Consider the following 190,049-nt stretch of genomic DNA (forward strand, 5'->3'; position numbering starts at 1 on the left):
ATCTCGCCGTTATGCTCGTTGTTTGGATCATTAACAACGCCACCTTTAACGTCAGTTACCAGCATATTCATCAGTGATTCACTGCTGGTCTGATTACCGTCATACAAGGTCACATCTGTTAGCTCGAGACCAAACTTGTCTTGTGCTAAAGCTCCAAGTTCTTGCATGGCAGCAGCGTACTCATCACCGTCACCACTCTTTAACCCTTCAAGAATATAGGCATTTTCAGGATTTCTAAGTAGGTCATTCTTAAGATCTGTTGCTTGTGCGTTATTGTGTAATGCGCTCCAGAAATCCAATAATCCTAGCGCATCACTCTCATTGAGTGAGCCTGCAGCCGCAACGATATCTTCACCAAACTCATGAGTGTCAACAAAGTCATTTTTGATTTGCGCCCTACCGTCCTCACTCAACAATCGATGATCCACTGTTAGATCAACATTGCCCTGCTGCCTGTCAACACTGTAAAACTCTTTGTCGATATTGTCAGTATCACGATTAAGCCCAGCAAGCAGTTCATCATTAGCTGAATCATTGCCCGCACTATCATTAGCCGCAGTGCCAACTTCAACGCCACCAATCGTCACCGCGCCATTACCCAGTGTGGCTAAGGTCTTGCTCTTGTCATAGCTAGACTCATTGCTATAACTAAGGGTACTGGTGTTAAGGGTCATATCTGTGTTGCTTTGGTTTGGATCGTTTACATTAGCCTTGTCACTAATACCGACACTGGTACTGAGCCCTAAACTCTGCTGATTACTAAAGCTGGTGTTATTAAGATCGGTGAAGCTGATTGTGTCTGTGCTAAATGTTAGCTGGCCATTATCAGCTCCATCAGCATCAACTGCGGCAATCAATGCCCCATTGATGGCTGTATTACCTGCGACATCGATATTAACTTCGCTACCCGTAATACTGCTGAGTACTGTTTCTTTGCTTTGGTAACGCCCATTGCTGGCATTAAGGCCCCCATTAACGCTGCTAACGCCTTGGCTTGTGTCACCAACACTGTTAAAGCTGGTCGACGCTGATTTTCCAGTATTCTTGCTGGTGTCACCACCGAAGCTAAAGCCACCGCTAACTCCAAAGCCCTTATTACTACCACTGGCTCTGTTCTGCTTAGACTCAAGCAAGAGGTCGCCACCTATATCTAAGTTGAGACTATTATCTGCCGTGAGATTCCCGCCCTCAATACGAGTGTCTCCCGAGGTAGTAATATTGATATCCGTGCCAGTTAGCGTCGAATTGTTATACGTAGTGGTCTTATCTTTGCTTTGATTACGGTCATAACTGGCACTGACTGTTGGCCCACCTGCCGCGCCCCACACAGTTTGCGCTATGGTGATATTGCCATTTTGGGTCTCACTACTGCTGGCACTGGTATCACGGGAAGCGGTGATGTTAAGTTCGTCAGTGACGATATTAATACCGTTATTAGCCCCTAAATGACTGCCCTGAATATTGACCGAACTAATGGCGTTATTAACTGAAGCATCGCTATTAAGCCCAGTGGCTATATTGATATTGTTGCCGCTGAGGTTGGATGCTAATGAGGTGGTCTGCTCGAAGTTGCTCTCAGTTTGACTGGCTTCAATGTCCAGCTGCACACCTGCGTTGAACCCATAGGTTCCTGTACTCGCTGCCGCTGCTGCTGTCTGTTGAACAAGGCCTGTGGTTTTTGACACCGCATTGGCCGCCGCTAAAGCAACCCCTGCGACATACCACTCTTCATCGCTTTTCACATCTTCAAGCAACTCGCGCATCTCGATGACATCGGCATAGTTAACACCTGGTACACCATTGTTATAATCTGCTTCCAACTGAGTCAGGCTGTTTTCTAGGTTGTCACGCTCCTTTTTATAGGTGCGGTAATCCTTTTCGGCTTGCTTGACCTGATCGTGCGCTTCTTTAACTGCAATAGCGGCTTTGGCGACTTCGACAGCCTGATGCTGCACTACCACACTCATCTCAGCTGAGCCATGAACCTCCTCTAGGCTCTCTTCATAGCTGTTTTCAGCCTCCTTGATAGTGACATTTCCGCCAGCAAGTAAGTTGATGTCACCTGGCGTGGCATCGTTAGCCGCCGTTGTAGCATCGGCGTTGGCAATAAGATCTGAGCCCTCTACCAATATATCGGCCACCGAATCTAATGTGACGTTGCCATTGGCCGTCAAACTTGAACCTTTATGGCTGGTCTCACTGCTACTAAAGTCAACCTTGTCATAGTTAGCATTGGCAATAGAGAGCTTAAGCTGACCATCTTCAACTTTAATGGCATCAGTGGGATTGGTGAGCCCTTTGAGCAAGTCACCAAAACCGACTTCAAGCTGACGCTCACTTGAATAGGTTTCAGTGGTTTCTTTAGCCGCTAACACCTGAATATCACCGATATCGGTGCTCACACCTAGGCTACCTGTCGCAAAGATGTCTGAGCCCACAACAGTGGCACTGCCAGCATCGATATTGATATCGGAGCCCGCATTGAGCAAGCTGCCATAAGCGGTTGTAGACTTTTGCCCCTGCATGCTTTCACTGGAGGAGAAGAAGTTGCCACCTGAAAATAGGCCGCCACTCTCACTTTTTGACTCCACTTGAGATGACTCTTCGGCTGAGGTGATCAAGAGTTCATCAAATGCACTGATATTGATATTGCCGTTGGCAAGCATGTCGCTGCCAGCAATGGTGATGTCATCTGCCGAGATAAGGGTCAAATCACCATTAGCGGCCAGTTGACTGCTGCTCAGTTTTTGCGTTTTCTCGGCATCAAGGTCAGCGCTGGTCGATAGTCCCCAGAAAGCCGATTTAGATTTAGATGCCATCTCATAGTCGGTATAACTTTGGGCTAATACATTAATGTTATCGCCTGCGATGATAGTGTCACTACCAGCGGTGAGCATAGAACCGATAATGTTCACATCGCCGCTTTGCTGCACTGCTATCTGGCCAGAGGCATTCGCTATTGCGTTAAGCAAAATGTTCCCACCAGCCTGCACTACGCTGCCTTGAACAATATCGTGCTGACTCGAGCTAGTCGTCACCTTAGTAGAGAAAAAGCCTTTATCTGTCTCCATGCTGCTGGCAATATGCGACTCAGTCACAGCGTTCAGGTTTAGCTCATTAGCAGCTGCTAAGGTGATATCACCAGCGGCAATAAACTGCGCCCCCTCTGATTGAAGGTTGTTACCGGCAATCACAGATAAGTTACCGCCAGAGCGTAGATCAACCACATCGTAGCTGGTGTCATGTTTTATCTCATAACCGCCTTTAAAGTAACGCTCGCTACCCTGTTTATTTTCGACCGCGCCAAGCAAAATATCATTCGCCGCAGTTAAGCTAATATCGCCATTGGCCGCTAGACTACTGCCCTGCAGGTCTATGTTATTACCCGCGTTCATGCTTAAACTGTTGGTCGAGATTATCTGCGACTCTTCACCAATAAAGGTGTAGGTATTACTGTTTTTGCCTCGCTGATGAGTGCTTTGGCTAAACTCAGTGCGATTGATAATATCGCCACCTGCGTTGAGCATTACGTCACTGCCGGCGATGAGTCCTTGTTGATTGAGAATGTCACCACTTGCATTGATGCTCAGCGCTCCATCAGAGAGCAGGTTAGCGTTATTGGTAAAATCGCCGCCGCTGCTGAGCCACAATTGACTGTCGCCATTAAGCGTCGCGTCATTGGTAAAGTCGCCACCGACATCTAACCATAAGGTGTCGCTGCTTAGGTTAGCGCTATTAGTAAAGTCGCCGCCCATCTGTAAACCCAGTAGCTGTTCGCTATCAAAGTAGGTGGTATCTTGGGTGAGCAAGTCACCTTGGGTTCGTAGAATTAATCCATCGTTCGCGGCAATTCCAGCATCAATCTTAATGCTTTCATCAGCAGTAATATCCATGTATGTGCCAGCACTGATGGTCACTCCATCTTGTAAAAGATCATTTTGACTGACCGCGGCATAGAGGAGTTGCTGTCCATCATCGATAATATCTTTATCGAAACCTAAGCCTTCGGTTAATACCTTAACTTGGTCGTCGGTCATAAACACATTGGCGGAAACCGATACCGCCTCTGTGGCGTCGTTGACCTGCTCGTCCCTGACCTTGCCCTCATGCTCCATTAGCACCTTACTCTCAAGTTGAGTTAAGGTCTCTGCTGCGGCGGTGATCTCCTGTTCGCTAGTTAAACTGCCAGCTTGTGCTATCTGGTAATTATGTTCTGGTGACTGCGCCTCAACACCAAAGCCTCCTGGACCACTGCTTTGATCTTCATGACGCGCTATGGCTATCTCGCCTGTTCTACCAGCCAACTGCTCTTCAGGGGCTAAGCCAATACTATCTATGGGTGTTAAACCTAAATCCTGATCGCCAGCAGCAACCAGATCAGGGTTGACAGCTATCGGTCCATCCTGCATGTGGTAACCACCGGACTCTACTGACGTCGTGATTTGAGGGCGCCACTGTTTCTGATATTGGTTCACCTCGTAGTCATTTTCTAGCAAAGCTGGCTGACCAGTTTCCACGACACTGGCAAATACTAGCTCTGAGTCGTTTTCCTCACTAGTAAGCTTGAGCTCATTGGTTGTAGCATTATCGACATCAAGTCTTCTATCTTGTGCCCAATTGCCTTTATCTGTGGGGTATTGTTTTTTTCCACGCAAAGATGAAGACACATCTTGATTGCTAACGATCTCTTGGCTAACAACCTCAACGCTGTCACTCTCTCTTAGTCTGTGATCAGCATTGCCCGCAATATTCAGCTCATTAGCACCATTAAATGACTGATCTTGCCCTACTAGATCTACATCTGTTGTTATATGAGTGCCTACGCCCTCGGCATTAATATCTTGCCCAGATGTACTTAAATGACTGCCATTGTTATCGACACTTTCCTGTGCGATAAGCCCTATGTCATCACCGCCATTAATGGCCACCTCATTGGCTCCATTAGCGGCTTGATTTTCTCCTGCGACACTCACATTCGTGCCTATATTCGCACTTTGGCCTGTGGCATTACGCCCTTGCCCAGATGTGTTCAAGCTACTGCCGTTGACGCTGTCAACTGAAGCACTCTGCTGACCATTGCTATCGGCGCTATTTCCCCTTGAAGCCGCTCCACGAGAGCCACTGGCACGGGTATCGGCGCTATACTTGTTTCCAGTCTCTGGTGAGGCATCATTGGCTTCTAGCTGACCTGACAGGTTACCAGTGATTGAACCTCCAGCAACTATGGTGCCGTACGCCCCGCCGACATAAGTGGTTTCTGTGTATCTGTCGGTTTCCTCTTCGCTACTCTTGACCAGCATGCCGGGTTCATAACAGGTATAGCGATTATTCTTAGAATTACCCTGCAAACAAGTTTCAACCCAGGTTTCCTTAATCACCCTAACATCTGATATCTCTTTGTTTTGAGCCGTGTTATTCGTTAAGTTGCTACCAGATAAGCTGATATTTCGCCCAGCCGAAATAGTACTGTAATTATTGGTTATATTACCGCTTAAGCTTAAATCGCCTCCTGCGGCAATGATGCCTGTGCTGCCAGTGGCGGTTGCGTTATAAACTGTTGTTGTTTTGGTGGTTTTATCTAGATAAGCATACCTTTTACCTGAAGAGTTATAACTGCCGCCAGTGCTCGGATAGCCTCCCCCAGAGGTGCTTGACGTCGTCTCTCCCTCAACAAAAGTGGTAGAGCCACTACGGTTATTGGTAATGGTTCCAGTAAGACTTAGATTGTTCACCGCCGCTATCGAACCTGCATTATTGGTGATAGTGCCGGTCAATGAAGCATTGCCCGCTGAATAGATACTGCTGCTATTTGTAACATTGCCATCTATGGTGAGATTATTGCCAGCAAACAGTAAGTTGGTGTTGGTTACATGACCATTGATGTCTAATGTATTAGCTGCGGCAATTGTGCCGCTATTGCTGGAGATATTACTATTAACCGTTAACGTACTATTACTGCTTAACGTGCCACTATTGGCGATATTGTTAAAGTTAAGCGAGCCGTTCCCCCCAGCGCTGATGCTGCCAGTATTGGTTAGGTTCTGGCCAGATATGTCCACTAGCCCCGTCGCGGTGATCCTGCCTTGGTTGTTGATGTTATTACCGCCGGTATTCACCGTGATATTTCTGCTGGCGCTCAATGTATCTGAGCTGGCAATGGTTAATCCACCGCGCAATACAATATCCAGATCTTGGCCATTGATAAGGCCGATATTCAACGATTGACTGTCTAGCTTCACTAAACCGTCAGATTGCAATGTACCGCCACTGTTGTTTATTGCAGTAGCACTAATATCCAGCCCTGTTTGGCCAGTGATCATGCCAGTATTAGTCAGCGGTCCAGTCAAATCCAAAGTGACAGTACCGTTGCGGCTGCCCAAGGTTCCACTATTTACGATACTGCCGACATTAGCGCTTAATCCCGTTAGCGACGATATGATACCGCTGTTGGATAGACTCGCGGCTCCATCAATGTTAATTGCACCATTAGATAGGATATAACTCGAGCTGTTGTTATTCTTTATGCTACTTGCAGTGATATTTAGGCTGCCATTTGCCGACGAGGAGATATTACCACCTGTGTTATCAAGCAAGCCCTGAGTAGTAATAGATAAGCGATTGCCATCACTTGAAATCATCCCCTGACGATTATCAATTGACGATGCACTCAGCCTTGAATCTCCGCTGTTAAAGCCGATCAGTTGGCCGCTGGCATTATTAAAAGCACCAGAGGATGCAATATCAAACATACTGGCAATAATGACACCATTGTTATTATTGATATTCCCACCAGCTGTGATATTAAGTTCACCAGAGGTTTGTATTAGTCCTGATTGCTGCTCAATATTGCGCTGACTGTCCAAACTAAGTACACCACTGCCGTTATGAGCGATGATGCCATCAGTATTCGTCAGATTGCCGCCGGTTGTGCTTAAGGAGAAGTGAGTGTTACTCGACTGAATTTTACCATCAGTGTTATCTAATGTTGTGGCAGTGATCTGTCCGCTACCACCACCTAACGAAGTCATTGTGCCTTGGTTGTTATTCAACGACCCGGCTGTAATATCTAGGTTATTGCCTTGAATCACCCCTTTGCTGTTATTCACCGCGCCAGATGTGTTGATTGCCAGCGTACCGTCGGCAACTAAAGAGCCTCCCTGATTATCAACTGCGCTATTGATCTGCAAGTTGCCTTGGGTATAGAGGCTACTATCTGTGTTGGTAAAGGTACTGCCAGTATCAATATTGATACCTTTAACGGCATAGAGACTTCCCGCGCCACTGATATTACCTTTCAAGCTGGCTGTACCGGCTGTTGAAACAACACCACCACTGAGGTTAGTGCTACCCTTATCACCTATGACTAAAGTGCCAGTTCCTGCATGGATCAACTGCCCACTGTTAGTCACAGAGCCTGCAAAGCTCATATTAGCGCCGCTGTTATATAGTGTTCCTTGATTAACCAGTTCACTCACGCCTAAGACTAAAGCACTTGCTGTGCTGCCACTGGCTACTAATACTCCAGTTGCTGCATTGGTGAGCCTTGTTCCACTAAAGCTGGCATTACTGGCTTCTACACGGCCGCTATTTTCAAAGCCTGCAAACCCATTAGCAGACAAGTTGCTCGCAGACATTGTGCCTGAGTTAGCAATATTCCCCGCAGATAAATTGAGATCTTGCTGACTATAAAGCAGCGCACCGTTATCAATAGCGGCCGCGCTAAGACTGAGTCCATTGATGGCTGAAATACTGCCCAGGTTATCTATCTGCTTATTACCTGCATCGACACTGATATTTTTACCGACGATCACGCCACTTGCGTTATTGTCTAATCCACCGTTTATTGTGAGGCTGTTGGCCGCTTGGATCTGACCTTGATTGCTTAACGTATTTGCCGAAAGCGCTAAGTTACCCTTTGATACTATGTCCCCCGAATTGTGTAAGCTACCAGAGTTAGCGATAGAGAAAGTGCCGCTGCCCTGATGGATAAGGGCCCCACCAGCATTATTAAATCCACTTAACACCATGTCCCAGTTCTGGGCGTAGCTGGCTAATGTCCCTTGGGTATTGTTGAGCGAATTAACGGCCGACATATTCAGTGAGTTATTGGCGCTACTAGTGGCTAATATGGTGCCGCTGCTATTATCCAGCGCTGTTGCAGCTAACACCACTTGGTTGGCAGAGATTGCCCCTGCCTTGTTGCTAATGCTGCCTGCACTGTCTAAATTGACCGTTTGTGCCTGCACCGTACCGCTATTATTGATAATAGCCCCGGCATTGATAGCCAGATTGCCATCGGCCAACAGTACACCGCTGGTATTATTGACCTCACCACCAGCCCTTAAGTCTAAGGAGTTAGCTGCGAAGATTATTCCCCCTTGGTTGTTGGCATTGCCTGACAGCGCCATGGTTAAATCTGCTGCCGATTCGATACGTCCAGCGCCATTGCTTAAACTAGCCAAAGTCAGTCTTTGACTGCCTTGTGAACTGAGCATTCCGTTATCATTAACCAATGAATTCGCCGTTAAGGCTAGCTGCCCTTGGGTGACTAAGCTGCCAGCGCTGTTATTTATATTGCCGCCATCAAGCGTTAACGTGCCACTGCCTTGATGCAGCACAGCGCCGCCTTGGTTACTCAAGCTGTTAGCAGTAATCAACATCGAATTGGCATCAGTTGCAAGTAAACCACCTCTGTTATCAAGGGATTGACTATCGATGCGATATACTGTGCCCGCACCTGTGATACGGCCACTTCGGTTATTGAGGCTGTCACTGACGAGGGTTAATTGGTTATTGGCATGAATACTGCCACTAAGGTTATTGATATCACCACCATTAATGCTGACATCACCTATGGCTTCAACAGTTCCTGACTGGTTACTTAAGTCGCCAGATAGAGCAATATTTCCAGAACTCAGCAACTGGCCATTATCATTAACAAGATTCGTCGCCGATAGCAGGCCATCACCTAATAACAAAATGGCGCCCTGGTCATTATTAACCGAGCGAACGCCACTTAAATCCAAATAGGCATTAGCACCATCACTTGCAAGCACAGTGCCTTGGCTGTTATTCAATGATTCGCCACTCAGTGCGACTTGAATACCTGAGAGCACTCCACCAATGTTACTTAAATAACTGGTACTACTAAGAGTGACATTTTGAGCTTGTACTGTGCCGGCATCATTTGAGAAACTGCCGGCTTCGATATCAATGCCACCATTTGCAAGTATGACTCCGGCATTATTATTGAACCCGTCAGCGGCCTTTATCTGTAATCCGCTCGCGCCATAAATAACCCCAGCCTGATTGTTCGCGCTACCTTGTAACTCGATACTCAAGTTACCCGCCGATTCGATATGACCATTGACTGAGCTTAAACGATTTAAATTCATCGTCTGATCTGTCAATGATGAGATAAAGCCAGCATCGTTATTCAGCTCATCACCAGTAAAGTGCGCAATGCCGCTCTCAATACGGCCACTATTGCTCAGCTGTTCAAACCCCTCTACCGTCACACGATTTGCCGAAACAGTCCCTAAATTCGCCACAGTGTTAGCACTAAGTAGTAAGTCCTGCTGACTGTATAGCAAACCACTATTGTCAACGACTGAGCCGCTCATCTCGAGTCTGGTATTCGCCGAAATATAGCCTTGGTTATCAATTGATTCTGCACCAGCATTGACACCTACCTGGTTGGCGGCCAGCACGCCCGTACTGCTATTATTTAGCCCACCATTCACTGTTAGCTCATTAGCTGCCTGAATTTGCCCTTGGTTATGGGTGTCTTGCGCCGATAACACTAAGTTACCGTTTGACAGCAGATCCCCTGAGTTTTGCAATGTTCCACTATGGCTCAAGGTCAGTGTTCCCTGTCCTTGATGAATAATGCTACCGTCGGTATTATCAAAACCCGTTAACACCATGTCCCAGTTTTGGGCATAGCTGGCTAATATCCCTTGGGTATTATTGAGGGAGTTAACGGCTAACAAATTCAATGCATTATTCATGCTGCCTGTAGCCAATATGGTGCCACCAGTATTGTCCAGCGCTGTTGCAGCTAATGTCACTTGGTTGGCTGAAATTGCCCCCGCCTTGTTGCTTATGCTGCTCACACTGTCTAAATTGACTTCTTGTGCCTGCACCGTACCGCCATCATTGATGATAGATCCGGCATTGATAGCCAAATTCCCATCAGTCAACAGTACACCGCTGGTATTATCAAGCTCACCATCGGCCTTTAAATCCATGGAGTGAGCCGCGAAGATTATTCCCCCTTGGTTACTGGCATTGCCTGACAGCGCCAGGGTTAAATCAGCTGCCGATTCGATACGTCCAGCGTCATTGCTTAAGCTACCTAATGTCAGGCTTTGACTGCCTTGTGAGCTGAGCATTCCATTGTCATTAACCAGTGAGTTAGCCGTTAGGGCTAGCAGCCCTTGTGTGACTAAGCTGCCGGCGCTGTTATTTATAGTGCCGCCATCAAGCGTTAACGCGCCACCGCCTTGATGCAGCACTGAGCCGCCTTGGTTATTCAAGCTATTAGCAGTAATCAACATAGAATTGGCATCGGTTGCGAGTAAACCGCTACCACTGTTATCTAGGATTTGACTATCGATGCGATATACTGTCCCCGCACCTGTTATGCGCCCACCTTGGTTATTCAGGCTGTCGCTGACGAGGGTTAACTGATTAGTGGCATGAATACTACCGCCAAGGTTATTGATATCACCACCATTGATGTTGACATCACCGATAGCTTCAACCACTCCCGACTGGTTACTCAAGTCGCCAGATAGGGCTATATTGCCTAAGCTCAACAACTGACCATTATCATTGATAAGATGAGTCGCAGATAACAATCCATTACCTAGCATTAAAATCTCACCTTGAGTGTTGTCAATGCCAGAAGCGAGCTTTAACTCTTGTCCCATCGACTGGATCAGGCCTGATTGATTGTTTACTTGGTTAACTGAATTGATAATTAATGACTCACCAAACTCGCCACTGGCATAGATGGTGCCATTTTGGTTGTCCAAATCGATAGTATTGATTTGCAAAAGTTCGGCAACGAGTGTGCCTGTATTTTTTATCTCTTGTGTATCTAGGTTTAACGATGAGCTACCTATGACCCCTGTGTTAGTGAGATCGGTGACCGCTAGATTGAGTTGATTATTTGCGCTGATCTCGCCATCGTTTGATAGCGAGTTCGCAGTAATAGAAAGACTTTCAGCACCTTGATGAAGCAATACCCCATTGCTATTATTCAAGCTTGCTAGGTTTATTTTGCCCTGACCCGACTGGTTATAGATCAGTCCATCTTGGTTATTAAGATCTGCGACGAGAGTCAGATTAACGCCCTGTGCGGATAAAACCTGTCCTTTTTGGTTATCGAGTGAGCTAGCATTTAAATGCAACTTGCCTTCGGCAACCAGCAAGCCTTCGCGATTATCTATCTTGCTCTGTGCATCTAAGCTAATATCTGATGATGCCTGAACTATGCCTTGATGATTATTTAAGCCCCCAATCAAGGATAAATGAATATCACCTAAACTGGTGATAGTACCTTGTTGATTATTAAGCTGATCATTTTGGGCTAAGTCTAGTACGCCACTACCTGTATGGCGTATGACACCCAGTTGATTATTGATGGTTTGTCCAGTCGTACTCCAATCAGTACTATTAACCTCTAATAATCCTCCTTGGCTATTATCAAGTAGGCCTGAAAAACTAAAACTATCCCCTTTCGATAATACGATGCCTGACTGGTTATTTATCTCTGCAAAGCTAAGCGCCATACTCGCAGACGACTCTATGATCCCATTTTGGTTATCAAGCCTATTACCCAATAACGCCACATTTTGGGCACTGACAACACCCGCACTATTATTCAGCTGCAGGCTATCAATCGTTAAGTCATTCTCGGCGCGGATCAGCCCCGCTATATTAACAAGCGTTTCACCTTTCAAACTCAAATCACTTGCTGATGCAATAACACCATTATGGTTAACAATATCGCCAGCTTGAAGCGCCAATTTAGCGCCTTCAGTGATTATGACGCCATCTTGATTAGATAAACTATCACGAACTGCAAAATCAAGGTTCTCCCCTTGGGCGCTGATCTCGCCATTATGGTTACTCAGTGAGTTGACAGTAAAACTTGCGCTCCCTTGTGTCTGAACCACGCCATTATCGTTGTTTAAACTTTCACCAGACAAAACTAAATCAGCTAACGCGTACACCTGGCCACGATTATTTACCAAACTAGTTAGCGCTAATGCGCCACTGCCTGTATGCACCAGCATGCCATTGGTATTATCTATTGCTTGAGTCAATGTGAGAGTGTCACCGCTACTCTGGATCAAACCAGTGTTAATGATGCCATTAGTCACATCCAATACCAGTGATTCAGGGCTGGTACTGCTTGATAGTAAAACACCGGCGTTAAGTAAGTCCTCGGACTCAATAACAACTCGGTTAGCTTGAATATTTGCTTGGTTATCTATATTGGTTGCACTCAGAGATAACAGATCTGCGTTAATCATGCCCTGGTTATCAATACTTTTAGCTGTAAGCTGTAAACCTTGGCTTGATGAAATAACACCTGCGGTATTTTGCACACTATCTGATATCAATAGGCTGAGATTATCACCGCCTTGCTGCAGGATTAACCCTGAGTGGTTTTGCAATTGCCCAGCATTGATGGTGGCACTATCAGCCGTTGTGACCAACTCACCAGTGGTATTGTCGAATAATTGGCTAACCGCTAAATCTAACCCCAGTTTTGCCTCGATTCGCCCCTGCTGATTGATAAGGTTATTACTGACAAATGCAACCCGATCGCCCAATATTTGGCTACCCGTGTTATCGATAATTCCTGAGTTAATTGCTATATCATTGGCTAATATCTGCCCAGATACTTGGTTCAAGCTGGAGTTGTCGAGGCTTGAAGCAGTAATATCAAGCCGCTGCGCAGCTATCGTGCCAGCTTGGTTATTAAGATGTTGAGTGGCATTAATGACTAATGCCTGTTCACCAGAGGCAAGCAGCTTTCCATGAGTGTTGTTCACTTCTACCGCATTTATTACAAGCCCAGCATCAGACTGAATTAACCCATCAAGGTTAATCAATGAGTCTGTGTTTACAGCGAGCAGACCTTGGCTAAATATTTGGCCATCTTGATTGTCCAAAGCAGAGCCGACATCCATTGTGAGCTCGCCTGCACCAACTAACGCGATACTGCCTCGGTTAACCAGCGTATCACTGGTTAACGCCCCACCAGCGGCAACAATATCGGCGTTATTGGTTAACGAGTCAGTCTCAATGTTGAGGTTTGACGCCCCTAAATATCCTTGGTTAGCGATTGAGTCACTTTGAATAGAGAGGTTATCAGCACTCATCACTCCCGTTGAGGTTAAGTTTGTTGCGATGATATTTAAACTAGGCGTTTGCTCAGCACTTATGTTCGCCAGTGCCTGTTCACTCGCTATCAGATATCCATCGTTGATTAAGTTGCTGACATTAACATGCCCTTTCCCCACTTCGATAACACCGGTATGTTTGAGCTCGCTAGCCGTTACATCCAACTCTCCAGCTAAAATACTCCCTGAGTTGTCGACATTAGTGGCTATCACGTCTAGCAAGCCAGCCTCTACAACACCTTTATTCTCCAATACGTCAGTGTTAATGATCAGCCCAGATGCTGAACTTAGAATTGCAGAGTCAAGATTTGAAATCATCGATGAAACTAGACTTAACTCTCCTTGACCTGCAAATGTGATCGCACCTGAGTTGAGTAGTGAGTCAGCTTGAATTATCGCTTCGCCACCGCCAGCATAAATCACTCCACCTAGGTTATTCAGTGTTTGTGTAACGCTAAGAGCTAAAGACTTCCCTTCAGAATCAAACCCGACAATTTCACCAGCTTCATTAAGTAAGCTATTGGCCGTAATGCTTACCTGTCCACCATGAATATTGCCTTCAATGTTGTTAAGTGCGGTGGTGTGAATAATCAATTCACCTTGGCTGTTGATGGTTCCGTTCAGGTTCTCCAACTGGCTGGCAGAAAGCTGTAAAGCCGTGTTGCCAGCTAACAGCCCAAGATTGGTGACTTGGGTAGCGTCGATCACTAAGTGATTGGCGACAATAGCGCCTTCGTTAGTTAAAGTATGAGTATTGATGTCGGCATTATCGGCAAGGATTTCACCGTTTTGTCCTTGACGTAAACTATCAGTAGTGAGGCTCAGTTCAGCGGCTGAAATGGTGCCATCAGAGTCTATGCTCTGACTGTTAATCACTAAACTATCCGTTGAAGTTATCTGCCCGCTTAACGTGTTATCTATTTCATCAACATCAAAAATACTGTTATTTGCCGCCACCAATCCATGATGATTAATCAACTGTTGGCTCTCGAGCTCGAGGTTTTGATAAAATTCAAGACGCCCTTGGTTATTATTGACCTGTATCGCTTGCACACTGTTATTGGTTGCGTTACTGCCGATAATCCCTTGCCTGTTATCTAATAGTGCTTCAACATTTATACTTACCTGATCGCCACCGGTTACGAGTAATACACCATTTTGATTGTTGAAATTGACTGTATTTAGCACAGTATTTTGGCCCGTTTGTATCAGACCATCAGTGTTATCAAGTAAGTCGGTATCTAACGCTAGCGTCCCATCGACTAAAATCATGCCTTGGTTGCGAATATCAGCACTGCTAAATTGTGCATCCCCAGCTTCTATGACACCTAAGTTAATAATATTATCAACAGACATGACTAACTGGCTGGCGCTAATCCCTGCAGTAGCAGTATTGAGCAATCCTGACATATTTAATGTCATAAGCCCTTTGCTGGCTAACGTGCCTGTATTTGTAAGCTCTTCTGCATCTATCTCCATATTCCCCATTGATGCAATGACTCCGGCCTCATTGCGCAATGTATCGAAATTGAGATTGAGTGCCTGATCCGACTGATTAAAAGCCTCAATTACGCCATTTTTATTAATTAACTCTGAGCCAGATAAACCGATCGTCCCCGCAGATAACCTTCCGCCTTGGTTGTTGATAGTTTGGCTTACACTTATTTCCATAGCGCCCTGATCTAGCACCATGATATTGCCACTATCATTATTTATCTTGTCCGCAATCAATCTAGCTTGCTGACTCGATTGGATTAAACCTGACTCATTGCTCACATTAGCGGCTTCGAGTTCTAAAGCTCCAGCAGTAAAGATAGCCCCTGATTGGTTTAATAAATCTGCAAGAGGCGCTATCGTCATTTTGCCTTGTCCGCTATGAACTAAGGTGCCATATTGGTTATCTAGGTGTAGATTGCTTAACGTAAAATCATCACTATCGGTGACTATGCTGCCTCGGTTAACGAGGTTGTCAGCATCAATGGTTAACTCTCCCGTTTCACTGCTTTCAGCTTGATGGTCATTCACAGCCCTAATTAATCCACTATTATTTAGTTGCGATACCGACAAATTGGCATACTGACTAATAATGCTGCCTTGATTCTCTAGTCCTAATGCATTTAATTGAATAATCTCGCTGATGAAACTGCCTGTATTAGTCATATCCAAGGCATTAAGCTCAAGGCTTTGGGCACTTAACACACCGACAATGTTATGCAGCTCTGTTGTTTCTACTAATAGCTGTTGTTCGGCCTCTATATAGCCTTGATCATTTGTCAGTTTATCGGTGTCAATGAAGACACTCTGTCCAAGTAAAGAGCCCTGTCGGTTAACCACCTCATCAGCTGTAACATTAAGCCTATGACCCGCAGAAACCTGCCCTTGCTGATTAGTAAACACAGGTACGCTAAGTGACAGGTCGGTATTAGCCCACAATAAACCTTCATCATTGTTGAAGTGCTTAGTATCAATCGCTAGCAGCTCTGACCCAATATGAACAATCTGACCTTTTTGGTTATCTATCTCTTCTGCCGATAAACTAAATGCCTGACCTGATGACTGTATAACCCCTTCTACATTACTTAAACTACGGGTTACATTGAGTACCAAGCTGTTGTCTTGCGTCCCAGAAGCTAATGTCAGCCCCTGATCATTTACAAAATCTTGAGCATGTACGCCAACGATATCTCCCTGAACTATACCTTGTTGGTTATTAACTTCTGGCGCGGTAAGATTGATTTGATTTCCTAAGATGATGCCTTGGCTGTTATCTAACCGCTCAGTAAGCTCAAGCTTCATTTCACCTGAGCCTAGGTGGGTTATACTCCCGGATTTATTGCTCAAAGAGTCTGTACTTAGCTCAACATTTTCACTGCTAAACTGCAGCAGTCCATTATCGTTATTCAGTGTGTTGATAACTTGAATGTCAGGTGAGGCTTCAGCGGCAAATAGCAGGTTACCGCTGTTCATAATGTCATTCACGTAGAGACTAGTTTGCTCTTTTGCCTCGAAAGTCCCGCTGTTAGTAAATTGACTTGTCTCAGCGCTCAACTGGCCCAAAGAGAGCCAATCACTGTGATTAACAATACTATCAGCCGCATGAATATTACTGTCACCTTCAGTGACTAGCATGCCACTATTGAGTGTTAACGATTGACCTTCAAAACTAAATATTCCCGACTCGCCAAACTGATAAATACTTCCTTGTTCGAGCTCAAGAGCATCGATATTAAACTCGATATTTACAGCCTGAACATCACCTGAGTTGACGAAAGCTTGAGCATTAATAGTCAAATCACTCGCACTTAGACTTCCTTGATTATCCAATATGTCAGAGTCTATATTTAACCGGTCAGCTTGCAGCGTTCCTTCAGCTAGATTCGACAAACTTGAAGCAGCTAATGAGATATCAGAGGCATTAACGATACTGCCTTGGTTAACCAACTCCCCTTGGCTATCAATATTCAAACTCGCGCCAGTCGTTAACTGTCCTTGCAAGTTTAAGCCTGAATAAACAGCACCATTTTGATATATGTTATTGGCAACAATATTGAGTTCATCGCCAGCAGCCAGTGTTCCCTCGTTAATTAAATCTTTCTCAGTGTTAACCTCTAAATTTGTAGAATAAGTGCTTCCTAAGGTCACAATATCGCCGAGGCTAGAAGATAAGGTTAACGAGTCATTTGCCATGGTATCTTTAAGTCTCAGCTCACCAGTAGCGGTTAACTCCATCTCATTGACAGCATTAAAAACACCATCACTTCGAACCCCAACCCCCGCTTCTGTTGCTATTAAGGTGATATTGTTTGCGTACATACCTCCAAGACTTGAAGCGTCGAGAGCAAAATCAACATTTGCTCCCCCTTGACTGACAATTGGCGTGATCTCACCGGTTGTGTAATCGTAGTAATTAACTCCGGTCACTAAATTGAGGTTGTCACCATAAAGAGCAGCATTGAGGATTATAGCTCGGCTCAAAATATCAAACTGACTGATATTACTGGCATTCATTCCAGTACCATCAAATACCACACTGCCTTTTGATACATCAAAACCAAGTAGCTGGCCATCGAGAAAGTCTGGTACTCCTGTCGTGAAGGTGACTTTTGGCGTGTTAATAAATCCACAACCGTTACATGTAATTCCATTCTGGTTTGCCAATACAAACTCTGCCGCACTACCTAGCACTTCGCTATAACCTAAAAGGCTTGAGCTTGAGCTGCCGGTAACTTCTGCAAGAATGATTTTCGCACTGCCACCGCTTAACCTGCGGTTACCATCAGTCCATCCCCCTAAAGCTGATATCAAGGGGTTACTGCTGTTATTGAGAATTAGTCCATTGGCAGATACATTGTATTTATTGAATTTGTTGTGGGAAACACCAGCTTTACTGGCCTCTGCAATGTCTATGACCAAGGTGCCATTAGCTGAATACTTAAGGCCTGCTTGATTATTACCACTTGCATTAGTGTCGACCTCAACACCTGCGCTCTTAATCATCTGTAGCGCTACTTCATTCCTCTCATTCGCTTGAACAGCAAGCAGGAGTGGATTAAAAGTCATCACAAAAATTAATGAGTAGCTTGTTATTTTACGCAGTTTGTAATTCATCAGCTTTCCTTGCTAAAAATTGATGCCGACAGTGATATCGAACACATAATCCTCTGCATTCAAAATATCTGGCATTCTTAACGCTCTTGCATATGAAGCACTTAAATTTATATTTCTGTATGAGCCTCTAAACCCTGCTATCGCCCCAGCCATCCACTCTGATTCTAAATCCGGATACTCAGGTAGATTAGATATCCCTACATCTACACCGGCAAATAAACTCAGATTTACGGGGTTGAGCCAACTCACATTTATTGGCGTGTTAAAATCATTTCTTAGATAGCCGCCGTGATAGCCGAATAAACTGTCGTTTGCGATACCGCGAACTGAGTAGCGCCCACCAACAGACAAGCCCTCAGAGGTCAAAATCTCTGCGGGAGAGCTCAGCAAATGGATTGAAGAGAGGTATTGAATATATTGTGCCCCCAACTCAAAAGAGGTAGAGAAAGAGAGGTCTAATTGATATTTGGTAAACTGATAATCCAACTCTGCTTCAACTAAGTTTGTTGATGCGTCAAACCAAGGAACACTATGATCTATTTGGGCTCGGCCATTAAATGAACCAAAATTAAAGTAACGCGTATAGTCAGCTGATACTTGCCATATATAGAGCGTTCTTGAAGAGGTCTCTAGATATACATCTTCGATATAATTTTTGTTCTCTTTACGCACAAAAGAAGCTGCAACATTAATTTTGTCTCTTTCACCGCGATAAAGCATATGTTCAACTTTGGCACTCGTATTTAATGATGAACCATGTGTAAAAAAGTTAACAACATTCCCTAATACAGTTTGCCCATACTCAAAATAAGTTCCATTGACAGAAAAAAACCAATAACCATATGGAATGTTACCGATAAGCGAATAACTACGAGACTTGGACTCTGGTAAGTCGTGCTCACCTATATTGGATGAAAAAGAAGTAATCAAGCTATCATTAAGACCGAATAAATTATCGTATATCAGGTATCCATCGAGTTGATATAATCCCGTCTCTTCAATTCCAGTATTACTAACACTTAACGAACCACGCCATGAAGGCGATATATGATTATTAACAACAACAACTGAGCTGCCTTGAGAGTCGCCAGGAGATAAAGCTGTGGTCGCTTGGTTTTGACCAAGCCTGTTTAAGTTTTCTAGCCCTTGCTCAATATCTCTTAGGTTCAACACATTGCCATTTTCGATAGGAAATGACATTGCTAACTGCCTGTCCGTCAACGTTTGTTCAGAAGCAAGAATAGACTGTAAGTATCCCTCTACAACGACAATGACTAACTGCCCACTAGATAGATCTTGAGGCTTAATATAAGCACGGCTGGTAATGTAACCGTTCGCAATATAATGATCTGATATTTCGGTAACTAACTGGTTTATAATGGTAAGGCTTAAGCATCTATGATTATACTTTTGAGCAACACCCTCAATTGCCAACTCACCGAACACGGTAACACCTTCGATAGTTATATCGCTTATATCGAAGCAAGGCCCATCACTTTCAACGGTTTGTTTTAGTTCTTGTTCAGCCTCTGTGACATCGATAAATATATCTTGCTTATTGATGAGTGGAGTAATTTTATTTTCAACTCTGGTCATCCCTTGTTTTATCAATTTTTCATGATGGTCATTTGTAGTTTTGGCAAAGACATATCCCGATGATATCGAGAATAAAGTCGATAAAACAAATACAAAAATAACTAACGAGCGCCAACTTTTCGACATGACTAAAAATCCGTTTTATAACACTCAATATAAATGAATGTTCAAGCCAAAACTAAATAGTATTGATAATCAAATAGAGGAAGGGCAAGAAACGAGGGCTACTCAATAAGCCTGTTTGACAAGCTAAAGGAATTGATTAGGTAGTCCCACCATCTGAAAATATTACTCAGACTGGTAACTTTGCGTATAAGCCTCGCGACTTACTTGCCTTTATCTATTTACAAATATTATACACAAACAAAACATTAACGCCAACATATTGACGCAAATTAAAAACGAGTTGTAAACGTATATCTATTAAAGGAATTTAATATCGTGCAAAAGGCATAAAATAGATAAATACACTAGGTTAAACGAGAATCTAATAGTTCCAGACACACTTTAAATCTATAAGTAATTAAAACAAATAAACTATTAACATTGAATCTCATGAATAATCTTCCAGTTTACCTTCCTACCTCCACTTTCATCTTATAGATCCGTAAAAACATAAAACAAACAACTACCAACACAAGAGTTAACAGTTAGCTTACACAAAAGTACATGATGCAATCTGCTCTCGTTCAGTTACAATATAAATACTCAAAAAGTTGTAATAACTATTCTGTTTGAGTGATTAATTTCATCAAGCAATAGAATCGTTTTACATACTAGATTTAAGGGGGTAACCTTGCCCTCCTTAAACTGAATGGATATTCATGCTTAATTTCAATTCGGACGAAATGTTAACTTATTGCTATTGGGCAACGAACAGTAATTTAGGTACAAAAAGTGGCTGAAAAACAAACTCATAACATAAAAACGATACTGACGTTTATCATACCGTCTTTAATAGGCTTGCTCCTGTTTATGACACCGATTAGCTACCAAGATGCTATCACTATCCCGATTGCTATTGTCTCTAAAGGCTTGCAAAGCCTACTTGGTGATACGATAACGGCTATCGTCACTGCAATCATTGTGATAACGACAACGGCAAGTGTATTAACTAAGCTCTTTAAACCAGCAGTCATCATCAATCATGCATTCTTTAATGCTCTATTGAATGTCACGCCTGCTTGGTTGGTCGTGCGTTTGCTTGGTGCAATATTTGTTGTAATGACCTTCTTCGGTGTTGGACCGGAGGCAATTACATCTGGTGATACTGGCGCGCTGATCTTAAATGATCTGCTACCTTCTTTGTTTAGCGTATTCATTTTTGCGGGTATGTTGTTGCCACTATTGATGAACTTTGGCTTGCTGGAATTTATCGGCACGCTACTAACTAAAATAATGCGTCCCGTTTTTAACTTACCAGGCAGAAGTGCAGTAGATTGTATGGCTTCTTGGTTAGGTGACGGCAGCGTCGCTATCTTAATGACAAGTAAGCAATATGAGAAGCGTCTCTATACTCAAAGGGAAGCTGCGGTTATCGGTACAACCTTTTCTGCAGTCTCTATCACCTTCTCATTAGTTGTGATCACTCAGGTTAAACTTGAGCACATGTTTGTGCCTTTTTACCTAACTGTGTGTTTAGCAGGTATTCTGGCCGCAATCATAGTACCTAAACTACCACCACTGCGCTGGAAGAAAGATCACTACATAGATAACACACCAAGACACCCAGATGATGAGATGATCCCACAGGGTCATGGCATCTTCTCTTGGGGCATGCATCAAGCACTGGCCAAAGCAGGCCAGGCAAACGGTATCAAGCAAACATTTAAAGATGGCATCAAGAATGTCATCGATATGGTCTTTGGTGTTATCCCAGTGGTTATGGGTATCGGTACTATTGCCCTTGTGATAGCTGAATATACGCCGTTTTTTGAATATTTAGGTATGCCGTTTATTCCACTGCTTGAGCTGCTACAAGTACCTGAAGCTGCTGCAGCCTCTCAAACGATTGTGGTTGGTTTTGCTGATATGTTCCTACCGTCGATTCTAGCGAGCTCGATAGAGTCAGATATGACCCGCTTTATCATTGCCGCGCTATCTGTCACTCAGCTTATCTATATGAGCGAAGTCGGTGCACTACTGATGGGAAGTAAGATCCCAGTAAATATCTTCGAGCTTTTTGTGGTATTTATCTTAAGAACATTAGTCACTCTGCCTATTATTGCAGGTGCAGCTCACCTTATCTTTTAAGAGATAACGAAACAAAAAAAGAGTGGCTTTGCCACTCTTTTTTTTGTGCTAAACCCAGACAAACATAGCGCTTTGCGCGTTAGCCTCTAAACTTAAAGCCTTAATCTAATAAACAAACATAACTTAGCCCAATGCGAAGCCTAGTTTTATTATTGATTTGGTTCATCGTTTTCCCAGCCTCTGTGATGGCAAACCAACCTAGGTTTGATCTCTTTACTGCTGAGCAGGGTTTATCGATGAATACTGTCACTGACATAGCAACCGATCACCAAGGTTACCTATGGGTTTCTACTCAGACAGGCCTTAATCGCTTCGATGGTAAGGAGTTTAAGCAATACCTATACACTGGCAATAATAAAGGCCCGTCTGAAAGCTACATCAATAAGCTGTTTTACGGCAGAAGCAATCAACTGTGGCTATTAACAAGAAGTGAAGGTATCAATCTTTACGACCCGCTCAGTGATTCATTTCAATATTACAACCATACCAATAGCCCCTTACCAGACACTGTATTTACCGATATCAGCCAAGATAAACAGGGCAATTTATGGCTAGCGACTGAAAATGAAGGGCTCATTCACTTCTCCCCTTCAGAGAACAAGATACTTCAACATTACCGTCAAGACTCAGGCACTAACCATCTAGACAATGAGCAGATTTCACAGCTTTTCGTCGATAGGTTCGACAGGCTTTGGTTTATATCTCAAGCGGGCCTATCCTTAATCACCGCGAAACAAGAACTCAAACACTTTACTCAGCTTAACCTGCAGATCAGTGACCCTATTACTAGCCTTGAGATAGGACAAAGCAATACCCTTTGGATTGGTACTAAGAGCAAGGGATTGTTTTTATTTGATATCTATACTGGTTCTTTAAAGCCAATTTCGACCTTGTCATCACTCAAAGAAAGAAAGATCACTAATTTACAAAAAGATAGGTTTGGCAAGTTATGGATTGGTATCGAGGGCGTTGGATTAGCTAAATACTCTCCCCAACACAATGACATCACCTTTTACCCTGGCAGCTCTGAAAATCATTACGGGTTAAAAAGCCCTATGGTTACTGCAATCGATCTTGATGATGAACACCAACTTTGGGTCGGCACACAAGGGGGAGGCTTAAGCCGAATTTACTTAGACGCAGAGGGCTTTGGTCATATTCACCCATTTAGTTTTAGCAAAAATAACCTTAATAATGCCAATGTTCGTACCATCTTTATCGATCGCTATCGGCAGTTGTGGATAGGAACCTCTTTAGGCCTATATCTAGCAGAAATGGATGAACATAAGCAGATCACAGGGTTTAGCTTATTCGAAGTAAAAGGTTCAAAACTTAACCAAAGTTTTATCACATTTATTAATGAAGACAGAGAAGGTAAATTCTGGATTGGCACCCGAAATGAAGGCTTATTTATCTTCTCAGCGGATAAGCAAAGTTATATCAACTACAAACACAATGCAGAAGATAAAAATGGACTCCCTAGCGACCAGCTAATCAGTATCTATTTTGACGCTGATGATAATGCTTGGATCACAACAAAAAATGCGGGTGTCACTCGCTATATCTCTGAGCAAAAAGGCTTTACGCATTATCAGCATGACAAAAATAACCCCAATACAATATCGAGTAATAATATACGTAATATCATCCAAGACAGAGAGGGAAATTTTTGGCTTGCTTCCTATAATGGCGGCCTTAATCGATTATCGCCAGATGGGACTTTCACTCACTTTAGTACTGATACTAAGCATAAACTCCCAAGTAAGCACTTGCTTGCTCTATTTGAAGGTGAAAACGATACGCTTTGGATAGGCAGTACTGATGGCGTATTTTCATTTAACACTAAGACTTTTGAAAGCCAGAATTTTAATACAAATAACGGCCTCATCGGTAATGCGGTTTACCTCAGCATTATGGATAATAAGCAAAACCTGTGGATAGGAACAGCAACAGGATTAAGTGTACTCAATACCCAAAACCTTAATATTAAAAACTATACCTATATTGATGGACTTCAGGATAATGAGTTTAATTTTGGCGCTGGATTTGTCGATAAAGATAACCGTATATTTCTTGGTGGGGTCAACGGCTTTAACTACTTCTACTCCTCTCAACTGCCAAAACAGTCTCCCCCAAGAAAGCCTGTGATCAGCCATATAGAAGTGCTTAATTCAGATAAAAGCTCAAGTGCTAAACAGCTACAAACAAGTATCTCCCAAGCCAAACACATTACATTAAGCCATAGAGATAATATTTTCACACTCTCATTTCATAGCCCTGAACTCCATAAAGCATCTCGACTAGTTTATGAATATAAAGTCGTAGGTTTAAATGATAACTGGATAACAGCCAGCGCTAATCAAAAAGCAAATTTCACAGGACTGCCTTCTGGTGCATACATCTTCATGCTTAGAGCAAGAGGTATTTCAGGCCAATATAGTGCTATTAAGCAGTTAGCGATAAAGCTTCTCCCTGCACCTTGGTTATCTTGGTGGGCATATAGTATCTACACCTTAACGGTGCTCCTGTTACTGCTCCTCTTTTTCTACACTCGATGGAAAAAGTTTAACCAACTAGCTCTATTACTGGGTGAAAAACAAGCCAGTGAAGAACGTCTGCAGTTATCCCTATGGGGAAGTGGTGATGAGTTTTGGGACTGGGATGTCAAAGCTAAAAGCGTCATTCGCACCAATACATTCCTCTGTTATCCAGAGGGGGAAACCGATCTTAACAAGGTTATGCAGCTAAATATTCACCCCGATGACCTGCCAAATATAAAGCCAAAAATCAAATCCTGCATAGACAATAATGATGATAAATTCGAGATAGTGTATCGAGGCAAACAACTCGACGGAAACTGGCTATGGGTGATAAACCGGGGGCAAGTTATCAACCGAGATGAGCAAGGAAATGCAACGCGAATAGCCGGTACAATTAAAAACATTCAATCTTTAAAAGAAGCTGAGACCGCACTAATCACCCTTAATCAGGAGCTTGAACAGCGAGTGCTGGACAGAACGGAGCAATATAAACAGAGTAATGATGAGCTTAAAGTTGCACTAGAGCAGCTTGAATTTACTCAAGGAGAGCTGGTCAATAAAGAGAAGATGGCCACCTTAGGTGGATTGGTTGCGAGTATAACCCATGAAATCAATACCCCCATAGGCATCAGCGTCACCGCGGCCTCTCACCTACAGGAGAGCGTAAAGGTCTTTAATAGCAAATATTCTGAAGGTGAGGTTTCCCACGAAGACTTTGAGCAGTATCAAAATGAGGTCTTTGAATGCGCTTCGTTAGTGCAAACGAACCTAAATAGAGCGTCGAAACTTATTAAGAGTTTCAAGCAGGTTTCAGTGGATCAATCCCATGAGGATATTCATCAATTTAACTTAAAACAGTATATTGATGAAATCTTTCTGTCACTCAACCCCTTACTCTCAAGAACTCCCCATGAGTATAGTTATAGCTGCCCAGACGACCTAGTAATAAACAGCACCCCAGGTATCTTTTATCAGATCATCAGCAACCTGTTTAACAACTCAGTGATCCATGCCTTTCCAGATGGCAGCAGCGGTAAGTTAACCCTCAATATCATCAAGGTTAAATCAGGTTTAGAGATTGTCTACCAAGATAATGGCTGCGGTATGGATGACTCTGTACAAGAGCAAGTATTTGCGCCTTTCTTTACGACTAAGCGCGGAAAAGGAGGCAGTGGTCTTGGGATGAATATCGTTTTTAACTTAGTCACTCAGGAGTTACAAGGCGAGGTTCGCCTTCACTCTGAAATCGGCAGAGGAACGACATTCAACATCTCTCTGCCTTCATCCCTGCTCGTAGAAAACAGCACAAGCTAATCCCCATTATTTGTAGAAAAAGTCTGCTACATCATTCACTTCTCATCTGTGCTAGGTTATTGTTATAGGTGTGTAAACGGATAATGATCTAGGAGGCATGATGAATAACCAAGCATCTGACATCAAAGTATCAGAGATAATGACCACCCGCGTCGTCACTATTGAAATGGATGACAGGCTTACTGTGGCTAAAGAGATATTTGACCATGCCCCATTTCACCATCTCCTTGTCATTGAGCACAATGAGCTGCAGGGGGTCTTATCTGAGCGCGATTATTTACGTGCCCTAAGTCCTAACATCGGCAATATCAACGAAACAGAACGCGATAGTGAAACACTGCATAAAAGAGCCCATCAGGTGATGAGCCGTAACCCAATCACCATTGCGCCACAGCACTCAATAAAGTTTGCCAGTCAACGTATGCTTGAGCATGACATAGGCTCTTTACCTGTGATTGAGCAAGGAAAAATAGTCGGTGTGATCACCTGGAAAGATCTCCTTAGAGCCTTTTCAAGCAAGTAATTATCAGGCTTCAGGCCCCATCTCCCTACGGATAGATGGGGCTTGAATGACTTACAGTTAGATAGCCCAGCCGCCCATGTAGAAGACCACTAAGCCTAAGGTAATTGCTATCACCCCAGGCTTTAAGGCGCGCCACTCTCCACTACATACTCGACCAACCACTAAAGTGACAAATCCAAGCATAATTCCAGTCACGATATTTGAGCTTAAGATAATAAATATCGCACATGTCAGACCCGCCATCGCATCGACTTTGTCATTGAAATCAAGCTTAGTCACGTTGCTTAGCATTAATAAGCCAACATACATCAGCGCTGGAGCAGTTGCATAGGCAGGGACTAAGTAACTTAATGGGGCAAGAAACATCATCAATATGAAAAGTAAGCCAACGATTGTTGCTGTCAGGCCTGTTTTCCCACCAGCAGCAGTACCTGCAGCAGACTCAATATATACAGCTGCAGGTGCGCCGCCGACAGCGCCTGCAAATATACTACTAACAGAATCTGAGGTTAACGCCTTACCGCCGCCAACTATATTGTCATTCTTATCGAGTAGATCGGCTTGACCGGCAACGGCTCTGATTGTCCCGGTTGCATCGAAAATTGCCGTCATAACCAAGGCTAATACAATAGGCAGTACAACAGGGTTTAGCGCCCCCATGATATCCATCTTACCGATAAGTGATTGCTCAGACATTAGGTCTGGCCAAGCAAAAAGGCCTTGGTACTTCACGTTCGGATCAAAAATCAAACCAAATACCGACAAGGCAATAATCACAATCAAGATCCCACCGGGTACACCGCGGCGTTCAAGACCGATGGTCGCTGCTAGCCCAAGTATTGCAGCAATCACTGGCAAACTGTGTATATCGCCAAGCTTTACTGGCAAACCAGTATCGCTGCCAACAATAAGCTGTACGCTATTGGTTGCAATCAAAAGAAGAAACAGACCGATACCGATACCAGTGCCATGAGCTATCCCTTTTGGCAGGTTAGTCAGTATCCACTGACGAAGTCCTGTGACGCTCACAAAGGTAAATACCACCCCCATTAAAAAGATGGCACCTAAGGTGACGGGAATTGAGATCCCCTGCCCTAACACCATACTAAAAGCGGTAAAGGCCGTTAACGATATTGCGCAACCTATCGCCATAGGTAGATTAGCCCAAAGCCCCATAATCAGTGAGCCGAAAGCTGCAATCATACAAGTGGCAATAAATACCGCGCCAGAATCAAATCCTGCCGCCCCCAGCATATTGGGTACGACAATAACGGAGTAAACCATCGCAAGAAATGTGGTAAAGCCTGCAATGACCTCTTGTTTTACTGTGCTGCCACGTAGTGAAATATTAAAATAGCGGTCGAGCATTGAGCCCGATTGCAATGAAGATGTTTGAGCTGATGTACAATGAACTTGTGTAGAGTTAGCCTGTTCTGACGGCATAATTATTGACCCTTTTGATCTCTTAAGTTTATAAGGCTATGGCAGGTGAGAGCCCCGTTTAGTCAACGGGTGAGAGATCCACTAATACTTACTGTATTTTATAGTGACCTGCGAATAAGAAATTCTATGTTTCAAAACCATTAGTGCATAAACACTAAAACACAGCCTTTGCTGGCGGCGGAGTTTACCCCATAGCGTACTTTTGACCTAGTGCTTAGGTAGCAAATTCGTAATTGTTCTAAAAAACGAACATGTACAAGGTTTCTGTTATGTTATTTAGACTGAAATCAGTCTCTGAACCTAAGCTGACAACTGATTATTCAAAGCTCCCTTCATTGAACTTCCAGATTCAAACCCTCTCAAACACTCTTCCAACGCAGCTAAAGATACTTATATGACTAGATGCACCTGCACTGTTAATATATTGTTTGCTTCAGTTTGTTATACCCAAAGGTCGCTAAAGGATGAGTCAATGCTACTGCCGATACCTGCATTTAACGTCAATTTGTCAGATTTGGCTTCTAGACATGTTTTCAAAATAAGTAAGCTCGCTTTATTGCTAACGGCTCTCCCCATTGTTTCAACAAGCGTACAAGCTGACATGTTTGATGAGTTAATTGACCCTAAAGATGGTCAACTTGATGCGAGCAGTTATATTCTCAACAATGCCCATGGCTTTATGCCAGTCCCCTTTTTAATTACCGAGCCTGCTGTAGGTACTGGGGGCGGCGTAGCCTTACTTTTCTTCCATGAAACCGACGAGCAAAAAGCAATAAGACTCGATAATCCGGATAAAGTATCGAAAATCCCGCCCAGTGTGACTGGCGTTGTCGGTGGGGCGACCAGTAACGGCAGTAAATTGGCTGGTGTGTTTCATTCTGGCAACTGGAAAAATGACAATATTCGTTATATCGGTGGCTTATTTGGTGGCTCATTTAATTTAAAGTACTACTCAGACGCGAGTAATATCGCCAACGACTTCAATATCGAAGGCCTCTATTTCCTACAAGATATCGATTTTCGCTTGGGAGAGAGTAACTTTTTCTTAGGCGGTAGTTACGTCAATATGGGCTCAAACTCCACCTTTGACTTTTCAGGCACCATTCCCGGCATAGACCCGATAGAGTTAGACAGTAAAGATGCCTCAGTCGCAGTTAAATTGACCTATGACAGCCGTGATAACCAGTTCTCACCCCGTGATGGATTAAAAGCAGGGATAAAAGCCAGCTTCCATCATGAAAATCTCGGCGGGGATTTTGATTACCATGAATATAACGGTTTTGTACAAAGCTACTACCGTATAGCGCCCAAATGGGGACTTGGCATCAGAGGTGATATCAAGTCAGTGTCAGAAGGCGTGCCATTTTATGCTAAACCTTTTCTCGACATGCGTGGTATTCCCGCCATGCGCTACCAAGGAGAGAGCACTGCCTTAGCCGAGGTAGAGCTTAGCTATGATATCGATGAACGCTGGACGGTACTCGGTTTTGCAGGAACGGGGAAAGCCATCGAAGATGACGGTAAGTTTGAAGATGCTGATTGGCAAACGTCAAAAGGCGCAGGCTTTAGATACCTTATCGCTAGGCAGCTTGGCCTGCGCACAGGTATTGATATCGCCAAAGGCCCAGAGGAGTGGACCATGTACATCCAATTTGGTGGTGCTTGGCATTAATCCACTTATTGGCTAAAAGTGGACCAACTCATATTACAATCCCAATTTGGTGGTGCTTGGTATTAATAGCTCTAGGTTTTAGGTTTTAGGTTTTAGGTTTTAGGTTTTAGGTTTTAGGTTTTAGGTTTTAGGTTCTAAGTTTTAGGTTTTAGATTCTAAGTTCTAAGTTCTAAGTTCTAAGTTCTAAGTTCTAAGTTCTAAGTTCTAAGTTTTAAGCTTCTAGAGGCGAACATTAAAATCTAATCTCTTTCTCTCGACAGCATGTAGTTTATTTGCTCCTCACTTAAGCCTGTGACCACCATTTTAGCGCCTAATGCCATCTGCACGGTTGCGATATTCACCACCTCATTATTAATCAATATTGCCATCTGCTTACCAATGTTTTCTGCTGTGGCAGTTGTGAGTTTATGCCCACCTTGTGGAGTTAGCTCTATGCTAAGAGATGAGGCCGAGTGAGCTTCTGCTGTTAAAACATCTTGATAATCTATTATCTCACTGCCGATAAAACGATAGTCATCGCCTCTGAACTCGAAGAGCTTCCCAAGCTCGTCTGCATTCACCTCAGCTCTATGGTTCTGACTCTGGCTAGAGCTAGGGCTAAGATCAGTAACATGGTTAACCCAGATATAGCTAAATTGAATCGCGTGCTGCTGGGTCGCTTTTTTCTGAGTCGGTTTATCACCTAAGTGAGGGCTTACACTCTTACTCACATCATGGCTCAACGCATCGAGGGAGATCAGCGCTGACAGCAGCGCAATCATAAAAATGCAAACAGGTTTCATCATTAAAACACCTTCACTAAAGCAATACATATTGCGTGAAATATTATATCAATCAGCCTTCAAATCTATAGCTATTTGAGCCTAAAAATAGACGATATTCCAAATGAGTTAAGACGCTCATTATTTCTGTTCATATTTTTTCATATTCTGTCAAAACTCATTCATTCCTTGTATGACGCCTGTTCACATCCATGCTCTATAGTTATTGCATCAAAGATAAGATCACTTAAGAGAGCCAGCTATGACTCAGCAAGCTTCATCCCAAACAGCTAAGCAAGTTAAAACAAAAGAGCTTAAAGCCCTAGGTTTTATCATCTTTTTGTTATTCCCCATCATCACCATTACAGGCATCAGTGCCTACGGATTCATCTTATGGATGTATCAGGCATTTGGCGGTGTTGTCGGTCATTAATTTTGACCATGACAAATCAATCTACATTTAACGAATTTTAAGATTTAAAGGATGCTGTTATGAAGTGGTTAATCAATATCTGGCGCACACTGACCAAGCCTGCCAAATACCTTACCTTAGGCACAGTGAGCCTATCCGCCTTTTTAATGGGTGTTATCTTCTGGGGTGGGTTTAACACGGCACTTGAGATGACCAATACCGAGGAGTTCTGCATAAGCTGCCACAGTATGGAGAGCATGCCTTATCAAGAGCTTCAAGAAACCGTTCACTGGTCAAATCACTCTGGTGTACGAGCGACTTGCCCTGATTGTCATGTCCCTCATGACTGGAGCCGTAAAATTGCCCGTAAGATTGAAGCTTCTCATGATATGTGGGGCTGGATGCTACAAACGGTTAATACCCCAGAAAAGTTTGAAGATAAACGACTTGAAATGGCTAGCCGTGAGTGGAAACGTTTCGATCGCGATAACTCGTTAGCCTGCAAAAACTGTCACAACTATGACTCAATGAAGTGGGACAGTATGAGTAAGCTGGCACAAAAGCAGATGAAGCGTGCTGCAGAGCTTGATCAAAGCTGTATCGATTGCCACAAAGGAATCGCGCATAAGCTGCCAGATATGGGCACCTCTCGTGCACCTGAGTTAATTGCACAGGTCGGTTCTGGCGAAAGCGCGCCACAAACTGAGCAAACTTACTTCACCGCACTAACTAAGCCACTTTTCTACAACGAAAAGACCGATGTTGAAGCCGGTACCTTAAATATCGCCACTAAGGTAAAGGTACTTGAGACTAAAGGTAACCGTGTAAAGATTGGCATCGATGGATGGCGTAAAAAGATAGGCGCTGGCCGTGTTATCTACTTTGATTTCGGACTTAACATTCTTTCAGCTCAACTGACCAAAGACGCAGCCCTTGAAGAGGGTGTGATGGAAGTGTTCGAAGAGAAAGAAGACCCTATGACAGGTCTAGCCTGGCAACGTGTTGAAGCTAAAATCTGGACTGAGAAAGATTACCTAGTTACTGATCTGCAGCCACTTTGGGACTACGCTCGTGAAACTTACACCACCAGCTGTAGTGTATGTCATACCCAACCTGATGAAGCACATTTTGACGCCAACTCTTGGCCTGGCATGTTCCAAGGCATGATAGCGTTCGTCAACATGGACCAAGATACTCAAGCACTTGTACAGAAGTACCTGCAAGAGCACTCTTCAACTTTCGATAAGTCAGCACACTAGCACTGGTAAAGAAACAGAATTAGGATTAAAACAATGAACAGAAGAGACTTTTTAAAAGGTTTAGTTTCAACATCTTATGTTGTCCTAAGCGGTGCCTCTGTACTGGCCCCACTAAACGCATTAGCCGCTGCTGGCGCAAAAGAGAAAGATGGCTGGCTTACTACAGGTACTCACTTCGGTGCCTTTAAAATTAAGCGTAAAAACGGCGTTATCGATCAGGTTAAGCCTTTTGATTTAGATAAGTATCCAACGGATATGATCAATGGTGTTAAGGGGCTGGTCTATAACCCATCACGTGTTCGCTACCCTATGGTACGCCTAGATTTTCTACTCAATGGCCATAAGAGTGATACCACGCAGCGTGGTGATTTCCGCTTCGTACGTGTCACTTGGGACAAGGCGCTGCACTTACTTAAAGACTCGCTCGATGAAGTGCAGACTAAGTATGGGCCATCAGGGCTTCACGCTGGTCAAACCGGCTGGCGCGCAACGGGTCAACTGCACTCAAGCACAAGCCATATGCAACGTGCTATTGGTATGCACGGCAACTTTGTCAAGAAAATTGGCGACTACTCGACGGGTGCAGGCCAAACTATTTTGCCTTATATCTTGGGCTCAACTGAAGTATACGCTCAAGGCACCTCTTGGCCGCTCATTCTTGAAGAATCAAAGACCATCATTTTATGGTCGAACGATCCTTACAAGAATCTACAAGTGGGCTGGAATGCGGAGACCCATGAGTCATTTGGCTACTTAGCTAAGCTAAAAGAGAAGGTTAAACAGGGCAAAATCCGTGTGATCAGTATTGATCCTGTTGTGACCAAGACTCAAAAATACTTAGGCTGCGAGCAGCTCTACGTCAACCCACAAACAGATGTGGCACTTATGCTTGGTATCGCGCATGAGATGGTGACTAAAGGCTTACATGACAAGAAGTTTATCGGTGGTTACAGCTTAGGATTTGATAGGTTCCTACCTTACCTAATGGGTGAGAGTGATGGCATAGTTAAAACCCCTGAGTGGGCCAGTAAAATCACTGGTGTTAGCCCTGAAATTATTCGCGACCTTGCGAAGGTGATGACCAGAGATCGTACTCAGCTAATGATGGGCTGGTGTATTCAACGTCAGCAACATGGTGAGCAACCTTACTGGATGGCAGCAGTACTAGCGACCATGATAGGCCAGATTGGTCTACCTGGCGGCGGGATCAGTTACGGTCACCACTACTCAAGTATTGGTGTGCCATCATCAGGTGCAGCAGCACCAGGCGCGTTCCCTCGCAACTTAGATGAAGATCAAAAGCCACTGTTTGATAGCAATGACTTTAAAGGCGCGAGTAGCACCATTCCGGTAGCCCGCTGGATTGATGCCATCATGGAGCCGGGTAAGACCATTGATGCTAACGGCTCAAAAGTGACTTTCCCAGATATTAAGATGATGGTGTTTTCGGGTAATAACCCATGGAATCATCATCAAGATAGAAACCGCATGAAGCAAGCGTTCCACAAGCTTGAGTGTGTGGTCACTATCGATATGAACTGGACGGCGACCTGTCGCTTCTCTGATATCGTATTGCCTGCTTGTACTACCTTTGAGCGCAACGATATCGATGTATACGGCAGTTATGCCAATCGCGGCATCTTGGCGATGCAGAAGATGGTAGAGCCTCTATTTGAGAGCCTATCTGACTTTGAGATCTTCACCCGCTTTGCCGCTGTAATGGGCAAAGAGAAGGAATATACCCGTGATATGAGCGAGCTAGAGTGGCTCAACAAGCTCTACACTGAGTGTAAGCAAGCCAATGCGGGTAAGTTTGATATGCCTGATTTTGAGGATTTCTGGAAAGAGGGTTATGTTCACTTCGGTGAAGGTAAGCCTTGGACACGCCACGCTGACTTTAGGGAAGATCCTGAAATTAACCCATTGGGCACGCCATCTGGTTTGATTGAAATCTTCAGTCGTAAGATTGCGCAATTTGGATACGATGATTGCCCTGGCCACCCAACTTGGATGGAAAAAACTGAACGTAGCCACGGTGGACCTGGTTCAAACAAGTTCCCAGTTTGGATGCAGTCTTGCCACCCAGACAAGCGCCTTCACTCGCAGATGTGTGAGTCGAAAGAGTACCGTGAAACCTATACAGTTCAAGGTCGTGAGCCAGTATACTTAAGCCCAGAAGATGCCAAAGCACGTGGCATTAAAGATAGCGATATCGTTCGAGTATTTAACGAGCGTGGTCAACTACTTGCTGGTGCTGTGGTATCTGATAGCTTCCCGAAAGGGATCATTCGAATCCATGAAGGTGCTTGGTATGGCCCTGTTGGCGAAGATGGTAGCAAAGAGGGTGGCGCTGAAGTCGGTGCACTTTGTAGCTATGGCGATCCAAATACACTGACACAAGATATTGGCACCTCGAAACTTGCTCAGGCATGTGCAGCTTATACCTGCTTAGTTGAATTTGAGAAATATCGCGGTAAAGTACCTGAAGTCAGCTCGTTTAATGGCCCCGTTGAGACACTTATCTAGCTAGCTAAGAGAGGTATGCCACGCTGACATACCTCGCATAAACTCGTTTATAGCTCAAAGATAAATAGCCTGAATAAATAAGATAGGATGAGAGAGGAATAGATGAATCAAGATGCAATCAACCAAGCAAGAGGCATGGTCTATCGCCTGCTCTCATCACTGTTTGCTAAAGAGATCGATCATCAACTACTGCACGAGCTTACCAGTGAGCAGGCCAAAGCATTTTGGGCACAACTTGCCAGTGAGCCGGCGTTTAAGCAAGATGTCGATGCCTTGACTCACGTACTGGAAAACCTTAAATCAGATAGAGCGCTCATGGAGCTTGCCGCTGATTACTGCGGTCTGTTTTTAGTGGGTACTAAACACAGCGCATCACCTTACGCCAGTCTCTACCTTAATGCTGAAGATAGCAGTGGCAAAAGCAGCAAAGATGATGAGCCCACCCTATTTGGTGAACAACATCAGCAGATGGTTCATTTTTTAAAGCAAAGCCAACTGCAGGTTCAGAGCAGCTTTCCTGAGCCTGCCGACCATATTGCAGTGATCTTGGCCTATGTTGAACACTTATGTAAAACAGCTAAGGATACAGAGCAGGTTGAATTTATTGAAAGCTATCTAGTTACTTGGCTTGGAAACTTTGCAGCGAAAGTCACCCAATGTGATAGCGGTGAGTTTTACTGCGCTCTGGCCCGTTTAACCCAAAGCTGGGTTGAAGCGGACCTTAAAGGTTTAAAAGAGGAAGCTTAAGTCTAGTTTCCAATGGCTAGGGCTATTTGTGCACTTAGCCCTATATCAATACTTAGCGCTACATCAATAGTTGCCGCTACAGTAGCTTCAATTTCCCCTTAGCAGCGGCAATATTTGGATATTGCTTCGCTGCTAATATCTCAATCAACTCAGCCGTTATCCGCTCAAAACACTGGGTGCCCTCATTCTCATAGCAAGTTGCAATCTGCACTGCGCTTGCCCCAGCAAGCAGATACTCAAACGCATCACTGCCAGACTTTATTCCGCCCACACCGATCACATCAATTGAGTCTGGAAGTAACTCTCTAAATGCTCTGACATTTGCCAAGCCTATCGGCTTAATATAATCACCACATAAACCGCCAAAACCTCCTTTGGGTTTAATGATTGCACTCTCAGTGTCAGGATCTATCACTAAGGTATTGCCCACTGAGTTGATGCAGGTAATAAACTTAACCGGAAATTTTTTAATCACATTCGCCATCGATGAAAAATGAGAAAAATCAAAATAGGGCGGTAATTTAAGGCCTATCGGCTTATCCCCTAACCCACATATGGCTTCGAGTGCCTGCTCGGTTTGCTCAAAGTCATACCCTAATTGAGGCTTACCTTCGATATTAGGACAAGAGAAATTCACCTCAATCAGATCGGCACTGCTTTGTTGAAACGCCTTAACCATAGTGACATTGTCACTAACACAGAAGCCAGACACACTGACGACAATAGGTTTTGAAGGGATAGGTTTTGAAGGAATAGGCTCTGAAGAAAGAGCCTTTGAAGAATCAGCCTGCTTCAATCTAGGCAACATCTCTAGGTAGGCCTCATAACCTAAATTCGGTAATCCCATAGACTGAATAGCGCCCAGTGGCAGCGCTTTATATCTAGGCTCAGCATTACCCTCTCTAGGCTGGATAGTACAAGATTTTGTCATCACAGCGGCAGCGTGAGAATTCATAAGGCTAAGGAGCTCAGCCTCTGTAGTACAGCGAGGGCCTGAAGCATTGAAGATATAGTTATCGAGGCAAAGGTTAGCAATTGAGGTTTTTAAACAGGGCTGAAACTGGCTAGACATAAAGTGGGCTCCGTGTGCGGCGCAATGCATTGCGCGAAGAAAGTGGTCACAAACGGGACAACAGATTAGCAGCTATTTATCAGTAAAAACTTGATCTTCGATCGACTTTAAACAGGGAGATGAGATACCAGTTTTGCAACCTGCTGTTCCACTTTCCGCTGTTAATCTTAAAAGCCATTGTACCTATCATAACGGTTAACAAATCGAGGTAATTATGAAAACGCTCTCCCATACAGCGGCAATACAAAAGCGAATACAAAAACAAATACAGCAACTCTTACTATTACCCATACTGATATCCTCGCCCCTCTTTGCAGCAGAAAACACCTATGGAGGCGTTCAAGAATCGATACCGAGTCAACAGCCAGAGCAAGCACTTCTCTCAGCTAATGAAGCTGTAAATGACAATGACTATGACAAAGACACAGACACAGACAAAGACAAAGACAAAACAGTTGATATGAGCGACCCAACGGCTGTGTATTCCTCTATCGGTGTAAAGGCTGACACCTCAGGAAAGCTCGATGCCAGTGCAGGATTTGCTTGGGGGAATAACCAGCTATTGATTGAAAGCAAAGGTGGAGGTGATTCATTAAGTATGACCTATGCCAACATGAACAAGGGCGCAGGCTTTTATGCCGAAGCCAGCGGTAATGCCGAGCGACGTTCAACCTCTATCGGTTATGTCACCACGCTACCACTTGCCGAAAACCTTAAAATCTATCCAGTGATTATGGCGGGTTACATCAACGATGAGTTAATGGATGAAGTCACAGGTATCGTCACTGCAGGCTTTTACACGCGATATAACCTAGGCTCCGGCTTTCACCTCGGGCTAGACCCGTTTTTCACCTATGGCCAAAATGGTTATCAAGCCAACACATTCGATGCATTTATTGGCTTTCAACATAAGACCCATAGGATCAGATTAGGTGTCAATGAAGAGAAAGAACTCACCCTACAATACAATATCGCCTTTATGTAGGCAGAGTTCACTAGACTGACTTTGTACTTGGTTATTTTCAGGTGAACACAACTTCATTGTTATCTATTGCCTGCAGCTGGTGCTGTATAGGATATACGAATGTCGTTAAGGCATGGATGCCTATAAACGACCTTAAGTGAAAACACTTCAGTGACTTGCCCCGGCTTTTGATTTCATGAAAAGTGACCCTATAGCCTTGGCGATAACATCTAATCTACACGAACGTAGAGAATGCCAAAAAATGTATGGAACATTTTGGCCTTGATGTCGAAGGTCACTGCCGCGTTTGCACCTGCTATGATTTCAAGAAAGTAGCTTCTTCGAGTTGGATTTTATTGGTTGGTAAATTGTTTCTGGACAGAAATGATTTAGAGCAGCATCTACCAATATTGAAATTGCAGATCACCTGCCCAGTGCCTTTGCAAGACGCTGCAAGTCCGTCCATGGAAGCTCTACTAAATCATCCATGATTTAGAAGCTTGCACGTCCCTTACAGATGCTCTGCTATCAAGCTCAATGTAGGCTCTAGCTTGGTTGTGGATATGAATTAGACACCTTATTCAAATTGAAGGCACAAGCTACTACAAGTCCCCGTTGGAAGTTGCCGTAGGGCATTGGAATAAATAGCGTGAGCCAGACATGGATGTCAGGCTAACTTTCGGGGGACAGGATGTTCCACCGAAAGTGTTAGCTATTTATCCATAAGCGCAAGGATCACAACTTCAATGGGGCGGCACGGGGATTCGGTAAAGGGGGGTTGCTGTTGACCTCCCTTTGCCTCGGGTGTGGGTGGAAAACCAGCGACTTTCTTCGGTCGCCAGACCGATATCCCCTGGGAATAGAATTCCGCGACTTTAGTTATTAGACGAAGTCTAAACACCTTATATAAACGCAGTTTGGCCACAACTCACAATGGGGCATAAGTGAGCGATGAACTCAGCCTAGAGTTACTCACAAAACCTCAATCGAAGAGAGAATCAACCAAGTGTAGGTGCGGCTGCGGACTTCGATGACATGGATGTCATCGCAGAGCCCACAAGGAGGTGCTTGCGGCGTTTCGCAGAAGTACCTGCATAAGAGCCCGCTGCAAGCGATAGATAATAATGAAGGTAAAGGCTATAAACAAACTACCCAATATCAAAATCGCCCAATGAACCCAGTAGAAAATGTAATCAGCCTTCACTCGAAGGCTAGCTACTTCCTTGAGCTGCGCAAAGCACGCTTCTTGGCTCGCTGTTTATGGGCATTTCGACCGCCTTTACGTGGCGTTTCGACAGGTTTGCTAAAGTCAGGTTCGAAACCTTCAAGCCATTGTTGTGGTAGCCGTTTATCGAGAATAACTTCTACCTCTTCCAGCAAATGCTCATCTTCGCGGCTTAGCAAGGTGATTGCCACTCCCTTATTACCCGCCCTCCCCGTCCGGCCAATGCGATGCACGTAATCTTCAGCTTTATAGGGCAACTCATAGTTCACTACATATTTAAGCTCAACAATATCAATACCACGCGCGGCAACATCGGTGGCCACCAGCACTCTGAGCTCGCCAAGCTTAAATTGCTGCAGAACCTTTTCACGCGCCCCTTGAGAAAGATCGCCATGAAAAGCTTGTGAGGTTATCCCCGCTTTCGTTAAGTTAGCAGCCAGTTTATCTGCAGCCACTTTTTTACGACTAAATATCAATACCTGCTCGAGCTTGCCTGCAGAGATAAGCTGAGTGATAAGCTCAAGCTTTCTATCGCTATCAACGGCATAAACTCTCTGCTCAATCTCAACCGCTGCCGCATTACGCTCCCCGACCTCAATCATCACAGGCTTACGTAGCAATGTTTTACTTAACTCATAGATAGACTCATCAAAGGTGGCTGAGAAAAGTAGAGTTTGACGAGATTGAGGAAGTTGTTTAACGAGCGCATCTATCTCATCTTTAAAGCCCATATCCAACATACGATCAGCTTCATCGAACACTAATAGCTCAAGCTCATCTAAAGTAAGACTTCCTCGCCTTAGATGATCCAGTAAACGTCCAGGCGTTGCGATTAAGATATCAACACCTTCAGATAAGGTCTTAGCTTGTGCTTCTATGCTCACACCGCCGTATACAAGTGCATTTGTCACTTGTGTTAGCCTTGCATACTGATTAAAGCTCCCATGCACCTGCAGAGCCAGCTCTCGAGTGGGGGTTAATACTAGGGCACGAATAGGTTTCCTTGCTGCGCTTTTTCCCTCAGTAGCTTGTTTACTCTCTAATTTATCGGTTAGCGACGCGGCGAGCTTTTGTATAATTGGTAGCGCAAAAGCGGCGGTCTTCCCTGAGCCTGTTTGCGCGCCAGCCATGATATCTTTCCCCTCCAATACAGCAGGGATCCCCTGTTGCTGAATAGGGGTTGGCTGTTGATAACCAAGTTCTGTAAGTGTCTGTAGCAGCTCAGGAATAAGCGAAAGAGAATCAAAGCCTTGCAAGGCTTGCTCTTGAGAGACTGAACGGGAAGAAGATAGCGCTTTATCAGAAGCAGACATGGAGCTGTGACACCTTAAATAGAACACAAAGAAACGATGGCGAATTTTATCACTCTTCTGCAGTCTTGGCAGAAACAATTTTAGTGAGCCCCTTTGTGTCTCGCTCACTAAAAGTTGGTCTAGCTATATCAATCGGTAAAAGCCGTTAATAGCTACTCATCCTCAACCCTAGCTAAAAAATCCTGCAGTGCAGCGACAGAGTCGGCGAGCAGTTCAACAAGCTGCAGATGCTGACTATCTTGGTAATCAGACTTCTCCAAGCCCTTACACAGGGCTGATAATGCTGTTAATCCCATGCTGGCACTACTGCCTTTAAGTGCATGCAGCAACTTATCAGTATCGGATCCAAAGAGTCCCAGCTTTTCAAGCTGAACCTGGCTTGTCTGTTTAAATAAATCAAGCATATCGAGCACAGCTTCCTTGCCAAGATATTCAAGATCTTGCCGTATTTGAGTCAGTTCGAGAAGCGATGGTGTATCCTCAATTACCGCCTCTTTTATCCTTGCAGGCTCCTTTCCCCTTGCAGCTTTAGCCTCAATTGAAACGGATGAATCTGTATTTGGTTTGCAGGCAACGCCAACCCAAGCTGCAAGAGACTGCATATTCAGCGGTTTACCTAACACAATATCAAAACCAACTTGCTGGTAATGGTAGAGATCATCTGACTGTATCTGGGCAGTAAAAGCGGCAATCGGTAACTGATGACTCGCTCGCTGATTAACAGCTCTCAGCTCGTTGAGTAGCTCAAAGCCTGAACCATCACCTAGCTGAATATCGAGCATTATGGCATCAAACTGTTCAGCGCTTTCGCTATTGTAGAGCACCCTTGCCTCTTCACAACTTCCAGCAAGCTCTGAGTCATGACCTAAATGCGCCAAAAAGCCCTGTGCAACCATGGCATTAACTTTATTATCCTCAATCACCAAAACTCGCTTTTTAACCACTTGCTGTAGTTGCTGAGCTTGTTCATCAAGAGCCTGTTGGCACTCAATTAATGGCACACTAAAGCCAAAGCAGCTGCCTTTGTCTACCTCACTGTTAACCCAAAGCGCAGCAGTCTTGTCACTCATATCTAATGTGTCATCATAGGGGTTACCGCTTAAGTTCATCAACTCCACCAGCTCTTTACTGATAGCAAGCCCTAGGCCAGTACCACGAGAGCGCCCTTGGTTTGGTTGAGCACTATAAGCCTTAAAGAGTTGCTGTTTAGCGTCATTACTGATCCCAACCCCAGTATCACTGACCTCAAAATAGAGCTTGTACTGATCAAATGACACCTTAAGCTTTACCTGGCCCTGAGGGGTAAACTTAATGGCATTACCAATAAGGTTAAATAGAACCTGACGCAACTTAGGGCCATCTAAACTCACCCAATCTGGAAGCTTAGGACTGTCGAGCACTAAACGTAAACCAGCAAGGCCTGCACCGGCCAACATGATAGCGACCACTTCATCGAGAAGATCATTAATAGCAACGGGGCGCGCTTCATTTGTCAGCTTGCCTTGCTCAAGTCGTGAAAAATCGAGAATATCGTTAAGTACAGTTTGCAGTAGAGTGCCACTATATTGTGACAGGGCTAGCATCTGTTTTTGCGCTACGGGCAGATCTGAATGCCCCAACAAAGTTAATGTGCCAAGTAGCCCATTGAGTGGCGTACGGATCTCATGACTCATGGTGGCCAAAAACAAAGATTTAGCCTGACTTGCCTCCTCGGCCATGGTTCTTGCTTGTGCATGTCCCTTCGCCTCTGCATCAAGTCGTTTATTCGCGACAGCAAGCTCCTGCGTTCGAGCCTCAACAGTGATCTCCAGTGCCGCTTTATGCTCAGTAAGTTCTGAAGCACTGCTTCTAAGCTCTGCTTGAAGCTTTTGATTATGAGCGGTTTTCTGTTTAAAGGCCTTTATTGCATTTGCCATAGCAGTGAGTTCATCATCACCATGAGAATTAATCGTCACATTGGTATCACCAAGGCTTAAGCGAGATAGGGCTTCAGATGCCTCATTAAGCCTTAGTGCAATGCCTTTATAGATCACTAGGTACATCACAGAGATAATGACTAAGAACATCAAAACCCCCGTACTCCACAGCCCCGTTTTAGCCCAGAAAAGCTGCTGCAGATAATCGCCTCTTGCCAGCTCTACCTGTTGCTGCTGGGTTGCCATCGCACTATCTAATGTTTGGTTTAGTCCAGCTAATTTATTAGACAGGGTATTGAGCTGCCTCTCCTGCTTGTTAAGTAGATGAATATAACCTTGTTGCAACGCTAAGCCATGAGACACCTTTCGTAGTACTGAAAACTCCTTAGAGACCTCCTCTGAACGAGCAGGATCCCTAATAAGCCCCTTAAGGAGTTCAAGTGCCATTAAGTCTATCTGAGGCCTCGCATTATTAAAGCTAGGGGCGTTCGGCGTTGAAGGAAGCTGATAGGTCGCAGGTAAACTTATCGTTGGCAACTGAGACATAGCACTGAGCAATGTAAGCAGCGCCCCCTCCTGTTCGGGTGACTGTAAAAGCTGGCCGATTAACGCGATGTTATGGATAAGCGTTAACGCTCGGTTTAGGCGCTCTTGTATATCTAAATCTTGCTCAATAACGGTATCGAGTAGATGGGCACTCTCAAGTTCACCAGCAACTTCTGGGTAAGCGAGACTCAACTTAGATAAAATAGCTGAATCGACAACGGCTAGCTCAGCTTCAAGCAGCTCAGTACTATAACTTGCCGATTCGACAAGATCTTTACCCAGCTGGGTGAGTTCACTGGCAACTTCTAAACGTTTACCCACCTGAACGCCAAGTGATGACAGCTCATGGATAATCTCACCAGCTGACAGCTCTAACTGATGGTCACTACGCACCTCTAAACGCTTCAATAAGCCAATGGCACTTAACAAGTTGGTGCTGTTTATCGACAGTGTTCTACCAATAAACTGACGCTGTGCCTCCTCTTCAACATTACCGAGAGCTTTGGCACTTTCAGCAAGCGCATTTGACGATTGCACCAACTCGCGAGCAGCTTGGGATGCCGGAAGCGCTTTATTATAAAGAAACTGATCCGCTTGCTTCACCCAGTAAAGACTCAAGCTACCTAGTGATACTAACAACAATAGTAGGAAGCCTAATAAGCAAAAAGAGAGCATTAGGCGTCCAACTAGGCTCTTTCCTGATAGTGTGAAGGGCATCTTTTTCCTTAAACTGATACTATTAGTCTTAATCAAAGACTCTTATGTCACTTTAAACTTCAGGCGACAATAATTTCTATGGCGCTCAAGCAACGTAATTTACGCTCAACTCCCTTGCTTATGAGGTATTTAACCATATTGTTCGTCACACTGCCTGTCCTTTTAGGCGGTGGTCTTGTCAACGCACAAAGCTGGCAAATAGAGCAGCGAACACCTTTCAATGTGAAGCTCCAACAAACAAAAACTGACAATTACCAACCATTGCAACATAGCCAGAAAAACTGGAAAGTGTGCGCACTTGTCCCACATCTTAAAGATGCTTACTGGATAGGCATAGATTATGGGTTAGTCGAACATGCCAAGACACTTAATATTACATTAGAGCTGTTTGAAGCTGGTAGCTATTACGGAAAAAAGAAGCAGCTAAAGCAGCTTTCTTACTGCATGCAGCAAGACTATGACGCCATTTTACTTGGCAGTGTTGCACCTAACCTACTATCAAAGTTTCAAGAGCCGATAACCAAACCCATTATAGCCTTGGTCAACAGAATCGATAGCCACAAAGTATCGAGCCGCGTTGGTGTGAACTGGTATCAAATGGGCTGGAATGCCGGTGACTATATCAGACGAGATGTAGAAGCAAGCCGTCAAAGCCAAGCCAATGTTGCCCTATTAACCGGGCCAGAAAAGCAGGGAGGCAGTGACTGGGTTGAGCTAGGAATAACGACAGCATTGCAGCAAAACCCCAAAATTAAAATATCTTCAATTCGCCATGCCGATAATAATCGCAACCTCTATCGCGACCAGCTTCACCACCTCCTCAACGATCAAACGCCCGATTATATTTTAGGTAGCGCAGTGGCAATTGAAGCCGCCATTGGAGAGCTGACTCATCGGCAAGCGCACGGTTCATTTGCCCCTCAATCGCTACAGGCTAAGCAAGTAGATAAATCGCGTTCACGCCCTGAAGTAAAACTTGTCAGCAGTTATCTCTCTCCTGCCGTTTTACGGGGTCTGTTCAGAAACAAAGTGGCTTATAGCTGTGATGATCTTGTCGTACTACAAGGCAAGCTTGCTATCGATGTCGTCGTAAGAGAGTTAGAAGGCGCTAAGGCTTTTGGCGACATTGGCCCAGCGATTCAAGGATTGGAGGGCGATGTATTGAAAAACTATCAACTCAGTGACAGTCTTGCGCCCGCCGATTTTTACCCTATATACCGAGTAGTGGGCGAAAAGAGATGATATACCTAGTCTTCAACTTTCGCTGAAAATAGATAGCCTTCACCATGAATTGTGGCAAACAGTTCTGGTGTAAGCTTGTTTCTTAGACGCCTAATAATCACATCGATAGTACGGTCGTTAACATCTTGGTTTCTATGGCTGGTTTGCTGCATTAAGCGCTCACGAGTAAGCACCTGCTGTGGGTGCAATGCAAACGCTGCGAGAAGCTCAAACTCCGCTTTAGTCAGCTTGATATGCTCATCATTATGGATAAGCTTACGGCTATTAAGCTCGAGGATGTAGCCCTCAAACTTAATGACGTCATCTTTCTCATCCATCTGCTCAACAATCGCCTTTTCAGCCTTCTTAACTAACGAGATCCGCCACAGTAAGTTTTTCACTCTGACCAATAACTCTCTAAGCTCAAAAGGCTTAGTGACATAATCATCGGCGCCCATCTCTAAGCCAATAATCTTATCTATTGCTTCATCACGGCCCGTCACTAATATGATACCGACATCGGAGCGACTACGTAGCTCTCTTGCTAAACTGAGCCCATCGACACCAGGTAGGTTAATATCTAACATCACCAGATCGATATGTTGCTTATCGAACTGATGCCACATCTGCTCACCATCTTCAGCTTCTATGACTCGGTAGCCCTCTTTCTCAAAGTAGCCTTTCAGTCTTGCCCTGATAACCGCTTCGTCATCAACAACCAGTACAGTACTTGTCAAAGAGTGTGTCATTGAATGTGCCATAGTGTCATGAGCTAATGCCCACTCCTAATGCTAAAGTCGATACATGTAATCGATGATAATAGGGATAGTGAATTGATGATAAAACTATCAACACCTGTATTATTCACATATTTACATATTTGCATATAAGCAAGTGTGAAAATATGAGAACTTGTCGGTATTTTCTGCATTAAACTCAATAAAAGCGTGCAGAATTTTTACACGCATTATAAGTTGGCATATGCTTATACCTATAAGGTAACTAGCATCATGCTAATTTATGGCTGACATTAACGACTAGCCACATGCTTTTTTGTAAATAAGAAGGAAGTGTTATGGACGAGAAACGACAGTTTGCACGGATCCTATTTGCGACAGGCGCCAAGCTGCAGCAGGACGATAAGGTGTGGAACACCAATATTCTGGATCTAAGCCTGAACGGTGCACTTGTCGATGAACCTGATGCTTTCTCCCCAAGCAACGCTGCCATCATCCTCAGTTTTACACTTCAGGGCTCAGATATTGAGGTGCAGATGGAAACAAGCTTAACTCATCATAAGGCGGGGCATTTAGGCTTAAAATGCTTACATATTGATGTCGATAGCATTAGTCACCTAAGACGAATGATTGAGCTCAATACGGGTGACTCTGCAATGCTTAACCGTGAGCTAGAACTGTTTGTAGAGGCACATGAAAAAGCATAAAGCGCATTAGGTATAACCTTCGAGCCCCATCATAATCAGAGCCGTCAATGCCGCTTATTCAAAGTAAACGATTGGCAGCTCTGGTATGCAAAGTATTAGTATAAACTACTCTTTGATTGCTGTTTCTAATGCTAGCTCAAGCATCTGATTAAAACTTGTTTGCCGCTCTTGTGGGCTCATCTCGCCCCCATTAATCATATGATCTGATACGGTCAAAATACTCAACGCCTTGACGCGGTTTTCTGCAGCTATTGCAAACAAGGCGGCGGACTCCATATCCAACGCAAGGATATTCATCTTCTGCAGCGCAGGCATTAAATTCTCAGGATCGTTATAAAAGAAATCGTTAGTAAAAATGCCACCATAACGTACAGGCGTCTTCAATGCTTCGGCAGTTTGCCAGCAGTTTTTTAATAACTCAAAATCAGGAACCGCAGCATAATCATACCCTGCAAATCGCGCCCTATTTGTGCCCGAGCCAGTAGATGCGGCATTAACGACAATAATATCTTTAAGGGAAAGGTCTTCAGCGACGCCGCCGCAACTGCCAACGCGGATCAATTTTTTAGCGCCATACTCATGGATCAACTCATGGGCATAGATAGAAACCGAAGGCACTCCCATACCGTGACCCATTACAGAGACTCTGACCCCTTTATAGTGACCCGTAAACGCCAACATATTTCTGACATCACTCACCTGCTTTGCATCTTGTAAAAATGTTTCCGCAATAAACTTTGCCCGCAAAGGATCGCCCGGCATTAATACGATTTCTGCAATCTCGCCTGGATTAGCGTTTATATGTGGAGTCATCTGAAAACCTCGTTCTGTATCGTTATTTCTGATAACTGATATCATATCGAGCTCAAGGTTAATATCTCAGGACAATTGTCTGGGTAGAAACCAGTCTTTGATTATGCGAGCACTAATACTAGAGCAGGAGCGGTAATGAAAACCATTGATTCACTCGCTGAACAAGGCTTTGAAATATTCTGTCGTCAAATTGAGCTACACGCCTTAAAAACAAAGCGATTTTTACCCGGTGAATACCTATTACACCAAGGCCAAGCAATCACAGAACTATTCTGGGTAGAAGCTGGAGAGTTTACGATAGGCTATACAGCCAATAATGGCAGAAGCTACAGTTTAGGCCTTAACTTTGTCGATCAGCATCTATTTGGCGAGGTGGAATACCTAACATCTAGCCCCTGCCAATTTAATGTAAAAGCCAGTAAAACAGTTGAAGCTCAAGTGCTGCCGATTAAGCTGATGACTGAGATACTAGAAAGTGACTCTAAAGTGGGGATCTGGCTTAGTCAGGCATTATCAAGCCGGTACCAAACAGGCATGACGATGACAATGAACCGCTTCCTTCATCCCCTCATCTATAATATCGCCTGGGATATTCATCAAAACTGTATCGGTGCAAAACCGGCGGTTAACTTCACTCATGTCTATAAAGAAGCTGAACGGTTCGGCTGCTCAGAACGGGTTTATAGCAGAGTCGTTAATCAACTTGTGGACATGGGATTAATCGAAAAGAGAGAAAATCAGCTGCAAGTGATAGATATCGACCAACTTTCACAGTTTTTAGAACTAAAATAATGTGATCTTGAGTGATTCACAGCACAGAAATAGCATGATGCTTGGCTAAGCTGCGCTGGATAACATCTCAAGCGATCCCGCCATGCTAACCTCTAAAATTGAAATATTGCTACTTTCACTCCAGTAGAAATGCAATCTACATAAGAGACTTAGAACAGTATAAAAGGGGTTTAAACCTAATGAAGAAAGTAATTTTAGCAGGCCTAGTTAGCTGCCTATTCGTCGGCTCTGCACATGCAGAATACCTTGAGCAAGATGTCGCTATTGGTATGGCAAGCTTGATGATCTGTAGTACTTTTTACAGTGAAAACGACATGTTAATTGAAGGCACAATTGTTGGCCAATCAGCGACATCTCATAGAAAGGCGGGCATTGAAGAGATGATGATGACCGTTGAAACTGGCGAAAACCTCGATAAGTATATAGCCGCATTCCAATCATCAAGCAAAGAGCAAAAGCTCAAAGTCTGTAACGAAGCAATAGAGTTTGCTCGAGTGAGTGACTTCGTCAAATAACTCTGCACCAACTGTTCATATCAGCCATTGAATGGCTGATATGAACGACGCCCTCCTCCAACTTTACTTTCCCTATATCGGCTCATAACCTCATCAGATTAAGTTCAACTATACTTTTTAGAGATCTCCGGACCTCAAGGATATAAGTTGTGCACTACCCCCTAACCACCGCCCTGCTTTACGTATTATTAACCTTACCTCTCCCAGCTTTGGCTGATAATTTAAGGTTGGCACTCATCCCAAAGGAGATAAATAACCCATTCTTTATTGCCACCGGCGAGGGTTGTAAAGTGGCGGCGGCTAAATTAGGCAATGTAGAGTGCATATTTAGAGGCAGCAGTAATATAGATGTCAGGTCACAGAATCGGCTAATTTCAGACCTGATTGATGAAGGGGTTGATGGCATTGCAGTTTCTGTCTCTCAATCTGAGTTTCTGGCGAGTCATAGTATCCAAAAAGCAATAAAGAGAGGTATCCCAGTTATTACCTATGATGCTGACTTTGACCGTGAAACTTTAGCTAAGTATCAAAACCTACGGCAGGCCTATGTGGGATCAGATGATTTCAAACTTGGAAAAGCGCTGGGCGAACAGTTAAAACAGCTTCGCCCCGAGGGGGGAGGAGTGATTATCCAAAGTGGTCGCCCTGATTCGCCAAATCTCAATCTTCGCATGATGGGAGTACGTTCAGCACTTTCAGGAAAGTCATATATCAACCCACCAGGTGAACGATTAAGCGGTGAAAATGGCTGGATTGAATCAAGTAAGCCGCTATACAATTTTGGACAATTCGATAACGCCTTAAGAGACCTAAAAGTCGTCCTAAATTCATACCAAGATAGAGAGATAGATGCATTTATCGCCGTTGGCGGTTGGCCTCAATTCATTGATGGCTACAGAGAGATAGTTGAGCCACACAAGACAAGCCTTCAACAAAAGGAGATCATCCTTCTCATCGCTGATACCGCCGAAATTCAACTTGAATACCTACAAGAGAATCTCGCCCACGGAAACATAGGCCAAGACCCTTTTGAGATGGGCAAGCAAGCCATAGTTACACTATATAAAATTATCAATCAGCAAGCGTATGAAAAAGAGATAACTATCCCTCTAACCTACTGTACTCCAGAGACAGTCTCTACCTGTGTGAGTCATTAGCTTCAAATGAAGTTTGGTGCATTTTCTATTGTTTCATTGAGTTTAATTCGTATTGGGATTTGTTTATGAAGGTCGTACTTTCAATGTAACCTAACGCCTGTCCGGCGAGGAATGTGCAGCTACTTCTGCGGCACGCTGTGAATATTTCCCTATACGCTCTGCGGCTTCATCTGACCCACATGGACGTGGGGAATGCAGAAAAATGTATGGAACATTTTTGGCCCTGAAGCCGAAGTCCGCAGCCGCATCTACACCCGTTTATCTATCTCTTCGATTGTTGTTTATAGGTAAATCTAGACGGAGTCTATAAAGACTTTTTTTCTTCGTGACCTCTGTGCCCTTCGTGGTGAATTACTTCAGTCCAAAAAGTAAGTTACTAACAGTAAACACAAGTCGAAGAGAAAAAGATTCACAGATAATGGGGTCAGAGAATAGGATCTAAGATACTTTTCTAATCAACATCAGATTAAATAAGAGTGGTCGCTCTAACACATTCATCTCCAAAATCGATTTAGAGAAAAGCAGCAAACTTCAATCGAAGAGATGAGTAATAAGGTGCAAGTGAGCACGAGGACTTCGGTTTCAAGGATGAAACCGCAGAGCGCCCAAGGATGGGTTCATAGCGTACCGAGAGATTACTTGCACTAAAGCCCGCTGCAGGCGATAGATAACAATACAATATTGGTATGCAGCATACTGCCAAATACCCACAAAACCAAATGAACCGAACTAAAAGGATATTTAACCAACTAATTATCAGACAAGTAAACAAGCTTTTGTTCAAAAGTGAGTGACTAACAGTGAACACAAATCAAAGATAAAAATACTCAGGTGTGAACGCGGCTGTGACATTCCGTGACAGGGATAGTGCTCGCGGCATGTCACAGAAGTGTTTGCACATGAGGTCACTCATTCACACCAGACCCACATGGATATAGGAAATGTCTTGAGATGCCGGGAGCATCTCTGACCTTGTGATAGTGACATTCGTAAATCCATTTTCAGCACCTGCTGCAGGCAATAAGTACCAATGCAACTTTGGTATTCAGCACACTCACCAAATACCAAAACCGACCAATGAACCAAACAAAAAAATCAACGAGTTAATTTATTAACTCTAGCAACTCATGGATAGTTCTAATCGGATGGATCTTTGCCCCTAAACCTTCCATCGATTTATGGTAGTTTCTAAACGGAATAAATACCTCACTGAAACCATGTTGTACCGCTTCCTTTACCCTAGGCACACCACTGTCTATTGGTCGCACATCACCGTTTAAACTGAGTTCGCCCATAATACAGGTCGTTCTAGGTACAACAAAATCATTTAAGCTACTAAGAAGCGCAGCCACTAAAGCGAGATCGATACAGGTTTCAGACTCATCAATTTTCAAACCACCAACTAAGTTAAAATAAGTGTCGTGAAATATTTTAGTCTTAGTATGCTTGCGCAAAATACCGGTCAGCATCTTAATACGGTTCATATTTAGTCCTACACAAACACGCTGGGGGAACTCCCCTTCTGTCTCTGTCGTTAGGCATTGGATCTCTAACAGAAGATTTCGGTTACCCTTGCGAATACAGGTAATTGCAGCACCTGGAGACTGAGTGGTCGAGCCGGATAAAAATATCTCACTGGGGTTATCGACACTCAACATACCACGCTCAGTCATTCTAAAAATACCTACGGTATCGACATCACCAAAACGGTTCTTGTTTGCTCTTAGTGTGCGCACTTGCCCATCGTTACACTCAAGGTGTGTAAGGCAATCTACAATATGAATTAAGGTCTGCGGGCCTGCGGTTTCATTGTTCTTATTAACATGAGCCACCAAGAACATGGTCACGTTATTTTGCTTGCAGTACTGAGTCAGCGCTTGAGCACTACTCTTAACTTGTGAGGGTGAGCCTGGGCTACCATTAGCCAAATCAGTGACAACCGCTTGAATCGAATCAATAACGGCAAATTTTACCTGCTTCGCCTCGAGTTCCTCGATAATGGCTTCAACGCTCGTTTCAGCCATTAAAAACAGATTATCTTCATTGCAGTTTAGCTTTAAACGGTTAACGCGATTCTTAAACTGCGACAGCGATTCCTCTGCAGTACAATAAAGCGAAGGCATCACCTGAGACATACGCGAAACGAGATCTGACAGTAAGGTGGTCTTACCCGCTCCAGGATCGCCAGAGATGATATTCACTGAACCTGTCGTCAGCCCTCCGCAAAGCACCCTGTCTAACTCACCGATACCCGTGAGCATTTTTTCGGCTTCAAACTCCTTAATTTCACTGAGTTTTTTAGAGCCGCCACCAACAGCCCCCGCATACCCAGATACAGAGATTTTGTTCGATTTAGCTGCGCCTAAGCGAACCTCAGTAATGGTGTTCCATTCATTACAGGCACTACACTGCCCCTGCCAACGTGGAAAGTCCTGGCCACACTCATTGCATACAAACGCTGTTTTATTCTTTGCCATAGCTCAATATAGATAAAGTGAAATTGGAGAAAGCGGGGCTGAACCTCGCTATAGTTTGAAATCGTATAACTCAATCGTACTCAATTGTGAGTTAAGTCTGCCCTCAAATACCCTGTGAGTAGATGAGAATAAACGGTGCTAAAGTTTATATAGTAATAATAAAGACTTAAATATGATATTTAGCTAAATTAACTATCAAGTAAACCCATAGCAAGCCGACATGATACTATTAACGGAAAGAGTTTTCAGCCAGTATAATTTTTGGTAATACAGACCGAGTACATAAGAAGAAGTGAGTAGATGAGTTTAGACGAACACAGTGCCTTAATTGAACAGCTAAAGCCCCTACTGATGGAGCCTGAATTTCAGGAGCTATTTGAAAAGCTGACTTCAAATGAATCAAACTCAACCCGTTTTCTTCTGAAAATGGAGCTTAATCGCATCTCCTCTCCCTGTACACGCATTATCGATTTAAGAGACAAATCTGAACTGCCTTGTGAAGAGGTTATTCACGGTAAACAACATCACTATTTAGATCAGCCTGCCAAAGAGAGCTTTTTGGAGTCTGTCGCCCTTTATCAAAATCAGTATACCTTAGGTGCCTATGAGCATGTCATCGAAGGCCATAAGCAAAGAAAGCTAAAGCTTAGAGACTCTGATAAAGGTCAAGATGACAGTTTATTAGACCCATATATGGCTAAAGGTGTTGTTTTAGGAAGCTACTTTAACCGCAGTGAAGAGCGTATGAATTACAGCATACGTATCTCGGTATTGCAGCCCTCAAGAGCTGAGGTTCAGGGGATCACCGTAGACCTTTCTGTTGGCGGCGCAAGAATTAGACTCCCCTTAACACATCATTTTGACCTTGATAAACCGATAAGGGTTAAGTTATTAGAGCTAGGCGAAGAGTATTACTACGAAGACCTTCAGCAGGGCGTTGATTATGAGATTATGGATGCTGAAACAAACCATGAATACTGCTGGATGCGCCTTAAGCGTGTCGGAGGCTCTGAACAACTCTCAGAGATGCTTGCTAACCTCATTAAAGGCTATAAGTTTAGATATAAAGTCGATATTAATGATGTACTCGTTGCAGCGACAGGTCTGGGCTTCGAGCGCCACTATTTACCACACCTCCCCCATTTGCCCCTGTATTTAGAAAACAATGAAGGCAAGTACCAACTTAGCCACAAACTACTGAGTAGAGACAATCAACACCTACAGCAGTATTTTCAAGATGAAAGAGATGTCAGTCAGCTCTCTGGGATGTTAACAGATGCCAGACTCACAACCATCTTCAATCACCCTGAAAATAAAGACCATAGCTTGTTCTTTTGCTTTACCTTTCATACTCAAGGGCACACCTATTTTTACTCAGCCACACTAGCTGAGCTAAAGCAACGAGAGCTGCAAGGGTTATTTTTTAATTTTGGTGCCAGTAAACCTTCATGGAAAATCTTTAAACTAGCCCATCACCAGATTGACCATCAGAAATCCTATAAAGCATCAAGATTGCCTGGCGATGATACTAGCTACAGTGCGCTGACAGAGGCGCAACTCAAGCGCTTTACCCACGTATTGCAGCTGATGGACTTAACCACTGAAGATGCTCAACAAAACTATCTGACTTGGGCTAACCAATCAGATCTGAAGGCCAATGAGCTAAAGGTGTTTGGCCAGCAAAAAGTAAAATCAAACCCAACTAAGCTCATTTCATTGCAGTTTAGTGAGCGCCGAAATGAGGCAAGATACTCATTTAAAACCCCAGTGATCTTAAGGCAAGGTAAAGTCATGGCGACAGGCATGACCCATGATATCTCCAGCAAAGGGTTACAGGTAAATTTAGAGGAGGGAACACCTTTTGATAGAACCGCTCCTATTCATCTTGAGTTGCCTAAGCTGCAACAAATAGCCGGTAAAGTAAAACTCGACCACCTGCCCTATCGCTTAATCAAGTCGAGAAAAAAGGGCGTGACACACCATATCGCAGCTGTAATGGGTCATACGCCTCATGTTGGTGTTGAGTTTATCAATAAATTAATCATTCACAATCGTGACAAACTAGAGAAAGTCACTGAAGCGAACAGTGATAAGAAAGAACTTGCCGATGGTTTAAAAAACCTGCTAATGAGGCACTTAGACTCCGTCCCCTTCTTTATTGAGAAGACAGCTAAAAGTGCAAAAATCTCAACCTTAGGGGTCAGCACACATAAGAATATTATTACTGATATCTTTGCCGCTTCTGCAACACAAGCACTGGAATATAATCTAGAGGCGATGCTAAAAGACGGTCGCTTGAAAAGTGAATTTATAGAGCCTGTTAAAGCATTAAAACCACAAGATGGGCTTGAGTATTTCGAGCTGTACCTACAGGTTTCAAGGCAGTCCCAAGGACAAGTTAAAGTCAAATGTATCCAACCTAGTGAGATTGGCGATATCAATGCTAGGCAGCACTTTATCCATCAAAGTAACAACCTTGGACGATTTATGGCGCTTAGGGTCTACAGGGGGGCAACAGGAAAACCTGATCTGAGCTATATTCGCCGTGAAGTGGAATATATAGCCATACACGCCAATCATAAATCGAAGAAGCTTGAGGAGCTGCTTTGGCGGATCATAGGTGTAGGTGAGCTGCTAGATATCACTGAAGAGGTGAAGTTAAGATACCCTAACCTGCACGAGGATGAGCTCAATCTAGCTGCAGATGCCAGTTAGCAATATCACCACTGATTCCAGCTGGAAAATGGTTCCAGCATCACTCAAGCTAAAAACTGTTACAGAGCCACTCTAGTTAACAGCGATTACAGAGTAATGAGGCGATAGCTTACAAGGTTTGATACCACTGTTTTACCTCTGGAAAGTGGTCGTTAGCCGCATCTTTATGAGTCAGCATCTCTGCATGACCATAATTATGCTTATAGCCTTGAGCTTCTGAGAGTAAGGTAAATTTACAATCTGAGAACTGGCATTCTTGGATCATTCGAACGACATCATCGGGATGACCAAGTACCTCATCACCAAGTCCAGCTATAAACCAGGCTTTTGGCCACTTTCCCAGCTCAGCAACACTGACTGCTGAGCAAGCATAATCAAAACCATCATCAGAATCTATCCACTCGCCACGAACCCAATCTATACTCTGAGCCAAGGAAGCACGGCTCTCATTATCCATACCCATTCGCCAGCGAACGGCATCGAGATACCCGTGAGACCAAGCTATAGCAGGTGCTAATCGGTTCCAACCGATATCGACCATCAACCATTTTTTTAAAGATTTCACCTTAATACGGCGCTTAGTTCCAAACGTTAGCAAGGAGGCTACGCTATCTTGAAACAAGGGATACCTCGCTATAGCACTTGCCATCAACACGCCTCCCCAGGAATGTCCGCACCAATGAACTTTGGAAACATTAAGATGTAGTGAGAGAATAAAATGTTGAATTAATGGCAGCTGTTCGCGGATAACATGTCCTTGACCAAGCCCTGAGCCACGCTGCAATTTGGGCAGGCTAAGACCACGGCCATCGATATCGAGCACATAAACAACAAAACCCGACTCAGCCAGAAAACAGGCTAAACCTTTACCTGTCTCACTATAAAACACCCGACCATTAGACATGGCTCCGTGCAACATCAAAATGGGCGGTTTAGACATGTCAGCATTGATTGGTTTTATCTGTCTCAGATGCAGCTTGCCACCTTGATAGGGGATATATAATGAGTCTTGTTCGATAGCCACAGCGTTAAGTCTTTATCGTTATTTTTCTATTAAACTACGGAGTCAGTTCAATAATAACAAGGGCTAAAACGAGTGAGAGTCATAGGTGAAATTGAGTAAAACAGCATAAACCGTGAAGGCCCTGTTTTTAAGGCTTTAATACTCATGTTTTAAACATTAATTTAAAACTAATTTTTTGCTAAGGTTAAAAATAGTTTTAAGAGCACAAGAGAAGAGCGCTGAAGAGACTGCGAGAGAACTTGATAATAAGAGCAATTAAATAGTGACGGCAGAGCGACTTGGACTAAGTATTTTCACTTAAAAAAGCTGAAAGTCACCTCCCAGCTTATCCCAGTCTAAAACGACATTCGCTCAGCCAAAGTCACTGTCAGTCTAGCACTAATAGGAAAGGTAACGCCTTTAGGTTCAGTTTACTAATAGCAACGTCCGCAGCTTGCTCTAGCTTGGGCTTAGGATGATAAGCAATGCCATAATCTGCCGTTTCAATCATGGGGATATCGTTGGCACCGTCACCGATTGCCAGCCTTTGACCTTCAGCAATACCCCACTCTTTTGCGCATTTAAGCACGGTATCGGCTTTAAACTGCGCGTCGACAACTTGACCGCTAACAGTACCACTCAAGGTACCGTTCTCAATCACAAGTTCGTTAGCGAAAGCTGCATCTAATCCAAGTAACTGCTTTAAATGGCCAACAAACGGGGTAAATCCACCTGAAGCGACAACGAGTTTCCAGCCATAAGACTGTAATACGTTAACGGACTCAACTAAGCCCGGCATTAAAGGTAACTCATTACATAAGGTCTGAATAATCGCTTCATCGGCACCTTTTAGCTGCGCGACTCGAGCGCGAAGACTCTCTTCGAAATCAAGCTCACCTTGCATGGCACGCTCAGTCACCTCGGCAACGGCATCACCCACACCCGCCATAACAGCAAGCTCATCAATACATTCGATTTCAATGGCAGTTGAGTCCATATCCATCACTAACAGACCAGGCTGGTTGAGCCGAGCTTGCTTATTGGATATTGCGAACGTCTCGACACCTTCAACAGAAGAGATGAGTTGCAACTGTGTCAAGCTAAGCGGAGAATCACAGCATACCTCAACACACAATAAACCAGTATCGCGCTCGATAATCGCCAAACTTAAATCTTGATTTAACTGACCAATAGCCACTGACAAAGCAGCTTGTTGATTGGGACTTTGATAGACACAACGTAAGCGTGTCACATAACCATCGGCAGTTTCTTCCCGGTGTTTAGACAAAGTCTTACCTTGGTATTGAAATGGGTTACTTTTAACATCGGCCAACCATGAAAACAGCAATGTATGACTCAGACTTTCCATTAGTAATGCTTCTCCAACTACCGGGTAAGGCCATAATCAATTATGATTAGGTAAACCCTTCAAAAATACAGGTATATAGTGTTTTTTATTAAAGGTCTGAAAAAGAGCCATAGAATTAGCAGGCTAGTGCAGATGGCAATTGCACTCACATTAGCAGTGGGTCTTATCCAGTTATGGGAAACTAGCCTACTACAAGGGCAGCAGCTTCTAAAGTCCCAAACTGAAAAGATGGCCAGATTACTGGTCCAACAAACGGCTTATGGCGCCGCACCAGCACTGCAATTACAAAATGATGAACAGCTCCAATGGCTAGCCAGTGCGCTTGTCTTGGACCCTAAAGTCATGTCTGCCAGCATTTTTAGTGAAGATGGGCAAAGGTTAGCGTATGCACAAAGTGTATCAGAAGAGGAGCTAGAGCCTGAATCTGAAGAGTTAAAAGCGCTGCTTGACCGTTATCCACCCTATGTAGAATCAGTGAGCCAAGATGGCACTAACTTAGGGTTTATAGAGGTAAGGCTAGAGCCTAGGCTTTTCTTTAATGAAATTAAAGAGGCTCATCAGATCCACATGGAACAGCAACAGATGATGCTTATCATCGCAGGACTGATAGGTATGTTACTTTCACGCTCTTTGTCATTTAAACGCGCTGATTTCGACAGACGTAAGACTCGAGTAAAGAAAAGAAAAAATAGAGAAGCTAAAGAAAGTAATGAAACTAAAGAGTGAGCAATAGTTATTTTGAAGGATAAAAAAATGCACCAATAACTTGGTGCATTTTTCTTGAAGCTTAAAATTTACAGATTACAGAGTAATTGCAGCTTCTAGAGTCATCTCAATCATTTCGTTGAAAGTGGTTTGACGCTCATCAGAAGAGGTCTTTTCACCAGTACGGATATGATCAGATACAGTACAAACACACAGTGCTTTTGCACCGAACTCTTTAGCTACGCCGTAAAGGCCAGCAGCTTCCATTTCGACACCTAGTACGTCCATCTTCTCCATAACGTCAAACATCTCTGGGTCTGGCGTGTAGAAAAGATCTGCAGAGAATACGTTACCTACGCGGTACTTAGTCCCTTTAGCATCAGCTGCTTTAACAACAGCGCTTAGCAGGCCGTAATCAGCAATTGCTGCGAAGTCTTGGCCTTTAAAACGAAGACGGTTTACTTGTGAATCAGTACAAGCACCCATACCGATCAATACGTCACGAACTTTAACGTCAGTGCTTACTGCGCCACAAGTTCCAACGCGGATAAGGTTCTTAACGCCGTAATCTTTAATGAGCTCAGTTGCATAGATAGACGCTGAAGGGATACCCATTCCAGAACCCATAACTGAAATACGCACACCTTTGTAAGTACCAGTGAAACCAAACATGTTACGAACATCAGTGACTTGCTCAACGTTCTCTAGGAAAGTCTCAGCAATGTACTTAGCACGTAATGGATCGCCTGGAAAAAGTACTGTATCTGCAAAAGCACCGTCTACTGCATTAATATGTGGTGTAGCCATCTGTAAAACCCCTATTATTTTAACTTAAACCTGTACTTTAAATGAGTACTTAAGTGTTTATAAAATGGCGGCCATCATCTTAACCGCCAAATTTTAAATTAGCTGCCATCAATAACCTTCAATGACAGACTGCAATTATGTAGCAAGCTTTATCTATTTGATAAAAGACTCGCCATATTCCATCGGCTCTAACTTGAAATAAGTTGCGATAGACTGACCGATATCAGCAAAGCTCTTACGACGACCTAAGGAACCCGCCTCAAGTCCTGCACCTAGAGCAAGTACAGGTACACGCTCACGCGTATGGTCAGTACCTTGCCAACTTGGATCGCAACCATGATCAGCAGTCAGTATCAGCAAGTCATCTTCATCGAGTAGCTCAAGCATTTCAGGCATACGAGAATCGAAATACTCAAGTGCCTTTGCGTAACCCGCTATATCGCGACGATGACCATAGTGAGAGTCGAAATCCACAAAGTTTGTGAATACGATTGTCTTATCACCCGCTTGCTTAACTTGCTCAAGTGTCGCATCAAAAAGTGCTTCTAAGCCTGATGCTTTGACCTTCTTAGTGATACCACAATGGGCATAGATATCAGCAATCTTACCCACACTGACGACTTCACCACCGTTATCAGCAAGCTTATCTAGTACCGTTTTTGCTGGTGGCTCAACAGCATAATCACGACGATTACCTGTACGTTCGAAATTACTTGCATCAGTTCCAACAAAAGCACGAGCAATCACACGGCCAATGTTATAAGGCTCAAGCTCTTCACGTGCAATAATGCATAGATTATAGAGGTTTTCTAGTCCAAAACTCTCTTCATGACAGGCGATTTGAAACACTGAGTCAGCTGAAGTATAGAAGATAGGTTGGCCTGTGCGCATATGCTCTTCGCCAAGCTCTTCTAGGATGGCTGTACCTGATGCATGACAGTTACCTAAATACCCATCAAGACCTGCACGAGCCAAAATCTTATCTGTTAGCTCTTTTGGAAAAGAGTTAGTCAGGTCGCTAAAGTAGCCCCAGTCATAAAGTACAGGTACACCCGCCATCTCCCAGTGACCACTAGGCGTATCTTTACCTGTGCTCAGCTCATCGGCATGACCATAAGCACCGATAACTTCAACATTGTCGGCGAAACCTGCCGCAAACTCACCAGTACTCTCTTTACCCGCCATGGCTAAACCAAGACGTGAAAGATTAGGGAGCATTAGCGGTCCTTTACGACCAATATCAGCTCTACCTTCAGCACATGCTTTAGCAATGCTACCAAAAGTATCGGACCCCATATCACCGAAAGACTCTGCATCACTTGCAGCGCCAACACCGAATGAGTCCATCATCATGATGATTGTTCTTTTCATAAAAACCTCTTGTGCCAATCTAATTAAAGATCTTCAGCACGAATATAGCGGTAAATTTCAGGTGTTTTTTCAGGCTGCACATCGGCAACCTTAATCGCACCTCTCACAGCGGCAGCGGCTTCATCGAAGGCGCTTTCACTTTGAGCATGGATCATTGCAATCGGCTTATCGTTAGTAATCGAATCACCTAAAGCACAAACTTCTGTTAAACCAACACTGTAATCGAGTGCATCACCAGGCTTACGACGACCGCCACCTAATGTCACTACCGCAAGACCAAGTTCACGAGTATCCATGGCTGAAGCAAAACCGGTTTGCTCTGCATAAACAGGACGAACAATCTTAGCTTCTGGTAAGTATAATTCAGGACGCTCAACAAAATCTGCTGGGCCACCAAGCCCTGAGATCATACGGCCGAATATCTCTGCCGCCTTACCGTTATCTAATACCTGATTGAGCTTTTGGCGAGCTTCAGCTTCATTAGCTGCAATACCACCAAGCTGTAGCATTTCAGCACACAAGCCCATAGTCACTTCGTATAAACGTGGGTTACGGTATTTACCTGTAAGAAAATTAACGGCTTCTCTAACTTCAACAGCATTACCAGCACAAGAGGCTAGCACCTGATTCATATCGGTTAGCAAGGCTGTGGTTTTAGTCCCAGCACCATTTGCTACAGCAGTGATGCTGCGAGCAAGATCTTCAGAGTCTTTATAGGTAGGCATAAAGGCGCCACTACCTACTTTAACGTCCATTGCTAAGGCATCTAAGCCAGAAGCAAGCTTCTTAGACAAGATTGAGGCAACGATTAGGGGAATTGATTCAACGGTAGCTGTGTTGTCACGAATGGAGTAGAAACGTTTATCGGCAGGAACTAAATCGCCTGTTTGGCCTATGATAGCCACACCAACGTCTTTAACAACGTTTCTAAATAACGCACTGTCTGGCTCAGTCTGATAACCAGGAATAGCATCAAACTTATCGAGCGTGCCACCAGTATGGCCAAGACCACGACCAGAGATCATTGGCACATAACCACCACAAGCGGCAGCCATTGGGCCAAGCATTAAACTGATAACATCACCGACACCACCTGTACTGTGCTTATCGATAATCGGGCCATTAAGATTCAAACTTGACCAGTCGAGCACTGTACCTGAGTCACGCATACCCGTTGTGATAGCGATGCGCTCATCCATATTCATATCATTAAAGTAAACAGCCATACCAAAGGCTGCAATCTGCCCCTCTGATACACTGCCATCGGTGATACCATTAACGAAGAACTGGATCTCTTCTTTTGACAAAACTTCTGAATTACGTTTTTTACGAATTATCTCTTGTGCTAGAAACATGGTACTGCCTCCAAGTTTGTAACTAAAATTCACTTTTTAGCTGACAAACTCTTTTGTAAGACTCTAAAACTGTAATTTTGCTACATTTGATATTAGCCGAGTTTTAGCGTCTTCAATTAGATTTAGATCACACTTAACTAAAAAAGAAAGCCCTAATTCTCATTTGATGAATCAGGGCTGTTGCGCTTAGTAGCCCTGTGGACCTTTAGCAGCATCACCTAGCTCTAAGGTATGCAGTAAGTTCACGAGTAAGCTTGATGCACCGAAGCGGAATGTACGAGGAGTAGCCCAATCATCGCCTAGAAGACGAGCTGCAACGCCAAGAAACTCTTTAGCTGCGGCTGCATCACGAACGCCACCTGCAGGCTTAAAGCCTACTTTGGTGTTCTTCTCGCTGATCACTGTCATCATGATCTCTGCCGCTTCTAGTGTTGCATTAACAGCAACTTTACCGGTAGATGTCTTGATAAAGTCTGCGCCAGCATCGATACAAAGCTCAGAAGCCTTACGGATAAGTGCAGGGTCTTGCAACACACCAGACTCGATGATCACTTTAAGCAGTACATCTTCACCACACGCTTCTTTACAAGCTTTAACTAGCTCAAAACCTACAGTTTCGTTGCCAGCCATTAATGCGCGGTATGGGAAAACAACATCAACTTCATCAGCGCCATAAGCGACAGCTGCACGGGTTTCTAATACTGCAATAGCAATATCATCGTTACCGTGTGGGAAGTTAGTTACTGTTGCGATACGAACGCTTTCAGCGCCCATTTCGTTTAGTGTCTTACGTGCAATTGGGATAAAGCGAGGGTAGATACAGATAGCCGCTGTATTGCCAGCTGGTGTCATTGCCTTATGACAAAGTTCAATCACTTTTTGATCGGTATCGTCGTCATTAAGCGTCGTCAAATCCATTAGCTCAATCGCTGTTTGAGCCGCTTGTTTGAGTTCTGTCGCTTGTGATAAATCAGTCATACTGGTCTCCGAAACGTAATTTAATAATTCATTGATTCAAAATAAAAAAACAAAATAAAATTGCGCGACAGCACCTATTTTGGTTCCAGCAGCATTTATTGATTATTGTTATGGCCGGGCCTTCAGGCAGTGCCGTAAAACTGTTCTCTGTTATCAGGTGTAGGGACTGATACAGTAACAACCTTTACATATTCAGGTATTCAATATTATTAGGTTCACCTAATAACTATCCTGACACTAGGTCACGACTTGAATCCGTGAAGACCGGGAAGGGAAACGAGTTTGCTAAGTTTCAGCTGTGTTTCTACCTTTCCGCGAAAAATCCATTTTAGCGCGTCAAACTTATTAATTTTTAGTAAAGCATCCTGTTTGAAATGAACGCAGTCCTTTCCAACAAGTAATATAGCTTATGCTTAAATAAAAACTAACATACTTTTTGTAACTAAATCCTGATTTACAAAAAGGTAAATTATAGAGCCGCAAAATCTGCGGCTCTATCACTATTACAAATTCTTAGAACTTGTAAGTAGCTGTTAGGTAGTGAGCCCAACCAGTTGTTTCTAGACCAACGATACCTGCACCATCTTCAAGAAGGTATACATCGTTGTAACCTTTAAGACCGTAACCTAGTGCGTAGTTGTCTGAATGCCAGTGTAGACCGAAGTATGCAGCACCACCGCTAGAAGTCATAGGTACGAACTCGTTACCGTACTCGTCATCTGCGCCAAACTGGTAATCAACATAACCCTGGAAAGACACGAATGAACCGTTGTCTAGGAAGTAGAAAGGCTTGAACCAGTTCATAGAGAATTGGTAACCGTTCCACTCTTTACCATTCATGTCGTAGTGAGCGTAAAGGTTCATGCCAGTTTTACCTAACCATGGAACCATAACATCAGCACCAACACCCCAGAAAGATGCGTTTACATCTTCACCGACAGCACCGCCACCCCAGTTAAATAGAGTAGAGAAGTAAACTTCTTGGATAGGACCAGCAGAAAGATCCCAACCAGTGATCGCATCGATAGAGAAACGAGGTGCGAACTTCATGAACATCTTGCTTGCGCCAGAACCAGCAGCTTTATCGCCAGAATCGCCTGTGAACAAGTTGAATACATCAACATAACCGTAAAGGTCAACAACACCAGCGCGACCGCCAAATTCCATCTCTAGGTAATCGTGTCCACTCTCACCGCTTGATGGTAGCTCGTCAAACGCGTACATAGCGTTGAACTGCATCCAGCTGTAATCGCCAGAACGGATATCTTCGCCACGGTCAGCAGCGAAAGTTGGTGCAGCCATTGTTGCTGCTAGTGCTGTAGCTAGTGCTATAGTTTTAACGTTTTTCATCATCAACCCCATTTATTTATGGTTTGCTGTTTTTTTGAAACAGCGTTCTTTTCTTATGGCGCCGCATTCTACCCAAATTTATATAAATCTCAATATAATTTAAGTTAAAATGCGAACACAAAATCCTAACATTAGAACAAACACCTGATTATTCATGTTATTTGAGTAATAACTTTAGAAAAAATCAATTTTAAGCTGCGCTTGTCTAATCACAATCCGTCCTAAATGTTAATAAAGGACGCAATGCTATAAATCTAAATACTTCGAAAAATGGTTGAGCTAACTTGGGCACTGCCCCCATGAACAGGGCCCAGTGTGGGAAGGTCCCACAAGATTTACCTTAGGTATAAAAAAGGCAGCCATTAAGGCCGCCTCATCATTATAACGCTAAGAATAGACCCGCAAGTGTTGCACTCATTAGGTTTGCAAGTGATGCTGCGATTACCGCACGAACACCAAGCTTTGCAAGGTCATGACGACGGCTTGGAGCCATAGCGCCTAGACCACCAAGTAGAATTGCAATTGAAGACAGGTTAGCAAATCCACATAGTGCGAATGAGATGATAGCTTTAGTTCTATCAGTCATAGCAACACCAGTTTCAGCAACTACCATACCGCCATCAGCAATATCTTTTAGGTAAGGAGCGAAGTTTAGGTAAGCAACAAATTCGTTAACAATGATCTTCTGACCAATGAATGAACCTGCAACCATAGCTTCATTCCAAGGCACACCGATAAGGAATGCTAAAGGCATGAACAGGTAACCAAGGATAAGCTCTAGAGAAAGGTTTTCGAAACCAACTAGTCCACCGATACCACCTAACATACCGTTAAGCATTGCGATTAGACCAACGAAAGCAAGTAGCATAGCACCAACGTTTAGTGCTAAATGCATACCTGAAGCAGCACCAGCAGCAGCAGCGTCAATGACGTTAGCTGGCTTGTCTGTATCTTCAGGAAGATCGTCCATTGCGTTCTTAGTTTCTTCAGTCTCTGGATGCATTAGCTTAGCCATCATAAGACCACCAGGAGCCGCCATGAATGATGCAGCAACTAGATACTCAATCTTTACACCCATACCAGCGTAACCCGCAAGTACCGCACCAGCGATTGATGCAAGACCACCAACCATGATAGCGAATAGCTCAGAGTTAGTCATAGTCGCAATGAAAGGACGTACAACAAGCGGTGCTTCAGTTTGACCAACGAAGATGTTTGCAGTAGCAGACATTGACTCAGTACGGCTAGTACCTAGTGCCTTCTGTAGACCACCACCGATGAACTTAATAACCATCTGCATAATGCCAAGATAGTAAAGTACGGCGATTAAAGAAGAGAAGAAGATAATCACTGGAAGTACGCGGATCGCGAAGACGAAGCCTACACCGTTCGCGAACATTGCGTCAGTACCTAAACCACCGAAAAGGAAGTCGATACCAGCTTGAGAGTAACCAATTACACTGGCAACACCCATTGAAACGCCACCAAGTACTTCTTGACCAACTGGAACGTAAAGAACAAAGCCACCGAATGCAGCTTGAATTGCTAACGCACCACCAACAGTACGGTAGTTGATTGACTTTTTACCATTTGAAAGTAAAAAAGCAATTGTAAGTAAGGTGACCACCCCTACTAGACTCATTAAAATATCCATTAACCATCACCCTATTGTTAATACTTTTTAATTGTGTTGTTAACCAACCTTATTTTCGAGCTCGATTATACCCGAGCAATTGGCGAAAATCGTCGTTTCGATCAAGTTTTTGAAGTTTAATTTCAGTGCCTTAGTCGCAACTTATGATGCGATTCACATCTGTTTAAATTAAAATTAATTTAAGGTCAAAGAGTTGCACCGTGTTTCGAAACGCATGTTCTGAAATAAGAACACTCGATTTTTTTTGTAAATTTGCAATTTCAGAGATGATTCGCTGCAAAATAAGCGGAGTATTGCGCGATTCTGCTGAATTTTGAGGCACCATAGCAGGAGAATCTGTCTCGATAATGAATGAATTTAAGGGGAGTTGACTCACACATTGTTTTAATTTTTTTGCATTGCTATTTAATATAAGACCGCCAATTCCGAGCTTATAACCTAACTTTATATATTCGTTTGCAACCTCAATGCTGCCATAAAACCCATGAATCACCCCCGCTTTTGGCAGTGCGTGACGCTTAAGAATGGTCAATATCTCATTGTGGGCTTTAACAACATGTAAAATGACTGGCAAGTTCAGCTGTTTGGCAATGATAAGTTGCTGCTCTAGCGCTAACTCCTGCTGAGCCCAATTAGCCTTTTTTATTTTATCTAAACCACACTCACCAATAGCGACTAATTGTGGGTCATTTACTTTTAAGGCCAACAGTTCGTTTAATTGCTGTACATCTGTTGCTAGAGAGTTACCGCAGAACCAAGGATGTATCCCCAGCGCGTAGGGACAAGCGTATTGCTTTGCGACCTCGAGCTGCTTTGGCCAAAAAGGGGGAGAGATCCCAGGAATGATGGCCATCTCAATCCCCATCGACGCCATCTCGGTAAACAAGTACTCGCGATCATGATCAAATTGAGGATCATCTAAGTGTGCGTGGCTATCGATTATTCGCATCATAGGTTCCAACGTCTTTAGACTTGCTCTCTTTCTCTTTACTATGCGCTTTAACACTTGTTAAAGACGGCTCTGATAGCCTTGGTGCGCACGAGCGCCTATTTTCAGGCGTAAGCCCCATACGATCGCACCAGGAGATATAAGTTTTCCATGCACGTGTGATCAAGTTCATTAACAATCTACAGTTAGGAGGAGTTCAGTAATTGTATAATACCAATATAAAAGCCCCAATAAAAAAGCCCCAACATTAAATTGGGGCTTAATCGATAACACAGCACTCATAGGAGCAAGGGCTATTTAGTTTTCTCTCGTCTTAGCGAACTGAATATCAGGGTATCGCTCAGTAGACAAGTTTAGGTTCACCATAGTTGGTGCGATATAGGTAAGGTTATCACCACCATCTAGCGCTAGGTTATTGCTACACTTGCGTCTAAAGTCTTCAAGCTTACGCTCGTCGTCACAATATACCCATCGAGCTGTCGCGACGTTAATGGCTTCATAGATAGCTTCAACTTTATATTCAGTTTTTAGGCGACCAACAACCACTTCAAACTGAAGCACACCAACTGCCCCAACAATCAAGTCATTTGAATCTATTGGTCTAAAGACCTGTACTGCACCCTCTTCAGAAAGCTGTACTAACCCTTTAAGCAGCTGCTTCTGTTTCAAAGGGTCCTTCAAACGAATACGACGGAACATCTCTGGCGCAAAGTTTGGAATACCAGTAAAGCGAAACTTCTCACCTTGAGTGAAGGTGTCACCAATTCGCATAGTGCCATGGTTGTGCAGACCAATGATATCGCCAGGGTATGCAGTTGCTGCACGGTTACGGTCACCAGCCATAAAGGTCAACGCGTCACTTACGTTTACATCTTTTCCTAATCGAACATGATGCATCTTCATGCCCTGTTCATAACGGCCCGAACAGATACGCATAAATGCAACGCGATCTCGGTGCTTAGGATCCATATTCGCTTGGATCTTAAATACGAAGCCACTGAACTTTTCATCTTCAGGCTCAATGTCACGGACTTCTGTTTCACGTGGCTGTGGAGTGGGTGCCCATTCGACGATACCGTCAAGAATATGGTCAACACCAAAGTTACCCAAAGCTGTACCGAAATAAACAGGCGTTAACTCACCAGCAAGGAACATCTCATGATCAAACTCATTTGATGCACCTCTAACAAGCTCAAGCTCTTCACGCACTTCACTCGCATAAGCACCAATGGCTTCATCGAGCTCAGGGCTGTCTAGGCCTTTTATGACCTGAGAGTCTTGAATCGTATGTCCTTGACCAGTTTGATATAAAATCACTTCGTCACGTAGTAGGTGATATACACCTTTAAACTCTTTACCAGAACCGATAGGCCAAGTTATCGGCGCACAGGCAATATTTAGAACCTCTTCCACTTCATCCATCAACTCGAGAGGATCGCGAATATCACGATCTAACTTGTTCATGAAGGTTACAATAGGCGTATCGCGAAGACGCGTCACTTCCATTAACTTAATGGTTCGTTGCTCAACACCTTTCGCTGAATCAATGACCATTAAACAAGAATCTACCGCAGTCAGTGTACGGTACGTATCTTCAGAGAAATCTTCGTGGCCTGGAGTATCGAGTAGATTAACCAAAGCGTCATTGTATGGAAACTGCATCACAGAGGTCGTGATTGAGATACCACGATCTTTCTCCATCTCCATCCAGTCAGATTTAGCATGCTGTCCAGATTTCTTCCCCTTTACTGTACCCGCCTTCTGTAAGGCATTTCCAAACAAAAGTACTTTTTCAGTAATGGTGGTTTTACCCGCATCGGGGTGAGAGATGATGGCGAAAGTACGACGTTTGCCGACTTCTACTTTATGGCCTGACATGATTACCTGCAGATTCGTGGTGTGCTAAAGGGGCGCAATTATAGCGCCTCGCCTTGAAATTAGCTAGACAGAGTCTAGGGAAGTTTAACAAGCGTAAGCAGTGTAAAGGGCTAAAACTTAAAATCTCTCCTAAAGGAGGACATATATAGCGCCTAGTCTTGAGATTAGCTGGACGGAGTACAGGGAAGTTTACCAAGCGTAAGCAGTGTAAAGGGCTAAAGTAAATAATCCATCTTCTGAAGAAGGTGGCTTTAAAATTACTCCCTATAAGAGAGGTTTAGTTACCGTGCACCTGCAAGTCGCCGTTAATATATCCCTATAGGCTCTACTAAATCATCCCTGATTTAGAAGCTTGCAATGCACTATTCACTAAACCTCTGTACAAAGTTCGGCATATAAAGGCCTCTATTAACGACTTCAGGCAAAGCCTAATGGATGATAACCACCTACTAAAGTAGGTGGTTTAGGGCTGAAAACTAAAAATGTCACCCTTAAGGTGACATTTAAAGATAGGGACTGCCTATTATACGCAAGCGCGTAAAGGCAGATAATCACTACTTACTCTCAGATTGCTCCTGAGCAATGAGTGAGTTAAGTCTTGCCAATTCAACTCGAGCATACCTATGCTCAACGAAATCATAAATATTAGTCGCAAGTGCTAATCTAAAGTAGTTGGCCGCATCGCTATATAAGCCTTGCTCCTGTGCAACCTTAGCAATATAAAAGTAAGCTTCGCAAAGGCGCTCTGCATACTCATTTGGGTGTGATAGACCTTGCTTAGCAGATGTGAAAACTTGTTCGCGATTTAACTTTCCTAAATAGAAATCAACGAGCACAGTTGACCATGCATTATCGGCAAGCTGCGTACGCCCTTGTGCCAGTGTAGCTTTAGCCTGCTCAGCGTCTTGTGCACTTTCAGTTAAATATAACCATAGTGCGCGATAGCCATCTTTAGGATCTTGCATATGAAACGAGCGCATATCAGATACAGCCAGTTCATAGCGCTCACCATAATAAAGGGCAATACCACGGTTCAAATAGGCATAGTCATAATCAGGCGAAAGCTCTAGTACTGCATCAAATGCTTCATAAGCACTCTCGAACTCCCCTTCTTGGGTACTATAGATGCCAATAAAGTTATAGGCATCGGCAAGGTTGGGCTGAAGTTTAAGGGCTTGATGAAAGTCAATCCGACTTAAGATCCTTAAACCGACACTGTCGTAGATGACTCCACGGTCGTAATGAAACCTTGCTCTTTGCTCTTCAGTTAATTCAGCAGATGACAAAATCTCATTTAATTTGGCCAGAGTGATCTCAAGCTTATAATCAGGCATTACGGGCTCTACCATCACCTGAGCTTGTTCACCTCCACCGGTTTGAGTCGACACACACCCAGTCAGAAAAATACTCATACCAGCCAAAACAGCTACTGCGGTGGTCCGCATTTTTTGATTCATCCATTTAACCCTTTGAGTTCTGCTATGCAGCTAATCATAGCAATCCCCTTTCACTACGGCTATCAAGGATTTAAATTTTTCTTAATTCATTCAGCTTATTGTTAGAAATCGACAAAACTTTACATTGAATAAATAAAAAACCTCCTGTTATAAGATAGTGATTAACTCACAGGCACAAAAAAGGAGACCCTAAGGTCTCCTTTCAACATAAGCAATTATTGCTTACTCAGCAGCTGGAGTCTCTTCAGCTTTTGGTTGTGCTTCTTTCATAGAAAGACGTACACGACCTTGGCGATCAACTTCCATCACCTTAACTTTTACTTCTTGACCAGTCTGTAGGTAGTCAGAAACGTTAGCAACACGCTCTTCAGCAATCTGAGAGATGTGTACTAGGCCATCTTTACCTGGCAGGATAGTAACGAATGCACCGAAATCAACGATACGAACAACTTTACCATTGTAGATAGTGCCAACTTCAACTTCTGCAGTGATCTCTTCGATACGACGGATAGCTTCTTTAGTCGCTTCACCGTTTGCAGATGCGATTTTAACAGTACCGTCATCATCAAGTTCGATAGTTGTACCAGTCTCTTCGGTAAGTGCACGAATTGTTGCACCACCTTTACCAATAACGTCACGGATCTTCTCAGGGTTAATCTTCAGAGTAGTGATACGTGGAGCGTGGTCAGAGATATCATCACGGTGCTCACCGATAGCCTGGTCCATAACGTTTAAGATATGAACACGAGCGCCATAGGCTTGCTGAAGTGCGATCTGCATGATCTCTTTAGTGATACCTTCAATCTTGATATCCATCTGCAGCGCAGTAATACCGTCACGAGTACCAGCAACTTTAAAGTCCATATCACCTAAGTGATCTTCATCACCTAGAATGTCAGAAAGTACGACGAAATCGTCACCTTCTTTAACTAGACCCATAGCGATACCAGCAACAGATGTCTTAATTGGTACACCAGCATCCATAAGCGCAAGAGAAGTACCACATACTGAAGCCATAGAGCTTGAACCGTTAGATTCAGTGATTTCAGATACAACACGAACGCTGTATGGGAACTCTTCAGCTGAAGGCATAACAGCATTGATACCACGCCAAGCTAGCTTACCGTGACCGATTTCGCGACGCTTAGGTGAACCAACCATACCCGTCTCACCAACTGAGTATGGAGGGAAGTTATAGTGAAGCATGAAGCGGTTAGTGTACTCGCCCATGATGCTATCAACTTTCTGAGCATCACGCTCAGTACCCAAAGTACAAGTCACAAGTGCCTGAGTTTCGCCACGAGTGAATAGTGCACTACCGTGAGTACGTGGAAGTACGCCAGCCATTACGTTTAGACCACGAACCATATCAGGCTCACGACCATCAATACGTGGGTTACCAGCAATAATGCGGCTACGTACAACTTGCTTCTCAACGCTAGATAGAATCTTACCTACTTCACGTAGATCAACATCTGCATTTTCTGCAACTAGCTTGTCAATTGCATCACTCTTAAGTGCGTTAACGGCATCACGACGTTCAGTCTTGTCAGCAATCTGGTATGCATTCGAAAACTGCTCTTCTGCAAGCGCCTTAACTTTTTCAACAAGATCGGCATCAGATTCTGGAGCAGTCCAATCCCAAGTAGGCTTACCCGCTTCAGCTTTTAGTTCGCTGATTGCATTGATAACAACTTGCTGTTGATCGTGACCATATACAACACCACCTAGCATCACTTCTTCTGGAAGTGCTGATGCTTCAGACTCAACCATTAGTACTGCACCTTCAGTACCAGCAACAACTAAGTCAAGCTGGCTGTCAGCAAGTTCGCTAACATTCGGGTTAAGTACGTATTCGCCATTGGTATAACCAACACGTGCAACACCGATTGGACCACTGAATGGAATACCTGAGATAGCTAGCGCCGCCGAAGTACCGATCATAGAGATAACATCTGGGTTGATTTCTGGGTCTACAGAAACAACTGTGATGACAACCTGAACTTCATTCTTAAAACCATTAGGGAATAATGGACGAATTGGGCGGTCAATTAGACGTGCAATCAGAGTTTCATTTTCTGACGGGCGACCTTCACGCTTGAAAAATCCACCTGGGATTTTACCTGCTGCGTAAGTCTTTTCCATGTAGTTAACTGTTAGTGGGAAAAAGTCACGGCCTGGCTCTTCGTGCTTCTTACCTACAACTGTGACTAGAACTGTCGTATCACCCATACTTGCTAAAACGGCAGCATCTGCTTGACGTGCAATAACCCCAGTCTCTAATGTGACTGTGTGCTGACCATACTCAAAACTCTTTACGATTGGATTCACGTGAACCATTCCTTAAATTTAATTACCTTAATTACGCGCGTAAGTATACTTCATCTCTAATCAAGAGATAAAGGGTACTGAGTGATGACAAAGCCGAAACTTTTCTCTAAAGTGAATACTATCAGGATTATTTTGTTATGGAATGCATAAATACCTGAATACTTTGGTCACGTTCTTTTGATTAACGGATGAGTTAATGACAGCCAGGTTTAAATCGCTTACATGGAAACAAACTAGCCTAGTCGTTTTTTCGGCACTATTTTTCGCAGTTGCGATTTTTATCGTTGAGATAGCTTTAGTCGGTGTTTCTGCTCGTGATGAACTAAAAGACTCACAAAAAGAGTTGTTAGATTCGGTAGAGCAACCGGCATCGAATGCCGTTTGGGCACTGGATGATAACCTAGCGAAGCAAACCTTAGAAGGTGTACTGAAAGTTGAACATGTCGGTTCAGCGGTTATTGAACTCGATGACGGTTCGATGTTTGTCTCTGTTGCATCGCCGATAACACCTCAAAATATTTTTGCTCAATTAAGTAAAAAATTATTTGGCGATTTAAAAGAGATATCTCGTTCTCTGTATCGCCCACTCTACTTTAACGAAACTGAAAAGCAGCAGTTGATTGGCACATTAACAATCTTCTATGACACGCAAGAGCTCACCGACTCACTTTTTTCTCAGTTAAGATTCAGCTTAGGGGCCACTTTAGCCCGCGCATTATTGATAACTTTGTTGCTTTCCATCGTATTCCACCGCTTTCTCACTCGTCCTATCGCCGAGATCAGTGAAGCTATTGATAAAATCGACCCTGAATCACCCGATGAGAACCTCCTCCCAGTCTCAAAAGCGCACATGGATGATGAACTTGGTTTGGTGACTTCGAAGTTTAATCAAATATTGATTCAATTTGGGCAGACTCAGAGCAAACTCAGAAAAATGGCCACCCGCGATCCGCTCACAGGCCTGCCAAACCGAACCTTACTTTTAGAAACAATAGCTGTCACCATTCAGCGAGCAAGAGTACATAAACATCAATTTTGTATGCTCTTTATCGATCTCGATCGATTTAAAAACGTCAATGATTCACTCGGCCACGCAATAGGAGATCAATTCTTAGCGAGAATAGCCCAAGTGCTTGAGCGAGTCGTTGCCGACAATGGTACCGTTGCCCGACTGGGTGGTGATGAGTTTGTTATTTTAGCCGACGAGATCCGAAGTCCGGTTCAGGCTGCTGAGTTTGTTGAGCGTTTGCTGTTTCAATTAAACACGCCGATGCAGCTCAATGAACATACTATTCATCCAGCCGCCTCTGTCGGTATCTCAATCTACCCAGATGACGGCATGAGCGCTGAAGATCTTATTCGACATTCCGATATTGCCATGTACAGTGCAAAAGCGGCAGGCTCCAATCAATGGGCTTTCTTTAAGCAACAGATGACAGAGCGGGCAGCAGTTCGCTTACGTACAGAAGCTTCTCTACATGACGCACTGAAAAATAATGAATTTATCCTTCATTATCAGCCAAAACTCGATATAAAGACGGGCAAGGTTGTCGCTTGTGAAGCCTTGATACGTTGGCAGAAGGATGGCCGCCTAATTAGCCCTATGTCATTTATCCCTGTAGCAGAAGAGACTGGCATCATCATCCCCATTGGACGTTGGGTGATTGAAGAGACCTGTAAAACACTCAAAGAGTGGCAGAAGAGGTATAACTTTGCACTGCCTATCGCTCTCAATGTTGCCTCGCAGCAATTTGAAGACCCAAGCCTAGTCCCTGATATTAAGCAGCTCTCTTTACGCTACCAGATAAAACCTGAGCTATTAGAAATAGAGATAACTGAAACTTCGCTAATGAATGATGTTGAGCAAGCAATCGCTAAGCTTGAGCAGTTGAAGTCCGCAGGGTTTGGTATTGCTGTTGATGATTTTGGTACCGGCTACTCATCTTTGTCCTACTTAAGGCATTTACCAATCACCACAATGAAAATAGATCGCTGCTTTGTTACTGACCTTCCTCAAGAGAGTGCCATTGCTTCGACTATCTTAATGTTAGGTAAGCAACTTAACCTTAATATCGTCGCTGAAGGGATTGAAACTGAAGAGCAGTTAGATTGGCTTAAATCGAACAACTGTCAAATGGGACAGGGCTTTTACTTTAGCAAACCCCTTTCACAGCAAGAGTTTGAAGATAAGTATATTAAGAGTCAAACCGCGAGTATCAGCCAGTTTTAACCATTATTGCTCCCAACACAGTTCGATAGTGGTAAGTGGTAAGTGGTAAGTGGTAAGTGACTTTAAAACGAGATGAATAAAGAATAAATCAAAACTCGAAGCTTTATCTGCTTTATCTTAAAACTTACAGCTTTCTTTGTTCTATCTTAAAGCTTACAGCTTTCTAAACTCTTTCTTAATACTTGGTTTTACAGGCACAAAAAAGGAGGCCTAAGCCTCCTTTATCTAAATCTAATCGTTAAAATTAACGACGTAGACCTAGCTTCTTGATTAGTTCCTGGTAACGAACATTTTCAGTACGCTTAAGGTATGCAAGAAGTTTACGACGTGTGCTAACCATACGTAGTAGACCACGACGAGAGTGATGATCGTGGATGTGCTCTTTGAAATGGCCTTGCAGATGGTTAATCTGTGCAGTTAAAAGAGCTACCTGAACTTCAGTAGAACCAGTATCGTTTTCACAACGACCGAATTCAGCCAGGATTTTTGCAGTTTGTTCAGCATTTAGTGACATTTTGTCTCTCCAAATAATGCATTTAAAAATCTTTAGCCGATCACTAACTCAGCTAAAGGAGCGCGGCATTTTACCTATTCTATCTAACATTCGCAACAGGAAATTTAAATAATCCCTTGCAGGTAGACTTCTTACTCAGGTGTGCCTCTAACAACAATCAGTCGTTTGGGCGCCAATAAGCCATCATCATTTATCGAACCAATGCCGACAAATTTACGGGTCTCACCGATAGTGATACGAACAATTTCATCATCAGCTATTTGTGCCGTACCTGGTGCTTGAACTGGATTACCGTTCATTAAATAGGGCTCGACAGATTCAGGTATATTGATCTCCTGAAACTTGCTGACAGCTGTATCCATAGGTAATAGCAGCTCATCGAGTATTGGCATCGCATCAAGCTCTTCTGCTTTAGCCTTATCTACCATCTCATTGAGTTGCTCAAGTGTTACCATGCGCTCGTAAGGGTAACCAGCAACTTGCGTACGCCTAAGCATAATGACATGCGCGCCACAACCAAGCATCTCACCGAGATCATCAGTGATGGTGCGGATATATGTTCCTTTAGAACAGTGAATATCCAGAGTGAGCTCATCGCCCTCAAGAGAAACAAACTTCAGATCAAATACTGTAATAGGTCTAGCTTCGCGAGGGACTTCAATGCCTTCACGGGCATACTTGTACAGCGGTTGACCTTGATATTTAAGCGCTGAAAACATCGATGGCACTTGCATGGTCTCACCACGGAAATGCTCAAGCGACTCCATTAACAGAGCTTCAGAAAAATCGACAGGACGCGTTTGAACAACTTCACCGTCAGAATCACTAGTATCGGTACGAACACCTAGCTTAGCCGTCACTAAATAGCGCTTATCGGCATCTAACAGATGCTGAGAGAACTTAGTCGCCTCACCTAGGCATATGGGCAGCATACCGGTTGCTAGCGGGTCTAGCGCCCCTGTATGGCCAGCTTTGTTCGCATCAAACAGTCGCTTTACTCTCTGTAAAGCGAAATTTGAGCTCATGCCAGTATCTTTATCTAGTAATACTATGCCATCGATAAAACGACCACGTTGACGACGAGCCATTAAGCGTCACCTTCCTGCTCTTTGTTTGTGCCTTCATCGCTATCAGCATTTTTTTGCTTTGCTTCGTCATCAGAGATGATGCGTGTCACTAAGTTGGACATACGCATACCTTCAACTAATGAGGCATCATAGATAAATCTAAGTTCAGGCATAACACGCAGTTTCATACGACCGGCAACTAAAGAGCGGATATATCCAGCTGCAGTGCTTAATGCTTCAATTTTTTCTTCGATTAACTTTTCATCTTCTTCAAAGAAGGTGACAAATACTCTGGCGTAGCTTAAGTCACGTGAGACTTCAACATCGTTCACTGTAACCATACCGATACGCGGATCTTTAATATCACGCTGTAGGACTTGAGCAAGCTCTTGCTGGAGTTGCTGGCCTATACGTCGAGTACGACTAAATTCTTTTGCCATAATGATTGGCCTTAATAATAATTAACTGCTTACGCAGGCATAAACAAAAAGGGCGGCTAACGCCGCCCTATTACGCTTTACTCTTCTAAGGAGCGAGCTATCTCGATGGTTTCGAAGACCTCTATCTGATCGCCAACTCTGACGTCATTATAGTTCTTCACACCGATACCACATTCCATGCCGTTACGTACTTCAGTAACATCGTCTTTGAAACGACGAAGAGATTCAAGCTCACCTTCGTAGATAACGACGTTTTCACGAAGAACGCGGATAGGAGCGCTCTTCTTGATAGTACCTTCAGTAACCATACAACCAGCGATAGCACCAATCTTTGGAGACTTAAATACGTCACGTACTTCAGCAAGACCTAGAATCACTTGCTTGAACTCAGGAGCAAGAAGACCGCTCATTGCGTTTCTAACTTCATCAATCAAGTTGTAGATAACGCTGTAGTAGCGAAGGTCAACACTTTCAGCATCGATAACTTTACGAGCCTGTGCATCTGCACGGATGTTAAAGCCAAGCATAATTGCGTTAGAAGCAGCCGCTAGCGTCGCATCAGTCTCAGTTAGTCCACCTACACCGCGTGCGATGATGTTAACTTTAACTTCGTCGGTAGAAAGCTTATTCAGTGAATCAGCAATCGCTTCTAGAGAACCTTGTACATCAGCCTTAAGAATGATGTTCAGCTCCTGAACTTCGCCTTCAGTCATGTTAGCAAACATGTTTTCAAGCTTAGCTTTCTGCTGACGTGCAAGTTTAACATCGCGGAACTTACCTTGGCGGTAAAGTGCAACTTCACGTGCTTTACGCTCATCACGTACTACCGTTGCTTCATCACCCGCTGAAGGTACGCCTGAAAGACCTAGAATCTCAACAGGAATCGATGGTCCAGCCTCTGTAACAAGTGCACCGTTCTCGTCGCGCATAGCACGAACTTTACCGTACTCAAGACCACATAGAACGATATCACCTTGTTTAAGTGTACCTTCCTGTACTAGAACAGTAGCAACAGGGCCGCGACCCTTATCTAGCTTAGACTCGACAACAACACCAGCTGCCATACCTTCTCTAATCGCTTTCAGTTCAAGAACTTCAGCTTCAAGAAGAATGCCTTCTAGCAATTCATCAATACCTTGGCCAGTCTTAGCTGAAACGTTAACAAACATGTTGTCTCCGCCCCAATCTTCAGACATAACACCGTGCTGTGACAGTTCAGTCTTAACACGATCTGGATCAGCTTCAGGCTTATCTATTTTGTTAACTGCAACAATCAAAGGTACGCCACCCGCTTTCGCGTGCTGGATAGCCTCGATAGTCTGTGGCATAACGCCATCATCTGCTGCTACAACTAAGATAACGATATCTGTTGCTTGTGCACCACGAGCACGCATTGCTGTAAAGGCAGCGTGACCAGGTGTATCTAAGAAGGTGATCATACCGTTGTCAGTTTCAACATGGTATGCACCAATGTGCTGGGTAATACCACCGGCTTCGCCAGAAGCAACTTTTGCCATACGAATATGATCAAGTAGCGATGTCTTACCATGATCTACGTGACCCATGATAGTAACAACAGGAGCACGAGACTCAGCTTCAATGTTGCCATCACGATCAGCAAGTACTTGATGCTCTAGCTCGTTTTCACGAGTAAGCACAACTTTATGACCCATCTCTTCAGCAACTAGCTGAGCAGTTTCTTGGTCTAGTACCTGGTTAATAGTAACCATTGAGCCCATCTTCATCATCGCTTTGATGATTTCAGTGGCCTTGATTGACATTTTTGATGCCAACTCTGAAACCGATACAGTTTCACCAATGCTTACATCAGTTTTCACTGCTGCAACAGGTTTAGTGAATGCATGGTCCATAGACTCAGGTGCAACGCTACGAGTATTACGTGCGTTACGGCCGCCACGAGCATTACGTGTATTGCGGTTATCTCTACCACCACGGCGCTTACCTTTACCTGTTGTAGCAGGTGCTGGAGTAGGTGCTTTACGTGGACGACGGTCGCGCTTTTCAGCGTTAGCATCAGCAGTATCTTCAGCTGCACGAGCTTCTGAAGACGTAGTGATATGGTGGTCACCTGACTTCTCAGCTTCTTTACGCTGCTTCTCTTCTTCAGCCCAGCGCGCAGAGTTCTCTTCAGCAAGCTTACGAGCAACTTCTGCAGCAGCTGCAGCTTCTTCATCAGCTTTTGCTTTAGCAGCAGTCTCTTGTGCAGACTGTAATCTAGCAGCTTCGGCTGCAGCAGCTTTCTCTTCTGCAGTTTCAGCAACAGGCTTAGCTTTTTCAGCGGCACTTGCTTTCGCTTTCTCTGCAGCTTCTGCAGCAGCTTTTGCTTTTTCAGCAGCTAACGCGTCAGCTTTTGCTTTCGCTTCAGCATCAGCCTTAGCTTTTGCTTCTGTTTCTGCAGCGGCCTTTGCCTCAGCTTCTGCAGCAGCGGCAGCTTCTACAGCTGGGTCACGCTTAACGAAAGTACGCTTTTTGCGAACTTCAACTTTCACATCTTTAGTGTCACGGCCAGAGCCTACACTTAAAGTAGAAACAGATTTACGCTGAAGCGTCATCTTAGTTGGAGCGGCGTCGCCACCATGTTGCTTCTTCAAGAAATCAAGAAGCTGCTGCTTCTCAGATTCTGAAACACTATCTGCTTTACTTTTCTTAATTCCAGCTTCAGAAAACTGCTCAACTAATCTGTCAGCACTCTTTCCTACTTCACTGGCCAGTTTTTCTACTGTTGTATCTGCCATTATGTTCAATCCCCTCTGTTGAGCGAGTTATTCTTCGTCGCCAAACCAACAGATGTTGCGGGCTGCCATGATGAGCTCACCAGCTTTTTCTTCTGTCAATTCTTCTATATCGATCAAGTCATCAATGCCTTGTTCGGCTAAATCTTCAAGTGTACTAACACCTTTACTTGCAAAAACGAAAGCCAAATGTCTTTCTAGTCCCTCTAGAGCAAGTAGGTCTTCACTCGGTTGTGCACCATCTAATGCTTCTTCTGTCGCTAACGCACGCGTTGAAATAGCCGCTTTCGCGCGCTCTCTCAAAGACTCAACGATATCTTCGTCAAATCCGTCAATGTCCATTAGTTCAGCAGCTGGAACGTAGGCGATCTCTTCAAGTGAAGTGAAACCTTCGTCAGATAGTACTTGTGCAAACTCTTCGTCGATATCAAGTGATGTAACGAATAAATCTACCACTTTTGCACTTTCAGCTTGGTGCTTAGACTGCATATCTTCTACAGTCATTACGTTCAGTTCCCAACCAGATAGTTGAGTTGCTAAACGAATGTTCTGGCCGTTACGGCCAATAGCTTGCGCTAAGCTGTCTGCTTCAACTGCGATATCCATCGAGTGGCTATCTTCATCAACTATGATTGATGCTACGTCAGCAGGAGCCATACAGTTGATAACATATTGTGCTGGGTTATCGTCCCAAAGCACGATATCAACACGCTCACCGTTAAGTTCATTCGACACAGCTTGTACACGTGCACCACGCATACCAACACAAGCACCTATAGGATCGATACGCTTGTCGTTTGACTTAACAGCGATTTTAGCGCGAGAGCCTGGATCACGAGCAGCACCCATGATCTCAATCATCTCATCTTGAATTTCTGGTACTTCGACACGGAAAAGCTCGATCAGCATTTCTGGCTTAGTACGAGTCAAGAATAGCTGTGCACCACGTGCTTCTGGGCGAACCGAAAAGAGGAAAGCACGAACACGGTCACCTGGACGGAAGTTTTCACGTGCAATCAGGTCTTCTTTAAATAGTACTGCATCAGCATTACTACCAAGATCGACAACGACGCTTTCGCGGTTGCTTTTCTTAACCACACCAGTGATTAATTCACCTTCTTTGTCCTGGAACTGCTCAACAACCTGAGCACGCTCAGCTTCTCTTACCTTCTGGACAATAACCTGCTTAGCTGTTTGAGTCGTGATACGGTCAAACGCTACAGATTCGATATCATCTTCAATGAAGTCACCAAGCTGAATCTCAGGATCTTCAAACTGAGCCGCCTCTAGCGTGATTTCAGCATAAGGGTTCTCTAAAGGTTCACCTGTGTCTTCTACAACCATCCAACGACGGTAAGTATCATAACCACCAGTCTTACGATCGATATCGACACGAACCTCGATTTCACCTTCGTGCTTCTTTTTTGTAGCCGTTGCTAAAGCTATTTCCAGCGCTTCGAAAATCTTCTCCCGAGGAACGCCTTTCTCATTTGAAACCGCCTCAGCGACTAGCAGAATCTCTTTATTCATCCTCTTGCCTCGTTGATTCTTGAATCCATCAAAACTTAGCGATTAGGTTACCTTTACGGATATTATCCAAGGCAATAATCAGTTCGTTACCGTCTACAGTAAGAGAGAGCATTTGGCCCTCAATACCCGTAACGGTACCTTTTAAATTACGACTACCCGCTACAGGCATAGTCAGTTGAATTTTTACAGTCTCGTCGATGTAACTCGCATACTGCTCAGCAGTAAACAAAGGTCGGTCTACACCAGGAGAGGAAACTTCTAATGTGTATTCGGTTGAAATGGGGTCTTCAACATCGAGCACAGCACTGATCTGACGACTGGCTTCTGCGCAATCTTCAATAAAAATGCCTTTGTCATTATCAATGTAAACTCTCAATGTTGAGTGTTTACCAGCTTGAATATATTCCAAGCCCCAAAGCTTATGCCCTGATGCTTCAACTGGAGATTTAAGCATCTCTTCCAGTTTCTTTTCTATAGTAGCCAAGGTTACCCCCCGAAAAACAAAAAAGGGCTCAATAGCCCCAGTACAACACTGCAAATGCAGCATTTTATAAGTTCCAGATAACAAAAAACCCCGTAAAGACGAGGTCGTTGAATTTAGAACCTGTAACCAATATAGACCACTTAGTCATATATTGGGAAGCTGGTTGCGGGGGCCGGATTTGAACCGACGACCTTCGGGTTATGAGCCCGACGAGCTACCAAACTGCTCCACCCCGCGTCAACTGCTGCAAGTATATTGAGTTATCATGCTACTTGCAATAATAAAGCGAATAACCTTCCACTTTATTACTCTCGAACAGTAAATCTGTTCAAAAGTTGGTGCGGATGGGGGGACTTGAACCCCCACGAGCTTTCGCTCACCAGCCCCTCAAGCTGGCGTGTCTACCAATTCCACCACATCCGCATGTGACTAACCATTTTTACATCTCGGTTTAGATGTTTATCACAAGCCGGCGTGTCTAGTTAATACAAAGACACCACCACATCTGCATGTGACTAACCACTTTTACATCTCGGTTTAGATGTTCAGCCTACATTTTATATCCTAGTTCAGGATAGTGGGACTAATGTTCTAGCCCCTACCGACTTTTACATCGATTTAGTCAGGGATCTTATCTTCTGACTTTTCAGTCTGGTCTGCACTATCTGTAACTTGTTCAGTTACCTGAGCTGCACCAGAACTTAAATCATTCCAAGACTCTTCGCCTTTCTTATGATTTGCACTTAGGTTACCAATAGTAAGGCTAAGAGCAAAAAATCCAACTGCTAAGATTGCAGTTGAGCGAGTCAAGAAGTTACCAGCACCTGATGACCCGAAAAGCGTTGCTGAAGCACCAGCACCAAATGAGGCACCCATGTCAGCGCCTTTGCCTTGTTGGATTAAGATAAGACCTACTAGGCCAATCGCAACCAACAAGTAAACTACCATTAGAACTTCATACATATTATGCGCTCATCGCTATTGAACATAAACTTAAAAACTCGGTTGAATTCAAGCTTACGCCGCCAATTAATCCACCGTCGACATCAGGTTGAGCAAACAGATCTGCTGCATTACTCGGTGTTACGCTACCACCGTACAAAATCCTGATATTCTCTCCAATAAATGGAGACACTTCAGAGAGACGTTTGCGAATAAACGCATGAACTTCTTGTGCCTGCTCTGGCGTAGCACTCTTACCTGTTCCTACTGCCCATAAAGGTTCGTAGGCGATAATTGCGTTGTCAAAAGCCATGGTGCCATTTTTTTCAATGACTATGTCTAGCTCTTCGGCGATAACTTCAAAAGTTCTTCTCGCTTCTCTAGCTGGACCAGATTCACCAACACATAATATCGGTGTTAATCCATGTTTCTGAGCTGCTGCAAACTTCTCTGCAACGATATCACTCGTCTCTCCGTACATACGGCGACGTTCGGAGTGTCCGATAATAACATATCGGCATCCTGAATCTTTTAACATCTGACCAGATATTTCACCAGTATAAGCACCAAAGTCATGTTGACTAAGATTTTGTGCGCCCATTCTGACAAGACAACCATTTAAGGCATCTTTATTAATATCTAGTTGCTGACGTACACTCTCTAGATAAATACTTGGTGGACATAAGACCACTTCCGCTGAATCATTTTGTAGCTTGGTGGCAAACTTTTTGAACAGGTCCTGTGCTAATTGAGCACTACCGTTCATTTTCCAGTTACCAGCGACCATCGGACGTCTAAGAGCCATTACCATCTCCTCTGAAAGCGGCGTGAATAATAGCGAACCACTTGTTAACTTACAATAGCTAAATCGCTAATTTTCTAGATTAATGGTCGAAGCGATGTTTTTTCAATCGCATCGACCTATTAATTAATCAAAAAGAACTTAAATGAATCGAATTTATCGCCCAATACCTTTAAGCAATAAACTTAAAGCGCAATTTAAACAAGATTTCTGACTTTGTCAGCAATGTAATTTGCATGTTCAAGTACTTCAGCTTCAACATCACCTTCTACCATCACTCGGATCAATGGTTCAGTGCCAGATTTGCGCAGTAAAACTCGGCCGCGCTCACCCATTTTAGCCTCGACTTCACTTTGAGCTGCAAGCACCTCTTCTGACTCTAATGGGTTATGCTCTCCTTCAAAGCGAACATTGACCAACACCTGAGGTAACATCTTAATATTCTCAGTTAACTCGTCGAGTGTGGCATTGTGTCTTCGCATTGCTGCTAGCACTAAAATGCCAGCCACGATACCGTCACCTGTTGTGCCATGGTCCAAATTCAAGATATGCCCTGAATTTTCACCACCTATGCGCCAACTATTCTCTTTTAATAGCTCCATGACATACCTGTCACCCACTTTAGAACGTAGGAATGGGATCTCAAGGTCTTTCAGTGCGAGCTCTAAACCTAAGTTAGACATCAAGGTACCAACGACGCCACCTTTTAATACGCCTCGAGTTTTAGCATCAAAAGCTAGAATATAGAGGATCTCATCACCATCAATGACTCGCCCATGGCGATTGACCATCATGATACGATCGCCATCACCATCTAATGCAATACCTAGATCAGCACCTTCGGATATGACTGTTTTACGGATTTTAGCCATCGATGTAGCACCGACTTCATGGTTGATATTAAGACCATCAGGCTTATCACCAATCGCTATCACTTCAGCGCCTAATTCACGAAACACGTTAGGTGCAATGTGGTAAGTCGCACCGTGGGCACAATCAACGACAATTTTAAGGCCGTGAAGCGTCTGATCTGCAGGAAAGTTACCTTTGCAGTACTCAATATAACGCCCCGGTGCATCATCGATACGTGACACCTTGCCTAATAAGTGTGATTCAACACAAGTGAGGGGCTTATCAAGCTCCTGCTCTATGGCTAGCTCAATCTCATCATCGAGTTTGCTGCCATCTGTTGAGAAAAACTTAATGCCATTATCATAATATGGGTTATGGGAAGCACTGATGACCACGCCGGCCTCAGCTCTAAATGTACGAGTCAGATACGCAACTGCAGGTGTAGGCATTGGCCCCATCAACATCACATTAAGCCCTGCAGCAGATAAGCCCGCTTCCATGGCCGACTCAAACAAATAACCTGAAATACGCGTGTCTTTACCAATAATCACTTTCTTGGTACCTGAACGAGATAACACCCGCCCAGCAGCCCAACCAAGCTTTAATGCTAACTCAGGTGTCATCTTGCCCGCACCGACTTTGCCACGAATACCATCTGTTCCGAAGAATTTTCTCACTCTACAACCCCATCAACTTTCTAAATTTTGATATCTTCATTTTTTGAGTTTACAACTCTTTATCATGACTGAAGCTGAATAAGCTTACTGTTTCGCCATGACCCATATGGAAGATCTGTTTTAACTGTGTGCTTAACTTAACTAGCAACTAAATACTAAGCTGCTGATATCTTTCTGTAGCATCCATAACTTTTAAGATATCTACAGTTTCAGGTACATCATGTACCCTTAATATATTTGCACCTCCTTGAGCTGCTAGCATAGCACCAGCGAGACTACCAGCTAACCTCTGCTGTGGTTGTCTATTTAGCAGGTTGCCCATCATGGACTTCCTTGACAAGCCTATTAGCAAGGGCAGTTCAAGTACCTTAAACTCGCTCAAGCGGTTAAGTAATTCGTAATTATCAGTCAGTGTTTTACCGAAGCCAAAGCCAGGATCGAGTATCAAATGCTTAGCATCGATGCCGCCTTCAATACACGCGGCAATTCTAAGCCTAAAAAAGGCGATAATATCTTCGACAACATCTTTATAAGTGGGGGCATTCTGCATGGTTCTTGGCTGCCCCTGCATATGCATTAAACAAACTGGCACATCAAGTAATGCAGCCATCTCGATGGCGCCCGGAGCTTGCAGAGCACGTACATCATTAATCAGATGAGCACCGGTTTTTATGGCTTGCTCCATCACTTCAGGCTTGCTGGTATCGATAGATATTAAAACATCAAGGTTTTTTGATACGTAATCAATCAAAGGTAAAACACGATTAAGCTCTTCATCTAACACTACATCAGCTGCGCCTGGCCGGGTTGACTCTCCGCCGATATCAATGATCTTGGCGCCTTGCGCGACCATGTGGTCTGCATGTTTACAAGCCATATCAAACGCTGCGAACTCACCACCATCTGAGAACGAGTCTGGAGTCACGTTTAAAATCCCCATCACAGTGGCATTATCAACAATGAGTGTTCGCTTACCGCTTTTTAGTTGAAACACAGAAACTCCATTTTACTCAAATGTGTATTTAGCCAAACACTGAAAACAAGAAAACCCCTTAACGGGGTTTTCTTCATTCAAACATATTGGTTACTTAGCTGTAGACTCATCAGCATCTTTGATGTCAGTGGTTTCTGACTCTTCAGAGACTTGCTCTATATCATCAGAGCTTGCTTCTGCCTTCTTTGAATCACCTTTATCACCATTACTCGAACCGTTATCATCCATATCCCAATCAGCAGGAGCACGAACTTCACGTCGTTCCATCAGATCATCTATCTGATTAGCATCGATAGTCTCATACTTCATCAAGGCATCTTTCATCGCGTGAAGGATATCCATGTTGTCATTGAGGAATGTTTGCGCACGGTCATAGTTGTTATCGATAAGCGTTTTAACTTCTGCATCGATAATACTGGCAGTCTCATCAGACATATGCTGAGTCTTACCCATGCTACGGCCTAAGAATACTTCATTCTCATCTTCAGCATAAAGCACCGGACCTAGCTTTTCAGAGAAGCCCCACTGGGTCACCATATTACGGGCGATTGACGTTGCGTATTTAATATCTTGAGATGCACCTGTCGATACACGCTCACTACCGTAGATAATCTCTTCAGCAAGACGTCCACCATAAGCCACTGAGATTTGACTCTCAAGCTTACGTCGACTCTGACTAATAGCATCAGCTTCCGGTAAAAAGAACGTCACACCTAATGCACGACCACGAGGGATAATGGTCACCTTATGCACTGGATCGTGCTCAGGGACTAAACAACCAACGATAGCATGGCCCGCTTCATGGTAAGCAGTCATCTCTTTATCTTCTTCAGACATCACCATAGTGCGACGCTCAGCGCCCATCATGATCTTGTCTTTAGCACTCTCGAACTCTTCCATGCCAACTATACGTCGACTACCGCGAGCAGCAAACAGTGCCGCTTCGTTAACTAGGTTAGCGAGATCTGCACCAGAAAAACCTGGGGTACCACGCGCAATCACACTCGCTTTAACGTCATCGGCTAAAGGTACTTTACGCATGTGAACTTTTAGGATCTGTTCACGACCACGAACATCAGGTAATCCAACGACCACCTGACGGTCAAAACGACCAGGACGAAGCAGTGCAGCATCAAGTACATCTGGTCTGTTGGTCGCAGCAATCACGATAACGCCTTCGTTACCTTCAAAACCATCCATCTCAACCAGCATTTGGTTAAGTGTTTGCTCACGCTCATCATGGCCACCACCAACACCGGCACCACGTTGGCGACCTACGGCATCAATCTCATCGATGAAGATAATACAAGGAGCGGACTTCTTAGCTTGCTCAAACATGTCACGTACACGAGAGGCACCAACACCGACAAACATCTCAACAAAATCTGAACCTGAAATAGTAAAGAATGGTACTTTTGCTTCACCAGCAATCGCTTTAGCAAGCAAGGTTTTACCCGTTCCTGGAGGGCCAACAAGAAGCACACCAGTAGGTATACGACCACCTAGTTTTTGGAACTTTGTAGGCTCCTTAAGGTAATCTACCAGCTCTTTAACGTCTTCTTTTGCTTCATCACAGCCAGCAACATCAGTAAATGTTGTTTTGATCTGGTCTTCACTCATCAATTTGGCTTTACTTTTACCAAATGACATAGCGCCTTTACCGCCACCACCTTGCATCTGACGCATGAAGAATATCCACACACCGATAAGCAGTAACATTGGGAACCAAGAGATAAATATCTGCGTTAAGAAGCCTGACTCTTCCGCTTCTTCACCTTTCATACTTATCCCTTTACGGTCAAGATCGTTGATTAGATCTTGATCATACAGAGGCATGATTGTTGTGAACTTTTCTCCAGTACGTTTAGTACCTTCAATAGTACGCAGATCGCTTTTCACCACAACAGTGTTGACCTGTCCACTACGAACGTCATCTAAGAACGCGGAATAATCCATCTTCGACGCTGTGGAAGAAGAGGGGGAATAGCCCTGAAATACCGACATCAGCACAACGGCGATGACTACCCAGAGAATTAAATTTTTTGCCATATCACTCAAAATTACTAGACCTCATACAGTCTTGCGATAACTGACGATTAGAGTACTACAACTTGTACCCTGTCGCCACAAGATAGACTTCTCGCGAACGAGCCCGCGAAGAGTCTGGCTTTCGTGTTTTAACCGTTTTAAACGCTTCTCTCACCGATTTCATGTACTCTTCAAACCCTTCCCCCTGAAAGACTTTGACAGCAAAACAACCATTAGGTGCCAAAACTTGATGGCACATATCTAACGCGAGTTCGACTAAATACATTGCGCGAGGTTGATCAACGCCACCTGAACCACTCATATTAGGTGCCATATCCGATAATACAACATCGACTTTAGCATCACCTACACGAGTCAGTAGTGCGTCGAGCACTTTTTCCTCTCGAAAATCTCCTTGAAGAAAGTCTACACCAACTATTGGGTCCATTGGTAAAATATCACATGCGATAACTTTACCAGACTCTCCAGCTAGTTTAACTGCAACCTGAGACCAACCTCCAGGTGCAGCACCTAAATCAACCACTGTCATACCGGGTCGAATTAACTTATCTTTCTCTTGAAGTTCCTCCATTTTAAATGCAGCGCGAGAACGAAATCCTCGTTTCTGAGCCAATTTGACATAGTGATCGTCAAAATGTTCCTGCATCCAACGGTTGGAACTTGCTGTTCTTTTTTTACCTGACATTCAAAATCCGCAACAAATGAGAGTTACATAATGCATATATAAGGGTAGAATAGCGGCTTTTCAACAGTAACTCAGCATAAAGTTGGTATAAATGAACTTAACAACCAAACAAAAACAGCACTTAAAAGGCTTAGCGCACAATTTAAAGCCAGTAGTGATGCTTGGTGCCAATGGCCTGACTGAAGGTGTACTGGCGGAAATAGATAATGCACTCACATTTCACGAACTGATCAAAGTGAAGGTTGCTTCTGGTGACAGAGAACTTAAAAATGCAATCGTTGACGCTATCCTTCGTGAAACTCAAGCTGTAAAAATACAGCTAATTGGTCATGTTTTAGTACTATTCCGTCAATCAGAAGAGATGAAAATAGCGATACCAAAAGCTAAGTAATCAATTTTGAACGGCCATTTCTATTTGACCTCAAAGTAAAATAGAAAAAACCTTTATTAAAAGCGGAGCCACTGATATCAGTGGCTCCGCTTTTTTATGCCTTAAATTGAGTTACGGCGTATCAGATATCGGAATGACCTTGTAGTGCTCCGCATTGACACCAAATAGCTCTGGTAAGCATGTCCCCACAGAGATTGAGGACCAAGTACCGGTCAAAATGCCAATAAACATCGCAATGGAAAAGCTCTCTAGTGGCCCCCCCCCCATAACCCATAAAGCACTAACCGTCATTAACGTAGTACCACTTGTCACCATAGTTCGCGAAAAGGTTGCTTTAACAGCTCGAGTACAAATATCGTCGATAGCCATTTTAGGCTTTAGTGTTAGTAGCTCTCTGATCCTATCCGCGATAATAATTGAATCATTGAGTGAATAGCCTAAAATCGCCAAAACTGCCGCAAGAACAGTCAAGTTAACCTCCATCTGTGTTAACGAAAAAAAGGCTAAAACAAAAACAACATCATGAATCAATGCAAACAGGGCACCACTCGCCAAGCGCCACTCGAAGCGAAAGCTCAGATAACCTAAGATACATAACATAGCGACTAAAAGTGCAAGCCCGCCCTGCTCCGCAAGTTCCTGACCGATTTGAGGGCCTACGATGCTCGTATTAAGCACTTCAATATCGCTATTTAAAGGGAACAGAACTTGCTTAACATCCAATACGCTAGCATCCACATCTTGCACTTTTTCAGGTTCGCTATACCTTAATACCCACCGCCCTGGCTCGCCTGCAGAGATAACGCTCACCTCTTGATGTGATGCATTCCCGAGTAAATTTTGAATCTGGGCAGGCTTAATATTTTTATCGATCCGTATCTCACTAACAACCCCACCAGTAAAGTCTAGCCCCCAATTAAAACCATTAATTGTGATAGTCGTTATCGAGATAACCATTAAAACAATAGAGATGACGCTCGATATATAACGACCTTGAGTCACTCTATCCACAGGAAAGTTTTTCATATTAAATAATGTCATCTTACACCTTCACTTCACGATTAAAGTCACGTCCATATACCAAGTTGATAATTGCTCTTGAAGCAAAAATCCCTGTAAACATACTCGTTAAAAGGCCTAAACCTAAGGTCAATGCGAAACCTTGAATAGGACCGTTACCAATTGAGTAGAGCACTACAGCGGTTATCATGGTGGTGAAGTTAGCATCAAAAATTGTGGAGACAGCACTATCAAAACCTCTGTCAATAGCGTGGGCAAAGCCCCTTCCCTCCTTCAATTTATCTTTTATTCGTTCAAAAATGAGTACATTGGTATCGACTGCCATTCCTACGGTAAGCACTAAACCAGCAATGCCAGGTAAAGTCAGTACAGCACCTGGGATTAATGCTAACAAGCCAAACAAGATCACCATGTTGGCAATTAGCGCAATATTAGCCACCCAGCCAAGACGCCTATACCAGAGTCCCATAAAGAGCAGCGTCATCGACATGCCTAAAGCTAAAGCTGAATAACCATTACTGATATTTTCAGCCCCCAAACTTGGCCCGATAGTCCGCTCCTCAACAATCGTCACAGGTGCCGTCATTGACCCAGCGCGAAGAAGTAATGCCAATTGCTGAGCCTCGGCATAATTCCCTGAGCCGGTAATGCTGAAGCGATCGCCTAATTGCGATTGAATCGTAGCAACGCTTATCACCTCTGTTGTTTGCTGTACTTTCCCATCTGAGTCTCGAATATACTCACTGTATGAGGTCGCCATAGGCTGGCCAATATTATCGCGAGAAAAGTCCGACATAAGCCTTCCTCCCTCTCTATCGAGATGAATAACGACTTCAGGTAGCCCCATTTCACCTAACCCAGCTCTAGCATCGACAATATGCTCCCCTCCAAGTACAGGTCTTCTCGCTACGTATACCGGTGAATCAGATGGACCCTTGAGTATTTTCGAATTCACAGAGCCAGATGGCTTAACCTCATAAAATGCTAAGCTAGCCGTCGCTCCTATAACATTTTTGGCCAATGCAGGGTCTTGTACACCGGGCAGCTCTATACGAATTCTATGCTCTCCTTGCCTTTGAACTAACGCCTCAGTGATCCCAAGCTCCTCTATGCGGCTACGCATTATCTGTAGATTCTGTTTCACGGTAAGGTCGCGGATTTTAGATTTTTCCTCCGCTTTCATAGCCACGATTAATGAACTGCTATCTCTGTTTGTAACCTGCCAAATTGGTGAGCTAGTTACAATGTACTGCCTAAATGCAGAGGCTTGTGCTGAGTCTGAAAAGACGACTGTCACATTGTCTTCGCTATCCTGACGAACGCTAACTCCCCTCACTCCAATCTCTTTAGCGTATTGCCTAACAGACTCAATTAATGCATCTCGCTGCAGTTGGTATACAGGCTCAATCTCAACATCAAGTAAAAACTGCACACCACCACGCAGATCTAAGCCAAGCTTAATCGGGCTAAAACCCATAGATAGCAACCAATCAGGCGCTGCAGGCGATAATGACAAAGTCAGCTTTGACTCATCATTAAGGTTTTCTAGCAGCAGGGCTTTAGCTTGGTTTTGTTGGTTCTCTTGATTGAGCACAACTAACGTCTTACCGTTACTTTGCTCAAGTCTTTTTACTTCTATCCCCTCTTCGACTAACACTTGCTGAAGTTTTTGGGCGGAGATGTTCAAGCCCGCATCGGCGCCAATTTGAATGGCGGCATCCTCACCATAAAGGGTAGGTAGCGCACTGAATGCCATGACAATTAACGTCACTATAAGGACGATATACTTCCAGGCAGAATAATGGTTTAACAGCTTATTTTTCGGCTTTGTTCTCATAAATAACTCTACTTTCAAATGCTAAATAGCTTTCTTTTAGCCGCAGATAGCTGCAGGCCATATCACTCATATCTAAGATGAGTATCTGAAAAAAGAAAGGGAAATTGACCAGTAATACTGGCGCTATACCGATTGGTATAAACTAGCTAAGCAGAGCGGGTTTGAGAAAAACGATATTGAAGGTTGGAGTCTTTCCATCCGGAGAGCCGAATAGAGTTTTTATTTAACTGAAGAGCCCAATCAAGTGAGCATGCGAAGTCAATGCGATAACCTATGGTTAATGAAGGTACCGGAGGCGAGAAAAATTCATGGGCCAGTAGATAAACAGGTTTGCTACTTATAGGATCATGTTGAGCAAAATTGACTAAGCGTTGAGATACTAATGGAACATACTCAGAGCTGTCGCCATCTTGTCCGTGAGCGTGATTGTGCCCAGGTAGTTGCTTTAACTGCAGTAGTTTGGTGCTTGAAGGAGATGCTGAACTATCTAGGTGCACTTGTTCAACAGCTGAAACTTGCTCATTCAGATTGACACTTAAGTTATCAGCAAGGCTCGCAGACACCGGAGATAGAAACATTCCCCCAATGAATAACAATAGTAAGCCTAAACGTAAGTAAATATACACTAACAACCTTTCAATGAATGAAGCATTTGCAGATACAACTTGTCTAGCCTAAGAAAGCTAGTAGTAAAACAGCATAAAGGGAGTTTATCGCTAATACAAATTAAATTTTGGTTATGTATTGCCATTAATTCACTTCAGATGGGCCCGCTCGTCAATCCCCACTTTCTCAAGTAGATGATTTGGGGCAGGACAGTGCCTTAAAAAATAAAAAACCGCTTCAAGGAGCGGTTTTTTCAGATATATTGATAATCTTTAAATATATTCAACTGCAATAATTTCGTACTCGGTGATGCCACCCGGAGTTTGAATATTCACTTCATCATCTAAGTTTTTGCCGACTAACCCACGTGCTATAGGTGAAGTTACAGAGATAAGATTCTCTTTGATATTCGCTTCATCTTCACCAACAATTCGGTAAGTCGCTTCTTCTTCAGTCTCAATATTCAAAATAGTCACTGTTGTACCAAAAATAATACGTCCCGTATTTTCCATCTTGGTTACATCAATAATCTGGGCGTTAGATAGTTTACCTTCAATATCCCGAACTCGCGCTTCACATAAACCTTGCTCTTCACGGGCAGCATGATATTCAGCATTTTCTTTCAAGTCGCCTAACTCACGTGCTGTGCCAATCGCTTCTGCAATCTTTGGGCGCTTTTCGAACTTCAGGTGATCTAACTCTGTACGTAGCTGCTCAGCACCGATAACGGTCATTGGAACCTTATTCATAATCCTCTTTCGTCTCCTTTAAAACAAAAGCAGTCTATGTCGGTTACAAGAACCAACACAGTAAAATTTATTTGGAATACCACATTCTATACTTTGATCGCTGCAGATGCTATCCCACAGTCTTGATATGCCTTTAGCTTCATGTTTTTCACTTTTATCCATGCATGCACTAAAACCACAATCAAAAGCCTAAAATGGTGACTCACCAATATAGTGCAAAACTATTTATCCTTAATTAGCAATACGTTAAATCTGCACTACACTTCAGTTGTTCAACCTAAGCTGTATTAATTTCAGACAAATATGTACTGGCATCAAATAATTGGCGCCAAGTTAAGCTTATAAACACAAATAAGCAGTAATTAGATAAAAGGGAATGAATATGAAACATCACATTGGATATGCAATAGCATTATGTTCAACGTTTACTATCGCACCTCCCGCAACCGCCACCGAAGGCTTGTCAGCTAATATAGGTGTAACTAATAACTATATTTGGCGTGGGGTTACACAAACGGACAATAATCCCGCAGTATCAGGCGGTATTGACTACGCGATGGAAAGCGGTCTCTACCTTGGTACATGGGCATCAAATATCGACTTTAATGATGATGCAACAACCGAAGTTGATCTTTATCTAGGCTTTGGTAATGAGGTTGGCGAGTTTAGTTATGACATAGGTTATGTCTACTATGGTTACCCAGATGGCGACGATCTAGATTTTGGTGAAGCTTATGCCTCAATTGGTTGGAGTGTTCTGTCAATTGGTATATCTACCACAGCCAACTCAGATTGGTCATCTGACTTTGGTGATGATATCTATGTTGAGGCCAATGTCACATTTGAAATATTAGGCGATGCGGAGCTAGGCCTTCATTTTGGTAGTTACGACTTTAACGACGGATTAGACTACCAAGATTACAATGTCAGTATCAGTAAGAGCGGTTTTAGCTTTTTAGTTAGCCAAGTAAGTGAAGATGAAATAGATGAAGATTATAAAGTAGTCATCTCCTATACCTATGAAATCGATCTTTAGGCAACTTTCCCAAGGAACACAAAAAGAGGCCATAGTTGGCCTCTTTTATTAGAAAGCCCCCTTAGAGCTTAAACTCACTCATTTTACCTTCAAGATCGTGTACCAACTGACTTAAGCTCTCAACATCATCTTTACTCAGCTCCGCTTTAGTCGATATTTTTTGTGAGGTATCTGCTATCTCTGTGATGTTCTCATTAATATCGCCTACTACAGCGCTCTGCTCCTCTGAAGCTGTTGCTATCTGCATGTTCATATCACTCAACTGCGATACAAGTGACACAACTTCGGCTAAAATTTTGCGATTATCTTCGCAAGCACCGATACTTGCGTTAGCCATCTCATTTGATGAGGTAACCATTTTTACAGTTGTCTCAGTTTCATGCTGCAAAGAGTTAATTTTTTCACGGATATCTTCAGTTGATTGTTGAGTACGTGAAGCGAGCGTTCTCACCTCATCGGCAACAACCGCAAAACCTCTTCCTTGCTCTCCAGCTCTTGCAGCTTCAATAGCAGCATTGAGTGCTAGCAAATTGGTCTGCTCGGCAATCGCTTGAATGACATCCAGCACCGATCCAATGGACTCACTCTCTTGCGCCAACTTTTCAATAGAACCAGAAGCCGATGCCATCTGGGTATTTAACTCTCCCATATCATGCTCTAAACGCTCTGCAACATGGGTCGTCTCTAAACACTTATCATTGGTTTCTCTTACTGAATCAGCAGCGCCTGCAGCATTACGTGCCACCTCTTGAATCGTGGCTAATAACTCATTTGTTGCAACGGCGACGCTATCTGCACTGTTAGACTGCTGTAAGGTTTGATCAGTAGTTTCACGAATGTTCTCCATCATTTTTCCTGTAGAATCAAGTAGCGTTGCAGCAAGCTCCTCAACGCTATTTAAAATTCCTTGTAACTCTTGAAGTAGCTGATTGAAGGAGTTAGCCAATGAAAATAACTCATCCTTACCTTGATAATCTATTCTCATAGTCAAATCTTTATTATCAGTCACCTTATTAACCTGAGTAATGAAATTATTAATCGGTGTAGAAATCCCCCTGCCTACCATAAAACCAGCAACCAAAGTTGCAGGGATTAGGATTAACATAATGACAGTGATCGTAATCCAAATAGCATTAAGCATATCTGTTTTATCTTGCATCGCCTCACTGACATCAATTTCACTAAGAATCGCCCACTTTACGCCCTTTATCTCAAGCGGGGCGAAAGCCGACAACACTTCAACATCTCTATAGTCAAGAATAGTCTTGATACCTGACTGGCCAGAATGCGCAGCACGCGAGCCCTCACTATCAACTTTTTGATAACCAATTGCAGAACCACTGGCCTCAATTTTATCAACCACCTTTGACTCCATGCCTGAAGCCCTTAATGCTTTGATATAACCCGCCTTATCATCATGTAAAAAGCGACTTTGACTACGAAGCAAGTGATCATTACCAACAAGGTAGGTTTCACCAGAGCTACCTAAACCTACTTTTGACCACTCTTGATCATAGGTCATCAAACTATTGATCTCATCGATCGGCATCTGGAATACAAGAATACCTAGTTTCTCACCTTCGCTAGTAAATACAGGCGATGAAATAAATGCTGCAGCGGCTTCGTATGAAGGATAATAAGGCTTGAAGTCAATCAGAAATGTTGCATTTTTATCGTTTGATTGATTAGCTTGACGAAAGGCTTCAGCAAGACCGGTATCTTTATAGGGCCCATCGAGTAAGGAGGTTGCATAATCCAACTCCTTAAACACTGAATAAACTACATAGCCCGTTTCAGGCTCAACCAAGAAAATGTCATAAAAGCCAAAAGCTTCCAAATACTGGTTAAAGTGGGGGTGATATTTTTTATGGGTTTTACTATAAGCCGTACCGTCGTTGGCGTACTCAAGTGAGTTTTTGCTGCCTAGCGGGTTAGGATTACCACTGATATAGGCATGCTGAATAGCTTTAGAGTTACGATTCAGCATTGAAAGCTTACTCGTTGAGCTCCCTACAGCTGACGGATTTTGATTACGGAACTCTTTATCAAACTGCTCAGTGTAATAACGTTTCAGCGCCGCATCATCTTTTGATTTGGATTGCTGGCTATATTCAAAAAACTCCTTCGGCCAATGCCGCATTACATCAATCACCATCTCATCATTAGATAGTGTCATAACCTCTTTCTCTATGGTTGAGAAATATCTTTCGACCTGAGATTTTTGAATCTCTCTAATAGCAACGAGCTGCTCAAAAGCCCTTTTCTCCAGTGCCGTTGAAGCAATCGAAGACGATTTCCAACCAACCAGCGACCCTGCTGCGAAAATTCCAATCCCTGATAATAACACTGAAGCCAACACTATTTTGCTGGAAATTTTCATGGCTATTTACCAACTAAACAAGATTAGTCTATAAAGTTTAGCCTAATTGTAAGAACTCGCTAACTAGCCGATCGGATTGAAATTACAGGCATAAAAAAAGCCGCTAATGCGGCCTTTTTCTCAAATCTACATGCTACTTAATTTTTTTATGTAGCTCTTGAACTGAAGTGACAGTCGTTCTGTCATCTGCAGCATGTGCCATACAAGTGGCAAATGCAGCGTTCAAGGTTGTAGTGTAATCAACCTTATATCTAAGTGCACCACGACGAAGTTGACGAGAGTCTTCAATCGCCTGACGCCCTTCAGTTGTGTTCACAATATAGGTGTACTCACCATTCTTGATACGGTCAAGAATATGTGGGCGACCTTCGTGAACCTTATTGACTAAGCGTGGATTAATACCGGCTTCGCCAAGAATAACTGCAGTGCCGTGTGTTGCATCAATCTCATAGCCCAAAGCAATAAGCTTTGATGCTAAATCAGCAACACGAGCTTTATCGCTGTTACGTACTGAAAGCAAGGCTCTACCTGACTTAGGTACAGCAGCTGTAGCGCCAAGTTGTGCCTTAGCATAAGCTTCGGCAAACGTGTCACCAACGCCCATAACTTCACCAGTTGAACGCATCTCAGGGCCGAGTAGTGGGTCAACACCTGGGAACTTGTTAAATGGCAGTACGACTTCTTTCACAGAGTAGAAAGGCGGAATAACTTCTTCAGTGAAGTTCTGCTCTTTCAAGCTTTGCCCAGCCATTACACGTGCAGCAACTTTAGCAAGTGGGATACCGGTAGCCTTAGAAACGAAAGGTACAGTACGCGCTGCGCGAGGGTTAACTTCGATCATATAGATCTCATCATCCTTCACCGCGAACTGAACATTCATAAGACCAACAACACCAAGCTCCATCGCCAGCTTACCAACTTCAACACGCATGCGATCTTGTACATCTTGGCTTAACGAATATGGAGGTAGTGAACAGCCAGAGTCACCTGAGTGAACACCCGCTTGTTCAATATGCTCCATGATTGAGCCGATAACGACAGTTTCGCCATCACATACGGCATCGATATCAATTTCAATCGCGTTATCAAGGAAACGGTCAAGCAACACTGGCGAAGAGTTCGATACGCTTACCGCTTCGTTGAAGTAACGACGCAAGTCAGCCTCATCGTAAACAATCTCCATCGCACGGCCACCGAGTACATAAGATGGGCGTACAACTAATGGGTAACCAATTCGCTCAGCAGAGATAACCGCACCTTCAACAGTAGTTACGGTATCGTTTTCTGGCTGCTTCATGCCAAGACGTACAATTGCTTGCTGGAAACGTTCTCTGTCTTCTGCACGGTCAATTGCATCTGGCGTAGTACCGATAATTGGTACACCTGCAGCTTCAAGGTCGCGTGCTAGCTTAAGGGGTGTTTGACCACCGTAGTGTACGATTACCCCTTTAGGGTTTTCGATACGCACAATTTCAAGCACGTCTTCAAGTGTCAGTGACTCAAAGTAAAGTCTGTCTGATGTATCGTAATCAGTCGACACTGTCTCCGGGTTACAGTTAACCATAATGGTTTCATAACCGTCTTCACGAAGCGCAAGCGCTGCATGAACACAACAGTAATCAAATTCAATACCTTGACCAATACGGTTAGGGCCACCACCTAAGATCATGATCTTGTCACGATTTGATGGATTAGCTTCACACTCTTCCTCATAGGTAGAGTACATATAAGCCGTATCTGTCGAGAACTCAGCTGCACAGGTATCAACACGCTTGTAAACTGGGTGTACTTCAAACTTTTGGCGAGCTCGACGAATCGATGACTCACTCACACCAAGGATATCGGCGATACGAATATCAGAGAAACCTTTGCGCTTAAGCTTCAGCAAGAACTCTTTATCTAAGCCTGACATGCCTGCGGTTTCGATCTGTTTCTCTAGTTGCAATAGATCTTCTAGCTGCACTAGGAACCAAGGGTCGATATTGGTCAAAGCAAAGATTTCATCGACTGAAAGACCGGCACGGAATGCATCAGCAATGTACCAAATTCTTTCAGCACCTGGCTCTTTTAACTCATGACGAATACGCGACATCGCGTCTGCATCTTCAAGATCAACAATTGGGTCTAAACCGTTCTTACCAACTTCAAGACCACGCAACGCTTTTTGCAAAGACTCTTGGAAAGTACGACCAATTGACATCACCTCACCAACAGACTTCATCTGCGTAGTTAGACGGTCATTTGCGCCAGCAAACTTCTCGAAATTAAAGCGTGGCATTTTAGTCACGACATAATCGATGGCAGGCTCGAATGATGCAGGCGTGTTACCACCAGTAATGTCATTCTTAAGCTCATCAAGGGTGAAGCCCACTGCAAGCTTGGCCGCAATTTTTGCAATTGGGAAGCCGGTAGCCTTAGAAGCTAGCGCTGAAGAGCGAGAAACACGTGGGTTCATCTCGATAATAACCATACGGCCATCTTTCGGGTTGATACCAAACTGTACGTTTGAACCACCCGTCTCAACACCAATTTCACGCAGTACTGCAAGCGATGCGTTACGCATCAACTGGTACTCTTTATCAGTCAGAGTCTGAGCTGGTGCGACTGTGATTGAATCACCCGTGTGCACACCCATAGGATCGAAGTTTTCAATAGCACAAACGATGATGCAATTATCATTGCGATCGCGTACCACTTCCATCTCGTACTCTTTCCAACCAATAAGTGACTCATCGATTAGCAGTTCGCTTGTCGGAGAAAGGTCCAGACCTAATGTACAGATCTCTTCAAACTCTTCACGGTTGTATGCGATACCGCCACCGCTACCACCCATAGTGAATGATGGACGAATAATACACGGGAAGCCGACTTCGGCCTGTACCGCATTAGCTTCTTCCATCGAATGGGCTATGCCAGCACGTGGACACTCAAGACCAATTGCTTTCATTGCCGTATCAAAGCGGCTGCGATCTTCAGCTTTATCAATTGCATCGGCGGTTGCGCCAATCATATCGACATTGAACTCTTTTAGAACACCTTTGCTCTCTAGGTCAAGGGCACAGTTAAGTGCTGTTTGACCACCCATAGTAGGCAGAATCGCATCAGGGCGCTCTTTAGCAATAATGTTGCGAACAACTTCCCAGTGAATTGGCTCGATATAGGTTGCATCGGCCATCTCAGGATCTGTCATAATTGTCGCTGGGTTTGAGTTAACAAGAATAACTCGGTAACCCTCTTCACGCAGTGCTTTACATGCTTGAGCACCAGAGTAATCGAACTCACATGCTTGACCGATAACAATCGGACCTGCACCCAGGATAAGAATACTTTTTATATCTGTACGTTTTGGCATCTCTTAAACTTCTCCTGACTACTTAGCGTTTTGACGATATAGCTCAATAAGTTCAATAAAGTGATTGAACAAAGGAGCAGCATCATGGGGGCCTGGGCTCGCTTCAGGGTGACCCTGGAAGCTAAATGCAGGCTTGTCAGTCAGGTGAATACCTTGCAATGAACCATCAAACAGTGACTTGTGGGTCACTTTAATGTTTGCTGGTAGGCTGGCTTCATCAGCAGCAAAACCGTGGTTTTGACTGGTGATCATCACATTACCTTGCTCGATATTGCTCACTGGGTGGTTAGCACCATGGTGACCAAACTTCATCTTAAGTGTCTTAGCACCAGACGCTAACGCAAGTAGCTGATGACCCAAGCAGATACCAAATACTGGAATATCAGTTTTCAGGATCTCTTGAATGGCTGCGATAGCATAATCACATGGCTCAGGGTCACCAGGGCCGTTTGAGAGGAAGATCCCATCAGGGTTCATAGCAAGTACTTCACTTGCAGGCGTCTGAGCAGGCACCACAGTGACATCACAACCACGGTCAACAAGCATACGAAGAATGTTACGCTTCACACCATAGTCATAGGCCACAACCTTGTATTTAAGCTCAGACTCTGGCTTATCTTCAGGTAGACCACCGACTAAACGCCAGCTACCGCTGCGCCACTGATATGACTTTTCAGTAGTGACTTCTTTGGCTAAATCCATGCCTTTTAAACCAGGAAACGCTTTAGCTTCAGCGAGTGCTTTTTCTGCATCATCACCGACTAAGATACATCCTGCTTGCGCGCCTTTTTCTCGTAGAATACGAGTCAACTTTCGCGTATCAATATCAGCAATACCAACAATATTGTTAGCTTGCAGATATTCACTCAGACCTTGCTGATTACGGAAGTTGCTAGCGATTAAAGGAAGATCTCTGATGATTAGTCCACATGCATGAACTGAATCTGATTCTGTATCTTCATCATTAGTACCTGTGTTACCAATGTGAGGATAAGTAAGTGTTACGATCTGGCGAGAGTAAGAAGGATCTGTAAGGATCTCTTGGTAACCTGTCATTGAAGTGTTAAAAACGACTTCACCAACAGCATGTCCATCGGCACCAATTGCTGTGCCAGAGAATACAGTTCCATCTTCGAGTACGAGTAAGGCAGACTTTGTCAACGCGACCTCCAAAAAAGAGCCAAGCCACTGAAATATAATGTTATTGTTTACTTTTAAAATACCAACTTTCGCTAAAATACGAAATTTTGACAAATTCGGTCAACTATATATGAGTTTCAGCACCCTGTCTACAAATTGTAAATTTAAATTTCAAAAAATAATTTTTCTCATCGCCTAAAGTTAATTAACTCATTAACACTTAGCACAGCTACAAACTGTTTAGGTTCTGGAAAATAGATCATAAAAAAACCGCCTAATTGGCGGTTTTAAAAAATAGCAATTACTTGAGGCCTAGAACCTGCTGCATATCATAGAGCCCTGGCTCCTGTACGGATAACCAAGCTGACGCCCTCATAGCACCATTAGCAAAGGTCATACGACTCGATGCTTTATGGGTGATCTCTAAACGCTCGCCAATATCAGCAAACATCGCTGTGTGTTCACCCACTAAATCACCTGCACGTATGGTAGAAAAACCTATCGTCTCACGATCACGTTCACCAGTGATCCCTTCACGACCATATACAGCACATTTATTAAGATCACGGCCTAAAGTTTCAGCAATCACTTCACCCATCTTAAGCGCAGTACCTGAAGGCGCATCTTTCTTATATCTGTGGTGCCCTTCGATGATCTCAATGTCAGTATAATCACCCATCACCTCAGCAGCGACTTCTAGTAATTTCCACATTAAGTTAACACCGACAGCCATGTTAGGCGCCATCACGATTGGCGTCTTTTCAGCATAAGCTAAAATCTGCTCTTTCTGCTCTGCATTGAAACCAGTAGTACCAATGACAATCGCTTTGCCGTTGTCAGCACACCATTTGGCATGAGCAACGCTTGCTTCTGGAGAAGTGAAGTCGATAAGTACATCAAAAGCGTCAACAGCATTATCTAAAGAGTCTGTGATCGGAACATTCATAGAGCCAACACCTGCGAGCTCACCGGCATCAACACCGATTAATGTAGAACCAGCTCTTTCAATGGCCGCCCCTAAATAGATAACAGGTTGTTGTTTAGCTGCTTCAATAAGAGTTCGCCCCATACGTCCACTGCCGCCCGTAATAGCCACTCTTACTTGTTCACTCATCTTTGACTTCCTTAAAACTGATAAATTGGATCGCTAGAAATAGGGTTACTGTTTTTAGCTTGCAGCAATGACGCTTAAGCAGAACAGTTAATTCTGAGGATAAAAAAATGCCTAAGCATTAGCTTAGGCAATTTTCATTACAGAATATCGAGTAATTCGACTTCAAATACCAATGCCGAGTATGGAGGGATTGAAGCCCCTGCGCCACGCTCGCCATAAGCTAAGTGATGAGGAACATAAAGCTTCCACTTAGAACCAACAGGCATTAGCTGTAGTGCTTCTGTCCAGCCAGCAATAACACCTGAAACTGGGAACTCAGCAGGTTGATCACGTGCAACAGAGCTATCGAATACATCACCGCTGATGAAAGTACCGTGGTAGTGAGTACGAACAGTCGCTTCAAGGCTTGGTGTTTCACCAGTACCTTCATTTAGGATTTCGTATTGTAGACCAGACTCTAGAGTCACAACGCCATCACGCTTAGCATTTTCACCTAGGAAAGTTTCGCCTTCAGCAGATGCGGCTTCAGCAGCAGCTTCCTGTACTTTCTGAATACGCTGACTGATCTCAGTAAATGCAACTTGAAGATCTTGCATAGCAACTTGGCTTTCTTTGCCGTCGAATGCATCAGATAGACCAAGCTGTACAGCTGAAATATCGATACCTTCAAATGAGTTTGCAGCTAGTTGCTCGCCAAGTTGACGACCTACGCCGTAACTTGCTTGCTCTTCAATAGTAGTGAACTTGTCAGACATAATGATTCTACTCTCAGTGATTCAATTAATTTTCGCGCGCTAGTTTACCATAGTTAAAAAGAGTGATCTTAATAACCTTATATTTATTTTGCTTTTTGACAGCTATTTTGCACTTTGCCTTTGCTTGCCTGATAAAGAGGCATTACTTGGGCCTGCATTTTGGTCAAATCATTAATTCTATGACTATGGGATGGGTGCGTTGATAATAGCTCAGGCCCTTGGTCCCCACCCTGTTTTGCCATATTCAACCAAAGTTGCATGCTTTGGTTAGGATCAAAGCCAGCTCTTGCCATCAGCTCGACGCCCATAACATCAGCTTCACTCTCTTGCTCACGGCCATATGGCAAAATAAAACCAACTTGAGTGCCTAGGCCTAATGCGGCCATATAAAGATCTTTATTGCTGACACCGCCAGCCCCCAATGCAGCATCGGCAAGCTGCATCCCCATTCCCGTCATCTGTGCACGTGACACCTGCTCATTACTATGATTTGCAAGCACATGTGCGACTTCATGACCTATAACAGTAGCCAGTTGGTCTGCATTTTCAGCGACCTTTAATAGACCGGTATAAACACCTATATACCCTCCTGGCAGAGCAAAAGCATTGACCTGTTGTGAATCAAAGACAACGACTTCCCAATTGACTGATTGATCAGGTAGAACCGCTGTTACCCGCTTTGCAACACAGTCGACATAGCTCACTAGTTTTTTATCCCGACTTATTTTTTCCTGCTGTTTCATCTGGGCAAATGATTGCTCACCCATCTGATTGATCTCTTGCGATGAAAACAGCAGTACCTGCCCACGTCCCGTTGGAGATTGATGAGTGGCACAGCCCGAAGCGATAAATACAGAGATAAGTAAAATAAACAGCGATTTCATGAATAGCGGGTCCTTTGTAATGCAATTCCTAGGTTCTAGGCAGATTCTATCAAACTTCCATTAACTTTTAGCGATACATTGATGTCACAATTCAGTTTCTTTCGAATAGTGATGATTATAGGAATGCTTCTAGATTCAGAAAGAGTTTTCGTGTTGGCACAAATCCCCCCTCCATAGATGTCCTTGGGAGCGAGGATAAGTACATCCATGTATAAAGAATCCACCTTCTAAAGAAGGTGGCTTTGTATTAGCCCCCTAAAAGGGAGCTTTAGCTACCGTGCATCTGCAAGTCGCCGTAAATATATCCCTATAGGCTCTACTAAATCATCCCTGATTTAGAAGCTTGCACTGCACTACTCGCTAAACCTCTGCACAACATCTGGCATACAAAGGCTATACCTGAATGAACTTATAAGCTGTGTACCCCATAGATACAATAATCGACTCTCCCCAGATGATCTCACTTTAACAAGATACTTTCAGGCAAAGCCTAATTGATGATAATCACCTACTGAAGTAGATGGTTTAAGGCTGAAAACAAAAAAACCTCGCGGAGCGAGGTTTTATCAATTTAATTGCAGCGATATCGCTGTGAAATTAAATTTAGGTATTCAAGTCTTGAAAGAACTTCTTCACGCCATCGAAGAAACCTTCAGCTTTCGGACTGTGCTTCTTTGAAGCGCCAGTACCACAAAGGGTTTCATCGAATTCACGCAACATCTCTTTTTGACGCTCATTAAGATTAACTGGCGTTTCCATAACAACCTTACAAAGCAGGTCGCCAACAGCATGGCTACGAACAGACTTAACCCCTTTACCACGCATACGGAACATACGACCGGTTTGCGTCTCTGAAGGTATCTTAAGATTAACCTTACCATCGAGAGTAGGTACTTCAATCTCGCCGCCTAAGGCCGCTTTTCCGAATGAAATAGGGACTTCACAGTAAAGGTTATTACCATCACGTACAAAGATAGAGTGCTCACGCACACTGACCTGTACATATAAGTCACCAGGAGGTGCACCGAATTCACCGGCTTCACCTTCACCTGATAGACGAATGCGATCGCCATTATCTACACCAGCAGGGATCTTAACCGATAGCGTCTTGCTCTTTTCAACACGGCCTTCACCATGACACTTATTACAAGGGTCTTTGATGATCTTACCGCGACCATGACAGGTAGGACAGGCTTGCTGAACAGCAAAGAAGCCCTGACGCATCTGAACTTGGCCTTGTCCATGACAAGTACCACAAGTTGTTGGCGAAGAACCTTTCTTAGCACCACTACCATCACAGGTATCACAGGCTGCTAGGGCCGGAATTCGTAGCTCTTTTGACAGACCTTTTACAGCTTCTTCTAAAGATAGCTCTAGGTTATAGCGTAAGTCGCTACCGCGAGCAGCTTGACGCTGGCCACCGCCACGACGGCCACCACCGAATATATCGCCAAAGACATCGCCAAACACATCACCGAAATCACCATGACCTCCGCCGCCACCGCGGTTAGGATCAACGCCAGCATGACCAAACTGGTCATAAGCTGCTTTTTTATCGCTGTCGGTCAAAATTTCGTAAGCTTCTTTTACTTCTTTGAAGCTGGCTTCTGCCGCTTTATCGCCAGGATTGCGATCAGGATGAAATTTCATGGCTAAACGTTTGTAAGCCTTTTTAATTTCACGTTCGCTGGCATCACGGCCGACACTTAGTACTTCGTAATAATCTCGCTTTGACATAATCTCACGCTTTCTTTGATGAAGTTGGAGCAGATCTGCTTGCTAATCTATTAGCTCAAATCACAACTACGGGCGATAGAGTTTCCCCTAGCGCCCGTATTCAATAATTTAGGGGTTAGCCTATATTATTTTTTGTCATCTTTCACTTCTTCGAACTCAGCATCAACAACATCTTCGTCTGGCTTAGCAGCTTGTGCTTCGCCTTCAGGAGCTTGCTGACCTTGCTCTGCTTGTGCTTTAGCTTGTGCAATTTCCATCAACTTAGCAGACGCTTCCATAAGCGCTTGAGTTGACTTCTCGATAGCTTCTTTGTCGTTACCTTTAGTTGCGGTATCAACTTCAGCCATTGCAGCTTCAATCTTCTCTTTCTCATCGCTTGGTAGTGCTTCACCCGCTTCTTCGATCTGCTTCTTAGTTGCGTGAACCATGCCATCAGCTTGGTTACGCGCAGTGACTAGCTCTTCGAATTTAGCATCTTCATCAGCATGGGCTTCAGCATCACGTACCATAGCTTCAACTTCTTCGTCACTTAGACCTGAAGAGGCTTTAATTGTGATGTTCTGTGCTTTACCAGTCTTCTTATCAGTCGCTGATACATGCAAGATACCATCAGCATCGATATCGAAACCAACTTCAATCTGTGGCATACCACGTGGTGCAGGCTCAATACCTTCTAGGTTAAATTGACCTAGAGACTTGTTGCCGCTTGATTGCTTACGCTCACCTTGAAGTACATGAATCGTTACTGCAGCTTGGTTGTCATCAGCTGTAGAGAATGTCTGGCTAGCCTTAGTCGGGATAGTCGTGTTCTTCTCGATTAGCTTAGTCATTACGCTACCCATAGTCTCAATACCTAGAGATAGAGGCGTAACGTCAAGTAGTAGTACGTCTTTTACATCACCAGAAAGTACACCAGCTTGAACAGCAGCACCGATAGCAACAGCTTCATCTGGGTTAACATCTTGGCGTAGCTCTTTACCGAAGAAAGTAGAAACCTCTTCACGTACTTTAGGCATACGAGTCTGACCACCAACAAGAATCACTTCGTTGACATCAGAAACTGATAAGTCAGCATCTGCAAGTGCAACTTTTAGAGGCTCAAGTGTACGAGTAATTAGGTCTTCTACTAGCGACTCAAGTTTTGCACGAGTGATTTTAACCACTAAGTGCTTAGGACCTGTTGCATCAGCAGTGATGTAAGGCAGGTTAACTTCAGTTTGTGATGCGCTTGAAAGCTCAATCTTTGCTTTCTCTGCAGCTTCTTTAAGACGCTGCATCGCTAGCGGATCATTACGTAGGTCAAGAGATTGCTCTTTCTTGAACTCGTCAGCTAGGTAGTTAATTAGACGGTTATCAAAATCTTCACCACCTAAGTGAGTGTCACCGTTAGTCGCAAGTACTTCGAAAGTCTGCTCGCCGTCAACACTATCAATTTCGATGATAGAGATATCGAAAGTACCACCACCTAAATCGTAAACAGCAACGATGTTGTCGCCTTGCTTCTTATCGATACCGTAAGCAAGTGCAGCCGCTGTTGGCTCGTTAATAATACGCTTAACTTCAAGACCTGCGATACGACCTGCATCTTTAGTCGCTTGACGCTGTGAATCGTTGAAATATGCAGGAACCGTAATAACAGCTTCAGTAACTTCTTCACCTAGGAAGTCTTCAGCAGTCTTCTTCATCTTTTTCAAAGTTTCAGCAGAAACCTGAGGTGGAGCCATCTTCTTACCGTGAGCTTCAACCCATGCATCACCATTGTCAGCACCGATAATTTTAAACGGCATGATGTCAACATCACGCTGGACTTCATCATCTTTAAAACGACGACCAATAAGACGCTTAATCGCGAAGAATGTGTTAGTCGGGTTAGTCACTGCCTGACGCTTTGCAGGCTGACCCACTAGAATCTCTTCGCCAGTGTAGGCAATGATTGAAGGGGTAGTACGATCGCCTTCGGCATTCTCCAATACGCGTGGTGTGTCGCCGTCTAATACAGCTACGCAAGAGTTTGTTGTGCCTAAATCGATACCAATAATTTTACCCATGGGGTGCTCCTGAAATCTTTTATCTAGTGTTGCTAAATTTGTTATCTGATGGAGATATGGGGTTAGTCGAAATCTATTTCAAGCCTGAGTATTAAGTTAATATGAAATAAATCTTAACCATTAACACTCATCAAACGGCTTGTCAGTGTGTTTCAGCTCGCGCTAACGCACCCCATTATCTTGCCTTACAACCCTATATTGGGTCGTTTACATTGATTACAAGGCTAAGCTAATAAAAATTGCTCACTTAGATAATTTTTTTGATCTTTGACTCATCTTTGCAATAAGACCCAGTGTATAATGAATGCAATCTTAGAGTGCGATGGTTTATTTCACATAAGCCCGTCGTGTCGTTGTCTCTGTTGTTAAGAGTAAAGTCATTGAAACAATCAAATCAGGCCTATCTATATGGTTTAGGGGCTATCTGCCTTTGGTCTACCGTCGCTACTGCATTTAAACTGGCTTTAGCACATTTTAGTCCGCTACAACTTGTGTTTGTCGCTACTGCAGCTTCTATTGTTGCCTTAAGCACAATTTTACTCGCACAGAAAAAACTGAGCCTGATTAAAGCCCAGTTTACGGCTAGGCCCTGGTTTTACTTGCAAACCGGGTTACTTAACCCCTTTTTATATTACTTAGTACTATTTAAGGCTTACGATCTGCTTCCTGCTCAGCAAGCACTGTCACTCAATTATACTTGGGCGATTTTACTGCCTTTACTGTCAGTGCCATTACTTTCGCAGAAGCTTAGAAAAAGCGATATAACAGCGGCGTTAGTGGCCTACCTAGGTGTGTTTGTGATCGCAACCAATGGCAACCTAACCAGCTTCTCTTTTGAAAGTGGAACAGGCGTACTGCTTGCGCTTACCAGTACGGTGCTCTGGTGCCTTTACTGGATAGTGAATACCAAAGATAAAGGCGATCCTGTCGTTAGCTTGTTACTCAGCTTCTTAGTGGGCTTTCCGTTTATTTTAATCACTTTGCTGTGGACACAAGAGCTGCCTAGCTGGAATGCGCAGGCCTTTGCTGCTGGCATATATGTAGGAGTATTCGAGATGGGAGTCACTTTCGTACTTTGGTTAGTAGCCTTAAAGAAAGCTGAGCGCACAGCGAGTATCAGTACACTCGTCTTTATGACTCCAGTGATGTCTATCGGCTTTATTGCTTGGATTTTACAAGAGCAGATAGCCAAGTCTACCTATATGGGTCTGGCGTTAATCTTGACTGCACTCGCTCTGCAGCAATTGTTGCCTCACCTAAATAAGCTAAAAAGAACGACCACCAGAGAGTCCGTTTAAATCGCGCTCATAAACAAATTTTCAAAACTCATTTACCAAGCTAAAAAGCCCACTGCGTATACACATCAGTATTCACAGTGGGCTTTTTTGTTATCAAGTAAACTCAGTAATAACTCTACCTACTACCTAATCCTAAGCTTTTGTCCAGATTAAAGCTTATGGTGAACATCAATTTGACCGACACCGACATTGACATTGAGCTGACCAAAGCCAGTTTGATCTTCAGTGTGGTAACTCTGCATCACAAAGTTTCTATTCACCTCTACACTCTGCCCTTGAGAGTTCACTGAGACCTCTCCAACACCAGACTCAAGTGACATAGAGCTATATAAAATCTCATGATTAATTTCAGCATGACCTACACCTAAATCGATATCTATACTATTTTCCATGTTTGATACTTCAACTTGGCCAATACCTACATTCAGGTTAACCGCAGCTTGACGGGGTAGATAAACCACCCACTCCTGTTTCACATCATCTTGCTCCGTCACCTTAAGCTCAATCTCTTTAGCTGCCTCATTGATATCAAGTTCAACATCATCAAGATCTGTACTGCCCCATAAAGAGAACCAGTTACTTTCATTTGGCGTAACAAGCACTTCAATACGGATCTCTTGTTCATCTGTGGCAATGAATTTAGCTGAACCGATATCCATATCAAGCAGCACCTCTTGACCTGTATAGGCAAAGGTCTGAGTTAACGTTTTTGTAGTATCAGCAGATGCTGCAGTCACAGCCAAAGAGGAGAAAGCAGCAGAAACAACCATGACACTGCTTAAGGTCGCTGTAAGAAGTTTTTTAATTAGCTTATTCATTTATGCCATCCTGTCATTGAATTCCTTTGGAATATACTCAATACAAAGCAAAAGCTGCACCAAGTTTTATTTTTAATTATATTTCAAAGGATTACATGGACCTCCATTAATATCAGTGGTAGGTTTTATCAGACTTGATGGTAGGTTTCACCAATGCTTGGTTTATTTCATCATTATGCAGAAACTTGTCGGATAACAAGTTTCTGAAATATCTACAGTGGATTCATTGGGCTAGCTTTATATTTGGATGTCACCTGGTAAGCATGACTTCATTGTTATCTATTGCTTGCAGCAGGCTCATATGTAGTTACTTCTGTGGGGCGCTATAAATATGTCCCTATACGCTCTGCGGTTTCACTGATGTAAATGGGTTCACAAATGCCGTGGTGACATGGATGTCATAGAGCGGCCCTGAAACCGAAGTCCATAGCCGCACCTACATCAGGTTATGCATTTCTTCGATTTAAAATAATGTGCCAGCTAAACACGTTTCAGGACAAAAGTGTGTTTACTTGCCGGATGACAAGCTTCAAAAATCTTTACTTGGTTCATTGGGTCTAGTTGGTACTTGGCAGTATGCTATATGCCAATATTGCATACTTATCTATCGCCTGCAGCGGGCTTAAGTGCAAGTAATCTCTCGGTACGCTATAAACCCATCCCTGGGCGCTCTGCGGTTTCATCCTTGAAACCGAAGTCCTCGTGCTCACTTGCACCTCATTACTTATTTCTTCGATTGAAGTTTACTAATTTTCTCTAAATCGCTTTTGGACAGAAATGAGTTAGTGCAAAGGGGTTAAAGGCAGGATGTGGGGCTAGGAAATTAAGTTTACCCTGACCCCACACGAATTATAAGCTAAAGCAGCTATTGTTGAGCATCATAAGCTAAAGCAGCGCTTTTTAACTTTATAATGTCTGAAGCGCATAAGTATCTTTTGAGCGCCTCAAACTTTTCCGCTGACCAATCATAAACTTTTAACGACAATAGCTCATTAATAACTGGCGGCTCAAAACGATACTTAACCAACTTGGCAGGCGTACCACCAACGACACTGTATGGGGCAACATCTTTGGTAACAACACTGTTTGCCGCTACGATAGCCCCTTCTCCTATCGAGACACCCGGCATAACCATGGCTCTCATACCCAACCATGCTCCATCACCGATATGAGTGTCGCCCTTACCAATATAGGCTTCTTCTATGTACTCCATAAACGGGTACAGACAGAACCAATCCGCCCTATGTGTGTGGTTACCACCCATCAAAATAACGGCTTCAGCCCCTATACAGACGTAGTTCCCGATATATAGCTTGTCGATTTCCCATCTAGGCGCCCAGTTTCGGCTCACTTCGTCACCGTGTAGATACCTGACAACCGACTCCTCGAAACCATTATCCCAGCAATCACTGTAGTAACTGTACTCGCCTTTAACGACAATATTAGGATTGGTAACAACCTCGTGCAATAACTGGAATTTTGACCAATGTTTATTTTGCATACTTGACCTCAAGTTAGTGTTAATTAGAAATTTTAATTAATAAAACACTATCTTCGTCAATGAATTCGGGGCTGCTTTAATAAGGGAATAAGTTGCATAATTACGATTTGAAACTGTGGAAGAGACAATAATAACACATAAAATATTAATCAAAATGTGTTGCACTGCTAGCAGGGCTAAAAATGTATGCCTGACTAGTCGCAATTTAAGCTTCATCGGAAGCATTAGTTACTTTCAAAAAGTCATATCGGAAACAACTACACGGGGGCATCATGGTGAATGCAAGGAGGATAAGGGCGAGCAGCCCTCCTTGCCCTGGTGTGGAATGGAATTCCACAACTTTAATTTCAAACGAAGTTTGAACAAATACTAGAGTATTAAAAGTAGATATGAAGTTTCAGCTTTCAAAACTCTATCCACCATCAGATTAACCAAACATAAAATGTAACCTAGCTTCATTTGAAGCTAGCTGTAACTCAAGTAGACAAATTTATTGATAATTTTTTAGCATAAAATATCTTGCTGGACTACCAGGAAATTCAGGTACAGTGCCTACAATCTCAAAGCCTAGCTTTTGATAAAAAACGGGTGCTTGATAGGAGAGCGTATCTAATTGAGCCACTAAACAGCCTTGCTTTCTCGCCTCTGCCTCAGCAAGTTCCATAAGCTGACGCCCCAAACCTGTACCTCTCGTTTGCTTATCAACCCAGACAACACTTATTAAGAAGTTTTTATAGATAGTCCGCCCTGATACACCTCCTATCAACTTGCCGCTCTCGTCACGAGCAACCACAGATAAAGGCAGCGTCTCTTCGGGCCCCATATTTTCATGCTTATGCGCTCGCACACCAGCGACAAGCTCATCAAAAACAGCGCTATCTTCTTCGTTGATGACTTCAATTTGTAATTCAACTTCCACAGCATGGCCTCCAAGCCAAGATCTACAACAAACAGAAGCCTATTAACTTGTTAGCACAATGTAAAGAGCACCAAGCTATCGAGTCTAAATAATAAAAGGAGGTTTATTACAAATAACGAGAGTGAACACGGTTGTGAGCAATAGATAACCATGAAGATACAATTTAAAAACCCGCTACCAAAATCCAATATCGCTTTGACCCTAAAACACAATCAAACCTAACTTCATTTCAAGCTAGCAAACTCCTTGGTGATCGCCATGGTATGTTCAATAATCACCGCGCCTTTAACCCCTTTTCCATGTCCAGGAAATGCCAATTTCACATCAGGGTACTTAGCGTTGACTCTACTCGCGGCGTGATACCAATTTTCTAAATCGGCATCGCCAGTCCAGCCTAAATGATTTGAGTGATTAGACTTTAAAAAACAGCCACCAATCAATATCTTCTCTCCCGGTAGCCAGACAACAAGGTTATCCATGCTATGACCAGCACCAGGGAAAAATGTTTCTATTCTGCCTTTTACAAATTCGAAGTTTCGACTTAAAAAAGTATGATTAGCGACAGGCTTATCTTCCTTTTCCAATAAGGTATTGGTCATATCTGATGCATAAGTGGCAAAGCCTGCTTTATCTAGATAACCTAATCCAGCTGCGCTATCGGCGTGGTAATGCGTTACCAAGGCACCTTTTAGTGTTAAACCTTTCATTTGCAACCAGCTCATAAGATCTGGCATATCTGAGACATTCCATGGCGTATCGATAAGATAAGCATCATGATCATCGATATAAATAAATGAGTTCGCCCCCATTTTAACAGCGGGTTCATCTTCATTGAGCTGAATATCTTGATAAGATCTAACAAGATAAAGGGTTGGCGTTACCCTCTCTATATCTATCACTTCTGAAGACCAAATGGCTTGCTCCGATTTTTTTAACTCAGGTGCCTTTCGCTCAGTGCCTTTTAGCTCGATGGCATGACTTGAGCTGATACTCATAATGAAGAGTAAGATAGATGTGGGAATAATGAATGTACGAATAGAGGAAAGCACAAAATGGTACAATGAGGCTATCAAGCCAAGGCATTTATACATAACAAAGTCTTATCGGAAACGGTCCCTCCAATATATAGATCAATAGTGGCGAAAATCTGGCATGGTCATGGCAATCTGCTGTTTTGATCGTTCAGCTGCCAAATAAACTCAGCCATGCTTGTTTAAACCATAACCTCAGCGGTACAACTATAATTATAAACCCACTTCAAACAACAAACCGATCCTTAATGGAGGATTCAAGATGTTATTTCTTATACTGATTGGTATTAAACGAAGAAACGGATGCAATGGCCAGATTGCAGGCGGCTGAGAAACTAGCTACAGCCGAGCTATTTCCACCTCAAAACGTAGAAGTTATCCGGTTTGATGCCTCACCCGATCTATGGGGAGTAACCATTGTTGAGGCCAATGATGTCGAAAGCATTGCTAATGTCATCAACTCATGGCGCATCGCCTGCCCTGGAATATTTAAAACCACAAAAATATCCCCCGCACGCCCGGTACAAGAAGCCATGGCCTCTGCTGCTGAAATGATTAAGAAGCTAAGCTAACAGAATGAAAAATGTAGCCAATAAAGTAATTGGCTACATTCAGTATTATTATCAGAAGGCAAAATTAGAAAGAGAACATGCTTGTGAATAGCCCGGTGTAGATACGGCTGCGAGCCTCCCAAACATGGCCGCAAATGCATCTAGCATTTCTTCGGCATCTCCTTCGCCACTGGCGATCAGAAGTGTTCACGGCTATTCGCAGAAGTACCAGCACAAATCCGCAGGAAGCGATCAGCTCCTAGGAGTATACTCCCCTACCCCAATCCACTTATAAGTCGTTAGCGCTTCCAATCCCATAGGCCCACGAGCATGGAGCTTCTGGGTACTAACAGCCACTTCAGCGCCTAAGCCAAATTGGCCGCCATCGGTAAAGCGAGTACTGGCATTAACATAAACGGCCGCAGAATCCACTTCATTGATAAAATGGGCGGACGCGTGAATATTATCGGTTAATATGCCTTCAGAATGTCCACTTGAGTATGCTCTGATATGACTGATTGCCTCGTCGATATCATCAACAACCTTTATACCTAATGTCAAAGACAGCCACTCTTGAGCAAAAGTATCTTCAGTTGCACGCTCGATATCAAACCCTAGCTTTTCAGCAATGGCTTGCGCCTTGTCACAGCCATAAAAACTTACGCCCTGCGCTGCAAGTTTTTTAAACAGTTTAGGCAATATCTTTGCTGCAATATCTTGATGGATAAGCGCTGTATCCAATGCATTACATACGGTAGGGCGCTGTACCTTAGCGTTAGCAATCACTTCAATAGACTTTTCAATATCAGCATCTTTATCAGCGAACAGATGACAGATACCTATACCACCTAAAATGACTGGAATAGTCGCTTGTTCAGCACAGAGTCGCTGCAGATTCTGACCACCACGTGGCACTATCATATCGACATAAGTATTTAACTTTAGTAAGCCAGAAACTAAGCTGCGATCAGCGCTTTGAATAAGCTGCACACAATCAGCTGGTAGGCCTTGAGAGACAATGGCTGAGCGGATTGCTTCACTTAACGCTAGGTTCGATTGCAATGTCTCTTTACCGCCACGAAGTATCACAGCATTACCTGTTTTCAGTGCTAATACTGCGATATCAACAGTAACATTCGGGCGGGCTTCATAGATAACACCTATTACGCCTAATGGTACTCGGCGACGCGATAAACGTAGGCCATTATCTAATAGCTGACTTTCAAGTTCAGTACCAACGGGATCGGTCAGATTAATGACATTGTCGATATCGGCGATCACAGCCTTAAGGCGCTCAGCATCAAGCAGCAAGCGATCAATCATTGCATCGTTAAGGCCGTTAGCCTTAGCCGCGCTAACATCTTTAGCATTAGCGGCAATAATCAGCTCGCTACTTTCAGTCAAACTCACAGCAATAGCTTGTAACAATGCCTGTTTCTGTAACCCGTTTAAGCTTGCTAACGAGTAGCTAGCTTGTTTGGCCTGCAGTCCAAGCGCTTGTAGGTACTCTTGATTATTGTCAATCACGTCTCATCATCCTAATTTTTATAGTAGCTAGTAGTAAGGGCCTAGGGCTATTCGTTTTAAAGTACAACCATGTCATTACGATGAACTACGGCATCACCATAATCGTAACCGAGTAAAGATTCGATATTGTCAGAGTGCTCACCGGCAATTTTAAGCAGATCTTTAGCGCTGTAACGGCTCATGCCTCTCGCATACTCCTTGCCATCACTGTCGATTAGCTGCAGCGTCGCTCCGCGTTCAAACTCGCCAAGCACCTTGATAATCCCTTTTGAAAGTAAGCTACGACCTTTTTGCGTAACGGCATTAACCGCCCCACTATCTAGCACTAACTTACCTTTGGTCGCTCTTCCCGCTAAGATCCACTGTTTACGGCTTTCTAATGGATTTTCCAAAGCGGTAAAATGTGTACCTACTGGCTCTTTGTGCACCGATTTTTGAATAACTTGTGGGTGATGGCCTGAAGCGATGACCACTTCAACACCTGCTCTACGCGCAATATCAGCCGCTTCGAGTTTTGTCGCCATTCCACCTGTGCCTAGACCTGACACAGCACCACCAGCTAACTGACGCAAGCTGTCATCAATATTAACCACTTGCTTAATTAGCTTTGCATCTGGATTTGAGCGGGGATCGGCATCGAATAAACCTTGCTGATCGGTAAGTAAAATTAATAAGTCAGCATCACAAAGCAGTGCAGCACGAGCAGAAAGGTTGTCGTTATCACCGACCTTAATTTCGTTAGTCGCTACAGCATCATTCTCATTGATGATAGGAATAATTCCCTGAGCGAGCAGCGCATTGAGCGAATCTCTTGCATTAAGGTAGCGTTCGCGATCATGCAGGTCGGCGCGAGTCAGCAAAAGCTGCCCGACATGGAGTCCATAAATACTAAAAAGTTGTGACCAAGCAAGGATTAACTGACTTTGACCTACAGCTGCTAACAGCTGCTTATTGGCTACCGTATCGGGAAGTGAGGGGTAACCAAGGTGCTCGCGACCAGCTGCGATAGCCCCCGATGTACACAAAACAACTTCAACGCCGGCTTTCATCAACGCCGCCATCTGTCTTGCTAACTCAACCATATGTGCTTTATCTAGCTGTTTACTGCCAGAGGTTAATACACTCGTTCCCAACTTTACCACTACGCGGCGGTAACCAATCTCACTTAATTTCATTGTCATTATATAAAACAGAGCCGAACTTAGCGTTATACCCAATCCTGACGGCAAATGGTAGTAAGCAGGTAAAAAGAAGCGTTAAATAGATCAAATTATGAATAAAAGCCAAAATAAAAGGCCATACACTGTATGACCTTATATTTGCACTAATTAATAGTATCCAATATTCACTTTATTAATCTCATAGCTAAGGCAAGTTTAGCTCATTAGCCATAGATAAATTTACCAATAAACAGGCCTGCCAATACTATGACCCCTAAGCTCAAATCTTTATAACGGCCACACATCAGTTTAATCACAGCGTAAGAGATAAAGCCCATCGCGATCCCTGTTGCAATTGAAAATGTCAGAGGCATCAATATGCATACCACGACAACGGGAGCAGCTTCTGTCAAGTCTTCCCACTCCACATGCACTAAGCCTGACATCATTAAAATCGCCACATAAAACAAGGTGCCAGCAGTTGCATAAGCAGGGACCATTCCTGCAAGCGGCGAAATAAACAATGCGAGTAAGAAAAGCAAACCAACCACTACTGCGGTTAACCCTGTCCTGCCACCAGCACTAACTCCCGCCGTTGACTCGACATAACTTGTTGTTGTTGATGTCCCCAGCATAGCGCCAGCAATAGTCGCTGTACTATCAGCGGTTAATGCGCGGTTTAATCTAGGTAGACGACCTTTATCATCGAGGAACCCACCACGTTGAGCGACAGCAACTAAGGTGCCAGAGGTATCAAATAGATCGACAAACAAAAAAGCAAACACAACTGATAGCATGCTAATTTCAAGTACGCTAGAGAGATCCATCTTCATAAACGTCGGCATGATAGATGGGGGCAGTGACACCACACCTTGATATTGAACATCGCCAAACAGTAGTCCAAGCATAGTCACAGCAAGGATGCTCACCACTACCGCAGACTTCATGCCGCGTTGCACCATAGCGATAATCAAGAAAAAACCAACTGCCGCCATCACTGCTGGAAATGCCGTGATATCCCCCATAGTCACTAAAGTTGCAGGGCTAGCAACTACTATTCCCGCACTTTTCAGGCCAATAAGTGCTAAAAACAGGCCGATACCCGCTGCAATACCTAGCCTTAATGACATAGGAATACTGTTTACAATCCATTCCCTGATCCGTACCAAAGAGAGTATAAGGAAACAGATCCCCGACAAGAATACCGCACCTAGTGCCGTTTCCCAGCTATACCCCATCTCGCCAACAACGGTATAAGTAAAAAATGCGTTGAGTCCCATACCAGGCGCAAGGGCTATCGGATAGTTAGCCACTATCCCCATAATTAAACAGCCAATAGCAGCAGCAAGACATGTCGCGACGAAAACCGCTCCATGATCCATCCCTGCATCAGCAAGCATCATAGGGTTCACAAAAATGATATATGCCATCGTCAGGAATGTAGTCAGGCCAGCAACAGCCTCCTGTTTTAACGATGTTTGATGCTCTTTAAGCTTAAATAGTTTTTCTAACATGGACCCCAGTTCCTTAGTTATTTTTATGTTGGAACAATCGTTCTGCAGTTACCGATTAGTATTATTCTAAGTAGTACAGAATCGAAAGATGCAAACCGTAACACATGTTCACAATTGCGGCAGATTATAGGGTGTTTGATTTAGCGAGGCTATAGAAGAGGGACCAAGGAGTGTCAGCTGTAAAGGATACTGTTTTTTACTTTAAAAAAAGCAAAAAAAAACCTGCTCAATGAGCAGGTAAAGACTAATTCAAGTGTTCCAAAAGGAAAGAGTTTCCGCGCTAACAGTTACACTGGTGTATCGATTCACTTTGCAGAGTCAATCAATACACGACTTGAGTCAAAACATCCCAAAAGGGATAAGGGTCGATAGATGGAAACTAGCTTGCTATCACAAGGGGTTAGTTTGATGATAGAAGGGGCAGTAAACCCTTTTGATCTTTAACAAGATCACCTTAAAGGAAGGTTAGCCCTTGAAGGTCATTGCGTACAAGCCGCCACGTAAAGAATCGGTACAAAACCAAGTGTTCTGCCAATAAACGTGCTGCATTCCGGTATAAGACATAATCAATACTCCTAAACAAAGTTGTAATAAATACTCTAGTCACACTTACTATCATGCTATCTGAAACAGATAGATTTAGAGTCAACTTGTCGCTCGATTCCTTGGAGAGTTATCCATCCTGGATAGACTTAGAGGTGGAAGGCGTCATTGCCTAACCAACGAGAGAGATTATATTTAAACTGTAATTAAATTACAAGATTTTTCTTCAAAAACATTAAAGCAGCTAATTAACGGTCACTTTAGGTAATTTTACTACATAATTTTACGTTGAATATAATCAAAATTAACTATGACACTAAAAGTTAACACCAATAGCTATAAAGAAACTGGCATAAACCAACAGAACAAGACGCAATGGAGAGGTGCCTGCAAGCGCACTAGCCTAAACAGCTATATGCCATAGAGAAAGTAAAACAAAAAAAATGCCTGCTCAATGAGCAGGCAACGACTAATTTCAAGCGTTCCAAATGGAAAGAGTTTCCGCGCTAGCAGTTACAATGGTTTATCAATCAGAGATTCAATTTAAATTGAACCACTTACCAATAAACCTCTTGAGTCTAAGCATCCCAAAGGGATTAAGGTTGATGGATGGTAACTAGATAGCAATCAAATCAATAAGAGTTAATCGCAGGGTAGTCAGCCCTAAAACTTGAACAATAAGGAGGGTTAGCCCTTAAAGGTCATTGGGTACAAACCGCCACGCAAAGTATCAGTACAAAACCAAGTAGTTTGCCAATAGACGTGCTGTATTCCGGTATAAGACATAGTCAATACTCCTAGATAAGTTGTAATAAAATTACTCTAAACTTAAGTACTAGCTTTCAAACTTTAATCATATGAAAACAGGTTAAACCTAAGCTGAGTCAACTTGTCGCTCGATTCCTTGGAGAATTATCCTTCCTGGATAGACTTTCTCAGTTAGACATATCGTATAAACAGTGCCTAATCGATGAGTGTCATTATAGATAAATGTAGTTTTATTACAAGCTTTATTTGATTTAGATTAATAAAACTTAGCTATATCGGCTTGATGATTGAATTTAGCGTAATTTTACTACAAAACTAAGGGTTTTACGTATATAAAATTAGCTGTTTAGTCTAAATAGAGATATATAAAACACGATTTTGATCGACACTTTTAACTGAGCAAGGGGGTAATAATTGAATCTAGCTCAGGAGCGAGATATGAATAGAGGTGAGGCAAAGCATAAAGCGGATGGCCTTCGGCGGCACTACTCGTTATATCGACGTGACAGCTCCCCACATTAGGCCCTTGGTTTTGCAGATTTATGACCATAGTAGCCACACACCTTTATTGCTAATAGATACCTATCATCTCTCTACTTGATCATGTACTAATATAAGCACACTAATATAAGTCCACTAAAGGCGTCGCTGTTGACGCCCCATAAAGCGGATGGCCTTCGGTGGCACTACTCGTTATATCGAGGTGATAGATTCTCACATTAGTTCATTGGTTTTGCAGGTGTGATCTCTCTACTTGGTCATGTACTTATATAAGCCCACTAAAGGCGTCGCTGTTGGCGACCCATAAAGCGGATGACCTTCGGTGGCACTACCTGCAATATCGACATGAGTAAACGACATTGGTTTTGCAGATGTCAGTCCATGTGCTTCTAGTCCTGATGCTTTTAACAGAAATGCTGCTGGATATTGGTGACCACGCGCCGTTACTGATGAGGGACCATTATTCGATGAGAGAATATCAGCAGCCCCTGAAGGGTCGACAATCTTGGCATAATCTTCACGACGTAATACAGACTGCTCAATAGGCTCTCCCCATGCATCAGCCTGCGCTGCAATACCTGCAGCAACACCAGCCTGTTTTGCAACACTATTTTCAACGGTGGCTGTATAGCCCCCGAAACAGCGCACGACATGGCCAGTTAAGGTCGCCACAGAAAAGAGCTCAGGATTAACGGCCTTTTCAGCCTTAATACGTAAGTGAGACAGCAGATCAGCGAGCACTAGCCTGCCTTCAGCATCAGTATTACCAATTCTGACACGTACCCCAGCATGGCTTGTAATGATCTCATCCGTAACAAAAGCCTCACTGCCTATGCTATTGCGAACTAACCCAAGTTCAGCGACTACACGAATCCCCTTAGGCTTAAGCATAGAGATGGTTTTCATTAAACCAGCAACGGCTGCTGCCCCGCCTTTGTCGCGACTCATTCCAGCCATGCCACCAGCAACCTTGATATCTGCGCCACCGGTGTCATAAATAACGCCTTTTCCGGCATAAAAATAAGTGTGCTCAATTTCACCTTCGCCAACATACTCTACTTTTACAACGCGAGGCTGATGCCTAGAGACAGCAAAAGATGAACGCCCTACGGCACTCATTAGAGGATAGTCTCGCTCTAGTACATCTCTATCTTCTATTACACTTACTTTCAAACCTGAATCTTGGTACGCCGCTACACAGTAATCAGCAAATGCAGGCGCTGACATACGCTCAGGCTCAGTGCCACACAAATCTCTGGCTAAGATCCGACCCGCCTCTATCGCGTTCAAGCTTTGGCTAGCCTGAGTTGTATTAAACAAACCTATCGCTTCAAATGCAGGCTGTTCACCACTAGCTTCACGTCGTTCAAGTGCTTGCCAGAGCTCCTGTCCACATGCCAATGCAGCGACTTCAGTGGCAAAACCATAGCGTAAGTCATCACTTTTAGGCACAAACAGTAACGGCTTTTTGGCCCCCGCCTCTTTGGCTATTTTAATACCCGCTCTTGCAGCTTCAGCAAAAACACGAACATCTTCAACATCATCTTGGCTATTTTTAACAGGAGAAATAATCAATCGCCCACCCGCTAAGCCTGGCGCAAATAACAAGGTCGATGTCTTACCTACTCGATGATCGATTTTAGCGCCATGATCGGCCAACAAGGCGACCTCATCAAAACCAGTGTGGGCGAGATCTGTGGCAACGACCACTAACGCATCCCAACCGCTACCTTCAAAGATTGCACTGTCATCAAATACATCAATAAAATTAACCTGGGCCATGAACTTTCCTTTCGCTTGTGTGATCGTATTACTTCATAAACAAACTCACTCACTAAACAGGTAAACCCTGCAAAATCAGTAGGTTTGTAACGAGTACAATTATAATTATTAAATTTATTGGCTAGCATTATTAACTTAACTTAAGCCTATGCCAAGTGCTTATCGATTTTTGATGGAAACTTTGTATTCCACCCTTTACATTCGCTCCTACTGAGTAAGATAAACTTGCAATTAAGCTGTGATAGAATGCTGTCAAATTTAGCCTCAAGTTGAAATTTAAGGGGAGTTACCCGTGACAGCATTAAGCCAATTACAACCTCAAGCACTGTGGCAGTGGTTCGAGCAGATCTGTGCTATTCCGCACCCATCAAAGCATGAGCAAGCACTGAGTGAGTACATTCAGGCTTGGGCCAAAGATAAGCAACTCGAACTTGTTGAAGATAAGGTCGGCAACCTAATCATAAAGAAAGGTGCAACTGCGGGCATGGAAAACCGTAAAACGGTTGCTCTACAAGCCCATATCGATATGGTTCCACAAAAGAATGCTGATAAAGAGCATGATTTTGAGAAAGACCCAATTGAACCATACGTTGATGGTGAATGGGTCAAGGCCCGAGGCACGACACTTGGTGCTGATAACGGTATAGGTATGGCTTCAGCCTTGGCTGTACTTGGCAGTGATGATATTGCTCATGGCCCACTTGAAGTGCTGTTAACCATAGATGAAGAAGCTGGCATGACGGGTGCTTTCGGCCTTGAAGCTGGCTACCTAGATGCTGATATTCTTATCAATACTGACTCTGAGCAGGAAGGTGAGATCTACATGGGCTGTGCTGGCGGTGTTGATGCACAGATCAGCGTACCTATGGTTTGGCAAGCACCAGAGCAAACAAACTCAACTTACACCTTAACGCTTTCGGGATTAAAAGGCGGCCACTCAGGTGTCAATATTCACATGGGCCGTGGTAATGCCAACAAGCTGTTAGCACGCTTTCTGTTTAACCATGCCGATGAGTTAGCCATTGAGCTCACTAACTTCACTGGCGGTTCTCTGCGCAATGCTATTCCACGCGAAGCTTCAGTCAGCTTTATGCTGCCATCAGAAAATGTCACAAAACTTGAAACATTGGCAAAAGCGTTCCAACTACTCGTAAGAGAAGAGCTAGCAATTGCAGATCCAGGAATGGAATTTGTGTTAACCGAAGTTCCAGCAGCCAAACAAGTGATGAGCGAAGATGCTCAAAACACCTTAATCGACCTACTTAATGCCTGTCCAAATGGCGTTATCCGTATGAGTGATGAGGTTGAAGGTGTCACAGAGACATCATTAAACCTTGGTGTTATCAGCACAGAAGCTGAGAGCGTTGAAGTGCTATGTTTAATTCGTTCACTGATTGATTCAGGCCGTGATGAAGTCGAAAGTGTACTAACTTCACTGTCTAACTTGGCTGGTTGTGAAGTAGAGTTTAGCGGCGCTTACCCTGGGTGGAAACCAGATAACAGCTCGCCTGTTATGGCTCTGGTACGTGAAACTTACGAAAGCATCTACCATAAAGATCCTGTGATCATGGTCATCCATGCAGGTCTTGAATGTGGTTTATTTAAGAAACCTTACCCTGAAATGGATATGGTATCGATTGGCCCAACCATTCGTTACCCACACAGTCCAGATGAGAAGGTACTGATTGAAACTGTAGGTCAATACTACACTCTACTGCTTGCTATTTTGGAGCGCACTCCAGAGAAAGATTAAGCAAAATGCCGAGTTCCTAGGCTGCTAGGAACTCGAATCTCCTCCTCGCAGCTCATGCGCTCTACTCCCTCTATTCGAAGCTATGTTCTAGTAAAACGAGTGATTTTTTAAACCGCTTCTTTAAAAGCCTAAGTCCATCTGTGACTCATTCACGGTATTTTCTTCAGTCTGCTGTACTTCAGCCTGACTCGCTAACCCTACACTGACCCCAAGCAAACGTATCCCTCTGCCCTGCTGTCGCTCTAGTGCTTGAGTCAATAAGTCATAAAATAACTTCACTGACATCTCATCTGATCTATGTTCAATCGTGGTCTGCTTGAAATCATTAAACTTAAGTTTTACCACCTGTTTATTGATCTTTCTGTCTTTTGCACTGCGATTAACCCGAGAAGCAAGCTCCTGAATAAGCTGAGGCATTACCGAATGACACTGGTCTAAGGTATAGATATCTTTAGCTAGGGTCGTCTCGACACCCACAGACTTTCGTTCACGATGCGGCGATATACTGCGCTCATCTATACCTTGCGCCCGCTCAACTAAAACGGCACCAAACTTACCAAAGCGCTTTATTAGCTCACTTTTAGGATAGTCTTGTAGATCACCACACGTTTTTAACCCGATATCTTCCAGCTTCTTGCCAGTCACTTTTCCTACACCTGGGATCTTAGTTAAAGGTAACGTCTTAACAAATGGAGAGATCATATCTGGAGTTATCACATATTGGCCGTTAGGTTTATTTAAGTCCGAGGCTACCTTGGCGAGAAACTTTACCGGGGCAATGCCCGCTGATGCAGTTAAGCCTGTCAGCTCAAAAATTTCATCTCTAATCGCTGCGGCAATTAATGTTGCTGACCCCTTATGTTGAGTACAATCGGTAACATCAAGATAGGCTTCATCGAGGGATAGAGGCTCAATGAGGTCGGTATATCGGGAAAACACCTCACGGATCTGACTTGATACTTCTTTATAAACTGCCATTCGCCCAGGAACTAATATCAGATCAGGGCACAGTTTAAGTGCATAGCCAGACGCCATTGCCGAGCGTACACCAAATGCTCTTGCTTCATAGTTACAAGTGCTAATCACACCACGGCGATCACTTCGGCCACCGACGGCTATCGGTTTGCCTCGCAGCTCAGGAAAGTCACGCATCTCCACTGCAGCAAAGTAGCAGTCCATATCGATATGAATAATTTTTTTCAAATTAGCTATCAAAACGTTTTTTTAAAACCAATGTCAAAAACCAAAGTAAAAGTAGTCCTCCCCATCACTATACTGTATATAAAAACAGTATCCAATAAAAACACCAATTTCTATGTCATTTGTTTGGAGTATCTCTTAGCGCTGAAGTAAATCATCCACCTTCTGAAGTAGGTGGTTTAGCACTGAAAACAAAAAATGCCATTAACGATAAGGTTAATGGCATTTCTCATGTTGGATCTCGCTGCAAGTTGACACTATAAACTGCTAATCAGTTAGCAAGTGCTCTGCATGGAATCTTAGGTGCTGCTCGATAAAGCTCGCTATAAAGTAATAACTATGGTCATAACCTTCATGGCTCTCTAACGTCAACGGATAGTCACTGCTCTTAGCTGCAGCCTGCAATACTTCAGGTTTTAGCTGTTCAACTAAGAAGTTATCAGCTTCACCTTGGCTGACCAATGCCGGAACCCGTGGCGCCTTTTGTGTGGCGAGTGAGTTACGCATCAATACGCTGGCATCATATTCAGACCAATTTGCCGTATCTCTACCTAGGTATGCAGTAAACGCTTTTTTACCCCATGGACAATTTATTGGATTACTAATAGGGCTAAATGCAGACACAGATTGATATGCTTCACTATTCCGTAGCGCGATAACTAAGGCGCCATGTCCACCCATTGAGTGTCCTGCGATAGCACGCTTGTCTGTGACAGGAAACATAGACTCAACTAACTCAGGCAGCTCTTTAACAATGTAATCATACATTTGATAATGCTTATTCCAAGGTGCTTGAGTTGCGTTGAGGTAAAAACCAGCTCCCTGGCCTAAATCATAACCTTCGTCATCAGCGATATCATTGCCCCGTGGGCTAGTGTCAGCTGCAACGATTGCGATTCCTAACTCGGATGCCAATTTTTGTGCACCCGCTTTTTGCATAAAGTTTTCATCACTACAAGTTAACCCTGATAGCCAATACAATACAGGCACCTTTTGCCCATTAGATGCTTGAGGAGGCAAGTAAATTGCAAACCTCATCGGGCAATTAAGGACCTTTGACTGGTGGGTATATTGTTTATGCCAACCACCAAAACTCTTATTGATACTGATATTTTCTACTGTCATGCGTATTGTCCTTACTCACTACAGCTGCCCAGCGCAGAGTAAACAAACGAGTTCCCCCGTTAGCTACCTGATATTATTGGACAATATTTGCAATTTAACGATGTCAGTGAGAACCACTGACATCGTCATTATTTGAACGATTTAGTTCGCTCAATGACTCAATTATTTGTCGAAGTGAATGACAGTTCGAATGCTCTTACCTTCATGCATCAGATCGAACGCTTCGTTCACTTGCTCAAGACCCATGGTATGAGTAATAAAGTCATTCAACGCAAACTCACCCGCCATGTAACGCTCAACATATTCAGGCAATTCAGAGCGACCTTTAACACCACCAAATGCAGAACCTTTCCATACGCGGCCTGTTACTAACTGGAATGGACGAGTTGAGATCTCTTGACCCGCTCCAGCAACACCAATAACAACTGACTCACCCCAACCTTTATGACAACACTCTAATGCTGAACGCATCACATTCACGTTACCAATACACTCAAATGAGTAATCTACGCCGCCATCAGTAAGCTCAACAATCACGTCTTGAATCGGCTTATCGTAATCTTTCGGGTTGATGAAATCCGTTGCACCAAGTTTGCGAGCCAATGGGAATTTGCTCTCATTAATATCGATAACGATAATACGAGATGCTTTTGCCATAGCTGCACCTATGACTGCAGATAGACCAATACCGCCCATACCGAAGATAGCAACCGTAGCTCCCTCTTCAACTTTAGCTGTATTCATTACTGCGCCCATGCCTGTGGTAACGCCACAACCAAGTAAGCACACCTCTTCGAGTGGCGCTTCAGGGTTAACTTTTGCTAATGAGATTTCAGGCAATACTGTGTACTCAGAAAACGTTGAGCAGCCCATGTAATGAAAGATATCTTTACCATCTTTAGAGAAGCGAGTGGTACCGTCTGGCATTAAACCTTTACCTTGTGTTTCACGGATCTTCTGACACAGGTTAGTTTTACCTGACTTACAGAATTTACATTCGCCACACTCAGGGGTGTAAAGTGGGATCACGTGATCGCCAACTTTTACACTGGTTACACCTTCACCGATAGACTCAACGATACCGCCGCCTTCGTGGCCAAGAATACAAGGGAAAATCCCCTCTGGATCGTCACCAGAAAGTGTAAAAGCATCAGTATGACAAACACCTGTTGCGATGATCTTGATGCGTACTTCACCTTTTTGAGGTGGCATGACATCAACTGTTTCCATAGTAAGAGGCTCGCCAACGGCCCAAGCGACTGCGGCTTTTGATTTGATTGTTTGTGCTGTCATTTTAGCTCCTAAAAACAATAAGGTTGAGTACTATTACTCTTGATTTCATTAACTTGGATACAAGCTCATGGGGAGACTTGTTCCTAAACTATGGGATAAGTATATCCCTCTATATAAAAATGATAATCCCACTTATAGGTAAATTACTTTTACCCCATGGTAATAATCATCTGATAAAACAAAATTTGAACGTAATTATCTTAACTGGCTGTCTTTACTTCCACGGCGGTTATAACCCAACTGTCTAGCTTGAAAGCCATCCACCTCCGCTTGACAGGCAACACACAAACGCACGCCAGGTAAAGCATCTCGCCTTGCTTGAGGTATTTCATCCTCACACTCTTCACAGTGAGATAAACTTACCCCAGCAGATAACTTGTCTCTCGCTTGTGCGACTGCATCTGCAACGCTTGTGTCAATCTGCTCTTGCACAGCGCCATCTCTTGACCAACCTCCAGCCATAACTCTCTCCTCAGCTAGCGCGATTTACTATCACTAATTTAATCATCAGCATTAGCTCTTGATATTTTTGGCTTTTGTGAGATTAGCCAGTAGGTCACACCGAGGGCAATAATCACAGCGCCTGACGCCCAAACATATTCAGGCTCGACCGTTTTAAAGTCTAAAACAATAATCTTACGAGATATCGCCATCAATGCCGTAGCAATCACTATCTGAACATGGATTATCTCCTCCTTCAGGTAGATGGTGATATTTTGAAAAATCTCAATCGCGATCAGTACAGCTAAAAAGGCACCAAAAAGCGAAAGAATATCACCAGAGCTCAATAGACCATATGGTGGGGTAATGATCTCCTCATAAAGCGTAATGCCGACATCTATCACTCCCCATAAAATCACTAAAGTCATGAGTACGGCTAAACCTCTAACCGCATAATGCACCACTTGGCCAAGCTTATTGATGATAGGTTCGTTATCAATTTTTTCCATGTGGCCTCCAAGGCAATACTGAGTTTCTGACGAATATTGTTATGTTCGAGCATCACTGATTCAAATAAGCCTAGTTGAAAGCAAATGAAAGCGTGCATGAACTGATGAGGTGTATTATATTTCAAACTGAAACAATGATAATCCACCACATTATAAAATCACTTTTACCAGGAGGTAACAATGTTCAACTGGGAAGGTGTCAGTGAATTTGTCGCAGTCGCAGAAACAGAAAGCTTCACCAAAGCAGCAAAGCGACTGGGGATCTCGACCGCACAAGTCAGTAGGCAGGTCAGCAGCTTAGAGACCCGTTTGGCGACTAAGCTATTTCATCGAACAACACGCCGAGTATCTGTCACTGAAGCTGGACAGGTCTACTTTCAACACTGTCGGCAAGTGCTCGATGGGTTAGATGAAGCAGAGAGAGCAATTACCAATCTACAGGCCACGCCAAGAGGCCGTTTAAAAATAACAGCACCAGTGACATATGGCGAAAATACCATTGCTCCTTTGATTAATGATTTTGCGGCCAGCTATCCCGATCTTGATATCCAGCTGAATCTAACAAATTTAAAGGTCGATATGATCGATGAGGGCTATGACTTAGCAATCCGTCTAGGTCAACTTGAAGACTCCAGCATGATGGCAAAACGTTTAGGTAAAAGAACCCAATTCCTATGCGCAGCGCCGAGCTACCTAAGCACGTTTGGTAGCCCTCACTCACTTTCTGAGCTTGAGCAGCATAACTGCCTTAACGGCACTCTGGATTATTGGCGGTTTCAAGAAAACGGCAAGAGTAAAAACGTAAGAGTCAGCGGCAATTTACGCTGTAATAGTGGTAGTGCTTTAGTCGATGCAGCAATCAAAGGTATTGGGCTCATTCAGCTACCAGATTACTATGTTCAGTCATATATAGATTCAGGAGACTTAGTCTCAATACTTGAACAATACCGTCCAGAGGATGAAGGTATTTGGGCTATCTACCCCCACAATAGACACCTTTCCCCTAAGGTACGCATGCTGATTGAGCATATGACACAGAGTCTGTGAGCATGTGCTTTCTAACTCTTGTCTGCTTAAGCCTGAACGAAAAATGCCTGTCACCTGACAGGCATTTTTTATCTAGCGACGCATACACGTATATGTAAAATTAAATTTTAAACTGTTGAATATTTTGTGAAAGCGCTTCTGTAACATGCTGGAACTCTGTGAGGCTGTTTGAAAGAGCCTCACTCGATGCCAATGAGTCGTCAGATAAACCACGTACATTTTCAACATTACAAGCGACCTCTTCAGCCACTACAGCTTGTTGACCAATCGCTGAGGTGATCTCAATCGTCTGTTGCTGAATCGCCGAAATAGCATCAGTGATACCAGTCAGGGCCGTCTCGACTTGGGTCGTCAAATCCTGACCAATATTAGCCTGTTCAACCCCCTCCTCCATGACTTGTTCAGCCTGCAGTGCATTTTGTTGTAGTGTCTGAATAATATCTTGAATATTAGCTGTGGAGTCCTGAGTTCTAGAGGCTAAGGTTCTCACTTCATCCGCGACTACGGCAAAGCCTCGACCTTGCTCCCCAGCTCGTGCAGCCTCAATAGCCGCATTAAGCGCCAACAAGTTAGTCTGCTCGGCAATCCCACGAATCACACTCAACACTTCACCAATCTGCTCAGAGCTGGTTCTTAGGTGCCTAACAACCTTTGCCGCTTCAATAACTTGCGTCGACAGAGACTGCATACCGTTCGTCGCTTTAGCAACGATCGCCATACCCTCTTGTGATTCAGTCTGCGCTTTTTCTGCAAACTCACTGGCACGCTGTGCACTATTAGCCATCTCTTGTGAGGTATGCGCCATCTCAGTCGCTGCGGTAGCAACACTTGAGATCTCCTGCTTTTGCTGCGAGACACTGTGCAAAGCTTCATCACAAATAGACACAGCACCACTTACGCCTGAATCAACTCGCTGGGTAAGCTCCCGAGTTTGCTCGAGCATGCCTTGTACTTTAGCGGCAAATTGATTAAATGCATCGCCAAGCTTACCAAGTTCATCCTCTCTCTCCATATGAATACGCTTAGAGAGATCACTATCGCCCTGGGCAATATCTTCCATCGCCTCAAGTAGTCGATTAACTTGGCGCCTAAAGGGCAGTAGCATCATCCAAACAGTAGCGCCAACGAGCACCATGATGGCCATAGCAAGTATCGTCGCGTTCACCATAGCTTCATTAACCGGTGCTTCGATGACCTCTGTTGGTAACATAAAAGCTAAATGCCATTTCTGTTGAGGAAACTGACCACCAACACTGACATAGCTGACTCTTTGCAGCTCTCCTTTGAATGTCACCTCTGCAACGCCCTGTCCACTCGCGTTCATTTGGCGAGTAAGTTGTCCAAAACCTTGAGTATCCTTGAAGTAACTGTCGACCTTACTAGCTTGAGAGCCAGGTTGAAACTCTTCATTAAAACCAGGGAAATAAACCAACTGGCCTGTTTCAGTGATTAAAAATGCTTGCCCTTGACCTTGGTATTTTATCTGAGCAAGAAGCTCAGTACCGATAGTATCAATTAAGATATCCATACCACCGATCCCGATAAATTGGCCCTGCTGATTTTTAATCACAGACTTAACGGTGGCAGAAATTGAACCATCATTGGCATCTACGGCAGGATCTGTCACATACATGCCATCTTTATTGATCCCCTCCTGCCACCAAGGTCGCTTATTGGTGAAATAGTTTTCATCGTTATAACGACCATTTAAATCAAAGTATTCGAAAGTATTTGCAGAGCCAAAAAAGACTGACTTTATATCAGCGTCGCTATCGGAGAAATGCTTAAAGTACTGAATCACATTTTGGTATTGCGTATCGCTATCTAAATTGCTTAGACGCGCATCGTACTGAGTAAACCAATCTTGCACTTGTGGGGATGAGAAAACGGCATCAATCACCTTAGCTTTCTCGACAAAGTAGCTAGTCACTTCATTAGATTTTAGTTGAACCAAAGCGGAAAGATCGGCATCTATCTGAGTGCGAGTTCGGTCACTTTCAGCGTTAACTAAAAAACCAGAAACAACAGCAAGTAAAACGGCTAAGGCGCCAACGATAGAAAAAATTAACTGCAAGCTAAGAGAACGTTTTAGCTGCTTCATGAAGGGATCCTTTTACTTATTTTTATTATTAACGGATCAATCTATCAGAGATTGACTAGCTGTGAAGCGTTAATGCAATAAAAAAGAGTAAAAAGTGTTTTCATTATGTTGAAATAGTGGGAGTTAATTGAAAAACAACAAAGCTTAAAAAAGCTCGCTTAGCAGCTTTCTCTCCTCATCAGTTAGCAGAGAGTTTTTCATAGAGATAGACTTACTATTATTCGCAATAACTAGCTGCTTTTCTAGATAAGCAATCTTAAGCAGTAATACGTTAACGACTACAGGTAAAGCCGCCACAAACTCCGCTGTATCTACCCGCATCGAGTTCGATGCTAACTCGCCATTACACTTGATACTGGTCATCATCATATCTCCCTATTTAAAGTTGATATAATAACCAATTAAACTGAACAAAAGCTGTACAGGTTTTACATGAAATAAAAAAGCGTTTAGCCAGTAATGGCTAAACGCTTAGTCTGTAAGTATTAGGTGTAAAATACCTAGGGAATAAACTTTACATCATTGTCTGCAGATAGTTTTGCAAGCCAACTCGATCAATCAGTCCCAACTGTTTTTCCATCCAATACATATGATCAGATTCTGTCTCTTCAAGCAATACCACCAAGATCTCTCTTGTCTGATAGTCCTGCTTCTCTTCACACAGCGCGATGACCTTACGTAAGTTATCAGCAACGTAATATTCATAGTTGAGATCGTTTTGCAGCATCTCTTGAGTGTTTTTACCAATGTTTAGCTTTTCACGGCTCGCAACATCCGGCGTCCCTTCTAAGAAAAGGATACGTTGCACGAGTTTACCGGCGTGCATTCTTTCATCATCAGATTCATGTGAAATGCGCTTATGAAGTTCATTTAGCCCCCAGTCTTCATACATTAATCCATGAACAAAGTACTGATCCATTGCTGAGAGTTCGCCAGTCAGCAAATGGTTAAGTGCATCGATTACTTCTTGATTACCTTTCATGTTAGCGCCTTTTATTTATTAATTTTTGACTGAAGAAAATTCTGAATACCGGTAAGACCTATCAACTCTTGCTGTGATTCGAGCCAATCTAGGTGCTCCTCCTCATCATCAAGTAGCCCTTGAAGCAGTTCGCGGCTGACATAGTCACTTTCAGTTTCACAGACCTCAATAGCAGTACGAAGTATTGCAATTTCAGCTTCAACCATGACTTTGTCACAGCTAAGCATCTCTTCGCTGTGCTCGCCGATACGCAATTTCTCTAATTGCTGCAGGTTAGGTAAGCCTTCAAGAAACAGCACACGCTCGATCAACTTATCGGCATGTTTCATATCTTGAATCGATTTTTTATATGTCTTGTGGTTTAACTGCTCAAAGCCCCAATTTTTAAACATGCGAGCATGAAGAAAGTACTGGTTTATCGCAGTTAACTCAAAGGTGAGGATCTTATTTAGCTGACTAACAACGTTCGGCTGACCTTTCATCTTACTGTCCCTTAAAAGAAAGTTGATCTATATCAAGTTCTAGAGACTATTACATTTTAATCAGCAATACAAATTATCTTTATTTTTCAATATGATAGCAATGATAACTATTGTTGTTATCATTTTAGTTTTAATTATATACAGAGGTTAATCCACTCAAAGTCGTGGAAGTCTTTTAACTAAGTGCGCTAAAACAACTCAATATCATCTTGGAATTTCTTTTCGACTAATAGGCCTTGAGCTAAAAGGTCTTCATACACTTCTACTCGATTTCGACCTGTCTCTTTAATATGGTAAAGGGTTTGATCGGCTTTAAGCAGCAAGCTACTGGCCTGCTCATCAGAGCTTACCTGCGTAATCCCCATTGATACCGTGACTTGGATTTTATTACCATGAAAGCGAGATAACTCACTTTGAAACTGTAGGCATCTTGCTAACATTTCAGTTCGGGTGCAGGGGGCTAAAAGCAAAACAAACTCATCGCCTCCAAAGCGGAACATGGCATCATGCTGGCTGAATACGGATTCCATCACCTTAACAAGATCAAGCAAAATCTCATCACCATAAAGGTGCCCATAGGTATCATTGATACTTTTAAATTTATCGATATCAAAAATACATAGCCAGTGACACTCAACCAACTCTTCACTCACGCTCGCCAATTGAAAAACATTTGAATCAGCGAGCTTTAAGCGACGCTCAAACGCCTTTCTATTAAGTAGTCCTGTCAGCTCATCGGTTTCACACTCAATGACAATCGAGAGAAAGTTCTCATAGACCTTAGCTAAGCCTTTGAGCAAATTGATGCTCACTTCAGTTAACTGGACTAGCTTGACCCATAGCACCTTAACCACGCACTCATTTAAGGTAATAGGAATCGCAATTTGAGCAGGTACAGCATCTTTGGAGTAGCAGGTAGACAGAGAGCTAACACATTTTACAAAACACGCTGAGCCTTGCTCTCTATCTGACAGTTCATCTTTATCAAAACTATGCTGATTCGCTGCAACAGTGAACTCTTTTGGGATCGCAATCTCCTCGAGTTCACGGTTTGCTATTTGAATATCAAATATCTTTACTGATATCGGGTCAACAAATTGCTCAACCGTAGAGATCAAACTTTTTGTTAGAGATTCCAGTTGCCGCTGCTCTGTTAACTGTACAAGGGAGTCTAAGATCACTTCGAGTTCTGTTCTCATTGAATATCCATACTCAATTTGAGATGAAGGTAATCGAAGTATAGTTATACCAATCGGTATAAGAAAGTGGTCAGTTCAGAGTTATTTTTGGCAGCTTAATTCAAGGCGAATGAGTGAGGGAATGGTGATCCCTTTCGAGCTTATTCAACACAGAAGTAGGCTGCCAAAAAAACTCCTAGAAGGCGAGTTTTAGCACTTCTGATGCTGCGTTAACGAGCTTAAACGTAGAATAACTATGTCTCTCACTCGTTGCCTTGTCTCACAAGCGCTAAACTCTCGCTGAATGGCCACATCTTTATATCGATTGGTATTAAAGGAATCTGCAGGTATAAAAAAGGCACTAATAAAATTAGTACCTTTTCATTTCAAACTTTGGTTGCCATGCTAGATTGAGCTAGATAATGCGGTCCTTGTTGAGCTTCTCACGTCGCTCCTCTTCCGCTGCCATTTTAGCTTTGCGATTATCACATGGATCGTCACAATCGCAGGCCTTATCGATACCTAAAGCGCCTAATCCACCACAACTTCCTGCAACAGCAGTACGCTTAACTAAGTAGCCAATCGACATTAAAAGAAAAAATAGCAACAGGACAACGAATGCTGCGATAAATGTACTCATCATATACTCCAACGGTGCAGTGAGGTGATTATATCACCTAAACACACAGATTAGTTAAGGCTATTTAACCTGCTCATACCAACCTATTTAAAATTACTGCTCAACAAAAGGTTTAAAAGCATCACTATAGAAAACCTCAAATCCATCATCCTGCTTTTCAATCAGCATAATAGCTAAGTTCTCTTGCTCAGCGAGTGCTAATGACTTCTCGGTTCCAAGTACCATCATTGCAGTAGCGTAGCCATCGGCAACCATGGACTGTTTATGTAAAACAGTGACAGAAGCGAGACGATGATCTATCGGATAGCCATCGCGTGGGTCGATAAGGTGAGAAAATTGTCTACCATCTTCTTCATAGTAATTACGATAATCACCAGAAGTTGCAATGGCATTATCGCCTGGCGCAATGACTTGCTGTATTTCACGGTCATCAACATCTGGCTGCTCTATAGCTACTCGCCAAGGCGCACCATCGATTTTATTGCCGTATACGCTCAGCTCTCCACCGATCTCAACTAAATACCCAGACACCTTGTACTTATCGAGTATGCCTGCCACCACATCAACACCGAAGCCTTTCGCGATTGAGGATAGGTCTACATACAGATCAGGGTTGGTCTTGCTGAGTTTGTTGCCAACGAGATGAAGATACTCAATACCCGTTTTTGCTTTGGCTTTTGCAATAATATCTTCACTTGGCACCTCAGTTGGGCGCTTATCAGGGCCAAAACCCCATAAGTTAACCAGAGGACCTAAAGTGATATCGAGTGCACCATCAGTCACTTCATACAGATGTAACCCCTCTTTGATCACAAAGGCCGTATCTTTAGAAACACTAATAGTCTCTTCGTGGCTCATAGAGTTAAAACGTGATAACTCAGAGTCAGGGCGGTAAGTCGACATCTGATCATTGACCTTCTCAAGTGCAAGATCGATTTCAGCTTGTAATAAACTCGCTTCAGGTAGCTGCTCACTCTGTACCACTTTGATGTGATAGGTTGTGCCCATTGTGTTACCAGAAAGCGAAATAATTTGTGCAGATTGACTACACCCAGAAACAAAAAAGGCTAGCCATACAAGGGCTAACCAGTTTACTAAGGTCTTATTCATTTTGACCTAAATCCTTATCACTATACTACTTTACGACACATTTAATAATCAGAGAGCAACCGGCTCTCTGACTAGACTAAATGACAACAATCACAAGATTCTAGCTGTATAGGAGGTGATTAGCCACCAAAGTCATCCAGAAGGATGTTTTCATCTTCGACACCAAGATCTTTAAGCATACCGATAACGGCAGCATTCATCATTGGTGGGCCACACATGTAAAATTCACAATCTTCTGGCGCATCGTGGTCACGTAAGTAGCTTTCATAAAGTACATTATGAATAAAGCCTGTCTTACCTTCCCAGTTGTCTTCAGGTTGTGGATCTGATAGCGCAACATGCCAATCAAAGTTCTCGTTATCAGCCGCTAGGCCATCGAAATCTTCAACATAGAACATCTCACGCTTAGAACGTGCACCGTACCAGAAGCTCATCTTACGATCTGTATTAAGACGCTTAAGCTGATCGAAGATGTGAGAACGCATTGGTGCCATACCTGCACCACCACCGACAAATACCATCTCATTATCAGTTTCTTTAGCGAAGAACTCACCAAATGGACCTGAGATTGTCACCTTATCACCCGCTTTTAGGCTGAAGATGTATGAAGACATCTTACCGCAAGGCAGTGTTAAGTTGCGTGGAGGCGGCGTTGCAATACGTACGTTCAACATGATGATACCTTCCTCTTCAGGATAGTTCGCCATTGAGTATGCACGGATTGTTTCATCTTCAACTTGAGACTCTAGCTTGAAGAAACCAAAATGCTCCCAGTCACCACGGTATTCTGCAGGAATATCATAATCTGCATATTTAACATGATGTACAGGCGCTTCAATCTGAATGTAACCACCAGCACGGAAAGGTACTGAATCACCATCAGGAATTTGAAGCTTAAGCTCTTTAATGAAAGTGGCTTTGTTATCATTTGAGATAACAGTACATTCCCACTTTTTAACACCAAAGATCTCTTCTTCTAGTTCGATCTCCATATCAGTTTTTACGTTTACCTGACATGATAAACGGCAGCCCTCACGAGCCTCACCTTTACTGATATGATCAAGCTCTGTTGGTAGAATATCCCCACCACCAGATTTCACGTGTACTTTACACTGACCACAAGTACCACCACCGCCACAAGCTGACGATACGAAAATACCGCTCTCAGCCAGTGCACCTAGTAGCTTGCCACCTGCTGCTAGCTTGATGCCTTTTTCAGGGTCATCATTGATACCAATTGTAATGTCACCGCTATTTACTAGCTTTGATTTGGCAAATAAAATTACAAGTACCAAACCTAAAACGATAGCTGTAAACATACTCACACCAAGGTAAACCTCGAGTGGAGTAGATTTAAGAATATCCATTAACTTATCCTTAAAAGTCCGAAACAGGAACCCGATGGGTCCCGTTTATAGGGACACACCAGAAAACGACATGAATCCAAGGGCCATCAAACCTGCTGTAACAAAGGTAATACCTAAGCCACGCAGTCCATCAGGCACATCAGCATATTTCAGCTTTTCACGGATACCAGCTAACAAGACAATAGCTAATGCAAAGCCAAGTCCTGAGCCCACACCAAATACCATACTTTCAACTAGGTTGTAGTCACGCTCAACCATGAAAGATACTGCACCAAAAATTGCACAGTTTACGGTGATAAGTGGTAGGAAGATCCCCAACGCGTTATATAACGGCGGGAAGAACTTATCCAGTACCATCTCAAGGATCTGTACGAGTGCTGCGATTACACCGATGAAGGTGATGAACTTCAAGAAGCTCAAATCAGCTTCAGGTGCACCAGCCCAAGCCAAAGCACCTGGAGCAAGTAGCCCTTGGTAGATGATCTGGTTTACGGGAACTGAAATAGCCAGAACCACAACTACTGCAATACCTAGTCCCATCGCCGTGGTCACTTTCTTAGAAACCGCTAGGAATGTACACATACCTAGGAAGAAAGAGAGTGCCATGTTTTCGATGAAAATAGAGCGAATTAGCAAACTAATATAATGTTCCATCGCGCTTACCCTTTTGCTTCTACTTGCTCTGGCTTAACCGTACGGATAATCCAGATAAGAGTACCGATTAAGAAGAACGCACTTGGTGGAAGCAACAACAGACCGTTTGGCTGGTACCAGCCACCGTCTGAAATTTTGCTCAAGATTTCAATACCAAATAGCGAACCATTACCGAAGAGTTCACGGACAAAACCAACTGACAATAGAATTGCACCGTAGCCTAAGCCATTACCGATACCATCCATAAAGCTCATCATTGGCGGTGTTTTCATCGCATAAGCTTCAGCACGACCCATTACGATACAGTTGGTAATAATCAAACCAACGAATACCGAAAGCTGTTTAGCTACATCGTAAGCGTAAGCTTGTAGCACTTGGTCTACCACAATCACAAGCGACGCAATAATCGTCATCTGTACGATAATACGTACACTACTTGGAATATGGTTACGAAGCATGGAGATGAATAGGTTTGAACAAGCACAAACAGCAGTCAGTGCAATAGTCATAACCAAGGCGGTTTCCATTTTACTGGTCACAGCAAGTGCACTACATACACCTAGTACCTGTAAGGCAATCGGGTTATTGCTAACAATTGGTCCCGATAGAACCTGCTTAAGTTCTTTAGCGTTAGCCATTAGCTCAGTCCTCCGTTACGAACTTTCTCGATGAAGTGAGCAAAACCTTCCTCACCTAACCAAAACTCAAGTGAGTTTTGAACACCGTTACCAGTCAGAGTTGCACCAGATAAGGCATCAACACCATGGTCACCGGCTGCTACAACAGGGTTTTTAGTCACACTGATTGCCAAGTTACCTTGGGCATCATATAACTTCTTACCATGCCACTTCGCCATCCACTGAGGATTTTGAACTTCACCACCTAAGCCTGGTGTTTCACCAGCACCGGTGAATGAGTAGTAAACTAGGCTCTGAATAGTATTCAGATCAGTTTCAACCGCTAAGAATGCATACATGGTTGACCAAAGACCGTAGCCCTTGATAGGTAAGATAAGCGTTTTAGCTTGACCTTGGTCATCATTAACTACATAAACGACAGCTGTGTTAGCTACACGTTTAACAGAAGCAATATCGTTTTGAGGCTTAAATGAATTAGCCACATCACGTGCTTCTTTATCTGCGTCAAATGAATCAGCATCGCCTTCAACCCAGTTACCTGTTTTCAGGTCAACGAGCTTAGCAACAACATACTTATCGTATGTAGAAAGCACTTCTGCCTTCGTCATTGCTACATCGCTTTCCTGCATCAAACCTGCAGCTTCAAGAATATATTTTTGCTTATCGAGCAGCTTATTCTCAATCTGGATAGGTCTTAGTAGTACTGCTGCAGTTGATACAAAAACTGAACAGATAAAACATAAACCAACAACGACAAAGAGTGTTCTGCCAAAGGAATCTTTATTACTAGCCACGTGCAATCCTCCGCTTGATATTTGCCTGAACAACAAAATGGTCAAATAGTGGAGCGAACAAGTTGGCGAATAGGATGGCCAACATCATACCTTCTGGGAATGCTGGGTTAATGACGCGAATAAATACCGCCATTGCACCAATCAAAATTCCATAACCCCATTTTGCCGAGTTTGTAAATGAAGCAGATACAGGATCTGTCGCCATAAACATCATACCGAAGGCAAAACCACCTAAAACAAGGTGCCAGTACCAAGGCATTGCAAACATTGGGTTAGTATCACTACCGATGAAGTTCAATAGGTAAGAGACTGCAATCATGCCCACCATTACACCGGCAATAATGCGCCATGATGCAATACGTGCGTACACAATAACCGCGCCACCTAACAAGATAGCTAAGGTTGAAACTTCACCTACAGAGCCAGGAATGAAACCTAGGAAGGCATCCCACCAGTCTTGGCTAAATCCATATTCAAGCGTACCTTGTGCCGCTTGGCTCAGTGCAGTTGCACCAGAGAAACCATCAGCAGCAACCCAAGTTGTGTCACCAGACATACTGAGTGGGTAAGCGAAGAATAGGAAAGCACGACCGGCTAACGCAGGGTTAAGGAAGTTACGGCCTGTGCCACCAAAGATCTCTTTAGCGACAACCACACCAAAGGTGATACCTAGTGCAACCATCCATAAAGGAATTGTTGCAGGTAGTGTCAATGCAAAGAGTACAGAGGTAACGAAGAAACCTTCGTTAACTTCATGGCCACGAACGGCAGCAAATAATACTTCCCAAATACCACCTACGGCGAAAGTCACCGCATAGATAGGTAGGAAGAAACAGGCGCCATACCAAAGTAAGGCTGGAATACCTGAGTTTGCCGTTAGCTCAGTACCAAACATACCGAACAGGCTAACCTGCCATACATCTGGTGTAGCAAAACCAGCTACAAGCGCATCTTGAGCTTGTAAACCGACGTTATACATACCGACAAACATAGCTGGGAATGTACATGCCCAAACCATGATCATCATACGCTTCAGGTCTAAGTTATCACGAACATGGGTTGCGCCCTTGTTCACGTGACCTGGTGTGTAAAAAACCGTATAAGCAGCTTCGAAAACAGCGTAAAACTTTTCGTATTTACCGCCCTTTTCAAACTGAGGTTCTACACTCTTAAATAACTCTTTCAAGCCCATTAGCCTTCCCTCACGATCGTATCTAAGCAGTCACGCAAGTATGTAGCATAGTCATACTTACCTGGACATACGAAAGTACACAGTGCCAAATCTTCTTCATCCAACTCAAGTGCGCCTAATGCAGCAGCACCATCAGTGTCGCCAGAAACTAGGTCTCTTAGTAACATAGTAGGAAGAATATCGAGAGGCATGACGCGCTCATAGTTACCAATAGGCACCATAGCTCGGTCTGAACCACCTGTACTTGTCGTCATCTTAAATAGACGAGAAGGTGACAAGTGACCCAAGAAAGCACGAGTGATAGAGAACTTTTCGGCACCAGGCATAGCCCAACCGATGAACTCTTGCTCACGTCCCTCTTCAAGTAGTGACACTTGCTGATGGAAACGACCTAAAAATGCGTGAGGTCCAGTCGCTGTACGTCCGCTCAATATTGAGCCTGATACAGTACGAACTTCGCCATCTAAGGTTTCGCCTGCTGTTAATTCAGCAGTTGAAGCACCTAAATGAGTACGAACCAATCTTGGCTTAGCCGCTTTAGGACCAGCAAGTGCTACCACGCGATGAGTGTTTAGCTCACCTGTAGTGAACAGCTGACCAATAGCGATCACATCTTGATAACCCACATGCCAAACAACTCGCTTCGCTGAAGCTGACATTAGGAAATGAATATGTGTACCAGCAAGACCCGCAGGGTGTGCACCTGCAAACTCTTCTACTTGTGCATTGGCAGCAGGAATATCAGCGCCTGGTGCTTTACACAAGTAAACTTTGCCTTCAGTTAATCTTGCAAGAACCTTAAGTCCATTAGCAAAATCATCTTTATGCTCACCAATAACCACTTCAGGGTTAGCAGCAAGAGGCTGAGTATCTATTGCGGTAACAAAAATGCCGGCAGCTGTTGAATCTACGGCTGGGGCTTTACTGAAAGGACGAGTTCGCAATGCTGTCCACAACCCTGATTCAATTAGGTTGTCTCTAACTAACTGCGAATCCAACGTATCTATTGCTGCTGCATCATACTTAGCAAAAGAGACAGATTCATCTCCCTCGACATCGATGACGACTGACTGCAGCACACGTTGTGCGCCCCGGTTGACTTCTGAAATTGTGCCACTGGCTAAAGCAGTATATTTAACACCAAGGTTCTTTTTATCTTCAAAGATAACCTGACCTTTTTTAACTTTATCACCCACTTTAATTTTCATAGTGGGACGTAAGCCAATATACTCTTCACCCAAAGTAGCTACACGTTTAATGGCTGGGCCATCATGGACAACTTGCTCTGGCCCGCCTGCTATAGGCAGGTCCAATCCTTTCTTTATTGTAATCATATCCACAAGCACTACGTTATGAAGGAAAGATAATGCGCCGCGTTCCTGCTTAGTACGACAGGTTTAAAACTAAACTCATATCAATGAGCTAGCGCTGATTTATCACGGAAATGCGATCATAATCACGCTGTTCGCGCGCATTTTACCGCAAATGTCACGGTATCGCCATGAAAATTGTGGGTGTTTCAATAGGAGAAGGGGGATTTTTAAATTATGGCTTAGATCACATTTTACTAGAATAATTTGATTCAGGGCATTCTAATGCAATTAACCGCCTTATCTAGCAAGGATATTCACATATTTCAATACCACAGATACATTAGTATTTATTTAAATAGCTAAAAAATAACACCTTTTTGACCGAACAGTTTTTAACCACTTTTTAACATCGACTTGCGCAATTTATGAGCACCACTTTCTATGGCTTTCACCTTAAAACAGCTTTTTTAACACATTGGGCCAGTTAAACACCTATTATGCCAAGACCTGTTTGAATCGCAGTATCAATATCAAATTTATAATGGCAATAAAAAAAGCGGCCGAAGCCGCTTCATAAATCAATAAGCAGTTTAGAGTCCTTTTAAGATCTCATCACTCAGCTTCAATTCATCGTTCTTATTCACACTAATCCCTGAAGCTATAATAGTACGTGCAATACTTTGAGCTTGCTCAAGCGAGTGCATGTCAAAAGTACCACACTGGTATTCATTCAATTCTGGGATTTGAGCCTGCTCAGCCACTTTCAACACATCGTTCATGGCTGCTAACCATGCTTCAGCAACCTCTGCTTCAGCTGGTGTACCGATTAAGCTCATATAAAAGCCTGTGCGACACCCCATTGGAGAAATATCAATGATCTCTACAGTCTCGCCATTTAAATGGTCACGCATAAAGCCAGCATAAAGGTGCTCTAAAGTATGGATGCCTCGTTCACTGAGGATATCTTTATTTGGTGCACAAAAACGCAGATCAAATACTGTAATAGTATCACCGCTTGGCGTCTTCATGGTTTTTGCAACACGTACAGCTGGAGCGTGCATACGGGTATGATCGACGGTAAAGCTATCTAATAATGGCATCTCTACTCTCCTGTTTGTTGGGCTTCATAGCAATAATACTTGAGCCATTTTTTGTTTTTCTCATTCTAACATATGCAGATGACACTATGACTTTGCTAGATAGTTCCAAAAAACATATATGAGTCTAAACAAGACTAGTACCTTGATAAACTTAGCTTTCAACATCTAAAATCATTGTCTCAAACGACTATATGCATCTTCTGAAATAAGATGATACTTTCTCACCCCTGCTTCATATGACATATAAGCTTCATAGACTTTTTGCATGGTTTTATCTTGCTTAGACTGCTCTTTAATCACCACTTTAGATACTTCAGCTAATTCCCTCATCACTTCATCGGGATATTGCTTGATCACCACATTATGCTCATTGATAAGCGACTCCAGCGCAGTAACATGACGGGTAGTATATTCATCCAGCATATCTTGATTTATGGCCCGAGCAGCAATTTTTACGATTGATTGCAGATCCGCAGGTAAAGTCGCGATAGCTTCCTTATTAATGAGGAACTCAAGTGTGGTTCCAGGTTCATGCCAGCCAGGGTAATAATAAAACTTGGCCGCCTTGTGTAGGCCGAAGGCTAAATCATTAAAAGGCCCTACCCATTCTGTAGCATCAATAGCGCCTGTTTGCAGTGCCGTGTACAACTCTCGCCCAGGTAATGTAACTGGCACGCCACCAACACGCTTTAACACCTCGCCGCCAAGACCTGGTAGACGCATTTTAAGCCCTTTGAGATCTTCCATGGAGTTAATCTCTTTATTAAACCAGCCCCCCATCTGCACCCCAGTATTACCCCCCGCAAGCGGCAATATACCAAAAGGCTCATAGACCTCCTCCCAAAGCGCCATGCCGCCACCATAATGTAACCAGCCATTCATCTCCTGGGCATTGAGACCAAATGGAATAGAAGTAAAGAATTGTGCAGCAGGCGTTTTACCTTTCCAATAATAAGCAGCGCTGTGTCCCATCTGAACGGTACCTTGGCTCACGGCATCAAACACTTCAAATGCAGGCATCAATTCACCAGCACCATATACTTTGATTTTAAGCCGCCCATTGGACATTTCATCGACAAGCTTCGCAAATCGCTCAGGCGCCATGCCAAGACCAGGAAAATTTTTCGGCCAAGAGGTTACTAATTTCCATTCAATTGCATCTGTCGCAGGCGTGATCTCAGTGCTGACCTGTTTCTCCTCCCCACCGCAGCCCAAGAGCAGCAAACCTGCTAATGAGAGTAAAAGTAGCGTTTGGTTTTTCATATCCTATTCCTTTATCTGACAATCAATAAACACTCTAATTTGTCTTACTCGTTGATTAATTCCTTTCTCGTTACGCCATATCCGATGCCTGACCCAATACCAGTGCAAACACCCTAACTTGTCTTACTCGTTGATTAATCCCTTTCTCGTTACGCCACATCCGATACCTGACCCAATACCAGTACAAACACCCTAACTTGTCTTACTCGTTGATTAATCCCTTTCTCGTTACGCCACACCCGATACCTGACCCAATACCAGTGCAAACACCCTAACTTGCCTTACTCGTTGATCAATTCCTTTCTCGTTACGCCACATCCGATACCTGACCCAATACCAGTGCAAACACCCTAACTTGTCTTACTCGTTGATTAATTCCTTTCTCGTTACGCCATATCCGATGCCTGACCTAATACCAGTGCAAACACCCTAACTTGTCTTACTCGTTGGCTAATACATAGACCTAGTTCCTAGAACCTAATACCTAACTACCTAACAAACTCAATGTTAAAACAAGCGCAACACTCCTCACCGATAGATAAGTTCAGGTAACCAGGTCACCAAAGACGGCCAGATACTCAACATAATCATTAGCACAAGCTGTATGACGACAAACGGGATCACCCCACGGTATATCTGACCACTGGTAACTAAGTCTTTAGTCACGCCCCTTAAATAAAACAGCGCAAAGCCAAATGGCGGAGTCAAAAAAGAGGTCTGTAAATTTACCGCGATCATAATGCCAAGCCAGATAGGATCTAAGCCCATGGTCAGTAAGATTGGCGCCACTAAAGGCACAACCACAAAAGTGATCTCAATAAAGTCGAGAATAAAGCCAAGAAGGAAGATCACTAACATAACCAACAAGGTTGCACCTATGACACCGCCAGGCATGCTATTAAAAAGCTGATGGATCAGCTCTTCCCCCCCCAAGCCTCGAAACACTAAAGAGAAAATTGAAGCACCGATCAAAATAAGGAACACCATTGAGGTAACCTTAGTGGTGTTAAGCATCACCTCTTTTAAAATAGCGAGTGACATCTGCCGTTTAACCATAGCGATAACGAGGGCACCAAAAGCCCCCACAGAGGCAGCTTCTGTTGGCGTTGCAACGCCAAATAAAATTGAGCCTAGTACCAAAAAGATAAGTAATAGTGGCGGAACCAATGCATTGATGACTTTTAAAATAAAGGCAAGATCCACTTTTCTTGACTCGGCAGGCATAGGAAACTGCTGCGGCTTAACTCTAATCAGTATTAAGGTATATAAGCAATAAAGTGCGAGTAACAACAGGCCAGGAAGTAGCGCGCCCGCAAAGAGGTCGCCCACAGAAACTGACTTAGGACTATACACGCCCATCTTTAACTGCGCCTGCTGATAGGCATTAGAGAGCACATCCCCTAGCAATACCAAAGCGATTGAGGGCGGAATGATCTGACCTAACGTGCCAGTCGCGCAGATAGCCCCTGCACTAAAAGCTGGATCGTAACCACGCTTTAACAGCGTTGGCAGCGACATCAACCCCATAGTCACAACAGTCGCACCGACGATACCGGTACTGGCCGCAAGCAACATACCCACAAAAAACACACTAAAAATTAAGCCACCACGAAGCTGGCCAAAGAGTTCAGCCATACTCGTGAGTAACTGCTCAGCCACTTTTGATTTTTCAAGCACAACCCCCATAAACACAAAAAGAGGCACCGCCATTAAAATAGGGTTGTTAATCACCCCAAATAACCTGTTAGGCAAGACGCCGAGTAAACTGCTATCGAAACTACCTAGCATCTCACCAACAAAAGCGAACATGAGCGAGACACCGGCTAACGTCAAGGCAACGGGGTAACCTAGCATCAGTACTAGGCAGACAATAATAAAGAGTAAAATGGCCATTATTGTTCAGCCCCACTGTTGCTATCATCTTCACTTTTATAAAGAGAAGGACCATCCCTATGAAGCAGAGCAAGGCCATGTTTTGTTAATTCAACAGCCCCCTGAAGCAATAGACTGACGACCAACAAGAGCAGTAGGCTCTTTTGCAAATAGACATAGGCTAGCCCACCGGCTTCAACGGATGTCTCCGCATACTTCCAGGAAGCTAATACATAGTCAAAACAGCTATAGGCAATAAATAGCGAAACGGGGAAAAGTAAAAACAGAGTACCGAGAAAGTCCACCCAGTGGCGATTACGAGAAGAAAAGTGCCGATAGAAGATATCAACCCGCACATGTCCATCATGCTTAAGCGTGTAGCCTGCAGCTAAGGTAAACACGGCTCCGTGCAGATAGAGAGCCGACTCTTGTAACGCCGTCGCCCCCGTATTGAACAGATAACGCAGCACCACAACGGCTAAGGTCATCAATACAATAAACAGGGTACACCAGCTAACACCTTTGCCTATTAACTCTGTTAATTTCTCTAGTTGACTCATCCATTCTCAACATAAAAAGCACGATTAACATATTGATAACAGAATTATGGGGATAGATAAACAAAAGCTTGAATTGCAAAAGAAGGATACTGACGAGGCAAGAAGAAAAGGCTTTGGAGCGGTAGGACGATAAAAGGCGCGGGCTGTATAGTCATAAAGGTTTTAAGCGTAAAAGCTTAAAACCTTATTTTGTAGACTTTAAATGCTAACCTTTACATTTAGGAGAGTCAGGCACGTTTGACTCTTCAGCCCACTCTTCTGGCGTGAAAGTATGCATAGATAAGGCATGTAACCCATTAGCAAACTCGTCACTCAGCGCTTCATTAACCGCTCTATGTCTGCCAATTAACCGCTTACCTTCAAATGATGCACTGGTAATAATCACCTTAAAGTGCGTTTCTGAATTAGGAGGCACATGATGGTTATGGCTCTCGTTAATCACTTCCAGATGACTTGGCGATAAGGCGGCGGTGAGTTTTTCGGTTATGAGCTGCTCTACTGACATAATAATTTTCTCAAACATGTAAAATGCGATGGCGGCAGATTACTTGCTCATCAATCAAAGGTCAACGTTCCTCCTCTTAAAGGCGATATCAAACGCGTTATATCGAACCACGTTGGAATATCGGATATTCCTAATATCATACAAGCTTCCGGTAAAGTACTCGACATAGTAACAACGACTAGTAACGGAAACACGATGAAAACTAAGCTACCAGCACTACTACTGCCTTTAGCGTTAGGAGCTTGTGGCTCAAGCTCATCAGATGAAGGCTCACTACCACCGCAAATGTCGCCTTCACCCGAAAACCCAATTTTTACAGCCCCTGCTAACCCTATTGAACATGAGAAGCCAATTAATCCAATTGAAGGTGAAATTCAGCAGCCGATTGAGGGTGACCCAGACCACCCAATTGAACGTGAGAAACCTAATAATCCACGTTATAAATGCGCCAATGACCACAGTTATGAGTTTGATGGACGCTACTATAATTTTTACTCAATAAAAGATGACTCACCATTTAATGCCTGTGATCAAAGCTCACTACAACAGGAGAAGGTGATTAGTTTGCGCACCAGCGACATAAGTAATGACATCTATGTAGTAAAACTTACATCAGGGATAAGTTTAAGCTATCTAAGCCTTGAGCAAGGGTTCTCTGAAGTGGAGATCATCAGTTTTACTCGCTATTTAATTGATGGAGAGGATGAGTCTGAAGGAGCTCGTAGTGTAGAGAAAAATGTCTGGAGCTATACCCATTTCCATAATGAGGAGATGAAGTATCTCTGCAAATATATGGAACACAGATTCGAAACCGAAGATGCAACAAAAACTGAAATCACCAAGATAGAAGAAACTGAATGTTTCATCACTGAAGATAATATCGACTATAACCCTTTTAACGCTGAGTACACTTTAATGCAATCTATGACATTTTTCAGACAAAAGGCAGACATGGAGCTTCTGCTTCAGGAGTCAATCTAATTTGAGTAACAAGTGGTGCGAGCGCATCACTTGTTTCAATACAGAACAAAAAAAGGTTATAAATAGATCATAAAACATCTTTTACTAAAGGCACCTATGAAGCAGTTAAACCTCAATGCTTTAACCGTATTTCTCACCCTATACCATTCAGGTTCAACCCAAAAAGCAGCCCTAAAGCTTGCACGTTCGCAGTCTTATGTCTCCAAAGTATTAGCGCATTTACGAGAGGAGCTTGATGATCCACTTTTTATTAGAACCTCCTCAGGGCTCGAACCGACAAGCTACGCTAAAGTTATCGCACCCAAAATCAAAGAAGCCATGGAGATGATGCGATTTGCAATTGAACCAGAGAGCTTTAACCCACTAGAAATTGATAAAATCACCATTCATTTGGCTGCCCCTTTTATCGTTCCAATCGGTAAACAACTCATTCAAACGATTAGAAGTCACACCCCAGCAGTTATCGAGTTAAGGGAATGGACGCCGCACTCAGAAGCATTGCTTAATGAAGAGCTGGTAGATTTAGGTGTTCACGCACTGCAAGAGAGGCCCCAAAGTATCTATCAGCGTAAAATCATGTCAGTTAGTGGCCAGTATATAGGAAATAGAAAAGGGGAATTCGTTAAAACCATTGTAGATAATTACAATGAAAACAAAAGTATCTATCAACAGATGGACACAGACATAAAACCCGGAATAGTGATCGATAATTACTACCTGCTTGAGCAATTAATGGATGAACATTACAGCTATAGCTTTGCAAATGATGATAATAAAACCAACACACCTACAGATGTTGCCGTAATATGCAAAGCCGCAAGACGCAATTCACCTAAAGTTCAATGGCTGATGAATATTTGTACCCCAGTCATTAAGCAAACCACATGGTAACTCGCCCTCACCTGATAGAGTAAATTGTAATACCCGCCCTAATCAGCGATTAAAAAAACCGGGAATAATCTGCCTAAAGGTATAGTTAATTCTTGGCTCTGTTACTTTCATCCGCTTAGGCAACGCATGCTCCCACTCCTCTTGCATCGGCCAATGCATAATCAAGAGGTCCCCAGATTTTAGCGAAAATGTTATCTTCTCTTGAGTCTGTTTATGCCTAACTACAAAGTCTCTAGCTGCACCAAGTGTCAGTGATGCAATATCACTACCGGTTACGAACTCTGGCTCATTATCACAGTGCCAGCCCATGGACTCCGTCCCGTCGCCATAATGGTTAACTAAGACGCCATTAGATAACAAATTAAAATCGCGCTGCAGTTTTTGCCTTAACCTGTTGGCATACTTGGGCCACTGCTGAGCCTTTACCAATAAGCCTGAATAAAATGTGTCGCAGTTGCTGTCAGCAAACCAAGCTTGGGATCTTGGAATTTTATGTCGCCTACCATACACAGCAATTTCTGGCGATTCGAATGGGTAACGAGCAGCCTCCTTAAGTAAAGCTTGTTGCTGCTCAAAGTTAAGGTAGCCAGATATTAGCGTTACAGGAACGCCTAAGCATTTAACATCAACTGACTGTTCATGAATGTGTAAGCTTTCTTCACTCAACTCACCAAAGCCTTCTAAACCTAAGCTCTCTTGTTTCATATCCTCGCTACTCATAAAGCCATCACTCAAAGAAGCACAACATTTTCCAAGCGACACTCACAGGACATATATTATACCAATCAGTATAAGAAAGTGATCAACTCAGAACTATTTTTGGCAAACTCACTCGAGGCGAATAAATGATGCAATGGTGATCCCTTGTGATCTTGTTCAACGAAGAAATAGGTAGCCAAAAAAGTTCCCAAGGGCGAGTTTTAACGGTTTTTATGCGCTGTTAACGAACTTGAACCTAGAGCAACTATGCCCTTCATTCGCTGCCTTACCTCAGAAGCGCTAGACTCCCGCTGAGCGATCACACCTTTATACTGATTGATATTATACTGATTGGTATTGAACACTAAATCTGCGATAATGCGCGCCCTCATTTTATTGGCGAAGTTTGACTTATGACAACTCATTTTTCAGTAGCGGATATCGAACTTGAATTACAGCGATATCCTAGCAATCAGGAATCAAATTTACAGGCATGGGATGCTGCAGATGAACACCTGATTAAGCACCTCTGTGAAATTGAACAATCTGCAATCAGCACAGCCATCATCAATGATAACTTTGGTGCATTAACGGCAAGTCTCATCTCTATCGATAAAGATTGGCCACTGTGCGTTGAGACTGATGCTAAAACAAGCCTATTAGGCGCGCAGCAAAACTTAGCAGCAAACCAAATCGCTAGTGATAAGATTCGTTGGTTTAACAGCCGAGAGGTGATGCCAACATCCCTTGAGTTAGTGCTAATGAAGCTGCCTAAAAACCTGACCTATTTCGCCCACCAGCTTAAGCGGTTATCTCAGGTGTTACCTGAAGGCACTCAAGTTCTGATAGGTGCCAAAGCCAAATCGATTAATAAGTCTCTATTAGAAGTGTTGGCTAAAAACTTAGGCCCCGCCAGTGCGAGCTTAACGTGGAAGAAAACCCGAGTCATCACCTGTATCAGTGATGGCAAGGCACGTTCGCTGCCCAAAGAAGTTCTTTGGTCTATTCCTGAGCTTAAACTAGATATTAGCAATCTAAGTAATGTGTTTGCCGCTAACAAGTTAGATATCGGTGCACGTATCATGATAGACAATATGCCTAAGGGTGACTTTAAGTCTATTATCGACTTAGGTTGTGGCAATGGTGTCTTAGGCTTACATGCCAAACAATTGTTTCCTAAAGCCTATGTCCACTTTGTCGATGACTCTGAGATGGCGATAGCATCAGCCAAGCAGAACTGGGCCCTCAACAAATTAGATACTGAAGGCTTATCAGGTGAGCAAGCCACCTTCGGCTGGGACGACTGTTTGACTCACCTTAGTGACGGCGTTCGCCCAGATTTGATACTGTGTAACCCCCCTTTTCACCAAGGTGAAGCCATTACCGATCACATCGCTTGGCAGATGTTCTTACAGTCTTGGCGCGCCCTGAAAAATGGCGGTATTTTACATGTCGTCGGTAACCGACACTTGGCCTACCATATTAAACTGCAACGCATCTTTAAAAACTGCACTACGGTAGAGTCCAACGGCAAATTTGTTATCTTACAGGCACAAAAAATCAGCAAAAAAGCTGAGCCATTTGAGGCTCAAGGCTCTGACTTGAACAATGACGCTAGTGACACTCAAGCTGATGAACCACATCCACAGAGTGGGCTTTATGGCGCAAGGAAGTAACTTGCTCGATAGCAAGTTACAACTCTCTTTTTAAATAGGGTTCATTGGACTGACGTTGTATTTGTTAGTCTGCTATAAACCCTAGCTGTATTGATATCAACCGCCGGACAGGCGGTAGGTTACATAAAAGACAAAACCTTCAAGCATAAATACCAATATCAAAACAGCTCAATGAGCCCAGCAAAAATGTAATCAGCCTTCATTCGAAGGCTAAACTAAAATTGATAACTCACACCGATACTGAAATTTTGTACGATAAGCTCTTGGATTGGCACGTACTGGTATTCTAGGTTAAGGCCTACACCTGATTGAAAGCGTATCCCCCAACCTACTGCGCCATAGAAATCTGTGCCGTCTGTTTCAATACTCTCTGTAGTACCGCTACCAAAAACACCTGAAACATCATAGTTAAGCTGATTGGCACTAGCCCCTAGCTTGGCATATAAGCTATTACTTGCAGACAGTGGCACTTGAGCATAAACAGCCGCACGCACTCCTTTATAACTGATATTATCCACGGTGGAGAAAAAGCTGGTAAATACACTCGCGACGCCGCCACTGCCGCTGAACACACTCCCCTCTAAACCGAAGTTATCATTGAGCATATATCTATAATAAACATCTATGCCAACGCTATCTCCACCACCGTATTCCTCACCATTAGCTGCTTCAAAATCTTGACCACCATAACCAACATTACCACCAATAATATGATTCGACTCTCCAGCCAACGCGCTAAAACTCAACATAGATGTGAGTACTATCGATAACAACTTCATTAAAAATCCCTTTTCCTTAAATAGAGGCCACGTGCCTGTATAAGCGACGTGGATCAGACGGTTCTACTCAGCAAGTGCCAATAACGGCACCAAGCCAAGTGGAGGGATAATAATTCAAGGGGTGGGATAACAACCGTGATCTAAGTCACACTCGCCCGTCTTGCGTAACCTAACAACGAAATAGGTATCAAGGATAAGAGCGTAAATGTCGAAATATCTATATGCATTCGAACATTACGTTTAGACAAATCTCGCTAAAACAAGATTCTGAAATGCCATCAAAGTGAAAAGTGCATGCCCAGCACTAGGAAGCTATTGGTAATTGATAATTGATAAGTAATAAGGAAAAATGAAAGCGAACTCCCCCATACCAGTTCAGCTAATTACTAGCGCAAAAAATACAGTCAGCCTTCAATGAAAAGCGCTTACCAACGGGCAAAGTGATCTTCGGTTAACCCGAGTACATTATGTAGATGATGTTTTTTACCAAAGTTATCGGTGACATGGCCAGAGTACTCACCGATATATTGTCGGAAGTTACTTTTAAGGAAGATAAGGTTGAGCTTCTCTGAGCGGCAGTTTCTTGGCTGAAAGCTTAACTCTAAATTGCCATCATATGAAAATATTCGCCAAGCAGAAGCGCTGTTATTGGCTCTATCATTGGCTCTGTCATTGTAATGACCTGAATTTCGCTCAAATTCAAACTGCACAGGACCTAAGAGGTGGCGCTCGCCATTGATCCAAAACACATTCTCACAAGCACCCGTTTCATTTACACCAGCAGCCAGGTTAAGCCCCATGATCCCATCGGGAGTGTGGGCATTAATACTCGCCCAGCGCCAACTGGTTTCCCTGCGCATGTAGCCAGCAGAGAAATCATAACCCGCTAAAGCATGGTTTAACGGTTGAGGCTCGCCATGAACCGTCAACGTACCTTTTGGCTTTAATCCATTGTGCTTCTGCGTATAAGTCCAGCCGCTATAGCCTGTTGGCGAGCAAAGTGCGATAGGTAAACTTAAAGGTAATGCTTCAAGCTCAAGCTCTGCATCAATGGTTTTAGTTGAGATGAATAGATGCCATATACCTTCAACTAGATTAAACCTGATCTGGCCTTTACCGCTGCTGATCTGGCCAACGCCTGACATAGGAGAAGGGGTTAATTGATAGCCGAGCCCCAAAGGCTTGAGCCAACTTGTCTCAGTTATCCTATTTTTACTGATGTCATAAAGATAACAAAATGCACTGCCGACATAGCGAATATCAGCAATAGCGACACCTATGATGTATCTGGGCGTCGTTAAACTGACAAACTGGAACTGCTTAAAGTCAAAGTGCCTGCCCATTACGGAAGCAGGCTTATCCATCTCATTGAAATAGTTAAACTCTGAAAGCGAGAGCTCAGCAACCGGACCATCAAAATAGCCATAACTTGGGCGACCGTGCTCATCAATCAGCGAGCTTGGTGCCTCCATGGTAATAATTTGAGCTGTTTTGGTTTGCTCTGTGCTCATTAACCCTTTCCAGTTTCATCATCGAATTTTTACTCTAACCTGATAAGGGCTATTTTAAAAGTATCAAGACGCTATATGGATACGTGGAAAGCAAACGCCAAAAGCGCTATTAAAATGCGTAGTTAACACCAACATTGTAACTTTTTAATGTTAAATTGCTCATTGGCACATGCTGATACTCGGCATTCAAACCTAAGCCATTTTGGAACCTAAACTCCCAGCCGATAGCGCCGTAGAAGCCATTATCCGTTTCGCTCACGCTGACCCTGTCTTTATCTTGGCTAATATCATAATTAATCCATTGATACGCTGCGCCCGCTTTGGCATACAGACTATTACTGGCACTTAAAGGCAGCTTTCCATAGGCCGTAGTGCGTACGCCACGATAGCTGAGTCCTTTAACATCATGCCAGATATCCGAAAAGATACTAAAAGCACCACCAGAGCCAGACATACCACCGACTTCAACACCAAAGTGTTCATTAATCATGTATCGATAGTAGATATCAGCGGTAATGCTATCGCTGAAGTTAGCACTGCCATGCTCTTTTGTTTCAAAATCATGGAAACCATAACCTAAGGTTCCCCCAATATAGTGATTAGATTCTATGGGTTGAGCTTGGATTGACTGACTCAGAAGTAATAAAGGTGCAGTAAGAATAAGCGGGAGAGAAAGCAATTTATACATTGTGGGGCCTAAAGGTGAATCGATAAAACTAATGGCAGCATATTAGCAAAGCTAGCTGTATTAGAGCTTAACGAAAACAGCGCCAGACTTGCTGTGGAATCGCAAACTAATTCTGGTATGCTGATACCACCTAACTTTTGCTCTAACGAAAAAAGAAAATCATCAAAATGAAACGTCTCTTTCTACTGATAACCGCATCTATTTTTCTGTCGGCTTGTGCGAGTCAAACACCAAGTCATATAGCCATACACCCACAAGTGCCTGAAGTTCAAAAACAAAGCCATTCGCGCCAAACGCTAGCGATTGAGACCATAGATACACGCTCAGCAAACTTCATTGTGCGATTTAGTAATAATGATAATGCAGCAAGACTTGTCAGCCCCTCTGAAGCACCAAGAAAACAGTTAGATGAGCTGTTTCGTCAAGGGTTTACCCAAGCTGGCTATCAGGTAGATCCAAGCTCAGTCAACCATATGCAGTTCCAACTAGAGCAACTACTAACAGATGTTGATGAATCAACCTTTGGCTTTGAAGCTAGAAGTAATATCATCATTAACGTCATCGCAAAAAACAGTAACCAAGAACTCACGAAACGATACTCTGCACGTGGCACATTATCTGGCCCATTCAGCGCAGACTTTGCGACCTTAGAGCTTGAAATAAACAAACTATTTGGGCAGCTAACCGCAGATATTCTTAATGACCCAGAACTGAATAGCTTTATTCAACAGTAATCATTCATAACTGCTATTAATGTCAAATAAAATAAACAGGGAAGCCTTATGTTCCATAGATTTAGCGCACTAATTTTACTGGTATTAATCACTTGTATGAGCCCAATAGCTTCAGCTATCGACATTCAAGAAAATACCCTTTACCCACAGGTTGAACTCGACACCAGTATGGGCAAAATCGTCGTTGAACTCGATAGAACACGAGCGCCGATCACGGTCGATAATTTTCTGACTTATGTGGTAAAAGGTCATTACGACAATACGCTTTTTCATCGAGTCATTGCTGACTTCGTTGTCCAAGGTGGTGGGTTAGATCTCAAGCAAGAGGAGAAGCCCTATGACGCTCCTATTGTTAACGAGTCTGGTAACGGCCTATCCAATGCACCAGGCACTATCGCTATGGCAAGAGACAATGACCCTCATTCTGCCACCAGCCAGTTTTACTTCAATGTCGGAGACAATGAAAGATTAGATCCCTCTTCAAGGCGATGGGGATACGCCGTTTTTGGTGAGATAACTGAAGGTGAGGAGGTGCTCGCGGCAATGGCACTTGTTGCAACCGAACATAACAGTAAACTTGATTGGCCAGACTTCCCCGTCGAAGACATTATTCTAAAAAAAGCAACATTACTGCCAAGAAAATAGGGATACGCTTAGGCGTGAAAAATGCCTAACCAATTAATAAATGTAATGAAATATTTTGGAATTCAAATTTGTTCAAAATAATTCACAAATATTGTTCAGAGTTCAATTTTTAGTCCTATACTGATTAGGTTGTAATAAGGAGGCGATTTGATGACCCCAAATGAGTTCATCGATAATAAAGCGCCCCAGTTGGCCCAATATGGAAAAGCGTTTTTGAGCAATCAACTCGATTTTAATGAGGTTCAACTATACCTATGGGACACCCTAGAAGAGTGGCAACAGTTCAATCATCAGGGTGACGCGCAGTCAGATATGGAGAAAGTGTTTTGGCACCTACTGCATGCCTTTGACAAGTGGCCTGATTGGATGATCCGCGGCAATCATTACCTGCGTAAGCAAGTAGATGAGTGTTGTGATTACCTTAATCTTGGTGGCCAAATGCCAAATGGCTGTGTTGGGAGCAGACCTAACTCCTAGTTTTAAAATACTTGAAAAGTAACTGTAAAAACCAAGCCCAAACATCGTGTTTGGGCTTTTTTATGTCCATTTTAAAACAGCAGAGTTTTCATCGTTGAAAATTAAGTACTTAAAATTAATTTACTTAAACTAACTGTCTATAGTCATTCGCTTAGATACATATTAAGCTAGGGCTAACATCAATCAGAATACTTCGCATGTCATCAGCCACTCTTTCTCGAACTGAACGCATTAAAGATGCTCTATCTATCTACATGCATAAGCGTGTACTCGTACTGTTACTACTAGGATTCTCAGCAGGCCTTCCTTTGATGTTGGTGTTTTCCACCCTTTCTTTCTGGCTTAGAGAAGCGGGGATAGATAGGACAGCTATCGGTTATTTTAGCTGGATAGCACTCGCCTATGGTTTCAAGTGGGCATGGTCACCGCTGGTAGATAGATTGTCATTGCCGATTTTTACCCGACTTTTAGGTAGGCGTCGAGGCTGGATGCTGTTTGCACAGCTACTGCTCGTTGGTGCCATTTTGGGAATGTCGTTTAGCGATCCGGTAAAAGATCTTGAACGGTTAGCGCTGTTTGCCTTGATGGTTGCCTTCGCTTCCGCCACTCAAGATATTGTTATCGATGCATTTCGAATAGAGTCTGCCGAGGAGAAGATGCAAGCTGCGCTTGCTGCTGCATACCAAGTTGGCTACCGAAGTGCCATGATCGTTGCTACCGCTGGTGCGTTAACGATTGCGGCTTGGGTTGATCCTGGCAACAACGAATACAATTTAGTCTCTTGGCAGGTCGCTTACCTCATTATGGCAGGGCTTATGTCAGTCGGTATTCTCACCACCCTTTTCAGTAAGGAGCCAAAAGTTGAAACCAAGCAAGCTGATAACCAAGAGACCCAACTAAGAGAAGAGCTCAATCAACGCTACCCCAAAATCGTAGCAGGCACATTATCTTGGCTATACACAGCCAGTGTTTTGCCATTTCTCGACTTCTTTAAGCGTTATGGCAAGAATGCCTTACTCATATTAATGCTGATCTCCTGTTACCGGATCTCAGATATCGTCATGGGAATTATGGCCAACGTATTTTACGTTGATATGGGATTTGCTAAAGAGGAAATAGCTGCAATAAGTAAGATCTACGGTCTGATTATGACATTAGTAGGAGCCGGTTTCGGCGGCTTGCTGCTGGCTCGCTACGGCACCATGAAGATACTATTTCTCGGCGCGTTACTCGTGGCAGTAACTAACCTACTCTTTGCTTGGCAAGCAGTCATAGGTTATAGCGTGCCATTTTTAACTTTAGCCATCTCAGTTGATAATTTCAGTGCAGGTATCGCAACAGCGGCCTTTATCGCTTATCTATCGAGTCTTACAAGCTCTGGATATAGCGCCACCCAGTACGCCCTGCTCTCATCCATTATGTTACTTTTCCCTAAGTTTATTGCAGGTTTCTCTGGTGCCTATGTGGACACCTTCGGTTATGTAAACTTCTTTATCGCCGCCAGTCTGATCGGTTTTCCTGTATTGATTTTGGTCTATATCGTCGACAAACGTACCCGCCATGAACATAATAACGAACTATCAGCCACTCACTCTAATAGCCCTAAACCTGAGGCATAACAGGTAGATTTATTTTCATGCAGATGGCCCCGAAGTGGGGCTATCTGCATGAAAATCTCTATTGAACTGAATTACTGGCTGTTTTGAAGTGACTTATTAACTCATGAACTTATTCACCGATAAAACTGAACCTACTAATTAACTAAAACACAAAGTTGTTCCACTAGGTAATTCGTTAATGGGTCACTTTATTAACCTAGTCTCAATGCCGCTTGGTAAGCTGTGCGGCTTTGCCCCCTTTCTAGGTATTTCTTGGTTTCAACGCGTTGTTTTAATAGTCCTCGTTTATCGGCTATTTCCAGCATGACCGTCATCATAATATCTGCCGCACTAAACTCACTGCCTGCAAAATAAGGCCTAACGGTTAATGTAGATTCAATATAAGAGAGGTCGAGTTCTATTTCCTTAGCGATATACGCATCCATGACCTGATTGCCATCCCTGTCTTCCATCTCCATAAATAAAGAGGTAATAACAGGTAAGCTTAGAGAGCCTTCTGCAAAATGTAGCCACTCTAAGAATTGGTAATACTCGATAGTATTAGCTCCAGGACGGAGTCTGTTCTGAGGAGCATTGTCTAAGATATACTCCATCACGGCTCCTGACTCACATAATGTTATAGCACCGTCAACAATGACCGGAGCCTTTGCTAATGGGTGAATACTCTTTAAGCTGTCTGGCGCTAATTGTGTCTTTTCATCTCGTTGATGCTTTACTAATTCGTAAGGTATCCGCAACTCCTCAAGTAACCATATTACCCGTCTAGAGCGAGAGGCATTTAAATGATGAACAGTGATCATGTACAACTCTCCTATTTAGCTAAAGTTATCCGGCCCAATACGAACCACCAGTTTGCCGAAATTCTTACCTTCCAACAGCCCAATAAATGACGATACGGTAGATTCAAGGCCTTCGACCCTATGCTCTTTATACTGAACCCTTCCTTCAGCAAGCCAGTGGCTCATAGCTTCGCTAAATTCACTATAACGGTGCCCATAATCATCAAATACTATAAAGCCCTGCATTTTTATTCGCTTAACTAATAAGCTGCCCATCAAGGCCGACATTCGATCAGGCCCATCTGGCAATTCAGTCGCATTATATTGCGAGATAAGACCACACAAAGGTATACGTGCACTTGGGTTTAAAAGCGGTAAAACAGCGTCAAACACTTTACCACCAACATTTTCAAAATAGACGTCGATCCCATCAACGCACACTTCAGCTAGCTGCTCAGCCAATTCATCAGAGCGATGATCTAAACACGCATCAAAACCTAAGGTTTCTAAGGCGTACTGGCATTTTTCAGCACCACCGGCTATCCCGATAACCTTACACCCTTTTATTTTAGCAATTTGGCCAACCAAACTCCCAACAGCTCCCGTAGCTGCTGCGACTACGACGGTTTCGCCAGTTTTTGGCTGACCTATGTCTAGTAGCCCCATATAAGCGGTTAGTCCAGGCATGCCTAAAATACCTAATGCATAGGATGGGTTGGCAAGATGACTATCTAACTTAAGTAAACCTATGCCATTCGATATGCTGTAATCTTGCCATCCACCAAAAGAAACAACCCAATCTCCTTGCTGGTAATCTGCATGATTTGACTCTTCTACACGACAAACACTTCCACCAACCATAACGCCGTTTAACGCCACAGGATCTGCATAGGACTTAGCATCATTCATCCTCCCTCTCATATAAGGGTCAAGTGAAAGATATACTGTACGCAACAAAACTTCTCCAGACCTAGGCTTTGGTATATCTGATAGTACAGTTTTAAAGTTTTCCTCTGTCGGCGCACCAAAGGGGCGTGAGGCCAACAGTATTTGACGGTTTATATTTTGAGTCTGGCTCATAACGAATACCTATTCCTTTATTTATAATACGTTTAATGAAACCTGAATATTGCCCCGAGTTGCATTAGAGTACGGACAAACAAGGTGCGCTTTTTCGACCAAAGCCTTAGCGGTATTTTTATCTATATTCCCCAAATAAATACTCAGTTCTGCAGCAATCCCAAAGCCATGAGTAATGGGTCCAATCGATACCTTGGCATTAACATAACTGTCTTCAGGAAGCTTTATTTTCTCCTGAGCCATCACGACTTTTAACGCACCGATAAAACAGGCGGAATAACCCGCTGCAAACAACTGCTCTGGGTTGGTTCCTTCCCCGCCTATGCCACCTAATCCTTTAGGCGTCGATAATGTGATGGCTAAATTGCCATCATCTGACTTAGCAGAACCATCTCGACCACCATGAGTGGTTACATCTGCGGTATAAAGTACTTTATTTAACTCATTCATTTTCAGTTTCTCCTAGACCTAAAAGCTAAAGCTGGCCCATTAACATTCATCAATACACTTAAGACGTTTATCGTTAACCTCTGCCACTCTTATGCCGTTATAGCACTCAATAACTTTTGCGCCGCTAATGTTGAGCTTGCTGGGTTTTGCCCTGAAATGATCAATGAGTCTTGCACTGCAAAGGCTTGCCAGTCATCAACTTTATGGAAGTCCGCGCCACGTTTAATCAATTCATCTTCGAGTAAAAATGGCACGATATCGGTTAACTGCACGGCTTCTTCTTCGCTGTTAGTAAACCCAGAAACCGCTTTACCTTTGATTACATACTCACCGTCTTGGTCTTTAACATTGAGTATCGCAGCTGTCGCATGGCAAACAGTAGCAACGGGTTTATCGGCTGCAAGAAAACTTTGGATTAACTGAATCGAATACTCATTGTCAGTTAAGTCCCATAGCGGACCGTGCCCGCCTGGATAAAAAACAGCGTCAAAATCTTCCGCATTAATATCAGATAAAACACGGGTACTATTAATAAGGCTCTGGGTCTCATCATCAGCGTAATATCTAGCTGTTGCAGGGGTTTGAAAATCTTCTAATTCACTTTTAGGATCGATTGGTGCCAGTCCACCCAATGGAGAAGCTAAAGTTACCGTGATACCAGCATCTTTGAATGTGTAATAGGGTGCAGCAAACTCTTCTACCCAAAAACCGGTTTTCTCTCCGGTATTCCCTAAATCTGCATGTGACGTTAGCACCATTAATATTTTCTTAGTATTCATTCTAGACCTTCATTGTTTCAATTTATAACAAGGGGGGGTTATTTGAAATCTAGTTTACCCCTAGCTCACAGCCCATACAATGCAGATAAAATGAACTTCATTGTATCAACTAGTGATACAATGAACTTTACAAACAGGGAGAGCTGAGCTGTGAATATTTCATTTGAACAACTAAAAAGTATGGTGGTTTTTGCACAAGTTATTGAACAAGGTTCATTAAGTGCCGCAGCCAAGCGTATAGGCTTATCCCGTGCTGTTGTCAGCTACCATATAAAAAAACTAGAAGCCCACTTAGGGATAAAACTGCTTAATCGCTCTACACGGACGATTTCACTGACTGAGGCGGGTAGAGAATATTACCAACACTGCCGCGTTATTGCTGAGCAAGCATCTGCCGCTAACCAACAAATCGAGAACCTAAAGCATGAGCCTGTAGGCATATTAAAAATTACTTGCCCGGTCAATGTAGGCCTACAGACCATAGTTCCTGCTCTCAACGAGTTTCGTACCTTATATCCAAAAATTGAACTCGATATCATGCTGACTGATGAAGTCGTAGATATCATGAAAGAAGGTATTGATTTAGCGATTCGAGGTGCGCCACTACCAGACTCAGGGCTACAAGCCACAAAGCTATCGACGCTAACAACTTGCCTTTGTGGCTCTCCGTCGTATTTTGAAAAATTCGGTATTCCCAAGCATCCATCTGAATTAAATAAACATCAATGGGTAATATATAAGCTCACATCCGGAACAATTGAATTAACCAAAGGCACACGATCTTTCAGTATCGAAGTAAAAGGTACACTTCAGACTAATAATGCAGCAGCGAGAACAGCCTTTGTCGAAGGCGGTCACGGCTTAGCTAAAATTCCCATGTACGATGCCGAACCAAAAATTAAACAAGGAAGCTTAGTCTCTGTACTAGATGAGTATTCGCTGAAAGATATTCACGTATATGGTGTTTTTCCACCAGGCAGTGCTGAGTCCAAAAAACTACGTTTACTGATCGATTTCTTGAAAGGGTATTTCATCAAGCCACGCCTGATTTAACATTATTAACGGATCCTCACTAACACTATTATTCAGGTGTACGATTGGTGTAATAGGAATATTGGCGTTCATGTAACACCAAGCAGTGGAAAAAGAGCGATTCAGAGTAGGTTTTGGCAAAATAATTCGAGGCGAATCTCTGATGGAATGGTTATTTCCTTATGAGACTATTCTACGACGAAATCGGCAGCTAAAAGACGTGGTAAAAATAACTAATTAATGATAAAAAACCAACAGTATTAACAGGCTTCATTCTACGAGTTGATAAATAACTCTATAACCAGCTGAAAAACTTAACTTTAATATTTTGACTCAGTTATTGCTATTTAACATTTTTATAAATATACCGAGATTCAAGGAAAGAATATGGAAATCAGTCAAGTTCTAATCGTCGCTATTGTTTTCTTCGCCATATTTGGTGCAGACTTTTTCAAATATCGTTTACGAATGAAACAACTTGAAGCAAAAATAGATTCTAGTGATAAAATGAAGCTTATTGACGAAGTAGAAAGTGTTAAGCATCGACTTGTAGTATTAGAGAAAATCATTACAGATAAAGGTTATGAAGTCAGTGAAGAGATAGATAGACTAAAGAGTTAACTTAAAAACCATTGGGCACCAGCGTTAGCTGGTGCGACTAAAAAATCAATCTCTAAAGTTATTAAACTGAAATGGCTGACCTAGGTCTGATTCACGTGCCAGTGCCATCACAGCTTGCAAGTCATCGCGCTTCTTGCCTGTGACACGCACTGAGTCTCCTTGAATTGCAGACTGCACTTTGAGCTTGCTGTCTTTAATCTTTTTGACTAGTTTCTTAGCTATTAGGCTTTCGATGCCCTCTTTGAATCTGACTTTTAACGAAAAAGTTTTGCCGCTGTGAACAGCTTTCTCATCAACATCCATTGATGCAGGATCAACTTTACGTTTGCTCATCTGCATACGTAAAATATCCACCAGCTGCTGACACTGGAAGTCATCTTCAGCAGACAAAGTCACCACGTGATCTTTATACTCTATGCTCGCTTCTTTCCCACGAAAGTCAAAGCGTGACTTCAACTCACGTACCGAGTTATCTACTGCATTACGTAGTTCCACTTCGTCAACTTCTGAAACTATATCCATTGATGGCATTACAAGTGTCCTATTCACATTTGTTAGTGGCACTAGTTTACCGTATTTATTTTTACTATGCAGTTAGAGTTCCACTTACGAGCCTATTATGATCGGCAGAATTAATTCGGCTTAATAGGCCCTGATAAACAGGAGTTTTGTGGTGACAACACTTGCTCATTTTTTTATGATGAATCAAACCAAAAAATATCGACAGAATTTTGATATCAAGACGAAATATTTTTAGACTTGCCCTCGCCCTTGCTGTAATAGCTACAAGCTATTTGGTATTTTCAAGGCAAAGCTATCCGCAGCTCATCCCCAATATGGACAAGGTCGGCCATTTAGGGAGTTTTTTCTGTTTATCGCTGCTCACTTACTTAGCTTTCAAGCCGAAATGGTACCTGCTCACCGCAGTGCTTGGCGCTTACGCTGTTTTTATTGAATTAATCCAATCTAGGTTGCCATATAGAAGTGCATCAATAGGTGACTTTATTGCCGATATGACAGGTATATTACTTTTCTATTTTTGCCTTTGGAGTTATCAGCGTTACTTTCAAGCTGCCAAACTCAAAGAGTCCAATTAATTAGCCGTTAAAGAGAGTTAGATGTCTAAAGGTCAGCTTGAGTATCCAACCGATAACGCCTCAATTGCAATTCTTGGTGCCGGTGCGATTGGCCAGCTAATTTATCATCAACTTGCTCAAACAGGCTCCGCGCCCTACTTTATAAGCAAAAGCCCGAGCCAAGCGCTGCAAACTCTTACCTTTCAGCCTCTTGCAGGAAAATTGCAACAATCACAAGCTCAACTGATAAATCTTGCAACAGCAGATTTAAACGAAAGTGAGCAGGTGCTAACTCAGCAGACTGGACTGCTTATCGTTTGTGTCAAAGCATATCAAGTCTATGGTGCGCTTAAAGGTGTCATAGATAAACTGCCAAAGCGCTGCCATGTTTTACTGCTACATAACGGCATGGGGCCGCACCTAGAAGTGGAATCTTTACTATCAGGAAGAGGGCTCAGTTTAGGCACTACATCTCAAGGAGCCCTCAGGGAGGCTGATTGGTACTTGAAACAAACTGGTAGTGGATTAACTCAGATAGGAGTCCTCTGTAAGCCCCTACTTTCCCCTGAGCTCAAACAGCGACTAAGCCATGCGATACCCAATTGTGAATGGTGCGAACCGATTCTACCTTATCTCTGGCAAAAACTTGCTATCAATGCAGCAATCAACCCGCTTACAGCCATTGAGCAGTGTCCTAATGGGGCGCTCGCGGCGCCTAAATATCAGCAAACCATCAATGAGGTTATCAATGAACTCGTTGAAGTTGCACTCGCCACGGGAGTTAAGCTTGATAAGTTAGCACTCACAAACAGGGTGCATGATGTTATAGCGCTGACCAGTAAAAACTTCTCCTCTATGCATCAAGATATCGCAAATGAGCGCTTAACTGAGATAGATAGTATCAATGGGTATGTCGTCAAAATCGCTACTGGTTTTGGGATAGAAGTCCCTGCTAATCAGCAGTTACTCACTCAGGTTAAGAGGCTAGAGTCTAAATACCGATAAAGATATGCATCCTGTATGCTTAGGCCTTATTTCCAGATCTCTAATTGGTAAGACTGCATGATCTCACTGATCACGCCAGCTTGATGCAATTCGTTAATTTTCTTGTCAAAAAAGGCCATCACAGCACGGTTTTTCTCAACACGCAGTTTAGGGGTAAATGCCATATAAATTTCAGTGCGATTAACACAGCCTGCATTTCTGTACGCTAACCCTTTGCCCAATTTTCTTAACTCAAACACCGTTGTATTATGAGTGAAGAGAAAACTATCCATCCTTCCCTTATCTAATTTTGCTGCGCTTTGCTCAATATAATGCTCAAAATAGGGCCGATACTGAAATTGGTCAGGGTGATTGGCAACAAACTCATTTAACTCTTCGATTGAGGTATCAGTAGCAATACCTATCTGCTTGCCCTCTAAAGAATCAACGCCTTGATATTGCCAGTCTGAATCTTGGCGGGTAAAGAAGCACATCCTTTGTATCCCCACCTCTTGATTGGGGTACAGTAAGGCTGGAGCCTCTGCTTTAGCGGGAGATAATAGTGCGTCAACTTTGCCTGTTTCAGCTAAAAAAATCGCTCTACTCCAAGGGTAATAATCAATTTCCAGTTGATACTCACTATCCCGAAAAACAGCTTTGATAATATCAATAACGTAACCTCTACTTTCCTCTTCAGGGCAAAGTTGAGGGCACCAATCGATAGCAGCAACAGTGACAACCTCTTTGGCATTAACAGCCTGATAAGGCATAAACCCAATAATCAATAAGATAAAAAAATAAATTAGCTTCATAAAACTCCTTTAATTACGAAATCCAAGCTAACAGTTAAACGGCTTACATACCACCTTACTAATATAGCTTCTAGGCTGTAGGTCATGCGCAGGAATGATATTGAGCAGCAGTAAATGAGTTTTATGTCTACTATTAGTTCAGTAACAGCTGACTGAAAACAATGGATAAGTTATGAAAAGAGAGCAATGGAACTCACGAGTAGGCTTTATTCTAGCCGCTGTAGGTTCAGCCATTGGTCTTGGCAACATATGGCGCTTCCCTTATATGGCCTATGAAAATGGTGGCGGTGCTTTTTTTATTCCCTACCTATTTGCCATGATCTCAGCTGGTATCCCATTTATGATTATGGAGTTCTCCCTTGGCCATAGACTTAGAGGAGCCGCTCCTAAAGTATTTGCCAACCTAGGTAACACTTATGGCCTTAGGTTAGAGTGGCTTGGCTGGTTTCAGGTATTTATCGCGGCGATTATCGCCATCTATTATGTGGCCATTATCGGCTGGGCAATCTCCTATTTAAGCTTCTCAATCTCTCAAGATTGGGGCAGTGACACTAACCATTTTTTCTTCAAAGAGTATCTACAGCTTAGTGATAACTCCCCGACCTCACTAGGAGGGTTTCAGCTTCACATTGCCATTCCTATGACAATTGCTTGGTCTATCACCTCACTCGCTATCTTTACCGGTGTTAAGGGCGGAATAGAGCGAGCCAGTAAAATCATGATGCCGCTACTATTTATCATGGTACTTGCCCTTATAGGACGGATCGTTTTTCTTCCAGGTGCCTTAGAGGGGCTCAATTATCTATTTGAGCCCGACTTCAGTAAAATTTTCGATGCAAAGGTGTGGTCCGCGGCCTACGGACAGATATTCTTTACCTTAAGTGTCGGCTTCGCCATCATGTTGGCCTACTCCAGTTACCTGCCCGAAAAATCAGACATCAACAACAACGCCTTTATGACAGTGCTGATCAATTGTGGCTTTTCAATTTTATCAGGTGTACTGATCTTTGGTGTTTTAGGCTATATGGCTCAGGAGCAGAGTAAAGAGTTAACAGACGTTGTATCTTCCGGCGTTGGCCTCGCTTTTGTGACCATACCGGCTGCGATTAACCTGCTACCCGCTCCCTATATTTTAGGGCCACTGTTTTTTCTAGCTTTAGTTGTAGCAGGGCTCAGCTCACATATATCTATCATTGAAGCAGTAACATCAGCCTTGATAGACAAGCTCAACATTAACCGTAAGCCTGCTGCGATTATTGTATGCGGGACAGGCTTTGTGCTCTCCATGGCTTTTGCAACCAGTGGTGGGCTGCTACTTCTCGATCTCATTGATTACTTTATTAATAATATTGCGCTGTTAACTAGCTGCTTTATAGAGCTCATCATTTTAGCTTGGCTATTTAAAATTGCGGATATTAGAGATTATGCCAATCGCTTATCAGACTTCACCATTGCCGCTTGGTTTGACCTTTGCTTGCGTTTTGTCAGCCCTGCAATGCTAGCCATTATCTTAGTAAAAAATGTAATCAACACCATAAAAAATGGCTATGGTGACTACCCGATTAGCGATCAGTTACTGTTAGGCTGGGGACTGATTGCCAGTATGCTATTGGTATCTCTGTTTATTAACTTATTTACAAGCAACTCGGAGGACGCCCTATGACAACAGGCGCTTTAGTAATGATGTGCGCCGCCCTATGTATCACATGGGGCGGCGCAATGGTGTGTATCAATATCGCGATGAAAAAGAGCAGTGCTAAAAAGCAGAAATGAGCCTAGCAGCTCTGTAACTGCTCTAGCAGTGAGTCGACCCTTAATATGGCCTCACTCGACGCAGAATCTTGTCGGTAGTTGATAAATATCGGCCTTAACCATACCTCTCCTCCCTCAACCAAGAAAAGACGCTTAGCGGCCAGTAGCTCATGCACAAGAGAGAGAGGTAAATAGGCAGCTCCACCTCTATCTAAAATGAAATCTAATGCAATGCGCCCCGTCGAGGTACGCAGATAAGGCGCTGGCATTCCCTGGTGTCTTAAGTGATGCTCGGATGCAAATCGAGTCCCCCAATCGACATAAACATAACGATGAGACAGCGCAGTATTTAGCTCCGACTCAAGAGTCGATACCAGCACTAATTGTGTCTGTGCTATTGGTTTACTAATTATGTCGTCGCACTTAAGAGGGTCAAAAGAGAAAGCGATATCAATCGTTCTTTCCAACAGCTGACGGTTCAACTGAGCAAGCGCCAAGGTTTCAGCTTGAAACCCATAACCAGAGAAAGCCTCGGCAATTTGACTCAAGCTCTTCTGAAGGTATGCATCCCAAATGTTGGGAGTGCCAGCTAACATTAACTGTAAACTTTTATCGTCGCCCAGCGCGAGTTCAGCTTTTGCAGCTTCTAAGGTATTAACCATCACCTCGGCATAGCTAACCAAACGCGAACCTGCGCAGGTCATCTTGATATTGTTTCTGTCTCTCACGAACAAACTGGTATCGAAAAACTGTTCCAACTGTTTAATTCGGGCACTTGTTGCAGCCTGAGTGATATAGAGGTTTTCGGCAGCTTTACCAAAATGACGAGTCTTAGCGACCTCGAGAAATGTTTTAAAAACTTTTACGTCCATCTCTTACTCTCTTATTTATGGAGCCGGAGAATAGCAGGGAAAAGTTATGGTGACGACAAAAAACATTTGTTTCTCTTTTAGCAACAAAACGCCTAACTTCTCAGCTGTTGCTCATTTGCACTTTGCATTATTTAACAGGGTAGAGGTCATAATGTCTGAAGATTCATTTCGCTTTGGTCAAAAAGCTTTTCATGATGATATTAACTTCCCCAGAGGGTTTAGAAAGTCCGGTGACTTTACCCTGCTGGAGGCTGAGTTATTGGGGTTATATGGCGATACAATGCAGGCACTAGAGATAGGAACGCTAGAGCCATTAACGATCGAAGAGGACAACTTCTTACGTGTATTAAAACAACCTCAAAAAGCCAAAACAAAACTAGAACTCGTTTGGATTAAGTACATCAAACTGACCCGTGAACCTAAACGTTTTCACAGCCTCAATAGCAGTAGCCATAAACGTCACCATGATACTACCCTCGAAGTTGCTGTTGCACCTTTGCTAACCCAGGCTTCACCACTTATGGCTCACGCCTAAAAAATAATAGAATCCCATACGCCAAGAGGCTTGTCTCTTGGCGTATCCACTGTCTTAGAGCGATACCGATGCAGATTTACCAATTAGATGAAATCATTAATTTAATCAATCACTCCCAGCCAGTGTGTGGCATATTGGCTGAGTCTGGTTGCTTCATAAAAATTGAAAATTACCTGCCAATAATTTGTGCCAGTATTCACTCCGGCAAGCAATTGCCACAATCACTCAAACAAGTATGCACACTCAATGAATCAGAGCGCTACCTTGGAGGATCGCCACTATGTGATGAGCTCATAGACGCTCAACCAATCACACTTATTTGCCTGGACTCTCTATTTGAATATGATCTTAATCAGCCCAAAGCGCTCTGTACTCGCTACCAGACATCAGCAAATACCCCGCTTTGGCGAAACAAGCTAACGAATAAACAGGTTAAATCGGCTCAGTTAAAACATAGCTATTTCTTTCAAGTCTATGACCTGCTGCTTAGAAAACTAGAATCCCTGTATAAACACATCATCGTTTTCGACATAAGAAGCTCACAAACTGTGGCTGGCAATGATATGCCAACCTTTATCATTGATAGCTCTCAGCTCAATCTAAACCGCTGGGCCTCAGTTGTAGATAAACTGAAATATAATCTAGGCCAAATAACGATCCCCAATGTAAAAACGCTCTGCAGCATACAAACTCAAAGCCTCAAGGCGAACTTTCTCGCAACCCACACCAATACAGAGTTTGAACGGACACTGATAATCCCAATAGAGATAAGCCGACTATATATGGATGAGAGCGGGACTCACCACTACCCGCTAGTGATAGATGCATTAAAACTTGGACTTAAAAACAGTTTGAGTGGAACAAGTGCGTACCTTCAGCGTGTTACGAGTGCCAATAAAAAGTTAACAAAAGCAGATATGCTCGGCTCCTCAATAGACCCATATGTTTTAACCTTAGATACCCAGCTATACCGCTTGTCACAAAAGTTCAGTACCTTGAAGTACATCAACCCTAAAAACTTAGTCAGTGAGAAAAAGCGCTTCCTCTCCGCTCCTAGTCGGTTCAAACCTAAGTTTACCTATCTGCAGCTTACCCTTGATGCAAATGAGTTCAAACGCCAATTGTACCGGCTTGATATTCATAAAATATCCGACCCTGCAGTAAAGAGACTCTACAGCGATATAATCAATAACCTTAGTTCTCAAGTTGATCTGCTTACCAGTGTGGCGACTGACAGATTTCTGCATCACTCACTCGGGTATTACGGTAAGCCTGATAGTGACGCTATTAATAACGCCCAGTTCCTGCTTTATGCTAAACCACTCCCTGAGCCTGAAGAGAGATTATTGTCTGCCAGTGATGCCGCAGAGCTGATGTCTACACAAGCCAAAGCTTGGGGAATGAACAGCAATGTTAGCCTAAGTGCCTCACTGCTCGCCAAGGCAATGATAAAGTCATCGCCAACTCAATTAGTGGTGAATCTAAACGCGAACTTTAGCGCATCTGAAGTACAGCGTTTGATAGCCCACGAACTTGGGGTACATATGGCTACTAGCCTTAATTCAAAATCTCAGGGGCTTAAAATATTGCGTTTGGGGCTTCCAGGCACCACCCAAACTCAAGAGGGACTGGCGATACTCGCTGAGTTGGCATCAGGCCATATGGCTCACTCTCGCCTCAATATGTTAGCTTGCCGGGTGCTCGCGGTGAATTCGATGATAAAAGAGCAAGACTTTTATCAAACATACAGTTACTTGGTCGATGAGCTTTCTATGGAAAATGATGCGGCATTCACCACAACCGCTCGGGTATACCGAGGCGGTGGTTTTACCAAAGACCATCTTTACTTAAGCGGTTTTCTGCAGATGCTTTCTCTTTCAAACCAACGTGACTTAACTAACCTATTTGTGGGTAAAACAAGCCATCAATATCTTGATCTAATTGATGAGTTAGTAACTAGGCAATGGATAAAACCCGCAAAATACACACCTTGCCTACAGCAACAAGCGCCCACTGAATCAGCGCAAAAGCTGAATTACTTGATTGAGAGTTTACGCACATAAAGAAAAACACAATGAGATGAAAATATAATAGTGAATTCAAGTTAAATAGGAATCATACCTACAGCCTGCTACCATCAAGCCCCAAGGATGTTACCTGAAAAGCTGAACACAAAAATCATGGCTCAACCCCTCTCTTCGAAGCATAAGCTATTGGCAAGCCTTGGCTACGGCTTGATGCTGCTATTGATACTCATAAGTATAAACTTCTGGGATAGGTCAATTGCAGAGCAGATGCATGCAATGAACAATACAGCCAGTTTGCTCAACTACTTCAGTAATGCACCGATATTACTGGAGCTAATATCTGGGCTTATTATTCTCAGCTGTTTATTCAAAAAATGCCGTCATAGATTCAAGCACCTCGCGCTCCAACTCCTAGCCACCCTGCTCATCGCCTCGGCAGTTAGGGTCTGTGCTAAGTTTATCTTTGGCCGCACTTGGCCAGAGACTTGGATTAATGATATTGAACTTGGCAGTAACCCCTCTTGGATAAGCCACGGTGTGGAGCAATTTAGTCCCTTTGCCAGTGGAGCGGCCTATAACTCTTTTCCGTCTGGTCACACGCTATTTACCTTTGCCTTGGCAAGCGTATTACTCTACCACCTACCTAGGCTAGCTCCGCTTTGGTTAGCCTGTATGCTTGCGGTGATAATAGGCCAACTTGGGCTAAATTATCACTACCTTGGCGATATCCTTGCGGGTGCGACATTTGGCATTTTGATTGCACATTTAGTGATTATTACTAGCCCTAGGTTTTTTCGCTAAGCCTGTTTAAGCAGCCATTAATCTTAATGGCTTAGCGCCAAACGACCATGATGGCAGCCAAGGCAATCAAAATAAGTGCAAGCATATCTTTAATTGCCACCTTCTGCTTAAGCCAAAACATAGATATTAAGAGGGTAAAAAACACCTCTATCTGACCTAAGGTTTTCACATAGGGTACAGCTTGAAGTGACATGGCACTGAACCATCCAATAGAGCCTATGCAACTGGTAAAGCTAATCAAAAAGGTGGGCTTAGGTCTATCAATTAGATCTAGTAAGGTTTGCTTATCGGTATATAAAAGGTAAACAAGCAAGACAATGGTTTGCAGTGTGATCACAAACAATAGTACCCAGGCAGCACGATGTGGAAAAGGCAGGTTCAATATTAAACTTGCTTCTCGTACCCACAGTGACGTCAAAGCAAAACCAGTCCCACAAGCTATACCAATAAGCGCTGTTTTAAATGATATATCCTTGAAACCTTTCGCACTACTCATCATGAAAACTGCAAGCCCGCCTATGATCACACCTAACCAGCCTAGTCCTGTTAACTGAGTACCAAAAAATAGCACCCCAAGAAACGCAGCGACCAAGGCCTCGCTCTTTGCAAGCCCTGCACCTATGGCAAAGTTCTTCAGTTTAAATAGCTTTACCATCAAAACCGTTGCCAATATCTGCCCCGCAGAGGCGCCCAGCACATACAGAGAAAACTCAGCAGTGATATCAGGCCAGCCAACGGGTTGCCATAGATATAAGCAAACCAGATAGAGCGCAGCAATGGGGGCTGCCCATAGAAACCTTGCTAAGGTCACTCCAGCGACCTTAACCTCTTTGCTGAGCTGACTTTGAAATGCGTTACGCCACGCCTGCATAAATGCAGCGAGCAAGGTAAACAAGATCCACATAGATGACTGCGATAGGAAGAGTTGATAGAGAAGGATATCCCATCACCTTAGTACAAACGAGGTGTTATACAGGAAAGTTAGAAATACTCATTATTAGTATTATGAATACCCGTTGTCGCAACCCGCCCCTTATCAGTTCAGTGCGATCAGAGCATAAAAAAGCCTCGATAAATTCGAGGCCTTTTTAGATACGCTAACCGTTAAATTTAGGGCTAAAGTTAACCTTTATTACCCGTAGGTATAACTCGCACCTAATCCTAATGGCATACCAATCGACCAGTAGATCAATAACCAACTGCTCCAGAGTGCCAGTAAGCAAAGACTAAATGGCAACATCATAGAGATTAAGGTTCCGATACCAATATTCTTCACATACCGCTGACAGTAAACAACAACCAGCGGGAAGTAAGGCATCAGAGGCGTAATAATATTGGAGCTAGAATCACCGACACGATATGCCGCTTGTGATAGATCAGGGCTAATATTTAGCTGCATCAGCATAGGCACTAAAACTGGACCAATCAACGCCCACTTAGCCGACGATGAGCCGACAAACAGGTTCACAAATGCCACTAGAATGATCATACCAACCACAGTAACTTCAGCAGGGAGATTCATCGCTTGAAGCCCGCTCGCCCCTTCTACAGCAATCAAGGCGCCAAGGTTTGATGCTGAAAATGCTGCAACAAACTGCGCACAGAAGAACGCCATCACTATGTAGTGTGCCATACCACTCATAGACTTAGACATGGCTTGTACCACATCACTAGAGTTCTTAAACGTGCCTGTCATGTACCCGTAGATCACACCTGGGATCACGAAGAAGATAAAGATTAATGGCACAATAGATTGCATTAAAGGGGCGCTAAAACTGGTGAGAGAGCCATTGGCATCACGCAGTGTTGACGTTTCCGAGATAGTCAGCGAGAAGAAACCTACCATAGCCGCTAGCATTACTAGACTGGCAACAAGGAATGCCTTCTCCTCCTTGGGCGTGCTCTCCTCCATTGAAGGCACGTCAACCTCATCGGTATTGACCTTGTGAGTTCTGTTCAACCTCGGCTCAAGCACCTTATCGGTTAAATACCAGATAACTAACACGATAGGAATACAAGACGACGCCGCGAAGAACCAGTTGTTCAATGGGTTAATCTGAATATCTGGATCGACAATTTGCGCCGCCGACTGAGTAAAGCTTTGCAAAAGTGGATCGATACCCGATGGGATAAAGTTAGCGCAGAATCCCCCTGATACACCAGCAAACGCTGCTGCAATACCTGCTAATGGGTGACGTCCAACAGTGAAAAAGATAACGCCAGCTAAAGGTATTACCACCACATAACCTGCATCGGTTGCGGTATGAGAGATAATTCCCACCAATACCACTGCCGGCGTTAAAAACTTAAGCGGTGTCACTTTAAGCATCTTTTTAAGTGCGGTATTGATAAAGCCTGAATGCTCTGCAACGCCCACACCTAACATGGCGACCAATACGACCCCTAAAGGTGCAAACGCGGTAAAGGTGGTTACCATACTTGTCAAAAAGTGAGTCAGTGCTTCTGCACTCAGCAGGTTTTTAACTTCAATGGGTGAACTAGTACGAGGATCTATCGCTTCAAAACTGACACCTGATAGTAGTGCAGATAATCCCCACACAGCAAAAAGTAAAATTAGAAATAGCATGGCAGGATCTGGCAGTTTATTACCAACCTTTTCAATACCATCTAATACTCGCCCAAGTTTCCCTGGAGCACCCTGTTCATTCACCATAGTTCCTCACCTTCAAGTTATCATTGTCTCGCGCTTTCATTATCAAGTGATGATATATGAAAGGCGCAACTTTTTTAATATAGCAGCACAATACAGCCACAAACTGTAATAAAGCTTAATGCCGATGAAAAAGAGATAATAAAAAGCCCCGGCATTTTCCGAGGCTTAACTCACTAAGCTAGATATTACTTACTCGTATCAATCGCATCAAATGACTTAACTCGATCATCTACCGCTTTCATTTGAGCCTGTATGCTCTCTAATTGGTCTGGATGAAAAAGAGATAATAGAAAGCCCAGGGGTTTTCCGAGGCTTAACTCACTAAGCTAGATATTACTTACTCGTATCAATCGCATCAAATGACTTAACTAGATCATCTACTGCTTTCATTTGAGTTAGGTAGTTCTCTAGTTGATTTAATGGCAATGCACATGGACCATCACACTTGGCATTATCAGGATCTGGATGCGCTTCGATAAACAAGCCCGCTAAGCCTAATGCCATACCACTACGAGCAAGTTCAGTCGCTTGGGCGCGTCGGCCACCAGCAGAGTCAGCTCGGCCACCAGGGCGCTGCAAGGCATGGGTCGCATCGAAAATAACTGGGTAACCAGTCTGCTTCATCTCATCCATACCCAGCATATCGACAACTAAGTTGTTGTAGCCAAAGCTAGAGCCACGCTCACAAAGGATGATCTCATCATTGCCTGCTTCATTAAACTTAGTAACGATATGACGCATCTCATGAGGGGCTAAAAACTGCGGCTTTTTCACATTGATGATAGCGCCTGTTTTTGCCATGGCGACAACAAGGTCGGTTTGACGAGCAAGGAAGGCGGGCAATTGAATGATATCAACCACTTCAGCCACGGGTGCACATTGGTGGATCTCATGTACATCTGTTATCAAAGGCAGGTTAAAGGTCTTTTTAATCTCTTCAAATATCTTCAGCCCCTCCTCCATACCTGGACCACGGTATGAGTTCACCGAAGAGCGGTTAGCCTTATCGAAAGAGGCTTTGAATACATAAGGAATACCAAGCTTCTGAGTGACTTCAGCATAGGTCTCGGCAATCTTCATTGCCAAGTCACGAGACTCAAGCACATTCATGCCACCAAATAACACAAAAGGTTTATCGTTAGCGATCTCGATAGAACCTAGACTTATGATTTTATTACTCATCAGTACTTCTCTCTAAAAGAGCCAAGGCCAGCGCCTCGGCATTATCAAAATTTGTTGTTAAGCTGCCGCTAAGTAGCAGACTTATAATGCTCTGTAGTAACTAACCAACATCCAAACCACATCTTTGCCCTATGACACAATGAGCTGAAGTAGCAGACCACACATCCAAGCCACATCATTTCCAAATAAAAGTGTCCAACAGCATGCTGTAATGCCGAACGTTCAACTTAAGATGCAATTATCTGTAGTAGCTGACCACACATCCAAGCCACATCATTTCCAAATAAAAGTGTCCAACAGCATGCTGTAATGCCGAACGTTCAACTTAAGATGCAATTATCTGTAGTAGCTGACCACACATCCAAGCCACATCATTTCCAAATAAAAGTGCCCAACAGCATGCTGTAATGCCGATCGTTCAACTTAAGATGCAATTAACTGTAGTAGCTGACCACACATCCAAGCCATGTATGTCCCAACAGCATAGCCCAATACAGCAAGTAGTACACCCACGGGCGCTAATGCTGGGTGGAAAGCCGCAGCGACAACGGGGGCAGATGCAGCCCCACCTACGTTAGCTTGACTACCAACCGCCATATAAAACAGCGGAGCCTTGATGATCTTAGCCACAATAAGCATAAAGCTCGCATGAATGATCATCCAGATAATACCTATAGCGAAATACCATAAGTTGTCAGGGTCGGCGAGCTTAGAGACATCCATATGCAGACCAATGGTAGCCACTAAAATATAGAGGAATGCCGATGCAACTTTTGAAGCGCCTGCCGCTTCTATATGGCGTACAGGGCTAAATGACATAGCCAAACCAATCGTGGTTACTGTAACTATGAGCCAGAAAAACTTAGAGGTCAGACTGTAATCACGTGTCCAGGGATAGTTCGCTTCAAAAAATGGACCAAGAAAATCAGCAATAAGGTGAGCCAGACCTGTCACACCAAAGCCTATCGCGACGATCATCATCAGGTCATTAAGGCTTGGTATCCGTGCATTTTCAGCATGATACTTTTCAACTTTAGCCTTTAAATCTTCAATAGCAGTAGTATCCGCGCCCGTTTTGGCGTCGATCTGTTTGGCTTTTGACGCCATAAACAAAAGGACTGCCATCCAGATATTGGCAACGATAACATCAACAGTCACCATGATAGAGAAGATATCCCCACCAGCCTCATAAATCTCTTTCATTGCGGCTTGGTTAGCTCCACCACCAATCCAACTCCCCGCTAAGGTTGTCATGCCACGCCACACAGCTTCAGGCCCTGTAACACCTAACACATCAGGGTTAATAGCCGAGATAATAAGTAATGCGATAGGGCCGCCAATCACAATACCTACGGTTCCAGTTAAGAACATGATTATCGCTTTCGGCCCCAGGGACAAGATAGCCTTGAGATCGACGCTCAATATCAATAGCACTAAACAAGCAGGTAGTAAGTAACGAGACGCAACAAAATAGAGTTGAGATGCGTGACCATCGATAATATTAAACGTATTGAGCAGTGAAGGTAGGAAGTAGCACATTAATAGCGCTGGGATAAATTTATAGAACTTGGTCCAAAATGGATGTTTACTGTTACTGGTATAAAATACAAAACCTAATACGACGGCCAGCAGACCTAAGGCTGTGGCGTCATTTGTCACTAAAGCTGTACTGCTCATGCTGTGATATCTCCCCTACGATAGCATTATTATTCTATTTTTTTGTTTTGCTTATTTTTGTTGATTGTTTGTCGTTGCTTATTTCTAGCTTCTAGTTTTGCTTAAAGCTACGATTTACTAGATTTGATAGGATATCCATACTTGCTTCAGGCGATGCTTGACAGTTAAAAAACAAGCGCAAGATAGATAAACATAAAAGAGGCAAGCCTGATAGCTTGCCTCCGGGTATTTAATGATAGATCTCTCTTTCATCCTTGAGCTCTTTAAGCTGCATTTTTACCAGCTCAATCACTGGGTCATGAGGACTATTGTCGACAAAGTGCTTTAGATCTGCAGCGGCAACACTGATACAGCCTAACTGCTGCGCGATAAAGGCTCGCTCACGGTTTAGGTTGAGATCATCAGGGTGCCACTGAAGCAGTAAGTTACAGCACTCCATAGCAGCCTCGTATTGATGAGATACAATACTGCCGGCCTTTAGCTCATGGATCATTCGAGAGAGTAAACGCTTCAAGCTAACAGGTTTCAGGTATCTAGGCTTAAAAGCAACACCATTGCCTAGCTCTCCACGTACCAACACATGCAACTGGTGTCGAGATAGTTCACCACCAGTCAAAGGGTCGATATAACGAATTTCGTCATCAATTCTGCTGCAAAGTACGGTTGTACCAGGCAGTAGCAGTGGCTCTAACTTAAGATCTAACTGCTTAGCCAGCAACATTAACAAGGTTGCTAATGTGGTGCTATTCCCCTGACGAGTGATCACGCAAGCGCCAAGATCTGCAGCTTCAACACTGTAGTAAGACTCACGGACGCAAAAACCTAAATCTTTATAAAACCAGTGGAGTAGGCCTTCGAGTCGTTGATGACGATCAACAACATAATGGCTTAATACTGATCCAGCTATTTCAAGCCAAGCCCATTTTGCAGCTTCTTGCTTTGAAAAACCTAAATGCTGAGTAATATCAAATGCCAAATCTGGCAGCTGTATCGTGTCGTTCAGAGTTAATGTTGTCATTAGCCTATTATTATCGCCTGTTTAAATACAGCCAGTTTTGCGGCATACACAACCCAAGATAGTGCACCAAGAGCTGCAAACACTTTAAATAGCTTGCCACGATTAGCTTTCAATGCGATTGCACCCAAAATAATATAGGCAACAACTGCAGCAAGCTTCTCGGTTAGCCATGTATCAGCAAAAGGATATTGCATGATAATAACGCATAAGGTGAGGCCTGAAAGAAGTAGGAAAGTATCAATTACGTGAGGCGCAATTTTCACTATCTTCTTGTCCATTATTGGAGATTGACGCATATGAAGAACAAAACGAACTAAAAAGAACAGGACGCTAATAGCAATAAAGGTTAAATGAATATGCTTGATAGCAGGGTAAAGGCTGTTAAGGGTTTCCATTTCGTTCTCTTATTATACTGACAAAGGCGGTATTGTACCTGATCAGACTCACCATCTCCATTATCAGTGCTATACAAGAGTGAATTAAAAACACACACAGGTTTTATGGTGTCACTTTTGTGCCATAAAAAGCTGCCTTAACTGGGCTAGCATCCAACGATTAGCAGGACTTGCTTGGGTAGGAGCATAAGTAAACACTTTAAGCTGATACTTTGGCATATCAAACGGTACGTCAAATAGTGCAATAGGAAGCTGCCCCTGCAGTGCGAGCGCCGCAAACTTAGGTAAAGTGATCAATAATTCTGAATCAGCAACGAGAAACGGTGCATTCATCACATTAGGCAGTTGAATTGCAATTTCACGGCGTTGACCTAACAAGCTCAATTGTTTATCTACCACACCACTTCTCTCGCCCCATGGAGAGACTAAGATGTGCTTTCGCTGAAGAAAGGTTTCAAGATCTAAATTAGCCAACTTGTTACTTGCAAGCGTACAGTAACAATCTTCCCACCACACCCACTCATTAATTAACCGAGTCGACTCAACTTCCCCATGAGCAAACCCCAAAGAGAAATCGATATCTGCGCTCTCAAATGCGCTAATTGGCAACTTAGTTTCATGGTTGGTTAAATTAACCCTCACCTCTGGTGCAACTTGCGCAAGATGAGTCATTAGTCTTGGCATCATTAAGAGGGTGGTAAAGTCGGTTACCGCAAAATTAAACTCATGTTTACTTTTAGATGGCTCAAATTCTGCCTTCTGTCCAAAACATGTATTGAGTGTCGCTAACACCTCAGTGACAGGAAGATGAATACTCATTGCATATTCGGTAGGGATCATCTGACTATGACTACGAACAAATAGCTCATCCTCTAGTTGAACCCGTAATCTCGCTAGCGCATGACTGAATGCCGATTGGCTAAGGTGAATAGAGCTCGCCGCTCTCGAAACATGGCGGTGTAAATAGAGGGCATTAAAGACTTTAAGTAGGTTTAAATCTAATCGCTGCAAAATACTATGCACAAGCTTCATCTCCAAATGCAAATTATGCACTTATCACATAACAAAGCTTAGTTTATGCTCTCAGCATAATATTTCAAGATGAGAAACTATCATGAGCCACACCTTCACGTTCGATGACACCCAAGAGTTCGCCAATAGCGTCGAACAAAAAATTGCAGAATTTAACTGGCAGCGTTGGGAGGTCTCTGAGCGCATACCTCTAGGACTAAAGCTTGAAGATGAAAACGGTAATTTACTCGCAGGTTTTTCTGCAAGAACATTTGGCAACTGGTTACAGATAGACAACCTATGGGTCAGTGAATCGCTCAGAGGTCAACGTATAGGCGAACAACTTCTGGCACAAGCAGAAGCTATAGCCACAGAGCGAGGCTGCATATACGCCATTCTAGATACCCTAAATTTCCAAGCCCGTCCTTTCTATGAAGCCAGAGGCTATGTATTGCAATGGACACAAGAAGCCTACCCAAAAACCGGCTGCAAATATTTTATGACCAAAAAGCTAGTGGCTTAGAAATAAGCCTAGCTACTGCAATACACTGCACATGGCTATATTACTAAGTGAGCCTTAATTTAAGAAGAGCAACGACTTGGGCACAGAGTAAACCAATAGGCTCACTCTTTATCACTTGTTTTCAGTTGTGCTAATCGAATAGAAAAAACCATCATCACTGCCGACATAAAGTTGATTATCTCTAACAATTGGTGATCCGATAAAGTTTCGACCTTCTATACTCCACAGAACTTCACCAACCAAAGTCATCGCCTTGATATAGCCCCTGCCTGGCGTGCCATAAGCATTTGCAGAAGTCATATATATAATATTATTATCAATGAAAGGCTTAGAAAAAACATTCATCCCAGAATTTATCGCCCACAAAACCTCTCCAGAGGTAGGGTTAATTGCCTGAAATTGGTAATTATCAGAACTACCAATATAGGCGACATCATCCTGTATGAGTGCATTTCCTGTGACCCAACTGGTACTATGAGATACAGCCCAAAGCGTCTCACCATTGAGCGCGTTAAAACCAAATACATTACCGTCTCTCGAACCAACTACGACCACACCATTAGCGACCTGTGGAGAGGTGGGCAGACTTGCCGTTCTAAACCAATTCTGGCTTCCATCAAGTAAGTTGATGCTCATCACGCTAGTTTCTGAACTTAGATATGCAGTGTCACCTATAACAACAGGGGTACCACGAAGGTTAGATTTTAAGTCATAAGACCATTTCTCATCACCATTCTCAAGATTTAACGCGGAGAAAACACCACTCCTCGAGGCTATATAAACAACACCATCCTGCTCAATGGGTGTATTTGTGTGGTAATCCCAACGATCATAAAATGACTCTCCAGCTGTTGCTAGACTCCAGATTGTATCTCCAGTCTCCCCATCGAGAGCATATAAAATCCCATCGGCATTAAGGGTTAGTAACTTACCCTCAACGTAAAGAAGTCCACCAGAGATCTTCCCGCCTAACTCTCTTCGCCATATATCATTACCATCGAGTTGATTAACAGCCAGTACAACGCCACTATCAGTTCCTATATATGCTGTAGTGCCTGATAAAGCTGCCGTAGATTTAATGCCACTTCCAGCATCAATTGCCCACAAGTAAGATTCGAGACTTGGTGTCCGAGTCTCTTCAACAGGAGTGTTGCCTGTAGGAGTCATCACCTGATTGCTATCGGATGAGCCACCACATGCCAACATCGTAAATGCGAGAAGTATGCTTATAAATTTGGTTATGGTTTTCATTCCCTGCTTATCTTGTCTGTAATTAATTTAGCCAAAGAATAGGGACACAAGAGGTATAAACCTTGAAGAAAATATAAAGAAAAGCTTAAGACTCAATAACAGACTTTAACCAGTTGAGTTTACTATGTTTTTTATAAGAGCTTCGAATCGAGGTAATCCATATAAAGATTTATATTTAGGATCTGAGTTAAACCATAGACACCTTAAGTCTTCTTGCTGATAGGCTAACTCTAAATAATCTAATGCTTTACCTAGCTCTCCAGCAGCAATATGGTAACGAGCCGTCGATATAGGTGGGGAGTATTGTCCTATATCTAATTGCTCCTTTTTCACGTTAGCAAGCCAGTGATTAAGGCCCTTTAGCCCATCTTTTTCAAACTCAAGTGAAACGTCACTTATTTCCAGCTGACTATAACCAGCCTCTTTAAAAGCTATAAGGTAGTGATGAAAAGCTCTTTCTTCATCCCCCATACTCTCAAATAGCCTCATCGCTGATCTGTTATATACACTAGAATCGGGTTCGAGAGTATAAAGCTTGGCCAGTTCCCTTTTAGCCAACTCAAACTCCTCAGCCATGTTGTATACCCATTCAATTGCTGCCGATGAGTAATGTTTAGGGTCTATAGATTGAGCAATTTTATTATGATGAAGCGCTTCATCGAATCGTCTTTGACTCAGCAAGATTGACGCATACTGTATATGGCTAATCACTTGTTCAGGATTCAGAGCAATCGACTGTACTAAATAACTCTCTGCGGAAGTTAGATCTCTATCTTGCCTAATACTGATTAATGCGAGTTGTAAATAAGCATCTGCTAGTTCGGGATTTATCTCAATAGCTCTTTCGAAGGCATTTTTAGCTTGGCTTAATAGCTCCTCTTTTTTTGAGCTTTCAACCTCTCCATACTGAAAGTATTTGGCTTTTCCAAGCGCATTCAATATTTCTGCATTGTTAGGAATATCGCTATCTAAACCAACCAACAACATCTCTGCTTCTTTAGCATCTTCTGGACCTCTTTGAAGTAAAAACAAGGCTTTAGAAAAGCGTTCGTTATTTAATAATTCAGTTCTACTATTTTTACCCTCAAAATCAAAAGCACTGAACAGTAAAATGAAAGCTAAAGTCAAAAATAAACATAGAAGTTTAAATCTAGGTTTTTGATACCACTTAGACTCAGAAAAGCTAGCCTGAATAGCTTGCTCAGAAGATAGAGGTAAAGAGCTTTCCTCTGCAACAAGCAATAACTTAAAACCATAACCAGTAATAGTTTGTATGTATTTGGGAGCCCTCGCATTACAGCCTAAGGCTTTTCGTAGCTGACTTATAGCCACAGAGATAGCTTCATCTGTAACGACTTTCCCAGGCCATACTTTCTGCAGCAGTACCTCCTTACTCGCTCCATGCTCAGCTCCCTCAGCAAGAACAATGAGAACTTGCATAAGTCTCTTCTCTATTTTTCGGGAAGTTTCGGTTGAACCATCTGCTTTAACTATCAAATTATGAACAGGATCAACTAACCAGTCGCCTAAAAGAAACTTCTGCAGTCCTAAATCCATAATGTATAACCTTGGTTTACTTAAAAAGAGCAAAGATTAAACATCATAAAACAAATTACCTACCCCCTCTACACAAAAAAGCAATAAAAAGCAGCAAAAAACAAGATGATGAAGATAGAAAGCCGCCAAACTTTAATCGACTTTTCCCTAATTCAATTAACGTAATTTAAAATGAAACATCACCAACAAGTGTTTGACTTTTCCGTACCGCAAACAAAAAAGCCATTGGTCAGCATACCAATGGCTTTCAAATTACATCAATAACAACTTATTAAAAAACTACCTTGGAAAACGCCCTAAGGTACATCTGTCATTACTACCAAAATCACGCACTGTGGCGACATTTTCATAGCCAAGCTCAATCATCTTATCTCTAAGTTGCAGTGCCTGACCGAAACCATGCTCTAGAAGTAAATATCCGCCAGGGGCTAAATAATCACGGGCACTGTCGGCAATATGATAAAGGTCGGCAAAGCCATGCTCAGAGGCTGTAAGTGCACTTTGTGGCTCAAACCTAACATCCCCTTGATCTAAGTGGACATCGGTTTCATCGATATAGGGCGGGTTAGAGACAATAAGGTTAAAGTCATAACAGTCTACTGACTCAAACCAATCACTTTGTACGATATTAACCTGCTCAAGCTTTAGGTGAGCACGATTAGCTTTAGCTAACGCAACGGCTTCGATAATTTTGTCGACGGCGGTTATCTGCCATTGGTTCTTTTCATAAGCCAGAGACAAGGCAATTGCGCCTGTCCCTGTACCGAGGTCCAACACTTTAGCATTATCAGCAAGTGGAAGGTTTAGCGCAGTTTCCACTAAAATCTCAGTGTCAGGCCTTGGGATAAGTGTTGTTGGGTTAACCATAAATGGCAATGACCAAAACTCTCTTTCACCGACTATGTGCGCAATAGGTGTCCCTAAAACACGCCTAGCGACCATCTTAGTGTATTCATCAACCTGCTCCGATGTTAATCGCTCATCGGGCCAAGTATAAAGATAACCGCGCTGCTTATGGATGATATGCAGTAACATCACCTCAGCATCAAGCTTAGGCGTATCGGAAATATCAAGTAATTGGGGCGAAGCCCAATTGAGGGCTTCTGCTAACGTCTGATACAAGGGAATTCCTTAATGTGACACCCGTCGGTGTGAGACTGAATCCAAAAACCTAAAGTGGAATGTAGGCGTTTGCCTACTCCTCTCCGAGTGCCGCTAACATATCGGCTTGGTTTTCTTGCAGTAAAGGAACAATCAGAGCATCTAATTCGCCTTCCATGACTTCGTTCAAACGGTATAAAGTCAAGTTGATACGATGATCACTAACCCGTCCTTGAGGGAAGTTATAGGTACGAACTCGTTCAGAGCGATCACCACTTGCCACTAAGCTACGGCGAGTCGTCTCCTCTTCGCTACGGCGTTTCTCATCTTCAACGGCTTGTATACGCGCTGAAAGTACGCTCATTGCTTGAGCTCTGTTTTTATGCTGAGAACGCTGATCCTGACATTCAACCACGATGCCTGATGGAATATGAGTAATACGAATAGCAGAATCGGTTTTGTTGACGTGCTGACCACCAGCTCCTGATGCACGGAAAGTATCGACTTTCAGATCAGCAGAGTTAATCTCGATAGCCTCAGCCTCTGGCACTTCAGGCATTACAACAACGGTTACAGCAGAAGTATGAACGCGACCTTGAGATTCTGTCTCTGGTACACGTTGAACTCGATGTCCACCGGACTCAAACTTCAATTTTCCGTAGACTTGCTCACCAGTCACTTTAATGATGATCTCTTTAAAGCCACCATGCTCACCTTCGTTAGAGTTCATAACCTCTAACTGCCAGCGGTTATCTTCAATGTACTTGCTGTACATACGGAAAAGATCACCCGCAAAGATAGCAGCTTCATCGCCACCAGCACCCGCACGGATCTCAACAAAGGCATTGTTGTCATCTTTAGGGTCTTTTGGTAGCAGTAAAATCTGTAGCTCTTCTTCGAGCGTTTCAATTACAGCCTTAGCTTCCTTGATCTCCTCTTGAGCCATCTCCTTCAGTTCAGGATCTTCCTCTTCGAGCATCTCTTTTGCGGCATCTAAATCTTCTGTTGCTTGTTGAAAAGATTTAAAAGCTGAAACTAAATCCTCAAGCTGAGAGTACTCTTTTGAGAGTGCACGAAAACGCTCCTGATCGGCAATGACACCAGGGTCGCTCAGCAGAGCCAAAACTTCTTCGTTACGCTCAAGCAAGCCTTCAAGCTTGCGGATCACACTGTCCTTCATTAAAACGCTAACCTTAGTTTTTATCTAATCCGAGCGCACTTCTTAACTGGCCAATGCTATTTAAATCACCTTGGCGACTTGCAGCAGTCAATGCTTGGGTTGGCGCATGAATCAACTTATTAGTTAGCTTATTCGCTAACTCCAATATCAGCTGTTCACTGTCGCCACCTTGGGCTAACTTATTGATCGCTTTCTCAACAAGTTCATCTTTAATCGCCATACTGTTAGTGCGATATTCACGGATACTGTCGACCGACTCTAATGAGCGGACCCATTCCATGAACAGATGAGACTCTTCTTCAGCAATGACTTCAGCTTGCTCGGCAGCCTCTCGTCTCGAGGCCATATTCTGTTCAATGATGCTTTGCAGGTCATCCACTGTATAGAGGAAGGCATCGTCTAGCTCTGCAACTTCGGCTTCAATATCACGTGGTACGGCAATATCTACGAGTAGCATAGGTTGATGACGACGCTGCTTAAGCGCTTTTTCTACCATGCCTTTACCGAGTATCGGTAATGGGCTTGCTGTAGATGATATCACGATATCGGCTTGAGGGAGATACTCTGGTATCTGTTCGAGCGTAATTGCTGTTGCACCAAACTCTTCACACATGCCTTCGGCACGTGAAAGTGTACGGTTTGCAACGACCATAGAGGCCACACCATTATCTTTAAGATGCTTTGCGACCAACTCTATCGTCTCGCCAGCACCGATAAGCAGCACTTTAGTCGCGCTCAATGCAGAGAAGATATGTTTTGCCATACTGACTGCGGCAAAAGCGACTGATACCGCTGCGGCACCGATCTCTGTTTCTGTTCTGACTTTTTTGGCAACTGAAAAGGTATTTTGAAATAGACGGTCCATGGTAATAGCAACCGTTCCAGCCTCTTTGGCTTTAACAAAAGACTGTTTCACCTGCCCAAGAATTTGCGGCTCACCTAAGATAAGAGAATCCAACCCTGAGGATACACGCATTAAATGCTGTGCAACGCCCTGCCCTTCAAAGCGGTAGAGACAGGACTCAACCTCTTCGTGGGAAAGTTGGTGATACTCTTCTAGCCAACGCGTAACGTCTGCTTCACTCGCCGTATTGGTATACAGCTCTGTGCGGTTACAGGTTGAAATGATCACAGCTTCGCCGGTTTGGGTGCACTTAGCCAGACTCTTCATAGCATCATGAATTTTATCTGGTGAAAATGCGACCTTTTCGCGTAGGTCTACCGTGGCTGTTTTATGATTAATACCGATTGCTACAAGGGTCATCTGACTCGTTCTGGTCTCTAGGCATCTCACTTATTGTCGGACATTCTACTGAATTGGATGAACTAAAAACAGAATATGCTTAACAAAACCGAATAATAATCTCAATTCTTACCCATTTATCCAATTAAGATCACCACTTTCACCGTCTATATACTTAAGCATGTTACAAAGTTCATCCCCTTATACATTAAGTGGTACAGGCAAATTTTGTATTTTTCACTGGCATTCTTAGCACGCGTTCGTATCATAGAGACCGACACTTACAGCTATAGATGAATAATTTGAGCTATCTCACAAAAATGTTTGCACTGGCACTACTGTTGAGCTTAAGTTTGCTTACTGCTTGTACAACAACGCCCTCTTACCTCACGCCAATTGATGTCGAAAACGTCGCTCAAGCACAATCTTGGGAGATGAAAGGAAGACTCGCGGTTAAAACACCTGATGATAATCTAAGTAGTAATATCTATTGGCTGCACACTACAGACAGAGATGAATTACGACTCACCACTCCCTTAGGGACAACGGTGCTGACCTTAGTGAGTCAGCAAGGTGAAACCACACTCGAAGTCGACGGTAAACAATATCAGCATCACGATGCGCAACAGCTGCTTAGTAATGTCACAGGCTGGTCTATTCCTGTTGACGCCTTGCCATTATGGATCACTGGGCAAGTAGCGCCTGAAGATGATGTCACCTCCAGTGATCAGCAAATGAGGCCTAAACGACTTGTAACCCCCAAGCATTCACCAACATGGCAAGTTGAATTTAAAAGTTGGCAGCAACAAAGCGGCGCAGAATTACCAAGACTACTTCAGCTGCGCCGAGGTGCACTCAGCTTGAAATTACAGATTAGTCAGTGGCAAGCATTAACGACTGATAAGCAAGACCAATTAGATAATTTACCGAAAGTTGATTAAGCCGAATATGAGTAAGTACAGTGAACAAACTAGCCGTTCAACGGCCTGGCCAGCGCCAGCCAAACTAAACCTTTTTCTCCATGTTAATAATAGACGTGAAGATGGCTACCATGAACTACAAACCTTGTTTCAGTTTATAGACCATTGTGACCTGCTAGATTTTCAAGTAGCCCAAGATGCTAAGTTGACCTTGCACTCAAATCTTGGCAATGCTGTTGCAGATAGCGATAACTTAATTCTCCTTGCCGCAAAATCCCTACAAAAATATAGCGGTACTGATTTAGGCGCGGAGATTTGGCTCGATAAACGTCTACCAATGGGAGGCGGGATCGGCGGAGGTTCATCTGATGCAGCCACAACTTTAGTCGCACTAAACGCCCTTTGGGAAACCGGGTTATCTAAAGAAGAATTAATGCAAATTGGCGTAAAGCTTGGCGCTGATGTTCCTGTTTTTATTAATGGTTTATCATCTTTTGCAGAAGGTGTTGGCGAGAAACTTATCAGCGTGAAACCTACCGAATATTGGTACCTAGTTTTAACGCCCGATGTACATGTATCCACAGCAGCAGTGTTCCAAGACCCTCTTCTACCAAGAGATACTCCAAAGCTTGATCTTGAGGTACTGATGACTAGTTCTTGGCAAAATGATTGCCAAGAACTAGTCTGTAAACACCACCCTCAAGTTGCCAAAGCCTTGGGCTGGCTGATAGAATATGCGCCGTCTAGAATGACTGGCACCGGAGCATGTGTTTTCGGTCAGTTTGAAAAACAGCAGCAAGCATTAGATATCATGGCGAAACTACCGCCACAGATGACTGGCTTTGTCGCTAAAGGGACAAATATTTCACCTTTAGAGCTGAGATTATCTCAACTTTAAAACACTTCTGGAGGGAGCTTGACTCTCTTCAGCCACAAAAATGAAGCATACGCCTGAGGTTCATACAGTGCCTGACATTAAACTTTTTGCCGGTAACGCCACACCTGGTCTAGCTAAGAAGATAGCCGATCGTCTATTTTGTAAACTTGGAGACGCAGAAGTAGGCGTATTCAGTGACGGCGAAATCAGTGTCCAGATAAATGAAAATGTACGTGGTGCGGATGTATTCATCATTCAATCTACTTGTGCACCGACTAACGATAACCTAATGGAACTTATCGTCATGGTTGATGCACTACGTCGTGCTTCTGCTGGACGTATTACCGCAGTAATTCCTTACTTCGGTTATGCCCGTCAAGATCGTCGTGTTCGTAGTGCCCGTGTACCTATTACAGCTAAAGTTGTTGCTGACTTCCTTTCAAGTGTCGGTGTTGACCGTGTATTGACATGTGATCTACACGCTGAACAGATCCAGGGCTTCTTTGACGTTCCTGTTGATAACGTATTTGGTAGCCCAGTGCTATTAGAAGATATGTTAGAGAAGAAGCTTGAGAACCCTGTAGTGGTTTCACCAGATATCGGTGGTGTTGTACGTGCTCGTGCAGTCGCTAAACTGCTTGATGATTCAGATCTGGCTATTATCGATAAGCGTCGCCCACAAGCAAACGTTGCTCAAGTTATGCATATCATAGGTGATGTTCAAGGCCGCGACTGTATCATTGTTGATGATATGATTGATACGGGTGGAACACTTTGTAAAGCTGCTGAAGCTCTTAAAGAGCACGGTGCTAATCGTGTATTCGCTTATGCAACTCACCCTGTTTTCTCTGGTAATGCAGCGAAAAACTTAGCTGAATCAGTTATCGATGAAGTGATCGTTACAGATACGATTCCACTTACACCTGAGATAGCTGCTATCGACAAAGTTTCACAGTTAACTATGTCGACTGTTATGGCTGAAGCGATTCGCCGTGTAAGCAACGAAGAGTCAATCTCTGCGATGTTTAAGCACTAATAACTTAGATTTAGGTTATTAAGTTAAAGGCACTCATTGAGTGCCTTTTTTTACAGCTTAGATTTAGCGTGACCTAGCCATAATTCACAATCTAACTAATGTTAATAGCTCTGTGTCTGGTACAGGCTTTGAGTACAGGTACCCTTGAAACCTGTCGACCCCTTCTTCTTCAAGTATTTCTCGTTGAGTCTCAAACTCAACACCTTCAGCTACTGTGGTTAGGCCTAAGTTTTGCCCTAGTTGAACTATGGTCCTTACAATCATCCTATCATTATGATTACTATCGCAGTTATCTACAAAGCTCTTGTCTATTTTAAGCGTATCCACTGGCAGCTTGGTTAAATAAGCTAATGAAGAATAAGCAACACCAAAGTCATCAATGGCAATTCTAATCCCAAGTTTTTTAAAAGCTTGGAACTTCTCAACATAGAGTTCAGGTGACTCCATGATAGCAGTCTCTGTCAGTTCAAACTCAAGCCAATTAGCGTCTACCCCAGTCCTATCAATAACCTCTGTCACAGCGTTTACCAAACCTGACTGCTGTATCTGTATTGCAGATACGTTCACTGATACATAAAACTCGCCCTCAGTTTCTTGCCATTTGGCAAGCTGCTGACAAGCTTTAGTCAAAACCCATAAACCGATTGGTACAATCATTCCTGATGATTCAGCAATAGGAATAAACTCTGCAGGACTGACAGAGCCAAGCTCTGGGTGCTGCCATCGTATCAAGGCTTCAACCCCTTTCACCTTACCAGTAGTAAGACACACTTTAGGCTGGTAAACCAAATACAGTTGCTCGTCATCGATAGCACGTTTTAACTGATCCTCAATCTCAAACTGTCTAATAGCCGTTTCAAACATGCCTCTTTCAAAATAGGCATAATTATTCTTGCCATGAGTTTTGCAATCAAGCATTGCTAGGTCGGCGTTGCGAAGTAGTACATCAACTTCTTTAGCATCATAGGGAAAAAGTGAAATCCCCACAGTTGGGGTGATAGTCTGAACACACCGCTTTAATCTATATTGAGAGGTACTCTCATCAAACATTTTGCTTATGACAGCTGCAATCTGGCTTTGTAGTGCAGCTTGCCCTTCCCCTCCAGAAACCAACATACAGAACTCGTCGCCCCCTAAACGATAAACGGACGCACCATTGCAGCTGCACTTCATCAGCCTATAAGCGACCTCAGCAAGCAACTGATCGCCTATTTCATGGCCAAACTGATCATTAATGCGTTTAAAATCATCTAAGTCGATCAGGACAAGTGCAAAATCATAATGGCTATTCCCCTGCCAACGTTGAAAGTTTTCTTGCAGTTGTTGATGAAACGCCTTCCGATTTGGGATCAAAGTTAAATCATCAGTTAAGCTCTGCTCTTTAAAGAACTGAGATTGCATCTTAGTCTTATATTGATAAAAGGACATGACAGTGGCAAAAGTTGCAATAACAACGACCTCAATGCAGTCTTCAATAAAATCCACAAGTTCATGATTATCTAATGAGGGGAAGTAAGTTAACAGTAGTAAAATAGAAACAGGTATTGGCCAAAGAGAGTGAGGAAAAATGAGGATATAGAGCAGAGGAATAAGTATAAACCCCTCCTCAATCGCCTCAACATCGGCAGGAAATGTCATCCCTAGCACTAATATCAGCAATAAGGCCAAGATAGCGAAAGCTCTTTTCACTAACAAGCGTGAGTGATACCTAGAAACACACAATAAAAGTGGAAACAGCAGATAACTTAAGGAAAGGAGGTGATTATCATGGAGAGTGACAAGCACCAATGTTACTAGTAGTACTAGCAGTAAAAATAAACCATTCATAAAATGGTGAATATTAGCTTTAAAAAAATACAATATTGGTGTGTCGACTAGCGCCTTCAAATATTGACCTCGATAATCTACTGATTTAAGCGATTCAATGTGTAACTAGATACATTTTTATATTACACCAGAGGAGGCATTTATCAAGCGAGTACATTTAGTAAGAAGTTAATACTATAGGTATAACAATAGAAGAACTCATAGCAATATGAATATAGTGAATGGAAAGAAAAGAGGATCGAGACACAACTTACGCACAGTTACCACACTCAACACATTGATAGTAACTCACAGGGGCTTAGTAGCACTTCTTAGGTTTGCGGCACCACTTTTCTACACCAGAATTCTATTCCTGTACCGCACAAACTCCCGCTAATAAACTCAAGAGCGAAAGCAGTATATTCAAGACACAAAAAAGCCCGTCATAAAGACAGGCTTTTTCGTTATAAACTTTTCATTGATAAGGAGTGGTACGGGAAGAGAGACCCCTCTCTATTTCTAAGTGCGTATCACACCTTACGGCACCAGAACCTAAAGCTGCATGTCTACCCTATGTTCTAACTTAGAGTACCACTCCCGCACTGCATCATGCCTCCCCCTTAATAAGATCACGGGGGAAAGCAGTATATTCAAGATACAAAGCCTATTTCACTCTATCCATGAGAAATTGCCACAAATGTTCCAGGAACAAAAAAGCCCGTCATAAAGACTAATGCTATTCGGATAAGCACTACTGCTTATATTTAAGTGGATAGCGGCTGGGTATATAGAGCACTGAACGTGGATATGTTCGGTGCTTTCTTTTATCTGGAAGGATAAAGTGTTTTATATCGGCCCGCATTTGCTTCAGCTTAGCTGGCAACTTCCCATCAGGTGATAAAGCAAGCCATCTTAATTGAGTGTCTATCAAGCTTATCGCTGCGGTAAAGCTAATACGGGTGGGTGCAACTTTGGCTTCTTTTGCTATCGCTACCATTTCTAAGCGAACCAGATTATAAGCGATAAGCA

The 190,049-nt window shown here is 43.4% G+C and carries 146 protein-coding genes, 2 tRNA genes, 1 pseudogene and 1 riboswitch (1 of these 150 cut by a window edge); of the genes and pseudogenes, 43 read left to right on the forward strand and 106 right to left on the reverse strand.

Features of this window, described 5'->3' with window-relative positions; all coding sequences use genetic code 11:
• Both BM736_RS12770 and BM736_RS12775 read right to left on the reverse strand, forming a co-directional pair.
• Positions 1–18,029, reverse strand: the 5' portion of a protein-coding gene (locus tag BM736_RS12770; protein WP_076412720.1) for a filamentous hemagglutinin N-terminal domain-containing protein. It extends 1,603 nt beyond the left edge of the window; only the first 18,029 of its 19,632 coding nucleotides appear in the window; it begins with the start codon at positions 18,027–18,029; the stop codon falls past the left edge of the window.
• 12 nt (positions 18,030–18,041) lie between these two features.
• A complete protein-coding gene (locus BM736_RS12775) occupies positions 18,042–19,751 on the reverse strand; it encodes a ShlB/FhaC/HecB family hemolysin secretion/activation protein (protein WP_076412722.1) in 1,710 nt (569 codons plus the stop codon).
• A 136-nt stretch (positions 19,752–19,887) separates the two neighbouring features.
• Positions 19,888–19,970, reverse strand: a riboswitch (cyclic di-GMP riboswitch).
• 552 nt (positions 19,971–20,522) lie between these two features.
• Here BM736_RS12775 and BM736_RS12780 point away from each other — a divergent pair.
• From BM736_RS12780 to BM736_RS12790, 3 genes are all read left to right on the forward strand, one after another.
• Complete coding sequence (locus BM736_RS12780; protein ID WP_076412724.1) at positions 20,523–21,878, forward strand: YjiH family protein; 1,356 nt, start codon at positions 20,523–20,525, stop codon at positions 21,876–21,878.
• A gap of 152 nt (positions 21,879–22,030) precedes the next feature.
• Complete coding sequence (locus BM736_RS12785) at positions 22,031–25,732, forward strand: two-component regulator propeller domain-containing protein (RefSeq protein ID WP_256717840.1); 3,702 nt, start codon at positions 22,031–22,033, stop codon at positions 25,730–25,732.
• Positions 25,733–25,832: 100 nt separating this feature from the next.
• Positions 25,833–26,255, forward strand: coding sequence for a CBS domain-containing protein (locus BM736_RS12790; RefSeq protein WP_076412728.1), 423 nt, complete (start codon positions 25,833–25,835; stop codon positions 26,253–26,255).
• Between the two features lie 57 nt (positions 26,256–26,312).
• Here BM736_RS12790 and BM736_RS12795 read toward each other — a convergent pair whose 3' ends face one another.
• The gene (locus BM736_RS12795) at positions 26,313–27,698 is read right to left on the reverse strand and encodes an NCS2 family permease (protein WP_083700139.1); all 1,386 of its coding nucleotides are present in this window, start codon (positions 27,696–27,698) and stop codon (positions 26,313–26,315) included.
• 472 nt (positions 27,699–28,170) lie between these two features.
• On the opposite strand from BM736_RS12795, the gene BM736_RS12800 reads away from it, so the two are divergent.
• Entirely contained in the window at positions 28,171–29,370 is a 1,200-nt protein-coding gene (locus tag BM736_RS12800) for a BamA/TamA family outer membrane protein (RefSeq protein ID WP_218638763.1), read from the forward strand.
• A gap of 239 nt (positions 29,371–29,609) precedes the next feature.
• Here BM736_RS12800 and BM736_RS12805 read toward each other — a convergent pair whose 3' ends face one another.
• Entirely contained in the window at positions 29,610–30,155 is a 546-nt protein-coding gene (locus BM736_RS12805; protein ID WP_076412730.1) for a hypothetical protein, read from the reverse strand.
• Between the two features lie 238 nt (positions 30,156–30,393).
• Here BM736_RS12805 and BM736_RS12810 point away from each other — a divergent pair, with 238 nt between their 5' ends.
• The 4 genes from BM736_RS12810 (at position 30,394) to torD (ending at position 35,075) form a co-directional block, all read left to right on the forward strand.
• Positions 30,394–30,564, forward strand: a complete 171-nt coding sequence (locus tag BM736_RS12810) for a periplasmic nitrate reductase, NapE protein (RefSeq protein ID WP_076412732.1) — start codon at positions 30,394–30,396, stop codon at positions 30,562–30,564.
• 59 nt (positions 30,565–30,623) lie between these two features.
• Positions 30,624–31,802 carry a pentaheme c-type cytochrome TorC gene (gene torC / locus BM736_RS12815; protein WP_076412735.1) on the forward strand — a complete coding sequence of 393 codons (1,179 nt, stop codon included), beginning with the start codon at positions 30,624–30,626 and terminating at the stop codon, positions 31,800–31,802.
• Between the two features lie 33 nt (positions 31,803–31,835).
• Positions 31,836–34,328 (forward strand): trimethylamine-N-oxide reductase TorA, encoded by a 2,493-nt coding sequence (gene torA, locus BM736_RS12820; protein ID WP_076412737.1) that lies wholly within the window; start codon positions 31,836–31,838, stop codon positions 34,326–34,328.
• Positions 34,329–34,430: 102 nt separating this feature from the next.
• Complete coding sequence (gene torD, locus BM736_RS12825) at positions 34,431–35,075, forward strand: molecular chaperone TorD (RefSeq protein ID WP_076412739.1); 645 nt, start codon at positions 34,431–34,433, stop codon at positions 35,073–35,075.
• Between the two features lie 76 nt (positions 35,076–35,151).
• Here torD and BM736_RS12830 read toward each other — a convergent pair whose 3' ends face one another.
• Positions 35,152–36,147: a dihydroorotate oxidase gene (locus BM736_RS12830; RefSeq protein WP_076412741.1), complete on the reverse strand. Its 996-nt coding sequence runs from the start codon at positions 36,145–36,147 to the stop codon at positions 35,152–35,154.
• A 214-nt stretch (positions 36,148–36,361) separates the two neighbouring features.
• On the opposite strand from BM736_RS12830, the gene BM736_RS12835 reads away from it, so the two are divergent.
• Complete coding sequence (locus BM736_RS12835) at positions 36,362–37,132, forward strand: hypothetical protein (protein ID WP_083700142.1); 771 nt, start codon at positions 36,362–36,364, stop codon at positions 37,130–37,132.
• A gap of 1,194 nt (positions 37,133–38,326) precedes the next feature.
• On the opposite strand, the gene BM736_RS12840 is transcribed toward BM736_RS12835, so the two are convergent.
• Together BM736_RS12840 and torS are read right to left on the reverse strand one after the other, a co-directional pair.
• A complete protein-coding gene (locus tag BM736_RS12840; protein ID WP_083700145.1) occupies positions 38,327–39,649 on the reverse strand; it encodes a DEAD/DEAH box helicase in 1,323 nt (440 codons plus the stop codon).
• Positions 39,650–39,801: 152 nt separating this feature from the next.
• Positions 39,802–42,828: a TMAO reductase system sensor histidine kinase/response regulator TorS gene (gene torS / locus BM736_RS12845; protein WP_076412743.1), complete on the reverse strand. Its 3,027-nt coding sequence runs from the start codon at positions 42,826–42,828 to the stop codon at positions 39,802–39,804.
• Positions 42,829–42,906: 78 nt separating this feature from the next.
• Between torS and torT the strand changes: the two genes are divergently transcribed.
• Positions 42,907–44,070: a TMAO reductase system periplasmic protein TorT gene (gene torT / locus BM736_RS12850; protein WP_083700148.1), complete on the forward strand. Its 1,164-nt coding sequence runs from the start codon at positions 42,907–42,909 to the stop codon at positions 44,068–44,070.
• A 5-nt stretch (positions 44,071–44,075) separates the two neighbouring features.
• On the opposite strand, the gene torR is transcribed toward torT, so the two are convergent.
• Complete coding sequence (gene torR / locus BM736_RS12855; RefSeq protein ID WP_143562395.1) at positions 44,076–44,786, reverse strand: two-component system response regulator TorR; 711 nt, start codon at positions 44,784–44,786, stop codon at positions 44,076–44,078.
• A 338-nt stretch (positions 44,787–45,124) separates the two neighbouring features.
• On the opposite strand from torR, the gene BM736_RS12860 reads away from it, so the two are divergent.
• The gene (locus BM736_RS12860; protein ID WP_076412746.1) at positions 45,125–45,493 is read left to right on the forward strand and encodes a PilZ domain-containing protein; all 369 of its coding nucleotides are present in this window, start codon (positions 45,125–45,127) and stop codon (positions 45,491–45,493) included.
• A gap of 105 nt (positions 45,494–45,598) precedes the next feature.
• Here the strand turns inward: BM736_RS12860 and deoD (BM736_RS12865) are convergent, their stop codons facing one another.
• Positions 45,599–46,306, reverse strand: a complete 708-nt coding sequence (gene deoD / locus BM736_RS12865) for a purine-nucleoside phosphorylase (protein ID WP_076413035.1) — start codon at positions 46,304–46,306, stop codon at positions 45,599–45,601.
• 135 nt (positions 46,307–46,441) lie between these two features.
• On the opposite strand from deoD (BM736_RS12865), the gene BM736_RS12870 reads away from it, so the two are divergent.
• The 3 genes from BM736_RS12870 to BM736_RS12880 all read left to right on the forward strand — a co-directional run bounded on the left by BM736_RS12870 (position 46,442) and on the right by BM736_RS12880 (position 48,770).
• Positions 46,442–47,098 (forward strand): Crp/Fnr family transcriptional regulator, encoded by a 657-nt coding sequence (locus BM736_RS12870; protein WP_076412747.1) that lies wholly within the window; start codon positions 46,442–46,444, stop codon positions 47,096–47,098.
• A 179-nt stretch (positions 47,099–47,277) separates the two neighbouring features.
• Entirely contained in the window at positions 47,278–47,613 is a 336-nt protein-coding gene (locus BM736_RS12875) for a hypothetical protein (protein ID WP_076412748.1), read from the forward strand.
• Positions 47,614–47,762: 149 nt separating this feature from the next.
• Positions 47,763–48,770 (forward strand): substrate-binding domain-containing protein, encoded by a 1,008-nt coding sequence (locus BM736_RS12880; RefSeq protein ID WP_076412751.1) that lies wholly within the window; start codon positions 47,763–47,765, stop codon positions 48,768–48,770.
• A 1,103-nt stretch (positions 48,771–49,873) separates the two neighbouring features.
• Here BM736_RS12880 and radA read toward each other — a convergent pair.
• Positions 49,874–51,247, reverse strand: coding sequence for a DNA repair protein RadA (radA, locus tag BM736_RS12885; protein WP_076412753.1), 1,374 nt, complete (start codon positions 51,245–51,247; stop codon positions 49,874–49,876).
• Positions 51,248–51,547: 300 nt separating this feature from the next.
• Here radA and BM736_RS12890 point away from each other — a divergent pair, with 300 nt between their 5' ends.
• On the forward strand, positions 51,548–53,962 hold the full coding sequence (locus BM736_RS12890) for a PilZ domain-containing protein (protein ID WP_076412756.1): 2,415 nt from the start codon (positions 51,548–51,550) through the stop codon (positions 53,960–53,962).
• 109 nt (positions 53,963–54,071) lie between these two features.
• On the opposite strand, the gene BM736_RS12895 is transcribed toward BM736_RS12890, so the two are convergent.
• Together BM736_RS12895 and serB are read right to left on the reverse strand one after the other, a co-directional pair.
• Entirely contained in the window at positions 54,072–54,986 is a 915-nt protein-coding gene (locus BM736_RS12895) for an alpha/beta fold hydrolase (protein WP_076412758.1), read from the reverse strand.
• A gap of 367 nt (positions 54,987–55,353) precedes the next feature.
• A complete protein-coding gene (serB, locus tag BM736_RS12900) occupies positions 55,354–56,334 on the reverse strand; it encodes a phosphoserine phosphatase SerB (RefSeq protein WP_076412760.1) in 981 nt (326 codons plus the stop codon).
• Between the two features lie 78 nt (positions 56,335–56,412).
• Here serB and BM736_RS12905 point away from each other — a divergent pair, with 78 nt between their 5' ends.
• Positions 56,413–57,060, forward strand: coding sequence for an AhpA/YtjB family protein (locus tag BM736_RS12905; RefSeq protein WP_076412762.1), 648 nt, complete (start codon positions 56,413–56,415; stop codon positions 57,058–57,060).
• A 75-nt stretch (positions 57,061–57,135) separates the two neighbouring features.
• On the opposite strand, the gene deoD (BM736_RS12910) is transcribed toward BM736_RS12905, so the two are convergent.
• From deoD (BM736_RS12910) to pnp, 11 genes are all read right to left on the reverse strand, one after another.
• Positions 57,136–57,846 carry a purine-nucleoside phosphorylase gene (gene deoD / locus BM736_RS12910; protein WP_076412764.1) on the reverse strand — a complete coding sequence of 237 codons (711 nt, stop codon included), beginning with the start codon at positions 57,844–57,846 and terminating at the stop codon, positions 57,136–57,138.
• A gap of 153 nt (positions 57,847–57,999) precedes the next feature.
• The gene (locus BM736_RS12915) at positions 58,000–59,217 is read right to left on the reverse strand and encodes a phosphopentomutase (RefSeq protein ID WP_076412766.1); all 1,218 of its coding nucleotides are present in this window, start codon (positions 59,215–59,217) and stop codon (positions 58,000–58,002) included.
• 23 nt (positions 59,218–59,240) lie between these two features.
• Positions 59,241–60,572 carry a thymidine phosphorylase gene (gene deoA, locus BM736_RS12920; protein ID WP_076412768.1) on the reverse strand — a complete coding sequence of 444 codons (1,332 nt, stop codon included), beginning with the start codon at positions 60,570–60,572 and terminating at the stop codon, positions 59,241–59,243.
• 186 nt (positions 60,573–60,758) lie between these two features.
• On the reverse strand, positions 60,759–61,550 hold the full coding sequence (deoC, locus tag BM736_RS12925) for a deoxyribose-phosphate aldolase (protein WP_076412770.1): 792 nt from the start codon (positions 61,548–61,550) through the stop codon (positions 60,759–60,761).
• 513 nt (positions 61,551–62,063) lie between these two features.
• Positions 62,064–62,900: an outer membrane protein OmpK gene (locus BM736_RS12930; RefSeq protein WP_076412773.1), complete on the reverse strand. Its 837-nt coding sequence runs from the start codon at positions 62,898–62,900 to the stop codon at positions 62,064–62,066.
• Between the two features lie 379 nt (positions 62,901–63,279).
• Complete coding sequence (locus BM736_RS12935) at positions 63,280–64,554, reverse strand: NupC/NupG family nucleoside CNT transporter (protein WP_076412776.1); 1,275 nt, start codon at positions 64,552–64,554, stop codon at positions 63,280–63,282.
• Between the two features lie 163 nt (positions 64,555–64,717).
• Positions 64,718–65,506, reverse strand: coding sequence for a TatD family hydrolase (locus BM736_RS12940; RefSeq protein WP_179079054.1), 789 nt, complete (start codon positions 65,504–65,506; stop codon positions 64,718–64,720).
• Positions 65,487–65,681, reverse strand: a complete 195-nt coding sequence (locus tag BM736_RS12945; protein WP_076412778.1) for a hypothetical protein — start codon at positions 65,679–65,681, stop codon at positions 65,487–65,489. Before BM736_RS12945 ends, BM736_RS12940 begins: the two co-directional genes overlap by 20 nt.
• A gap of 119 nt (positions 65,682–65,800) precedes the next feature.
• A complete protein-coding gene (gene prfC, locus BM736_RS12950) occupies positions 65,801–67,381 on the reverse strand; it encodes a peptide chain release factor 3 (RefSeq protein WP_076412781.1) in 1,581 nt (526 codons plus the stop codon).
• Positions 67,382–67,935: 554 nt separating this feature from the next.
• Positions 67,936–68,838: a lipoprotein NlpI gene (gene nlpI / locus BM736_RS12955; RefSeq protein WP_076412784.1), complete on the reverse strand. Its 903-nt coding sequence runs from the start codon at positions 68,836–68,838 to the stop codon at positions 67,936–67,938.
• Positions 68,839–69,060: 222 nt separating this feature from the next.
• Entirely contained in the window at positions 69,061–71,169 is a 2,109-nt protein-coding gene (gene pnp / locus BM736_RS12960) for a polyribonucleotide nucleotidyltransferase (RefSeq protein ID WP_076412787.1), read from the reverse strand.
• 196 nt (positions 71,170–71,365) lie between these two features.
• Between pnp and BM736_RS12965 the strand changes: the two genes are divergently transcribed.
• Complete coding sequence (locus BM736_RS12965) at positions 71,366–73,399, forward strand: EAL domain-containing protein (RefSeq protein WP_076412790.1); 2,034 nt, start codon at positions 71,366–71,368, stop codon at positions 73,397–73,399.
• Between the two features lie 244 nt (positions 73,400–73,643).
• Here BM736_RS12965 and rpsO read toward each other — a convergent pair whose 3' ends face one another.
• The 14 genes from rpsO to rlmE form a co-directional block, all read right to left on the reverse strand.
• A complete protein-coding gene (gene rpsO / locus BM736_RS12970) occupies positions 73,644–73,913 on the reverse strand; it encodes a 30S ribosomal protein S15 (RefSeq protein ID WP_076412793.1) in 270 nt (89 codons plus the stop codon).
• 131 nt (positions 73,914–74,044) lie between these two features.
• Positions 74,045–75,001, reverse strand: coding sequence for a tRNA pseudouridine(55) synthase TruB (gene truB / locus BM736_RS12975; RefSeq protein ID WP_076412796.1), 957 nt, complete (start codon positions 74,999–75,001; stop codon positions 74,045–74,047).
• Complete coding sequence (gene rbfA, locus BM736_RS12980; protein ID WP_076412799.1) at positions 75,001–75,420, reverse strand: 30S ribosome-binding factor RbfA; 420 nt, start codon at positions 75,418–75,420, stop codon at positions 75,001–75,003. The genes truB and rbfA overlap by 1 nt, the downstream gene beginning before the upstream one ends.
• Positions 75,421–75,497: 77 nt before the next feature.
• Positions 75,498–78,176, reverse strand: coding sequence for a translation initiation factor IF-2 (infB, locus tag BM736_RS12985; RefSeq protein WP_076412802.1), 2,679 nt, complete (start codon positions 78,174–78,176; stop codon positions 75,498–75,500).
• A gap of 27 nt (positions 78,177–78,203) precedes the next feature.
• Positions 78,204–79,703, reverse strand: a complete 1,500-nt coding sequence (gene nusA, locus BM736_RS12990; protein ID WP_076412805.1) for a transcription termination factor NusA — start codon at positions 79,701–79,703, stop codon at positions 78,204–78,206.
• Positions 79,704–79,731: 28 nt separating this feature from the next.
• Entirely contained in the window at positions 79,732–80,187 is a 456-nt protein-coding gene (gene rimP, locus BM736_RS12995; protein WP_076413040.1) for a ribosome maturation factor RimP, read from the reverse strand.
• A gap of 160 nt (positions 80,188–80,347) precedes the next feature.
• Positions 80,348–80,424: transfer RNA gene (locus tag BM736_RS13000), tRNA-Met, on the reverse strand.
• 99 nt (positions 80,425–80,523) lie between these two features.
• A tRNA-Leu gene (locus BM736_RS13005) sits at positions 80,524–80,610 on the reverse strand.
• Between the two features lie 195 nt (positions 80,611–80,805).
• Positions 80,806–81,150, reverse strand: a complete 345-nt coding sequence (gene secG / locus BM736_RS13010; protein WP_076412808.1) for a preprotein translocase subunit SecG — start codon at positions 81,148–81,150, stop codon at positions 80,806–80,808.
• A 1-nt stretch (position 81,151) separates the two neighbouring features.
• Positions 81,152–81,934 carry a triose-phosphate isomerase gene (gene tpiA, locus BM736_RS13015; protein WP_076412810.1) on the reverse strand — a complete coding sequence of 261 codons (783 nt, stop codon included), beginning with the start codon at positions 81,932–81,934 and terminating at the stop codon, positions 81,152–81,154.
• A 194-nt stretch (positions 81,935–82,128) separates the two neighbouring features.
• Positions 82,129–83,460, reverse strand: a complete 1,332-nt coding sequence (gene glmM / locus BM736_RS13020; RefSeq protein ID WP_076412813.1) for a phosphoglucosamine mutase — start codon at positions 83,458–83,460, stop codon at positions 82,129–82,131.
• A 148-nt stretch (positions 83,461–83,608) separates the two neighbouring features.
• Positions 83,609–84,454, reverse strand: a complete 846-nt coding sequence (gene folP / locus BM736_RS13025) for a dihydropteroate synthase (RefSeq protein ID WP_076412816.1) — start codon at positions 84,452–84,454, stop codon at positions 83,609–83,611.
• Between the two features lie 90 nt (positions 84,455–84,544).
• Positions 84,545–86,512 carry an ATP-dependent zinc metalloprotease FtsH gene (ftsH, locus tag BM736_RS13030; protein ID WP_143562391.1) on the reverse strand — a complete coding sequence of 656 codons (1,968 nt, stop codon included), beginning with the start codon at positions 86,510–86,512 and terminating at the stop codon, positions 84,545–84,547.
• A 46-nt stretch (positions 86,513–86,558) separates the two neighbouring features.
• Positions 86,559–87,188, reverse strand: a complete 630-nt coding sequence (gene rlmE / locus BM736_RS13035; protein WP_076412822.1) for a 23S rRNA (uridine(2552)-2'-O)-methyltransferase RlmE — start codon at positions 87,186–87,188, stop codon at positions 86,559–86,561.
• A 91-nt stretch (positions 87,189–87,279) separates the two neighbouring features.
• On the opposite strand from rlmE, the gene yhbY reads away from it, so the two are divergent.
• Positions 87,280–87,579: a ribosome assembly RNA-binding protein YhbY gene (gene yhbY / locus BM736_RS13040; RefSeq protein WP_076412826.1), complete on the forward strand. Its 300-nt coding sequence runs from the start codon at positions 87,280–87,282 to the stop codon at positions 87,577–87,579.
• Positions 87,580–87,690: 111 nt separating this feature from the next.
• Here yhbY and secF read toward each other — a convergent pair whose 3' ends face one another.
• From secF to greA, 4 genes are all read right to left on the reverse strand, one after another.
• Entirely contained in the window at positions 87,691–88,605 is a 915-nt protein-coding gene (gene secF / locus BM736_RS13045; protein WP_076413041.1) for a protein translocase subunit SecF, read from the reverse strand.
• Positions 88,606–88,621: 16 nt separating this feature from the next.
• Complete coding sequence (gene secD, locus BM736_RS13050) at positions 88,622–90,436, reverse strand: protein translocase subunit SecD (RefSeq protein WP_076412829.1); 1,815 nt, start codon at positions 90,434–90,436, stop codon at positions 88,622–88,624.
• 146 nt (positions 90,437–90,582) lie between these two features.
• Complete coding sequence (locus tag BM736_RS13055; protein WP_076412832.1) at positions 90,583–91,062, reverse strand: hypothetical protein; 480 nt, start codon at positions 91,060–91,062, stop codon at positions 90,583–90,585.
• Positions 91,063–91,314: 252 nt separating this feature from the next.
• Positions 91,315–91,791 (reverse strand): transcription elongation factor GreA, encoded by a 477-nt coding sequence (greA, locus tag BM736_RS13060; RefSeq protein ID WP_076412835.1) that lies wholly within the window; start codon positions 91,789–91,791, stop codon positions 91,315–91,317.
• 382 nt (positions 91,792–92,173) lie between these two features.
• Between greA and BM736_RS13065 the strand changes: the two genes are divergently transcribed.
• On the forward strand, positions 92,174–92,827 hold the full coding sequence (locus BM736_RS13065; RefSeq protein WP_256717845.1) for a TorF family putative porin: 654 nt from the start codon (positions 92,174–92,176) through the stop codon (positions 92,825–92,827).
• A 61-nt stretch (positions 92,828–92,888) separates the two neighbouring features.
• Here BM736_RS13065 and BM736_RS13070 read toward each other — a convergent pair whose 3' ends face one another.
• The 8 genes from BM736_RS13070 to dnaK all read right to left on the reverse strand — a co-directional run bounded on the left by BM736_RS13070 (position 92,889) and on the right by dnaK (position 106,237).
• A complete protein-coding gene (locus tag BM736_RS13070) occupies positions 92,889–95,207 on the reverse strand; it encodes a methyl-accepting chemotaxis protein (RefSeq protein WP_076412842.1) in 2,319 nt (772 codons plus the stop codon).
• A 133-nt stretch (positions 95,208–95,340) separates the two neighbouring features.
• Positions 95,341–98,559 (reverse strand): carbamoyl-phosphate synthase large subunit, encoded by a 3,219-nt coding sequence (gene carB, locus BM736_RS13075; RefSeq protein WP_076412845.1) that lies wholly within the window; start codon positions 98,557–98,559, stop codon positions 95,341–95,343.
• 18 nt (positions 98,560–98,577) lie between these two features.
• Positions 98,578–99,732: a glutamine-hydrolyzing carbamoyl-phosphate synthase small subunit gene (gene carA, locus BM736_RS13080; protein WP_143562396.1), complete on the reverse strand. Its 1,155-nt coding sequence runs from the start codon at positions 99,730–99,732 to the stop codon at positions 98,578–98,580.
• A 268-nt stretch (positions 99,733–100,000) separates the two neighbouring features.
• Positions 100,001–100,813 (reverse strand): 4-hydroxy-tetrahydrodipicolinate reductase, encoded by an 813-nt coding sequence (gene dapB, locus BM736_RS13085; protein WP_076412848.1) that lies wholly within the window; start codon positions 100,811–100,813, stop codon positions 100,001–100,003.
• 137 nt (positions 100,814–100,950) lie between these two features.
• On the reverse strand, positions 100,951–101,568 hold the full coding sequence (locus BM736_RS13090; protein ID WP_076412850.1) for an FKBP-type peptidyl-prolyl cis-trans isomerase: 618 nt from the start codon (positions 101,566–101,568) through the stop codon (positions 100,951–100,953).
• Between the two features lie 83 nt (positions 101,569–101,651).
• Positions 101,652–102,452: a M48 family metallopeptidase gene (locus BM736_RS13095; protein ID WP_076412853.1), complete on the reverse strand. Its 801-nt coding sequence runs from the start codon at positions 102,450–102,452 to the stop codon at positions 101,652–101,654.
• Between the two features lie 603 nt (positions 102,453–103,055).
• Complete coding sequence (gene dnaJ / locus BM736_RS13100) at positions 103,056–104,189, reverse strand: molecular chaperone DnaJ (protein WP_076412855.1); 1,134 nt, start codon at positions 104,187–104,189, stop codon at positions 103,056–103,058.
• 125 nt (positions 104,190–104,314) lie between these two features.
• A complete protein-coding gene (gene dnaK / locus BM736_RS13105; protein ID WP_076412857.1) occupies positions 104,315–106,237 on the reverse strand; it encodes a molecular chaperone DnaK in 1,923 nt (640 codons plus the stop codon).
• Between the two features lie 380 nt (positions 106,238–106,617).
• Between dnaK and BM736_RS13110 the strand changes: the two genes are divergently transcribed.
• On the forward strand, positions 106,618–107,535 hold the full coding sequence (locus tag BM736_RS13110) for a DMT family transporter (RefSeq protein WP_076412859.1): 918 nt from the start codon (positions 106,618–106,620) through the stop codon (positions 107,533–107,535).
• Positions 107,536–107,684: 149 nt separating this feature from the next.
• Here the strand turns inward: BM736_RS13110 and BM736_RS13115 are convergent, their stop codons facing one another.
• The 4 genes from BM736_RS13115 to bla all read right to left on the reverse strand — a co-directional run bounded on the left by BM736_RS13115 (position 107,685) and on the right by bla (position 111,864).
• Positions 107,685–108,353: a hypothetical protein gene (locus BM736_RS13115; protein WP_076412861.1), complete on the reverse strand. Its 669-nt coding sequence runs from the start codon at positions 108,351–108,353 to the stop codon at positions 107,685–107,687.
• A gap of 865 nt (positions 108,354–109,218) precedes the next feature.
• Complete coding sequence (locus BM736_RS13120) at positions 109,219–109,854, reverse strand: CatB-related O-acetyltransferase (RefSeq protein WP_076412862.1); 636 nt, start codon at positions 109,852–109,854, stop codon at positions 109,219–109,221.
• Between the two features lie 490 nt (positions 109,855–110,344).
• On the reverse strand, positions 110,345–110,773 hold the full coding sequence (locus BM736_RS13125; protein WP_076412865.1) for a GNAT family N-acetyltransferase: 429 nt from the start codon (positions 110,771–110,773) through the stop codon (positions 110,345–110,347).
• Positions 110,774–110,997: 224 nt separating this feature from the next.
• The gene (bla, locus tag BM736_RS13130; protein ID WP_083700154.1) at positions 110,998–111,864 is read right to left on the reverse strand and encodes a metallo-beta-lactamase; all 867 of its coding nucleotides are present in this window, start codon (positions 111,862–111,864) and stop codon (positions 110,998–111,000) included.
• A 248-nt stretch (positions 111,865–112,112) separates the two neighbouring features.
• Between bla and BM736_RS13135 the strand changes: the two genes are divergently transcribed.
• Positions 112,113–112,376: a hypothetical protein gene (locus BM736_RS13135; RefSeq protein ID WP_076413046.1), complete on the forward strand. Its 264-nt coding sequence runs from the start codon at positions 112,113–112,115 to the stop codon at positions 112,374–112,376.
• A 231-nt stretch (positions 112,377–112,607) separates the two neighbouring features.
• Here BM736_RS13135 and BM736_RS13140 read toward each other — a convergent pair whose 3' ends face one another.
• From BM736_RS13140 to BM736_RS13155, 5 genes are all read right to left on the reverse strand, one after another.
• Complete coding sequence (locus BM736_RS13140; RefSeq protein WP_076412867.1) at positions 112,608–113,882, reverse strand: glutamate-5-semialdehyde dehydrogenase; 1,275 nt, start codon at positions 113,880–113,882, stop codon at positions 112,608–112,610.
• A 56-nt stretch (positions 113,883–113,938) separates the two neighbouring features.
• Complete coding sequence (gene proB / locus BM736_RS13145) at positions 113,939–115,057, reverse strand: glutamate 5-kinase (protein WP_076412869.1); 1,119 nt, start codon at positions 115,055–115,057, stop codon at positions 113,939–113,941.
• A 209-nt stretch (positions 115,058–115,266) separates the two neighbouring features.
• The gene (locus tag BM736_RS13150; protein WP_076412871.1) at positions 115,267–116,556 is read right to left on the reverse strand and encodes an NCS2 family permease; all 1,290 of its coding nucleotides are present in this window, start codon (positions 116,554–116,556) and stop codon (positions 115,267–115,269) included.
• 1,702 nt (positions 116,557–118,258) lie between these two features.
• Positions 118,259–118,417 (reverse strand): hypothetical protein, encoded by a 159-nt coding sequence (locus BM736_RS25185; protein ID WP_179079055.1) that lies wholly within the window; start codon positions 118,415–118,417, stop codon positions 118,259–118,261.
• Positions 118,418–118,617: 200 nt separating this feature from the next.
• Positions 118,618–120,150, reverse strand: coding sequence for a leucyl aminopeptidase family protein (locus BM736_RS13155; protein ID WP_076412873.1), 1,533 nt, complete (start codon positions 120,148–120,150; stop codon positions 118,618–118,620).
• Positions 120,151–120,442: 292 nt separating this feature from the next.
• On the opposite strand from BM736_RS13155, the gene BM736_RS13160 reads away from it, so the two are divergent.
• Positions 120,443–121,903 (forward strand): aminoacyl-histidine dipeptidase, encoded by a 1,461-nt coding sequence (locus BM736_RS13160; RefSeq protein WP_076412875.1) that lies wholly within the window; start codon positions 120,443–120,445, stop codon positions 121,901–121,903.
• Between the two features lie 120 nt (positions 121,904–122,023).
• Here BM736_RS13160 and dinB read toward each other — a convergent pair whose 3' ends face one another.
• From dinB to BM736_RS13185, 5 genes are all read right to left on the reverse strand, one after another.
• The gene (gene dinB, locus BM736_RS13165; RefSeq protein ID WP_076412877.1) at positions 122,024–123,106 is read right to left on the reverse strand and encodes a DNA polymerase IV; all 1,083 of its coding nucleotides are present in this window, start codon (positions 123,104–123,106) and stop codon (positions 122,024–122,026) included.
• A gap of 264 nt (positions 123,107–123,370) precedes the next feature.
• Positions 123,371–124,228, reverse strand: a complete 858-nt coding sequence (gene fghA, locus BM736_RS13170) for an S-formylglutathione hydrolase (RefSeq protein WP_076412879.1) — start codon at positions 124,226–124,228, stop codon at positions 123,371–123,373.
• Positions 124,229–124,390: 162 nt separating this feature from the next.
• Positions 124,391–125,521 carry an S-(hydroxymethyl)glutathione dehydrogenase/class III alcohol dehydrogenase gene (locus BM736_RS13175; protein ID WP_076412881.1) on the reverse strand — a complete coding sequence of 377 codons (1,131 nt, stop codon included), beginning with the start codon at positions 125,519–125,521 and terminating at the stop codon, positions 124,391–124,393.
• A 195-nt stretch (positions 125,522–125,716) separates the two neighbouring features.
• The gene (locus tag BM736_RS13180) at positions 125,717–125,983 is read right to left on the reverse strand and encodes a DksA/TraR family C4-type zinc finger protein (protein ID WP_076412883.1); all 267 of its coding nucleotides are present in this window, start codon (positions 125,981–125,983) and stop codon (positions 125,717–125,719) included.
• A gap of 38 nt (positions 125,984–126,021) precedes the next feature.
• Complete coding sequence (locus BM736_RS13185) at positions 126,022–126,471, reverse strand: phosphate-starvation-inducible PsiE family protein (protein WP_076412885.1); 450 nt, start codon at positions 126,469–126,471, stop codon at positions 126,022–126,024.
• 180 nt (positions 126,472–126,651) lie between these two features.
• Here BM736_RS13185 and BM736_RS13190 point away from each other — a divergent pair, with 180 nt between their 5' ends.
• Positions 126,652–127,518 (forward strand): LysR substrate-binding domain-containing protein, encoded by an 867-nt coding sequence (locus tag BM736_RS13190; RefSeq protein ID WP_076412887.1) that lies wholly within the window; start codon positions 126,652–126,654, stop codon positions 127,516–127,518.
• A 100-nt stretch (positions 127,519–127,618) separates the two neighbouring features.
• On the opposite strand, the gene BM736_RS13195 is transcribed toward BM736_RS13190, so the two are convergent.
• The 18 genes from BM736_RS13195 to BM736_RS13280 form a co-directional block, all read right to left on the reverse strand.
• Positions 127,619–129,619, reverse strand: a complete 2,001-nt coding sequence (locus BM736_RS13195; protein ID WP_076412889.1) for a methyl-accepting chemotaxis protein — start codon at positions 129,617–129,619, stop codon at positions 127,619–127,621.
• Positions 129,620–129,763: 144 nt separating this feature from the next.
• On the reverse strand, positions 129,764–129,985 hold the full coding sequence (locus BM736_RS13200; protein ID WP_076412891.1) for a hypothetical protein: 222 nt from the start codon (positions 129,983–129,985) through the stop codon (positions 129,764–129,766).
• A 148-nt stretch (positions 129,986–130,133) separates the two neighbouring features.
• Positions 130,134–130,601, reverse strand: coding sequence for a bacterioferritin (gene bfr, locus BM736_RS13205; protein WP_076412893.1), 468 nt, complete (start codon positions 130,599–130,601; stop codon positions 130,134–130,136).
• Positions 130,602–130,612: 11 nt separating this feature from the next.
• Positions 130,613–131,083 (reverse strand): bacterioferritin, encoded by a 471-nt coding sequence (gene bfr, locus BM736_RS13210; protein WP_076412895.1) that lies wholly within the window; start codon positions 131,081–131,083, stop codon positions 130,613–130,615.
• A 188-nt stretch (positions 131,084–131,271) separates the two neighbouring features.
• Entirely contained in the window at positions 131,272–132,282 is a 1,011-nt protein-coding gene (locus BM736_RS13215; protein WP_076412897.1) for a GGDEF domain-containing protein, read from the reverse strand.
• Positions 132,283–132,676: 394 nt separating this feature from the next.
• Positions 132,677–132,901, reverse strand: a complete 225-nt coding sequence (gene nqrM / locus BM736_RS13220; protein WP_076412899.1) for a (Na+)-NQR maturation NqrM — start codon at positions 132,899–132,901, stop codon at positions 132,677–132,679.
• Positions 132,902–132,994: 93 nt separating this feature from the next.
• Positions 132,995–134,011, reverse strand: coding sequence for an FAD:protein FMN transferase (locus BM736_RS13225; RefSeq protein WP_076412901.1), 1,017 nt, complete (start codon positions 134,009–134,011; stop codon positions 132,995–132,997).
• Positions 134,012–134,130: 119 nt separating this feature from the next.
• On the reverse strand, positions 134,131–135,378 hold the full coding sequence (gene nqrF / locus BM736_RS13230; protein ID WP_076412903.1) for an NADH:ubiquinone reductase (Na(+)-transporting) subunit F: 1,248 nt from the start codon (positions 135,376–135,378) through the stop codon (positions 134,131–134,133).
• Between the two features lie 45 nt (positions 135,379–135,423).
• Positions 135,424–136,032: an NADH:ubiquinone reductase (Na(+)-transporting) subunit E gene (gene nqrE / locus BM736_RS13235; protein ID WP_076412905.1), complete on the reverse strand. Its 609-nt coding sequence runs from the start codon at positions 136,030–136,032 to the stop codon at positions 135,424–135,426.
• 5 nt (positions 136,033–136,037) lie between these two features.
• A complete protein-coding gene (locus BM736_RS13240) occupies positions 136,038–136,670 on the reverse strand; it encodes an NADH:ubiquinone reductase (Na(+)-transporting) subunit D (RefSeq protein ID WP_076412906.1) in 633 nt (210 codons plus the stop codon).
• Positions 136,670–137,464 carry a Na(+)-translocating NADH-quinone reductase subunit C gene (locus BM736_RS13245; protein ID WP_076412908.1) on the reverse strand — a complete coding sequence of 265 codons (795 nt, stop codon included), beginning with the start codon at positions 137,462–137,464 and terminating at the stop codon, positions 136,670–136,672. The genes BM736_RS13240 and BM736_RS13245 overlap by 1 nt, the downstream gene beginning before the upstream one ends.
• A complete protein-coding gene (locus BM736_RS13250) occupies positions 137,457–138,656 on the reverse strand; it encodes an NADH:ubiquinone reductase (Na(+)-transporting) subunit B (protein WP_076412910.1) in 1,200 nt (399 codons plus the stop codon). The genes BM736_RS13245 and BM736_RS13250 overlap by 8 nt, the downstream gene beginning before the upstream one ends.
• Complete coding sequence (locus BM736_RS13255; RefSeq protein ID WP_076413048.1) at positions 138,656–139,990, reverse strand: Na(+)-translocating NADH-quinone reductase subunit A; 1,335 nt, start codon at positions 139,988–139,990, stop codon at positions 138,656–138,658. The genes BM736_RS13250 and BM736_RS13255 overlap by 1 nt, the downstream gene beginning before the upstream one ends.
• A gap of 569 nt (positions 139,991–140,559) precedes the next feature.
• A complete protein-coding gene (luxS, locus tag BM736_RS13260; protein ID WP_076412912.1) occupies positions 140,560–141,069 on the reverse strand; it encodes an S-ribosylhomocysteine lyase in 510 nt (169 codons plus the stop codon).
• A 171-nt stretch (positions 141,070–141,240) separates the two neighbouring features.
• The gene (locus tag BM736_RS13265; protein WP_076412914.1) at positions 141,241–142,332 is read right to left on the reverse strand and encodes a TRAP transporter substrate-binding protein; all 1,092 of its coding nucleotides are present in this window, start codon (positions 142,330–142,332) and stop codon (positions 141,241–141,243) included.
• A gap of 528 nt (positions 142,333–142,860) precedes the next feature.
• Positions 142,861–144,225: a TRAP transporter large permease subunit gene (locus tag BM736_RS13270; RefSeq protein WP_076412916.1), complete on the reverse strand. Its 1,365-nt coding sequence runs from the start codon at positions 144,223–144,225 to the stop codon at positions 142,861–142,863.
• Positions 144,225–144,764 (reverse strand): TRAP transporter small permease subunit, encoded by a 540-nt coding sequence (locus BM736_RS13275; RefSeq protein WP_076412918.1) that lies wholly within the window; start codon positions 144,762–144,764, stop codon positions 144,225–144,227. Before BM736_RS13275 ends, BM736_RS13270 begins: the two co-directional genes overlap by 1 nt.
• A 205-nt stretch (positions 144,765–144,969) precedes the next feature.
• Positions 144,970–145,269: a BolA family transcriptional regulator gene (locus BM736_RS13280; protein ID WP_076413050.1), complete on the reverse strand. Its 300-nt coding sequence runs from the start codon at positions 145,267–145,269 to the stop codon at positions 144,970–144,972.
• 195 nt (positions 145,270–145,464) lie between these two features.
• Between BM736_RS13280 and BM736_RS13285 the strand changes: the two genes are divergently transcribed.
• Together BM736_RS13285 and BM736_RS13290 are read left to right on the forward strand one after the other, a co-directional pair.
• Positions 145,465–146,250 (forward strand): hypothetical protein, encoded by a 786-nt coding sequence (locus tag BM736_RS13285; RefSeq protein WP_076412920.1) that lies wholly within the window; start codon positions 145,465–145,467, stop codon positions 146,248–146,250.
• Between the two features lie 96 nt (positions 146,251–146,346).
• Positions 146,347–147,141, forward strand: coding sequence for a LysR family transcriptional regulator (locus tag BM736_RS13290; RefSeq protein WP_076412922.1), 795 nt, complete (start codon positions 146,347–146,349; stop codon positions 147,139–147,141).
• A gap of 42 nt (positions 147,142–147,183) precedes the next feature.
• On the opposite strand, the gene BM736_RS13295 is transcribed toward BM736_RS13290, so the two are convergent.
• Positions 147,184–147,846: an alpha-ketoglutarate-dependent dioxygenase AlkB gene (locus BM736_RS13295; RefSeq protein WP_076413052.1), complete on the reverse strand. Its 663-nt coding sequence runs from the start codon at positions 147,844–147,846 to the stop codon at positions 147,184–147,186.
• A 407-nt stretch (positions 147,847–148,253) separates the two neighbouring features.
• On the opposite strand from BM736_RS13295, the gene BM736_RS13300 reads away from it, so the two are divergent.
• The gene (locus BM736_RS13300) at positions 148,254–149,516 is read left to right on the forward strand and encodes a methyltransferase (RefSeq protein ID WP_076412924.1); all 1,263 of its coding nucleotides are present in this window, start codon (positions 148,254–148,256) and stop codon (positions 149,514–149,516) included.
• 215 nt (positions 149,517–149,731) lie between these two features.
• Here the strand turns inward: BM736_RS13300 and BM736_RS13305 are convergent, their stop codons facing one another.
• The 3 genes from BM736_RS13305 to BM736_RS13315 all read right to left on the reverse strand — a co-directional run bounded on the left by BM736_RS13305 (position 149,732) and on the right by BM736_RS13315 (position 152,494).
• Positions 149,732–150,295, reverse strand: a complete 564-nt coding sequence (locus BM736_RS13305) for a porin family protein (RefSeq protein ID WP_076412926.1) — start codon at positions 150,293–150,295, stop codon at positions 149,732–149,734.
• A 425-nt stretch (positions 150,296–150,720) separates the two neighbouring features.
• On the reverse strand, positions 150,721–151,806 hold the full coding sequence (locus tag BM736_RS13310) for a DUF2804 domain-containing protein (RefSeq protein WP_076412928.1): 1,086 nt from the start codon (positions 151,804–151,806) through the stop codon (positions 150,721–150,723).
• Between the two features lie 109 nt (positions 151,807–151,915).
• Positions 151,916–152,494, reverse strand: coding sequence for a porin family protein (locus BM736_RS13315; RefSeq protein WP_076412930.1), 579 nt, complete (start codon positions 152,492–152,494; stop codon positions 151,916–151,918).
• A 167-nt stretch (positions 152,495–152,661) separates the two neighbouring features.
• Here BM736_RS13315 and BM736_RS13320 point away from each other — a divergent pair, with 167 nt between their 5' ends.
• The 4 genes from BM736_RS13320 to BM736_RS13335 all read left to right on the forward strand — a co-directional run bounded on the left by BM736_RS13320 (position 152,662) and on the right by BM736_RS13335 (position 155,969).
• A complete protein-coding gene (locus BM736_RS13320) occupies positions 152,662–153,228 on the forward strand; it encodes a YajG family lipoprotein (protein ID WP_076412933.1) in 567 nt (188 codons plus the stop codon).
• 48 nt (positions 153,229–153,276) lie between these two features.
• The gene (locus BM736_RS13325; protein WP_076412935.1) at positions 153,277–153,873 is read left to right on the forward strand and encodes a peptidylprolyl isomerase; all 597 of its coding nucleotides are present in this window, start codon (positions 153,277–153,279) and stop codon (positions 153,871–153,873) included.
• A gap of 150 nt (positions 153,874–154,023) precedes the next feature.
• Positions 154,024–154,350: a hypothetical protein gene (locus tag BM736_RS13330; protein ID WP_076412938.1), complete on the forward strand. Its 327-nt coding sequence runs from the start codon at positions 154,024–154,026 to the stop codon at positions 154,348–154,350.
• Between the two features lie 197 nt (positions 154,351–154,547).
• Positions 154,548–155,969, forward strand: coding sequence for an MFS transporter (locus BM736_RS13335; RefSeq protein WP_076412940.1), 1,422 nt, complete (start codon positions 154,548–154,550; stop codon positions 155,967–155,969).
• Positions 155,970–156,160: 191 nt separating this feature from the next.
• Here the strand turns inward: BM736_RS13335 and BM736_RS13340 are convergent, their stop codons facing one another.
• The 4 genes from BM736_RS13340 to BM736_RS13355 all read right to left on the reverse strand — a co-directional run bounded on the left by BM736_RS13340 (position 156,161) and on the right by BM736_RS13355 (position 159,057).
• Positions 156,161–156,769 (reverse strand): glutathione S-transferase family protein, encoded by a 609-nt coding sequence (locus BM736_RS13340; RefSeq protein WP_076412943.1) that lies wholly within the window; start codon positions 156,767–156,769, stop codon positions 156,161–156,163.
• 15 nt (positions 156,770–156,784) lie between these two features.
• Positions 156,785–157,828 (reverse strand): NADP-dependent oxidoreductase, encoded by a 1,044-nt coding sequence (locus BM736_RS13345; protein ID WP_076412945.1) that lies wholly within the window; start codon positions 157,826–157,828, stop codon positions 156,785–156,787.
• A gap of 21 nt (positions 157,829–157,849) precedes the next feature.
• Positions 157,850–158,278 (reverse strand): organic hydroperoxide resistance protein, encoded by a 429-nt coding sequence (locus BM736_RS13350; RefSeq protein ID WP_076412948.1) that lies wholly within the window; start codon positions 158,276–158,278, stop codon positions 157,850–157,852.
• Between the two features lie 89 nt (positions 158,279–158,367).
• Positions 158,368–159,057, reverse strand: coding sequence for a type 1 glutamine amidotransferase domain-containing protein (locus tag BM736_RS13355; RefSeq protein ID WP_076412951.1), 690 nt, complete (start codon positions 159,055–159,057; stop codon positions 158,368–158,370).
• Positions 159,058–159,207: 150 nt separating this feature from the next.
• Here BM736_RS13355 and BM736_RS13360 point away from each other — a divergent pair, with 150 nt between their 5' ends.
• Together BM736_RS13360 and BM736_RS13365 are read left to right on the forward strand one after the other, a co-directional pair.
• On the forward strand, positions 159,208–160,110 hold the full coding sequence (locus tag BM736_RS13360) for a LysR family transcriptional regulator (protein WP_076412953.1): 903 nt from the start codon (positions 159,208–159,210) through the stop codon (positions 160,108–160,110).
• 366 nt (positions 160,111–160,476) lie between these two features.
• The gene (locus BM736_RS13365; RefSeq protein ID WP_076412955.1) at positions 160,477–160,710 is read left to right on the forward strand and encodes a hypothetical protein; all 234 of its coding nucleotides are present in this window, start codon (positions 160,477–160,479) and stop codon (positions 160,708–160,710) included.
• Between the two features lie 45 nt (positions 160,711–160,755).
• Here the strand turns inward: BM736_RS13365 and BM736_RS13370 are convergent, their stop codons facing one another.
• A complete protein-coding gene (locus tag BM736_RS13370) occupies positions 160,756–161,241 on the reverse strand; it encodes a YajQ family cyclic di-GMP-binding protein (protein WP_076412958.1) in 486 nt (161 codons plus the stop codon).
• A 200-nt stretch (positions 161,242–161,441) separates the two neighbouring features.
• Here BM736_RS13370 and BM736_RS13375 point away from each other — a divergent pair, with 200 nt between their 5' ends.
• Both BM736_RS13375 and BM736_RS13380 read left to right on the forward strand, forming a co-directional pair.
• A complete protein-coding gene (locus tag BM736_RS13375) occupies positions 161,442–161,807 on the forward strand; it encodes a VanZ family protein (RefSeq protein WP_076412960.1) in 366 nt (121 codons plus the stop codon).
• 21 nt (positions 161,808–161,828) lie between these two features.
• Positions 161,829–162,791 carry a ketopantoate reductase family protein gene (locus BM736_RS13380; protein WP_076412963.1) on the forward strand — a complete coding sequence of 321 codons (963 nt, stop codon included), beginning with the start codon at positions 161,829–161,831 and terminating at the stop codon, positions 162,789–162,791.
• A 26-nt stretch (positions 162,792–162,817) separates the two neighbouring features.
• Here BM736_RS13380 and BM736_RS13385 read toward each other — a convergent pair whose 3' ends face one another.
• On the reverse strand, positions 162,818–163,582 hold the full coding sequence (locus tag BM736_RS13385) for an ABC transporter substrate-binding protein (protein WP_076412965.1): 765 nt from the start codon (positions 163,580–163,582) through the stop codon (positions 162,818–162,820).
• Positions 163,583–163,754: 172 nt separating this feature from the next.
• On the opposite strand from BM736_RS13385, the gene BM736_RS13390 reads away from it, so the two are divergent.
• Both BM736_RS13390 and BM736_RS25005 read left to right on the forward strand, forming a co-directional pair.
• Entirely contained in the window at positions 163,755–165,245 is a 1,491-nt protein-coding gene (locus BM736_RS13390; RefSeq protein ID WP_076412967.1) for a sodium-dependent transporter, read from the forward strand.
• Entirely contained in the window at positions 165,242–165,355 is a 114-nt protein-coding gene (locus BM736_RS25005; protein ID WP_143562394.1) for a MetS family NSS transporter small subunit, read from the forward strand. Before BM736_RS13390 ends, BM736_RS25005 begins: the two co-directional genes overlap by 4 nt.
• Positions 165,356–165,357: 2 nt before the next feature.
• Here BM736_RS25005 and BM736_RS13395 read toward each other — a convergent pair whose 3' ends face one another.
• Complete coding sequence (locus BM736_RS13395) at positions 165,358–166,206, reverse strand: LysR family transcriptional regulator (RefSeq protein WP_076412969.1); 849 nt, start codon at positions 166,204–166,206, stop codon at positions 165,358–165,360.
• A 151-nt stretch (positions 166,207–166,357) separates the two neighbouring features.
• On the opposite strand from BM736_RS13395, the gene BM736_RS13400 reads away from it, so the two are divergent.
• The 3 genes from BM736_RS13400 (at position 166,358) to BM736_RS13410 (ending at position 169,569) form a co-directional block, all read left to right on the forward strand.
• Positions 166,358–166,741 (forward strand): DUF413 domain-containing protein, encoded by a 384-nt coding sequence (locus tag BM736_RS13400; RefSeq protein WP_083700172.1) that lies wholly within the window; start codon positions 166,358–166,360, stop codon positions 166,739–166,741.
• 68 nt (positions 166,742–166,809) lie between these two features.
• Positions 166,810–168,804, forward strand: a complete 1,995-nt coding sequence (locus BM736_RS13405) for a flavohemoglobin expression-modulating QEGLA motif protein (RefSeq protein ID WP_076412972.1) — start codon at positions 166,810–166,812, stop codon at positions 168,802–168,804.
• A 117-nt stretch (positions 168,805–168,921) separates the two neighbouring features.
• Entirely contained in the window at positions 168,922–169,569 is a 648-nt protein-coding gene (locus tag BM736_RS13410; RefSeq protein WP_076412974.1) for a phosphatase PAP2 family protein, read from the forward strand.
• Positions 169,570–169,600: 31 nt separating this feature from the next.
• On the opposite strand, the gene BM736_RS13415 is transcribed toward BM736_RS13410, so the two are convergent.
• The 7 genes from BM736_RS13415 to BM736_RS13445 form a co-directional block, all read right to left on the reverse strand.
• Positions 169,601–170,473: a DMT family transporter gene (locus tag BM736_RS13415; RefSeq protein WP_076412977.1), complete on the reverse strand. Its 873-nt coding sequence runs from the start codon at positions 170,471–170,473 to the stop codon at positions 169,601–169,603.
• Between the two features lie 228 nt (positions 170,474–170,701).
• Entirely contained in the window at positions 170,702–172,243 is a 1,542-nt protein-coding gene (locus tag BM736_RS13420) for an AbgT family transporter (RefSeq protein WP_076412980.1), read from the reverse strand.
• Positions 172,244–172,576: 333 nt separating this feature from the next.
• Positions 172,577–173,425, reverse strand: coding sequence for a 3-deoxy-8-phosphooctulonate synthase (gene kdsA, locus BM736_RS13425; RefSeq protein WP_076412983.1), 849 nt, complete (start codon positions 173,423–173,425; stop codon positions 172,577–172,579).
• 423 nt (positions 173,426–173,848) lie between these two features.
• Positions 173,849–175,102, reverse strand: coding sequence for a DUF819 domain-containing protein (locus BM736_RS13430; protein ID WP_076412986.1), 1,254 nt, complete (start codon positions 175,100–175,102; stop codon positions 173,849–173,851).
• A 229-nt stretch (positions 175,103–175,331) separates the two neighbouring features.
• The gene (locus BM736_RS13435) at positions 175,332–176,120 is read right to left on the reverse strand and encodes a tetratricopeptide repeat protein (protein WP_076412989.1); all 789 of its coding nucleotides are present in this window, start codon (positions 176,118–176,120) and stop codon (positions 175,332–175,334) included.
• Positions 176,120–176,515, reverse strand: coding sequence for a SirB2 family protein (locus BM736_RS13440; RefSeq protein ID WP_076412991.1), 396 nt, complete (start codon positions 176,513–176,515; stop codon positions 176,120–176,122). Before BM736_RS13440 ends, BM736_RS13435 begins: the two co-directional genes overlap by 1 nt.
• A 111-nt stretch (positions 176,516–176,626) precedes the next feature.
• Positions 176,627–177,547 (reverse strand): LysR family transcriptional regulator, encoded by a 921-nt coding sequence (locus tag BM736_RS13445; RefSeq protein ID WP_076412993.1) that lies wholly within the window; start codon positions 177,545–177,547, stop codon positions 176,627–176,629.
• Between the two features lie 82 nt (positions 177,548–177,629).
• Between BM736_RS13445 and BM736_RS13450 the strand changes: the two genes are divergently transcribed.
• Positions 177,630–178,049 carry an N-acetyltransferase gene (locus BM736_RS13450; protein ID WP_076412996.1) on the forward strand — a complete coding sequence of 140 codons (420 nt, stop codon included), beginning with the start codon at positions 177,630–177,632 and terminating at the stop codon, positions 178,047–178,049.
• A 111-nt stretch (positions 178,050–178,160) separates the two neighbouring features.
• Here the strand turns inward: BM736_RS13450 and BM736_RS13455 are convergent, their stop codons facing one another.
• From BM736_RS13455 to hemA, 5 genes are all read right to left on the reverse strand, one after another.
• A complete protein-coding gene (locus tag BM736_RS13455) occupies positions 178,161–179,300 on the reverse strand; it encodes a PQQ-binding-like beta-propeller repeat protein (protein ID WP_076412998.1) in 1,140 nt (379 codons plus the stop codon).
• Between the two features lie 105 nt (positions 179,301–179,405).
• The gene (locus tag BM736_RS13460; RefSeq protein WP_076413000.1) at positions 179,406–180,857 is read right to left on the reverse strand and encodes a winged helix-turn-helix domain-containing protein; all 1,452 of its coding nucleotides are present in this window, start codon (positions 180,855–180,857) and stop codon (positions 179,406–179,408) included.
• A 279-nt stretch (positions 180,858–181,136) separates the two neighbouring features.
• Positions 181,137–181,979 (reverse strand): peptide chain release factor N(5)-glutamine methyltransferase, encoded by an 843-nt coding sequence (gene prmC, locus BM736_RS13465; RefSeq protein ID WP_076413002.1) that lies wholly within the window; start codon positions 181,977–181,979, stop codon positions 181,137–181,139.
• Between the two features lie 73 nt (positions 181,980–182,052).
• Entirely contained in the window at positions 182,053–183,138 is a 1,086-nt protein-coding gene (gene prfA, locus BM736_RS13470; protein ID WP_076413004.1) for a peptide chain release factor 1, read from the reverse strand.
• Positions 183,139–183,151: 13 nt separating this feature from the next.
• Entirely contained in the window at positions 183,152–184,402 is a 1,251-nt protein-coding gene (gene hemA, locus BM736_RS13475; protein WP_076413006.1) for a glutamyl-tRNA reductase, read from the reverse strand.
• A 272-nt stretch (positions 184,403–184,674) separates the two neighbouring features.
• Here hemA and lolB point away from each other — a divergent pair, with 272 nt between their 5' ends.
• From lolB to BM736_RS13490, 3 genes are all read left to right on the forward strand, one after another.
• Complete coding sequence (lolB, locus tag BM736_RS13480) at positions 184,675–185,322, forward strand: lipoprotein insertase outer membrane protein LolB (protein ID WP_076413007.1); 648 nt, start codon at positions 184,675–184,677, stop codon at positions 185,320–185,322.
• 7 nt (positions 185,323–185,329) lie between these two features.
• Positions 185,330–186,199 carry a 4-(cytidine 5'-diphospho)-2-C-methyl-D-erythritol kinase gene (ispE, locus tag BM736_RS13485; RefSeq protein WP_076413009.1) on the forward strand — a complete coding sequence of 290 codons (870 nt, stop codon included), beginning with the start codon at positions 185,330–185,332 and terminating at the stop codon, positions 186,197–186,199.
• Positions 186,200–186,266: 67 nt separating this feature from the next.
• The gene (locus BM736_RS13490; RefSeq protein ID WP_076413054.1) at positions 186,267–187,214 is read left to right on the forward strand and encodes a ribose-phosphate pyrophosphokinase; all 948 of its coding nucleotides are present in this window, start codon (positions 186,267–186,269) and stop codon (positions 187,212–187,214) included.
• Between the two features lie 84 nt (positions 187,215–187,298).
• Here BM736_RS13490 and BM736_RS13495 read toward each other — a convergent pair whose 3' ends face one another.
• Both BM736_RS13495 and BM736_RS13500 read right to left on the reverse strand, forming a co-directional pair.
• Entirely contained in the window at positions 187,299–188,903 is a 1,605-nt protein-coding gene (locus tag BM736_RS13495) for a bifunctional diguanylate cyclase/phosphodiesterase (RefSeq protein ID WP_256717853.1), read from the reverse strand.
• Positions 188,904–189,771: 868 nt separating this feature from the next.
• Positions 189,772–190,049: pseudogene (locus BM736_RS13500) on the reverse strand (IS4 family transposase); the annotation flags it as partial.

It is taken from the genome of Shewanella sp. UCD-KL12, assembly GCF_001957125.1.
Classification (GTDB): Bacteria; Pseudomonadota; Gammaproteobacteria; order Enterobacterales; family Shewanellaceae; genus Shewanella.

What these genes read in the sequence shown, in the direction of transcription:
- BM736_RS13265 (WP_076412914.1), bottom strand. Translation starts at nt 142,332, where the DNA reads ATGAAAAACCAAACGCTACTTTTACTCTCATTAGCAGGTTTGCTGCTC.
- nusA (WP_076412805.1), bottom strand. Translation starts at nt 79,703, where the DNA reads ATGAATAAAGAGATTCTGCTAGTCGCTGAGGCGGTTTCAAATGAGAAA.
- BM736_RS12875 (WP_076412748.1), top strand. Translation starts at nt 47,278, where the DNA reads ATGAAGAAAGTAATTTTAGCAGGCCTAGTTAGCTGCCTATTCGTCGGC.
- BM736_RS13410 (WP_076412974.1), top strand. Translation starts at nt 168,922, where the DNA reads ATGGCTCAACCCCTCTCTTCGAAGCATAAGCTATTGGCAAGCCTTGGC.
- BM736_RS12775 (WP_076412722.1), bottom strand. Translation starts at nt 19,751, where the DNA reads ATGTCGAAAAGTTGGCGCTCGTTAGTTATTTTTGTATTTGTTTTATCG.
- rlmE (WP_076412822.1), bottom strand. Translation starts at nt 87,188, where the DNA reads ATGTCAGGTAAAAAAAGAACAGCAAGTTCCAACCGTTGGATGCAGGAA.
- BM736_RS12805 (WP_076412730.1), bottom strand. Translation starts at nt 30,155, where the DNA reads ATGATGAAACCTGTTTGCATTTTTATGATTGCGCTGCTGTCAGCGCTG.
- BM736_RS12830 (WP_076412741.1), bottom strand. Translation starts at nt 36,147, where the DNA reads ATGTCTAGCCAGTTTCAGCCCTGTTTAAAAACCTCAATTGCTAACCTT.
- BM736_RS13225 (WP_076412901.1), bottom strand. Translation starts at nt 134,011, where the DNA reads ATGAATAAGACCTTAGTAAACTGGTTAGCCCTTGTATGGCTAGCCTTT.
- deoD (WP_076413035.1), bottom strand. Translation starts at nt 46,306, where the DNA reads ATGACTCCACATATAAACGCTAATCCAGGCGAGATTGCAGAAATCGTA.
- BM736_RS25185 (WP_179079055.1), bottom strand. Translation starts at nt 118,417, where the DNA reads ATGGTCATAAATCTGCAAAACCAAGGGCCTAATGTGGGGAGCTGTCAC.
- BM736_RS13415 (WP_076412977.1), bottom strand. Translation starts at nt 170,473, where the DNA reads ATGTGGATCTTGTTTACCTTGCTCGCTGCATTTATGCAGGCGTGGCGT.
- BM736_RS12940 (WP_179079054.1), bottom strand. Translation starts at nt 65,506, where the DNA reads ATGATGCGAATAATCGATAGCCACGCACACTTAGATGATCCTCAATTT.
- BM736_RS13195 (WP_076412889.1), bottom strand. Translation starts at nt 129,619, where the DNA reads ATGAAGCAGCTAAAACGTTCTCTTAGCTTGCAGTTAATTTTTTCTATC.
- BM736_RS13460 (WP_076413000.1), bottom strand. Translation starts at nt 180,857, where the DNA reads ATGGATTTAGGACTGCAGAAGTTTCTTTTAGGCGACTGGTTAGTTGAT.
- BM736_RS13335 (WP_076412940.1), top strand. Translation starts at nt 154,548, where the DNA reads ATGTCATCAGCCACTCTTTCTCGAACTGAACGCATTAAAGATGCTCTA.
- BM736_RS13240 (WP_076412906.1), bottom strand. Translation starts at nt 136,670, where the DNA reads ATGGCTAACGCTAAAGAACTTAAGCAGGTTCTATCGGGACCAATTGTT.
- BM736_RS13330 (WP_076412938.1), top strand. Translation starts at nt 154,024, where the DNA reads ATGACCCCAAATGAGTTCATCGATAATAAAGCGCCCCAGTTGGCCCAA.
- BM736_RS13295 (WP_076413052.1), bottom strand. Translation starts at nt 147,846, where the DNA reads ATGAAACAAGAGAGCTTAGGTTTAGAAGGCTTTGGTGAGTTGAGTGAA.
- torD (WP_076412739.1), top strand. Translation starts at nt 34,431, where the DNA reads ATGAATCAAGATGCAATCAACCAAGCAAGAGGCATGGTCTATCGCCTG.
- dnaK (WP_076412857.1), bottom strand. Translation starts at nt 106,237, where the DNA reads ATGGGTAAAATTATTGGTATCGATTTAGGCACAACAAACTCTTGCGTA.
- BM736_RS13285 (WP_076412920.1), top strand. Translation starts at nt 145,465, where the DNA reads ATGAAAACTAAGCTACCAGCACTACTACTGCCTTTAGCGTTAGGAGCT.
- BM736_RS13325 (WP_076412935.1), top strand. Translation starts at nt 153,277, where the DNA reads ATGTTCCATAGATTTAGCGCACTAATTTTACTGGTATTAATCACTTGT.
- BM736_RS13340 (WP_076412943.1), bottom strand. Translation starts at nt 156,769, where the DNA reads ATGATCACTGTTCATCATTTAAATGCCTCTCGCTCTAGACGGGTAATA.
- ispE (WP_076413009.1), top strand. Translation starts at nt 185,330, where the DNA reads ATGAGTAAGTACAGTGAACAAACTAGCCGTTCAACGGCCTGGCCAGCG.
- secF (WP_076413041.1), bottom strand. Translation starts at nt 88,605, where the DNA reads ATGAAAAACTTTCCTGTGGATAGAGTGACTCAAGGTCGTTATATATCG.
- BM736_RS13215 (WP_076412897.1), bottom strand. Translation starts at nt 132,282, where the DNA reads ATGAGAACAGAACTCGAAGTGATCTTAGACTCCCTTGTACAGTTAACA.
- BM736_RS13065 (WP_256717845.1), top strand. Translation starts at nt 92,174, where the DNA reads ATGAAACATCACATTGGATATGCAATAGCATTATGTTCAACGTTTACT.
- BM736_RS13370 (WP_076412958.1), bottom strand. Translation starts at nt 161,241, where the DNA reads ATGCCATCAATGGATATAGTTTCAGAAGTTGACGAAGTGGAACTACGT.
- serB (WP_076412760.1), bottom strand. Translation starts at nt 56,334, where the DNA reads ATGGAAAGTCTGAGTCATACATTGCTGTTTTCATGGTTGGCCGATGTT.
- bfr (WP_076412893.1), bottom strand. Translation starts at nt 130,601, where the DNA reads ATGAAAGGTAATCAAGAAGTAATCGATGCACTTAACCATTTGCTGACT.
- BM736_RS12915 (WP_076412766.1), bottom strand. Translation starts at nt 59,217, where the DNA reads ATGAAAAGAACAATCATCATGATGATGGACTCATTCGGTGTTGGCGCT.
- BM736_RS12965 (WP_076412790.1), top strand. Translation starts at nt 71,366, where the DNA reads ATGACAGCCAGGTTTAAATCGCTTACATGGAAACAAACTAGCCTAGTC.
- BM736_RS13250 (WP_076412910.1), bottom strand. Translation starts at nt 138,656, where the DNA reads ATGGGCTTGAAAGAGTTATTTAAGAGTGTAGAACCTCAGTTTGAAAAG.
- dapB (WP_076412848.1), bottom strand. Translation starts at nt 100,813, where the DNA reads ATGAGTGAACAAGTAAGAGTGGCTATTACGGGCGGCAGTGGACGTATG.
- BM736_RS13155 (WP_076412873.1), bottom strand. Translation starts at nt 120,150, where the DNA reads ATGGCCCAGGTTAATTTTATTGATGTATTTGATGACAGTGCAATCTTT.
- BM736_RS13275 (WP_076412918.1), bottom strand. Translation starts at nt 144,764, where the DNA reads ATGAGTCAACTAGAGAAATTAACAGAGTTAATAGGCAAAGGTGTTAGC.
- BM736_RS13070 (WP_076412842.1), bottom strand. Translation starts at nt 95,207, where the DNA reads ATGAAAATTTCCAGCAAAATAGTGTTGGCTTCAGTGTTATTATCAGGG.
- truB (WP_076412796.1), bottom strand. Translation starts at nt 75,001, where the DNA reads ATGGCTCGTCGTCAACGTGGTCGTTTTATCGATGGCATAGTATTACTA.
- BM736_RS13345 (WP_076412945.1), bottom strand. Translation starts at nt 157,828, where the DNA reads ATGAGCCAGACTCAAAATATAAACCGTCAAATACTGTTGGCCTCACGC.
- BM736_RS13150 (WP_076412871.1), bottom strand. Translation starts at nt 116,556, where the DNA reads ATGTTAGAAAAACTATTTAAGCTTAAAGAGCATCAAACATCGTTAAAA.
- kdsA (WP_076412983.1), bottom strand. Translation starts at nt 173,425, where the DNA reads ATGAGTAATAAAATCATAAGTCTAGGTTCTATCGAGATCGCTAACGAT.
- BM736_RS12930 (WP_076412773.1), bottom strand. Translation starts at nt 62,900, where the DNA reads ATGAAAAACGTTAAAACTATAGCACTAGCTACAGCACTAGCAGCAACA.
- BM736_RS12795 (WP_083700139.1), bottom strand. Translation starts at nt 27,698, where the DNA reads ATGCCGTCAGAACAGGCTAACTCTACACAAGTTCATTGTACATCAGCT.
- luxS (WP_076412912.1), bottom strand. Translation starts at nt 141,069, where the DNA reads ATGCCATTATTAGATAGCTTTACCGTCGATCATACCCGTATGCACGCT.
- rpsO (WP_076412793.1), bottom strand. Translation starts at nt 73,913, where the DNA reads ATGTCACTAAATGCTGAACAAACTGCAAAAATCCTGGCTGAATTCGGT.
- dnaJ (WP_076412855.1), bottom strand. Translation starts at nt 104,189, where the DNA reads ATGTCAAAGCGAGATTATTACGAAGTACTAAGTGTCGGCCGTGATGCC.
- torS (WP_076412743.1), bottom strand. Translation starts at nt 42,828, where the DNA reads ATGCCCTTCACACTATCAGGAAAGAGCCTAGTTGGACGCCTAATGCTC.
- BM736_RS13280 (WP_076413050.1), bottom strand. Translation starts at nt 145,269, where the DNA reads ATGTCAGTAGAGCAGCTCATAACCGAAAAACTCACCGCCGCCTTATCG.
- BM736_RS13090 (WP_076412850.1), bottom strand. Translation starts at nt 101,568, where the DNA reads ATGTCTGACAAGTTCACTACTATTGAAGAGCAAGCAAGTTACGGCGTA.
- fghA (WP_076412879.1), bottom strand. Translation starts at nt 124,228, where the DNA reads ATGACAGTAGAAAATATCAGTATCAATAAGAGTTTTGGTGGTTGGCAT.
- BM736_RS13095 (WP_076412853.1), bottom strand. Translation starts at nt 102,452, where the DNA reads ATGAAATCGCTGTTTATTTTACTTATCTCTGTATTTATCGCTTCGGGC.
- BM736_RS13200 (WP_076412891.1), bottom strand. Translation starts at nt 129,985, where the DNA reads ATGATGACCAGTATCAAGTGTAATGGCGAGTTAGCATCGAACTCGATG.
- BM736_RS13385 (WP_076412965.1), bottom strand. Translation starts at nt 163,582, where the DNA reads ATGAAGCTAATTTATTTTTTTATCTTATTGATTATTGGGTTTATGCCT.
- tpiA (WP_076412810.1), bottom strand. Translation starts at nt 81,934, where the DNA reads ATGGCTCTTAGACGTCCGATGGTCGCTGGTAACTGGAAAATGAACGGT.
- BM736_RS13380 (WP_076412963.1), top strand. Translation starts at nt 161,829, where the DNA reads ATGTCTAAAGGTCAGCTTGAGTATCCAACCGATAACGCCTCAATTGCA.
- BM736_RS13430 (WP_076412986.1), bottom strand. Translation starts at nt 175,102, where the DNA reads ATGAGCAGTACAGCTTTAGTGACAAATGACGCCACAGCCTTAGGTCTG.
- BM736_RS13435 (WP_076412989.1), bottom strand. Translation starts at nt 176,120, where the DNA reads ATGACAACATTAACTCTGAACGACACGATACAGCTGCCAGATTTGGCA.
- BM736_RS13395 (WP_076412969.1), bottom strand. Translation starts at nt 166,206, where the DNA reads ATGGACGTAAAAGTTTTTAAAACATTTCTCGAGGTCGCTAAGACTCGT.
- BM736_RS13320 (WP_076412933.1), top strand. Translation starts at nt 152,662, where the DNA reads ATGAAACGTCTCTTTCTACTGATAACCGCATCTATTTTTCTGTCGGCT.
- secD (WP_076412829.1), bottom strand. Translation starts at nt 90,436, where the DNA reads ATGAGAACAAAGCCGAAAAATAAGCTGTTAAACCATTATTCTGCCTGG.
- torC (WP_076412735.1), top strand. Translation starts at nt 30,624, where the DNA reads ATGAAGTGGTTAATCAATATCTGGCGCACACTGACCAAGCCTGCCAAA.
- BM736_RS13350 (WP_076412948.1), bottom strand. Translation starts at nt 158,278, where the DNA reads ATGAATGAGTTAAATAAAGTACTTTATACCGCAGATGTAACCACTCAT.
- greA (WP_076412835.1), bottom strand. Translation starts at nt 91,791, where the DNA reads ATGAATAAGGTTCCAATGACCGTTATCGGTGCTGAGCAGCTACGTACA.
- BM736_RS13315 (WP_076412930.1), bottom strand. Translation starts at nt 152,494, where the DNA reads ATGTATAAATTGCTTTCTCTCCCGCTTATTCTTACTGCACCTTTATTA.
- BM736_RS13455 (WP_076412998.1), bottom strand. Translation starts at nt 179,300, where the DNA reads ATGAAAACCATAACCAAATTTATAAGCATACTTCTCGCATTTACGATG.
- proB (WP_076412869.1), bottom strand. Translation starts at nt 115,057, where the DNA reads ATGAAATTAAGTGAGATTGGTTACCGCCGCGTAGTGGTAAAGTTGGGA.
- radA (WP_076412753.1), bottom strand. Translation starts at nt 51,247, where the DNA reads ATGGCAAAGAATAAAACAGCGTTTGTATGCAATGAGTGTGGCCAGGAC.
- BM736_RS13300 (WP_076412924.1), top strand. Translation starts at nt 148,254, where the DNA reads ATGACAACTCATTTTTCAGTAGCGGATATCGAACTTGAATTACAGCGA.
- BM736_RS13400 (WP_083700172.1), top strand. Translation starts at nt 166,358, where the DNA reads ATGTCTGAAGATTCATTTCGCTTTGGTCAAAAAGCTTTTCATGATGAT.
- infB (WP_076412802.1), bottom strand. Translation starts at nt 78,176, where the DNA reads ATGGCAGATACAACAGTAGAAAAACTGGCCAGTGAAGTAGGAAAGAGT.
- BM736_RS13120 (WP_076412862.1), bottom strand. Translation starts at nt 109,854, where the DNA reads ATGCAAAATAAACATTGGTCAAAATTCCAGTTATTGCACGAGGTTGTT.
- secG (WP_076412808.1), bottom strand. Translation starts at nt 81,150, where the DNA reads ATGTATGAAGTTCTAATGGTAGTTTACTTGTTGGTTGCGATTGGCCTA.
- BM736_RS13310 (WP_076412928.1), bottom strand. Translation starts at nt 151,806, where the DNA reads ATGAGCACAGAGCAAACCAAAACAGCTCAAATTATTACCATGGAGGCA.
- BM736_RS13190 (WP_076412887.1), top strand. Translation starts at nt 126,652, where the DNA reads ATGTTCAACTGGGAAGGTGTCAGTGAATTTGTCGCAGTCGCAGAAACA.
- BM736_RS13115 (WP_076412861.1), bottom strand. Translation starts at nt 108,353, where the DNA reads ATGAATAAGCTAATTAAAAAACTTCTTACAGCGACCTTAAGCAGTGTC.
- BM736_RS13180 (WP_076412883.1), bottom strand. Translation starts at nt 125,983, where the DNA reads ATGGCTGGAGGTTGGTCAAGAGATGGCGCTGTGCAAGAGCAGATTGAC.
- BM736_RS13135 (WP_076413046.1), top strand. Translation starts at nt 112,113, where the DNA reads ATGGCCAGATTGCAGGCGGCTGAGAAACTAGCTACAGCCGAGCTATTT.
- BM736_RS12935 (WP_076412776.1), bottom strand. Translation starts at nt 64,554, where the DNA reads ATGGATATTTTAATGAGTCTAGTAGGGGTGGTCACCTTACTTACAATT.
- torT (WP_083700148.1), top strand. Translation starts at nt 42,907, where the DNA reads ATGGCGCTCAAGCAACGTAATTTACGCTCAACTCCCTTGCTTATGAGG.
- bfr (WP_076412895.1), bottom strand. Translation starts at nt 131,083, where the DNA reads ATGAAAGGTCAGCCGAACGTTGTTAGTCAGCTAAATAAGATCCTCACC.
- BM736_RS25005 (WP_143562394.1), top strand. Translation starts at nt 165,242, where the DNA reads ATGACAACAGGCGCTTTAGTAATGATGTGCGCCGCCCTATGTATCACA.
- BM736_RS13390 (WP_076412967.1), top strand. Translation starts at nt 163,755, where the DNA reads ATGAAAAGAGAGCAATGGAACTCACGAGTAGGCTTTATTCTAGCCGCT.
- BM736_RS13365 (WP_076412955.1), top strand. Translation starts at nt 160,477, where the DNA reads ATGGAAATCAGTCAAGTTCTAATCGTCGCTATTGTTTTCTTCGCCATA.
- hemA (WP_076413006.1), bottom strand. Translation starts at nt 184,402, where the DNA reads ATGACCCTTGTAGCAATCGGTATTAATCATAAAACAGCCACGGTAGAC.
- torA (WP_076412737.1), top strand. Translation starts at nt 31,836, where the DNA reads ATGAACAGAAGAGACTTTTTAAAAGGTTTAGTTTCAACATCTTATGTT.
- deoD (WP_076412764.1), bottom strand. Translation starts at nt 57,846, where the DNA reads ATGGCTACACCACATATTAATGCAGTAGACGGTGCTTTTGCAGATACA.
- prfA (WP_076413004.1), bottom strand. Translation starts at nt 183,138, where the DNA reads ATGAAGGACAGTGTGATCCGCAAGCTTGAAGGCTTGCTTGAGCGTAAC.
- carB (WP_076412845.1), bottom strand. Translation starts at nt 98,559, where the DNA reads ATGCCAAAACGTACAGATATAAAAAGTATTCTTATCCTGGGTGCAGGT.
- BM736_RS13290 (WP_076412922.1), top strand. Translation starts at nt 146,347, where the DNA reads ATGAAGCAGTTAAACCTCAATGCTTTAACCGTATTTCTCACCCTATAC.
- BM736_RS12840 (WP_083700145.1), bottom strand. Translation starts at nt 39,649, where the DNA reads ATGTCTGCTTCTGATAAAGCGCTATCTTCTTCCCGTTCAGTCTCTCAA.
- nqrM (WP_076412899.1), bottom strand. Translation starts at nt 132,901, where the DNA reads ATGAGTACATTTATCGCAGCATTCGTTGTCCTGTTGCTATTTTTTCTT.
- BM736_RS13450 (WP_076412996.1), top strand. Translation starts at nt 177,630, where the DNA reads ATGAGCCACACCTTCACGTTCGATGACACCCAAGAGTTCGCCAATAGC.
- BM736_RS12870 (WP_076412747.1), top strand. Translation starts at nt 46,442, where the DNA reads ATGAAAACCATTGATTCACTCGCTGAACAAGGCTTTGAAATATTCTGT.
- BM736_RS12835 (WP_083700142.1), top strand. Translation starts at nt 36,362, where the DNA reads ATGAAAACGCTCTCCCATACAGCGGCAATACAAAAGCGAATACAAAAA.
- BM736_RS13305 (WP_076412926.1), bottom strand. Translation starts at nt 150,295, where the DNA reads ATGAAGTTGTTATCGATAGTACTCACATCTATGTTGAGTTTTAGCGCG.
- prfC (WP_076412781.1), bottom strand. Translation starts at nt 67,381, where the DNA reads ATGTCAGGCCATAAAGTAGAAGTCGGCAAACGTCGTACTTTCGCCATC.
- nqrF (WP_076412903.1), bottom strand. Translation starts at nt 135,378, where the DNA reads ATGGATATTCTTAAATCTACTCCACTCGAGGTTTACCTTGGTGTGAGT.
- nlpI (WP_076412784.1), bottom strand. Translation starts at nt 68,838, where the DNA reads ATGAATCAAAAAATGCGGACCACCGCAGTAGCTGTTTTGGCTGGTATG.
- BM736_RS13255 (WP_076413048.1), bottom strand. Translation starts at nt 139,990, where the DNA reads ATGATTACAATAAAGAAAGGATTGGACCTGCCTATAGCAGGCGGGCCA.
- BM736_RS13185 (WP_076412885.1), bottom strand. Translation starts at nt 126,471, where the DNA reads ATGGAAAAAATTGATAACGAACCTATCATCAATAAGCTTGGCCAAGTG.
- BM736_RS12800 (WP_218638763.1), top strand. Translation starts at nt 28,171, where the DNA reads ATGCTACTGCCGATACCTGCATTTAACGTCAATTTGTCAGATTTGGCT.
- BM736_RS13405 (WP_076412972.1), top strand. Translation starts at nt 166,810, where the DNA reads ATGCAGATTTACCAATTAGATGAAATCATTAATTTAATCAATCACTCC.
- BM736_RS13270 (WP_076412916.1), bottom strand. Translation starts at nt 144,225, where the DNA reads ATGGCCATTTTACTCTTTATTATTGTCTGCCTAGTACTGATGCTAGGT.
- BM736_RS12810 (WP_076412732.1), top strand. Translation starts at nt 30,394, where the DNA reads ATGACTCAGCAAGCTTCATCCCAAACAGCTAAGCAAGTTAAAACAAAA.
- BM736_RS12790 (WP_076412728.1), top strand. Translation starts at nt 25,833, where the DNA reads ATGAATAACCAAGCATCTGACATCAAAGTATCAGAGATAATGACCACC.
- BM736_RS13355 (WP_076412951.1), bottom strand. Translation starts at nt 159,057, where the DNA reads ATGAATACTAAGAAAATATTAATGGTGCTAACGTCACATGCAGATTTA.
- BM736_RS12860 (WP_076412746.1), top strand. Translation starts at nt 45,125, where the DNA reads ATGGACGAGAAACGACAGTTTGCACGGATCCTATTTGCGACAGGCGCC.
- bla (WP_083700154.1), bottom strand. Translation starts at nt 111,864, where the DNA reads ATGTATAAATGCCTTGGCTTGATAGCCTCATTGTACCATTTTGTGCTT.
- BM736_RS13420 (WP_076412980.1), bottom strand. Translation starts at nt 172,243, where the DNA reads ATGGTGAATGAACAGGGTGCTCCAGGGAAACTTGGGCGAGTATTAGAT.
- BM736_RS12890 (WP_076412756.1), top strand. Translation starts at nt 51,548, where the DNA reads ATGAGTTTAGACGAACACAGTGCCTTAATTGAACAGCTAAAGCCCCTA.
- BM736_RS13175 (WP_076412881.1), bottom strand. Translation starts at nt 125,521, where the DNA reads ATGACAGCACAAACAATCAAATCAAAAGCCGCAGTCGCTTGGGCCGTT.
- lolB (WP_076413007.1), top strand. Translation starts at nt 184,675, where the DNA reads ATGAATAATTTGAGCTATCTCACAAAAATGTTTGCACTGGCACTACTG.
- BM736_RS13440 (WP_076412991.1), bottom strand. Translation starts at nt 176,515, where the DNA reads ATGGAAACCCTTAACAGCCTTTACCCTGCTATCAAGCATATTCATTTA.
- rbfA (WP_076412799.1), bottom strand. Translation starts at nt 75,420, where the DNA reads ATGGCAAAAGAATTTAGTCGTACTCGACGTATAGGCCAGCAACTCCAG.
- yhbY (WP_076412826.1), top strand. Translation starts at nt 87,280, where the DNA reads ATGAACTTAACAACCAAACAAAAACAGCACTTAAAAGGCTTAGCGCAC.
- deoC (WP_076412770.1), bottom strand. Translation starts at nt 61,550, where the DNA reads ATGACTGATTTATCACAAGCGACAGAACTCAAACAAGCGGCTCAAACA.
- BM736_RS13445 (WP_076412993.1), bottom strand. Translation starts at nt 177,547, where the DNA reads ATGAAGCTTGTGCATAGTATTTTGCAGCGATTAGATTTAAACCTACTT.
- deoA (WP_076412768.1), bottom strand. Translation starts at nt 60,572, where the DNA reads ATGTTTCTAGCACAAGAGATAATTCGTAAAAAACGTAATTCAGAAGTT.
- nqrE (WP_076412905.1), bottom strand. Translation starts at nt 136,032, where the DNA reads ATGGAACATTATATTAGTTTGCTAATTCGCTCTATTTTCATCGAAAAC.